The organism is Ruegeria sp. BF7 (genome assembly GCF_056538605.1).
Genome location: NZ_JBQFTM010000002.1, coordinates 332,794 through 519,120, shown reverse-complemented (window position 1 = coordinate 519,120; position 186,327 = coordinate 332,794). Strand labels below are relative to the sequence as shown.

Here is a 186,327-nt window from a genome sequence, read left to right as displayed (position 1 = left end):
AACAGGCATCTCCCACCCAGCAAAATCAACCATCTTGCCACCCAACTCAACATGCAATGAGTACAACGGCGTGCGCTTAATATCGGTCATGTCTTAAGCCTTTCAATCAGCGGGACTGGTCACGAACGACCATGACGGTGCAATGCGCGTTGCGCACGACACGGGCCAGATTCGGGCCAATCTCATAATTCGGGAAATCGCCTTTGGTCGAAGCCATGACGATCAGATCGAAGCCCTCTTTGTAGGCGAGCTTCAGGATTTCGCGGTAAACGCTGCCTTCTTCGATATGGATTGCCACGTCCGAGGCATTGCCGTGGTCCAGAATCGCCTGAACCGCGTTGCGCACGTGCTCTTTGGCACCGGCGCCATAGTTGGCGGGCAGGTTCGGCAGCTGGATGATCTCGGGGATGACGGAAACCGTGTGTAGCTCGGCCCCGTAAAACTTCGCCTGTTCCAGCGCAAGCGGCAGGGCGTTTTTCCACGAGCGGTCGTCGGTATGATCAATGGGCAGCAGGATTTTCGTGGCCATCACGTCTCTCCTCGAGATATGGAATTCTGTTTCAAAGGCGGAGGGCCGAGAGGGCCCTCCGGTTTTTCAGGCCAATGCTATTCGGCAGGCGAGCCGCCGGGCTCTTCGGATTGGCCGCCCGAGGCGAAGAACTCTTTCGTCAGTTTAAAGACGACCGGGCTCAGCAACAGCAGGGCGATCAGGTTGGGCAGAGCCATCATGGCGTTCAGCGTATCTGCCAGCAGCCAGATGAAGCCCAGATCCGCGGTCGCGCCGAAGTAGATCATGACGATCCACAGCACGCGGTAGGGGATCAGAGATTTGACGCCCAGCAGGAACTCGACGCATTTCTCACCGTAGAACGACCAACCCAGAATGGTGGTGAAGGCAAAGATCGAAAGCGCGATGGCGATCAGGTAGCCGCCAATGCCCGGCAGGGTAGTTTCAAAGGCCAGCGAAGTCAGAGCCGCACCGGAAACACCCAGTTCGGGGTCCTGATTGAACAGTTCGACCGATGCGTCCAGAGCGCCCGACGAGATGATTGCCAGACCGGTGATCGAGCAGACGATGATGGTGTCGATGAAGGTACCCAGCATCGCGATCAGGCCCTGGTTGACCGGACCTTTGGTCTCGGCCGCTGCGTGCGCAATCGGAGCCGAACCCAGACCGGCTTCGTTCGAGAACACACCACGCGCCACACCGAACCGGATCGCCAGCCAAACCGCCGCACCAGCAGCGCCGCCTTTTGCTGCCCAGGGTGTGAATGCAAAGGCAAAGACATCTGCAATTGCAGCGCCGACCGAGCCGATGTTGAGCAACAGAACCAACAGACCTGCGATGATGTAGGCAACCGCCATGAACGGAACCAGCTTACCGGCAACCGCACCGATGCGGGTGATACCACCCAGTATAACGGCTGCGGTCAGGATCATCAGAATAACGCCGGTGACCGAAGTGTTCAGACCGAAGTTCGTTTCCAGAACCTGTGCCACGCCGTTGGCTTGAACACCGTTACCGATGCCAAACGCGGCGATCCCGCCAAACAGAGCGAATGCCCAGCCCAGCCAGTGCCAGTTCGAGGACAAGCCGTTCTTGATGTAGTACATCGGGCCTCCGACAAAGTTGCCCAGTTCGTCCTGCTCGCGGTATTTCACGGCACAGACAGCTTCGGCATATTTGGTGGCCATGCCCACCAGGGCGGTCATCCACATCCAGAACAGAGCTCCCGGACCGCCCAGGAAGACAGCAGTGGCCACGCCGGCGATGTTGCCGGTACCGATTGTTGCTGACAGCGAGGTCATCAGTGCGTTGAACGGGCTAATCTGCCCTTCGCCCTGACCTTCACGACCGGCAAACAGCAGCTTGAAGCCGGTGCCGACGCGCAGGATCGGCATGAATTTCAGCCCGACCTGCAGAAAGAAACCGGCGCCAAGGATCAGCACCAGCATCGGTACCCCCCATACGATGCCATTGATGGCCCCTACTAAGTTTGTTAACGCTTCCATGGTTTCCCTCCCATTTGCGTCTGGATTATGCCCCGTTTGCGATAGCCCGCTGACGGGCCTGCTTGAGGGCGGCAAAGTCTTCGTCCGCGTGGAACGACGAACGGGTCAGCGGAGTTGCCGACACGTGCAGAAAGCCCTTGGAACGTGCGATTTGCTCCAGCTGGGCGAATTTCTCCGGTGACCAGAACCGGTCAATCGGGTGGTGTTTGGGGGTCGGCTGCAGGTACTGACCGACAGTCAGGAAATCGACATTGGCGGCGCGCAGATCATCCATCACTTGCCGCACGTCGCTCACGCTTTCCCCTAGCCCGACCATCAGGCCGGATTTGGTGAAGATCTCGGGATTGGCTCGCTTGGCGTCGTCCAGCAACCGCAGAGACGTATAGTAGCGCGCGCCAGGGCGGACTGTCGGATACAGATGCGGGACGGTTTCCAGATTGTGGTTGAACACGTCCGGAGCAGCGTCGAAAACGACATCGGCCGCATTGCTTTTGCCCAGAAAGTCCGGAGTCAGGACTTCGACCGTTGTGCCCGGATTCTGATGGCGCACGGCGCGGATGGTCTGGGCGATATGTTCAGCCCCGCCATCGGTCAGATCATCCCGGTCCACGGATGTGATCACCACGTGGCGCAGACCCAGTTTTTTGACCGCGGCCGCAACCCGGCCCGGCTCAAAAACGTCCAGCGCGTCCGGTCGCCCGGTCGCCACATTGCAGAAGGAACAGCCGCGTGTGCAGACCTCGCCCATGATCATCATGGTGGCGTGGCGCTTGGACCAGCATTCGCCGATATTGGGGCAGGCGGCCTCTTCGCACACCGTCGCCAGATCATGGTCGCGCATCAGGCGGCGGGTTTCGTAATATCCCGTGCTTTCGATCTTTTTGCGGCGGATCCATTTGGGCTTGCGCGGGATGACACTGTCGGCCTTTTTGGCCTTTTCGGGGTGACGGGGGCGAAGCTGGATGGTCATCTGACGGTTCCCTCTTACGCGTGGATTGCGCGGCCCATGGCGTCGAGGCAGGCTTCCTTGACCGCCTCGCCCATGGCCGGGTGTGCATGGCAGGTCGACGCAACTTCTGACACGGTTGCGCCCTTGGTCATCGCCAAAACCAACTCGGCAATCAGGTCACCGCCGTGAGCGCCGCAGATATGCGCGCCAAGGATTTTGCCGCTTGGATCAGCCAGAACCTTGACCGCACCGTCGGTTTCGCCGGTCGAACGGGCGCGCGAGTTGGCCATGAAGGCGAATTTGCCAACCGAGTATTCGGCGCCTGTTTCTTTCAATGCTTCTTCGGTCAGGCCGACCGAGGCGACCTCGGGATCGGTGTAAACAACGCCCGGAACGGTGTTGTAGTCCACGTGACCGGCTTGACCTGCCAGCATCTCGACACAGGCCATACCATCCTCTTCGGCCTTGTGCGCCAGCATCGGACCGGGGATGCAGTCACCGATCGCATAAATGCCGGGTACCGAGGTGCAGAAGGTGCCGTCCACCTGAACAAATCCGCGCGGGTCACGGGCCACCCCCAATTCTTCCAGCCCAAGCCCGCGCGTGACGGGGCGGCGTCCGACGGCGATCAGAACCTTGTCGGCTTCGATTACCTCTTCCTTGTCTTTGCCGACCCGATCCAGAGTAAGCGTCAGCCCGGTGTCGGACTTATCGACGGACTTCAGCGCGCGACCCAGCTGGAATTTGAGTCCGCGCTTGCTAAGGGCACGCTGCGCCAGTTTCGCGATTTCGCCATCAATGCCAGGCAGGACCCGGTCGAGATACTCCACAACGGTGACCTTGGCGCCCAGCCGCGCCCAGACCTGGCCAAGTTCCAGCCCGATCACTCCGGCGCCGACGACGACCAGATGCTCGGGCACCGCCTCAAGCGCAATTGCTCCGGTCGAACTGAGAATGTTCTGCTCGTCAATTTCGATGCCGTTCAGAGGGGTCGGTTCCGAGCCGGTAGCGATCAGGATGTTTCGGGAGTCGTAGATGTCATCGCCTACTTTGACCTGACCGGCGGCAGGAATGCTGGCCCAGCCTTCTATCAGGTCGACGCCGTTTTTCTTGAACAGAAACGCGATGCCCTTGGTCAGGTCGCCGACGATCTTGTCCTTACGGCCCATCATCGCGGGTACATCGATGCTGGCCCCCTCAACCGCAATGCCATGGGAGGAAAGGTGTGCAAGCTCGGCATATTTGGCCGAGGAGGTCAGCAACGCTTTTGAGGGAATGCACCCCACATTCAAACAGGTCCCGCCCAGTGCTCCGCGTCCTTCGACGCAAGCCACTTTCAGTCCCAGCTGAGCCGCGCGGATGGCGGCGACATAACCGCCTGGGCCGCCCCCGATGACAATAAGGTCGTAGGTCATTTTGGTGTCTTTCAGTAGATCGGGTGGCTTGCGCACAGGGCGCGGACTTTCTCGCGGGTTGCTTTTTCGACGACCTCATCACCGTTCGGGTCCTGCGCCAGCGCATCCAATACATCGCCGATCAGGTGGCCAATCTGCTGGAACTCTTCGGGACCAAAGCCCCGGCTGCAGCCAGCTGCTGTGCCCAGACGAATACCGCTGGTAACAGTGGGTTTCTCGGGATCGCCCGGCACGCTGTTCTTGTTGCAGGTGAAGCCTGCACGCTCCAGCGCGGCTTCGGCGTCTTTGCCTGTTACGCCGACAGGGCGCAGGTCGACCAGCATCAGGTGATTTTCCGTGCCGCCCGAAACGATGTCACAGCCGCGTGACATCATGACATTCGCCAGTGCCGAGGCACTATCGACCACCCGCTGCATGTAGTCCTTGAACTCGGGTTTCAGCGCCTCGCCAAAGGCCACCGCCTTGCCTGCGATCACGTGCATCAGCGGGCCGCCCTGCAAGCCGGGGAAAACGGCCGAGTTGATCTTTTTGGCCAGTGCATCGTCATTGGTCAGGATGATGCCGCCGCGCGGGCCACGCAGGGTCTTGTGGGTGGTCGAGGTGACCACATGCGCTTTACCGATGGGCGAGGGGTGGAGGCCGGTTGCAACCAGCCCGGCGATATGGGCCATGTCGGCCAGCAGCCAGGCGTCAACTTCGTCAGCAATGGCACGGAAACGGGCAAAGTCGATCTTCTGCGAATAGGCGGACGCACCGGCGATGATCAGCTTGGGCTTTTCGGCCTTGGCAAGCGCCTCAACCTGATCATAGTCGATCAGCCCGGAGTCGGTCAGACCGTATTGAATGGGGCGGAACCATTTGCCGGATTGCGCGGGCTTTGCGCCGTGGGTCAGGTGACCGCCGGCATCCAGCGACATGCCAAGGATCGTGTCACCAGGGCTGAGCAGCGCCAGCTTGACCGCGCCGTTTGCCTGCGCGCCCGAATGCGGCTGCACGTTTGCGTATTCACAGCCGAATAGTTGCTTCAGCCGTTCGATCGCTTCGACTTCGACCTCATCTACATACTCGCATCCGCCATAGTAGCGGCGGCCAGGATATCCTTCGGCGTATTTGTTGGTCAGCACCGAACCCTGCGCCTCGATTACGGCCTGAGAGACGATGTTTTCGGATGCGATCAGCTCGATCTGTTCGGCCTGACGCGTGCCTTCGCGCGTAATCGATGCAGCGATCTTCGGGTCGGCCTCGGCCAGCGACGTCTTGAACATAGTCTCCTCCTCTCAATCGAATCCCCGGTTCGAGATTTTGTTTCCTATAGTGGAATTTATTCCCGTAAATCAACATAAATCTCATATTCGTGAAGTTGCGTGCGAATAGGGGAACGGGTAACCTGCAGCGGAATAGGGAGATTTTCATGGGCGAAGACCAAAGGAACGAAACCTCAGCACCAGAGGAACTGGACGAAGGCGCAGCTTTGGGACGTTCGATCCGGGATGCACGGCGGGAAAAAGGCTGGACGCTGGAAGAGGCCGGACGCGCTGCGGGAATCGGTCGTTCCACCTTGTCGAAGATCGAAAACAACCAGACAAAACCCAGCTTCGAGATCGTGCGACGCCTGACACAGGCACTGGATCTGAATCCGCCTCAGTTGTTTCTTCAGTCGGGCCAGACGGGCATTACCGGTCGACGGGATTATACGCCAAAAGGGCAGGGCGAGTTTCGAGAAACTGCAACCTATCTGCACGAGTTGCTGTGCTCGGACCTGACCAGCAAGCGGATGCTGCCCTATGTCGCGACGATCCGGGCGCGGGATATTTCCGAATTCGACCCGTGGATCCGACACTCGGGCGAAGAGTTCATGTATGTACTGAGCGGCGAGTTGATCTTTATCTCGGAACACTACCGCCCTTTGCCAATGAAGGCGGGGGATTCACTCTACTACGACAGCAGCATGGGGCATGGGTGTGTATCCACCAGCAAAGAAGATGCTCAGGTTCTTTGGGTGTCGTTGGAGTGATCTGGGCAGGGCCGTGCAGGCCGGGGCATGCACGGCCCCGGATTTTCAGATCACAACATCCGTCCGGATGAGCTTGCAAAGGGCCCGGTTACGCCTCCCAGGTCGCGATGGGGTCACCCAAAAGGTCACGATTGACGGCGACGCCCAGACCGGGTGCATCGGGCGGCAATACACCGCCATCTTTGATCGGCGCGTCAAAGGAGCCGGTTTGAACGGTCACCATGTCCCGCGGGTCGAGTACGCAGCGTAGCAGCCGCTCGGGCACCGTGGCACCCATGTGAAAGATCGAAGCGGCAGAAAGAGTGGAACCGACCGTGTCCTGAACGCTGATCGTCAGACCGGCGGCCCGGCAGATGTCGCGATGGCGGCGCGCATGGGTCAGGCCACCTGCCTTTGATATCTTCAGCCCGATCCCATCTGCCACGTCCAGCGCCACCAGTTTGGAGATGTCACCATCTTCCTGAGCCAGTTCATCAAGGATGATTGGCACATCACATCGCTGGCGCAATGAAAGGGTCTCGCGCCAGGTGGCGCAGGGGGCCTCGAGCACGAAATCCAACCCGACCGGCAAGGCGCGAAGCATCCGCAAGGCGGTCTCGGGGATTAGCCCGCCATTGGCATCGACGATAAAATACTCGCCCGGTTGACGATCAGCCAGTGAGGCTGCGATTCGCTCGGCGTCCAGTTGCGGTCCGCCTTCGCTGTCCAGTGCGCCGACCTTCACGGAATGGCCCATATATCCCATCTTGCGGTGTTCGGCGACGCGCGCGCGCATGTCTTCCGGGGTTCCCGCATAGATCGAGCTGATCGCCGGAAGCCGGTTTCCCGTGCCACCGCCCAACAGTTTGTAGACCGGCAGACCCACGGATTTTCCGAACATGTCCCAACAGGCCAGATCGATGGCGTTCTTGGCGTGGTTATGCCCCAAAAGCGCCTCCTCCATCGCGTCGTTGATCCGATCCACATCGCGGGGATCACGGCCGATCAGATGGGGTGCGATCTCTTCGATCCCGGCGCGTGCGCCACGGGCGTGGGCGGCGATGTAATTAGGGCCGAACGGTGTGCTTTCGCCCCAGCCCTCGGTGCCGTCATTTGCGGTCAGGCAGACCATGACACTGTCGAACCCGGTATAGATCCGACCGCCCGACAGCTCGTAGCTGCCACCGGAATAGGGCAGGTGCAGCCCAAAAAGATCAATTTTTCTTATCTTCATCGATCACTCCTGCGGCGGGATCAGCACAAGCTGGCCGGTGTGTTTCTTGGCCAGAAAGTCTTCCTGCGCGGTAGCGATGTCGGACAGCGGATAGGTCTTGGCCACGACAGGGCGGATTTCACCCGCCTCGATGTATTTCACCAGGTTTTCGAACACGATATCTTCCTGAAAAGTGCAGCCATACAGCGTCAGGTCTTTCAGGTAGAGCGTGCGCACGTCGATCTCGCAGATCGGCCCGGCGATGGCCCCCGCAGTGACATAGCGACCACCCCGGCGCAGCACATCCAGCAGGCTGGGCCATTGCGGACCGGCTACCAGATCGACCACCACGTCGATCGACCCTGCGCCCAGTTCGGCCACCAGATCGGCATCACGATCCAGTATACGGTCAGCACCCAGCGCCCGGACGGCCGCGACCTTAGAAGGGGAACACAGCGCAATTACCGTGGCACCGCGCCGCTTCGCCAGTTGCACAGCAGCCGAACCCACGCCGCCCGAGGCGCCGGTTACCAAAACCGTCTCGGCCCCGACACTGGCGCGATGCAACATGCCTTCGGCGGTAGAATAGGCGCAGGGGATCGCGGCCAGCTCGGCGTCGGACCAGTCACAGTCGACGGCGTGGGTCTCTTGCGCGGGGGCTTTGCAGTATTGAGCGAACCCGCCGTCGCATTCGCTGCCGATGGTCCAGCATTCATAGGGGCGGTAGTCCACATAGGTCCGCAGCATGTTGCGCACGATCACCCGTTCGCCGAAGCGGGCGGGGTCCACGTCCTCCCCAACGGCAACGATATGGCCGCAAACATCCGCGCCCTGAATGCGCGGAAAGGTCATCGGCACGCCCGACCAGCTTGCATCATCGTCATCGACCGTGTCGAATCCTTCGGCCCCACCGGTTTCGGTGTCAGCCGTCACGGCCTTGGAATACCACCCGATGCGCGTATTGATATCGGTGTTGTTCACACCCGCTGCCGTGACGCGGATCAGCACCTCGCCTGGTTCCGGTTGCGGTGTGGGCACGTCGGCGCGATAGTCCAGTTTCTCGATGCCACCATGGCCTGTAAGCAGGACAGCTTTCATTGTTTCAGGGATCATCTCAGCCTCCGAAAGACGCAACGGGTGCGCCGAAAAGCGTTTCATTCGGGTTGACACCCAGACCCGGCCCGGTTGGACGTTCGATGTGACCACCCACAATCTGGATGCCGTTTTCGGCGTCGTAGTTGCCTTCGATATAGGGCGCTGCCAGCCAGACCCCTTCGCACAGCTCAGGCTTGACGGTTGCACCGATCTGGGTGCAGGCGGCCGCGATGATATCGCCACCCCAGCTGTCGTCGCATGTATGCGGCAGGTTGCGCGCTTCGCAGATGTCGCGGAAGGCGCGCATGTGAGTCAGACCGCCTATACGCGTGACCTTCATGCCAAATCCATCCACTAGACCGGTGCCGGCGGCCGAAACGACCGTGTTCAGATCAACACTGTTTTCATCCATATAGATACCGTGGCTGACCTGCGGGCGGATCTTCTCCAGATCCTGCACGGTGTTGCAGGGCTGTTCCATGATGAACGGCACATGTGGCAATTCCCGGCTGACGCGCAGGGCGTCGCGGGTTGTCCATCCGCGATTGCCATCCACCGCCAGACGCATACCAGAGCCTTTGACGACCTCCCAGACCTTGGTGATCACCTCTATATCAATCTCGACCGGGCGACCGCCGACCTTGACCTGCAGACGCGGATAGCCTTCGTCCAGCTTCTCTTTGGCCAGTCTTGCAATGTCGTCCGGCGCGCCGACGCCGGTGGCGTAGTACGACGGCACACGGTCAGTCACTGCACCCCCCAACAAGTCGGCGACATTGATGCCCAGCGACTTGCCGAAAAGGTCATAGGCAGCGATATCCAGCGCGGCCTTGGCATAGTTGTGACCGGTTAGCAGAGTGTCCATCTTGCGGCGCAACGTGCCAGGTGTTGCCTCGGCGCCGATCAACCCCTCGGCCATCACCTTCAGCGCGGCGCGCGCGCCGTCCGCATGGGCCTCGGCATAGGTCGGGCCGACCGGACAGGTCTCGCCCCAACCGACATGACCTGTGTCCGACACCAGTTTGACAAGGGTGGTGTCCAGTGCCCAGACCGCGCCGCTGGCCATCGTATAGGGGCCATTCTTGACCGGCAGGTCATGGGAGTAGATGTGGATTTCCTTCAGTTTCATGTCGGGGCTTTCTGTTGGTTTGAAGGGGTTATTCAATGCCCGCCGCAGCCAGGATCAGAGCTGCGGTCTGGAGTGTCTGGCGGCTGGCGCGTTCTGGCCCGATCATGCGGGCGGCTTCGGTCAGGCCTTCGTGCAGTACGAACAACTGATCGGCCAATGCGTCCGCATCACAGTGCGGGGCAACATCAAGAAGCCGTCGGTGAAACATTGCTCTTATACCGGATTTATGTGCCTCGACCGCGGCGCGTATCGGGGCGCTGTCAGGGTAGGCGGACAGGGCATTGCGAAACAGACAACCGCAGTTCGAGATCCCGAGCAACCAGTCGGACAACCGCTGAAGAATGTGGACAACATGGGCTGCGCCGTCCTCGGCGCCTTCGCCGATCCAGTCCGCATAGGCGCGGTCTCGGTGCTGCAACGCGCCCACCACCATGGCCTCGCGGCTGGGGAAATACTTGTAGAGGGTTCTCAGCGAAACATCTGCGCCCGCGCGCAAAGCCTCGACGCCGGGCCCGGCAAACCCCATTTCCTCGAACTGGCCATGCAGGCTGGCGGCAATCTGGTGTTTCATGTCGATCATGAGGAAATGGTAGAGTGATCGCTCTACCTTGGGCTCGAATAAAACCGACATAAATCCAGGTGCCGGCGACATAACACCCAACCGACGAACAAAATGATCGTTAGGCACAATCAGGCTCTGCTATCCGGCGACAGGGCCGGAGAGCAATACAGTGGGTTTCTATAAGTAATTAATAATGCGCAAAAAATCAGGTGGTCGCCGCCAGCCACCGATACACGAGTTTGGCGCGATCAGATGCCGTATTGTGAAGCGCAACGTAAAAATCCAGTGGTGAGGAAAGTGTCTGCGGTAGCAGGCTGACCAGTTTCCCGGATGTCACAAGCTCCGAGGTCAGTCCCTCCCACCCCAGTACGGCCCCCATGTCGTCCTGTGCGGCCTGAAGCGCAATGGTATAGTTGTTGACGCGATGCCCTGAATTCAAAGGCCCGTCGTATCCCAGTTGGTTGGTCCATTCGCGCCAATCTGTCCACCCCGTTCCCGGCGCATCAAGGTGAATCAAGGGGATGCGCGCAAAGTCCCGGATGCCGGTGATGTTGTTTTGTTCCAGAAACCGCGGGCTACCGAGTGCCATGATGCGGTCACGAAACAGAACGTGGTTGTTGCCTCTCTCCTCAGAGGCATCCCCATAACAAATGCTGAGATCGCATTTCGATGTGTCAAACCCCAGATCCGTGACAACTTGCGTTACCGATATATGCCCGTGACTTTTCCAGAATTGTGCAAGCCGGGGGGTCAGCCAAAGCGAGCTTACTGCGGTGCTGGACCGAATCGTTACACCGGATCGGTGATATTGCGACCGCAACTGCTGTAAGGCTTCGCTGATGCCCTCGAGCCCTCGCTGCAGGGCGACCAGCAGAAAAGCCCCGCTTTCAGTCAGCTCAACCCCGCGATGGTGGCGGCGGAACAACGAGCAGTTAAGTTCCTGTTCCAATGATTTGACCTGATGGCTGATGGCTGCCGGGGTCACGTTCAACTCGGTCGCTGCGTTTTTGAAGCTCACATGGCGCGCGGCGGCCTCGAAGCTAATCAATGAGCTTACAGGGGGAAGTTCATAGGGACTTCTGGGCAAGTTGGTTTGACCTTTTGATCGTAGATTATCGGATTTTCAGCACAAAATGCAAAGCTTGAGTTACTTCAGCTAAATCAAAGTGAATTTTTTTGCAATTGTCCGCAAGGCGACAGCCCGCGAAATTGGTAATCAGCATTCGGGGATGAGTCTGTTTCAGACGGCAGGGGGAGCGTTCATGGTGACGTAATTGCCTGTATACCCGGACGAACCCGGCATCAGCGGTTTACCAAAATGCCCGGGTTTTTGGCCGGTTTCGGCGCAAGTTAGGGAGTCGATTGAATGAAATCGCATGCAAAAGTTGTGGTTGTCGGTGGCGGATGCGTTGGGGCATCGATCCTCTATGGCCTGACCGAACATGGGTGTTCGGACGCAGTCATGCTGGAGCGTACGACGCTGACGTCGGGGTCCACCTGGCATGCAGCGGGGCTGTTGGTGACCTTTGTGCGGTCGCACAACGTATCCAAGATGACGATGGAAACCATTCGCATCTATTCCGAAGTCGAAGAAAAGATGGGCGCCTCGGTGGGTTTGCGCAAAGTGGGCCAGCTGCGTGTCGCCAATACCGAGAAACGCTGGGACGAATTCCAGTCCTACATTTCGATTGCTGAAGCCGCAGGTGTGCCTTGCAAGCTGGTGACGCCGGAAGAAATCGCGGAAATCCATCCCTTGCTGAACCAGAGCCCCGAAATCCGCGGCGGCATCCTGCACACCGAAGACGGCTATGTGAACCCGGCCGATATCACCATGGCGCTGGCCAAGCTGGCGCGGGATGCGGGCGCGAAAGTCTATCAGAACACCGAAGCGCAATCCTACGAAAAGCTGGGCAATGGCCATTGGAAGGTGATCACCAACCAAGGCGAGATCACCTGCGAGCATCTGGTTTTCGCCACTGGTAACTATGCTCGCGAGAACGCGCGTCGCGTGGGGCTGGATCTGCCTTGTATCCCGATTGTTCACCAATACTGGACCACAGAAACCGTGCCGCTGCTGAAAGAGCGCCGCGCGAAAGGGCTGACAGAATTCCCGATCCTGCGCGACGAGGATTACGGTGCCTATCTGCGCGAGGACGTGGGTGGCATCCAGTTCGGCCCCTATGAGTTCACCAAAGACCTCAAGCTGTTTGCCGAAGACCGCGTGCCGCCCGAATTTGGCGCCGACCTGCTGCCCGAAGATTTCGACGCGGTGGAAACCCAGTGGGAACGCGCCATCGAACGGGTCCCGACGCTGGGTGAGGTCGGCATCAAGGCCAATACCCGCGGTCCATTCCAGATGACCCCGGACGAGCTGCCGCTGGCCGGTCCCGCACCGGGGCATGACAATCTGTGGCTGGCCGAGGGTATGCCGGGCGGCATCTTGTGGGGTGGCACCGTGGGCAATCGACTGGCCAAGTGGATCGTCGACGGCGATCCAGGCATGGACATGTCCGAACTCGACCCGCGCCGGTTCTCGGACTACGCGTCCAAGCGTTGGACCATGGACAAGGTGCGCGAGACCTGGGGCACCCACATGAACGCGCATGTTCCGGGCGAGGACTTCCCCGATGCGCGTCCGATGAAAACCATGGGCTCTTACGACCTGCTAACGGCCCACGGAGCGGTCTGGACCAGCTTCAACGGCTACGAATTCCCCCGCTGGTTCGCCAAATCCCCGGACGAAGCGACCCCCGAACACTCCTTCCGCCGAACCAACCACATGGAGCTGGTGCAGGAAGAGGTCCGCCGCACGCGGGAAGAGGCCGGCTTCATCGAAATGTCGCCGATGACCAAGTTCACGGTGCGCGGGCCGGGCGCTGCCAAATGGCTGGACGGCCTGATGGCAAACAAGCTGCCCAAAGTGGGCCGCATGACCCTGTCGCTGATGCTGAACGGCAAGGGCGGCATGGATGCGGAATACACCATCGTGCGCTATGCCGAGGACGATTTCTACCTGATCTCAACCCCGAACTGGCGCGCTTACAACTGGGATCAGCTACAGCGCCTGCTGCCTAAGGACGGTTCGGTTTTGCTCGAGGATATCTCGGAACAGCTGGGAGTGATCGCTTTGGCCGGGCCCAAGGCGCGGGATATCCTGCAACCGCTGACAGATAACGACCTGTCGAACGAAACTTTCCCGTGGCTCTCAGCCCAGTTGGGTGAGGTGGGCTATGCCAAAGGCGTTCATCTGCTGCGCGTGTCCTATACTGGTGAGCTGGGATGGGAACTGCACCACCCGGTCGGCTATAACCGCCACCTTGTTGATCTGCTGTTGAAAGCTGGAGTGAAACCCTTTGGTCTTGAAGCCTTGGAATCCATGCGTCTCGAGAAGTCCTATCGCGCCATCAACCGCGAGATTTGCAAGGATCTGACCCCGTTCGAGGCCGATCTGGGCCGCTTCGTGGCGATGACCGAGAAGATTGGCGGGCAGGTGGCCGAGCGTGATTTTATCGGCAAAGCCGCGCTGCAAAAGCAGCAGGATGAGGGCGGATACAACACTCTGGTCACGCTGAAACTGCCGTTCTGCGATACCTCGGTGATGTTTGACGAAGGCGTCTATGCCAACGGCAAGCTGATCGGTCGGGTGACCTCGGGTGGGTTCTCGTATTACTGCAACCACGACATCGCGATGGCGCTGGTGCCGCAGGATATGACTGCACCGGGCACCAAAATGCAGGTGCTGGTGCACAATGAAATGCGCGATGCCGAAGTGATCGATGTCTGCGCCGTTGATCCAACCAGCGCCCGCGCGCGCGCCTGATCCGGAGGGGTTACAATGACACAAGCAAGAGTACGCGCGGGCCGGAGCGGTCGCGCGGCGCGGGTGCAAGCCCGCACCAACCCGCCACCGGTTTACCTACCGACACTGAACCGCAGAGTCGGGCCAATTGATCTGCTTGGTCCCGAGGGGGTCGAAAAGATCCACAACGCCGCCATGACGATCCTGGAAACCACCGGTATCGAATTCCGTGACCCGGTGGCCTTGGCCGACTGGAAGAAACACGGCGCAGATGTTCAGGGTGAACGGGTTCGCATCGGCCGGGACATGCTGATGGACCTGATCTCGGCTGTTCCGTCGGAATGGGGCTATGCGGCGCGCAACCCGGACCGTTCTTTACGAGTCGGCAACCGGAACTCGGTGTTTGCGAACGCCTACGGGGCTCCCTTTGTCTATGGCATGGATGGAGTGCGTCGCCCGTCGGTGCTGGAAGATGCGCACAACTTCTTCAAGCTAAGTCAGATGAGCCAGTCGATGATGGTTCCGGGCATCCTGCCAGTCGAGCCGCAAGACGTGCCCGTGCCGCAGCGCCACCTTGAGCTTGTTCATGCGGCGCTGACGCTGACCGACAAACCGATCAAGGGGTCGGTTCTGTCGGAACAAGCCGCGCGCGACTCGGTTGAGATGACGCGCATCGTGTTCGGCGAAGAGTTTGTGGACAACAACGTGGTGATGGCTGCGCTGCTGAACTGCAACACGCCGCTAGTGTGGGATGAAACCATGCTGCAAAGCCTGCGCGTTTACGCCGGCGCCAACCAGCCCTGCCTGCTGTCGCCATTCGTTCTGGCCGGCGCCTCGACCCCGGCCAGCCCGCAGGGCGGCGTGGCGCTGCTGATCGCGGAATCGCTGGCGGGCATGGCCTATAGCCAGATCATCCGGCGTGGCGCGCCGATGGTGCTGGGCGTGGCGATCATGGGCGTGTCGATGAAGACCGGTGCGCCAATGATGGGTTCACCCGAACCGGGCCTGATGAACCTGCTGGTAGGCCAGATGGCGCGTTTTTATGACGTTCCGTGGCGGACCTGCACGATGTGGACCGGGTCGAAATCCCCGGACATGCAGGCGGCTTTTGATACAGCCAACACCATGTGGCCGGTGCTGTTGGGCGGGGCCAATTATATCGTGCATTCGGCAGGTTTCCTGGAAGGTGCGCTTGGGGTCAGCTACTCGAAATGGGTACAGGACACCCGGCAGCTTGAAAACTTTCACAGGTTCTTCAGCGGTATTGTGGATGAAAACCTGGACGCGCTTTTGGATGACATCGCCGTGATCGGCCCCGGTGGTCACTTCTTGGGGACGGACCATACCCGGGAAAATCCGCTTCACATGAACCCGCTGCAGAACAATGACAGTTTTGAACAGTGGGAAGCGGAAGGGTCGAAGACCGCCGAAACCGTCGGCAACGAAGAGGCGCAGCGTATTCTGGACAATTACGTCAAGCCGCCGATGCCGGATGATCAGCGCGGGGCACTTGACGAATTTGTTGCCAAGAAGAAGCTGGAATACCAGAACTCGTAACTGAAAACACGGGCGTGCAAGCGCCCGCCAGCCAGACACAAGGACAGGATGAGGCTTATGACTGACGCCCCGACAAAAACGCTCTCACTCGAAGAGGTGAAAGCATTGGCCAAATCTGTCCTTGTGTCCGCGGGCCTTGACGCACATAGCAGTGAAGTCATAGCAGAACTTGTGCGGATGTCCGAACGCGATGGACCTCGTAGTCATGGGCTGCGCTTGTTGCCGGTATACGCGCAATATCTGTCATCAGGTTACGCCAACCCAAAGGCCGCGCCGTCAATCCGGCGAATAGCGCCCGGTGTGTTGCGTGGCGATGGCGACAACGGGTTCTATCAGGTAGCCGCATTGGCGGCACGGGCAGAGCTGATTGAGATGGCGCGCGAGAACGGGATTGCGGCCTTTACCTGCGCCAATTGCCACCATCTGGGTGCGCTGCGATTTGACACCGGGCCGCTGGCCGAGGCGGGGCTTGTGGCGTTGGGGGTCGTGAACTCTTTGTCCATGGTTGTGCCGCAGGGTGGGGTGCGTCCGGTCTTTGGCACCAACCCGATGTCCTTTGCGTGCCCGCGTCCGGGGGGCGAGCCGATTGTCTGGGATCAGGCATCCTCGATGGTGGCGTTGATGGATATCAAGATGGCCGCGGCCGAGGGCCATGACCTGCCGCGTGCCGGAGGGCTGGATGCCGATGGCCAGCCCAGCACCGATCCGAACGCCATTCTGGAAACCCGCAGCCTACTTCCCTTTGGCGAACACAAGGGTGCCGCCATTGCCTTCCTGATTGAGGTGCTGGGCGCGGCGCTGGCCGGCGGCACCCTGTCGGTCGACAATCAGGAGCGCGAGTCCTTTGAGGCCCTCAACATCAAAGGCGGGGCAACCCTGATCGCGATTGACCCGAGCCGGTTCGGTAACCCGTCGTTCGACGACTATGTCACCCGCATCTGTGCCGAGATCGAGGGCAACGGAACCGCGCGCGTACCCGGAGACGGGCGGCTGAGAAACCGTGCGGCGACCGAAGCGAACGGAGTCTCCGTCGATGCAGACCTGCTGGCGCAGTTGCAGGCACTGTAAGAAAGGTCGGAAGGCATGCCCAAGATGGTGGTGATCGGCGGCGGCGTCGTTGGTATCTCCTGCGCGCTGGCTTTGCAGGCCGAGGGGAACCATGTCACCGTCATCGAGCCAGGCCCGGTAGGAGAGGGCGCCAGCTGGGCCTCGTGCGGCTGCATCGCCGTGGGTGAGATCGTACCGCTGTCTCAGCCCGGGATGCTGTTGAAAGTTCCCGGGTTGTTGATGCATCCCAAGGCGCCTTTGACATTGCGCCCAAGTTCCGCCCTGCGATTGACACCGTGGTTTAGCCGGTTCGTAGCCAACGCGCGCCCTTCGAAAATGCGTGCAATTGCGGCGGATTTGGCGCGGCTCACCTTTTCGGCAACTGCGGATTTCAAGGCCCAACTGGCCGATATCGGGCGCCCGGAGCTGTTGGTGGAACGCCCTGTCATCAAGCTGTTTGACGGGGATGACGATCGCACCAGCATGGCCGCAGCCTTTGATCTGGCACGCGACCTGGGATGTTCGATCGAAGAGGTCAGCGGTAGAGAAGCGCATGACATCGACCCGGCCATTGCTCCGGATTTCAAGTATGCCGCCCTGCTGCGGGATTGGAGTTTCGTGACCGAACCCAAGCGACTAGTTGAAACGCTGCACGAAGCCTTCCTAAGTCGTGGGGGTACGGTCATTTCTGGCAGTGCAGTCGGCTTTGACCGAAACAACCGCACGGTAAAGGCAGTGAGGCTGCGCGATGGTCGCGCCATTGCCGCTGAAGAGTTTGTCTTGGCTGCCGGCACGCGATCCCGGGATCTGGCGTCAGAATTGGGTGTCCCACTGCAGGTGGAAGGCGTAATCGGTTATTCCACAATCTTGAAGGGCAGCGGAGTCAACCTGTCCCATACTGTGTTCTACGCAAAAGGCGGGTTCGGCATCACGCCCTACGACGACGCGCTTGCCGTCGCGGGGACAATAGAGTTCGCGGGTGCCAACGCACGTCCAAACTGGACTCGTGCGGATATATTGGTGGAAAAGGCACGCCGGGTTCTGCCGGGGCTACATACAGGCAGCGCGGAACGCCGGTTTGGACGGCGGCCGCTGACGCCCGACACCCGGCCGATCATTGGCAGAAGCGGAATGCTGGCAAATGTCACCTTTGCGACAGGTCACGGGCAATTGGGCTTGACACTGGGTGCGACAACCGCGCGGCTGGTGGCGGATGAAATCGCCGGTCGACAATCCCAGACCGACATACAGGCATTCAGCCCGGATCGTTTCTCGGGGTAAGTCACTGGTTCGCAGGTGGTTCACTTTTCTGCTTTTGATTTTTTGGACGTTAGGGAACTCGTCGGTCATATGATTTGCGGGGGATTTGGGCGGAAAGTGGTCGTTCGATTTGCTTGCGAAGGAACGTGCAACGAGTGTTGAAAGCGGACTCTGGCTCAGAGTTGCCCGTGCTTTGTGCTTTCAACAAACTCAAAACCTGATCCGAAAACTGGCGCCGTGCTTTGGCGCCATTGCCTCGATCTCCGCATTGGCTTGGCTCAACACAGCGGCAACAATGGATAAGCCCAGCCCTGTGCCGCCTTGATCCCGTCTGGTCGTGAAGAATGGGTCTGTGATGCGAGAGCTATTTCGCGGGGAAATTCCCGTGCCGTTGTCGGCGACAATTAAGCTGTTCGAAGCCGCTTCGTAAGATATATCGACACGCGTGGCCCCGTGCTGGAACGCGTTTTGCAAGAGATGATGTAGAACAATTTGCCCCTGATCTTTGGACAATGGCAGGTGCATGTCGGACGGCGCGTGACACTCGATGACTTGTTCCGAGAACGAGGCTGACGCAGCTTGGACAATATCCCCCAGCGACGTTGGGCTCGGGTCTGTTTGAACGCTGGCCCGGGCCAATTCGCGAAGACGACCCAGCAGAGCATTCATGCGCAGACCTTCTTCCTGAATGTTATGAACCAGTTTCTGATTGCGATTTCCGGATACGGCTGAAGGCCCGTCCAATAACAGCTCTGCCGCACCCAAAATTGCAGTGACCGGTGATTTCAGTTCATGCGTGACATGGCTTGTATACGTCTCGATTGCAGTGGACCGCTCCGACAAGTTTGCAGCCATCGAAACAACATTGTTACCCAAATCCGCCAGTTCCCGCACGCCATAGTGCTTCACGGGATCGGGCGTCGGTTTCAACCCACTTGCGACATCCCGACTTTGATTGCTGAGAGCGCGAATTGGCTTTGAGATCAGCCGCCACATCATCCAACCGACCCCAATCGCGGACATCAGCATGAACGCCGCGACAGAGCCCAGTGTGAACCGCTCTTGAAACAGGAACTTTCTAAGATCCATAGGCGTGCGCGAAAGATAAACGACGCCGATGACCCTTTCGCCCAAGACCACCGGATGGGCGACAAACACACGGTAGGACGTATCTCGGCTGATCGAGTTCAGAAGGTGGCGCCGGGAAGGGTCATCTCGATGCCGCAGCACTGAAACGGTTTCTCCCTGAAGGGCCTGCGCGACTTCTTGGACTTGCAGAAAAGACCCGCTGACTGATCCGCTGCTGGCAACGACCTGCCCGGAGTGATCCAGTAAGACATACCCTGACAGTGTAGTTTTCTTTGCCGAAGTTGCCAATTGTGACAACGTTTGAGAGATCGCCGCGTACGGCGCATCCAGAGGTTTATCACTGGAAACCGGGTCGGGACGGGGCGGTGAGACCTCACCACGAAGCAAATCCAAACTGGGCGGGATGGGATGAAAATCCTGTTTCAAGCGTTCGCTTTGCTCGGGAGACAAGACGTGGCCCACATAGGGCGTGGACTGCAGTTCGGAGAAAGCCGCAGCATACACCTCGGCAAAGATAACCGCTTGAGAAAGCAGACTGCGTTCGGTTTCACGCGCAAACTGGTTGCTGGACAGGCGGACACCCAGAACGCCGATGATCGGAAGCGTCACCAAGGCAATGCAGACCAGCGCAATCACCAGAGCAAGCGACGGCCGCCATTTCTGCTTGATTGTCAGCACTGACAAACACCCAGTTTCACCCCAACACCATGCACGGTTTGAATTAAATCGGGATAGCCCAAAGCGCGCGCCTTCTGACGGATATTGCGAACATGGCTATCGATCGTGCGACCGGAAAGATATGTGTTGTGACCATAGACCAGATCGATCAGTTGCGCGCGCGCGTAGACGCGGCTTGGCGTTTTGGCGAGGATCGACAGCACCGAAAACTCGATCCCGGTAAGCTGAATTTCTGTATCCGCGAGGGTGCAGCGATGTGCGCTATGATCCAGCCGCAAATCCTGAAACACCGTCACGTCGTCCGGCGAATTTGCATCTGCCGAGCGGGCAAGGATAGCCTTGATCCGCAATACCAGCTCACGCGGACTGAAGGGCTTTGTGACATAGTCATCGCCACCAAGTTGAAACCCCAGGATGCGGTCAATCTCATCATCCCGTGCTGTCAGAAACAGGATCGGCACGGTTGAGGTTTTACGCAGCTCTTTGCAGGCTTCCAAGCCGTCCATTTCGGGCATTCCGATATCTAAAACAACCAAGTCGGCCGGGGTTTTGTAAAACAGGTCTAGCGCATCCTGACCGGTGCCAGCCTCGGTTGTTCGAAAGCCGGAATCTTCCAGCGCAAAGCGTACGACATCGCGGATACGAGCATCGTCATCTACGATTAGGATGTTGTTCAAGATATGCGTCCGCCATCGAAGTTTCACCGAAGTCACGATCAGAGATCACACTGCCATTGGCCGGGTCAAGTGGAGCTTGCACCTGAGGTCTGCGCCACTTGAAATCATCCTCCAGCCACCATGCATCTGTGCGCAGTTTGTAAGGAACGTTCCTCACGCCGAAACCCTCCGACTTCGGGTCAGACGCAGCGCGCCTAAAGCCGCCAGGATGATCAACCCAAAAACCGTTTGAGGCTCGGGTGTCGATGATCCACTGAACGCAGTTTTGGGATAAGCCCCGGCCCCCACGTCCGTCACCTGCGGCAAAGCCACCGGAGTGGTACCTGTTGGAACGTCGCCGGTGTTTACAACCATTTTTGACACAGCAACAAAAGAGGTGAACTGCGTCTGAAGATTGAACCTCAGCCCAAGATCAGTGATCTGCGCCTCAAGTTCCTTGGGATCCCTGGCCCGCACCGCCATGGCGCGGTCGAGACCCGCGATTTTGGTTCGAGCCCAGGTCAGAGGGATCGCAGCGCCCTGGTGCTTGACACTCTCTGGATCGGATTCGGAAGGCAGGATAGGCGACAGGGGCATTTGTGCTTTTCTACCCTGGACCAAACCATTGATCTTAATGTCGGCAGGCCCGCCGCCTTCGTACCGAGCAAGAACCCGGATTGAGCCGCCGCCGAACAGGTCAGGGATATGTTGGGGCACCACTTCGCTGACATTCAATCCGCCCCAATCAATTGATATATCCGTCAACACAGGCGATTTCAGATCGCGGGCCAGCGTGTCGGCAACATCCGAGGCGCGTTGGGACGGATCAACATAGCGCGCATAGCCACGGCCTTCTTCGGCCATCGCGTCCAGAAGATAGCGATTTACAGCAGTGCCCACCCCAAACGCATAGATACGTGCATCGCCGATTTGCCGCCGGATCGTGCGCAGAACGCGCGCTTCCTGACCGATATAGCCGTCGCTGAGGAAGACGACGATGCGCAATGTGTTCTCAGGTTGCCGGGTTGCAAAGGCGTGACGGATCGCATTGTCGATTTCTGTTCCACCGCCGGCCCGAAGGCTACGCACATAGCGCAAACCAGATTCAAGGTTTGCCCGCGTGGCAGGAACGGCCTGGGATGCGAATTCGGTCGCGTCCGATGAAAACCGGATTACGCGGAAATAATCCTCGGGGCGCAGGCCCTGCAAAGCGGCCTCCATAAACCGTTTGCTGGCATCCATCGGCTCTCCGCCCATTGATCCCGAGGTGTCCAGCACAAATACCAGCTCTCGTGGGGTGATCTGATCCGATTGTGGAATCTTTGGAGGTTCAACCAGCAAGGATACAAAGCCGCCCCGTTCATCATGATGGGCCAACACTCCGGCCGTCGTCTCATCGCCACCAAGCTCATAGCGCAGAACCAGATCGCGGTTATCGATCACCCGCCCGTCCTGAAAGGTCGCGCTGATCACCCCTTCAGACTGCTTGACTTGCAGATTATGCGTTGCGCTTGTCAGATTTGAAACGGGAACAGCACCACGCAGGTTCAGGTCCAACGAGACCCGTGCGGGTTCAATTGTATCAGGGTTTGTTAGGAGCGGAACCAGAGGGTATTGCGGTAGCTCGGAAACAGTCCAACCATCGACCTCGGTTACGGCTGAGGTGGCCGGTTTTTCTTCATTGAAATCAGCTAACACTACGCCCTCGGACGTCAGGTCAAAATCCATCGCCCCTTGATAGCGCGGCCCGACGATCAGAGGGAGTACCAGCTCATAAGCCTCGTCGACCTTAGGGACGGCCTGCACATAGTTAAGCGTTACCGTAATCGGTTGCCCCGGCATCAGGTTGGCAACGTTCTGGGTGAACATGTTGGGACGATGCTGGGTCAAAAGTGCCGCGGCCTTGCCCTCTTGCTTTGCGGTCTCAAAGGTCTGCTCGGCCTGCTGCTTTTGTTGAATCTGCGCCTCAATCACTTCGTCGCCTATTTGCATCTGCATCGCGTAAACGGCGGCTTTTTGGTTGAGTGGGAATAGATATTCCGCCGACATCGGATCATCCGATGGATTCACGAACACCTGTCGCACCTGAACGGTTGCCGTATCGCCCTGAATATCAACGGAAAGGTCCGAATTCAGCAGTGGCAGGTCCAGTTGACCAGCTGCTCCGCTGCCGACCAACCGACCTGCAATGGCGTCTTCGGGCTGAGCGTATACGGCTCCAGGCAGCAACAGAAAGAGAAAAGCAAAATGGCGTATCATATGTCCGTTCCTTTGAAAGTGTGAATGTCGAGGGCTGCAATCACGGCTGCGTCCAGTTGGGCCTGTAGTGCGGTGTCCAAAGCCCATGGGGTGATTCTTTGCACGCTGCTCCAGGTGCCGCCGGAGCCATTTAGCCAGCGCCAGATCGCTTCACCGACGCTGGGTGTCACGTGCCCGTTTTGCGAGACGTAGCTAACCGCAACCATCCATTGATCCCCGGCAGGGCCGGTGGCTCGGTAAAAAGCGCTGGGAACACCGTCGTAGCGTGTGCCCAGAAACCGAACCTTATAGCCGAGACCCCGCAGACAGATTTCAGGGGCATGCAGATGCCGAAGCGGCGCACGCGTGCTAACCACATTCAACCCCAGGGGGCCAAACTGAGCTTTCTGCGCCTGCCCGCCATAGGCTTCGAAGTAATGCGCCTCCATCGCAGTGAGAGGTACGTTTTGCACCAGGTGTCCGTGAATCTGCGTGGGCAGGTTCGGCGTCACAACGCTGCCCGAAACATCCACCGGTTTTGCCTTGAGCGACACAATGGCAATGCTGCCTGTCAGGCAAGCAATCCCCGCCAACACCTTGATGGGTTTCGGCAGGATGATCCGGTCGGTCTGTGGGTGGCTTTTACGCGGGCTCGTGTCGCGGGGCCTATAAAACAGGGCAAAGGGCGTCACTGTCAGGGCCAGCGTCACCAACCCAATAAGGCTGTGCCAGGGCTCGGCCATAACATCCAGATCATGTGCAAGGCCAATCGCCAAAATCGAAATGCGCAGGCTGTTACCCAAGACCGCACACCCGGTCACGGCCAACAGGCTGAAGCCGCCGAAATACCACCTTGGCCGCAGAACCGCGTTTTGGGTGACTACAAAAGCCAGCGACAACAAAAGCCCAGACGCGCCGGAACAGGGTAAGTCCACCAGAATGTCCCTTTGTGCCAAGGTGATGTGCACGCCGTCGCAAACGACATTCGAGAACAATGCGCCCAGCATGTGACAGGACAATTCCGCCGAAACCATCTGCAACGGAAACCCAAGCGTACGCTGCAAGATTATTTCGGTCGGCAAGGAAAACAGGAACAATGCAGCCATCCAGAATGGCGACAGCGCGAAAGGGCGCCGATGCATCTGCAACAATCCAACCAGCGCGAAAACATCCAATGCAAGGGCGAAAGCGCTCAGAATATTGATCGCCAAAACCTGTCCCAAAAAACGGATCCAAGCCGCCAATAGCAGCAAGGCAACTGCAGGTGTCTGAGAGCGCGCGCCTTTCGGACGGCCGCTCAGCAAGCTCATCCCGGCAAGACCAAAGATCAGCAGGACATAGACATAACCGTACGAGCCGTACGCCGGGCTAAGCCAACTTCGAACAAGCCATTGTAAAGGCTGCGCGGCAAGAATTGCGGAAGCAATCGCAAAGGCGCAGCATACCAATGTATCTGTGGTCAAATGTTTCATGCCGCCAGATGTGAATGGCGAATGCGCATTTCCCCTGCCCAATATGTGCAGGTTTTGATGAGATACTCTTAGCCGAGGCTCTCGTCGTTATTCTCAGTCTTCTTTTAACTGCTGGTAGCGATGGGCTCGCTCAGCGGCTTTCGAGCCGTGTAGCATTAAGTCTCTAAGATACGTTTAAGTTTCGCGCGATCGACTTTTGAGGTATGGCGCTCATCCATAGGGGTATTATCCATCGAAACCACATTTGGAACGCCAAAACCGAGCGCAGATTAACTCCAATCCTTGAAGTGATCCGGGGATCCTTGGACGCAAAGTGTGGGGCTTGCTTTCGTATTTATAATCGCGCATCGATCCACGCCCGGGCTTTGCTGTGTCGCGACTTCGAGCGTCAGCAAGGCGGGCACGTTTTTCTAGTAGTGGGAGCAAATCATTTGCTTCTATTTAGACGCATCGCGCGGCATCTCGGAAATCCGCCATTTCGATTTCGTCACGCTTCGTTGGAATCGGGCGATCCTTAACGAAGGGACCGTTGCCATGCCTCTTCCCGTGATCCGCTGTCATTCTACCGGCACTGATGTTGGGCACACGGTTGTAGAACTTACATGTTTGCAGGCCCCAAAAGCGAGAATTTACCACAAAAAAACGTGGTAAATGGCATAACTGGACGAACGCTAAGCAAGGCGAGGTTTCAGAAAAAGTGTTGATAATATTTGGAAAAGTTGGCTGGGGTGGTAGGATTCGAACCTACGATACACGGTACCAAAAACCGCTGCCTTACCACTTGGCTACACCCCAACGGTGAGCGGCTATCTACGATTGTTGTTCGGAGGGTTCAAGAGGCTTTGAACGAAAAACTTCGGCTTTGAGCAAAATTTATTTGGCCCGCGTTCCTGATGGCTCAGGTTCGGATTTTATGTCGATCAGCCAGTTGAGCGATAAGGTGTTCCATGGGCAAGAGCGGTCGAAACTGCGCAAGGCCTTGGCTGGGAAGGGCGCTGCATCAACCGTTTGTTTTTGTCGATTGCCAGTAGCTTAGTGGGCGACTGAATTGGGGCGCAGAAACCCGTGGGTGTTGCAAGTGCCTTTCACTTGCAAATCATCCCGGTAAAATATTGAAATATATCTAAAAAATCATGTGGTACTGGTTGCGCCGGTTCGCTGGAGAAAATATCTGTATGTTTGCCCCGGCAAACCGTGACACAGGAGATGAAGATGAAGTTAAACCCGAATGTCGCAGAAGCGTTGAATCGTCAGATCAACAATGAACTTCACGCTTCCTACACGTATCTCGCCATGGCCGCTTACTTCGAATCCGAGGACCTGCCCGGATTTGCGCAGTGGTTTCGTGGGCACTCGGTCGAAGAGAGCGGGCATGCCATGCGCATCTTCGACTTTTTGGCCCAGCGTGGCGGAAGAATCGAAATTGATGGGATCGCCAAACCAAAAACCGAATACGTCTCGCCTGTCGAGGCGCTGGAACACGCCCTTGCAAATGAGGTAACGGTGACCGGGCAGATCAACGCGCTGTTTGAGCTGGCGCATGAGGTCAAGGAATACAGCACTCAGAACATGCTGAACTGGTTCCTGGCGGAACAGAACGAGGAAGAGGATCTGTTCGGCAGAATCCTCGACCAGACCAAAGCGGCCAACGGGGATCGCTGGAATCTGCTGTTGTTGGATAAGGAAATGGGCACGCGCACTGCCGAGACCGCATAGCAGTCGTATTGTTCAGGCGGGGCGGGAATATCGCCCCGCTATTCGCGAATCTCGGATGGATCGACGCCCCAGAGGTTCGACTTCTGTGTCCAACCGCGATAGCCACCAGCAGAGACGTGGCACCAGTCTAGACTGCAACTGCCCAGGCGCGCTACTACGCCAGATTCGAATTTCGCGCTGACCTGAGAATTGGAGTCAGGGCTGGTGTGAACGGGCAGCAACTCGGATTCGATTAGCACGGTACGCATGCCAGACAGCAGGGCATAGTGAACCCAACCACCAGCGCCGTCGCGGTCCTGAACCCTGCGCCAGTTGCCGTATTCGGCCGTAATCTGCAACGGCATTCCGCGCCGTTTGAATACCCAGTCGATTCGATGCGTCAGCGAGGGGCCTCGGCGGACGTTGCCCTCGGCGGCCTTCATCGAAACATATCGCGGCAGGGGCAGGTTGGTGACAGGGCCACGTTTGTCCTGTGCGCTGGCGGTCAGAGTGCTCAGCACAACCAGAAATGCGGACGTGACCACCAGAAGGCGGTGTTTTACTGGTAGAAAACCACTCACTGACTGTCTGCTCTTGTGCCTGTTGATCGGGTTTCGAAAAAAGGTCGTCTCAATGCATTGGGGTTCTTGTGCCCCGCCTTATCCTGCGCCACGATGCCATGGCGCGCGAAGATTTGCAAAGCGATGGGAGGGCGAAAGTGCCAAGAGAACGTCTGAGTGTTGTCGTTACGCGACGGTTGCCCGAGGCGGTGGAAACCAGGCTGAGCGAGTTGTTCGATGTGCAGTTGCGCGACGATGACACGCCCATGACGCGGGAAGAGCTGGTCGCAGCGGTGCAAAGTGCGGATGTCTTAGTGCCCACGGTGACGGATACCATCGATGGTGGGTTGCTCGGTCAGGCAGGTGAAAAGTTGCGCCTGATCGCCAATTATGGGGCCGGGGTCGACAATATCGATGTGGCCACAGCCCGGCAGCGGGGCATTCTGGTGTCGAACACGCCGGGCGTGCTGACTGATGATACCGCAGACATGACCATGGCGCTGATCCTGTCGGTGACCCGACGGATTCCCGAGGGGTTGACGGTCATGCAGAAAGGCGACTGGTCGGGCTGGGCCCCGACCGCGTTTCTGGGTGGCCGCATCGGCGGGCGCCGCCTTGGTATTCTGGGCATGGGGCGGATCGGTCAGGCGGTGGCCCGCCGCGCCTCGGCATTCGGGATGCAGGTGCATTATCACAACCGTCGTCGCTTGCGTCCCGAGGTCGAACAGGAGCTTGAGGCGACATATTGGGAAAGCCTCGACCAGATGGTGGCGCGAATGGATGTGATCTCCATCCATTGCCCGTCTACTCCGTCGACCTTTCACCTGATGAACGCGCGGCGGTTGAAGCTGTTGAAACCATCGGCCGTCATCGTGAACACGTCGCGGGGCGAGGTGATTGATGAAAACGCGCTGACCCGTCAGGTTCGCTCGGGTGAGATCGCCGGAGCCGGGCTGGACGTTTATGAACACGGTACGCAAGTGAACCCGCGCCTGCGACAATTGCCGAACGTCGTCCTGCTGCCTCATATGGGATCGGCCACGCTGGAAGGGCGGATCGAGATGGGTGAGAAGGTCATCATCAATATCAAGACCTTCGAAGACGGGCACCGCCCACCGGATCAGGTTGTGCCTTCCATGTTGTAACGCGTTTGCGCCGCAGGGACGACAAACGGATTTTCAGGAGGATACGATGAAACGAAATCTGATTTCGGGATTGTTTTTGACGGCGTTGATGCTGAGCAGCGCGTCTTTTGCGCAAGAGACAGCGGATGCAGTGGCCCCCGAGGCGGCCTCTGACGGGCAGGTTCAGGGCCTGACGGACGAGGTCATCGCCGCGCTTGAGGCCAAGATGGCTGGTCAGCCGGTAACGTCGCAGAACTGGATGGTTGCCGCCGCGAACCCTCTGGCTGTCGAAGCCGGGGCCAAGGTGCTGCGGGCCGGTGGGTCTGCCGCTGATGCGATGGTTGCCGTGCAGGTTGTGCTGGGGTTGGTCGAGCCGCAATCCTCGGGTCTTGGCGGCGGGGCTTTTCTGGTCTGGTATGACGCAGCAACCGGCAAGCTGACCACGCTGGACGGGCGGGAGACGGCTCCGCTTGAGGCAAACCACCGTCTGTTTCATGACGAAAACGGCGATCCACTGAAATTCTACGACGCCGTGGTTGGCGGTCTTTCGGTTGGCACGCCGGGTACGCCCGCATTGTTGGAAGAGGCGCACCGGCGTTGGGGGCGAAGCCCGTGGCCCAGCCTGTTTCAGGATGGCATAACACTGGCCGCTGAGGGGTTCCTTGTATCTCCACGCCTGGCCACGTTGGTCGAAGCGGACGCCGAGCGCCTGTCGCGTTTTCCTGCAACGGCTGAATATTTCCTGCCGGGCGGAGAGCCCTTGCAACAGGGCCAACGGTTGATGAACCCGGACTATGCCGAAACGCTGCGGGTTCTGGCCAGCGAAGGTTCTGCCGGGTTTTATGGTGGTGAGATCGCGGCAGGGATTGTCAGCACCATTCGCAATGCACCGGGTAACCCCGGGGTTTTATCCGGTGTTGATCTGGCGTTGTATCAGGTGATCGAGCGCGAGCCCGTCTGCGCCACCTATCGCGCCTATGAGGTCTGCGGCATGGGTCCGCCCTCTTCGGGTGCGTTGACGGTCGGTCAGATACTGGGAATGCTTGAAGGGTATGATCTGGCGGCGATGGGGCCGGAGGACGTACATACATGGCGTCTGATTGGCGACGCCTCGCGTTTGGCCTTTGCCGATCGCGGGCGTTACATGGCTGATCACGATTATGTCCCGATGCCGACAAAGGGCCTGGTCCATCCCGACTACCTCTCTGAACGCGGAACATTGCTGAACGGTGAGAGGGCGCTGCCCGAGGTTGCGCCGGGCAATCCTGAATTCGACCACGCGTCGAACTGGGCGGACGACGTGTCGCTGGAACTGCCCTCGACCTCGCACATTTCGATCGTCGATCAGTATGGCAACGTGCTGTCGATGACCACGACGATCGAGAACGGGTTCGGCTCGCGGCTGATGACCAACGGGTTCCTCTTGAACAACGAACTGACCGATTTCTCGTTCAAGACCCACAGCGATGGTGTCCCGATTGCCAACCGGCTGGAACCGGGCAAGCGTCCACGTTCGTCCATGAGCCCGACTATCGTGATGCAGGACGGTGCACCGGTTCTGGCGATTGGTTCGCCCGGTGGCAGCCGGATCATTGGCTACGTGGCCAAGTCGATCATCGCCTGGGCCGATTGGGATATGGATGTGCAACAGGCGCTGTCACTACCGCATCTGGTCAACCGCTTTGGTACCTATGATGTGGAACAGGGCACAGCCGCCGAAGGCTATGCCGATGCGCTGATCGAGTTGGGGTTCGAGGTCAACCCGCGCGACCTGACATCGGGCCTGCACGCAATTGAAATCGGAGATGTTCTGATCGGTGGCGCCGACCCGCGCCGCGAAGGCATCGCGCTGGGCGAATAAGAGAGGTTCTTCATGGTGCAGGCAGTAACGTTGCCCCGAAACGAGGCCGGGATTGAAACAGCTGTCGGCATCCTGAAGCAGAAATTCGGTGATCGTCTGCAAACCGGTCAGGCGATCCGCGAACAGCACGGTCACACGACCACATGGATCGAAAACCAGTCTCCGGACGCGGTGGTGTACCCTCACACAACCGAGGAAGTGTCCGAAATCGTTAAGACCTGCGCCCTGCACAAGGTGCCGGTGATCCCCTTTGGGACCGGTACATCGCTGGAGGGGCATGTGAACGCCCCGGCCGGTGGTATCTCGGTGGACCTGACCCAGATGAACAAGGTGCTGGCCGTCCATGCGGGCGATCTGGATTGCGTTGTTCAGCCCGGTGTCACGCGCGAGGACCTGAACACCCATCTACGCGATCAGGGCCTATTCTTTCCCATCGATCCCGGTGCCAATGCCTCACTGGGCGGGATGGCGGCGACGCGGGCCTCGGGTACCAATGCGGTGCGCTATGGCACGATGAAGGACAACATCCTCAGTCTGGAAGCGGTGATGCCGGACGGGCAGATCATCCGTACCGGGCACCGGGCCAAGAAATCGTCGGCCGGCTACGATCTGACGCGTCTTCTGGTCGGGGCCGAGGGCACGCTGGGTATCATCACCGAGCTGACCTTACGCCTGCAGGGCATCCCCGAGGCGATCACCTCAGCTCGCTGTTCCTTTCCTACGGTCGACGCCGCCTGTCAGGCGGTGATGATGACGATCCAGTTTGGCGTGCCCGTGGCGCGGATCGAACTGCTGGATGAACTGTCGGTCAAGGCTGCCAACGCCTATTCCGGGCTGGACCTGCCGGAAACACCACTGTTGCTATTGGAATTCCACGGGTCCGATGCCGGTGCGGTTGAGCAGGCCGAGACATTTGGTCAGATCGCCGAGGAGTTCGGTGGTGCGGATTTCGCCGCGACTTCGACCACCGAAGAACGCAACAAACTGTGGCAGGCGCGGCACGACATGTACTGGGCAAGCTTGCAACTGCGTCCCGGTGCGCGGGGCATTTCCACCGATGTCTGCGTTCCCATCTCGCGTTTGGCGGAGTGCGTTGCCGCCGCCCAACAAAAGGCGCAGGATCTTGGCTTGCTGGCTCCGATTGTCGGGCATGTGGGAGACGGGAACTTTCACACTCTGCTGCTGATAGACATGGAGAACGCGGACGAGGTCGCCAAGGCCGATGGCTTTGTCGGCTGGCTGAACGATCTGGCGATCTCGATGGAGGGGACTTGTACCGGCGAACACGGAATCGGGCAGGGTAAACGGCCCTACCTGGTTAAGGAACTGGGCCCGGCGGTCACCTATATGGCGGCGATAAAAATGGCGCTGGATCCGGATAATATCATGAATCCGGGTAAAATTTTGCTGTCCACAGAGTGTTGATACGCACTAGTTTTCCGGCGCTACAGCCATAAGACCGCCCCATTTTGGTTCTATCTTTCGCGAAAACGAGCAGCGATTGATTTCGGGTATTCTGATGGACGGTTTGCGGATCTTTGGGTTTGTGGTGATCATAGTCTTGGTCATTGTCGGCTTGGACTATTATCAACAGGACAAAAAACACGAAGGTACTCTGTCCGCCAATGGCTATGTGGGCACGATCAAGCATCGCTTTTCTCAGCAGCAGATCGAGCGTGACGCCAAAGCCGCCGAACGAGAGCGCAAGAAGCAATGGAAAGCGGGCGCAAAATCCCACCTTCCTGCATCCACCGAGGAATGGTCCCGGTATGAGCTGACAGATGCGGATAACAAGACAGTTGCGACCGCGACTTCAAAACTTGGTATGACACCGCTGATCAATTCCGTTTCAAACACGGCGGAACTGATGAGCCTGTCCAGCGGGGGCAAGGACGGCATTCTGCGCAAGCTCAGCAAGACGGGTGCGGTCTATTCCAAAGGCGAGGAGATCGCTTGGTTCGACATCAGCCTGAAACCGGAATCGGCGCGCAATACGCTGGCGGGAATCGCATTGTCTCGACAGCAGAATTTCATGGCGCAGGCCGCGATCAAGGAAGGGTTCGCCGTTGTCGACGGTGTTGCCTTCGTTGAGATCACTCAGGACATGACGTCTCCGACCGAAACGCTTGCGTTTCGCAAGGTCACGGGGCGGATCGGGATCGACGAAGAGGTTGTGATCCGGCTGCACACCAATGCCAGCGACGCCTCGATTCGAGAGCTTTTGGGCATGGTTGACTATGCAGCCCTCAACTCTTTGCTGACTTTCCCCTCGCCTGTGGTAGGGCAGGGAGTAACGGTGCCTCTGGACCGGCAGCCGGAGGTCGCCGGGAAAATGGATCGCCTGTATTCCGAGATGACGTTGATTCAGGAAAAGACGACCGGCGAAAAGCTCAGGAATCTGGATGTCACGGCGCTGATGGTGAATACGATGACAGCGTCGGGGTTCAACAGCGATGGCCTCATGGACATCACTGGCGGGGAGGTCTTCGAAAATCAGGACGTCCTCCAAATCGGTTATGGCCGGGCGCAGAAATTGCTGCTGGAGTCGGATAAGCGTCAGGCAGCTTTGGATGACGCGGTCGAAGTGGATACCGCGGCAAAGGATGACACCGCTGACACGGAAGCTAGGGGCTTTTTCAGCCGGCTGAAAGACAAACTGCCGGCTTTCGGTGCGTCGGAGCCCAAGGAAGCTGCTGCAAAACGCCCAGGGAACAGTCAGCCGGTGCGTGTGCACAAAGGTGGGCTGGGTGGTGGCTGTGCCAAGGTTGGCAGCATCAAGCGGTGTTCGGTCACCGGGCAATAATGGCAAAATCGTCGAATCCAGTAGTCATCTGTGGCAGCGGGGTCGTTTTCCTTCTCTCACTGGTCGGATGAATGTCGCGTTTAACCCTGCAAATGCGCCATATGGTTCCAACAGATTCCAAGGAGAGACGTCCGGTTATGAAAACCCAAGTCAAAGCACTGGTCGTTGGCGGCGGCGCCGTCGGGACCTCGATTGCCTATCACCTGGCCAAAGCGGGCTGGGACGATGTGATGTTGATCGAACGGGACGAGCTGACGTCCGGATCCACCTGGCACGCAGCGGGGCTGCTGCCGCTGTTCAACATGTCCTATGCGACAACCCACATCCATAAGTACTCGGTCGATTTCTACAAGACGCTTGAGGAAGAGACCGGCCTGAACGCAGGTTTCGCCGTGGTTGGCAACCTGCGCATGGCGCAGACGCAAGAGCGTATGGATGAGTACATGCTCTATGCCTCCACCGCCGAAACCTGCGATGTTGCCTATGAGTGGTTGACCCCGGACCAGATCAAGGAACGCTGGCCGCTGATCGAAACTTCGGACCTGAAGGGTGCGATCTACCACACCGAAGATGGCTACATTAACCCTGCCGACGTGACCCAGGCGATGGCCAAGGGTGCCCGTCAGCGTGGTGTCGACATTGTCCGCAAGATGCAGGCCGATGCCTTCCACTGGAACGGCACCCACTGGGAAGTCACCTGCACCAAGATGGTCGAAAAAGGCGGCAACCTGGTTGAGAGCGACGAGCAGGTGGTGATCACTGCCGAGCATGTCGTAACCGCATCGGGTAACCACGCTCAGCGCACCGCCAAGATGCTGGCCATCAAGATGCCGGCCATCCCGGTTGAGCACACCTTCATCGTCATGGACAAGGACCCCGAGCTGGTCAAGTGGCGCGAAGCCGGCAACCCGGAACACCCCGTTGTGCGCGATGCCGACAACGAATCCTATGCACGTGAAGAACGCGGCGGCTGGATTCTGGGTATCTATGAGCACGGCGCACCCGCGCGGTTCGAGCACGGCGTGCCCGACAGCTTCCGCGCGGACCTGTTCCCGCTGGATCTGGACCGGATCGCCGATCAATACATGGCAATGGCCGAACGTGTGCCGTCCTGTGCCGAATCTGGCTTGAAAGACGATTTCAACGGCCCGATCTGCTATACGCCCGACGGCAACCCGCTGGTTGGTCCGGCTCCGGGCTTGCGTAACATGTGGCTGGCCGAAGGTTTCTCGTTCGGGATCACTGCAGCGGGCGGCACCGGCTATTATCTGGCGCAGATGATGGTCGACGGCGAAGCCGAGATCGACATGGCCTCGCTGGACCCCAAGCGTTACTCGTCCAACTGGATGACCACCGAGTTCGCAGCGCGCAAGAACGAAGAGTGCTATGAGCACGTCTATATCCTGCACCACCCCGATGAAGAGCGCGCAGCTTGCCGTCCGCTACGGACCGTTCCGGCTTATGACCGTCAGAAAGCGCGCGGCGCACAGTTTGGTTGGGTGAACGGTTGGGAACGTCCCAACTACTTTGGCCCTGTCGATGCACCTGAGAGCTTCGACCATGACGCCCGCTCCTTCCGCCGCGGCGGCTGGTGGCAATATGCCGTCGAAGAAGCCAAAGCGATCCGCGAAGGCGTTGGCCTGATCGACGCATCGGCCTTCACCAAGCATGTCGTCAAAGGCCCCGGTGCGACTCAGTTCCTGGATTGGTTCACCTGCAACAAGCTGCCCAAGGTCGGCCGCATCAACCTGACCTACGCGCTGACCTCGCACGGCACCACCCGCACCGAATACACCATCGTCCGCAATGGCGAGAACAACTACTACATCGTCTCTGCCGGTGCATGGACCGAGTACGACGCCGACTATCTGCGAAAGGCGGCCGAGGACAAGATGGATGAGTTCGGCTACATCGAGATCCAGGACGTAACCACCCAGTGGGGCGTCTTCGCCATCGCCGGACCCAAGTCGCGTGACGTTCTGAAAGAGGTCATCAAGGACGCCGATCCGGAAACCGCACTGTCCAACAAACGCTTCCCGTGGCTGTCGGCCCGTCAGATCGAACTGGGCATGTGCCCGGTCAATGCGATCCGCGTGGCCTATACCGGTGAGCTGGGCTGGGAATTGCATCACCCGATCGAGATGCAGAACTACCTGTTCGACCTGCTGGAAAAAGCGGGTGAGAAGCACGGTATGAAGCTGGTCGGCGCGCGTGCCCAGAACTGGTTGCGTCAGGAGAAATCCTATCGCGCCTTCGGCACCGAGCTGGGCCGCGATGCGACCCCGCTGGAAGCTGACCTGCCGCGTTTTGTCGACCTGTCCAAGGATTTCTACGGCAAGGCAAAGCTGGAAGAGACCGGCGTGCGCGTGAAGTGCTGCACTCTGCTGATCGACGGACCGGACGATGCGGATCCGTGGGGCCGTGAGGCGCTGTACACACCGGAAGGTGAGCGCGTAGGTCGCCTGACCTCGGGCGGTTACTCGGTCGCGTTCGAGAAATCCATCGGCATGGGCTACGTAAAGCCAGAGCTGGCGGTCGAAGGCACCAAGCTGCAAGTTAAAATTCAGGACAAGCTGTGGGACGCGGTCGTCACCTGCGACAGCCCCTACGATCCGAAGAACGAAACCATCCGCAAGGACGGCTAAACAAACAAAGGCCCCGGTTAAGCCCGGGGCCTTTTGCTTTTGGGGTCAGGTGCTCAGTTCGTCATAGCATTCCAATGCCTTGGCGGCGTACATCATCGATGGTCCACCGCCCATCTGAACGGCCATAGCCAACACATCGGAAAACTCCTCTCGCGATGCACCCGCCTTGAGCAAGGCTTCGGTGTGGAGCGTGATGCAGGGCTCGCACCGGATTGCAATGGACATGCCCAGAGCGATGAACTCCTTGGTCTTATAATCCAGCGTTCCGCCCTGCTTGACCGCTGCGCTGAGCGTACCGAATGCGCGGGCCGCCTCGGGTATCGCGCCGTTGAGGTTGCGCAGACCATTGCGCGTGTCTTTGATCTTGTCCTGCCAGTTCATGTCATCATTCCATTTAATATAATGCAAACGGAATATGTTCTGGCGTGTTAAGCCGGGCCTTGATTTTAATCAGGTGTCGGGCTTTTCCGCGACGAAGGCCAGGTTGTTTGCGGGCATCTCCGCGGATGCGAGGACGGTCAGGTTCTGTGCGGCCATCCAATCGACGATATCTTTGTCATTTTTGTATCCAATCTCAGTATCCTGCTGGACAAGTGCGTCGTGGAACCTCCGGTCGCCGTCGCTTGTCAGTTGGCCCGACCGTTTGAACGGCCCGTAGAGGATGAACCTTCCCTCACGGGCCAGTGCCTGCGCGGCTTCGGCGATCAGCACCTGCGTCTCGGGCCAGCTGATCAAATGCACCAGATTGATCAGAACGATCAGGTTCTGCCCCGCGAACTCATCATGCCATCCCAGCGCTGTTGCGTTCAACATGACGGCGCTGGCGACGTTGGGCAGGTTGGAGGAATAAGCGTCGATGCTGGCGCGACGGTCTGGTTCCACCTCGGTCGGTTGCCAATGGAGGCCGGGCAGGGATCGGGCAAAGGCACTGACATGCTGGCCGGTGCCGCTGGCGATCTCCAACGCCTGACCGGTCTTTGGGGCCCATTGCGTCAGCAGTTCACACAACACGTCGGCATTGCGGGTTGCAGCGGGGGCAATCAATCGGCCATCCTGTCCTTCGGTAGCGACGCTGGTGTTGGACGGCAGAGACCGTTTGCTCATCGGTGCAACCTTTCCGGGCTAAGAGCTGCGATCGTTGCCGGATCCAGCTCCGGCGCAGCGCCGATCACCAAGTCCGAGACCAGTTTCGACGCGGCCGGAGAGGATTGGAACCCGTACCCGCCCTGACCGGCAGCCCAAATGAAAGTCGGGTCTGACGGGTCCGGCCCCAGCACAAGGGTTCCATCGGGCGCAAAGCTGCGCAGTCCCGCCCAGTTCGTTTCCACTCGCGTGACGGGTTCGGTGACCATTTCCTCGTACCTGGCCAGGCCTTCGGCCAGCACCATATCATCGGCATAGGCATCATGTGGCGGCACAGGATCGGCCTCGGATGGCGATACCAGCAGTTTGCCCGCATCCGGTTTGGCATACCACGCCTCACCTACGCCCAGCATCATGGGCCAGTCCCGGACGTCATGCCCGCCCGGCGCAGGCAGGCGCGCCATTGACCTGCGTTTCGGAATAATCCCAATCGGGGCAATCCCGGCCATCGCGGCGACCTCGTCCACCCAGGCCCCGGCGGCATTGATCAAAGTGCGGGCCTCGTAGGTCTCCCCGGCCTCGACAATCCAGTGAGGGTTCTTGCGAATGGCTGTAACCCTGGCTTTGGTCAAAACCTCACCGCCATTACTTCGAATAACGCGCGCGAAATCCTGCAGCAACCTGTCCGTGTCGATGTCGAATGCTGTTTCGCCGACAGCTGTGAAGCCCAGCGTCTCGGGTTTCAAGATCGGTACACGAGCCTGCGCCTCTACCGTGGGGATGACCCGCATGTTCAGATCTTCAACGTCTTGTTCGAAGGCCTCGTTCTGATCCTTTCGGCCAACCAGCATCAACCCGCGCGGCGTCAGATAGCCACCATTTTCGGCGTGCAAGAAGTCGGCGCTGGCTTTGTTCAGCGCCACAACCGACGGCGGGCCGTAACTTTCTTCGAATAACGCGGCCGATCGGCCGGAGGCATGATAGCCAAGAGCATCCTCTGCTTCGAGTAGGGTAACAGTCCCGTGCTGCGACAGCCGTGCCCCAGCGCTCAGACCGGCGACGCCGCCGCCGATGATCAGAAAATCAATCATATTCATCCTTCCGGTCACGTTCCATGTGCTAAGGACGTAAGCGTCTGCAAACATTAAGCAGGCTTGAATTTGCGCATCAACCCATCCAAACAGGGATCAAACAGAAACAGGAGGGCAGGGTGAGTACCGCAGACCTACACCCGATGGCCACGGGGCATATTCCGTCCTACGTGACCCAGGCGGACGGCAGTGATTTTCTTTTGACGTTCATGTTCGTTTTTACCGTTGTCGTAATCATTCTGATCGGCGTGGGATATTTCACCCTGCACTCGATCCCCGAGAAGATCGCGCATGAATCCAATCACCCTCAGTTTCAACTGGTCGGCATTCTGGCCCTGTTGGCGCTGTTTACCCATAACGGTCTTTTCTGGGTTGCCGCCATTCTGGTGGCCGGGTTCCAGTTCCCCGATGTGGCCGCGCCGCTGAGGGCCATTGCCGACGCGATCCGATCTTTGGGCAAACAGGACCAGTCGGAACCCGCCCCGGCCCAGCCGACCGAACCCGCCGCGCAGCAGGAGCAGTAAGACATGCTTGAGACTTTGATGTGTGCGCTGGTAACGGTGCTGCCCGACTATCTGTTTCGCCGGTTTGTTCAGGGCAAGCGGATCGGTCATGAAATCACGCTGTTCACCATGTGGTATGAACTGCGCTGGGGCCTTACCACTTGTGCCATTCTGGCGCTGACGGTTATCACCACTCTGTTTTACTTCCACCCGGCCAGTAAGACAGCGGCATCCTATTTCCGCACGGTGACGATCCTGCCACAACTGGGTGGCCGTGTGTCCGAGGTGTATGTCTCCAATAACCAGCGGGTCGTAGCGGGCCAGCCGATCTTTCGGATCGAGGATTTCACCCAGACCGCCATGGTCGAAGCTGCCCATGCACAGATCGCGCAGGTTCAGGCCTCGTTGAAAGTTGCGGAAACCGATCTGGCCGAGGCCGAAGCAGGTATTGCCGGTGCCCGCGCCGCGCTGGATCAGTCGCTTGAGGATCTGGAACGCAATACCACGCTGCGCGACGAAGGGTCCAGCGCCGTAAGACTGGCCGAGATCGACAGGCTGGAAAACCTCGTGGCCGAGCGCGAGGCGCAATTGAGGGCGGCAGAGTCGCAACGCGCGGCTGTGGTTCAACAGATCGAAGAACTGATCCCGGCCCAACTGGCCAGCGCCAACGCGCAGCTGGATGCTGCGTTGACTGAACTGGACAAGACCGTGATCAGTGCCGGTGTGACGGGCCGGGTCGAACAATTCGGCCTGCAGGTTGGCGACTATGTCAGCCCGCTGCTGCGCCCGGCGGGTATCTTGGTGCCTTCGTCTTCGGGCCACAACCGATTCCAGGCCGCGTTCAACCAGATGTCGGCGCAGGTCATCAAGCCCGGCATGATCGGAGAGCTGGGCTGTATGACCAAGCCCTTCACTGTAATCCCGATGGTTGTGGTCGAGGTTCAGGACGTGATCCCATCCGGGCAAATCCGACCCTCGGACGAATTGCGGGATGTGCAAGCCAACACCAATCCGGGCTCGATTCTGGTCTATATGGAGCCTCTGTACAAAAACATGGCCGATGACATTCCTCCGGGCAGCAATTGTCTGGCCAACGTCTATACCGACAATCACGAACGGTTGGAGCATGAGGATTTGGGTTTTTGGCACAGCGCCGCGTTGCATGTGATCGACACGATTGGCGTCGTCCATGCTGCGGGTTTGCGGCTGCGTCTGATCCTGATGCCGGTGAATACGCTGGTTTTGACGGGGCATTGATCCTTCGGTCAGCGGAAATGAAGAAAACGCCTTGCCTTAGCGGGGCGTTTTCATTTGGTCGAGTCTTGTGAACTGGATGCCTCATTGCTCTTTGCTTCCAGCAAGTTGGGCACAAGCCGTTCACTGAACCCGGCCAGAATGCAGACAAATGACAGCCAGTAGGGGGCAGGTTGAATCTCGGTCTGCCCTGAGGCGCCCGAGCCAGAGAACAAACCCTGCAGAATCCCGGCCTTGATACCGAAATACAGGATCAAAGCACCAAGAGCCCCGACAGCGACACGCTGAAAAGCGTAGACCCAATGGATGTACCAATCAACGCGCGGGTCCACCTTCATGCTTTGCAGTCTGACGGTGGTCGAGAACAACGCGCCGATACTGCCCATCATCAACGCTAAGCTGATCTCCTCTGAGTCGAAATTGAATACGGATACGACGTTCAAGCACGCCAGTAAGAAGCTTAACAAAATTATCAGCGCAACCAGGATGATATTCACAGAAAGATGTATGACACGCCCCCGGTTGCTGAGCCGGGACGCCAAACGGTCGCGAAGCCCGTCAAGCGATGTCATTGCCGTTTCTTCCTGACCCAGAAGAGCCTGCGCAATGCACCTGGCAAGTTCGCGTTCGTAGAAGACCAAGTTCTCTGCTTTTTGGGCGGGCATAGGCCGTTCCGAACGCCACGCGCCGAACCGTGTTAGGATTTGGATAAGGTGATTGAACTCGGCAATTTCAGACCCCAGTTTCAGATAGGCCATTTTTTGTTTGCACGCCTGTTCCGGGGCATCGCAAAAGAACGGTGAAATACCAAAGCGTGTCTTGTAGATTTTGAACTCATTGACCGCCCAGAGGATATCCAGAACTTCTCGGCCTCTGGGGTCGAGCCCACCGGCTTTCAGGTCTTTGAGCTTGAATTCCATCTCAGTAAAACTGTTCGGATCGTTCAATGTGTCTTCTGGTTCGGGCTCCATAATATCAACCCAAATGACCAATTTTGTTAAATGCCCCGCTAGGATAGCACAGGTGCCATTTCCCGCCAAATTTGGCGAACGAGGCCGCATCAAGTCGCCTTTTGGGCGAGGTGATTTCTGGTTGCAAAAGATCAGCGACCAGCAAACCACTGAGGTCACCGGGTTTGGGTGCGAACGATTGAACTTAGCCAACCTCGTGCGCCTATCCCCGCCCTGTTAGCTCTTAATCAAGAGCAATAAAAAAGGGCCCGCCAAAAGGCCGGCCCTCTATAGTTTGGTGATCGGCAGATTACTGCGGGATCTCGCCTTCCAGCCCTTCGACATAGAAGTTCATGCCTGCCAGCGTACCGTCATCGGCGGTTTCGCCCTCGGCCAGCCAGTCACTGCCGTCCTGTTTTTTCAGCGGGCCGGTGAAGGGGTGGTATTCGCCGGCGGCCATGGCAGCCTTGAGTGCCAGTGCCTCTTCCTTGACGTCGGCCGGAACCGCGTCGGAAATCTCACCGATCTCCACCATGCCTTCCCGGATGCCGTCCCAGGTGTTCACGGTTGCCCACGAACCGTCCATGACGGCCTGAGTGCGTGCAATGTAGTATGGCGCCCAGTTGTCGATGATCGACGACACGCGCGGGAACGGAGCGTATTCGCTCATGTCCGATGCTTGGCCGAAAGTGATCACGTTACCCGCCTCTTGCGCCGCCGCCTGCGGCGCGGTCGAGTCGGTGTGTTGCAAGATCACATCCGCGCCCTGTTCGATCAGAACGGTGGCCGCGTCAGCTTCTTTCGCAGGATCGAACCAAGTGTAGGCCCAGACGATCTTGAACTCGACATCCGGGTTTACTTTTTTGGCGTGGATGTAGGCCGAGTTTATGCCGCGGATCACTTCGGGGATCGGGTACGAGCCGATGTAGCCGATGATATTGGACTTGGTCATCTTGCCCGCGATGTGGCCCTGAACGGCGCGGCCTTCGTAGAAACGGGCCGAGTAGACCGAGACGTTGTCGGCGGTTTTGTAGCCGGTCGCGTGCTCGAACTTCACGTTCGGGAATTTCTTTGCCACGTTGATGGTCGGGTCCATGTAACCGAACGAGGTAGTGAAGATCAGATCGGCTCCTTCCAGCGCCATCTGCGTCATCACACGCTCAGCGTCTGGGCCTTCGGGTACCGATTCAACGAACACGGTTTCGACCTTGTCGCCAAAATGCTCTTCGACCGCCAGCCGACCTTTGTTGTGCTCATAGGTCCAGCCGCCGTCACCCACCGGGCCGACATAGACGAAACCGACCTTGGTCTTGTCTTCGGCCATGGCGCCAGTGGCCAGACCAAGCGCTATGGCGGCGCTTGTCAGAAGTGTAGTGAATTTCATGTGTTACTCCCCAAGTTGATTTAGTTGGCCCCTAGTGCGAGGCGTGGAAGATCCGACCCAATGAGGCAGGTGCGCTGCTCTTGTCGGCTGAAAGGATCACAAGCACAAGGATCGTGATGATATAGGGCGACATTGCCAGATACTCGACTGGAATGGCAACGCCCGCCGCCTGCAAATTAAGCTGCAACACGGTGATTCCGCCGAACAAATAAGCACCCAGCAGTGCGCGCCATGGTTTCCAACTGGCGAACACCACCAGCGCCAGGGCGATCCAGCCAACGCCGGCTGTCATGCCCTCGGTCCACTGCGGGACGCGGATCAGGCTGATATAGGCGCCGCCAAGGCCCGCGCAGGCGCCCCCGAAAAGGATCGCCAGGATGCGGATCTTGATGACCTTGTAGCCAAGCGCGTGGGCTGCATCGTGGTTTTCGCCCACCGCACGCAAGATCAGGCCGACACGAGTGTATTTCAGTGTGGCCCAAACGGCTGCGGTCAGGGCAATGCCGACATAGAGGATCGGATCATGCTGGAACAGGATCGGTCCGATCACCGGGATATCGCTGATCAGGGGGATGTGGATATCCCCCATGCTGGGAGGTTTAACCCCGACATAGCTTTGCCCCAGTAGGGCGCTGAAACCGAGTCCAAACAGGGTCAACGCTAGGCCACTGGCGACCTGATTGGCCAGTGCAAACTGCGTTAGCAGCACGAACAGCAAGGACAGCACAGCACCGCCGATAGCCGCTGCGATGAAGCCCAGCCAAGGGGACCCGGTCTCGACCGAGATCGCAAAGCCACTGATTGCACCGACGATCATCATGCCCTCGACGCCGAGGTTCAGAACGCCCGCTTTTTCGACAACCAGTTCCCCGATCGCGGCCAACAGCAGGGGGGTTGCGGCGACCATCAGCGAGGCGACCAGAAGTACGGGGTTAATTTCGCCAAGGTCCATGGGTCACTCCTTGACCAGAAAGAGGAAGACAGACGCAGCGCTTGCCGCAAGACATACAAACATCGGGACGAGCCGGGTAAAGAATCCAAACTGCTCGGGCCAAGGGCCACTTAGGCGCTCCGCGAGTTTATTCATCGGGTGAAACAGGACAGCAATCAGCACTCCGGCGATTATTCTGGCCGTATCGAAATTGCCGGTTACCATCTCCATCAATATCAGGACGCACCCCATGGAAATTGGAAAGAGCAGTCCGAGACCTGCATGAATAGTCGTGGCGCGGCGATCTGCCTGAATGGCAGAGACTAAGGTATTCATCACGCCACCTCGCTGCGGGCCGCACGGATGCGGTAGTTTGTCAGAAGATCGAATGCCAGCAGGAAGAACAGCAGCATCCCCTGGAATACCTGAATGGCAGCAGCGGGCAGGCCCAGTTGCGACTGGGCGATTTCGCCGCCGATATAGGTCAGCGCCATCAGGCCACCCGCCAGCAGGATACCCACCGGATGCAGGCGGCCAAGGAAGGCCACGATGATCGCGGTAAAACCGTAACCGACGTTGAAATCGATGCTAACCACACCCGAAGGACCAGAGACTTCGAACATCCCTGCCAGACCAGCCAATGCACCGGACAGGCCCAGACAGAACAGAATCAGGCGCGCCGGGTTCACACCGGCGAACTTGGCTGCCCGGGGCGCTTCACCCGTTAGACGGATGTGGAAGCCCAGCATATGCCGGTTCAGCAGGACATAAGCAAAGATCACAGCGATCAATGCCGTCACCACGCCCCAGTGCATCCCTGATCCCGCAATCAACTCGGCGTTATGAGCGCTGTCATAGGATTGCAGGTTGCGCGAGCCGGGAAAGCCGAACCCTTCGGGGTTCTTCAGCAGGCCCAGCGAGACCGAGGCCAGCATCTGCTCGGCCACATAGACAAGCATCAGCGAGACGAGGATCTCGTTGGTGCCGAAGCGAACCTTGAGGAAAGCCGGGATCATCGCCCAGAGCCAGCCGCCGAACGCCCCTGCGATCACCATGATCGGGAATATGTAGAACGCATCCAGCGGGTAGAAGGCCAGACCGGCACCAGCGCCAAAAATGGCACCCATGATGTACTGTCCTTCGGCGCCGATGTTCCAGATGCCAGCGCGGAAGCCCAACGACAAACCGATCGCAATCAGCACCAATGGCGCACCTTTAACCAGCAGTTGCGGGCGGTAGTAAAATGCGAACTCACCAAACAAAGGCTCCCAGAAGATCGTACCGATGGCTTCGACCGGGTTTTTGCCCAAAATGGCGAACAGGATGCCGCCAAACACCATCGTTGCCAGTACCGCGACCAGTGGGGTGGCATAGGACCAGGCCTTGGACGGCTGTGGCCGTTTCTCCAACACTATCATCTGCTCACACCCCCGTTTTCAGCTCTTGTTTTGTATTAGACATGGGCCACCTCCATGCCATGCGCACCGCCCATCATCAGGCCGATCTCATCAACCGTCAGGCCGGTGGTCGGGCGCGGGGCACTCAGGCGGCCTTCGTTCAGGGCCGCGAAGCTGTCCGAGATTTCCATCAACTCGTCCAGGTCCTGAGAGATACAGACTACCGCCGTGCCTTTGGCCGCGAGATCCAGAATGGCCTGCCGGATCGAGGCCGCCGCTGCCGCGTCCACGCCCCAGGTTGGCTGGTTCACCACCAGAACGTCCGGGTTTTGCAGGACTTCGCGACCGATCACGAATTTCTGCAGGTTGCCGCCTGACAGCGAGCGCGCTGCGTTCTCCGGGCCCGGTGTACGGACGTCAAAGGCGCTGATGATTTTCTCGGCAAAGCTTTTGGTCTCGTTCCATTTCAGGAAACCGTTGTTCTCAAGCCCTTCGCGAACCGATCCGGTGAGTAGGGCGTTTTCGGTCAGGCTCATGTCTGGAGCCGCCGCATGACCCAGCCGTTCTTCGGGGGCGGTCAGCACGCCCAGCTTCCGCCGCGCAGTGGGGCCGAGTTTGCCGATGCGTTGGCCGTTGAACTTGATCGCATCAGCGGTTGTCGGGATTTCACCCGACAACACGCCCAGCAACTCGTCCTGTCCGTTTCCGGCGACGCCGCCAATGCCCAGAACCTCGCCCTTGCGGACCGTCATGTGGATATTGCGCAACGCCGTGCCAAATTCGGACGGCGAAAGTACTGAGAGTCCGCTGACATCCAGCGCCACCTCACCGAATTCACGGCCGGACCGTTCCGGTGTCTGTAGAGTTGAGCCGACCATCATTTCGGCCATGTCACGCGCCGAGGTCTCGGCCGGAACGCATTCGCCCACATTCTTGCCCAGACGCAGAATCGTAGCATGGTCACACAGGGTCCGGATTTCTTCCAGCTTGTGCGAAATATAAAGTATCGAGGTGCCTTCGGACCGCAACTTGTTCAGTGTCTCAAACAGGATTTCCACCTCCTGCGGCGTCAGAACCGAGGTCGGCTCGTCCATGATCAGCAGCTTAGGGTCCTGCAACAAACAGCGGATGATCTCGACCCGCTGGCGTTCACCTGCGGAAAGGTCACCGACGGTGCGGAAGGGATCCAGCGGTAGGCCGTAGGTCTCGGACACTTCCCGAATACGCGAGGCCAAATCGCCCATAGCCGGCGGGTTCTCCATTCCCAGGGCTATATTCTCGGCCACGTTCAGCGCGTCGAACAGCGAGAAGTGCTGGAACACCATCGCGATCCCGTCAGCCCGTGCCGCGCGCGGTTCGGGGGGGGAGAAGGACTGGCCGCGCAACAGCATCGTACCGCTGTCCGGTTTCACCAGACCATAGATCATTTTCACCAGCGTGGATTTACCCGCGCCGTTTTCACCCAGCAGCGCATGAACTTCGCCCTCACCGATGTCAAAGGACACCTGATCATTGGCCACGACGCCGGGATAGGCTTTGGTCAGCCCTTGCAAACTTAATAGCGGAGTAGTCACGCGCTCAGGTCCTTCTTCAACTCGTTCTGCCTGGCCGGGCGCAAAAGCTGCGCGGCGACGCCGACGGCGATCATCTGCGGGTGTTTGCCCAAGCCGGTATCACCGATCGGGCAGGTGATCCGACCGATCCGTTCGGGTGAATGCCCGAGGGCCGCCAGCCGTGAACGGAACCGCGCCCATTTCGTAGCCGAGCCGATCAGGCCAGCAAAGCGGAAATCATGCGAAAGCAGCCGGTTGCACAGCTCTAGATCCAAAGTGTGTGAATAAGTAAGCACTAGATGCTCGGCATCGCGCGGCGCATGGTGAACCAGCTCTCCTGGCTTGGCCGCTGGAACCGGCGTCACACCAGTTGGAATCTTATCCGGAAATCGTTCGGGGCCGGTATCGACCCAGGTAATTGCAAGACCGGGAAGGGGGGACAACACATCCGCCAACGCGCGACCTACATGACCAGCGCCCCAGATCCACAGATTACGGGATGGCTTATGCACCGGCTCAACCATCCATCCGTCGATCAGTTGCGGTTGGGGCGCGACGCCCTGTCCGCGTGCGGCCGCCAGCAGGCGTTTGACCGACAGGGGCATGTCACTGCCCGACGGGGAACGCGCGATAACAGTATCATCGAGCGCATTCATATCGTCTTGGTCATAGATCTCGCTCAGCAATGAGACCACACCGCCGCAGCATTGGCCCATGTCTGGACCAAGTGCGTGATGTGTCAGGCGGCAAGGCGTGATTTGACTCCGCGCGGCGTCAGTCGCCTGAAACTCCAGCGTGCCGCCGCCGATGGTTCCGCTTTGCCCGTCCTCCCAAACCAGCATTGCTGCACCAACCTCGCGTGGGGATGACCCTTTAATTGCAGCGATGACCACCCGGGTGACTCTCCCATGGATTCTGACCGCCTCCCTTAAAGCCTCTCGATCAAATCCCATCAGGCTCCTCCCTTTACCCTTTGGACACCGCGCCAAACCTCTTCTGCCGTGGCGGGGGCATCCAGCGCGGGATAGCAGTCACCGCAAGCCGCCACCGCGTTCGACAGGGCGAGCCAAGCGGATATGCCCAGCATGAATGGCGGCTCTCCCACTGCTTTCGAGCGATAGATCGTGTCCTCGCGGTTCGCGCCATCCCAAAGCGCGACGTTGAAAATGTCGGGCCGGTCAGAACAGGCCGGAATCTTGTAGGTCGACGGAGCATGGGTGCGCAGATTACCCTTGCCGTCCCAGACCAGTTCCTCGGTGGTCAGCCAGCCCGCGCCTTGCACGTAACCGCCTTCGACCTGCCCGATATCCAGCGCCGGGTTCAGCGACGCGCCTGCATCATGCAGGATATCGGTGCGCAGGATACGGTTCTCACCGGTCAGCGTATCGACTGCGACCTCGGTAACAGATGCACCGTAGGCGAAATAGAAGAATGGTCGACCGCGTCCAGCGATTCGGTCCCATTCGATCTTGGGGGTCTTGTAGAAACCAGTCGCCGAAAGGCTGATCCGACCCTGATAGGCCAATGCGGCAGCTTCGGCGAAGGTATAGCGTTCAGCACCAACCGAAACGTGGCCGTCCGAGAATATAACTACTGACGGGTTGGCCTGATGCCGCTCGGCCAGATACTCGGCCATCCGGTCGCGGAGCGTGTCGCAGGCGGCTTTCACCGCCATGCCGTTTAGGTCACTGCCCGAAGACGCTGCCGTCGCCGAGGTGTTGGGTACCTTGGCCGTATCCGTCGCGGTGATCTTGATCATCTCAAGTGGGATGCCAAAACGCGATGCAGCCACCTGTGCGACCTTCTGGAACAGTCCCTGACCCATCTCGGTACCACCATGATTCAGGTGGACCGAGCCGTCCTGATACACGTGCACCAACGCACCCGCCTGATTGAGGTGGGTCAGCGTGAAGGAAATCCCGAACTTGACCGGAGAAAAGGCGATGCCCTTCTTGATCACGCTATTCTCGGCGTTCCATTTCTCAATCGCCGCCTTGCGCGCAGTATAGTCGCTGGACTTGAGCAATGCCTCCGTCATGGCGTGCAGCTCAAAATCGGTGACTTCCATACCATAAGGCGTTGTATTGCCGCCTTCCGGCACCGGACGGACAGGCGGAGCGGTCTCAACCTGTTCGACAGCGCCCAAGCTTGTCAGATCCTCATGTGGATCTACACGTTCTAACGGACGCTTTTCCAGATGCTCGGCTTCTATGGTTGGCGCATGCGCGGGTTCATAGTAGTTCCGGCGGCGCAGTTCGACTGGGTCCATTCCCAACGCATAGGCTGCGTGGTCCATGACCCGTTCGATCGCGATCATGCCCTGCGGGCCGCCGAAGCCGCGATAGGCGGTCGCGGATTGAGTGTTGGTTTTCAGCCGGTGGCTTTCAATTCGCGCGTTCGGCAGCAGATAGGCGTTGTCGGAGTGCAGCATCGCGCGGTCGGCGACAGGTAGGGACAGGTCCTGCGCCCAGCCGCAGATGGCATGTTGCAGGAAGGATACCCCCTGTATATGGCCGTGCTCATCAAACCCGGCGCGATAGGAAATCCGGAACGCATGACGCTTGCCTGTGATGACCATGTCATCATCACGATCGTAACGCATCTTGCAGGCCTTGCGGGTCGCACGCGCAGCAACGGCACAGGCCACGGCCAACGCATTGCCCTGGCTTTCCTTGCCACCGAACCCGCCACCCATGCGGCGGGTTTCGACCCGGATGGCGTGCATCGGAACGCCCAAAGCACCCGCCACCTTGTGCTGAATCTCGGTCGGATGCTGGGTCGAGCTGTAGACCAGCATATCCGCGCCCTCATTCGGCACGGCTAGGGCGGCCTGACCCTCCAGATAGAAGTGTTCCTGCCCGCCGAGTTCAAAGCCCCCTTCAATCACATGGGCCGCGCCCGCAATGGCAGCATCCGCGTCGCCTTTGGCATAGATGCGCGGGCCTTCTTCGAACCGGCTGTCGGCGGCAAGTGCGTCTTCAACCGTCAGGATCGGGGTTTCTTCGTCATAGTCGATCTTGCCCAGCCGCGCGGCCTTGCGGGCGGCCAGATGGCTGGTGGCGACAACCAGAAACACGGGCTGGCCGATGTAATGAACGGTGCCGTCCGACAGCAATGGCTCATCATGGATCGAGGGCGAAACGTCGTTGGCGAAAGGTAGATCCTCGGCCGTCATCACCATCACGACACCTTGAGCGGCTTTCACGGCTGTCAGGTCCATCGAGGTGATCTTACCCTTGGCAATCGGGCTAAGGCCGAATGCCAGGTGCAGAGAGTCCTTGGGCGTCGGAATGTCGTCCACGTATCGCGCCGCGCCGGATACATGCAGCGGCGCCGCGTCATGGGGGAGGGGTTTGGTCACGCTCACGCCGACACCTCCAACACGTTGGTCACTTCGCCCTGATCTTCCAGGAAGTAACGTTCCAGCATCGCTTTGGCCGTTTCCAGACGATAGGTGGCGGAGGCACGCATGTCCGTCATCGGAGTGAAATCATCCGCAAACGCCGGGATCGCAGCTTGAATGGTCCCGCGCGACCAGGGTTTGCCGGTCAGTGCAGCTTCGACATTCGAGGCGCGCTTTGGAATGCCGGCCATGCCGCCGAACGCGATACGCGCATCGGTGACCACGCCATCCGTCACCGTGATATTGAAACACCCGCAAACGGCCGAAATATCCTGATCGAACCGTTTGCTGAGTTTGTAAGCTTTCAAACGATCTTCCTGACGGGCGAAACTGACCGCTTCGACGAACTCGCCCGGCGCGCGGTCCTGCTTGCCGTAGTCGACGAAGAACTCTTCCAGCGGGATCGACCGGCGCTCATTTCCCTTGCGCAGATGCAAGGTAGCGTCCAGCGCGATCAGGGCAGGCGGGTTGTCTCCAATGGGTGAGCCATTGGCGATGTTGCCACCGACGGTCGCGGCATGGCGCACCTGTACACTGGCATAGCGGCGGATCATTTCTGCATAAGAGGAGTGGAGATCGGCCAGCGCGTCGCCCATACGATTCATATCGACCATGGCACCGAAACGGACCTCCTCATCGGTAATCGAAATCTGTTTCAGATCATCACAACGATTGAGGAAAATGACCGGGTCCAGATCACGCAGTTGCTTGGTAACCCAAAGCCCCACATCCGTTGCTCCGGCGATCAGAGTGGCATCAGGGTTCTCGGCGTATACAGCCGCCAACTCGTCGGACGAACCGGGCAACATCGGCGATGCCTGCACTGTAATCGGATTATCTTTGACCCAAACCGGAACCGGCTGTTCTTCGGCCGCTTTCGCCGCACGAATGATCGGGGCGTAGCCCGTGCAGCGGCACAGGTTGCCGGCAAGCTGGGTGTCGTGATCGGTCGCGCCGTTCGCATGCCCGGTGACCATCGACATCACAAACCCGGGGGTGCAGAAGCCGCATTGCGAACCGTGCAGGTCTACCATCGCCTGTTGCACGGGGTGGGCCTCTCCATTCGGGCCGCTTGCGCCTTCGACGGTGCGCACCGCCTTGCCATGCAATTGGGGCAAAAACAGGATGCACGAGTTCAGTGCCTTTGCCCCGCCCTCATCTGTCACCATGACGGTGCAGGCCCCGCAATCGCCCTCGTTGCATCCTTCCTTGGTGCCGGTCAGGCCGCGATCCTCGCGCAGCCAGTCCAGCAGGGTCGCTGTCGGATCGACATCCGCCAGTTCCACGGTCTCTCCGTTCAGAAGAAACGTGATGTTCATTCGAGAAACCCGTCGCCTTACCCGGTTGCGCCCTTGGGTGCCCTCCTTCGATGCGACGTAGAAAGAGTGGCGGGCGAATAGCTTGCCGTCAGATGTTAGGAACAGGGCAGGTTCTCTGGCAAGAAAAACTGCCTATATAATATACCATTGGACCCGATCGGCCTGTGAATGCCACGTTTGTGTAGAAGGCAGTCGCTTGAAAATAAAGCTTTTTTAGAAAGGGCGCCGGATCGTGCCCGAAGCTCCTTCTGGAAAAGCCGAATAATCAACTTTGATTTTTTTGGCATTCCGAGGTGTCAGTTCCCGCTTTTGCCGCGCTGCTGGCTGGGATAGCGTACGGGGCATGAGCAGTACTCCTCGATTCATTCACCTCCGCGTTCACACCGAATATTCCCTGCTAGAAGGCGCTGTGCGGCTGAAAAAGCTGCCCGCCCTGTGCGAGAAGATGGAGATGCCTGCCGTCGCAGTGACGGACACCAATTCGATGTTCTCGGCGCTGGAGTTTTCCGTGACTGCCAGCGGAGCTGGAGTACAGCCGATCATGGGGTGTCAGGTGGATTTGACCTATCTGAAGGCACAGCCGGGTGAAAAGCCCAAAACCCCTGCGCCGCTGGTGCTGCTGGCGCAATCCGAGGTCGGGTATGAGAACCTGATGAAGCTGAGTTCCTGCCTCTATGTGGATAAGGGCGGGCAGTTGCCGCAGGTCGCATTGGAGGAATTGACGGACCGGTCGAACGGTCTGATCTGTCTGACCGGCGGACCGGAAGGGCCGGTTGGGATGCTGCTGCAGCAGGGTCAACGCCCGGCGGCTGAAGCGCTGGTGGACCGGCTGGCGGCGATGTTCCCGGATCGGCTGTACATTGAACTGCAGCGCCATCCGGGTGAAGACGGTCAACCAGAGGCCGAACGCCTGACCGAGCGTGGTCATGTCGAGATGGCTTATGCCAAGAACTTGCCGCTGGTCGCCACCAATGACGTCTATTTCCCAACGACGGACATGTACGAGGCCCATGACGCGCTGATCTGTATCGCAGAGGGTGCTTATGTCGATCAACAACAGGGCCGCCGCCGCCTGACTGCGCAGCATTATTTCAAGTCACAGCAGGAAATGGTCACTCTGTTTGCCGATGTGCCAGAGGCTATCGAGAACACAGTCGAGATCGCAAAACGTTGCGCCTTCACGGCCTATCGCCGCGATCCGATCCTGCCGAAATTCGCCGATGACGAGGTCGCTGAACTGCGCCGAATTGCCAATGAAGGCCTGCAGAAACGTCTGGCTGTAATCCCGCATGCGGTGACGCCCGAGGAATACCAGAAGCGTCTGGATTTCGAACTGGGCATTATCGAAGGCATGGGATTTCCCGGATACTTCCTGATCGTTGCCGACTTTATCCAATGGGCCAAGGATCACGACATTCCGGTGGGGCCGGGGCGGGGGTCCGGTGCGGGTTCACTGGTGGCTTACGCGCTGACGATTACCGATCTTGATCCGCTGCGCTATTCGCTGCTGTTCGAACGGTTCCTGAACCCGGAACGGGTCTCGATGCCCGACTTCGATATCGACTTCTGCATGGATCGTCGCGAAGAGGTGATCCGTTACGTACAGCAGAAATACGGGCGCGATAAAGTGGGGCAGATCATCACCTTCGGTGCCTTGTTGTCAAAGGCGGCCGTGCGCGATATCGGACGTGTACTGCAAATGCCTTACGGGCAGGTGGATCGCTTGTCCAAGATGATCCCGGTCGAGGGCGTAAAGCCAGTCTCCATCGAAAAAGCGCTGAAAGACGAACCGCGACTGCGCGAAGAGGCGCGCAACGAAGAGGTTGTGGATCGTCTGCTGACTTACGGCCAACAGGTCGAGGGTCTGCTGCGAAACGCCTCGACCCACGCGGCTGGGGTTGTGATAGGAGATCGTCCGCTGGACGCACTTGTTCCGCTCTATCAGGATCCGCGTTCGGACATGCCTGCGACGCAGTTCAACATGAAATGGGTCGAACAGGCCGGCCTGGTGAAGTTTGACTTTCTGGGCCTGAAAACGCTGACCGTCATCCAGAACGCGATGGATCTGATCTTCAAATCCGGGCGTCCCCTGCATGTGGCGGCGGATGGTACGGAACTCTATGAACCGGCTGAGGGGGCCGAGAATCAGATCAACGCAATCCCGCTGGATGATGAGGCGACGTATAAACTCTATTCGGCGGCTAAAACCGTAGCGGTGTTCCAGGTTGAATCCTCGGGTATGATGGATGCGCTCAAGCGCATGAAGCCCACCTGTATCGAGGATATTGTCGCCCTCGTGGCGTTGTACCGCCCCGGCCCGATGGAGAACATCCCGACCTATTGCGAGGTCAAGAACGGGCTGCGCAAGATCACGTCCGTACATCCGCTGATCGACCATATCCTTGAAGAAACGCAAGGGATCATCGTTTATCAGGAACAGGTGATGCAGATCGCGCAGGTGATGGCCGGGTACTCGTTAGGCGGGGCCGACCTGCTGCGCCGGGCGATGGGTAAGAAGATCAAAGAGGCGATGGACGCCGAGCGCCCGAAATTCGAAAAGGGCGCGGGTGAGAATGGCGTCGATGCCAAGAAGGCCAGCGAAGTCTTCGACCTGTTGGAAAAATTCGCCAACTACGGTTTCAACAAATCCCACGCTGCAGCCTATGCGGTGGTCAGCTATCAGACAGGGTGGTTGAAGGCGAACCACCCGGTCGAGTTTATGGCGGGTGTCATGAACTGCGATATCCATCTGACCGACAAGCTGGCGATCTATTTCGAAGAAATTCGCAAAGGGTTGGAACTGCCCTATGTGCCGCCCTGCGTGAACCGCTCTCTAGCGACGTTCGATGTGGTTGAAGGACAACTGGTCTATGCGCTGGGCGCGCTGAAAAACGTGGGCGTCGAGGCAATGAAGCTGGTCGTCGATGGGCGCGCTGATAAGCCGTTTGTGAACCTGTTCGACTTCGCCCGCCGGGTAGACCTGAAGAAAGTGGGCAAACGCCCGCTTGAGATGCTGGCGCGTGCCGGGGCGTTCGACCAGCTCGACAAAAACCGCCGCCGCGTCTTCGAAAGCCTTGACCCGCTGGTGCAGTATTCTGCAGCGATCCACGATCAGAAGAACTCGAACCAGGTGTCGCTGTTTGGTGAAGCCGGAGATGACCTACCCGAACCCCGTTTGTCGCCCACGCCGGATTGGTTACCAGCAGAAAGGCTCAGCGAAGAGTTCAAGGCCATTGGTTTTTACCTGTCCGGCCACCCACTGGACGATTACATGCCCGCGTTGAAGCGCAAAGATGTTTTGACTTTGGAGCAGGTTAAGCAACGCATGGAAAAAGAGCGCATCGGTATGGTGAAGTTGGCAGGGGTCGTAGCTGGCCGGCAGGAGCGAAAGTCGGCGAAAGGCAATCGTTTCGCGTTTTGTCAGCTTTCAGATCCAACCGGTGCGTATGAGATCACGCTATTTTCGGAGACGCTGGAGAAATCACGGGAGTTTCTGGAAACCGGGTCGCATGTGGTTGTTACAGCCAAAGCGGAAATGGAAGCAGATCAACTCAAACTGCTAGGGAACTCTGTCGGGCCGGTAGACTCGGTTGTCGCAGAGGCCGGTGCGACGGGGCTTCGCATCTTTGTTGACGCAGCGCCGGCGGTTACAACCGTCGCCAAAGTGCTGGAAGACGCAGCCAGTGTCGCCAAAAGCGCATCGAAAGGCCCGATCCATCTGTGCCTGCTTGATCCGGGCCTGCCGGGCGATGTCGAGATGGATCTGGGTCAGGATTTCCCGATCAACCCGCAGATCAAGGGCGCAATCAAATCGCTGGACGGCGTCACCGAGGTCGAAGAAATCTGAGCCAGCCTTTTGTTGCCACAGCGTTTTTGCGCGGCTAGGCTGTGATCATTGCCTCATTTGGGGCGTGTCACAGGAGGGCACCGGTATGGCAATTTCTACTTTTGGAGTAAGAACTCTGACCTTTGCGGCGGCAGCGTCGCTGGCATTGGTCTCGGCGTCTGCGGGATTGGCAGATGACAAGGATGACAAAAAGAAAAAGACGATCGAAGGCGCGCTGATCGGAGCGGGCGTCGGGGCGTTGGTCGGCGACGGCAAGGGCGCTGCGATTGGTGGCGTGGCAGGGGCAATTATTGGACACAACTGGAAGTGATGTTGATGCGATTTTTTAGACACAGAATATTCGCTTGCGCCGCAATCCTGGTGATTCCGTGTGTGACGTCGGCCGATGATGCGGCTGATCAGATGGTTCAGGACGCCTTGCCTGTGATGCACTATACCTGCGCCTCGATTGCTGAGGAGGCAAATGGTGATGAAGCTTTTGTTGTCGCCGTCGTTGAAAAGATGACGGCCCTATCTCTCCACAATCGCCAGATCAATATCGAAGATCATGCGGCGACTGACGAGGAAAAGGCCCAACTGCGTGAAACATTCATAGCCGCGCTGTCGGAAGGCTGCGCCGCGGATAAGGATGCCCTTTTGGGCGGCGTGGTGGATAACGCTGTGAAAACGACGCTGGGATTGTAATTGGCTTTCGGATTGGGCGTGCTACAGCGAGCCCACCGCACAGCGGACCAGCCCCCAGCCTTTGTCCATCCCGGCGGATTTAAGGCCGGTGACGAGTTGGTCGGACAGAAACAGAAGCGAGGGGACTTTCGGGTCCAGCCAGATATCCGGCCCGTTAAGGGCTTCGGGGACTACAACGAGTTCACCTTCTTGGTGGTGGTTCGGCAAATAAACAATTCCGTGTCGGTTTCTTAAAGGGGCACGGCTGTCGCCCTCCGGCCCAAGCACCTCGTAATTGCCCATCGACCGTTTGTTGCCGACATTCAGAAGGTAGTACGGCTCGGGCGTCGTTAACCGCGTTTCTTCTGAGTCCATGAGTGTGAGCGGGTGAAAAACTGTTTCTCCCAGTTCGAACCGTTCAAGAACAGCTTTTGCAGTTTCCGAAACCAATGGGTAGCCACCTCCTGAGATGAACGGAGGGGGAATAAATTCGGGATGTGCGTTGAAATACCAAAGGTCGCCGACCTGCTCTTCGGTCAGGATTTCGCCGCGTTTCCAGCCAAGAGAAGATTCATCAACCATTCTCTTCGACCACTCAACTTCCTCTTGTGAGTTCAGCGCCCGCCACGCGTCACCAAGCTCTCTGCGACTTGCAGCTTGCACATCGTTGATATTGTTGACCGTCGTAGAAACCCACGCACAGGGTTCAACGCTCGCGTCGTTCGCCATCCGTCAAACCTCAATAATGTGGCGGGCGTTCGTCTCCGAAAATGACCCCGCCTGATCCTTCCTGCGCCCGTTCGGCCTCGCGCTGCAACAGCATCTCGACGCGGCGGGTCAGGCGGTCGATCTCATCCTGCTGGCGGGTGACGACCGTGTTCAGCTCTTCGACAGTGCGGGTCAGGTGGGCGATCTGTTCTTCCAGATGCTGCATGGGTGAACTCCTGTTCCTGCGACGGTCATAGCGACCCTGTGACGCCAAGGCCAGCGAAAGCGCGCCTTGCCCCGATGCGGGCCATGGGATAGACCGCGCGCGGAACAAGGATACTCCCAAGGACGCCCCACATGGCCAAGCCCAAGAAACAGCCCCGCCCCAAGGCAATTACGCCCAAAGGGTTCCGCGACTATTTCGGCCAGGAAGTCTCGCAGCGCACCGAGATGCTGCGGGCTATTGCGGACGTCTATCATCGTTACGGCTTCGACGCCCTGGAAAGCAGCGCGGTTGAAACCGTCGAAGCGCTGGGCAAATTCCTGCCCGACGTGGATCGCCCGAACGAGGGTGTGTTCGCATGGCAGGAGGTTGACGAAAACGACAAGGGCGACTGGATGGCCCTGCGCTATGACCTGACCGCGCCTTTGGCGCGTGTCTATGCGCAGCATCGCAACGATCTGCCCACGCCCTATCGCCGTTATGCGATGGGGCCGGTTTGGCGGAATGAAAAGCCGGGGCCGGGGCGCTATCGCCAGTTCTATCAGTGCGATGCCGATACTGTGGGCACGGCGTCGATGGCCGCGGATGCCGAGATCTGCGCGATGCTGTCGGACACGCTGGAAACCGTTGGCATTCCACGCGGTGATTATCTGGTGCGGGTTAATAACCGCAAGGTTTTGAACGGTGTGCTCGAGGCGATGGGGCTGGGTGAAGACGTCGCGGCCCGCGACAATGTTCTGCGTACTATCGACAAGTTCGACAAAGTGGGTGAGCAGGGCGTGCGAGAGTTGCTGACTAAAGGCCGTCTGGATGCCTCGGGGGCGTTTATTGATGGTGTCGGTCTCAGCGACGATCAGGCCGAGCCGGTAATTGCATTCCTTACATCGAAAGCTTCGGATACTGCCGGAACGCTGACCAATTTGCGTGCCGCCGTTGGCGATAGCAAGACCGGCGTGGACGGGATTGCTGAACTGGAACAGATCGGCGCATTGCTGGATGCCGGCGGTTACGGTGCGGGCAGGATTGAGATCGATCCCTCGGTCGTGCGTGGTCTCGGCTACTATACAGGACCGGTTTACGAGGCCGAGCTGACCTTTGAGATTTTCGACGAGAAAGGCCGTAAGCGGCAATTCGGGTCGGTCTCGGGCGGCGGTCGTTACGACGATCTGGTCAAACGCTTCACCGGGCAGGAAGTACCCGCGACCGGCATCTCCATAGGGGTGGACCGTCTGCTGGCCGCCCTGCGAGAAAAGGGCCGGATCGCTGCCGAGGCCACCGGCCCCGTGGTTGTCACCGTCATGGATCGGGACCGCATGGCCGACTATCAGGCTATGGTCGCCGAGCTGCGCAATGCAGGCATCCGGGCCGAGGTTTACCTGGGCAACCCCAAGAACTTCGGTAACCAGCTGAAATACGCGGATAAGCGCAACTCTCCGATCGCGGTGATCGAAGGTGGTGACGAAAAGGCCAACGGGATCGTTCAGATCAAGGATCTGATCCTTGGTGCCAAGATCGCCGAAAGCGCGACGCTGGAAGAATGGAAAGAGCGCCCCAGTCAGTTCGAAGTGCCACGCGGCGATTTGGTCGCCAAGGTGCGTGAAATTCTGGACAGTCAGGACTGACCCATGCCCAATCGTTCCCAGATACAAGCCCGCGCCGCGATGATGCGCGTCCGGTTCGAGGCTGCAGGTGCGCAGGTCGTCGATCCACCGCTGCTGCAACCGGCCGAAACATTGCTGGACCTCTACGGCGAAGATATTCGCGCGCGCGCCTATGTGACCTCTGACGCGCTTCGGGGCGAGCAGATGCTGCGCCCCGACTTCACCATGCCGGTGGTGCAAATGCACATGAGCGAGGGCGCAGAACCCGCGCGCTACACCTATTCCGGTGAGGTGTTCCGCCGTCAGGAGCACGATCCGGATCGGTCGAACGAGTACATTCAGGTCGGCTATGAGGTGTTCGACCGCGATGACCCCTCGGGTGCCGATGCCGAGGTGTTTTCACTGTTCGCCCTGCAACTGCGCGGCCTGCCCCTGCGCGCGGCGACCGGGGATATCGGTATCCTGACCGCGGCTGTTCAGGGCCTGCGCACGACCGACCGTCGCAAAGCGGCGCTGATGCGGCATCTGTGGCGTCCACGCCGGTTTCGGGTTCTGCTGGATCGCTTCGCCGGACGCAAACCCGGCCCGGAGGGGCGTGACGCTCTGTTGAGCGCGGAAAACCCGTTGGACAACGACATTCCCATGATCGGCAAGCGCCGCGCGTCCGAGGTTGAGGCGCGGATCGAAGCTCTGCGCGAGGATCGTGATACGCCGCCGATTTCCGATAGCGAACTGGCCGGGTTGGAAACGCTGTTGAACGTGCGCGAGACCATGCCCTTCGCGTTGGAACAACTGCGCGACGTGGCGGTGGACCTGCCGCAGATTACCCCTGCATTGGACCAGCTCGAAGCTCGGATAGCGTCTCTGCAAGCGCGCGGTGTCGATGTGGATCGACTGGATTTCGAGGCCGCCTATGGCCGGACTTCGATGGAATATTACGACGGGTTCGTTTTTGGTTTTTACGCCGAGGGCCGCCCCGATCTACCGCCGATTGCCACCGGCGGGCGCTATGACGCGCTGACCCGGCAACTGGGCAACGGCACCGAAATCCCCGCTGTAGGCGGCGTCATTCGCCCCGACCTGATGCTGGAGATTGAGGAGGGCGCGCAATGAGGCTGAAACTTGGTGTACCCTCCAAGGGCCGGTTGATGGAGAAGACCTTCGGTTGGTTCGAAAAGCGCGACATCATCCTGTCGCGCAGCGGATCGGACCGAGAATATGCGGGAAAGGTCGAAGGGATCGGTGGCGTTTCGCTGGTCCTGTTGTCCGCCGGGGAAATCCCGCGCGAACTGGCCGCGGGGCGCATTCACTTGGGTGTCACCGGGACTGACCTCGTGCATGAGAAACTGCCGCGTTGGGAACAGCAGGTCGAAGAGATCTCACCGCTTGGGTTTGGCAATGCTGACCTGATCATCGCCACGCCTGCCTGCTGGGTGGATGTGGACACGCTGGACGATCTGGATGCGGTAGCGGCGGCGTTTCGGAAGACCCACGGCCACCGGCTAAGGATTGCCACCAAGTACCACCGGCTGGTGCGCGAGTTCCTGACTGATGCAGGCGTGGCCGACTACACTTTGGTTGACAGTCAGGGTGCAACCGAAGGCACAGTAAAGAACGAAACCGCCGAAGCGATTGCCGATATTACTTCGACGGGGGAAACGCTGCGGGCTAACCACCTGAAAATCCTGTCGGACGGGCTGATCCTGCAATCACAGGCGACGCTGTGGCGCAGCCGGGTGGCGAAATGCGATGCAGAAGAGAAGGCGGTACTGACCGAGTTGCTGGATCGGTTGGGTTAAAGCACGCCAATTTCCGCCAACGCGCGGTTGAGATCATCGGGCAGGGCGTCGTCCTGCTCGCGTCCTTTGGGCAGATCGGCGGGAGTGTCCTCGGGTTTCAGATAACGCCAGCCCTGGAAAGGGCGTTTCAGGGCGTTCTGGGTGCGGTGGACCTCGGGGCTCAGCACGATGGCGCAGCGGCGAATGCCGTCCTCGCCGCGCACCTCATCCAGCCGCCGGATGCGTTGGCGGCACTGGATCACGCCCTTGATGACCCAATAGATTGATCCACCGTTCAGAATCTCGGCCTCGCGCTTGGGCCACATGCGGGTGACGTGGCGCGGGCAGCCGTCCTCAAAAAGCGGCCTGCGGCTTTCTTGCCACGCGATCAGCGAGTCGACGCTCTCTGATCCGACCGAAAGTTTTATGAGGTTTACGTACTTATCCACAGCTTTCCCACAGAGTCGCCCCAAGGTTCATCTTTATATTGTAGCTTGGTCTTCGCTGCTATCAAGGTGTTGTGGTTGGGGTGTGAATTGGGGTAGTCTGTATCCCTCTTCTAACACAGGGAATCGCCAATGAGCCGCTTTGCCGCCCCCATCGCCGAGCAGATCTGGGATATGAAATACCGCTTCAAAAAGGCGGATGGCACGCCCATCGACCAGACGGTCGAGGACAGCTGGCGGCGCATCGCCCGCGATCTGGCGCGGGTCGAGAATGACCCGGCCCATTGGGAAGAAAAGTTCTTTGCGGCGCTGGAAGATTTTAAATACCTGCCCGCTGGTCGCATCACCGCAGGCGCAGGTACCGCGCGGCAAGTGACGCTTTTCAACTGCTTTGTCATGGGCACGGTGCCGGACAGCATGGGTGGCATTTTCGACATGCTGAAAGAGGCCGCGCTGACGATGCAGCAGGGTGGGGGGATCGGTTACGATTTCTCGACCATCCGACCGCGCGGGGCGGATGTGCACGGGGTAGCGGCTGATGCTTCGGGGCCGCTGAGCTTTATGGACGTATGGGATGCGATGTGCCGGACGATCATGTCCGCAGGTTCGCGTCGCGGGGCGATGATGGCGACCATGCGTTGCGATCACCCGGATATCGAACAATTCATCACCGCCAAGTCTGACCCGGCACGCCTGCGCATGTTCAATATGTCGGTACTGGTGACCGATCCGTTCATGGAGGCGGTCAAGGCTGATGGCCCGTGGGAGTTGGTCTTCGGCGACAAGGTCTATCACACCGTTCAGGCCCGAGATCTGTGGAACAAGATCATGCAAGCCACTTACGACTTTGCCGAGCCGGGTGTGATCTTCATCGACCGCATCAATCAGGCCAATAACCTGAGCTATGTCGAGACCATCGCGGCGACAAACCCCTGCGGTGAGCAACCCCTGCCGCCCTATGGTGCGTGCCTGCTGGGCTCGATCAACTTGGCTCGCCTCGTGACCGAGCCGTTTGGGGACGCCGCTCATCTGGACGAGGCGGCGCTGCAGGAACTGGTCGCCACCGCAGTTCGTATGATGGACAACGTTGTGGACGCATCGAAATTCCCGCTGCCGGAACAGGCCGCTGAGGCGCAGGCCAAACGCCGGATCGGGTTGGGTGTGACCGGTCTGGCGGATGCACTTCTGATGCTGGGCCTGCGCTATGGGTCCGACGAGGCGGCGCGTCAGACCGAGCGCTGGCTGAAAGCGATCGCCCGCGCCGCGTATCTGGCGTCGGTGGACTTGGCGAAGGAGAAAGGCGCATTCCCTCTGTTTGATGCCGAGAAATATCTGGCCAGTGGCACCATGCAGCAGATGGACGAGGACGTGCGTGATGCAATCCGCGAGCATGGTATCCGCAACGCTCTGCTGACTTCGATCGCGCCGACTGGCACAATTTCGCTGTATGCCGGCAACGTGTCCTCGGGTATCGAGCCGGTCTTTGCCTATGCCTACACCCGCAAGGTACTGCAGAAAGATGGTTCTCGTACCGAAGAGGAAGTCGTGGACTACGCTGTGCAAATGTGGCGCGACAAGTTTGGCGACAAGGACCTGCCGGACTATTTCGTCAACGCGCAGACGCTGTCTCCGTCGGATCACGTGAAGATGCAGGCGGCGGCGCAGAAATGGATCGACAGCTCTATCTCGAAGACGATCAACTGTCCCGAGGATATCAGCTTTGACGCCTTCAAGGATGTCTACATGCAGGCCTGGGACCAGGGCTGCAAAGGCTGCACCACTTATCGCCCCAATGACGTGACGGGATCGGTTCTGACTGTATCTGAAAGTGCTGACACCGCGCCGGGTGAAAGCGTGGCGGCGCCGCATGAAGTTGACGGTGGCGAAGTCGTCTATATGTCCGAGCCGCTGGACCGCCCGCAGTCGCTGGAAGGATCGACTTACAAGCTGAAATGGCCCGATAGCGAGCACGCGATCTACCTGACCATCAACGATATTGTAATCGGCGGTCGTCGCCGTCCGTTCGAGGTGTTCATCAACTCGAAGAACATGGAGCATTACGCCTGGACGCTGGCGCTGACCCGCATGATCTCGGCCGTATTCCGTCGGGGTGGGGATGTGTCCTTTGTGGTCGAAGAACTGAAGGCCGTATTTGATCCGCGCGGCGGTGCCTGGGTGAAGGGGAAGTACATCCCCTCGATCCTGGCGGCCATTGGCGGCGTGATTGAACAACACCTGATCAACATCGATTTCCTCGAGGGTGAAGGGATGGGGCTGAAATCTGATCCTCAGGCGCAGGTGGTCAACATGGATGCCCCCCGTGGCAAGCCGTGCCCATCTTGCGGCCAGTTCGACATGGTGATGATCGAAGGCTGCATGACCTGCCGTAGCTGCGGCCATTCCAAATGTGATGGATGATGCTTTATGTAAATGCTCTTTTTGAACCGCCAGGCAATACGAACCCATTTCGGCGGTTTTGGCGCCCATAAACAAGGTCATTAGCGCCCACAACTCGCAAATCTAAGGATTTATAGGGAAACAAGGCGCCGGATCGTTGATCAACGGCGCTTTGTTTTTTGCGAGATTGGGAGTGTACGCAGAAGTCTTACGAGAATTGATGGCAACAAGCTTAGGCTCCAGACTCATTGATTTACAGCCAGAATAGGACTGTAGCAGCGAGAGCGATAGCTGAGAGGAATACTTTTGGGCATCGGTCATATCGGGTGGCAATCCGCCGCCAGTCCTTCAGGCGAGCGAACATGATCTCAATGCGGTTGCGGCGTTTGTAGCGACGCTTGTCATACCGGACAGGCTTGTCGCGTGACTTTCGATCTGGGATGCAGGGCCTAATTCCCCTGTCATTAAAGGCTTCGCGGAACCAGTCTGCGTCATAACCTCGATCTCCCAGCAGCCAGTCAGCCGATGGCAGACTGTTCACCAGAGCCTTGGCGCCCGTGTAATCGCTGACCTGGCCCGCGGATATGAAGAAGCGGATGGGGCGCCCGACACTGTCAGTAACAGCGTGCAGTTTCGTATTCATGCCGCCTTTGGTTCTACCGATCAGCCTGCCGCGCCCCCCTTTTTTAACCGCAGGCTGGAAGCCGTGCGGTGTGCTTTGAGGTATGTTGCGTCAATCATGATGGTCTTGTGATCCGGGCCTTCAGCAGCCAGCCCGGTCATGATCCGAGCGAATACACCCATATCGCTCCATCGTTTCCAGCGATTGTATAGCGTCTTTGGCGGCCCATATTCACGTGGCGCATCGGACCAACGTAACCCATTGCGGTTGATGAAAATAATCCCGCTCAGTACACGACGATCATCAACCCTCGGCCTGCCATGGCTCTTTGGAAAGTAAGGCCGAAGCCGCGAAATCTGCTCGTCGGTCAGCCAAAATAGATTGCTCATGATACACCCCTGAAACTCAAGGGGTTGAATCAGGCAGCCGAGTTGACGGCAACCAATTTAATGGGTCCAGAACCTAGGTTTACACAAAGCAGCATCAGAGGAAATTTTAGTGACGGTCGTTCTGTTGATGATCTTGTTGCGGGATTGAGAAACGGTACAGTTGATCCGTTGTCGTTGCCGCCAATTCGAACTTTCGAGGTGAACGGGCAGCTTTATTCTTTAGATAACCGTCGATTGTACGCTTATAGACAAGCGGGAATTGAAGTTCCGACAAGGCCAGCGACGACGGCAGAAATTAAGCATGATACCTTCAAGTTCACTACGCCAAACGGGGGGCAAGACATCGTGGTCAGGGGACACTAAGAATATGAATGACATCAAATCTAGCGCGGACTTCGCTGATGCACTTTCGTTCTTGTTGGACGACGAGAGTTTTCCGGCTGAGAATACCGACACACGTAGATTCGTTGAAGCGATGCAGGCTTGGCTGAAGGACGTCGAGGGCAACAATAACTGGTTTGATAAGCCCAGCGATGATTACATCACTTGGTCGGATTTATATAAGCTTTTGCAGGCGGCGTCAGTCTATGAATAGATCATCACGTCTCCAGTTTCCGGCGAGATCGATCTACTTCAAGTACGAGCGATCAGACTTGTAGTTTCTGGGTGAATATCTGTGAACTCTAGTCGATTTGATTGGGCGCTGTGGATTATTGGACGCTGGAAGCAGTTGGATGTTTCAGCAATATGGTCTCAGTTTCACTACACAGGTATCCCAGATGAAACATCGGTCTCATTTAGATCGGCTGACATCAATCGGACGTCTATAAGAGCATCCAAAATTGAGGAGATTCTTGACGGTGCTCATGTTCCATCATTTGAAGTGTTGGGAGACGGGTTCAGCTTCAGTTATGGACAAAACGCTGGTCAAAATTACGATCACGTGTTCATCAAGTCTAGCTTGGCAGTCTTAACCCCTGAGTTTTGCGACGAATTAATCTCATCAACACTAGCGGACGATCAAAATTTCACGCAGGCGCATTTAGTTGATGAAAACTATCAGTACTATCAGAATATTTGTGATCCGCTTGACTTTAAGGCGCTCGGTCTGTCGATTGAGGGCTTGCCCATGAAATCCAACGGTTTGCCATTCCAACTTGAGCAACAGATAGTCGATACCAGCCAAAATCCTGGCCGCTACCGGCTCTGCCAAAATTATGTAGAAGTTGCTGCAGGATACATGTGGTTTGGAGACAGTTTTTGGAAGCTCATAGGGCGTTCTTCACAATGCGTTCGTGAACGTTTGCCTGCAAAGGTATCTCTAGTACACGCTGAGTGCTGGAAGCTGCGCTCTCAGGTGGACGTTTTTACCGATAGCTGTACAGCTGAATTGCAAGAAGGCGTACGTTCAGCTCTGTTTGATGACGTTCCGCCAAATGGTTGACGCACGTCAAATGACCAACAAGAGAAGTGAGTAACCGTCACGATCATACCAGATTGGGGCAATCGTGTAATTTTACATAGTCAAATGTTCTCGACTTGCCGATCTTCGGAGCAAACATGATTGGCAGGTCGCAGCCCTAAGCGGAAATACCCAACTAAACTTTGCAAATCCTGACAAGCGGACAAACCTGCCATTTGACACTTGGCGCCCAATGTTCGGTTCCTATTTTTTGCGATGCAGCCAAAATTAATTCAGCACGAAATCAAAGCTCTTCTTCGACGAGAAAAAACAACTCGATTGGACGAGCAAGGCCACGAACTTCGTGAAACCCACAAGGCAAAAACAGATCAGGTGAGGCGCCAGCAATCGCAGATGTTGCCAGCACTCTTCGGCCAATAGATTTAGTTAAACCTTCAATTCGACTGGCAACGTTCACTGCGCCTCCGAGAACCGTGAAATCGAGTCTTCCAGGACTGCCGATGTTGCCATAACTGACTTGCCCAACATTGATCCCGATCCCAACATCCAATGACGGCTTATGGGCCTCAACGCGGCGACGGTTGAGCGTCGTCAAACCGGCCAATACACTTTGTGCGGCTTGCGCAGCCTTTCGGCATCGGTCGGCGTGATCAGCCTGAGTTGCGATGGTGAAGATCGACAGAATTCCGTCACCCATGAACTTGAGAACATCGCCACCGTTATCTTCCACAGACTGAACAACCAGATCAAAGTATCCGCTCAACGCGTCAAAAACATCTGCCTCGGGTGCGACTTCAGAAAGTGCCGTGAAACCTCGTAAATCAGAAAACATGACGACTGCTTCAAGGGTCGTTCTTTCGCCTCGCTTGATCCGCCCGTTCCACACGGCATCGGAGGGTCCATCGCCAAGATATGTTCGTAGTAGACCTTTGGCTGACTTGCGCATTGTGACAGGTTCCAAAGCGGAAGACAGAGCAGGCAGTGCTGCTTCAATCAACTCCAGATGCCGTGGTAAGAAGCCTTCTGGTTCTAGCGTGACAAACGTGCAGCCGTGCAAGGATCCATCACCATAATACATCAGAGTCGCATAGTAATCTGTGCCACCCAACTCAGCGAATTCAAGATACGAAGAATGCTCAGTCTTTGGATCCAGTTGTCGCAGACTTTTGTGCAGAGGTTTTCTGTGTTCCAAAATGTACTCAAATGAGCTGCCAACATACCCTTCCGTCAACATAGTTTCATGAGTTACGTCGTAGCTGTCGGTTCCGTCAGGGGTCCAAACGACCCCCCATGCTATGAGTAAAGGATTGGCGAAACGCTGACCGATATTGACCCGCCAAAGCGGAACACCTTCCTCAATTAATGACGAGCAGAAATGAGAAACTACTTTCACGGGGTCGCCTGAGCGGCGTCCTTCGGTAATCATCCAGTCGGTCAGTTGTGCTACGGAGGCCATGTTCTCAAACTAGTTGCTTGGGCAAGATGATCAAAGAACCTTGGCTCTATTTTGAGCTGTATAATTCCAACTTGTTTCTAAACGCGCTTACCCGCTGACCCGCTTACAGAAGCGTGAAGCGCTAGGGTGAAACGGCCTAGTATAATTAAATCGTTGACTCATCCTGGCACTAGTAGTTCCGTATTCGGGACTTAAGTTGCGAGAATTCGAACGTTAGCCAAAGAGAGAGCCGCATCGTGATGCTCAAAAAACGAGTGTCGAAAATGGGGAAGCCTTGAAACGACCGGAAGCACATTGCCTCAATCTACACAGCTTGTCTGCTAACCAGCTGCGATAGTTGCCCGCATAAAAAGTTCCGGTCAGATTGACTACTAACGCGGTGCGGGCGAGCGCCTGTGCTCAAAAGTTGTTTTCAGGAAACGAGACGAGACCGACGCCAATGGCAGTCAGCAGTTCTTCATCCGTCACGAAACCGTCATCGTTTGTATCGATTTCGGCGAACAACTGTTCCGTGAAATCGGGATAGAAAGCCGCCAGTTCATCTAGTGACGCCAATCCGTCACCGTCCACATCCAGTGCAGCAGGCATTGCTACGACTGAGATAGCGCAGAACTGTCCCAGAAATGCGCCAAGCACCAGTTTGAACATAGTATTCCCTTGAATGGGTCGGGAACACAGGCCAAGCGCTCCCGACTAAGTGAGGCAGTTCGTGTAGCATGAAAGATGCTTTGCACTGCCGGGAGTCTTTCTTCGACACTCGCTTCGAGATTGGGGGACTCTGATACCCTGGGGTCGCAATCGGGACAGCATCAGCAGTTTCATGCTACCAGCCGAATTTGCCACATGCTGTTTTAGTTGAAAAGCGAATTTACTTCATGCAAAATATTGGAAAAATTAATAGATAAGCCATGGACATTGAACTCGCACGAACATTTCTGGCGATCGTTGAAACGGGCAGTTTTTTGGAGGCTGCCAACAAGGTCTATGTCACACAATCAACAGTAAGCATGCGAATTCGATCACTGGAGCAACAGCTTGGGAGGCCAGTGTTCGAACGTGGAAAATCTGGCGCCACCCTTACTCCGGCCGGGCACCGTTTTCACAAACATGCGCAAGCACTTGTCAGGTGTTGGACACAGGCTCGAATTGACGCCGCCCTGCCGGATACTGTTGGAGCTGCTTTGGAAATAGGTGCCGTGCCCAGTCTGTGGGATGGGTTCCTGATTGACTTAATTCCGGAGATGATGCGGGCGTTCCCTAATGTGGCGATTCACGGATCAACAGTTTCCACTGAATCACTGTTAGGCCAAACCACTGCGGGCGCGCTGGACTTAGCTGTGATGTATGATCCACGGAATACGGTCGGGCTGACGGCCCTTCAGCTGTTTGAGGATGATTTTGTACTCGTTAGCAGCGATCTGGATATCTCGCGAAACCCATTTGAAGACAACTATGTTCTGATCGACTGGGGGCCAGAATTCCGTGCAGATCACCTGTTGAACTTTCCAGACATTTCGACGCCGATGTTGCAGCTCGGAATCGGCACGCTTGGCCTGAATTTCCTGAGAACTCGACCGGCCGCCGGGTATTTCCCTTGGCGGATTGTGTCGCGGGAAGTGGAAACCGGTTGGTTGAGGGTGATTGAGGATGCTCCGCGGTTTGCTTATGCCGCCTATGCCGTTATTGCAGATGATGACCCCGAAAACCTACCCTACAAAGCCGCACAGCTTTTGGGTGCCTTCGCAAAAAAACAATTTCCCGTCACGGCCTGAGATGTGAGACGCTTTCGCAGGTGATCATTTAGAAGGCGAAATATTAGTTTTCAGAGGCCTCTAACATATCGGTCGCTGCGGGCTGATTGTGGACTGACTCGAAAACTAGAACTGCGGTTATCCCAGCCACCAAAACACCGCCCAAGATGGCCCAGTACCTCCAACCAAAAGACGTTCTCAAGCGCATTTCTCTCTCCACGACCGTCAACCAGGACCTGAAAAGTATAAGACGGGAAAATAATCTGCCAATTCTCGGCGCTTGAACCTCGAAGATATAACATTTTGAAAATAAGTACCTATTCCAATTTTCGATAGCACGGTTGAGAAAAAATCTAAGGTTTTGCACTCCGAAAAGGAGTTCCGATCACCTAAAATCAAAAAGAGACCGGCCAAATCTGTGAATTGGAGGGAAAGGAGGTATCAATGGAAAAGCGTTGGATCAATCACGTTACTAAGCACATAAGGCGGTTCATAACGTCAGACCGGTTCGGAATTGTGAAGGACCCGGCAGCAAAAACGCAGGAACTGAAAACCCGGCAGGATTGGGATGATGCCGCCGAGATATGGGATCCGTCCGAATTCGATCTGGAAAAAGAAAACCGGGAACGGCGCTTGCGCCCGAACGACTACGAATGGGAAGCAACCGGCGAATTTCCTTGGCGCGGGCACAGGCGCCGAATTAGAGGAGGATGACTGGAAGCATAAAGCGTGAAGATAGGATGATTCAGCTAAAGCCGACTTGATTCCCATATTCCTGGATCAGTCAGTGTCAGGAAATGAACAGCACAATGAGTGAAAAATGCCTTGTCAGTTCATCACCAGGCAGGGTTCTTCTTTCAGCGCTCGGTGACATCCTCCAACCGGTCTCCTATTCGAAGGATGCAACCGTGCTGGTGTCTGAATTTCTGTCCTGGTTCATCAAAGATGCCAGGCCCAGAACCAAAGGCAGCCTTCGAGATCACCCGGCCACGAAAACAATGTACCCGTATAGATCAGTAGACGAATTGATACCGGTGTCCCGCTGATCAAAGGCGATTGCAGGTGTTTTGTTATTGTTTCACCTTTGTCGAACCGGGGTATCGCTACAACGCACTACAGCTTCGGCCCCGTGAACGTCGAGCATGAAATCCTGCCCGTGATCGATTGAAAACAATTGAGATTACGTAAAGTTTTACGTCGCTTTAGACCTCTCAGGTCGAAAACAGCGCAGCACCATCAGCGCGTTTTGGCAAAATTCAGCACCAAACAAAAATGGTGTACAGAATGTTGGAAGTTCATTCGATTCCCGGTGTATTTACCACGCGGGAATGTGAGCAGATTGTTGCTGCATCAAAAACAGCCCCGACGAACGAGGCCTTGCTGGTCGGGCAGAACAAGGATCACAATCTGCGCAGGGCAGAGGTGACCTGGCTAGATGACGTCAGCGGCACTGGTTGGGTGATGGCACGACTAATTGATGTGGTCCGTCGCTCCAATACCGACAAGTTCGGCTTTGATCTGCGCGAATTTGCTGAAAGCCCACAGGTTGCATGCTACAAAGCGTCAGATGGAGGTCATTTTGCGTGGCATTCCGATATAGGGGACGGGCCAGCCGCTCGAAAAAGAAAGTTGTCGCTGGTCGTTCAACTCAGCAAACCTGGGATGTACGACGGTGGCGATCTGGAGATTATGCCGGGCGCTTATGCGGTAACCGCTAGCCGGTACCAGGGCTGCGCGACCATTTTCCCGAGTTTCCTGCTCCATCAGGTGACACCAGTAGAACATGGTCAGCGACACTCGTTGACGGTCTGGGCGCATGGCCCGGAGTTTCGGTGATGATGTCAGCCGTAGACTGGCATTAATCCGGGCTCAAAATGAGTTCATCAGATCAAAAGCGGCATCATTGCCGTCGCGAGGCTCAGAACAAGGAAGAACCCTGCCATGTCGGTGATAGTCGTCAGCAAAGGGCCGCTGGCCACCGCGGGGTCCTGGCCGATACGCTTCAACAACAAGGGCAGGACACCACCGATTGACACAGCGACGATTGTATTGAGCCCAAGCGCCCCGCCGATCACCAAACCCAGAAACGGATTGCCTTTCCACATCCAGGCAACGACGCCGATCAGAAGCCCCAGAACGAACCCGTTGATCAATCCGACCGACACTTCCTTGATCCAGACCCGCATGGCATCAATCGGACGGGCAAGGCCGAGGGACAGTTCGCGCATGCTGACGGCGACCGCCTGATTGCCCGAGCAGCCGCTCATGTCGGATACCATCGGCAGGAACACGGCGAGCGCGATCACAGCAGCGAGGGTTTGTTCGTAGGCGGCGATCACACTGGCGGCGATCACGTTTAGAACGATATTTGCCGAGAGCCATTGTAGGCGCCGCCGCGCCCGAAGTGGCAGGGGCATCGACCGAAGTTCATCGCCGAAGACACCCTGACGTTTCAGGCTGGACGACTCCGCGCGTTTCAGCAGAGCTTCATCGACGGCAGACCTGGAGACGACACCCACCAGATGCCCGTCTGCCTCGACGACCGGCAATCCAAGAAACGGGTTTTCATCGAACAAGTCTTCCAGTTTCTCCAGCGGCATGTTGGCCTGGACGGTTAGTGGAGGCACCATGATCTCAGTTAGACGCGCGCTTCGACGCGTGGATACAAGACTGCGTAAAGAAACGACACCAATAGGTGCGCCTTTCGAATTCAATACGTAAGGATGCTGACCCCGATAACGTTCAAGGTCATATTCTTCGTTTGCGAACCGCCGCAACACCTTTCCAACTGTGTCGGTTTCGGAAAAAGTGAAGGCTTCAGCAACCATAAGGCCGCCCGCGACATCGTCCTCGTACTCCACCAAACGACGAACATCTGCGGCGTCTTCGGGATCCATCCGAGTAAGGATCGCTTCCGCGTCCGCGTCCTCAAGCTCTCCAATGACATCAGCCTGAACATCCGAATCCAGTTCTTCGATAATCTCTGCGGCCTGCTCCGACTCCATGCGCTCAACAAGATCGACTGCCAGCGCATTCGGCGCCTCTTCTACAAGTTCGGCAGCCAGTTCCGGTGGCAGCAACGACAATGCGACGCTCCGCTGTTCTACCGGCAGATTGAGTAACTCACGCAATGCATCGCTCAACGGAAGAGGATCAAGCAGGTTTGCAAGTTCAGCCCCGTCACGCTCTGACAAAGCCTGCTGCAACTGCATTTCCAGTTCCCTTGGGAAAGTGTCTGTGTCGCTCATATTCATTTCTTTGGTGGGGATTCTGGTCAATGCCGGGCTTATAACAGATTTTTTTTGCCTATAGACAAATAATTCTTGCCAATATAGGGAAAGTCATGCGTGAAAATGACTGGATATCTATGACCGCTGAACGCTTGGCGGACCTTTACGATCAGGACTTTGGCGGTAAGGCAAATGGACGTTATCGAATCCCGGACAAGCTCGTGCGTCGGATCGCAGGGCGTAGACGTTTATACGAAACGGACATCCGCGGATTGTCAGTCGCGCTCTTTGAACTTGGGTACGTGTTAATCGATATGGACACGTTTTATGTTGTTATGAGCGCCAATTCGTTTGTGAACTACAGGCGTGCCAACGATGAATGCACAGAGTAGATGCCATGGTGAAGCGTGCCGCACACCCAGAGATTATAGGTTGGCGTGAACGCATCAGCCTGCCCGACTTTGGAATAGAGAATATACCGGCTAAGATAGACACGGGCGCGAGAACCGCAGCGCTCCATGCTGTGGATCAGTCAGTGTTCGAGATTGACGGCGAGCGATGGGTCGAGTTCATGATACCAGTCCAAAACCGCCGTTCGCCAAACCGGGTTCGAACCAGGGTTGTCGACGAACGCGAGATTAAGAACACCGGAGGTGTCCCCGAACGTCGACTGATTGTGAGAACGCAGCTTTTGCTCGGGCGGCATCGCTGGCAGATCGACGTCTCTCTGGCCAACCGTGCGAAGATGGAATTTGATCTGATCCTTGGCCGCACCGCTATTCGCAGGCGGGGGATTCTTGTCGATCCGGGTCACTCCTATCTGCTGGGTTCCGGAAAAGCTCCAACAGGGAAAAAAAAGAAAGCAAGAAGCAGGGACCCGGAGGGACAACGCCAATGAAATTTGTCATGCTGGCCCGGAACCCGGGCCTTTATTCGCACCGTCGTCTGAAAGAAGCCGCAGAGCAGCGCGGACACGAGCTGGATATCGTGAACACTCTGCGCTGCTATATGAACATCGCTTCACGCCGACCCGAGGTCTATTACGATGGTAAGAAGCTTGGGCGTTATGACGCTGTGATCCCCCGGATCGGAGCATCGGTCACTTTTTATGGATTGGCCGTCCTGCGGCAATTCGAAATCATGGGGGTCTTCCCGCTCAACGAGTCAGTGGCGATTGGCAGATCGCGCGACAAGCTGCGTTCAATGCAGCTCATGGCGCGGGACGGCATTGGCCTGCCTGTTACCACCTTCGCCCATGACCCGAAGCAAACCGGTGAAGTCCTCAAACTTGCGGGCGACGCGCCACTGGTGGTCAAGCTGTTGGAGGGCACGCAGGGTATTGGGGTGGTTCTTGCCGACTCAAACCGGTCGGCAAAATCCGTGGTCGAGGCATTTCGCGGCGCGAAAGTTAACATCATGGTGCAGGAGTTCATCAAGGAAGCGGGCGGCGCGGATATTCGTGCGCTCGTGGTTGGTGGGCGCGTGATTGCAGCGATGCAGCGGAAAGGGGCAGAAGGAGAGTTCCGATCCAATCTACACCGGGGTGGAAGTGCCCAACCCATCAAGATCTCACCCGAGGAACGCTCTACCGCTGTGCGCGCGGCCAAGACAATGGGGCTCAACGTTTGCGGCGTGGACATGTTGCGCGCCAATCATGGTGCCGTCGTCATGGAGGTGAACTCCTCACCCGGTCTGGAGGGAGTTGAAAAGGCAACTGGCATCGATGTTGCCGGCAAGATCATCGAGTTTCTGGAAAAGAACGCCGCCAAGGGAAACACCAAGACCAGAGGGCGCGGGTAACGGCCATGCGCGAGCCATTTGAAATCGGGGGCTTCAGCGTCCCGGCAGGTACGCGGGCTACGCTGGACCTGCCGGTGAGCGTGATGTCCGATCATACCCCGGTGAGCATGTCAGTGCATGTGGTTCATGGCCGCCGCCCAGGACCAGTCCTGTTTGTCAGCGCTGCAATTCATGGCGATGAGGTGATTGGTGTCGAAATCGCACGGCGGCTGCTACGGGCACCGCAGCTGGACAAGGTCGCAGGCACTTTGCTGGTTGTGCCCATCGTAAACGCGTTCGGCTTCATGACCCAATCGAGATACCTTCCGGACAGGCGCGATCTGAACCGGTCGTTTCCCGGTAGCGAGGGCGGATCATTGGCGGGCCGCCTCGCACATATCTTTATGACCGAAATTGTTGAGCGTTCCGATCTCGGTATCGATCTTCATTCTGCCGCGATCCACCGCACAAACCTGCCTCAAATTCGAGTTTCGCCAGCCTCGGATGTGACGATCAGATACGCCGATGCGTTCGGTGCACCGGTCGTCATGATTTCCAAGCTGCGCGACGGGTCACTGCGAAAGGCGGCCCAAGAGCGGGGCGTCGATGTGTTGCTGTTCGAAGGTGGTGAAGGGCTGCGTTTCGACGAACTCTCGGCACGGGCGGGTCTCGCTGGTATCCTTCGGGTTATGAACGCGATGGGCATGGTCGCCAAGCGCGGCATCGCTGCCGTACGTGAGGCGCCGGTTCACGCACGGACGAGTTCCTGGGTACGCGCACCCGCCGGTGGATTGCTAAGAACGTTCAAGGCAGCGGGCGAATATGTGAAGGTAGGCGACTTGCTTGGCCGGATCTCGGACCCGTTTGGTGAAATCAGAATGGATGTTCTTGGAGAGTCTGACGGCATCATTGTGGGCCGCACCAACTTGCCATTTGTGCACGAGGGCGACGCCTTGTTTCATATCGCCAAAACGACGAGCGCAGATGTTGAAATGCGGGTCGACATGATCGCCAATCAGCTCGATGGTGATCCAATGTTTGATGAAGATGAGATCATTTAGGTGGCCTGATTGTGAGAGCGCGGGGCAGTTGCCCGTCCCGCGCCATTTTATGAGATTGCACGTAATCCGCGGCTCGCCATTACCTCCCATACGGCGAGCGCGATCAGCGCCGATCCTGTTAGCCATGCGTTGGCCGTTGCCACAATGTGGCCGGTGAAGTTCAGCGCCGCAGGTGCGGCGATCAGAGAAATCCCCAGTGCCGAAACCGGAGCCACCCGTGCGAGAAGGTGGCTCCGGCCGTCAGCGCCGGACATGACCAGGACACTAATGCCAATGGCCATGAAGGCGAGCGCTTCAAGTTCAGCCATGCCCTGTAAAAGAGCTTCCTCACGGAACAGGACAAATGGGGACAGAACCAACCAGATACCCATCGCGGCAAGCAGCCATTTATGGGGCGGGATGGGCTTCCTCATAGCCGTGACGACTTTTGCTTACTGATCCCCTGCGGGACCAGGGAGAAGTTCTGCATCAACAGCGGCAGTCAATTCGTCGTCATTGACGAAACCATCGGCGTTTGCGTCGATCTCCAGGAACAGATCTTCCGAGACTTCAGGATACTTCGTCTGAAGCTCCGCCAGCGATGCTAGGCCGTCACCGTCCATGTCAAGATCAGCAGGCATGGCGAATGCCGGAAGGGCAAACAGGGATGAGAGCAGAGCAACAGCAGAAACTCGACTCATTTTGTTCTCCATCAGAAAATGGGTGTTCAGCCCATAGTGGGGTTGGTGTAGCGCTTGGGCGTCGGTGGCATTTCTACGGGTTTCAGGTTGCAACAGTTCCTCAGATCGAGATCTCCACTACAAAATGAGAAATTTTGATTGGCGTTCCGATCTGGTGGGGCACTTTCGCGCTACGTGGGGAATATGGCACAATCACTTCATGCTGAATATCGAATTTTTTTCGTGGATAGTATCGGAAAATCGAATAGGAAGTTTTAGGTGCAAAGGGCTGTCCAAACTAGCCTCGATACGGTGGCCAAGCTCCACCTGCGATCCAAGAAGTGCGAGCGGGTTTCGGCAATCTAGAATCCGTTCTGATGACGATTGGGCGGCACCCTTCTATGAATTGCTTAGGGTTGGCTGCTTTCGCAGACACGAATACACCTTTGCGCGCGCCAAATCCGGCAGATCAAAAGCTCCAGCCAAGCGGTCACTCGAAATAGCGTACCAAACAATGATTAAGTTCTTCAGCCTTCAAGTTCTGGAGCTAGTCAGCGAAGAATCCGTTTCGGAACAGTTAAGATGGCTTGGCCTAAATGACCGCTCTGACGAAATTACTGCGACCGAAAAATACACATGGTGCAATCATTCGGGTTCAATCTGGTGATACTGTGCCGGGTTTTGGATAGCGCTGGTGCAACTTGCGTTGACCGGGTTTTGGACGATACCGGCACTTGCAACATTACCTGAGTACCTTTGAGTCACTGCGATACCGGTGGGATGGGATTTGGATGCCCTTGCCTCCGCAACCTTGATCTACGCAGCAATCATCGGATTGAAAGCCATCGGCCTACCAGCCGTGAAAGCGCACATGGTGAAAGAAGACTTCATGAAGTCCGATTCTTCGAAAGAAGGTGCCTGAACTTCCGAAGAGTATGACTGCAGTTTGCGGGCAAAGTGAGTGTCCGCAAACGACCCAACCTTCAAACTCTTGTCGGTCTGTTAGTGACAGGTTTGTTGCGCATCTCGGAAGCTGCAAAGCTTGGTGGTGAAGGCCCGCTACGGGCTGTTTGTTCTGGTCGCTTGGTTCAATCGGCGAAAAACGCCGCTGGGAAGCGACCTAATAATTACACCTCAGTAGCCTCCGCGATGGCGAGTGCTTCTTCTATATCCAAGCCTAAATAGCGAACTGTGCCATCCATCTTGGAGTGTCCATTTAGCAGCTGTATTGCCCGCAAATTGCCGGTTTACCGCAGTAAATCCAAGATCATTGAGACGCGTTTTCCGGAACTCCCAATTTTCGCAAATCGTCTAACCAACGGTTGTGGAACTCTTTGTCGGTGAACGGAGCAGCTCCCGCTTCTTCAATATCGTAGTCGGGATTGTCTACTAGAAACTCGCCCATCATGGTGCGGGCCTCGTCATCCCGCCCCAACCGCAGCAAGATCGGAGCAAGAGTACGCCTGAGGCGATCCGGGACCCCGTTCATCTTCTCGATCGAAGCGAGCGCTCCTTCGTATTCCTCCGCGAAGTACTGAGCCCAACCCAGATTCCACAGATACCAATCTGGATGATGAGGATTGAGGCGTATTGCAGCCTTCATCCGATCAACGGCTTCATCTGCCCTTCCGCTGTAGATCAAAGGATCAATAGAGTCGGCAAGTACCTGAGCAGAGTTCGGGTTTAGGGATATCGCCTTCTCATAAAGTGATGCGGCCTTCTCAAGATCGCCACTTTGCACTGTAACATTCGCCAAAACCTGATGAGCTTTGAAATTGAACGGCTCCAGTTTTATCGCTTTTCTGGCCATTTCAAACGCGAGCGCCAAAGATTCTTCACGCGATGTGATTTCAGTCCACCCCCAACGGTAGCCGAAGTTATGGGCCCAAGCGAGTTCGATGTATGCACTTGCGAAATTCGGATCCAGTTCGATTGCCTTCTTGCTCAGCTCCATCGCAAGAATGTTGCCTTCTTTCGTGAAGGTGAATGATTGTTCCTGCGCGCGCTTAAAAAGTTCGTATGCATTCAGGTTGTCAGTTGGTTGGTGTTCCAACCGGTCATACTCCGCCAGGTCGATGTTCTCGTTGAGAGTCAGGGCGATGGTTCGCGTAACATCGTCTTGTACAGCAAAAATGTCCTCAAGACTGCGGTCGTAGCTTTCTGCCCAAAGATGTTTGCCGTTTGTTGCGTCAGTCAATTGCGCTGTGACACGCAACTTGTCGCCGGAAATTTGAACACTGCCCTCGACAATGTAGCGAACGCCCAGCTCTTCGGCCACCTGTTGTACCTTTACCGGTTGATCCTTGTAGGTAAACGTCGAATTGCGCGAGATTACGAAGAAGTCGACAAATCGGGAGAGCGCAGTGATGATGTTTTCGCTGAAGCTGTCGCTGAGGTAATCATGTTCCGGATCGCTGTTCAAATTGTCGAACGCCAGTACGGCGATAGACGGTTTGCCAGCTAGTGGGACGCCGGTTGGACCGGTCGTGTCGGATGATTGGTTCGAAGCAATCCAAGTTTGCCACAAGACCATCCCCCCGACCGCAACTGCAACCGCGACCAGAACAGCTACTAACCATGAGCGACGTGTCGGCGTCTCGGGTCGGGGTATAGTGGAAACGAGTGCCTTTGCTTTGTCATCAAGCAACAGGCTGAAAACACGTATAGGTTCTTCGATGTTTTTGACCTCATGCAACCCAAGGTCTTCAATGTTGAGGTCGAGTTTGTCCTTTACCTGATCAAATACGCTTGCCGCCATATAGATGCCATCAGGCACAGCCAGACCTTCCAGTCGCGAAGCAACGTTTACACCATCCCCGTAAATGTCATCGTTTTCCACGACGACGTCGCCAACGTTGATTCCAATTCGGTAGTGTATCTGGTTGTTTTCCAGAACGTCCTTATTTTTCAGTTCGACGTAATGTTGAAACTCTATCGCGCATTGTACTGCTTCAACGGCGCTGGCAAATTCGATTAGCAGACCATCGCCCATCAATTTGACGATGCGCCCGTTTCGGGCTGCTACGATAGGTTCTATCAGATCTTCGCGATGTGCCTTTATGGACGCCAGAGTACCTGCTTCATTTTCCCGAATGAGGCGGCTGTAGCCCACAACGTCGGCAGCAATTATTGCCGTGAGGCGTCGTTCCAATACCTAACCTCCCTAGCTTAGCCAACAGGCTAGCCAAAAAGTCAAACCTAATCCAGATACGAGGTGAACCGCCACATCTCGTCAACGAAAGCAACCAATTTAATATTGGTCGAGAGCGGTAGCTTTGGTGCGCTTTGCTGGAACCGCAAAGCACGGTTTTGACAGTCTGCTTTAGGCCGCGAACAGCCGGTAACACGATTTGCAGTGAACGTATGGAGTGAGCCCAGAGCCGACGAAAAACGCATGTCAACTACACTGGTAGAACCATGTGGTAGTGTGTACCAACCCCATGGTTTTTGTCGAGTTCTGGCACGCGAGTTTCCACGGCAATCCGCATTCCGATATTCTCGTAAAACTGAACGGCGTCATTATCCGCCGCAACGTCAAGGCAAATTCGTTTGCAACCGGCGTCCTGAGCCTTTGCCTTAGCAACATCAATCAGTCGCCGGCCGATTCCCATGCGTCGAGATTTTGAAGAAACAGCCAGATCGAACACGAAATAGGACCCGTCCAATCCGGGTGGAAATAGCTGTTCCATGAGGTCGAATGCGTGGTCAAGGTGATTTCGGAACTCGGGGCTTTCGTTCCGTCCTTGCCGCGCTCGGGTCTGGACAAAGTGTTCTTCAAACTCATCAAGTGTGTGGGAGACGAGGACCCCGAGAACTTCGTCACCCTGCATCGCAAGCGTGGTCTGCTTGTGGCAAACAATGCCTTCCATTTCCGACCAATCATATGCGAAGATTCGTTTCCAGCGCTCCTCGTTTCCAAAAAGGAACTGCATGAGGGGTGGGTCGACGGTCCAGATAAGATCAGCGACAGGACCGGGCGGATGACTGGCCTTTGCTGCGAGAATTGACAACTCCATAGCTAAGAGGACCTCTCGGTAGATCGTTATCCGTCCAAGCATGGTTCAAACGAGCGCGAGTTTCCAAGTGATTTTTTGTGTTGGTTAAACAAGCGGGCCTATGCGTCGTCGAACGGCAAGTTCGTCCGCTATCCAGAATAGCGAGTTTTCCTTGTGGCTGTCGGATTTGGCTGTGACCTGCCTCATCAAGCCTATACCTGACACTCCGATAGCGAGAAATTCTAGATCTTTTCACCGCAATAACTAACCGGCGGCCTCTGCAAAGACTTCGACCGGTTCCCTAATGCGCTTGTTCTTTTCCTCGCCCCGGCTTTCAGCTTCAAGCGCACCCTCAAATGCGGCCCAGGTTCGAAGAGAAATAAGAATCTCATCGTTATCCGCCATGTCGCAGAGACGAGCAGCTGTGTTGATCGATGTTCCGGAGGCAGTGTAGTCGAAACGACTTTCGGAGCCGACGATACCGACCGTGGCATAGCCGTAGGAGATCCCGGTACCAAATTCTCTGCTCTGTGACCCCAATGGAGGGTTCCACAGTCGAGACTGTTGACTCGTTGCGACAAGTTGTACATTCTCTATATCAATACATATGTGCTGAAATACAGAACAACAGTGGAGTGAAGAAAAATGCATGTCAAAGGTATAGTGGCAAGTATAGCTGTTGCCGCAGGGTTCGCTTTCCCAAGTTTGGCACTTGCGGAAAGCCCGACCATCAAAGCAATCCAGGAGCGTGGCAAAATGCTTTGCTCAGGTCACAACGGCTCATATTTTGGTTTTGTCGAAGTGAATGACAAAAATGAGTGGAAAGGCTTGGACATTGACCTTTGCCGAGCGATGACCACCGCCTTGCTGGGTGATCCGGACAAGGCACAGATTGTTCCGCTCAGCTGGGCGCAGCGTTTCCCGGCCCTGCAATCGGGCGATGTGGACATCATCATCAAGGCCACCGGCTGGACCATGGGCCGTGACACCGAACTGGGTCTGCAGTTCTCGATCCCCTACTTCTTTGGTGGCGCACAATTCATGGCGCATGGCGATCTGGGGATCACCGAAGCGAAAGAATTGGAAGGCGGTACGATCTGTGTTGAGGCGGGTACGACCATTGAGCGCATCGCTGCTAACTACCTTGAGAGCCTTGGCGTAGAGCACACGATGGTGAGCTACGAAAAAGCATCGGAACTACGCGCGGCTTATCTGGCCAACAGATGCGATAGCTTCGTCGCCTGGGGTCCATTCCTGGCCGTCCTGCGCGCCACCGAGATTGAAAATCCAGATGCGCACGTGATCTTAAACGATCAACTTTCGAATGAACCGATCTCAGCCGCGATGCGTCAGGGCGACGAGGACTTTGTCGACTTTACCAACTGGATGCTGGCCGCTCTGCTGATCGCCGAAGAAGAAGGCATTACATCGGAGAATGTCGAAGAAATGGCAGCAAACCCGCCGAACCCGAAGATCGCTCGGCTGTTGGGTGCGGAGCCAGGCATGGGCGAGCGTCTGGGGATCCGTGATACATGGGCCAAAGAGATGATCGCAGTCGTAGGCAACTATGGCGAGATTTATCACCGCAACCTTGGTGACAACAGCCCATACAAGCTGGAACGCGGTCTGAATAACCTCTGGAGCCACGGCGGTGTTCTGTACGCCCCGCAGCTTGACTAAGAGCTAACTTAGACACGGGGGCCGCGTGACATTGCGGCCCCGCATTCTCCCCTAAAATCAGAAGATTAAAAGCCATGGACGCATCCGAACTGAAGGCGCGCGCCAACAGGCGCAAATTGATCATCCAAAGCGCACTGATCGTGTTTACTGTGCTAGTTGTGATTAGCGCCATCCAAAGTGCCAAGGTCAATCTGAATGCGCTGGGTCTGGCCAGCGGCTTTGGGTTCCTTGAACGGTCTACGGGCTGGTCTTACTCTTTCTCGCTGATCGACCGGGATATCAATGACAGCTATGCCCGGACCCTGACGATCGGGTTCCTGAACACTGTTTTCTTGGGCTTTCTGACGATTGTGCTTTCCACTGTCTTTGGGTTTCTCATCGGGACGTTCCGAGACGCGCGGAACCCGGCGCTGAAAACCGCTGCAACGGTCTATATCCAAACCTTCCGGAACATTCCGCTGATCCTGCAGGGCATCTTCTGGTACGCCGTTGTGATCCACCTGCCGGGACCAAGGCAGGCGATGAACCTGGGCGAAGCGATTTTCCTGTCCAATCGGGGGTTGATGATCCCGCTGCTGAACGTATCTCTGACCGTCGCTCTTGTCTTGGTATTGGTTCTGATCGCTGCGGCATTCTTTCTGTCGCGGATGAAGATCAGCCTTGCCAAGATCCTGCTGGCGCTGATCGGCCTGGGCTTTTTCATGGTTCTGGTCGCAACCGGCTTGACAGTTCCGGCGGGTGAGGGGGCAATCTCCTGGCCTGCGCTCAAGGGCCTGCGGTTTGAGGGCGGCCTGACGATCTCACCAGAACTGCTGGTCATGATCATAGCCATCACGCTGTATGGTTCGGCCTATATCGCTGAGGTCGTGCGCGGTGGCCTTGCCGAAGTGCCCAAGGGTCTGATCGAGGCTGGTGAGGCGCTGGGGCTGACCCAGCGTGCGATTTGGGCGCGGATCAAGATGCCCATGGCGCTGCGGACGATCATTCCGCCGCTTGGCAACCAGTGGATTTTCATCATGAAAGCCACAACCATTGGTGTCGCCATCGGGTTCTCTGACCTGTTCTACATCGTCTCTACCTCAATCACGCAGTCCGGGCAGACACTGGAACTGATCGCCATTCTCATGGGCGCGTTCCTGCTGGTCAATTTCTCGATTGCTCAGTTCATCAACTGGCTGAACGAAAGCCTCAAACTGAAGGCGCATTGATATGGCTGACGCGGTACTAACCAATAAATTCGACTGGGAGAAATTCCGCCGCCGTTCGTTCGCCACGCCGACGGATTCCGTCATCACAGTTGTTGTCTTTGCGGGCCTCGCTTGGCTGGTCTGGCAAGCGCTCAGCTGGGGTGTCTTCCACGCGGTGTGGAGCGCAGACAATGTCGAGGAATGTGGCCATGGCGGAGCATGTTGGTCCGTTATCGACGCCCGGCATCGGCTGATCCTGTTTGGTCTTTATCCGTATGATGAACACTGGCGCTCAGCGTTAGCTTGTTTGTCGATTGTCGGCACGGTTATCATCTCGTGCTTTCCATGGACCTGGACAGCCAAGCGCCTGTCGACCATTTGGATAGTGGGTTTCGCCATCTACTACCTGCTGATGGAGGGCAGTCTGCTGGGCTTGCCGAAGGTTACCACGGATCAGTGGGGCGGTCTGGCGCTGACATTGTTCCTGTTCTCAAGCGTAGTTCTAATCGGGATGCCGATGGGGCTTGGTCTTGCGTTGATGCGTCGGTCAGAGATGCCCGTCGTGCGCGGCTTTGCCTCGCTGGTGATCGATATGATCCGGTCTTTGCCGCTGCTGACAACGCTGTTCACCGCCGCCGTTGTGATCCCGATCCTACTGCCAAGTTGGCTGGAAGGAGATAAGATCTGGCGCGTGATCATAGCGTTTGGTTTGTTTTTTGCTTGTTATCAGGCTGAGGTTTTACGCGGCGGGTTTCAGGCTATCCCAAAAGGCCAGTTCGAGGCTGGCAAAGCACTGGGTTTGACCTATTGGCAAATCCTGGCACGCATCGTTCTGCCACAGGTGTTCCGTCATGCCTTGCCCGCGACGGTCAACAACGTTGTCGTGACCTTCAAGGAAACCGCGATCGTGATCATCATCGGGTTCTTTGATGTGCTCGCCTCTGCCAATGCGGCCTTCGGGACGGGCGAATGGGCCCCATATTACATCGAAGTGCTGGCCTTTGTGGCGGCGATCTACTGGGTCTTTCTGTTCGGCCTTGGTCAGTATGGAGAATATCTAAAGCGCCGCATGAAAGTTGCAGAGCGGTAACCTCCCCGTCTTCCATAACCGTAACTGCACCAGAAGCCGCTCATCTGATTTCAGATGGGCGGCTCATTTGTGAACTCTTGTTTGGGCGGGATATTGGTCAAAGCTTGTTGATAGGGGTTCTGAGCATCATGTTCCCTTGGTCGTCTTCGGGAATCTCACCAGCGCGCATGTTTACTTGCAACGATGGAAGAATGAGTTTTGGAACGGCCAGTTGCGCGTCGCGTTCCGTGCGGAATTTGATGAATTCCTCGCGTGATTTGCCGCCGCCAACATGGATGTTCTTGGCCTTCTGCTCACCAATGGTGGTTTCCCACGCAATCGCGCGCCCTCCAGGGCCATAGTCGTGGCAGATAAAAAGCCTCATCTCGTCGGGGAGTGAAAGAACCCGCTGAATGGAATCGTAAAGCTGCCCTGCATCGCCGCCCGGGAAGTCGGCGCGTGCGGATCCGCCGTCCGGCATGAACAACGTGTCTCCAACAAAAACGGCGTCACCGATGACATGGACCATGCAGGCCGGTGTGTGACCAGGTGTGTGAAGCGCAAAGCAGGACAGGCTGCCCAGTTGATATGCTTCGCCGTCGCCAAAGAGGGCATCAAACTGCGAGCCATCCCGCTGAAACTCCGTCCCTTCGTTAAAGATTTTTCCGAACGTATCCTGAACCGTCTGGACATGTTCGCCGATGCCAATTTTACCACCCAACTCCCGCTGAAGGTAAGGCGCTGCTGACAGGTGGTCGGCATGAACATGTGTTTCGATGATCCACTCAAGCGTAAGATTGTTTTTGCGGACAAATGCGATGATTTGGGCAGCGCTTTCAAATGTCAGACGGGCCGCTGCAAGGTCGAACTCCATCACAGGGTCGACAATCGCGCAGGCCGTCGAGTTTGGGTCGCGCACCACGTAGGTGATTGTGTTCGATCCCGGATCAAAGAAACCGGTGACGTCTGGCTTTTGTGTCAGGTTGACCGATGGGATCGACATGGGACACCTCTTTGTTAGTCGAGCGTAACTGTCCCGTTTGGGCTTTCCAGAACAAATGAAAGCGCAGTGGGACCTTCGCAAATCTCAGCCAGATGCGAGATCCCCAGTTTTTCAAACACGTCCTTTATGCGTGCAGCATCCGGTGTTTGAACCTGAACTTTCGACAGCGTCACCCCAAGGTTCTGCTGACCTGTGGAAGGGTGCGGACCCGGAGACCATTCGATGAAAGCAGGCAGCAGACCGCCTTCGGGCAGGTGGCCGTCTTTCGGCACGGTCAGACGCCAGGTCCGATCACCACGCTGAAAATTGACAACTTCGCCCAGGTCAACCGGGCTTGCGGCGATGACGGCATCCAGATCATCGGTGTTCACCACCCAGCAGAGCGCCCGCGGGCGGGCGCTCAGGCGGTCTTGTGTGCGGGGATCATCCAGAGTGAACCACCGTACCCGGCCCGGATCCGCCGCCTCGGGGTCGATTGCGATCAGTTCAAAGAAGCTCTCGTTACCCGCCTGCATAACGCAATTATGCGTGCTCATAGCATCGTGTTTTGATCCTTGAGGCAACTCGACACCCAGCGCGTCTTTCATGGCCGCAACGCCTTGGGCCAGAGTGTCGGCGCCGATGGCAAAATGGTCGATCTTGTTGAGCATTCTCAAATCCTTACTGATCAAGCAGGGGGATGGCGTTGGCGACGTCTGCTTTTAGGCTATCAAGGTCCTCCAACCCGATATTGAAACGGACAAGCTGGCCGGTTTCTGACCACTCGGTCGCTGTGCGTACAGGCGTGACCGGCAGGGCGAGGCTTTCATATCCGCCCCAGCTGACCCCTATTCCGAAATGGTGCAGCGCGTCGACAAAGCGATGCGCGGCGCTTTCACTTGTGGTGTGGAAGACGACGCCAAATAGCCCGGCAGCGCCGGTAAAATCCCGCGCCCAGTTCTCATGTCCTGGACAGGAAGGCAGCGCCGGATGCAGAACGGTTTTGACCTGAGGTTGGTCCAAAAACCAATTTGCCATCTCGCGACCAGCTCTATCGAAATACTCCATCCGCAGCTTCAGTGTTCTAAGTCCACGCAGGGCTAGCAGGATTTCCTGACCACCGGTTTTATCGCCGATCTGCATGACCGCCTTGCGAATGATCTTAGCGTAAGCAGCGTTGCTGGCGGTTATCCCCAGCATGCAGTCTGAGTGGCCTGAAATGTATTTGCTTCCCGAGTAGACAACGATATCAACGCCCCAGGACAGCGGTTGGCTAAAGATGGGCGTTCCCCACGTGTTGTCGAGGACGGTCGGCACATTTGCCGCTTTCGCTGCTTCCGCGGTAGCCCGGATATCAGGCATCTCGAAAGTTCCCGACCCCGGGATTTCAAGCATGATCGCCGCTGTTTCTTCACGTATCAGATCGCTGATCGCGCCACTAATCAGCGGATCGAAATACTCAATCTGCACCCCTTGTTGAGTGAGCAACCCATCGCAAAAGGCACGCGTGTTACCATAGACGTTGTCCGCGACCAATAGATGGCTGCCGGGTCGGGTTAGCGCCATCAAGGTGGTCGTGATGGCGGCCACACCGGAAGATGTCAGCGTGATCGAGTCGGCCCTTTCGAGCTTGGCGAGTATCAACTCCAACTTACGGGTCGCAGCGTTGCCATAGCGGCCATAGTAGAGTGTGCCGCTTTCGTACCGCGCGTCGCGCGCGGCCTCGAATTCCGAAAACGTATCAAATACCATCGTCGAGCCCAGCTCGATCGGCATATTAACGTGCCGCCCTTCTGCACGATCAGGCCGCCCATCCTGCACAAGGCAGTCTGATATATTAAATGGTGTGTCCTGCAATTTTATGCCCTCTGTGTTGATCGGCATGATGACAGTCCAGTTAAATTGTGTCAATATTCGGAAAGAGTGTTTTTCATATCGGAACAATAGACGTGACCGCAGATACTTCTCGGACCCTTACAGGAAATCATTGGGGTGCAGGTATTTCCGAAGCCAAAAACGGTAGACTGGTGGCGGTGCATCCGCATCCAAACGATCCGAATCCTTCAGAGATCAACCGCAATATCGCTTCAAGTCTGAATGGACGCGCCCGCGTGTTGCGCCCGGCAATTCGCCGCGGTTGGTTGGAGGGTCAAGGTGTCCGAGGGCGAGACAGTTTTGTAGAGGTAAGCTGGGATGACGCGCTGGACTTGATTGCCTGCGAATTGAATCGCGTGCGGGACACTCACGGCAACAATGCGATCTTTGGAGGGTCGTACGGTTGGTCCAGCGCGGGGCGATTTCACCACGCGCAAAGTCAACTCAAGCGATTCCTAAACGGGCAGGGAGGTTATGTCCGTTCGGAAGGCAACTACAGTTACAACGCTGCACTGGTGCTGATGCCACATATTGTCGGACCGTTTCGAACCCATGTGGCGCAGGCGACGCGATGGCCTGTTGTTGCTAAACATACCAACCTTGTGGTGATGTTCGGGGGCATGGCAACGCGCAACACACAGGTCAGTGATGGCGGCGTTGCGCGCCATCGGATGCTGGACAATCTGAAAGCCTGTCGTGCGGCCGGCGTTAAGTTCGTGAATTTCAGCCCTTTGCGCACGGACGCTGCGGACGAGATTGGCGCCGAATGGCTGCCACCCAAACCCGGCACAGATACTGCTGTTATGATGGGGCTGGCACATACGCTGCTGACCGAGAACTTGCATGACCGAGAGTTCCTTGATCGCTATACGGTCGGGTTCGACAAATTTGCGGCTTACTTGCGCGGTGATGACGATGGGATTGTCAAATCAGTAGGTTGGGCGGCGTCGATCTCGGGCATTTCTGCCAAGCGCATTGCAACCTTGGCGCGGGAAATGGCTGCCGGGCGAACAATGATAACCTGCGCAGCGGCGCTTCAGCGTGCCGACTACGGCGAACAGCCGTTGTGGATGACGGTCACTCTGGCGGCGATGCTCGGGCAAATCGGATTGCCCGGTGGCGGCTATACGGTCGGCTATGGAGTGAACGCCAATATTGGCAATATCGAACGACCGTTCCGGTGGGGTACGTTGCCACAGGGCAAGAACCCGATTTCTGATTTCATCCCGGTGGCAATGATTTCAGACATGCTTCTGAACCCAGGTGGTGAATACCAGTACAACGGCGAAACCCGCGTGTTTCCTGACATTCGGATGATCTGGTGGGCCGGAGGAAATCCATTTCACCACCATCAGAACCTACGGCGCCTTCACAACGCGTTTCAAAGCCCTGAAACCGTGATCGTGAACGAGCTCAACTGGACCGCAACGGCGCGACATGCAGATATCGTTTTGCCAGTGGCCGCGCCGCAAGAGCGTACGGATTTCGGCGGCGGCAAATCAGATAATGCGCTGGTGCCCATGCCTGCCAGCACTGAACCACGCGAGGAGGCACGGATCGAGTTTGAACTATACGCTGACCTCTCCAAGCGAATAGGCAACGCGGACTTGTTCACTGACGGGTTGGACCAAGTGGGCTGGTTGCGTCGAATATGGGCTCAGACACAAGAGGCGGCATTGGCAAGTGGTGAGCGCTTGCCGAACTGGGATACTTTCATCCAGGGCGACGTAGTGGAATTGCGCGATCCATCCCCGACGCAAGTATTCATGGCTGAGTTTCGGCAGGATCCGGATGCCAACCCGCTGCCAACGCCCAGTGGCCGAATTGAGATATTCTCTGACAGAATTGCAAGTTTTCAGTTGGACGATTGTCGCGGGCATCCGACCTGGTTCGAGCCGCGCGATACTGCTGCGGGCACGCAACCGCTGTATCTTCTTTCGGGTCAGCCGGGCACCCGGTTGCATTCCCAACTAGACAATGGAGACTATAGCCTCAGCCTGAAGGTGCAGGGGCGGGAACCGGTATTGATCCACCCGGAAGACGCGGCGGACCGAGGGATCTCGGATGGCGATGTCGTTGAGCTCTACAATGATCGCGGTCGGTGTTTGGCCGGAGCGCGCATCACGCCCGACATCCTGAAAGGCTGTGTTTTCTTGTGGACGGGTGCCTGGTACGACCCGGACTACGATGCTCCGCAACAACGAGATCGACATGGCAATCCGAACGCCTTGACTCACGACTTTCGCACATCGAGCCTGACGCAGAGCCCTGCGTCGCATTCGACAATGTTGGACGTACGCCTCTTTGACGGCGAAGTGCCCGAACTGACGGTTCATGAACAGCCTGCATTTGAAGCTGTTTCGCGTTCTGTTATACAGAACAAGTTGCGAGGAAAGGACGAGCTTTGAACAAAACACCAAAAGCCCCGAAAGTGGATTCAACCCTGTCTAAAGGGCTGGCTATACTAGAGAATCTCGCGGCACATCAGGGTAGTAAGGGTGTTACTGAGTTATCACGGGAACTGGAGCTGACGAAATCAAACACGTTCCGCCTACTGCAAACACTGATCACGCTTGGGTATGTAAAGCATCTGGACGATAAAACCTATGCAGCAACCCTTAAAACCTGGCAGGTTGGGCGCAGTTCAGTTGAAAACCTGAACCTACGGGCGGTGGCAGCGCCCGAGATGGCATTTCTGAGCCAGGAGACGGGTGAAGCGATCTATCTCGCCGTGCCAGAGGGCCTAAGCGTCATCTATATCGACAAAGTTGAAAGCTTAAAGCCGATCCGGTCCTGGAACCCGGTTGGTGGTAGCGCACCCATTCATTGTGTTGGAACAGGTAAAGCTATTTTGTCGAGCAATTTCGAGCAACTGCGAGAAAAGCTGGATGGTCAACTGGCCAGGTACACCGACAAAACCCTTACCACGCTGGATGAAGTGACTGCTGATGTAGAAGAAACGCGCAAACGGGGTTATGCCTATGATCGTGGCGAATTCCGCGATCGCATTCTGAGCTTTGGCGCTCCTATCCTGTTGCCTGACGGTGAGGCAATCGCGGCGCTTGGTATCTCACTGCCTGATATCAACATGAGCGATGGCGGTGAAGAACGGTTGGGCATGTTGGTACACCACGCTGCGGAAGGCGTAACCCAGAAACTGCGCCAACTCTGAAGCGCAGCTTCCGGTTCGAACTCAATCCTCCTTCTCGACTGGTCCACCGGATTTTTCCCAGGACCCGAAGCCGTCCTTCAGATGTGCGGCTTCAAAACCCATATCCTGCAATGTGGCTACAGTAAGGGCTGAGCGCCAGCCTGAGGCGCAATGGAAGACGTATTTCGTGCCTTCCTGCGCAAAAATGTCCTTGTGGTAGGGGCTGTCGGGGTCGACCCAAAACTCGATCATTCCGCGCGGCGCGTGGAAACTGCCCGGGATGAAACCGGTGCGCTGACGCTCGCGCACGTCGCGGATGTCCACAATAACAACATTGGGATCGTCGATCATTTCGATCAGGTCTGCTGTTTCGATCTCTTCGATGCGATCGCGAGATTCCTGAACCATCTGGGCTGCAGTTTTTTTGAGTTGGGTCATGCTGTATTGTTCCGATATTTAAAACACGTTTTTCATATATTGACACATTGAGGAGATCGTTGCAACGTTAGTTAACAGGAATCGCCGGATAGCTGGTGTGTTCTTTGCTTCAACACAAGAGGGTGCCCGCGCATGAATACAGACAGCCCGATCTCTCTTTGGGATATGTCAGCTGAAGAACCGGACCTTCGGAACCCGATGACAGGCGACGCGGAAACGGATGTCGCCATTGTTGGTGGTGGGTTCACCGGTTTGTCGACGGCGCTTCATTGTGCAGAGCAGGGATTGGGTGCCCACGTGCTTGAGGCCAAGCATATCGGGTTTGGTGGCTCAGGGCGCAATGTGGGTCTGGTTAATGCAGGGGTTTGGCACCCGCCAGCTGCGGTCCGCAAGAAGCTGGGTGACACTTACGGGCCTCGCTTTGTCAAGCGGTTTGGTGAGGGGCCCGCGCAAGTCTTTGATCTGATCGAAAAGCATCAGATCCGCTGCGAGGTTACCAAAACCGGAACAATTCACGCAGCGCATGCACCGTCAGGCTTCGAAGACTTAAAGGCGCGCCATGCGGAATGGGCACGTCTGGGCGAACCCGTCGATTTGCTATCCGCTGAAGAAATGATCGAAAAAACAGGAACAAGCGCATTCCATGGCGGCCTGTTGGACCATCGAGCGGGCACCATCAATCCGATGGGTTATTGCCGAGGCCTGGCGCGTGCCGCAAAGGGTGCGGGAGCCGAAATCAGCACAGGCGTATGTGCAACCAACCTGCGGCGAGACGGTGAAAAGTGGATTGTCGAAACCGACAAAGGGGCGGTCAGAGCCAAGTACGTTGTGCTGGGTACCAATGCCTACAGTGACACACTTTGGCCGGGATTAAATCGCGTGTTCACAATGATCCGGTACTTTCAGTTGGCAACGAAGCCTCTGACCGCGGATATGTCGCATATCCTTCCGGGTCGTCAGGGCGTCTGGGACACAGGCCAGATCATGTTCAGCATACGGCGCGATGCGCATGACCGCCTGGTGATCGGTTCCATGGGAGCGGTCGTCGGATCAGTCGGTCGAGGATTGTCGCACCGCTGGGCCAAGAAACAGCTTGCGCGCCTCTACCCAGAACTCGGTCCGGTAGAGTTCGAGGAAGCGTGGCATGGGAAAATAGCCATGACCCCAGATCACCTGCCGCGTATCTATCAGTTGGCACCCAATCTGCTTACTCCGATCGGCTACAACGGGCGTGGCATCACCACCGGAACAATTTTTGGCGAATGCATGGCCAAACTGATCTCGGGCATGGATCCTAAGGACCTCCCGCTTCCCATGACCGAGTTGTCGACTGTGCCGTCGGCCCCGATCATGTCCCGCCTCTACCAAACGGCTTTTACTGCCAACCAAATCTTCAAGAGCCTTTAGAGATCCATGAGCAATTCAGAAATACGCGTCGGCGTCGATATTGGTGGAACCTTTACGGATGTAGCGCTGCAACATCCCGGCGGTTTGTCCACCTGCAAGGTTCTGACAAATTACAGTCAGCCGGAACAAGCCATACTGGATGGGATTGTTAAGGCAGCGGATCAGGCGGGTGTAGCACCCGGTGAAATCGGCCAGGTCATCCACGGCACCACTCTGGTGACCAATTCACTGATCGAACGGCGCGGCGCAAAGACTGCCTTTATCACGACCGAAGGGTTCCGGGACGTGATCGAGATGCGCTCGGAAAACCGGTTCGAGCAATATGACCTGAACTTGAACCTGCCGAAACCTCTGGTGCCGCGTCAGGACCGGTTCACCCTGAACGAACGCATGGGGCCGGACGGGGAGGTTCTACTGGCGTTGGACCTGTCTGAGGTCAACGCGATGGTCGACACGATCAAGGCAGGTGGGTTCGAAGCGGTCGCCATCGGCCTGATACACGCCTATGCCAATGACGCGCATGAGATCGCCATGGGCGAGGCGCTACGCAAGGCGATGCCAGACCTTTCGATTTCGTTGTCTTCGGTGATCTCGCCGCAGATGCGAGAGTTGCCGCGTTTCAACACGGTGATTGCAAACGCTTATGTGCAACCGCAGGTCGCCGACTATCTGGGCCGTTTGGTGGCGCGTCTGCGCGACACCGGGGTGACGGCGCCTGTGTTTATGCTGCACTCCGGTGGAGGTCTGATCTCGGTCGAAACCGCTGCGGAACAACCCGTGCGACTGCTGGAATCCGGCCCGGCCGGCGGGGCAATCTTTGCCGCCGATTTTGCGCGGGCGCACGATTTGGACAAGGTTCTCAGCTTCGACATGGGCGGGACCACAGCCAAAATCTGCCTGATCGAAGATGGTGCGCCCAAAACCGCCAACACGTTCGAAGTCGCGCGAACTTATCGGTTCAAAAAGGGCTCGGGCATGACCGTGTCGACGCCTGTCGTGGAGATGGTCGAGATCGGTGCCGGAGGCGGTTCGATTGCTTCTCTGGACAGCATGGGACGACTTCAAGTTGGTCCGCGCTCGGCGGCGTCCGAACCGGGACCGGCCTGTTACGGGCGTGGTGGGACAGAGCCAACAGTGACCGATGCCAACCTGTTGTTGGGCCGTTTGGATCCAGACAACTTTGCCGGCGGTGCGATCCCGCTGCACACGGCGCAGTCCGAAAAAGCTGCTGCTAAACTGAACCTCTCCGCCAGGGACGCTGCCTTCGGCATTACTGAGTTGGTGGATGAGAATATGGCCAACGCCGCGCGCGTTCACACAGTCGAGAACGGGCGCGACATTGAACATTTCACCATGATCGCCTTCGGAGGCGGTGCACCGCTGCACGCCTGCCGCCAATGCGAAAAGCTTGGGATCAAGGCACTGATCATCCCACCGGGTGCGGGTGTAGGCTCGGCCATCGGGTTTCTGAAAGCTCCGTTCAGTTTTGAGGCGACACGCGGGCTGTTCCAGCGACTGGACGATTTCGACGCTGGCGCGGTGAACGCTGCGCTGATCGAGATGGAAGCCGAAGCGCGTGCCTTTGTGGACGAAGGTGCCAAGGGTGCTGAAACCGAAATCCGTATGACCGCGCAGATGCGTTATTCCGGCCAGGGCTGGGAAATACCTGTGGTGCTGCCCCACAAACAATTTGAAGACAGCGACGTATCGCTGATCCTCAATGCCTTCGAAGATGCCTATCGAACGCTGTTTGGCCGGATCATCGACGGATTGGCGGTTGAGATCACCAACTGGCTTCTGACAGTTTCCACGGTTTTGCCGGATGCCGAACCTGTCGTCGGTCATAACAGCGGGTCTGGCGCGGATGTCGCACGGATGCGCGGGTTTTTTGATGCCGCCCTACGCAAATCCGTCGAGGCACGCGAGGTTGAACGGTCGAGTATGACACCAGGCAAGGCGGTTGAAGGCCCGGCGATCATCGTCGAATCCGAAACATCAACCGTAGTCACTTCGGGCTATCGCGCGGTGGGGCAGGGCGATGGAAGTTTGCTTTTGCTGGCGAAGGAGGCTTAAGCTATGGGTGCGTCAGATATCGATCATCAGATCATGTGGAACCGCCTGATCGCGGTTGTGGAGGAACAGGCCACAACGCTGATCCGCACGGCCTTTTCAACTTCGGTCCGCGAGGCGGGCGACCTGTCGGCGGGTCTGTTCGACCGCGAGGGGCGGATGATCGCCCAAGCCGTGACCGGCACGCCGGGCCACGTGAATGCCATGGCGGAAAGCGTCACGCATTTCGCTGCCCAGATCGGACCGCAGAACACTTTTGATGGCGATGTGTTCATCACCAACGATCCGTGGCTGGGCACCGGGCACCTGCATGATATCACCGTTGTCACGCCGGTGTTCCGCAAGGGGGCTCATATTGGGTATTTTGCCTGCACCGCTCATGTGGTGGACATCGGCGGGCGCGGCTTTGGACCGGACGGCAACGAGGTGTTCGAAGAGGGCCTCTTGATCCCCATCACCAAATTCGCTGAACGCGGACAGGTCCAATCCCTGCTGATTGAAATGATCCGTGCAAACGTGCGGACCCCGGATCAGACCGTTGGCGACATGTACTCGCTGGCCGCCTGTAACGAGGCGGGCGACCGTCGCCTTCAGGCGATGATGGATGAGTTCGGTATCGACGACCTGCAATCACTGTCGGATTTCGTCATCGAAACAAGCCGCAAAGCGACACTGGAAGCCATCGCCAAAGTGCCCTCGGGTACCTATCACGAGACGATGCAGGTCGATGGCTATGACGCCCCGGTGCATATGGAGGTGACGCTCAGCGTCGATGGCGATCAACTTCTGGCGGATTTCGCGGGCACATCGGGTACGAGCCGGTTCGGCGTAAACTGCCCCGAGGTTTATACCCGTGCTTATGCCTGCTACGCGCTGAAGTGTGCGATTGCGCCGGAAGTCCCGAACAATACCGGCTCGCTTGAGCCGTTTCGGATCACCGCGCCCGAGGGTTGCATCTTAGCGGCCAAACGCCCCGCGCCAGTTTCGGTGCGCCATGTGATGGGACATCTGGTGCCCGATGTTGTGCTGGGTGCGTTGCACAAGGCGCTGCCGGATACGGTTCCGGCCGAGGGGGCAAGTGCGCTGTGGAACATTCAGATTTCCGCCCGGTCTTCGGACCCGGAAAGCGGCCTGCCGAACCGAGAGGTGCTGATGTTCAACTCGGGCGGCACCGGCGCACGCCCCGCCTTTGATGGGCTGAGCGCCACGGCCTTCCCCTCGGGTGTATCGACCATGAGCGTCGAGGCGACCGAACACGTCGGGCCAATCACTGTCTGGCGCAAGGACCTGCGCGAAGGCTCCGGCGGGGCCGGGGCCCTGCGGGGCGGTCTCGGTCAGACCATCGAGATCGAACCACGCGCGGGCTATGATTTCTATTTCAACGCCATGTTCGACCGTGTGAAAAACCCGGCGCGCGGGCGCAACGGCGGCCTGGCTGGTGGTGCGGGTGCTGTTGAGCTTACCGACGGGACAAAATTACGCTCGAAAGGGCGGCAATTGGTCAAATTCGGCCAGCGGTTGAAACTCAGCCTGCCAGGCGGCGGGGGCTACGGCGCGCCGAAACAGAGAGATCGTGCCGCGGTAGCCAACGATTTGGCGGCCGGTTTCATTACGCCAGAGCAGGCAAAGAACGACTATGGATTCGAAGGGTAAACGCAGATGGCTAATACTCCAGTTGCAGTTGTAACCGGTGCCGCTCAGGGCATTGGACTGGCCTGTGCCGAGGCGCTGAAAGAGGATGGCTTCAAGGTCATTCTGGTTGATATTCAGGACAGCGTGCACGAGGCGGCCGCCGTCCTTGGCGGGGTCGGAATGGTGTGTGACATGGGCGATGTGGACGCCATCAGAGCAATGTTTGACACGATTGAGACCGAACACGGCCCGGTGTCGGCGTTAGTGAACAATGCGGGCATCGCGATGCCGGGGAATTTCCTGGATTATGATCTGGCCGCCTATGACCGGGTGATGGATATCAACCTGCGCGGCGTGTTCGTGGCGATGCAACGGGTTGCGAACACGATGGTCGAAAAGGGCATTGAAGGCGCGATCGTGAACATGTCGTCGATCAACGCGCAGGTCGCGATCCCTGCGATCCCGGCCTATTGCGCCTCAAAAGGCGGGGTTATGCAGTTGACCAAGGCGGCTGCACTGGCGCTGGCTCCGAAAAATATCCGTGTCAATGCAGTCGGCCCCGGCTCGATTGATACCGAGATGATGGCAGGTGTGAATGCCAATCCCGAAGCCTTCAAGATGGCGATGTCGCGCACGCCAATGGGCCGTGCAGGCACCGCGCGGGAGATCGGAGATGTGGTGGCATTCCTCTGCTCGAAAAAGGCCAGCTATGTCACCGGCGAAACGATCTATGTCGATGGCGGGCGCCTCGGCCTGAACTATGTGATGTCATGAGCTACGCAGACGCATATGCAAGCTGGCAGGCTGATCCTGCGGCGTTTTGGGGCAAGGCCGCCGAGCAGATCGACTGGTTTATCCCGGCGGAAAAGGTCTTTGACCCGGATATGGGCGTCTATGGGCGCTGGTTCGCCGGGGCCACCTGCAACACCTGCTGGAACTGCGTCGACCGCCATGTCGAGGTCGGGCACGGCGACCGCAAGGCGCTGGTTTATGACAGCCCGGTCACCGATACGGTTCAGACCTACAGCTTTGCTGAATTGCAGGCCGAAGTCGGCGCGCTGGCCTCGGTCATGCGGGCGAATGGCGTCAGTAAAGGCGACCGCGTTGTCATCTATATGCCGATGGTGCCGCAAGCGGTGTTTGCGATGTTGGCCTGCGCCCGTCTGGGGGCAATCCATTCGGTTGTGTTTGGCGGATTTGCGCCGCACGAACTGGCCACCCGTATCAACGACGCCGCGCCCAAGATGATCATCTCGGCCTCCTGCGGGATCGAGCCCGGACGGATCGTACATTACAAACCGCTGCTGGACGCGGCCATTGAGGAAGCCAGCACCAAGCCCGAGCATTGCCTGATCCTGCAACGCGACATGGAACCGGCCGAGATGATTCCGGGCCGCGATCTGGATTATGCCGAACTGGTCGGCGCTTCAAAAGCAGCAGGGGGGACCACGGAATGCGTGCCGGTTGCGGCGACCGATCCGCTCTATATCCTCTACACCTCGGGAACCACCGGCCAGCCCAAGGGCGTTGTGCGCGACAATGGCGGGCATATGGTGGCGTTGAAATGGACGATGGAGCACCATTACGGGATCAATCCCGGTGAGGTTTTCTGGGCCGCGTCAGATGTGGGCTGGGTCGTGGGGCATTCCTACATCTGCTACGGGCCGCTACTGCATGGGTGCGCCACCGTGGTCTATGAGGGCAAGCCGGTGGGCACGCCCGATGCGGGCGCCTTCTGGCGGGTCATTCAGGATCATGAGGTTGCCGCGCTGTTCACCGCCCCGACCGCTTTCCGCGCGATCAAGAAAGAAGACCCGAAGGGGCAGTTGATCGGGCAGTACGACCTGTCGAAATTCCGTACGCTGTTCCTGGCCGGCGAACGCTCGGATCCGGCGACGATCCAATGGGCCGAGGAAAAACTGCAGCGCCCGGTTATCGACCATTGGTGGCAGACAGAAACCGGCTGGGCGATGTCGGGAAACCCGGTCGGGCTGGGACAGTTCCCGGTTAAATACGGCTCACCCGGTAAGCCAATGCCGGGCTACGACATTCAGGTGTTGGATGATGAAGGCCATGAGGTCCCGCCCGGCACCTTGGGCAACATCGTCTGCAAACTGCCGCTGCCGCCCTCGGGCTTTCCGACGCTGTGGAATGCGCCGGAACGGTTCCTGTCATCATATATGAACGAATTCCCCGGCTACTACGCCACGTCTGATGCCGGGATCATTGATGAGGACGGATATGTCTTCATCATGGCCCGCACGGATGACATCATCAACGTGGCCGGGCATCGCTTGTCGACCGGCGCGATGGAAGAGGTGATCGGGGCGCATCCCGACATCGCGGAATGTGCTGTGGTCGGCGCGGCGGACGCTCTTAAAGGTCAAATGCCGTTGGGTTTCTATGTGACCAATGATGGCGCTGACCGGGATTCGGGTGAGCTGGAAAAAGAGTTGGTCGCGCTGATGCGGGAACAGATCGGGGCCGTCGCAGCATTTAAAACAGCCATTCCGGTCAAACGGTTGCCGAAAACACGATCCGGCAAGGTATTACGCAGTACGATGCAAAAGATTGCCGATTGCGTCGAATTCAAAATGCCGGCCGCCATTGATGATCCGGCCATTCTGGATGAGATTTTCGATGCACTGAAGGGCCGGGGGTTGCTGAAATGATTGAACGTCTCCACACCAGCGAGCGGATGTCGAAAATCGTCAAGCACAATGGTGTGGCCTATTTGTGCGGTCAGATTGGCGCTGGAGAAAGTGTCACCGACCAGACGCAGGACTGCCTTTCGCGTATCGATGCCCTGTTGGCCGAGGCGGGTTCGGATCGAGAACACATCCTGCAGGCCATCGTCTGGCTGCGGGATATGGCGGATTTTGCGGAAATGAACGCCGTCTGGGATGCCTGGGTGCCTGAGGGACACGCGCCAGCACGTGCTTGCGGCGAGGCCCGGCTGGCGCGGGATGTACTGAAAGTCGAGATCATCATCACAGCCGCAATAAGAACTTGAAGGGGAGATTGCCATGTCCGAAACACCAGCCGTCAGACTAAGCAAAGTGGAAAAATACTACGGATCTTTCCATGCCCTCAAGAACATTAATCTGACCGTGACCAAGGGCGAGAAAATCGTCGTCTGCGGGCCGTCGGGATCTGGTAAATCGACCATGATCCGAACAATCAACCAACTCGAGGAACACCAGTCCGGTCTGATTGAGATCAACGGCCACGCGATCAGTGCCGAAGATCCGAATATCGACAAGATGCGGCAGGAAGTAGGTATGGTGTTTCAGCACTTTAACCTGTTCCCGCACATGACGATCCTTGAGAATTGTACATTGGCCCCGATGCTGGCCCGCAAAATCTCTCAGGCTGAGGCGGAAGAGACCGCGATGATGTATCTGGAAAAGGTCCAGATCGCCAATCAAGCTCCAAAGTATCCCGGCCAGCTGTCCGGCGGCCAACAGCAGCGCGTAGCCATCGCGCGAGCGCTTTGTATGAAGCCCGACATTCTGCTGTTTGACGAACCTACTTCGGCTCTGGACCCGGAGATGATTGGCGAGGTTCTGGACGTTATGGTGACACTGGCCCAGGAAGGGATGACTATGATTTGCGTCACGCATGAAATGGGTTTCGCACGAAAAGTTGCGGATCGGGTTATCTTCATGGATGCCGGCGAAATTATCGAGGAAGACGACCCGGAGAGTTTCTTCAACAACCCCAAGAGCGAACGCACAAAAAACTTCTTAGAGCAAGTTCTAGTTCATTAGGGAGCAAGAACTCACTCTTGCGAAAGTCCTATCAGTTTGGCGTGGAGCTATGGCACTCTTCGCTGAAATTCTTGGTGTGGCCGTTTCTTCCCAAGTATGAGGCAATATGCCCAATGAAAGCTCTTATTTTTGCTCATGCTCAGTTTAGGCTTGCATTCGAGGTGCTCGATAGAAATGGCTATGGTCCATTTCTTTTTACAAACTGAACGCTCGGAGGGTTTAAGGCCGCGTAACAAAAGGCCAAGAACTCGGAGGGACGAAGGGTTTTAAACTGCTCATAGCGGTCATGGTGCCCACCCAAGCTTTGGTTGGTATGCAAATTTGAGCACAGGCGTTGCAATCCACTGGTTTCTGTAAACAGATACATAGAACCTGTCTCTGAGTGTTGCAGTTTTGCTGAATTGACGCTGACGGCACTGTGGGAAGATGGCAATGAAGGATAAAGGTCTCAAAAACAGACCGAAAAAAGAGGCATCTCCCCAATGCTCAGCAATTCTGATCTGATCGAGTTGACCGCGCTTCGTCGCAAGCTTCATAGCCGTCCGGAGTTGTCTGGCCAGGAAGTCGAAACCGCAAAGACCATTGCCAAGGAGGTGGCGCTACTAGGTCCTACTAAGGTTCTGAGGAACATCGGCGGGCATGGAGTTGCCGCTGTGTTTGATAGCGGTGAAGAAGGACCAACAGTGTTGTTTCGCGCTGAACTTGACGCTCTTCCTATTCAGGAAAAGTCCAATGCTCAATGGGCATCAGAAATTTCAGGTAAGGGGCATATGTGTGGTCATGACGGTCACATGATGTTCTTGATGGGGCTAGGGCGGTTGCTTTCGCGCAGGCCGGTAGCGAAAGGTCGTGTCGTATTGATGTTTCAGCCGTCCGAGGAAGACGGGCGCGGAGCACGCGCTGTAATTTCAGATCCGGCCTATGAGGAAATAAGAGCTGACTGGGCATTCGCAATTCACATCGAGCCCGGACGGCCGTGGGGTTATGTGTCCACTCGCAAAGGATTGATCAATTGCGCCTCTCAGGGGTTGAAGATCAAACTGTCTGGAAAAACGGCGCATGCTGCGGATCCCGAAGATGGCATCTCGCCGTCACTGGCAGTTGCGAAAATCGTTCCGGCGCTCGACGCTCTGGGTCAAGGTGGCAAGCTAGACGATGACTTCCGCCTCGTCACGGTCACTCATTTTCAGGTGGGGGAGCCCAATTTTGGAACGGCACCAGGAGATGGGGTGATTTTCGCCACACTTTGGTCTGTGAGTGACGATGCACTGGCGGGCATCGCAAAAGATGCGCGTAACTTGGCCTCGAAGGCAGCCGGCGAAGCTGGGCTTGAAGTAGACTTTGATGTGTTTGATCACTTTGCTGCTTCAATCAACGATGTTGATGCTACCGATGTTGCTATTGCCGCTATGGACAAGCTGGGAATCCAGAATGGCGATCTTGGTTTGCCAATGCGTGCGTCCGAAGATTTTGGTGTTTTCGGTTGGGATGCTAAAGCGGCCATGCTGTGCCTAGGGCCCGGTGAAGACTATTTCCCTCTCCACAGTCCAAACTATGATTTCCCGGATGACTTGTTGCCAACCGGCGTAGCGATCTTCGAGCGGATCGCAAGAGATCTCTTGGGTGGATAAACGGCTGAACTAGTACATTGTAGCAAGACATAGTCGTGTTGAGTAACGTGAAGCGCGCTAAGAGCAGTCATCTGCTGCAATTCCCAAGGTAACCGTTTTGTCGACAATGCTGCGGGACTCAGAGTGTGCGGCATAGATAGGGAATAAGCAGCAGCTAGCGAACGGGTGAAACCATGTCGTTACACATCCAGAAGCTTGTAGTTAGCTGAACTCTGCCATGTCTATTTTGCTCCTCGCCATTGAGTGGAAGTTTTCCATATTGAACTCAACTTCATCCCCGGTGGTCCAGTCGAACAGTGAGCGGTCAACTTTTGTCAAGCCCACTGCTTCCAGCGCCTCTCGCGCTTTGTCGCCTCCCGTGCCGAAATAGTAAGTGTGGGGCACTTCCGGCCAATCACGTGACGTGACGGGGCCGGTCAGGTGAAAGAAGCGGGAGTCATCGTCAACACGCCCTTCGGACGGCATGAAGAAAGCCAGCCATCCATCGCGCGGTCCCAAGCCGCCCCAAATACCCTCAGGCAGTTCATCAAGGCTTACAGCAAGTATTCCCGTCAACGACTACCCGGAATTTGCCAAGAACACCGTCAACCTTGGCAAGCGCCTGGCTGCGGATAACTTTGACATTTATGCCCCTGAGGGCGCGGCAGAGGTGAGAGCCCGGGTCATTGGCGTCATTGAAAACCAAGCCCCGACACGGGCGCTGGAGGCCAATCTCAGCGTCGAGAACGGGTTGGTCAGCATGGATGCCGGAAAAGATGTCTGTCAGATAGCGCTGGCCGAGCGCCACCGATGTACCGGCGGTGTGGTGAATGGCTTCGTATCCGGTTTCGGCTATGACAAACCCTGTGCGGTGGCCTCAACTGTCGCACATGACAGCCACCATGGGATTGTTGTTGGCACCTCCAAGGAGGACATGGCGGCAGCGGCCAATCACCTGGGAATAGTCGGCGGGGGTATCACCGTCTTCTCCGAAGGCAAGGAGTTGGCAACAGTTGAACTGGCCATTGCCGGTCTGATATCAGAGGAACGCGCGGAGATTGTCGCCGAGAAAGCCGCGGCGATGGTCGCCGCTATGGGCACATGCGGCTGCAAGCTGAACAATGCCTATATGCAGCATTCGCTGCTGGCGCTGATTGTGATTCCCGAAATCCGGATTTCAGATTTGGGGATCATTGACGTCTCAAAGTTTGAAAAGGTCGATCTGTTCATCTGAATCAGGAGGAGAACGGTTACCGTAACCACCCTTCTGGAACCTTCAGCGAATACTCACTTGGTTCTCTGTTCTATGAGATTGGCTTCTGGTTTTCATTGCGAAGGAAATAAACTGCCGTATTCCCTACCGTCGCAGCGCGAATTGAGAGCGGGTGCAGCAAACTTTCGCTGCGCCTGTGATCAACGAGAATTCAGCGTGAGCTGCTCGCCTCAAACGTCTGCAGTTTGAAGTTAACCTGTTCTCCAAGCCAGGAGACAAACAATGCTCATAAACCGTTTCAGAGAAGTGCAGATTACTGGCATCCTGAAAAAGCATCAGGTTGAATGACCACAAATGGGAAATTGGCAGCGCTGAAGGCCACGTGACAGAGGGCGTAAGGTGACCGTCTTGCCATTTTGTTGGACGTGCATTGGTCGAGAGTTTCGTGACTTGCAGATGCACGTCAGATGCCCCGGTTCAAAACTGTGGAAAGCACTTTGGACGCTCTGCATCTCCGCGCCGGGTGAACCACAAAATGCTGCGATTTGCTGAAGAAGTTCAATGACCGCTTTGCCCGCGTTTCGCGAATTGGATCTATGTGTGTATTTCTCTCACGGCGAATGTCCGGAAGGAGGGCTGAAATCGCAGCGTCTGGGGTAATGCGCCAAGGTCCGCAGAGGGCCGCGCTTATCAAATGCTACAGATTGAAGTAGCCTTTTCCGAAAGCGTATCCGGGATTGAAATTTAAGATGGAAAAAGTAGTAGGAATTGGGGGGTTTTTCTTCAGGGCAGACGATCCCGTCGCTTTGGCGGCATGGTATCGTGATATATTGGGCATTGATCTCGTACCAAACGACTATGAAACACCGTGTTGGACGCAGGAAGCAGGTGAGACTGTATTCGCCCCGTTCGAAAAGGTGACAGAATACTTCGGGAACCAAGAAAAGGCATTTATGCTGAATTTTCGTGTTCGCGACATTGAGAAAATGATCGCACAGCTCGAGTCTAAGGGTGTTGAAGTCCGCCGGGATCCAGACTCGCCTTATCCAAATGGCAAGTTTGCTTGGCTCAATGATCCAGAAGGTAATCCAATAGAGCTTTGGGAACCCGCTTAGCCTGAGTCTGGAAGGCTGCATTTTGTGTCTTGGTGATCCAAATTGCTATCTTATGACCCCGCATTCTGGGTCCGTTGTCGGATTTGCATGTTTTCGCGCGTCCTTGCACCATGTGACTGAAGGATGGAGGCGAAAATGATTTACGCAATCACAATCTATGGGGAACCTGGCGTGTTCGAGGCGCTACCCAAGGAACGCCAGGACGAAGTGATGTTGGGCCACAGCGAACTGCAATCGGCGTTAACGGGCCGCGGTGATTTCGTCACTATGAAGCTGATGCCGCCAACTTCTGCAGTGATGGTCGAGCCCGCCCAGACCGACGGCGCGCGGCCACTGATCACTGACGGTCCGTTTGCCGAAACAAAGGAAAACTTCCTTGGGTTCTATGCTGCCGATTTCAAAGATCTTGAAGAAGCGCTGGAATACGCAAAGATGATCTCATCTCCAGTTGCACGGCTTGAGGTGCGACCGGTCGCCTGGGCCGGCGGTGTGATCTCGTCGGAATAGGCCATGTCGGACTGGCTTGAGGCCACATTCGCCCTGTACCGCCCGCGTGCGCTTGCGGCCTTGACCCGGTTGTTCAGGGATATCGACATGGCCGAAGAGGCTTTTGCCGACGCTTGCCTGAAGGCGCTGACGGTCTGGCCGGAAGATGGGGCGCCGCGCGATCCGTTGGCCTGGCTGCTAACCACCGCGCGCAACGCAGGTCTTGACCATGTGCGAAAATCACAGCGCCGCGCGGCAATCCTGTCGCGTCACACCGAGGAGTTTCAGCCTGTGCCTGCCGAAACACCGGATCCGGACGAGATGCGAGATGACGTTTTGCGGCTGCTGTTCATCTGCTGTCACCCGGAACTTGATCGTCGGGACCAGATTGCCCTTGCCTTGCGGGTCGTCCTGGGGTTGAGCGTGGATGAGATTGCCAGCGGATTTCTGATCAAGTCTAAAACCATGGAGCAGCGGATCACCCGGGCGAAAAAGAAAATAGCGCTCAGCCCGGTCGCCTTTGAAACGCCAAGCCCGGCGAAAAGGGGCGCGCGATTGAGCGAAGTGTCCCTGATGGTCTACCTGATGTTCAGTGAGGGGTGGTCGACCTCGGCCGGGCCAGATCAGATCAGGCTTACCTTGTGCGAAGAAGCGATCCGATTGGCGCGTCTGCTTGCGACGCTGTTTCCGGCGATGGGGGAACAGGCCGCGTTGCTGGCGCTGTTGCTGTTTCAACACGCCAGGCGCGGCGCGCGCATTGATCCCGAGGGTAAGCTTGTCGCGCTGGACGATCAAGATCGCACTCTTTGGAACCGCGCGGACATAGCCGAGGCAACCGGTCTTTTGCAAAAGGCCCAGAGGACGGGCCATCATGGTGTCTATATCATCCAGGCTGCAATCGCTGCGACGCATGCTCGGGCAGCGTCGGATCGGGATACGGACTGGGCGTCGATCGAAAGCCACTATGCTGCCCTTTACGCCTTGCAGCCGACGCCTGTGGTGCGTCTCAATCAGATTGCAGCGCAGGCCAAGCTGCACGGTTCGCATCATGCGCTGAAGGCGATGGAACCTTTGGCGCAGGAGCTGTCCACCTATCGCTGGTTTCATGCGATGCGGGGCGGGCTTTTGCAGGACACAGGCGATCACCGTGCGGCCATTGCGGCGTTTGAAACCGTGATGACGCTTGGCCCGACAACCCTTGAACGTGTTGCGATTACGGAAAAAATCGCGATCAGCCAAGAAAATTTGCGCCGCGTGTAGGGATCGCGTCGTTTCGTGCGTCCTTGGATCAGACCCGTATGTGGCGGGCGCAACCAAGGGAGAAACACATGAGTATTCTTGAGATGACCACCGTCGGAAACTCCGGCTGGATCGGACATTCCGGCCCTGATCAGGGCAAAGCCAAGGCGTTCTATCAAGAGGTGCTGGGCTGGACGATCAAAGACATGCCCATGCAGGACGGGTCGAGCTATTCTGCTGCTGTCGTGGGGGAAACCGCTATCGGTGGGTTTTCTCCGATGCCCGAGGATCAGGGAAGTTGGACGATCTTTTTTACCGTGGCTGATGTGGATGCCAGCGTCGCCAAAGCCCAAGCCAAGGGCGCCACGATCACTCAGCCTGCGATGGATGTGCTGGGGGTCGGCCGTATGGCCACGCTGACTGACCCTCAGGGAGCACGGTTTGCGCTGATCACCTATGAAAGCATGGCGATTTAAGCTCGACCAGACAGGAGACATCAAATGGAACAGGTTCCCCAAATCGCGCTGGCTGTCACAGCCATTTTTGTTTTGATGAGCATTCCGATGGCGATTGCCGTAGGCGTGCGGCGTACCAGAACCGGGATCCCTTTGCTGCATGGCGAAGATGAGAGCCTGCTGCGGCTGATGCGGGCGCATGGCAATTTTATCGAATATGTGCCGCTTGCCCTGCTGGCGCTGGCGGGGGCAGAGATCGCGGGAACCCCATCCTGGTTGGTCGCGGCCTGCGGTGGCATACTGCTGCTGGCCCGTCTTGTCCACTATTTCAGCCTGAGCGCCTCGGTGGATGGTCAGGGGCGTTCGGTTGGCGCGGCGCTGACGACACTGACCATGCTGGTGCTGGCGCTGGCGATCCTCTGGCACCTTTGGGCTGCCAATTGATGTCGGTGGATGAAGCCCTCAACGCCCGCATGCGAGAGGCATTGACCGCGCATGTGGGCATTTCCGAAAAGCCGATGATGGGCGGCCTGTGTTTCTTTTTGAACGGCAACATGCTGTGCGGAGCGCGGCGGCACAAGGACGGCGTGGGCCGGTTCATGTTCCGCGTCGGTAAAGTGAACGAGCCCACCGCATTGCAGAACGTCACCGCCCGTGCCGTGATCCACGGAACCCGTAAGCTGGGTGGTTTTGTGAACGTTGACGAAACAGATTGCGATGATTCCGCTTTACTGCGTTGGCTGCACCTTTGCCTTGAGCACGCCGCAGCGCTGCCGAAGAAAGACTGAACGGAGGACTCCATGGCTCAATTTGACTGTTTCTCGCCTGAGGCACTTGGCTTCCTGCAAGGTCTGAAGGCCAACAATACTAAAGATTGGTTTGCGGCGAACAAAGCGACTTATGAAACCCACCTGAAGGCACCCAGGAAGCTTTTCGCCGACGACTTGGCGTTGGTCTTGCGTGACCTAACCGGTCAGGATCACGGCAGCAAGATCTTTCGGATTTATCGCGATGTTCGGTTTTCCAAAGACAAGACACCCTATAACGCGCATTTGCACCTTGCGTTCATGCCGACAGGGCAGGGGGTTCAGCCGCCGATGTGGTTCTTTGGGCTATCCCCGGAAAAGCTGTCCCTCGGATGCGGGGTTTTTCAGTATGGCAAAGCGGCGTTGGATGCCTTCCGCGATGCGATGGCAGGCCCATTGGGAGCAGAGTTGATCCAGACCACGACAGAGTTCCGAGAACGCGGGTTCCGGATTGGTGATCCGGAATTGAAACGCGTTCCGTCCGGATTTGACAAGGATCATCCCCATCAGGAGGCGCTGCGGCGCAAAGGCTTCGCGGTTTGGGTGGACGCTGAGACTCCTGACTTTGTTCTTGAGCCGAACCTGACAGAAAGAACAAACGCAGTGTTCGCCGAACTCTTGCCGGTGTTTCGCCTGCTTTCCCGGATCAAGTGACCCCAAATTTGCGAATGCAGCGAATGGCGTCTTTTTCAGCCCGCATTGCGGCGAAAGTAGAAATCGGCAAAAGTCGGCTTTGAGCCGTAGGCGATTGCCGCTAAGTAGCGCATGGGCTTGCGGACTTGGCAATAACGCGCTGTACTACTTTGTGGTACTCTCCCCGAGAAATACGAGACCAACTGTTTGCGCTCTAGCCCAAACCTTCCTCTGCTTCTATCGCAAAGCACGGTCAGTCATCACATTCGGCAGTTTAAAACGATGCGCGGAACGCCGCTTTTCGCACGGCATGCCCACAGCATCTCTTTGACACCTGAAGATAAGCGTTATCTCGTCGAAATTAACGCCGCATTCCGTACGATCACGGATGCGACTGCGGAGCTTCGGGCTGAGGCAGGACGAGAGACGCTTCGCGTAACGGCGCTGCCGTCCTTCTGCTCAATGTGGCTCATGTCGCGTCGTACCTCTTTTGCGGCTGTTCATCCAGGGATTGAAATTGACCTCGACCCGACACTTGAGATTGTCAGCTTTGCTCGCGCCGAGGCTGATCTGGGCGTGAGGTTCGGAACCGGCCCTTGGAAGGGTGTGGATGCCCGACTGCTGCATGTCGAAAAAATTGCTCCCGTAGCAAATTACAAGCGAACCCTCACGCTCACAGACCTGTCTGACGAAAAACTCCTTGCGAGCCTTAAGGAGTAGGAATGGCAGTCTTGGGCGGGGTCGCGCGGAATAGATATTGCGGGTGCAAAACGGATGCAGCTCAACGACTATAATGTGGTGATCCGAGCCGCAATCAATGGCGGAGGTGTGGCGATCGGTCGTCAGTTACTCGTTGAAACATTCGTGCGTGAAGGACGGCTAATTTGGCTTGCAAAACCCGAGTGTGTTTTTCGCCTAGAACAATGATCAATTCGCTTAAGTAAAAATTTCGTTAATGTTGCGTTAACGTCTCTTTTCCGCCTCATTTTGCGTTGATAAGAGAAGCCTAGTCAGTAGTGAAATGTTGAAGGTGCAGGCGGGTACAATGAGAGCCGGAGAAAACGGTCGAACGGCAGTATTTTGGAGTCAGACGGAAATCGATGGACTTGAGGCGGCGCCTTTGTCCTTTCTGTATATCGGAGCCGCGTGGTCATGGCGCGGACAGACGCGACGCCTGGTTGAGACGGCCGAACACGCGCTGGAATGGACCGGACATGCCCGTGGTAGTGCAGCTGCAACTCTTGATCGTTGTGCTCAAGTCGAAAACCTGCCGGACGAAGCAAACGGGCTGCTTGTTTTGACCAACGGCGCACAAACATTCACAGCAGCCTTGTTCCCTGTAGCCGGAGAATCGGTTCCGATGCTGGTTTTCGAAGGCGATTGCCCCGAGCGGGAACAGGATTTCTGGATCAGCGAAATTGCTGAAAGCGGACATCAAAGCCGCACTTCCTCCGGGATGGCGAACACCGTTGTCGCGTTTCCGGTCCGGTCAAGGCAGGATGTGGATGAGGCCGACCTTCGGGTTGCGGTTTCCGCCGGGCGCAGGGCCGAATAGTTCTCAGTTTTTTTCGGAAAATCCATTGCTGCACAGCGGGGCGTGTTGACTCTGCTGGTTTCGCGGATATAAGCGCGGCTTCATTGGTGTTGGTGGCCCCCGCAAGGGGATGCCTGTCATGGGGGAAACCTCAAGAGGACAACGCCCTTCATAGTGGCCCGCAGGGCCTCGACCGAAACGAAGGAGATCAGCCGTGACCAAACGCACGTCTGCCAAGTACAAAATCGACCGCCGAATGGGCGAAAACATCTGGGGCCGTCCGAAATCCCCAATCAACCGCCGTGAATATGGTCCCGGCCAGCACGGTCAGCGCCGCAAGGGTAAACTGTCGGACTTCGGTCTGCAGTTGCGCGCCAAGCAGAAGCTGAAAGGCTACTACGGCGACCTGACCGAGAAGCAATTCCGCCGCATCTACGCAGAGGCCGAGCGTGTCAAAGGCGACACCGGTGAAAACCTGATCGGTCTGCTGGAACGCCGCCTGGACGCCGTTGTCTACCGCGCCAAGTTCGTGCCGACCGTCTTCGCTGCACGTCAATTCGTGAACCACGGCCACGTTAAAGTGAACGGCAAGCGGGTCAACATCCCGTCTTACCGTGTCAAAGAAGGCGACGTGATCGAAGTACGTGACAAGTCCAAGCAACTGGCTGTCGTTCTGGAAGCTGTCGGTTTGGCCGAGCGTGATGTTCCTGACTATATCGACGCCGACCACTCGAAAATGACCGCGACTTTCGTGCGTGCACCGGGCCTGAGCGATGTGCCTTACCCGGTCATGATGGAACCGAACCTGGTTGTCGAATTCTACGCGAAGAACTAATCTTCGCTGATCCGACTGGAATTCAGAGCCGCACTGAGAAGTGCGGCTCTTTTTTGTTTTCACCCAAGCAAAACGATGTCCGATGCACCGGTGCTGCGGCGCAGATCATGTAGGTCTTTCAGTTCCGGGTCGTTGATCCAGCCAAGGGCTGCCTCTCTGTCCGGAAAGGACAAAAGGGCGGCAACGTCCGGAAGATCGGGGGTGCCATCCAACGCCGTTGTTTCGGCTGTGGCCTGTTCAACCTTGCCGCCGTGACGAGCCAAGGCAGGGCCCGCCTGCTCGCGATAGGCGGCCAGAGATTCGGGATTATTCACGGTAAGCTTGGCGTATGCGTAGATCATGGTTCTTGTCCTTATTAGTGTAAGGCAAAGCTAGGTCGAGCGGGATACTGCGAAAACGCGTGCGGTTGCATCCAATACATGCAAATTTGCATGCATGGAGATTCACTGGGATGATTATCGGGCGGTGTTGGCAGTTGTGCGTCGGCGGACCTTGTCTGCAGCGGCCAATGAACTGGGCGTAAACTACACTACAGTTGCACGTCGCATTGTGCGGGCCGAAGCGGCAACGGGGGAGATCTTGTTCGAACGTTTGGCCGATGGGTATCGGCCAACCGAGGCTGGACAACTGGTTGCCCGGCATGCGGCCGAGATGGAAAGCGCTGAGCACGCGATGCTGCGCGGGCTTACTGGGCGGGACGAAACGCTGGAAGGGGAGCTAACCCTGACGGCCCCACAATTGCTGATAGCGCATATGCTTGCGCCAGTGCTGGATTCCTACAGCAGAAAACATCCTTCGGTCACACTTCGGGTCCGTGCGGCAAATGAAATCCTCGACCTCAACAGGCGTGAAGCGGATATCGCCATCCGTATCAGTCGGAACCCCGGCGATACCTTGAAAGGGTTGCGCCTGGCCGAACAGCATGCGGCCAGCTTTGCCACGCCTGAACTGGCCGAGCGAATTGCCAATGACCCAGAGGGCGTTGTGGATTGGCTGGCCTACGAACGCCAGCAGGGCCTGCCAGACCATGTTCGCACGTCACGCCCTGGCTCGCGTATCAAGATGCAGTTTGATGACATGGTTGCTATGGCCGCCGGTGCGCAGGCAGGGTTGGGCGTGGTCAAGATGCCCGTGTTTCTGGGGCGGTCACTGCCGGGACTGGTGCAGGTGCCTGAATTTCAGACGCAACCCTACGCGGATATCTGGATCGTTGCCCATCCGGATGTCTGGCCCTCGGCCAAACTCGAGGCGTTTCGCGCCATTGCCGTTCCATTCTTCCGTGAAAAACGCCCGTTGTTCGTGACATGATCAAATCGGCAGCGGGCGGCTTTCGGCGATCGCTTCCATTGCAAAATACGAGGTCACGCTGTCCAGTTCGACTTTTTCGATCAGGCGTTGATAGACCTTGTCATACGAGGCCATATCCTCGGTGACGACTTTCAGCTGATAATCGTAATCACCGCCAATGCGGTGATAATCGACCACCTCTGGGATAGTCAACACATGGCTGCGAAAGGCTTGCAGCCATTCGGCGGAGTGGTGCCGCGTGCGCAGCATGACGAAAACCACAAGGCTCAACCCCAGTTTCTCGCGCGCGATCCGTGCGGTCGAGCCGGTGATCACCCCATCCTCGTTCAGTGCCTTGAGCCGCCGCCAGCAGGCATTCTGCGACAGCCCGACCCGATCCGCCAGTTCACGCTGAGATAGGGTTGCGTCGGTTTGCAGTTCGCGTAGGATGCGTTTGTCGATATGATCTATTTTTTTCTCCATTATTGATCATATGACACAAAAAATGACAAATCTATCGAAATAAAGGTGATGTTTTCCCACACCTAATCAATCACATTGGAGGGGCAATATGGAGACCACGCCATGACCCTGTCCAAATTTCGCGCAGAAATCCAATCCACCACTCGCAATTCAAACCTGCGCGACGGGCTGATCGGAGAGAATGTTCTGATCCCGGGTCTGCATGGGGATGTACCGCTGGTTTATGCGGATTATGTCGCCTCGGGGCGTGCGCTGCGGCAGGTTGAGGATTTTGTTGCCGAGCAGGTGCTGCCTTTCTATGCCAACAGTCATACCGAGGCCTCCTATTGCGGATCCTACATGACTCATCTGCGCCGAGAAGCGCGCGCAGAGATTGCCCGCATTGTCGGTGCAAGGGAAGAAGACGCGGTGATCTTCACCGGGTCTGGCGCCACTGCGGGCCTGAACCGGCTGGTCAGCCTGTTGGGTGTGGATGCGACTGACCGGCCGGTCGTTTTGATCGGGCCATACGAGCATCATTCGAACATATTGCCTTGGCGGGAAAGCAAGGCCCAGGTGATCGAGATTCCCGAAGCCGCCGGGGGTGGCGTTGATCTGGATGCGCTGGAGCGGGCTTTGGTCGAGAACGCCAATTCTGACCTGATCATCGGGTCATTCTCGGCAGCATCGAATGTCACAGGTATCATCACCGAACCGGACCCGATCACCCGGTTGCTAAAAAAGCATGGGGCGGTGTCGGTCTGGGATTACGCAGGCGGTGGGCCATACCTGCCGATGAATATGGGGCCTGCGGATGCGCGCAAGGATGCCATCGTTGTTTCACCGCACAAGTTCCCGGGCGGGCCGGGCGCGTCGGGCGTGCTGATCGTCAATCAGACCGGCGTGAAACGCACATGTCCCAGTTGGCCCGGTGGCGGTACGGTCAGTTTCGTCTCACCGTGGCGGCATGATTACAGCGAGGATCTGGCCACCCGCGAAGAGGCCGGAACACCCAACGTGATAGGCGACATCCGTGCGGCGCTGGCCCTCATCGTCAAAGACGTGGTTGGCACCGATGAGATTGCCCGCCGAGAGGCGAAGTACAATCGCATGGCGCGGGAGGGGTGGGGCGACAACCCGAACCTGACCTTACTGGGGACGGAATACTCGCATCGCCTGCCGATCTATTCCTTCCTCGTGCATGATAACTCGGGTCAGCCTGTTCACCAGCAACTGTTCACCCGGATGCTCAGTGATATCTACGGCATTCAGGCGCGGGGCGGTTGTGCCTGTGCCGGGCCGTATGCGCACCGTTTGCTGGGGATCGACCGGGATACGTCGGACGAGTTGCACGCGGCATTGTCTGCCGGGGAAGAGATGAAAAAACCCGGTTGGGTGCGCCTGAACTTCTCGTATCTGATGAGCGAGGAGACGGTTCAGTTCATCATCGACAGCGTCAATGACCTGTCCCGCCGGACTGAGAAATTCGCGCCCTATTACAACGCTGACCCGGCAACCGCCCGCTTCAAAGCGGCGTGACGGAATTGCCGCTTTTCTCAACGCGTTGAGACGGGTATGAGAGGCACCAATCAACGGAGCCTCTTATGAACAAGATCACCCCTCAACCCGGCATTATGGACATCGCGCTCTACCAGGGCGGTCAGTCGCATGTGGCCGGGGTCGAGCATGTGATCAAACTCAGCTCGAACGAAAACCCGTTTGGCCCCAGCCCGAAGGCGATTGAGGCGGTGCGCGACAGTGCCACGACCCTGCATCGCTATCCCAGCACCGACCACGCCAGCTTGCGCGAAGCGATTGGCGCGCGGCACGGGCTGGACCCGGCGCGGCTAATCTGCGGTGTGGGCAGTGACGAGGTGCTGCAATTCGTCGCTCAGGCGTATGCGGGGCCAGGGGATGAGGTCATCTATACCGAGCACGGGTTTTCCATGTACCCGATCATCGCCCGCATGGCCGGTGCGACGCCGGTCATGGTGCCTGAGCGTGACCGTCACGTGGACGTGGACAACATCCTGGCCGCCGTTACCGGGCAAACGCGGATCGTGTTTGTGACCAACCCGGGCAATCCGACCTCGACCATGATCCCCGAGGCGGAGCTTGCGCGGCTGGCTGAGGCGCTGCCGCAAACCTGTCTCATGGTGATCGACGGGGCCTATGCCGAGTTCGTTGACAGTTTTGACGGTGGAGCGTCGCTGGTGGATCGGTTCGAGAACGTGATCATGACGCGGACCTTTTCGAAGGTCTACGGTCTGGGCGGAATGCGTGTCGGTTGGGGATATGCCGCGCAGTCGATCATCGATGTTATGAATCGGGTGCGTCAGCCGTTCAACCTGTCTTTGACGGCTTTGGCGGCAGCCGAAGCGGCGGTGAAGGATATGGAGTTTCTGTCTTTCTGTCAGGCAGAAAACGCGCGCCTGCGGGTGTGGCTGTCGGCGGAATTGGACAAGATCGGAGTACCGTCGGATGCGTCTTGCACCAACTTTATCCTCGCCCGTTTTGCTGATCAGGCCGAAGCCGAGGCCTGTGACGATTACCTGAAGACCCAAGGCCTGATCGTCCGTCGCGTGGCGGGGTACAACCTACCCAACGCCCTGCGGATCACCGTTGGCGACGAAGAGGCCTGCCGCCGTGTCGTTGCAGCCATCACTGCGTTCAAAGGGGGGGCCGCATGAGTCAGGTTTACGATCGTGTCGCTCTGATCGGGCTGGGCCTTATTGCGTCGTCCATGTTTTGGGCCATCAAACGCTCGGGCCTCGCGGGTGAGGTCATCGGCTATGCTCGGTCCCAGGCCACCCGAGACACTGCGCGCCGGATTGGTCTGTGTGACCGCGTTTGTGATACCGCGCAAGAGGCGGTTGAGGGCGCGGATCTTGTCGTGCTCTGTGTCCCCGTAGGTGCGATGGGCGCTGTGGCGGCAGATATTGCTCCGGTCCTGAAGCCGGGCGCGACTGTGACGGACGTTGGATCGGTCAAGCGTCACGTCATTGAAGCGGTATCGCCACATATCCCGGAGGGTGTACATTTCATCCCTGCGCACCCTCTGGCAGGGACCGAACATTCTGGCCCGGAAGCCGGATTTGCTGAGTTGTTCGACAATCGCTGGTGTCTGCTGGTTCCCGTCGAAGGCTCAGATACGGATGCGATCGCTCGTTTGCGGGCACTGTGGGAAGGAATGGGCGCGAATGTCGATGAGATGGACGCGGATCACCACGATCTGGTTCTGGCTGTGACATCTCATGCGCCGCACCTGATTGCCTATACTATGGTGGGTGTCGCCGATGACCTGCGCCGTGTGACCGACAGCGAGGTTATCAAATACTCCGCCGCCGGTTTCCGGGACTTCACGCGGATCGCGGCCTCGGACCCGACAATGTGGCGCGATGTGTTCCTGACCAACAAGGATGCAACGCTGGAAATCCTTGGGCGCTTTACTGAGGAGCTTTTTGCCTTGCAGCGTGCCATCCGGACCGGTGATGGTGAACACTTGTTCGACTATTTCACCCGCACCCGCGCGATCCGGCGCGGGATCATCGACGCCGGACAGGATACGGATGCACCAGACTTTGGACGAGGCAAAGCAAGCTCATGAGACGTAGCTGGAGGTTTCTGATGATTGGATGCGTGGCGGTCAGCGCCACATGGTCCAACGCGGCGCCTCTGGAACAGTCACTGGTTCCAGTCACGCGACCATCCGAGGCCCAAGTGCTGGCCTTTGCCAGCCCGGTACCCGGTGATATCCGCCCCAAACTGAGACCTGAATCACAAATCACTCTGGCCGCAGCCGCTCCGCCGGCGGGTGTAACGGCGTTGGGGCAAACTTCGCCAATCCGACCGCTCCTGCGACCGGAAGCCCTGGAGCTTGAAGTGCTGTTCAAGAAACGCAAGCTGCGCAAAACCTCGGTGTGCGGGGACATCGACATTCAGGGAAAGCCGGTGGGCAACGTTCCGGGGCGAAACAAGGCGTGTGGTATCAAGGATGCCGTACAGGTCACCTCGGTTTCGGGCGTGTCGCTTAGCCGCCCATCGACGATGGATTGCGGCACCGCCATTGCGTTGAACAAATGGGTCGACAAAACCGTCAAGCCCACGTTCAAACGGCGCGGGCCGGTGGTCGAGCTTAAGGTCGCGGCGCATTATGCTTGCCGGACCCGCAACAATCGCAAAGGCGCGAAGATATCCGAACATGGCAAGGGTCGGGCGATCGACATCTCGGGCTTTAAGATGGCCGACGGCGAAGTGGTGACGGTCCTGAACGGCTGGCGCAAGAACCCGTCAAAGCGGCAGTTGACCAAAGTCTGGCGGGGGGCGTGTGGGCCGTTTGGCACCGTGTTGGGACCAAACGCGGATCGCTATCACCGGGATCATTTCCACCTGGACACGGCACGCCATCGCAGGGGCCCGTACTGTCGTTAACGCAGGATTAGGCGCGGGGCGGGGCCGAGTGGCAGAGGGCCAAGCGCCACATAGCCATCGCGGAAATTCAGTTGCAAATCCAGAGCGTTGGGATTGCCGCCCAGCCCGGCCATGAAGTTTAGCGCGCGGGTCACCGGATCGACTGCTTGATCAGGCAGGGCACCTGCCGCATTGGCCATCGCGATCATGTCACGCCAGTTTTCGGCCTTGACCGCAATCTCTCCTGTGGGAATGCCTTGTTGATCGACTTCCAGCTCTCCGGTGGCGAACAGCCGCAGCGCGCCCCACTTCATCTCAGCCAGGCGCAGATCGATCTTCACCGGCTGTGGCCTGCTTTCTTCCAGCGCCGAGCGATCCCAGGTCTTGTCGAACGTCACGGTCATATCCAGCTCCAGCGTCTCGAAAGCCTGAGGCAGGGTCGTGGCCGAGCGCATCAGTTCGCGCAGGTCGTCGCCGGGGGTGAAGCCGTCAATCCGGGCGCCGATCACATATGCCTCGGGGGTCGGTGTCTGTTCCATCACGAGGGCAATCGTATCGCCGCCCGCCAGCGCCTCGGCGTCGTCAGTGATTGACCACGGCCCGGCTGTCAGCGCCATCTTTTCCAGCACCAGTGCGACACCGGGCTGCAATTGCAACTCGGCCTGCAGGTCGCGGGCTTTGATGGTGGCCGTCTGGTCATAGTAGGACAACCGCTGCGGCGTTTCGGCAAAGCGCAGCACCTGTCGGCCAGGCCAGATCGCGGGGCTCTGGAATTCGATCCAGTCGGCACTCCAGGCGGTGCCGTTGACTGGATCGGCCAGCGCAGGGCTGCTCAGGCGGGTCATGTGGTGGAACGGATAACCGGCGGTTTCAACATCGGCAAACTCGGCCTGCCAACCTCGTTCCTGCTGTTTGTCGAACCATGTCGTGATTGCATTGCGCAGACCGAAACCGGCGATGAACCAATAGGCGCTCCACGCGACAATGATGAAAATGATAACCCGCACCAGACCGCGCATGACAGATGGCCCTTTTTCCCGCCTCGGAATTGATGTTTATAGGCGCAAACGGGCAAGGACCAGTGCTATGACGATGTGGGTTTTCGGATATGGATCGCTGTTGTGGAATCCGGGCTTTCCGGTGGCCCGAAGAGAGCGCGCCACGCTGCACGGCTATGCACGATCCTTCTGCATGAGTTCGATCCATCACCGCGGCACCGAGGACCATCCCGGCCTCGTTCTGGCGCTGGATGAACAGGCCGATGCCCATTGCAAGGGCTTGGCTCTGGCGGTCGAGGTCGGTCACGAAGACCGCACGCTGCACGATCTGCGTGAACGCGAGCTGATCTCATCAGCCTATGTTGAAAAGATGCTGGGTATTCGACTGGACAGCGGTGAGGTGGTGACTGCGGTGACCTACGTGATTGACGCTGACCATGTGCAGTATTGCGGGGGAATGCCGCTGGAAGAGCAAGCGCAGATCATCGCCCAAGCCGTAGGCGGGCGCGGGCCGAATACCGAATATCTGTACAACACAGCCGAACATCTGGCCGAGATCGACCTGCGCGATCCCGATCTTGAGTGGTTGGCGCAACGGGTCCGCGCCATCACCGCATAAACCCTTGGCGTCACCGGTGTGTTTTCGTTAGTTTCAGCGTAGAGCAGGCAAAACACCGGGAACCACGCGCATGGCGCAGGCACATCAGGGCGCGAGACCGCATTTCTCGCAACCCATTCGTCAGATCGTTACGATGCTGGTCGCGATCGCCTTGGCGGGGTTTGGGGTATTTATGGCGCTGCCCTACGTCATGCCGGTGGTTCTAGCCAACCCTTATCTAAATGGATTTATCATACTGGTCTTCGTTATCGGTGTGTTGGCCTGCTTCTATCAGGTGACACAGCTGATCGGTTCAGTTCGCTGGATCGAGGCTTTTGTCGGAGGTGTCGTCCGCGAAGACGCCCGGACGCCACAATTGCTGGCACCGTTGGCGTCGCTGTTGCGTGAAAGGGGCGCGCGGTCGCAGATTAGTTCCACCTCGACACGGTCCATTCTGGATTCGGTGGCCGAGCGGGTCGAAGAAGAGCGCGAGATCACTCGATATATCACCAACGTTCTGATTTACCTTGGCCTTTTGGGTACATTCTTCGGGCTGGCAACTACCGTTCCAGCCATTGTAGACACGATTCGCAGTCTAAATCCGCAAGAGGGTGAAGAGGGGCTAGCCGTATTCAACCGCCTGATGGTCGGATTGGAATCACAGCTGCAGGGTATGGGCGTGGCCTTCGGGTCCTCGCTGCTGGGTCTGGCAGGGTCGCTGATTGTCGGCTTGCTGGAACTGTTCGCAGGCCACGGACAGAACCGGTTCTACCGCGAGCTTGAGGAATGGTTGTCCTCGATCACCCGTGTGGGATTTGCCGCAGGGGACGAAGGCGGCGCTGAACTCGCCGTGCTGGCCCCTGTGCTCGACGCCATGTCCGAACAAATGAACGCACTACAGGATCTGTTTTCAGCGCAAGAGGCGGACAGCGCGGCGGTATCGACCAAGTTGGGCCAGTTGGCGGACTCGATTGGCGAAATGAACGCACGACAATCCGACAACGATGGCGTAACAGCCGCATTGGAACGCGTGGCTCTTGGGCAAGACGCGCTTTTGGATCACATGCGAGAACAGGGTACTGGCGACGGTATCGATGCCGAAAGCCGGATGCGCCTGCGCTCGATGGACGTGCAGCTGCTGCGGATTCTCGAAGAGATATCTGCCGGGCGGCAAGAGAGTATGAGCGAGCTGCGCAAGGATATTGAACTGTTGGTCAAAGCCCTGACACTGCCCCGAGGCGCCGTGCGTACTGCTCCGGAAGGAGAGTAACCTATGGCCCTGTCCCGCCGCACAGGTCAGCGTTTCCAAGGCTCAGTCTGGCCCGGCTTCGTGGATGCGATCACCGGGCTGTTGATGGTGCTGACCTTTGTGCTGACCATCTTTATGGTTGTGCAATACGTGCTGCGCGAAACAATTTCGGGGCAAGAGGACGAGCTGACAGCGTTGTCTGACGAAGTTGCAGCCCTGGCCGGAGCGTTGGGTCTGGAAGAGCGGGAAAACAGCAGGTTGCAAGCGCGGTTAGGGGTGTTGAGCTCTACCCTGACACAGGTCGAGACCGAATTGGTGCAGGCGCAGATTCAACTCACCGATTTTGAGGACCAGGTCGCAGCCCTGTTGCTGGATCAGGCCCGGTCACAAGGTGAAATCGCCGAATTGCAGAGCGAGCAGGATGCATTGAACCTGGCTTTGGCGCAAAGCCGGACCGAGATCGACGAACAGACCGAGGCCGCCCGTCTCGCCGCCGCTCAACGCGAGGCGCTCGAGGCATTGGTAGCCGATTTGGAACAAGCGGACGCGGCGCAGACCACCCGGATTTCCGAACTTGAAGAACAACTGACTACTGAAGAGGCCGCCAGGCTGGCCGAGATCGCTGCTGCCGAAAACCTGCGCACCCGACTACAGAATGCAGATGCTGAACTGACCGCCATGACCCTTGCGCTGGAAGCGCAGCGCAAGCAAGCCGAGGACACATTGACTCTGCTGGCTGCAGCGCAGGCCGCGAAAGCGGAACTGGAACGCCAGTTTGGCGACCTGAACGCCGAAGACCTGCGGGCCCAACTTGAAGCTGCTCTTGCCGGGCAGACCGAGGCACAGGCCGAGGCACAGGAACAACGCTCATTGGCTGAGGAGCGCGCGGCCCTGCTCGCCGTGGCGCGTGACACGCTGTCGTCCGAGCAGGCGATCTCGGAAAAGGCGCAACGCGAAACCGCGCTGCTGAATCAGCAAATGGCCGCGCTGCGCGAACAGTTGGGCGGGCTGCAGGCACTGCTGGACGATTACGAAGAGCGTAACGCTGCTGCTGACATCCGCATCCAGTCGCTGGGGCAGGACCTGAACGCCGCGCTGGCGCGTGCTGCGTCAGAAGAGCGTCGCCGTCGATTGCTGGAAGAAGCCGAACGCACCCGCCTAGAGGCCGAGGCGCAGGACCTTGCCGCGCAGGCTGAGGACCTGCAACGGTATCGCTCGGAATTCTTCGGTCGCCTCCGTGATGTGTTGGGTGATGAAGAAGGCGTTCGGATCGAAGGCGATCGCTTCGTGTTTTCCTCCGAGGTGCTGTTCGATACCGGTTCGGCCATTCTGTCTCCGATCGGTCAGCAAGAGGTTGCCAAGGTGGCCGCTATCCTGCGCAGTGTGGCTGCGGAAATACCAGAAGGCCTGAACTGGGTAATCCGGGTGGATGGCCACACGGACAATGTGCCTTTGGCCGGGACAGGGCGTTACCGCGACAACTGGGAACTCAGCCAAGGGCGGGCGCTGTCTGTTGTGCGCTACATGGTCGATGCGCTGGGTATTCCGCCAAACCGCCTGGCCGCCAATGGGTTTGGACAGTTCCAACCCGTCAATCCCGCTGATACCCCAGAAGCCCGGGCGCAGAACCGTCGGATTGAGTTGAAGTTGACCGAGCGGTAGATCCGCGACCTAATGCCGGCATTCGGTCAGTTAGGGTCGCCCAATGCGGAAGCTACCGTCAGGTGTGCCGGCAAAGCATCTGGGAACTACCGGATAGTCCTCGGTCAGGAAGTATGCGTATGTGCCCGATGGGTATTCAGGCGATGTCGTGAAGGCGCCATTGCATACATCCAGATTTCCGGTTCCCGATGCGTACACAAAATCCTCGTTGAAGGTGCCATCGTGTTTTCCATCTGGCGCCCGTCCGCCCGGACGATTGCCGTTTTTCAACCTGTAGGACGAAGTCATTTCAGTCACCTTCCCGTCCACTACCCCCGTCATCGCATAAATCGGGAATCCGTCCGCGGCGTATCCAATTAATGGAGAGTGACGAGCTGGAGTGTAATCCAGCAGCTCGATCAGTCCGGTTGGAACCCCGTGATAGTGGTACTTGCCGTTGGGCTGAACATGCGCGAAGTTCTCGTCAAGTCCCAGCGCGACCGCTCCACCCAGGGCGTTGTAAGACCAACCCGAACGTGGATCGCCATGCCAGAATTCAGCGGCGAGCGGGTCAAATACCACACCGTTCAAGGACACGCCAAAATTCCAGCCCAATTTCAACGGAGTTAAGGAACCCGTCGATTTGGGATTTGCAGGGATCTTCAGTTTGACCTTTTGTTCGGCTATCCGGTGCGGGTTGCCTCGGTTCGGGAACTGTCCAACAAGATGATCAGGAATCCCATTGGCCGAGACACGCGTCGAGTTGCGCCCTTCATCGATATCGACCTGACTGACCCCTGGGTCGTGAGTTGCAGCTTGCAGGGTCAGCGGCCTTGTTTCCGTCTCATCGTGGTAGCGAAACCTGTGCTGAGCGGTTGCGATGGCGGCGGCGGAAGTAATGGCGAAGGCAACGCTCCAAACGACGATGGTTTTGGTCATCATAATCCCCTTGTCGGATTAACTGTGAAGTTAAAACGAGTGGGCGGAGTGTTTCCGTCGGGAAGCCAGGACTAAAACACCGACTTAGCAAAAATGAAAACGCCCGGTTGAAGGACTAACCGGGCGTTTTGCTGCTGATATAGTCGTCGGTTTGACGTTAGTCCGCCGTCAGCAGTGGCGGTTTGTCGCCCGGAATGCGCGGCTGATCCGGGCCGAAGATTTCCAGGTTCAACTCGCCTTTCTTGACCGAGACACGGACCACACCGCCCTTGGCCAGCTTGCCGAACAGCAGTTCCTCGGCCAGGGGCTTCTTGATGTGCTCCTGGATCACGCGGCCCAGCGGACGCGCGCCCATTTTGTCGTCATAGCCCTTATCGGCCAGCCATTCGGCGGCCTTGGGCGTCAGGTCGATGGTTACGTTGCGGTCCAGCAGTTGCGCTTCAAGTTGCAGCACGAACTTCTCGACGACCTGCAGGATGACCTCTTTCGGCAGCGGTGCGAAGGAGATCACGGCATCCAAGCGGTTGCGGAATTCAGGTGTGAACATGCGCTCGATCGCGGCGGTGTCTTCACCTTCGCGACGATCGCGCCCGAAACCGATGGCGGCCTTGGCCTGTTCCTGCGCGCCCGCGTTCGAGGTCATGATCAGAACTACGTTGCGGAAATTCACTGTGCGGCCGTTGTGATCGGTCAACTCACCGTGGTCCATCACCTGCAACAGAATGTTGAACACATCCGGATGCGCTTTCTCGATCTCATCCAGCAACAATACGCAATGCGGATGCTGGTCGACGCCGTCAGTTAGCAGACCGCCCTGATCAAAACCGACATAGCCCGGAGGCGCACCGATCAGACGGGAAACTGCGTGTTTCTCCATGTACTCGGACATGTCGAAGCGCAGCAGTTCCACACCCAGCGTATCCGCCAACTGTTTCGCAACCTCGGTTTTACCCACACCGGTCGGACCGGCAAACAGATAGTTACCGATAGGCTTTTCAGGTTCCCGGAGACCGGCGCGGGCCAGTTTGATCGCACTGGACAGCGCCACGATGGCGTCATCCTGCCCGAACACGACACGCTTCAAGGATGCTTCGAGGTCTTTCAGAACCTCTGCATCGTCCTTGGTGACGTTCTTCGGTGGGATGCGGGCGATCTTGGCGACAACGGCCTCAATCTCTTTCACGCCAATGGTCTTGCGACGCTTGCTTTCCGCAACCAGATGCTGTGCGGCACCGGCCTCGTCGATCACGTCGATAGCCTTGTCAGGCAGTTTGCGGTCATTGATGTAACGCGCTGAGAGTTCAACGGCGGTCTTGATCGCGTCCGCGGTGTATTTGATCTCGTGATGTTCTTCGAAATAGGGTTTCAGACCGCGCAGGATTTTCACGCTGTCCTCGACCGAAGGCTCGTTCACGTCGATCTTCTGGAACCGGCGGCTAAGCGCGCGGTCTTTTTCGAAGTGCTGGCGGAACTCTTTGTATGTGGTCGAGCCCATGGTGCGCAGCTTGCCGCCTTGCAGTGCAGGTTTCAGCAGGTTGGACGCATCCATTGCGCCACCCGAGGTGGCGCCGGCGCCGATCACAGTGTGAATCTCGTCGATGAACAGCACCGCGTCGGGGTGATCTTCCAACTCGGTGACGACCGCCTTGAGTCGTTCTTCGAAATCACCGCGATAGCGGGTGCCCGCAAGCAGCGCGCCCATGTCCAGCGAAAAGATAGTGGTGTTGGCCAGCACATCGGGTGCCTCGCCCGCGACGATCTTGTGCGCCAATCCTTCGGCGATGGCGGTTTTGCCTACGCCCGGATCACCCACCAGCAGCGGGTTGTTCTTGCGGCGACGGCAGAGAACCTGAATGCAGCGTTCAACCTCATCGGCGCGGCCGATCAGCGGGTCTACATCGCCCGCCCGTGATTTGGCGTTCAGATCAATGCAGTATTTTCCAAGCGCGCTCTCTTTCTGGTCGCCTTCGCCTGCGGTGGACTGAACCTCTTCTTCGACCTGATCGGCGCCTGAAACCGAGCGGTTTTCGCCATACGCAGGGTCTTTGGCCACACCATGCGCGATGAAGTTGACCGCATCATAGCGGGTCATGTCCTGTTCCTGCAGGAAATAAGCTGCGTTGCTTTCGCGTTCGGCAAAGATAGCGACCAGGACGTTGGCGCCGGTCACTTCGGTTCGACCCGAGCTTTGAACGTGGATCGCGGCGCGTTGGATCACGCGTTGGAACGCGGCCGTTGGTACGGCTTCGGAGCCGTCGATATCTGTGACCAGATTGGACAGGTCTTCGTCAATGAATTCGACCAGAGTGCTGCGCAGTTCATCCAGATCGACGCTGCAGGCTTTCATGACGCGGATGGCATCAGGTTCCTCCAGCAGCGCCAGCAGCAGATGCTCCAGCGTTGCGAATTCATGTCGCCGCTCATTCGCAGCCGCCAGGGCCGCGTGAATGGCTTGTTCTAATGTGCTCGAGAATGAAGGCACGCGGGTGCTCCTCTGTCTTGGGTCGAAGGGGGGCGGCTATGGCCCCAATCCAACCATGTCCTCATACTATTAGAGTTTGGTTGATCGTGGCCCGGCTTCAAGGGTTTTCTTTCTCTTGACAGTCACATTTAACGTGACCGTGTCCGAGAAGAGAGCGAAATATGCACTAGAAGCGGTCTTTTCTAGCCCGGATTTCGGCAAAAACCTCAGCGGCGTCGGCATTTTCCATCCCCAAATGCGCCTGAATCGCCGGATCAGTGGCGCGCAGAAACGGGTTTGTGGCCTTTTCCAGCGCCAGAGTCGACGGAACAGTGGGTTGTCCTGCTGCGCGGGCAGCATCAATATCAGCTTTGCGTTGCTGCAGTGCGGCATTGTCCGGGTCGACGGTGACAGCGAATTTCGCGTTGGATTGAGTATATTCGTGACCAGAGCAAACGAGAGTGTCGCCGGGCAGGGTGGCCAGTTTGCTGAGGGACGCCCACATTTGCGGTGCAGTCCCCTCGAACAGGCGGCCGCAGCCAAGGGCCATCAGGCTGTCAGCGGTGAAAACCACAGAGCTTATCGGCATATGATAGGCTACATGCCCGATGGTGTGGCCGGAAACGTCCAGGACCTGAACCGGTTCGCCTCCGATCTCGAAAGTATCGCCGTCCGAGACCTGCTGGTCCAGCGGGGGCAGGCGATGGGCGTCGGCAGCTGCGCCAACAACCTTGGCTGGGTGGTTTTCCAGAATTGCGGGTAGACCATCCACGTGGTCGAAATGGTGGTGCGTCAGCAGCACATGGCTGAGCTTCCAGCCGCGCCTGTCCAATTCGCCCAGAATTGGGCCGGATTCGGGTGCGTCAATAAGGGCGGTCTGGCCACTGGCAGCGTCATGCGCCAGAAAAGCGTAGTTATCGCTGAGACATGGGATGGTGACGATCTCAAGAGGCATGGCCTTTTGCCCTTTCGTTGCTAGACTGCGCTCAGCTAAGCCGATTGACCGGGTGTCCGCAATGCATCTTGATGTGCAGGATTTGAGGAACTTCTACTACCGCAGCACATTGGGCCGGGCGGCGCAGGCGGCTATTCGGGGTCGGTTGACCGAGATATGGCCCGAAGCCAAGGGGCAGACTGTGGTGGGCTTCGGCTTCGCGGTGCCCTTGCTGCGCCCCTTTCTGGCCGACGCGCGGCGGGTAATCGGCCTGATGCCTGGGCCACAGGGAGTGATGCCGTGGCCCCCGGGGATGTCCAACGTATCAGTTCTGACCGAGGAAACCATGTGGCCGGTCGAAACCGGCCATGTGGACAAATTGGTGGTGATGCACGGCCTGGAGACTTCGAGCCGTCCCAGTGAACTGCTCGACGAATGCTGGCGCGTTCTGGGCCCGGGTGGGCGCGCTTTGTTCGTTGTGCCGAACCGGGCGGGGTTGTGGTCGCGGACGGACCGGACTCCGTTCGGATTCGGGCGACCATATTCGGCGTCGCAGCTCGAGAGCCAGTTGAAAGAGCACCATTTTCTTCCTGAAAGCCACTGTTCCGCCCTGTACATGCCGCCGTCCTTCCGCCGGTTCTGGCTGAAATCTGGAAGTCTGATCGAGAAAACCGGGCAGCGCTTGCCCACGGTCATGGCCGGTGGTGTTCTGATGGTTGAGGCGACCAAACATATCCGCCCGCCCAGCGGCAGCGTCACAAAGGACACTGAGCGGCGCCCCATCAAGGCACTGGATGGCTTGTTAAAGCCCGCGTGACCGCTCATCCGCCAAAAGAGCGGAAAAAACGCGGGAAAAAAGTCACAGGAATCGCAAAAACTTGCATATTCGTAACATTTTTCACCTGACCTTGGGGGTTCAAACCGTCGCACTTGGTGTAAGATGTTGAAAAGTAATGTTTTGTGGATAATTCCGTTACCGCTATAGTATATTGCTTGGTTGGTTCTGCTCTGCTACATCCCCGGTGATTTTGATCCCCGCCCTACATGGACGGGGTTTCCTCACGCCCCAAGGTAGCGGCCGCTACTCAAAATTGGGGCCTCAAATATCGGAAGGGTGGACGTGTCCGAACCAGCTTCGATTTCCACTGGCATCGCCGAGCGCTATGCCACCGCAATCTTTGAGATTGCGAAAGAGAACAATGACCTTGCAGGTCTGGAATCCGGCATCAATGATCTGGCTGCAGCCTTGGGCGAAAGCGCCGAATTGCGCGACCTGATCGCATCTCCGCTGGTTTCGCGTGCCGAACAAGAAGGCGCAATCACCGCAGTTGCCGACAAGATGGGTTTGCACGCCATCCTGCGCAACACGCTGGGTCTGATGGCGCAAAAGCGCCGCCTGTTTGTCGTTCCGCAACTGGTTCAAGTCCTACGCGAAATGCTGGCGGACGAGCGTGGCGAAGTGACCGCAGATGTTGCGTCGGCCAAGGCGCTGACCAAGACGCAAATGGAAAAACTGTCCAAGACGCTGTCCGAGCGTGTGGGCAAGACCGTGACAATCAATGCGACCGTTGATGAAAGCCTCATCGGCGGTCTTGTCGTTAAAGTGGGCTCGAAAATGATCGACAGTTCGATCCGTTCGAAGCTGAACTCCCTACAGAATGCAATGAAAGAGGTCGGATAAATGGGAATCCAAGCTGCAGAGATTTCTGCAATCCTGAAGGACCAGATCAAAAATTTTGGTCAGGAAGCCGAAGTGGCCGAGATCGGTCGCGTGCTGAGCGTCGGTGACGGGATTGCCCGTGTATACGGCCTGGACAACGTACAAGCCGGTGAGATGGTCGAATTCCCCGGCGGCATCATGGGCATGGCGTTGAACCTGGAAAGCGACAACGTCGGTGTCGTTATCTTCGGTTCGGACCGTGACATCAAAGAAGGTGACACTGTTAAGCGCACGAACTCGATCGTGGACGTTCCGATCGGTGACGAGCTGCTGGGCCGTGTTGTTGACGGTCTGGGTAACCCGCTGGACGGCAAGGGCCCGATCAACGCAACCAAGCGTGGCGTTGCAGACGTCAAAGCGCCCGGCATCATCCCGCGTAAATCGGTTCACGAACCGATGGCAACCGGCCTGAAATCGGTTGACGCGATGATCCCGATTGGCCGTGGCCAGCGGGAACTTATCATTGGCGACCGTCAGACCGGTAAAACTGCCGTTGCTCTGGACGCGATCCTGAACCAGAAAACATATAACGACGCAGCAGGCGACGACGAGTCGAAGAAACTGTACTGTGTCTACGTTGCGATTGGTCAAAAGCGTTCGACCGTTGCGCAGCTGGTGAAGAAACTGGAAGAATCCGGTGCGATCGACTACTCGATCGTTGTGGCCGCAACCGCGTCCGACCCGGCGCCGATGCAGTTCCTGGCACCTTACGCCGCAACTGCAATGGCCGAGTACTTCCGTGACAACGGCCGCCACGCGCTGATCATCTATGATGACCTGTCGAAACAGGCTGTGTCCTATCGTCAGATGTCGCTGCTGCTGCGCCGCCCGCCCGGACGTGAAGCCTATCCTGGTGACGTTTTCTACCTCCACTCCCGCCTGCTGGAGCGTTCGGCGAAGCTGAACGAGGACTTCGGAGCAGGCTCGCTGACTGCTCTGCCGGTTATCGAAACTCAGGGTGGAGACGTTTCGGCGTTTATTCCGACCAACGTGATTTCGATCACCGACGGTCAGATCTTCCTGGAAACCGAACTGTTCTATCAGGGCATCCGTCCTGCTGTGAACACCGGTCTGTCGGTTTCGCGTGTAGGCTCCTCGGCTCAGACCAACTCGATGAAGTCGGTTGCTGGTCCGGTTAAGCTGGAGCTGGCTCAGTATCGCGAAATGGCTGCGTTTGCGCAGTTCGGTTCTGACCTGGACGCCGCGACCCAGCAGCTGCTGAACCGTGGCGCACGTCTGACCGAGCTGATGAAACAGCCGCAGTACTCGCCGCTGACCAACGCTGAAATCGTTTGCGTCATCTTCGCCGGTACCAACGGTTACCTCGACAAGATCGACGTGTCCGATGTAGGCCGTTACGAAGCTGGCCTGCTGGCGCATCTGCGTGGCAAGCACGCGGATCTGCTTCAGTGGATCACGGACGAAGATCCCAAGATCAAGGGCGACGCTTCCGACAAGATCAAGGCTGCGATTGACGAATACGCCGCAACCTTCGCTTAAGGGAGAGGCGGGCATATGCCAAATCTTAAGGACCTTAAAAACAGGATCGAGTCGGTCAAATCGACCCGCAAGATCACCAAGGCCATGCAGATGGTCGCGGCTGCAAAACTGCGCCGCGCCCAGGAATCTGCCGAAGCCTCGCGTCCCTATGCCAAGCAGTTCAATGCTGTAATGGCGGGGTTGGCGGCGTCGGTCGGGGGCAGCGACAGCGCCCCCAAGCTGCTCCGGGGTACGGGCAGTGATGATGTCCACCTGCTGGTTGTCATGACAGCTGAGCGCGGCCTGTGTGGCGGCTTCAACTCGAGCATCGCCAAGCTGGCCCGTGTCAAAGCGGAAGAGCTGCGCCTGAAAGGCAAGACGGTCAAGGTTCTGACCGTCGGCAAAAAGGGTCGCGACGCGCTGAAGCGTGATCTTGGCGATCTGTTCGTTGGACACGTCGACCTGAGCGAGGTCAAGCGTCTGGGTTACACCAACGCGCAGGACATCGCGAAGGACGTTCTGTCCCGCTTTGACGGGGGTGAGTTCGATGTTGCCACGATCTTCTATTCGAAGTTCGTCAACGTTGTGACCCAGATCCCGACGGCACAGCAGGTCATCCCCGCCTCGTTCGAGGACACCGAGGGTGATGACAGTGGTGCCGTGTTCGACTACGAGCCCAGCGAAGAGGCCATTCTGGCCGACCTGTTGCCCAAGGGGGTTGCGACCGCGATCTTCTCGGCTCTGCTCGAAAACGGAGCGTCTGAACAGGGTGCGCGGATGTCCGCGATGGACAACGCGACACGCAACGCGGGTGAGATGATCGACAAGCTGACGATCCAGTTCAACCGCTCGCGTCAGGCCGTGATCACCAACGAGCTGATTGAAATTATTTCCGGCGCCGAAGCGCTGTAAGAAAACCGGAGACGAAACATGGCGAATGCAAAAGGCAAAGTCACACAGATCATCGGGGCCGTCGTCGACGTGCACTTCGAAGATCAGCTGCCTGAAATTCTGAACGCGCTGGAAACTACCAACAACGGCAAGCGCCTGGTGTTGGAAGTTGCTCAGCACCTGGGTGAAAACACCGTCCGCACCATCGCGATGGACGCGACCGAAGGTCTGGTCCGTGGCGAAGAAGTGTCGGACACCGGCGCACCGATCTCGGTTCCGGTTGGCAACGCCACCCTGGGCCGCATCCTGAACGTGGTTGGTGAGCCGATCGACGAAAAAGGCCCGGTCGAAGCGACCGAAGCCCGCGCAATCCACCAGCCTGCACCGAGCTTTGATGAACAGTCGACCGAGTCGGAAGTTCTGGTGACCGGCATTAAGGTTGTTGACCTGCTGGCCCCTTACGCCAAAGGCGGTAAGATCGGCCTGTTCGGCGGCGCCGGCGTTGGTAAAACCGTTCTGATCATGGAACTGATCAATAACATTGCAAAAGTGCACTCGGGCTTTTCGGTGTTCGCGGGTGTTGGCGAACGGACCCGTGAAGGGAACGACCTGTACCACGAGATGATCGAATCGAACGTTATCAAGCCGGACAACCTGTCGGAATCGCAGGTGGCCCTGGTTTACGGTCAGATGAACGAACCTCCGGGAGCGCGTGCACGAGTTGCTCTGACCGGTCTGACCCTGGCCGAGCAGTTCCGCGACCAGTCCGGTACCGACGTTCTGTTCTTCGTCGACAATATCTTCCGCTTCACGCAGGCGGGCTCCGAGGTTTCGGCTCTGCTGGGTCGTATTCCTTCGGCGGTGGGCTACCAGCCCACGCTGGCCACCGACATGGGCGCCCTGCAGGAACGCATCACTTCGACCAAGTCGGGCTCGATCACCTCGGTTCAAGCGATCTACGTGCCTGCGGACGACCTTACCGACCCCGCGCCGGCAACCTCGTTCGCCCACTTGGACGCGACCACCGTTCTTAACCGTGCGATCTCGGAAAAAGGTATCTACCCGGCCGTTGACCCGCTCGACTCGACCTCGCGTCTGCTCGACCCGGCCATCGTTGGTGAAGAGCACTATAAGGTTGCGACCGACGTTCAGCAGATCCTCCAGCGTTACAAGTCGCTGCAGGACATCATTGCCATCCTCGGCATGGACGAACTGTCGGAAGAGGACAAACTGACCGTGGCCCGTGCCCGTAAGATCGAACGCTTCCTGTCACAGCCGTTCGACGTGGCCGAGGTCTTCACCGGCTCGCCGGGCGTTCAGGTTCCGCTGGATGTCACCATCTCGTCGTTCAAGGCCGTTGTGGCTGGCGAATACGATCACCTGCCCGAAGCGGCCTTCCTGATGGTTGGCGGTATCGAAGAAGTGATCGCCAAAGCGGAAAAGATGGCCGCAGAAGCCGCCTAAGGAGTATCCCTGATGGCAAACACGATGCAATTCGACCTCGTCAGCCCCGAGCGGAGCCTAGCTTCGCTTGCGGCGACGGCGGTCCAGATTCCCGGCGCGGACGGGGACATGACGGCGATGCCCGATCATGCCCCCACCATCACTACCCTGCGCCCGGGCATCCTGAAGGTCGACTCACCCGAAGGCTCCAGCGAGTATCTGGTCACCGGCGGGTTTGCTCAGATCAACGGAGATAGCCTGTCGGTTCTGGCCGAAAAGGCCATTCCGGTGACCGAGGTGACCCGGTCGCAACTGGATGACCTGATCGCCGAGGCCCGCGCTTCGCACGAAGTGGCCAAGAACGGAGACGATCAGAGCATCGTCGACGACGCCGCCAAGCTGTTGGCCGACATGGAAGCCCTTGGAACGCATATGAGCCTGTAAGGCTCTGGCTTTTCTTGTGATTTAAAACGGCTCCGCCTGTGCGGGGCCGTTTTTTTTTGTCGTGATTTTCCCGGAGTCGCAGGATAGGTGTAGGGAATACAAAGACAAAGACATCAAAAATGAAGACTTTTCGAACCCACCCAATTGGTATCGACCAAGGCGAGGCAGTGCTGTTTTCTGATTTCGCTGACGGCGGCGATATGTGGACCGGAGAAGGCCCGCGCGAACGGCGTTCTGCCGTTACTTTCAGCCAACCATTCCGCTCTGCGCCAGTGGTTCAGATCGGTGTCTCGCTTTGGGATGTTGATACGTCCTCCGCGTTGCGAGCTGAGGTGACGGCTTCGGATATTACATCTGAAGGGTTTACTGCCATCTTTCGAACATGGTCTGACACTCGGATTGCGCGAATCCGGGTGAACTGGACTGCAATCGGAGAGATCGCACATGAGGATGACTGGGATATCTCGTGAATGATTGAACGCCTGAGTCTGGAAGTAGTTAGAAAAATATGCTGCGCACTTTTGGGGATGATCAGTGTAGTCTGGAAAACAACCAGTTCCATTCGTAAGGATTAGTACCACTCAGCATTATGGTGGAAATCGTTATGACGGCTCCAAGGACGCAATAGACCGGAACACGGCTCAAGGCATAACCACGCACGAAAAGTCCGATTAATCCTATCAGCAAGGACAGCAGAGGGAGACCAATCATAATCACGCCGGCCCCAAGGGAGTACTCGCGGGCACTCTCGGTATCCATTGAGTGGGCGATTTTGCCTGTAATAAGGTAAAATGTGGCAATGACGCCAAAGGTGAAGCCCACTATGGAACATATGGCCCGAGCCCTGTTTGACGCAATACGCTTTCGACGCCCGCCCGTTATGGAGGCGTCCGAGATCGCCTTGTTCCGCTGTTTGTTGCCAGCAGTAATGCCGCGGTACATTAGGATACAGCCAGCCACTAACGCGATTACCCCCACAACACCTAGCCCGGCTGCGGCACCGATCCCATAGCTTTGCTTTATAACCTCGTAACTTTCGTTTGCCTGTTTTATTGCTTGTTGGCCGACACTCAAAAACAGTATGCCGACAAGGACCTTCCAGTGATTTGGTCTGAGTGACGGAGCTTTTGTTTCTTTTTGCGAAAGGTCAGAGGTTGCTTGCAGGTTGTTGGCGTTGATGCGTTGAATGCGGTCTTGAAAGCTTGTGTTTGACATGGAGCGAGGTCTGAAACTCTATAAGTTTGTTTTTGCAGGATTTTTACCAAGGCAATGTGGTGAAAATTGGTCAGACGTCAGCGTAGTTGATGCGCCGAGGCCAAGAAAGGAGCCGCTGTAAAATGGGCGTGAGACGTCTGAACTTTGCTTATATTGTCAACATTCGTAGCGCTAAGGCACAGATCGCTCACAAGGTTGCGTCGCCAACATGCATTGACGTGTGCCAGACATGGTCCAACTAGAGCTCTGCAAGCGGGCGCCGCCAGGTTTGCGGTGGTCTGAAGTGGCCTGAAATGCTGCTCTAGGCCTCATTTCCCTCAATCATATCTACACGCGTCGCATGACGACCGCCTTCGAACTCGGCAGTCAGAAAGGCGTCGACGATGTCCAGAGCCTGACCTTCCCCCACCACACGCGCTCCGATCGACAGCATGTTTGCATTGTTGTGCTGACGGATCATTCGGGCAGAAAACGCGTCCGAGCAGACGCCGCAACGGATGCCTGGTACTTTGTTGGCTGCCATCATAATGCCCTGTCCGGTGCCGCACAGAACAATCCCCAGCTCGCAATCACCCGAGGCCACAGCCTGCGCTGCGGCTTTGCCGTGTTTGGGGTAATGCGTGCTTTCGGGAGTGGTTGGCCCGATATCCACCACGTCCCAGCCTTTCGCCGAGATATGGGTGGCGACGGCCTGGCGCAGGTCGATGGCTGCGTGGTCGCTTGAAAGAACGATGCGTTTTGAGGCTGTCACGGAAACGTCCTGCCCTGATTGGTTGTCGGGAATGCAATAGGGCGGCTGTTAGGCCGCCCGTTTCTGTCAGGCGATATTATGGTACATGGATTCGTAGATCGGTGTCAGGGTCTTGTCCTCGAACAGCGATGACACGCTGGTTCCGTTCCAAATGTTCAGGATCGCCTGGGTAAAGATCGGCGCGGTCGGGACAATACGGATGTTCTTGGCCTTGGTGACTTCTTTGGTAGGTTGGATCGTGTCGGTCAGCACCAGTGATTTCATCACTGAGTTCGTCACACGCTCGACCGCGGGGCCACTCATGACGCCGTGAGTTATGTAGGAGTGCACCTCCTTTGCGCCGTTGTCCAACAGCACCTGCGCCGCTTTGCAAAGCGTACCAGCTGTGTCGCACATGTCGTCCACGATCAGGCAGATCTTGTCTTTCACGTCACCGATCACGGTCATCTCGGCCACTTCACCAGCCTTTTCGCGGCGCTTGTCTACGATGGACAGGGGGGCGTTGATCCGCTTGGCAAGCTCGCGTGCGCGCGCCACGCCGCCCACGTCAGGCGAGACGACCATCAATTCATCCAGGTTGTTCTTGAACTGATGTTTCACGTCCAGCGCAAAAATCGGAGAGGCATAGAGGTTGTCGACCGGCATGTCGAAGAACCCCTGAATCTGGGCGGCGTGCAGGTCCATGGTCAGGATCCGCTCGATCCCGGCACCGGTCAGCATGTTTGCAACCAGCTTGGCACTGATCGGCGTGCGGGCCTTGGTGCGGCGGTCCTGACGGGCATAACCGAAATAGGGGATCACGGCGGTGATCCGCTGGGCCGAAGACCGGCGCAGCGCATCGGCGATGATCAGCAGCTCCATCAGATTGTCATTGGCCGGGTTCGAGGTCGGCTGGACAATAAACATATCCTCGCCGCGCACGTTTTCGAACACTTCGACGAAAATCTCGCCGTCGTTAAACCGCTCGACTCTCGCATCGACCAGACCCTGATCGACACCGCGATACAGGCTCATGCGGCGAGCAATGGATTCGGCAAGCGGAAGATTAGCGTTCCCAGCGATAAGCTTGGGTTCGTTGAGTGTCGGCATCGGCTGAGGTCCCCGGGCAGCAATGGCAAATGTGACAGATTCGTGATGTTGACACCGCTTAGCATGGCCTTACCGTCCAGCAAAGATAACCCAGCGGAGAAAGTGCACATGGCCCAGATTGACTACTTTTTTGCGACAATTTCGCCATTCACATATTTGGCAGGCGGGCGACTAGAGGAGGTCGCGGCCAAGCATGGGGCAACGATCAACTACAAACCGCTGGACATCATGGCGCTGTTCGGACGCACGGGTGGGACACCGCCGAAGGACCGGCATATCTCGCGCATCGAATACCGCAAGCAGGAGCTGCTGCGGCAATCGAAAGCTCTGGGCATGGATTTCAATCTGCAGCCCGCGCATTGGCCGACCAATATGGCGCCATCGTCTTATGCGGTAATTGCGGCGGTGAAGGATGGATCAGGGGATATGGGCAAGCTGGTCCAATCCTTCCTGCGCGCCTGCTGGGCCGAGGAGAAGGACATTTCACAAGATGACGTAATCCGCGATTGCCTGTCTCAGGCCGGGTTTGATCCGAGCCTTGCTGATAGTGGCCTGCTGGTGGGTGCGGAAACTTATGCCGCCAATCTGGAAGAGGCCGTGGATCGTGGCGTCTTTGGTGCTCCGTTCTATATCACTAAGGATGATCAGAGGTTCTGGGGTCAGGATAGGCTGGACGATCTGGATCGGCACCTGGCCGAGATGAAGGTGTGAAGGACCAGTTGCCGGTCCACGTCAGAACCTTGGGTCAGGGCGCACGAAAGGTGCTGGCCCTGCACTGCACCATTGCGCATTCCGGCGCGTGGTCCGGTCTGGCTGCGGCGCTTGCCGGTGAAGCGACCCTGGTTGCCCCCGACATGCTGTCACACGGCCGCAGCCCGGATTGGGACGGGCAGGGGGATTTTTTCGACCTCGCCACTGAATTGGCTGCTGCTCAACTGACCGAACCGATGGACGTGATCGGCCATTCCTTCGGCGGTATGATCGCGCTGCGTCTTGCGGTCGAGCATCCCGACCTGGTCCGCAGCGCTGTGTTGATCGAGCCCGTGTTCTTTGCTGTCGCGAAACAGGATGCGCCCGAGTTGGTGGCGAAACATGACCACGAAGCGCAGCCCTATACGGATGCTCTGGCCGCCGGAGACATGGCGCTGGCCGCGCGCCTGTTCAACCGGATGTGGAGCACCGATGACAGCCCCCGCTGGCCAGACCTGCCCGAGCGCACGCGCGCGGCGATGGTGCGGGGCGTGCACGTTGTTCCTGCGGTGGAAGACGTATTGTTTCAGGATCGGAGCGGGTTTTTGAACTCCGGCGTTCTGGACTGCGCGACCATGCCGGTGCAGATTCTCAGCGGGTCAAGGACGCACCCGGTGATGCCTGCGATCGGCAAGGGGCTGCAGCAGCGGCTGCCCAACGCATCCTACGCCATGGTCGAGGGCGCAGGGCATATGCTGCCGATTACACATCCGCAAGATACGGCGGGATTGGTGCAGAAGTTCTGGCAGGATGCCCGCGACCGTTAAAGCAGGGAAAGAAACCGGTCGATATCCTCGGCGCTGATCGACCAGTCGCAGACCAAGCGGCAGGCGAGGGTTTCCTCGTCATCGGCCCCGTCCAGTTCCGCTCCCCACAGGTGATAGACGGCACCTGCTTCGTGCAGCTGTTTGTGCCGCCCCCGCGAGAACTGCGCGAAGATCATGTTCGCCTGCGGCTCGTGCAGGAACGAGGCCCCTTTGATCCGCAAGCCCTCGGCCAGTCGGGTGCAATTGGCATTGGCCTGACGTGCCAGTTTCAGCCACAGATCATCCTGCAGATAGGCCGCCATCTGCGCCGACAGATAGCGGTGTTTGGAAAACAGATGTGCCCCGCGTTTGCGGCGCAACTCGAATTCCCAGGCTTTGGATTCGTCGAAAAAGACAACCGCCTCGACCCCCATCAGCCCGTTCTTTGTGCCGCCAAAACTGACCGCGTCCACGCCTGCTTTCCACGTCATCTCGGCCGGAGAGCAATTCAGCGCCACTAGCGCATTGGTGAACCGCGCACCGTCCAGATGCACCGGCAGGCCGTACTCATTGGCCACGGCACACAACGCCTGCAATTCGGCCAGTGAATAGACCGAGCCACGCTCTGTCACCTGCGTGATCGAAACAGGCCCGCGTTGCGGGCCGTGCACGCCGCGTGTTTCCTCGGCCAGAATCGCGCCGCGCAGCGCCTCGGGATTCATCTTGTCACCGCCCGGTACCAGGGTCAGCTTGGCTCCGCTGTAGAATTCCGGTGCGTTGCACTCGTCTTCGTGGATATGCGCCACTGGCGAGCAGAAGACGGTATCCCAAGGGTTTGCCAAAGTCGCCAGCGCCAGCGAATTCGCCGCCGTGCCGGTGGCTACCAGATACACCGCTGCACCGGGCGCTTCAAAGATGCCGCGAATGCGATCCCGCACCGCGTTCATCAGCGTGTCGGCACCATAGGCCATCTGATAACCCTCATTGGCTGCATTCAATGCGGCCATAACCTGCGGGTGAACCGGCCCGGAATTGTCAGAGGCGAAATACATCAGCTGGGCTCCTCGATGATATAATCTTCCCACTCTTCAAGCGGTGTTTCGAACTCGGATACCGTGCGACCCCGGACCGACATTCCGGCGGCGTGCACGCTGTCCGGCGTACCAGATATCAACGGGTGCCAGTCGTAAAGAGGTTTCTCCTCCCACAGCAGCCGGTAGGCGCAGGTCTGCGGCAGCCAATAGGCGTGGTCGTCGATATTGTCAGGCTTCATCACGATACATTCCGGCACGAACTGGTGGCGGATGTCGTATTGGGTGCATCGGCAGCTCTCGTCATCCAGCAGGCGGCAGGCGACGCAGGTCAGCGCGACCTCGCCGGTATCCTCGTCCTCCAACTTGTTCAGGCAGCACTTGCCGCAGCCGTCGCACAGCGCTTCCCATTCGCGCTGGTTCATCTTGGACAGCGGTTTACGTTCCCAGAAGCGCGGGCTCAGACCATTGCGATCAATGGGATCGGTGGTCATAGCGCCGTCAGAATGCTGCGGGCCTTATCGCAATCAGCACCCATTTGAGTGATGAGGCCGTTCAGCCCGTCGAATTTCATCTCTGGCCGCAAGTATTCAACCAGCCCGACTGACAGGGTAGCCCCGTAGAGGTCACCCGAGAAATCGAACAGGAATGTTTCGATATTGGGGACTTCGCCCTGAAACATCGGACGTGTGCCAACCGAGGCCGCGCCATGATAGCTGCCCTGATGGGGGCCGCCCAACACATCGACCAGCACTGCGTAGACGCCGAATTTCGGCGGGTGTAGCCCCTCGATGGACATGTTCGCGGTGGGAAAACCCAGTTCGCGGCCCCGCTGTTCGCCACCGATCACCTCGCCCTCGATCCGGTGCCAATGGCCCAGCATGGCGGCGGCATTCCAGGGGCGGCCTTCGGACAGGGCGGTGCGGATCGCCGTGGACGATACCACGTTTTCGGATCGCTCCATCAGCGGGGCAATGGTGACACCGAACTCCATTTCCTGCCCAAAGCGGGCCATGTCATCCGCCGTACCGCTGCGGCCTTTGCCGAAACAGAAATCGGCCCCCACGACCACATGCGACAGGCCCAGCCCGTCGCAGATCACGTTGCGCGCGAATTCTTCCGGAGTCAGCCCGGCCAAGGCGGCATTGAAGGGCAATTCGTACAGTTTCCGCACCCCCAGCTTTTCCAGCCTGTGCGCGCGGGCGTTGCCGCGCATCAGGCGAAAAGGGGGCGCGTCGGGTGCAAAATACTCGCGCGGGTGGGGTTCGAACGTCAGCACTCCCAAAGGGGCGTCCGGGGCGGCATTGCGCGCCAATTCGATCACCGACTGATGCCCGACATGCACGCCGTCAAAATTCCCGATCGCCACACTGGCACCGCGGTCCTGAGGCTCGATAAACTGAAAATCACGGATGATGCGCATAGGCGAGTGCGTAGCGTTGCGAGTCCATTTGTTCAAGCCGCAGTTTGGATTTGGAAGGCGCTACCCCGAGAAATAGCCCGGAACTGAGCTATAGGCGGCAAGACGCAAGAGGTTTCCCTAAGTATACCGGGCTGCGTACCTACAACTTCTTGATTTAAAAAAAATCCTGAGTGTAGACTGAATGCCCGGTCCACAGAATTTTCTGTGAACGGGATCGAGGCCCGGCCAGGTTCTGGATGAGCCCAGCACAGGAGGCAGAACCATGTATCGGTTGCGACTTTTCGCGATTCGCCATGCCCGCACGTTCGAGTGGATTTACAAATGTGTCGAACGCGGCATGGTCGCGATGGACCCGCTATTTTCAAAAATCGGCTATAACCGCGTCGAACGCCCAATTGCATTGGTCGAGAAGGGTGTGAAAACCCTTTTGTTTGACTGCAAGATGTGCGGGCAATGCGTGTTGTCATCCACTGGCATGTCCTGCCCGATGAATTGCCCAAAACAGCTGCGCAATGGTCCTTGTGGGGGGGTGCGCCCCGGCGAGTTCTGTGAGGTAAAACCCGAAATGAAATGCGTCTGGGCGTTGGCTTGGGATGGGTCGAGTCGTATGCGTCACGGAGGAGACAAGATAAAAGAAGTCCTTCCACCGGTGGAGCATACGTTGCGGGGATCGTCATCCTGGTTGCGAGTTAGCCGGGAAATCGCGACTCAGGAACGCGAAGCCCGTGACGCCGCGCGGGTGACCCTGGCGCAGGCGTTCCCGGAAGCGCGCGAAAATGAGCCCTCTGCGGCACCGTTGGCCGCCGAACCACCCAATGCGGTGAACCGGGAGCTTAGGAAATGATCGATGCACATCGCAATGAGGTCGAGCCAATCGGATATGTTCCGGTCCCCAATGGGTATGTGTCGCACAGCCGGCTGGAAAAGGTTTTGCGCTCGGGCCGTTTTGCAGTGACGGCAGAGTTGAATCCGCCCGATAGTGCCGATCCCGAGGATGTTTTTCAGGCCGCTCAGCCGCTTGGCGAAGTAGCTGACGCGATCAATGCAACCGATGCTTCGGGTGCCAATTGCCACATGTCTTCAATTGGAATCTGCGCATTGCTGACGCGTGCGGGGTACTCTCCGGTCTATCAGATTTCCTGCAGGGACCGGAACCGGATCGCCATTCAGGGCGATGTTTTAGGAGCCGCTGCATTGGGGGTAAGCAACGTGCTTTGTCTGACCGGTGACGGTGTCGGCGTCGGAGATCAGCCGGGTGCAAAACCGGTCTTCGATTTTGACTCTCTGACCTTATTGCGCACAATCCGCACCATGCGCGATCAGGGAAAGTTTCTCTCTGGCCGCAAAATCACACGCCCCCCTCAACTATTTCTGGGAGCGGCGGAAAATCCTTGCATACCTCCCTTTGACTGGCGTCCGGATCGTTTGGCAAAGAAGGTAGACGCCGGGGCTGAGTACATTCAGACCAACTACATCTACGATATTCCGCTATTTGAGAGGTTCATGGCGCGGGTTCGGGATGCAGGGCTGGACAAGAAAGTTTTCATAATTGCCGGCGTCGGACCCATCGCATCGGCGCGCGCGGCACGCTGGATGCGCAGCAATGTGCCCGGCATCCATATCCCGGATCAGGTCATCGAGCGGATGGAAAAGGCTGAGAAGCCTGGTGATGAGGGGAAAAAGATCTGCATCGAACTAATCCAGCAAATCCGGGATATTGCCGGGGTTTCAGGGGTCCATGTGATGGCCTACAGGCGCGAACACGTGGTGTCAGAGATCATTCTGGAATCCGGTGCATTGAAGGGGCGCAAGCGAGCCCGCCAATCCTGACGACTTTGCGCGCTTCGACGCATGAACCTAATGACAAAAAAGGCGCCTGTTGGGCGCCTTTTACATGTTATGGTGCCGCAATCAGTCGAACTTACGTGACGGGGCCAGCACCATGGCTTCGCCGATCAGAACTTTCTTGCCGTCGACCGAGCAGTGGCAATCCAGTTTGACACGACGCTTGGAAAAGTCGATGTCGATCACTTTGACCTCGGCGTAGACCATGTCGCCGGGGCGGACAGGGGCCAGGAATTTCAGCGACTGGCCCATGTACACTGTGCCATGTCCGGGCAGCTGTTCCCCAATCACGGCCGAGATCAGACCAGCGGTCAGCATCCCGTGCGCGATGCGGCCCTCAAAGATCGTGTCGCGGGCGTAATCGTCATCCAGATGCACCGGATTCCGGTCAGTGGAAACCTGCGCGAACATCTCGATGTCTTCGTCCGTCACTACTTTGCGCAAGTGACGGGTCATGCCCATTTCGATGTCTTCGATACAGATCGTGCCGCGCGGAAGATTGTCCAACATGTCGCCCTCACTTGATTCTTCAGGGCAACAAAACAACTAAAGTCACCCCAGTTCGGCAACTTTATTACTTCGCAGTCGCAGAAAATCAAGTCTTTTCTGACTATCTCAAACGACCGATTGTGAAGGTGGGATTGATGTTTTCCCTTGCGATATAATCAGTTAGGGATTCTTCGTGTGGATGGTGCGACGTTTTTGTTTCAGCCGCGGCCAAGCCGCCCGAAATGAACAGAGAATCAATCCCTTCACCCATGCCACCCAGAATGTCTGTGTGGGGGCCGTCTCCGATCACCAAAATGTCGCCGTCGGGGATATCGTGACCCAGTTCCTGCAACCGGCGTCGGGCCAGATCGTAGATTGGCGGATGCGGCTTTCCGAAATAGAGGCTTTCACCCCCCATCTCGGTATAAAGCCTCGCCAGCGCTCCGGCGCACCATTCGCGCACCTCGCCCCGATCGACCACGATATCGGGGTTGGCACAGAGCAGCTTCATGCCCTTTTGCTTGGCATAGAGGAAATCCGGACGGTTCACTGACGGGTCCGCCATCGGATCGAAGGGGCCACAGCAAACGATGCCTTCAGCTTCGTCCAGCGGGACACGCTCGATGTGAATGGGGTGGTGTAGCAATTTCAACGGTTCAAAGAACCCCGCATCACGTTGCCATTCCCCCATGAAATAGACCTTTTCGCCCACCGCACCCCGAAACATCGCCGAGCGCGCCGAGTCGCCACTGGTGGCGATGGTGTCATAGGCATCAGCGGGCACGTTGAATTGCTCAAGTTGCACGGCCACGCCCGCGCGCGGTTTCGGAGAGTTCGTGACCAGCACCACGATCCCACCCTTTGAGCGGTATGCCTGCAAGGCGGCCACGGCCTCGGGGAAAGCGGTGATGCCGTTGTGAACGCAGCCCCAAAGGTCAACGAACAAAGCTTCATAGCGATCGGAGACGTCGGACAGGGCGTGGATGATCTGGGTCATATTGGCCTCGGATGAGAATGCAGGTTTGCGCTAGCTATGCCAAAGCCAACAGCGAATGACCATCCCGCAGGGTACGCGACCTCTTTATGCAAATCGTCAGAAAGCCGGATTCATGGTACATTACTGCTCGTCATTCATTTAGTTTTTTGGAGGTGCCATGGTTGAAGTGGGCAAGGGAAGCGGCTTTGCAGAGACTTTTTTCCGATGGTTCCAGATTGTTGCAATAACCCTGGCAGGACTTTGGGCTGTTTTGCAGTTTGGTTTGCTAGAGGCAGGGAAGAATTACGTGCTCGAGGTGGATGTCTCGGCCACTGTAGGCGATGTAGCCGAAAGCGGTGGTATGTTGCCGGTCAAGGTTACATCGGTGGTGAAAAACACCGGCCATCGCGGTCTGAACCTGATTTTTGCGAAAGCAATCTTCGGAGAGGAGGACTTCATGTATCATGATGGCGAATTCAACCCACCCATACGCGATTGGGCTTCTGTAAAACACGAGCCGTTTCGATATATGGAAATGATGGGCGAACGCAGGTTTGTGGGCGCAACGGCGTTTGAATTGTTCTCTCCTTTGTATTGGCTGGACCGAAATGAGAAACAGAGAAATGAAATTCTGTTTTTTGCCAATACCGAACGGGCTTTCGTTTTCACCTATCAGGTATACTACTATGCAGCGCAAAGGTGCCGCGGTTATCTGATGTTTGAAACTTGCTTTGAGTTCGCAGCGGAGACCAGTGAGCGACCGGAAGGTGGCGAATGTCCCGGAGATACACTGTGGGTCGGGGTCACCCGGCTGTGCATCCAGTATTTCAGCCGCGAAATCACGGAAGAAAACAGCAAGTGGCACCCTATCAGCAAGCAGGAATTGGCCAAGAACCATAAATTGATCATCTATCGCAGGGATGGGACCATATTTCATATGCCCGCCGATACCTCCGAGACCGAGACCTACGTTGAATAAATTAGGGCGCCGAAAGGGCGCCCTAAATGAGTTACTTATGGTGCGGGTGTCTCAGACCTTGAGGTTCGGAATGATCTGCTTTTTGCGGCTCATGATGCCGGGCAGAACAACGGCGTCGCCATCGACCGATGCGCCAAAGCTCTTTTCGGCCACGCCTTTGACCAGATCGTTCGGCACCAGCAGGGTGGCTTCTTCGTTCAGGATGTCGACCACGAAAAGCAGAACTTGGTCAACACCGTCTTCCGTCGCGACATTCACCATCGAGTCGGCCAGGCTGGCCTTGCGGTCCAGCACGACGCCCGGCGCCGTGGTTTCCAGAACCGAGACACGGAACTTGGTGCCGTCGACCTCGTATTCCTTGCTGTCCATGCGGATCAGTTCGGCGTCCGAGAAAGACGATACATCCGATTTTGCGGCAAACATGTCGGCGGCATAGGCAGACACGTCCAGACCCAGATCAGCCGCCAGTTTCTCGGCCACTGCGCGGTCGTGCGCAGTGGTGGTGGGCGAACGGAATTCCAACGTATCCGACAGGATGCAGGTTAGCGCTGCTCCCTTGATGGCGTCGGGCATCTTGGCCGCGTCATCGCCCATCAGGTCGACCATGATGGTCGCGGTGCAGGCCAGCGGGCGCACGGTAATGTCGATCGGGCCTTTGGTTTCCAGACCACCGACCAGCTTGTGGTGGTCGATGATGGCGCGAATGTCGGCGCTGTTAACGCTGGCGGGCAGCTCCGCCGGATTGTTGGTGTCGACAATGACAACCGGCGCGTCGGCTTCAACGTCGTTGATGATGCGAGGCTTGGGCAGGTCCCAGCGCTGCAGCATGAACGCGGCTTCGGTGTTGGGTTCGCCCAGCAGAACGGGCTCGGCCTGTTCGCCTTTGACTTCGTTCAGGTACCACGACCACAGGATCGGAGAGCCGGTGGAATCGGTGTCGGGGGATTTATGGCCAAATACAAGAGTTGTCATGTCAGCGTCCTGAGGATGATAATTTTGCGCGCCTTATAGGGCGCTCCGCCAGGCTTGTCACCCGGCAGAGTTTACGCTGCGACGGTTGGTCTGACTTTCGCTGGTGTCAGGTCAAAATGGCGCGCGGGTCAGGGTGTATCCGGCCTGTTGCAACTGGTTCAGCAAACCATGTGTGTCACTCAGGTGTCCTGCACCTACCGCTATCACTGCTGTCCGAACCTGAATGTTCAGAATTGGTTTCATCCAGTTGTTGTTGCGTTCGACAAGAAGTTGCTGTTCGAAGTCGCTCCATTCCTCGTCGAACACTTCGGGCGAAAGGCCTGAAAAGTCGCGCCCCATGATGCGGGCCAGTTGCAGGGCCTGTGCGTGCTGTTCGTCGACATAGGCGTTGGTCATGGTCGCCATCTGATCTTCGCTGTTTTCGAAGGCACCGGCCATTCTGGCAAGCGATTGAGCCTGTTTTTCGATGGGGTGGATGTCAAACATGGCCATCAGGTCCTCGATCCGCTCCAGCGAATGCTGCGGGATGCCCCGGTCTTCGGCCAGAGCGTTCAGGCGGGCATCCATGCCGTGATTGGCATCCGGATCCTCGATCATGCAAGGCGGGATGCTCAGCATCATGCTTAGGAACCAGGGCCGCATTTTCGCACCCACCCAGCCCGGTATTCCCCGTTCGGCCAGGTTTGCGGATAGGGCGTTCCAATCTTCTTCGGGCAGGAGGTCAATCAGGGTAGGGCCGGACGTGATCATGATCGCGCTCGGGTCGGTGGCAAGTTTCTGCTCCCACGCTTTCATTTCGTCTTGGGTGACTTCGAAATAGAAAGCATCGGCTTTGCTGAGTGTCGGCGTCAGGCGTTCTACAATCGCGTCCATGCGCGGATCATTGAGGTGCATGGTTCCGATCAGATGCAGTATCGTGTCGCCCTTGGTTGCGATCCAGTGGTTGCCTTCGGGATAGGGGACACCTTTAAGGGCCTGTTTCAGTTCCGCCCGGGCCGCGGGTGTCAGATCTGCCGTCAGATCACGCCCGTCGCAAGCGGCCTGAACCGTGACGGGCAGCAGTAAGCAGATCAGAAACAGGAACAGGCGCATTCGTATCATCCCGGTTGTGTCAGTTGGTGCCGAGATTGACCCGATGCCCGGCATTGTGCAAGGCGGAACAGGGGTTTGCACGCGACCTCTGGCATTCTGTGGCAATTCGCCTAGCATGTGGTCATGGACCGCGAGCAGGATCTCTATCCGCCCATCAAGGCGCTGCTGGAGCGTCAGGGCTATACCGTCAAAGGTGAAGTTGGCGCGGCTGACATCGTCGCTGTGCGGGGTGGCGATGCGCCTGTGATCGTGGAGCTCAAACTGCGGTTTACTCTGGCGTTGTTTCATCAGGCGATCACGCGGATGAAAGTGACCGACCAAGTTTATATCGGGGTTTGCAAACCTAAAGGGCGCACGGCCCGGAGGGCGTTGAAGGACAACCTTGCCCTGTGTCGCCGTTTGGGTCTGGGGCTGATCACCGTGCGGGCCGATGGCGTGGTAGAGGTGCAATGTGACCCCGGCTCCTTTGCGCCGCGCAAGAACAAGGTCAAGGCCGCGCGCTTGCTGCGTGAATTCGACCGGCTGGAAGGCGACCCCAATTCGGGTGGAGCGACCCGGCACGGGATTGTCACGGCCTACCGCCAGGACGCTTTGAAATGCGCGGCTCATCTGGCCGAATGCGGTGCCACCAAGGGGGCCGAGGTGGCAAAGGCGACCGGAGTGCCCACCGCCACACGTCTGATGCGGGAAAACCATTATGGCTGGTTTGACAAGATCGATAAGGGCATTTACGCCCTGTCAGAGGCTGGCAGTGACGGGCTGAAACATTGGGCCTATAGCTGGGAAAGCACTGACTGAAGCGAATTGCCAAAAAAATCCATCACAGCTTGTTGACTCGAGGATTTGGACCCCCTAGCTATGCGTCGTTATCACTCTCTACCCTTGAGTGCTAACGCCTCGCCAGTCGGCGAGGGGAGGATAATAAACTTTGAGCCCAAGGAGCTGCAAAGATGGCATTGAAACCGCTTCATGACCGCGTGCTGGTTCGCCGTACCGAAAGCGAAGAGAAAACCGCAGGCGGCCTGATCATTCCCGACAGCGCAAAAGAAAAGCCCAGCGAAGGCGAAGTCGTCGCAACCGGCGAAGGCGCACGTAAGGACAGCGGCGAGCTGATCGCAATGGCTGTTAAAGCTGGCGACAAGATCCTGTTCGGCAAATGGTCGGGCACCGAGGTTCAGGTCAACGGCGAAGAGCTGCTGATGATGAAAGAAAGCGACATCATGGGGATCATCGAGTAAGCCGCGCGCTTCTCTGATCTTCATTTCCAACACATTTCTCAAGGAGAAACGACATGGCTGCAAAGGACGTCAAGTTCGACACCGATGCCCGTAACCGCATGCTGGCAGGTGTGAACATCCTGGCCGATGCTGTTAAAGTGACCCTGGGCCCCAAAGGCCGCAACGTGGTTCTGGACAAATCCTTCGGCGCACCGCGCATCACCAAAGACGGTGTTTCGGTTGCCAAGGAAATCGAACTGGAAGACAAGTTCGAAAACATGGGCGCGCAGATGGTGAAAGAAGTCGCCAGCCGCACCAATGACGAAGCAGGCGACGGCACCACCACCGCAACGGTTCTGGCACAGGCAATCGTTCGCGAAGGTCTGAAGCAGGTTGCTGCTGGCCTGAACCCGATGGATCTGAAGCGCGGCATCGATCTGGCAACCGCCAAGGTTGTTGAAGGCATCAAAAACGCCTCGCGCGAAGTGAAAGACTCGGCAGAAGTTGCTCAGGTTGGAACCATTTCGGCCAACGGCGAAGCCGAAATCGGCCAGCAGATCGCAGACGCGATGCAGAAGGTTGGCAACGAAGGCGTCATCACCGTCGAAGAAAACAAAGGTCTGGAAACCGAGACCGACGTTGTCGAAGGTATGCAGTTCGACCGTGGCTACCTGTCGCCGTATTTCGTCACCAACGCAGACAAGATGATCGCAGAGCTCGACGACTGCATGATCCTGCTGCACGAAAAGAAACTGTCCTCGCTGCAGCCGATGGTTCCGCTGCTCGAGCAGGTGATCCAGTCGCAAAAGCCGCTGCTGATCATCGCTGAGGACGTTGAAGGCGAAGCGCTGGCAACTCTGGTTGTCAACAAACTGCGCGGCGGCCTGAAAATTGCTGCTGTCAAAGCACCGGGCTTCGGCGATCGCCGCAAAGCAATGCTGCAGGACATCGCAATCCTGACCGGTGGTCAGGTCATCAGCGAAGATCTGGGCATGAAGCTCGAGTCCGTCACCATGGACATGCTGGGCACCGCCAAGAAAATCGAAATCACCAAAGACGAAACCACCATTGTCGACGGTGCTGGCGAGAAAGCCGAGATCGAAGCACGTGTTGCTCAGATCCGCACTCAGATCGAAGAAACCTCGTCGGACTACGACCGTGAGAAGCTGCAAGAGCGCGTTGCCAAACTGGCAGGCGGTGTTGCTGTTATCCGCGTCGGCGGCATGACCGAAGTTGAAGTGAAAGAGCGTAAGGACCGTGTGGACGATGCTCTGAACGCAACACGCGCTGCTGTTCAGGAAGGCGTTGTTGTCGGCGGTGGTGTTGCTCTGGTTCAGGCCGGTAAAGCACTGGAAACTCTGGAAGGTGCAAACGCTGACCAGAACGCAGGCATCAACATCGTTCGCAAGGCAATCGAAGCACCGCTGCGCCAGATCGCTGAAAACGCAGGTGTCGACGGTGCGGTTGTTGCGGGCAAAGTCCGTGAATCTTCTGACGCAGCCTTCGGCTTCAACGCGCAGACCGAAGAATATGGCGACATGTTCTCGTTCGGAGTCATCGATCCGGCAAAAGTTGTCCGTACCGCTCTGGAAGATGCGGCATCGGTTGCTGGTCTGCTGGTCACCACCGAAGCGATGGTTGCCGACAAGCCGCAGAAAGACGCACCTGCCGCTGGCGGCATGCCCGACATGGGCGGCATGGGCGGCATGATGTAAGCTGCTTAGGCCATAGTGCTTAGGAACGGGGTCGCCTTTGGGCGGCCCCGTTTTTTTTACGCGCCGCGCAGGAATGTGGATGTCCAAGTCGCCGAGGAACGGCTATGCGATTGATATGCGTCTGTTTCTGCTCACCGCTCTGACCATGTGCGCTTTTGCGGCGAACTCGATCCTGAACCGTCTGGCAATCGACAGCGGTGCCAGCGATCCCGCCGGGTTCGCGGTTGTGCGGGTCGTGGCTGGGGCTGTGGTGCTGGTCGCTCTGGTCTGGCTCAGGGCAGGGCACCTGCCCCTACGCAACCGGCGCCGGATCGCGGGGGCAGGGGCTCTGTCGCTCTACATGATCGGGTTCTCGCTTGCCTACCTGACGCTGGACGCCGGGCTGGGGGCGTTGATTCTGTTCGGCGTGGTGCAGATCACAATGTTTGCGGTGACCTCTGCGATGGGCAGCGCGCCAACCCACCGTCAGATAGCCGGTGCCGTGATTGCACTGACAGGGTTGGCCTATGTGCTCTGGCCGACCGGCGCGGTACAGGTCGACCTTGCGGGCGCGATGCTGATGACGGTCGCGGGCGTGGGCTGGGCAGTTTATTCGCTGGTTGGGCGGTCTGAACCGGACGCCTTGGCCGGTACGGCGGCCAATTTCGTCGTCGCGCTGCCGGTCACGGCACTGGCGCTTTTGGCCAACGGAGCAGAATGGCGGGTGACCGGTTTGGGCTATCTGCTGGCAGCCGTTTCCGGCGGCGTCACGTCGGGGATGGGCTATGCGCTTTGGTATCGCGTCTTGCCGCAACTGGCACCCACCACGGCGGCGGTGGTACAACTGAGCGTTCCTATCATCGCCATTCTTGGCGGCGTCCTTTTACTGGGTGAGGTCGCCAGCTGGCGCTTGGTATTAGGGGCATTGCTGGTTCTGGGCGGCATTACGCTGGCCGTCCTGCGCCTGAAACCGCGCTAGGGGTTTCATCACCCGCGCTTAAGGCTTATCTGGCCGCTATGAGGTATCTGACCGCCCTGCTTTTGTTTCTTGTTCCGGCCGTGGCCCAGGCGAAATGCGTGGTGCTGCTGCACGGGCTTGCACGGACCGAGGCGTCGTTCACCGTTATGGAACAACTTTTTCAGGCGCACGGGTACACCGTGGTGCGCCCCGGCTATCCCTCTACCGATCTGCCGATCCCGGAACTGGCTAACCAGACTTTGCCGGGTGCTTTTGCGGCCTGCGGAGACGACACGGCGAATGTCGTCGCGCATTCGATGGGCGGCATTCTGTTGCGTTATTGGCTTCAGGATCACCATCCCGAAAACTTGGGTCGCGTGGTCATGCTTGGCCCGCCCAATCAAGGCAGCCAACTGGTCGATGAATTGGGCGCCTGGGAGGTGTTCGGCATGTTGCATGGCCCGGCCGGGCTGGCGCTGGGCACCGGCCCTGAAGGCGTACCACGCCAGTTGCCGCCGGTGGATTTTGAACTGGGTGTAATCGCGGGAGAAAACTCTTTGAATCCGGTGTTTTCGTCAATGATCGACGGCAGGGATGACGGCAAGGTGTCGGTCGAGACGACGAAGGTCGAAGGGATGAAAGATCATATCGTCCTGCCGGTGACCCATACGTTTATGATGAACAATCCGCGGGTCATGGCACAGGTGCTGCATTTCATCGAATTCGGGCAGTTTGATCCGCAGATCACCTGGCTGGACGGGGTGCTGGGTGTCATCGACGAAATCTGCATCGGGCAGGATTGCTCGGAACCCGCTTCGGAGCCATCGCAATGACCGCCTTGAACCTGACGTTGACCGGCGCAGAGGTACTGTTACCAGAGCAGGGCTTTGTACCCTCCGACTTGGCCATGGCGGAGGGCGTCATTCAGCCGGGCCCCACTGGGCAGGTGATCGACCTGTCCGGCTACCTCGTGCTGCCCGGTATCATCGATCTACACGGAGATGGGTTCGAGCGCCATATCGCGCCGCGGCGCGGGGCGATGAAGCAAATGGACGAGGGCATCCTCTCGGTCGAGGCCGAACTGGCTGCCAATGGCATCACCACCGCTGTTCTGGCCCAATTCCACAGTTGGGAGGGCGGCGTGCGAGGTCCCGAGTTTGCGGGGCAGGTTTTTGACGCCATTGCCGCCGTCAAGGATCGCGTCGTGACTGACCTGATGCCTCAACTGCGTTTCGAGACGCATATGCTGGGCGACTATGCGGGCTTGCCCCAACGTATTGCCGAGTGGCAGGTGCCCTATGTGGTGTTCAACGACCACCTGCCGCATGACCGTCTGGCCGAGCGACGCAAGCCGCCGCGCCTGACCGGGCAGGCGCTCAAAGCCGGGCGCAACCCGGAGAAACATTTCGAGTTGTTGCTTTCCATGCATGACCGCCGGTCCGAGGTACCTGCGGCGCTGGACGCGCTGTGTGCGATTCTCGCCAAGCAGGGCATGCGCTTGGGCAGCCATGACGATGCCACCGCGCAATCCCGCGCTGACTGGCGCGCCCGGGGGGCACGGATTGCCGAATTCCCAGAAACGCTTGCGGCCGCCGAGGCCGCCCGTGCTGCTGGCGACTACATCATCTTAGGTTCGCCCAATGTGGTACGCGGGGGCTCGCACAAGGGCAACGTCAGCGCGCTGGACCTTATCACGATGGGGTATTGCGACGCGCTGGCCTCAGACTATCATTACCCCAGCCCCAGACGGGCGGCGCTGATGCTGGCTAAGTCCGGGTTGGTCGACATGGCAGGGGCTTGGGCGCTGGTGTCCTCGGGACCTGCCCGTGTGTTGGGATTGCATGACCGGGGCACGCTGATATCGGGCCAGCGCGCCGATCTGGTCATTTTGGATGCTATTACCTACAGGGTAGCCGCCACGTTGGCAGCGGGGCGGGTGAGTTACATGGCAGGTGATATCGCGGCGCGTTTCGTGGGCTAGTTACCGTGCGATACGGTTGAAATGACCCATTTTGCGACCGGCCTTGACCTCGGCTTTGCCATAAAGATGCAGAGCCACGTCGCGCTCCCGCGCCAATTCGGGCACCCGGTTCATGTCGTCGCCGATAAGGTTCTCCATGACCACATCCGAATGCCGTTGCCCGTCACCTAATGGCCATCCGGTCACCGCACGGATATGCTGTTCGAACTGATCCACAGCACAACCGTTCTGTGTCCAGTGACCCGAGTTGTGTACACGTGGCGCGATCTCATTCACGATCAACCCTGCGGGTGTGACGAACAGCTCAACCCCCATGACACCCACGTAATCCAGCGCGTTGAGGATATTGGCGGCCAACAGCACCGCATCCGTACGCTGTGCGGGGCGCAGGCGAGCAGGGACCGTCGTAGTGTGCAGGATACCATCGCGGTGCACGTTCTCGCCGGGGTCGAAACAGGCGACCTGCCCGTCCAGACCACGGGCTGCGATGATCGAAATCTCGTGGCTGAACTCTACGAACCCTTCAAGGATCGACGGCGCGCCAGCCATATCGGTCAGGGCGGCCTCGGCGTCTTCAGGCGCGCGCAACCGCGCCTGTCCCTTGCCGTCATAGCCAAAGCGGCGGGTTTTCAGGATAGCGGGCGTGCCGATCTGAGCGATCGCCGCGTTCAGACTGTCCAGATCGGTGATGTCGGCAAAGGGTGCTGTTTGCAGACCCAGCCCCTGCAGAAAGTTCTTCTCGGTCAGCCGGTCCTGACTGACCCGCAGCGCCTCTCGCCCCGGGCGGATCGGGCGGTGGGATTCCAGCAGGTCCAGCGCCTCGGTCGGGATGTTCTCAAACTCATAGGTGATGACGTCGACCGACTCGGCAAAGGCGCGCAAGGCGTCCGCGTCGTCATAGGCAGCGGTTGTCACCCGGTCGGCCACCTGCCCGGCGGGCGGGTTGGTGCCGGGCTCAAAGATATGGGTCACAAATCCCAGACGAGCTGCTGCCACGGACAACATTCGGCCCAGCTGACCTCCGCCCAGGATACCGATCTTCGCACCGAGTTGTAGTGTGTCGGTCATTCTTTCGTCTCCAACCGTGATCCAATCGCCGCCAGGGTCGCGCGCAACACATCATGGGCGCGACCGGACTGCAATCCATCCGTCATCTGCAGGCTCAGCGTTCCTTCGGTCGCAAGGGCGTCGCGCTCTGTGGCTAGTCGCCCCGACGTACCCGTCTCCATCGTGGACAGGAACCCTGACAGCAATTGTGTTGTGTAGAATTCGGCAGCATCGGCGTCTCCGGTTTGTTCGGTCAGCCACGCCGCACCTGTTGCTATCAGGTCAAGCATTCCGGGGACCATCGCGCAAATTGCGAAATGCGCATTTAGCGCCGCCTCGTCCGAGACTGCGACGACCGGGTTTTCCGGTTGGAACAAATCGGCCAGCAGAGTGTCATTTCCAAAAGCTGCCAACGGGCACCCGCCCTGCAGCAGGAAGCCCAAAGGGATCGTCTGCACGAAATCCGAGGCCGGGGCGCAAAGTTGCGCCAGTTGCTGCGCCGATACCGCAGCCATGACCGATACGATTTGCTGGTCGGCGCGAAACCTCAGGGTTTCAAGAATGCCAGGCGCAATCTGCGGACGAAGGCACAGAAACACGATGTCCGAGATATCGATAACGGATTGGGCATCGGTGACCGTCACATCCAGTTCGGCCTTAAGGGCCGCCGAAACGTCGGTGTTGCGTTCAGTGACGGCTATGGAATGCCCTTTCGAAGCCAGAAACCGAACCATCGGAGCCGCAATATGTCCGGTTCCGATAAACCCGATCCGGCTCATCCTTGTGGCTCCTCGGGGATCGAGGCCGACAACGCCTCACGCCACTCGTTCAGCCGCTGTGCCAGCGCGTCGTCCTGCAACGCAAGTATGCCGGCGGCCATCAGGCCCGCATTTGCACCGCCAGCCGATCCGATCGCCATTGTTGCCACCGGAAAACCCTTGGGCATCTGCACGATGGAATACAGTGAATCGACGCCCGACAGCGCGCGCGTCTGTACTGGTACACCAATCACCGGCACCCGCGTTTTCGAGGCCATCATGCCCGGCAGATGTGCGGCCCCTCCGGCCCCGGCAATGATCACATGCAGGCCGCGTGAAACGGCGGTCTTGCCATAGTCCCACAACCGGTCAGGAGTACGGTGTGCCGAAACGATGCGTTTTTCATATGCGATGCCCAGCTCATCCAGAATGTCTGCGGCTTCTTTCATCGTGGGCCAGTCCGACTGGCTGCCCATGATGATCCCCACTTTGACGTCGCTCATCCGCTTGTTTCCCTGCCTTCCGAAAGAGCGCGCACTATAGCCAAATCCAAAATCGTGGCAATGCGTCAGGCGATGATGTCAGGGGTCAAACGGTCTTCGATCAGACGAATGATGTCCTTCAGCCGCAGTTTCTGCTTTTTCAGCCGCTTGATCGTCAGTTGATCGGCTGTGCCGGTGGCTTGCAGCGCTTCGATTGCTTCGTCCAGATCACGGTGCTGACGGCGGAAAACCTCCAGTTCAACCCGCAAAACCTCGTCTGTTTTCATCGAAAGATCGGTGGGCGCGTTCATGAGCGACTCAGTGCCTTTTGTGGTGCTTGAAACACAAGATAGTGTGTCAGGCTTTATCCGGCCAGACCTTGTGGACATCCCTGCATATTCCCATATTCTATTCTACGCGGTTGCCAGAACGGGGCCGCACCACACGTCGCTTTGACAATAAAGGACGAAAATACGTGTCGAAACTTACTCTTGGCTCATACCCGCATCTTTTGGGGTTCGAGCAGCTGGAACGTCTTCTGGAACGGTCTGCAAAGGCTGGCAACGAAGGGTACCCGCCCTACAACATCGAACAGACTTCGGATTTTTCATACCGCATCACCCTGGCGGTGGCCGGTTTTGCGGAGGAGGATCTGTCGATCACCATCGAGGATCGCCAATTGGTGATCCGGGGCCGTCAACACGACGACAGCGAGGGGCGTATTTTCCTGCACCGTGGCATCGCCGCGCGTCAATTCCAGCGCATGTTCGTGCTGGCCGACGGTGTTGAGGTGGGCGAGGCGATCATGGAGAACGGTCTGCTGCATGTGGACCTGACCCGCGCCGTGCCGGAAACCGTGGTGCAAACGATCAACATAAGAAAGGGGTAAGAGCAATGAATACACCGATTGAGCTGAACACCGAGGGCGACCGGATCGTCTATGTGAAAGCTGTCGACGTCGCTGATCTGCCTCGGGAAGTGCGCGAGCAGGCGGGCGATCTGGATCAGCTTTATGCCGTTCACGATTCCGACGGTCAGCAACTGGCACTGGTCGCCGACCGCAAGCTGGCTTTTGTTCTGGCGCGCGAACATGACTTTTCGCCGGTGGCCGTCCACTGAGCCACTCGATTTCCCCGTGACATCTGCTGCCCCGCGGGCGAGATATGCGGACCTGAAGCGGTTCGCATATCGGAAGGGGCGAGACATGAGCTGGTTTGACTTTGACTGGGTAGACGCATTCAGCGACCGTGCCTTTGGCGGCAATGGCTGTGCTGTTGTCCACGGCGGGGCGGTGTTGTCGCAGCAAGTCTGTATGGCCTATGTTCGCGAAACCTCTCTGGTCGAATGCACGTTTACCGGACCCTCCGACGTGGCCGATATCCGGGTACGATATTTTCTGGCCAGCCGAGAGATTCCCTTTGCCGGGCACCCCACCATCGCCACTGTGGCCGCGATGCGGTCGCGCGGCCTGTTTCAGGGCGACACGCTGACTTTGGAGACCGGCGCCGGGATCGTCTCGATCCGATTGAACGGGGAAGAGATCGAGATGACGCAAGTCGCGCCGCAATTCGGAAATTCAGTACCGGCGGATCTGGTCGCCGCCGCAATTGGCCTGCCGGACGGCGCCATCATCTCTCCGCCGCAATTCGTATCCACTGGACTGCCATTCTGCATCACCGTTTTGCGCGATCATGAGGCTTTGCGCACCGCTAAGCTGAACGAGGACGCGTTGCACAAGATCACCAAACTGGCCGGATTTTCCGGGTCGGACATGGCCGAACCCTTCCTTGTCACGCTCAAAGGCGCGACTGACGCAGGTGATACGTTCTCGCGCCTGTTGATGGCGCCGCCCAGCCCGCCCGAGGACCCGTTCACCGGATCGGCCACCGGTGCGATGGCGGCCTATCTGTGGAAATATGGGCTGATGCCGAAAGACACATTCGTTGCCGAGCAGGGGCACGATATGGGGCGCCCAGGTCAAGCGACCGTCAGCCGTGTTGGGCCTGCGGATGGAATGACCGGCATCAAGGTTGCCGGACGCGGTCATGTTCTGATGCGCGGTCAGGTCGATCTGCCCGAGGTCGCGCAATGACCCAGCCCGCCATTGCGATCCTGCCCTATGGGCACCGGTTGGGGCCAAAACTGGCCTCGGTCCTGCTGTCGGAACTGATCTGGCCCGAGGGCTGCCCCGACCGCCTGACCGGCAAGACGGTTGGTGATCTGGAACACACCGATCACCTGATCATGTACCCGAACTCGACCGTGCATCTACGCCTGCGCCGGGGTACCCGCGCGCGGATCTCTCTTATGATGGGAGAGCCGTCGGCCATCCACGCCAAACACGACCGGATGCTGCGCTATACTTGGCGCCGGTTCTTCCGGGTGCTGACGTTTCATGATGTGCTGCTGCAGAGCATTCCGAACGCGGTGTTCCTGCCCTATGGCGTCACCATGGTGCCTGACTGGCAGGATCTTGATGTCAGTAAATCTAAATCCTGCTCGCTGATCGCCTCGGCCAAGCGCGACCTGGAGGGTCACCGGCTGCGTCATTCGGTGATCGACTGGGTGCGGGAAACCGGCGCGGACGTGGATATCATGGGGCGCGGTTATACGCCCTTTGATCGCAAGTCTGACGGGCTGGCCCCGTATCGCTATTCCGTAGTGATCGAGAATGTGCGGGAACGGAACTATTTCTCGGAAAAACTGACGGACGCGATACTGTGCTCGACGGTGCCTATCTATTGGGGCTGTCCAAATATTGGGGATTTCTTCGATACGTCCGGCATGATCCTGTGTGAATCCGAGGGCGATATTCAGCATGCAATTCAGGTAGCTTCGGCCGAGGACTACGATGCCCGCCTGCCGCACCTGCGGGCGATACAGCCCCAAGCGGCCGAGTTCGGAGATTTCGAAGCCCGCGCCGTCGCCGCCATCCGCGCTGAACTCTGACCACGAAAAAAGGCCCCCGCGATGCGAGGGCCTTGGAATGTTTCTGGTGCCAGCTTACGACGCGGCGATCAGACCCATGCTTTCCAGTTTCAGCAGAACCTGATGGGCGCAGTTGTCGACGTCCACATTCTCGGTCTCGACGCTCAGTTCTGGGTTCTGAGGTACGTCATAGGGGTCCGAGATGCCGGTGAACTCCTTGATCTTGCCTTCACGCGCCAGCTTGTACAGGCCTTTGCGGTCGCGGCGTTCGCATTCCTCGATCGAGGTCGCAACGTGCACTTCGCAGAAGGCGCCGAACTGTTCGACGTCTTCCCGTACGGCGCGGCGGGTGGTGGCGTAAGGCGCGATCGGCGCACAGATGGCAATACCGCCATTCTTGGTGATTTCCGAGGCGACATAACCGATGCGACGGATGTTCAGGTCGCGGTGCTCTTTCGAGAAGCCCAGTTCCGAGGACAGGTTCTTACGAACGATGTCACCATCCAGCAGCGTCACCGGACGGCCTCCCATCTCCATCAGCTTGACCATAAGCGCGTTGGCGATGGTGGACTTGCCCGAACCCGAGAAACCAGTGAAGAACACGGTAAAGCCCTGCTCTGAGCGAGGCGGTGATGTGCGGCGCAGTTCCGATACGACCTCTGGGAACGAGAACCATTCAGGAATTTCCAGACCTTCGCGCAGACGGCGGCGCAGTTCGGTGCCCGAGATGTTCAGGATCGTGACGTTTGCCTTGTCTTCGATCTCGTCATTCGGCTCGTACTGGGCGCGTTCCTGCACGTAGACCATGTGTTTGAAATCGACCATTTCGACACCGACTTCATCCTGGAACTGGCGGAACAGATCCTGCGCGTCGTAGGGGCCATAGAAGTCCTCGCCCTGGCTGTTCTTGCCGGGGCCGGCGTGGTCGCGGCCCACGATAAAGTGGGTGCAGCCGTGGTTGGCGCGGATCAGACCGTGCCAGACCGCCTCGCGCGGGCCAGCCATGCGCATCGCCAGGTTCAGCAGCGACATTGAGGTTGTTGAGGCCGGGTATTTGTCCAGCACTGCCTCATAGCAGCGGACACGGGTAAAGTGGTCCACGTCGCCGGGCTTGGTCATGCCAACGACAGGGTGGATCAGCAAGTTAGCCTGCGCTTCCTTGGCGGCGCGGAAGGTTAGTTCCTGGTGCGCTCGATGCAGCGGGTTGCGGGTCTGGAATGCAACGATCCGGCGCCAGCCCAGCTTGCGGAAATAGGCGCGCAGCTCATTCGGGGTGTCGCGACGGCCACGGAAGTCATAATGAATCGGTTGTTGAATGCCAACCACAGGTCCACCCAAATAGACCTTGCCAGCCACGTTGTGCAGGTAGTTCACCGCCGGGTGCGCATCGTCATCGGCGCCAAAGACCTTCTCGGCCTCGCGGACCTTGTTCGGAGTCCAGCGGTCTGTCACGGTCATGGTGCCAAGGATGACACCTTCCTGATCGCGCAGGGCGATATCCTGACCCAGTTCGATGGTCTCGGCAAAATCTTCGCTGACATCCAGCGTGATCGGCATCGGCCACAGGGTGCCATCGGCCAGTCGCATGTTTTCGACGACGTTTTCGTAATCGGCCTCGGACAGGAAACCTTTGAGCGGGTTGAACCCGCCATTCATCAGAAGCTCCAGATCGCAGATCTGACGCGGGCTGAGGTCCCAGCTGGTCAGGTCGGCGGCTTCCACTTTCAGCTTTTGGGCCGATTCATAAGATACATATAGCTCGGGAATCGGAGCCAGATTGCTTAACATCGTCATGGGAATACTCTTGTCGAAGTGCGGTTTAACCGGTGATTCAGGGGTGCTTGCGGGGCATTTGCCCCGACTACTGGTCGAAGTCCATATACATTCACGAAATTAAGGACGATATGCGCGGTTTTTACCCGGATTGGAAGGAAATTTCGGCAGGATCAGCTTTTGACGACTTTATTCCCGCTGGTGCGTGGTTGTCGTGCGGATTCAGCACATCTGTTCCTATCCTGCGGTGACCAGCGTCAAATCTGCGGCGCTTGCTACCGGCAGGGCTGGAATCAGGCGCGTTACGCCGCGCAATTCGAATGACTTCGTACCGCTCTGGTCGCCTTCATAGCCTGCCATCTGCAGTAATTCCGTCGAAACCAGAAGCTCGACCCCCAGTGCCTTGGTTTCACCCTCAAGCCGACTGGCCACGTTGACCGCGTCACCAATGATGGTGCGTGCCGCATGACCGGCAGCCCCGATTTCCCCCAGCACCAGATCGCCCAGATGCAGCCCCATTCCAATGCGTATCCGTGGGCTGCCTTCGGCCTCAAGCCGCTGGTTGAACTGCGCGAGGGCGCGGCTGACATCGGCCGCAGCCTTCAATCCTGCCCGGGCCGAGCTTTTGGCGTCGGGTGTTTCGAACACGGCCAGCAGGCCATCGCCCATGTATTTGTCGACCACACCGCCATCGGCAGTGATCGATGGAACAATGGCATCGAAAAACCGGTTCAGCAGAAAGACGATGTCATAGGGCAAATGCCCGGTCGTGCGTGAGGTGAACCCGCGCATATCCAGAAACAGAACGGCCAGCTTGCGCTCCTGTCCCTGGCTTGCATGGGCACGGTGCCGCCCTCCTTCCGGGCGGAACATCCGATACGCGGTAAGTGGTTCGGTGGGGCGGATCTGGCAAGCCAGCCGCGCGCCTTTCGGGGCACCAACTGCGGTGAGACTGCGGGCCTCGACCACAGCGGGGGCGGGGAGATTGTCGCCACCATCCTCGACGATCACGCGGCATGTGGTGCACCGCCCCTTGCCGCCGCACAGGGCCGTGTGCGGAATGCCATTGGCCTGCGAAATCTCAAGCAAGGTCATGCCCTTTTCGGCCACGACCTCGGGGCCCTCGACATATTTCACCCGCACAGAATGCCTGCGACGCCAGAGCTTGCGGATCGCAAACACCGCCAGCGCGGCCCCCAGCGCGAACCAAAAGGCCATCAGTGCATTGTTCTTGACGCTGAACATGGCCTCAAATGCCTCGGGCGAGGGCCAGTTGTAATGCTCGATATACTGTTCGCGCAGGAATGGATCGGCGAAATCTGCCCAGATGCGCCGCCCTTCAGTCAGCAGACCGGCCAGCGCAAAGGATGGAATGAACACCGCCGCACCAATCAGATAGGGCACAGTTTTCGACCACCATCGGGTCAGTCGCAGCCACATGTGCAGCCCGATGCAGCCATGAATCCATACCAGCAGTAATAGCAGGCTTTGCATCCAAATCACGGTGCCGGGCCACATCAGGATGATGATATAGCCCATCTCGTCATTTACATCGTAAATCTCATGTGCATAGCGCGTTTGCACGATATGAGAGATCAGTTGCAGCGGGATCAGCAGGCCAAGCACAACCTGCACACCGGTCGCAACCGGCATTCGTAGCGTCCTGCGCTGGCTGATCGAGTACAACGCCAGACCGGCATGCACCAGCAAGGCTGTATACAAAACCACACTCATGACGTCGTGGCGGGTGACGGCTTTGCGGCCATCCTGCATTCCGTGCAAGTAGTCGGTGTGAAACAGGCCCAACCCGATATTGATGAAGTGAAAGAAGGCAAAGGTAAACAGGATCAGGCCGCTGCCGATCCTCAGCCGGGTTGCCCACCCGCCTCGCCATAGAGCGCTATTCAATCAGGTCACCTGCATTCGCTTTGCGTGCGCCCGAGTCTGATACGGGCGGGCGAGTGGGTCAAGCAGAGGTTGTGCGGGGAAAGGAGGGCAGAATTCCCCGAACAGACCGGGGAATTCTTAAAAGCGTTTAGTCCTGCTCCGCCAGAAAACGTTCCGCGTCCAGCGCGGCCATGCAGCCCATGCCAGCGCTGGTAACAGCCTGACGATAAATGTGGTCGGTCAGGTCACCTGCGGCGAAGACACCAGGCACCGAAGTTTCGGTCGAGCCCGACTTGGTCACGACATATCCGCCCATGTGAGTGTCCAGCGTATCTTTGACCAGTTCGTTGGCCGGGGCGTGGCCGATGGCCACAAATACGCCCTTGCAGGGGATCTCGGTGATCTCGCCGGTCTTGACGTTCTTGACGCGGACGCCTTCGACGCCAAGCGGGGCATCGGTGCCGACCACCTCTTCCAACTCGTGGAACCACAGTGGTTCGATCTTTTCGTGCTTAAGCAGGCGATCCTGCAGGATTTTCTCGGCCCGCAGTTCGTCACGGCGGTGGATCAAAGTGACCTTGCTGGCGAAGTTGGTCAGGAACAACGCCTCTTCCACGGCAGTGTTGCCGCCGCCGACTACGACGATTTCCTGCCCGCGATAGAAGAACCCGTCGCAGGTGGCACAAGCTGACACGCCAAAGCCCTTGAATTTCTCTTCCGACGGCAGACCCAGCCACTTCGCACGCGCGCCGGTGGCCAGAATGACGGCATCAGCTGTGTAGGTAGTGCCGTTGTCGCCCTTGGCAGTGAAGGGGCGTTTGGAGACATCGAGATCGCTGATGAAGTCACCGATCACCTCACACCCCATGGCCTGCGCATGCTCCTGCATCTTGATCATCAAATCAGGGCCCTGAACTTCAGTGAAGCCGGGGTAGTTCTCGACATCCGTAGTGGTCGTCAACTGACCGCCGGGTTCGATGCCCTGAACCAGGATCGGTTCCAGCATAGCGCGGCTTGCATAGACGCCTGCGGTATAACCTGCCGGTCCCGACCCGATGATCAGAACCTTGGTGTGACGTGTTTCGGACATGGTACCCCCAACTCGATATGCCTGATTTGGGCGCATGGCCCTTGGCCGATGGATATAGCGACCCCAGTGCCGCGCTTAAAGCCCCTTCCTGTTTCACATCCGCTATGTGCCCCGAGAATGGCGCACAAAAAAAGGACATTGAAAATAAACAATATTGCGCGACCGCGAAAGATTATTGCGCATCTGCCGGGTGCTGATATAACAACCGAAAAATCAGGAGCATTAGATGGTCGCGATACGGCTGGATGAGATTGACCGCAAGATTCTGGCGGAATTGCAGGCAGACGGTCGCATGACCAACGTCGAGCTGGCAAAGCGCGTTGGTATTTCGGCACCTCCGTGCTTGCGGCGTGTGCGCACGCTGGAAGAATCGGGCCTGATCCGCGGTTACCACGCCGAGGTGAATTCGCGCGAGCTGGGATTCGAAGTTCAGGTCTTTGCCATGGTCGGCCTTGAAAGCCAGCCCGAATCCGAACTGAGCGCATTTGAGGAACGCTGTCGCGAATGGCCGCTGGTGCGGGAGTGCCACATGCTGAATGGCGAAGTTGATTTCATCCTGAAATGCGTGGCACCGGACCTGAGCAGTTTTCAGCAATTTCTGACGGGCGAGTTGCTGACCACGCCAAACGTGGCCAGCGTCAAGACCTCGCTGGTCATTCGCGGTGCAAAAGACGAGCCCGGCGTACCTTTTGATGTTCTGGAAGAACGAATGAATCGGACAGCGTGAGCGCCGTCCCCTTCGGGTGCGGCTTCATCGGTGGCAGAAAAGCTGCCACCGTCATGTAAAACACCCAACTTAACAACAACTGCATAACGCCCCCACATTGCAGAAAAAGCCCGGATTCAAGCGGTTATCGCATTCACCTCTCCGTCCCCGGCGCGCGGCAAAACCAGCGGCCCGAAGTCGTTTAACGTGTCGATATGCGAAAACAGGTTCAGATAGATCGACCTCAGTGACTGGCTGACTCTGCGAATGGTGTTGATGCCGGGGTGATAGGATTCGAACTGCAACCCGTCGACCCTGATCACTGAATGGCGTTTCAGACAGATATGAAACAACTCGACTGGTGTCGGTGGCAGCGTTTCGATGACGCTTGTACCGTCCTGGAACTCGTGGACCGGTGTCAGAACCTGATCGTCGCCGTGTAGATGCCGCAGGTGCGCAGGCGTTCCCAGCAACCGCGCGGCAGGGCCGGCGATAACGCCCGACATCGGTTTTTGCATCCCGAACGTGTCGGCCATGATCCGTGTCAGTGGTCGTGTCCTGCCGCGAGCGTCTTCGCGCCCGGGCACCAGAGTGACAGACCCTTTCCACAGTACCGTTTCAGAGGCACCGCTTTGCGTCAGTACGGTATCGCCGGGCAGCAAGTCTTCAATCGCCATTGGCCCGAATTCGGTTTCAACCAGAGATCCCCGGGTAAAGGCGCAAAATGCGTCTTCGAACATGGGCAGGGCGGGCGCAATGTGACGGGTCTGTACGACATCCCCGTTTCTCATCAGAGTACTGACCTCATAGCGCCGCAACTGCGCCTTTTTTTGAATCGTCGGCCTCGGTGCGTCGCGCAGCAACGGCGAGGTTTCAACGGCATTTCTTGCAGCGCGCGATAACGAACGTGGAATATCCATTTCAATTCCGTCCCCTCTAACTACCGCACAGACAAGCTGAACCCCCGTACAGGCCCGCCTGATTGGATTTACTTTTGTCTCGCAAGAAACTGGTGACTGCAGGGCGACAGGCACGGTTGGCGCTTGTCGAAACAATATTCCCTATGCTTTTAGTCACCACTGGTCCCCCCAGACAAACTCACACAAACGCAGGCGAAATTACCTGCGCACACACGCCCCAAACCTGATCCGCACACAATACTCGCGGCAGGCCACACACCGGATCGGAGCCTTCCTCCGGTGTGCGTCTTTACCCCTAAAAACCGGCAGCTTGGTTCACGGGGCCTTTTGATCAGCGACGTGCCGCCAGGCGGCGCGCAACTCTGACCGAATGGCTGGAGACCCGTTTCCACGGCATTTCCAGCTGTTGCTCTCTGGTGGCCGCAACCACGGCACTGAGAAAGCGCGATTTCGTCTTCATATTATGTCCTGCCCGTTTGGGAGCGTCTGTCCCGTTTCCTCTGAGCTCCCAATGTGAAGTGTCATTGCGGCGGCGATAAGGCTGATCCGGGATGAATTCAGGACAATGGGCAGCTAGCGATTCCTCTTTTGCGGATACGTCGCGCTCGGCTAACGTTTCGGCTGATAACCAACTGAGAGCGGACAATAAAAAATGAGTTGTTGCGACTCAGATAGACAAAAGAATTGTGGCAAAAAAGCGGCAAGACAAACGCAGCCTGGACGAGTTCTTAAAGTTTTATGGCTGAAATCAGGCGGCCGTAGTCGGCCTCTTTCGCGTGGGTCGACCGGCGGTAGGAATAGAATCTGTCAGGGTCCGAGTAAGTGCAGTGCCGGGTCCATTCGGCTTGGCCGACACCGGCCTGGCGCAGCCGGTGCAGGCCAAAGGCAGGCAGGTCAAATTGCAACCTGTCACCGTTTCCATTAGCGAAGAACTGCAGGTTTTCCCGGGAATCAGCGATGAACTCGTCCAGAAACTCGGGTCCCACCTCATAAGCGCGCTGCGAGATTGACGGCCCGATCACCGCTACGGTGTTTTCCCGATTGGCACCCAAGGCTTCCATCGCATCAAGGGTTGCCTCAAGCACCCCGTCCAGCGCGCCGCGCCAACCGGCATGGGCTGCCCCGATCACGTTTGCGTCAGAATCGGCAAACAGGACCGGTTGGCAGTCGGCTGTAAGAATCGTCAGGGCCAGATCGGGTGTTGCTGTGACCACCGCGTCGGCCTTGGGTTTTTCGCCATTGATGGGGGCATCGACGGTTAGCACGATTGGGGAATGGACCTGATGAACGCCGATCAGCGCCTCGGGCACGACGTCCATCGCCTGCGCCACGCGGCTGCGATTCAATGTGACGGCCTCGGTTTGGTCGGATGAGCCATAGCCGCAGTTGAGCCCGGCAAAAACGCCCGAAGATGCACCGCCGCGGCGGCTGAAGAACCCGTGACGCATGGGCGACAGTAAATCTGAGGTCAAAATCTCGAGGGTCATGGCTCCAGTCCCGGTGGCGGTGAGGAAGGGGTAGGGTAGAGGCCCAGCACTTTGAACAGGTTTCCCATTTCCTCGGGATGGGTCAACCGCCGATGTGCGGCAACCAGTGCTTCAAGCTCAGACCCGCTGAGAGATGCTGCCAATGCCTGCGCGCGGTTGGTGATTCCCAGTCGTTCAAGGAACACGCCCTGCGGTGTCAGGCGCGAATGGGCGCATCCAGCAGCGCGGGTTGCCAGGGCCAGCGGTTCGAAATCCACATGCGCTGTCAGGTCGGCCTGACCGGGCAGGACCAGTGGATCAGTGCGTTCATGCGCCTGCAGTGCCTGAAAAGTGTCACCTAGAGAGTGCCAGTCACCGTAATCCACGATCTGCCCTGCACCACCATGGGTGCCGATCCGCCCTGCGATCACTGTGATGATGGGAATCGCCGCTGCGCACAGCTCGACCAGATCGCCGTCTTTGGTGTCATCCAGCCGATACTTCAGGGCAACTTGTTCGCCCCGCGGCCCCAGCCCCCAAGTCAGCGATTCGCCATCCAAACCGATCAGACGTTCCCGCCAGCCATTGCCGTCACGCAGGAACTGGCGGATTGGCAGGGCGTCGAAAAACTCGTTCGCTACCAGAAACAGCGGTGCTTCGGGCAGGTCCGCAACAGAATCGATCCAGCGCGGCTTAAACTCCTTCAAGGTCTGCGCCTGCATGTCCCGCAGGGTAGGAGAGGCCTCGACAAGCACAATTTCGGCGGCGTCGAGAAACCCCGGTACGCGAGCCGTGGCGCGCAGCATGTCCGACATCAGTGTGCCGCGCCCCGGGCCAAGCTCGGCCAGCACGAAACGGCCCGGGTGCCCCTGATCCAACCAACTCTGCGCCAGAGACAGGCCAATCAGTTCCCCAAACATCTGGCTGATTTCCGGGGCGGTGACGAAATCTCCCTGTGCGCCCAGCGGGTCGCGGGTGGTGTAATAGCCATGCGTCGGGTGCAGCAGGCATTCGGTCATGTAATCGGCCACGCTCATCGGGCCGTCCTGCGCGATACGCGCCAGCAGATGATCTTCCAGGCTCATGATGCCGATCTTGCACGCGAGGCAAACCACAAGCCAAGTACGATCATCGGAAGCGACAGCAATTGCCCCATCGTCAGGCCATATCCACCGACTTGCAGGGCCAGTCCCAGCGGATTTCCGGCCGAGATGAACTGCGCGTCGGGCTGACGGAAAAACTCGACAATGAAACGCGAGGCACCATAACCCGCCATGAATAGGCCCATGATCAGGCCGGGTTTGTGAAAGGCGCCGCGCCGATAAACCAGCCACAGCAACAGAGCGCTTAGCAGCAGCCCTTCCAATGCGGCCTCGTACAGTTGCGACGGATGCCGTGCGCACATGCCCGCCACCACGCCGGGGCAGTCCTGTGCGGCCGCACCCGGGAAGATCACGGCCCAGGGCAGCTCGCTCGGTCGGCCCCAGAGTTCCGCATTGATGAAATTTGCCAACCGGCCCAGCAACAACCCCGGTGGCACGGTATGGGCGATCAGGTCCGCCATGGGCAGAACCGGAATCTGGTGGCGCCGTGCATAGAGGAAAGACGCAATCACCACCCCCAGCAACCCGCCATGGAAGGCCATACCGCCTTGCCAGACTTTCACGATCTCCAGCGGATTCGAAAGGTAGTAAGACGGCTGATAGAACAACACGAACCCCAAGCGCCCCCCGAGAATCACGCCGAGGATGATCCAGGTGATCAGATCCTCAAGCTGTTCGGGTTTCATCGGCGGAGTCTTGTCGGGCCACAGTGCCGGGCGCTTCAGCGCCATAACGCCCATCCGCCATGCAATCAGGATACCTGCGATATAGGCCAACGCGTACCACCGCAGCGCGAACTCCATCCCGAACAGCGAGATCGAGAACAATTCGGGAGACAGATCGGGGAAATTCAAAACAGCCTGCATGTGCGTCTCATTGCCCGGGGTTTACTGGGCAAGTCAACCTTGAGCCTGCGCCAATCATTCCCCATATAGAGACCAACCGCGATTTCGGAGTAAAGCCATGCAAACCCGCAACAAGATTCTCGACGACGTATCCCAGCTGATGACCAATGCCATGGGTGTGGCTCAGGGCGCGCGGGAAGAGGCCGAGAATGCGATGAAGTCTATGATCGACCGCTGGCTAGCCGACCGGGATTTCGTCACGCGTGAGGAATTCGATGCCGTTCGCGCAATGGCCCAGAAGGCGCGTGAAGAGAACGCAGCGCTTGAAGCACGCATTGCCGCGCTTGAGGCGAAGCTGGAAAAGTAAGCCCACATTCAGTTTTCGGTAAAACACATTCACCGTACAATCCGGACCCGGGTTGTGCGGTGTCGTGCATCTTGCCGTCTTGCGGAGTTTAATCAAGACAAAGCTGCGTGATGAGCCAATATTTTGATCGCAGTTGCCTTCTGTCCACAACTTATTGCTGTTATCCCCAATAAATAGGGTTGCCAGAACCCATCTTGCGTCGCACCATATTTAGTACAGGCCTACGGGGGAAGCCCGGCTTGTAGAGCAGGCAACTAGCGCTGGGGCGCTGCCAGCCCCAAAATGCTAGAGATTAGTGAGGTGGCATTATGGCCCTTTCCGAGCAGTTTCTCGAAGAAGACCTTCATCCGATTGATATTGTTGAACATTTGGCCGAACATCACGACTGGGACTTTGACCGGATCGGGGATGATCAGATCGCCATGGCTGTCGAAGGGCAGTGGCGGACGTATTCGATCACTTTGGCCTGGTCGCACTATGATGAAACCCTGCGGATGGTCTGCTCCTTTGAAATGGAGCCTCCGTCCGAACGCGAAAACGAGCTGTATGAGCTGCTGAACAAGATGAATGATCAGTGCTGGGCGGGGGCGTTCACCTATTGGGCCAACCAGAAACTGATGGTCTATCGGTACGGACTGGTTCTGGCCGGCGGTCAGATGGCGAGCCCAGAACAGATCGACACCCTGATCAACGCAGCGGTGCTGAGCGCCGAACGGTTCTACCCGGCAATCCAACTGGTCACATGGGGCAACCGTACCCCTGAAGAGGCGATGCAAGTCGCCATTGCAGAGGCCTACGGCCGCGCGTAAAGCTTTGCCCCAAACCGTGTAGGGGGAGGGGCAATCATGGACATGTCACGCGTCGCCGAGCAGGGGCTGGTGCTTTTGGGATGCGGTAAGATGGGATCGGCCATGCTCGCCGGATGGTTGGAGCATGGCCTTACTGCGTCCGCTGTCTGGGTGATCGACCCGAACCCCTCGGACTGGTTGAAGGCGCAGGGTGTCAATATCAACACACCTTTGCCCGAAGCGCCCGCGGTGGTGCTGGTGGCCGTCAAACCGCAGATGATGGGTGAGGCCCTGCCCGCCATAAAAGCTTTGGGAGGGGGTCGCAGTCTGTTCGTGTCGGTCGCTGCGGGCACCTCGATTGCCACATTCGAATCCGTTTTGGGTGACGACACACCGATCGTGCGCGCCATGCCAAACACTCCAGCCGCGATCCGGCAGGGAATCACAGCCTTGATCGGCAACTCGGTTGCATCGGATGCTGATTTAACGCTGACCGAAAACCTGCTGTCGGCCATTGGTGAAACGGTTCTGTTGCAGGACGAGGCGCAAATGGACGCCGTCACCGGCCTCAGCGGCTCAGGTCCGGCCTATGTCTTCCATTTGATCGAAACACTGGCAGCTGCCGGGCAGGCGCAGGGCCTGCCGCATGAGTTGGCGATGAAGCTGGCCAAATCAACCGTGGCCGGGGCAGGCGCTTTGGCGAAGGCGGCCGAGGAAGACCCGTCACAGCTTCGTATCAACGTGACCTCACCAAACGGCACCACGCAGGCCGCGCTTGAAGTGCTGATGCACGAAGAAGAGGGCTTCCCCGACCTGCTGCACCGCGCTGTCAAAGCTGCAACCGACCGATCCAAGGAGCTGTCCCGTGAGTGAGATTACCTTCGACGACTTTCTCAAGGTTGATATCCGCGTGGGTGAGGTGATCCGCGCCGAACCGTACCCCGAAGCCCGCAAACCCGCGATCAAGATGTGGATCGATTTCGGCGATGAGATCGGCGAGCGAAAAACCTCGGCCCAGGTCACCGCGCATTACGATCCTGCGACGCTGGTAGGTAAGCAGGTGATGGCCGTCGTGAACTTCCCACCACGCCAGATCGGCCGGTTCATGTCTGAGGTTCTGGTACTGGGTCTGCCCGATGAAAACGGTGAAATCGTCCTGATCGGCCCGGACGGCGAGGTTCCTGTTGGCGGGCGGATGCACTGATGAAACTGTTTATCGCTCGCCCAATGACGGCTGCCGTCGAGGCCCGCGCCCGCGCAGAATTCGATGTAGAGTTTCGCAGTGAAACACTGCCGATGACGCGCCATGAGATGCTAAGTGCGCTGACGGACTTCGACGTGGTCGTGCCCACTCTGGGCGACATTTTCTCGGATCAAGTGTTCGCCGAAGCGCCCAAACCGCGCTGCAAACTGCTGGCAAATTTCGGCGTCGGCTACAATCATATCGACGTAGACGCGGCCCGTGCCGCTGGCATTGCCGTCACCAATACACCCGGGGCAGTGACCGATGCCACCGCCGACATCGCCATGACCCTGCTGCTGTCGACCGCGCGCCGCGCGGGCGAGGGCGAACGGCTGGTTCGGGCTGGTTACTGGCAGGGCTGGCACCCGACGCAGATGCTGGGTCATCACGTCACCGGCAAACGAGTCGGCATCGTCGGCATGGGACGGATTGGTCAGGCCATCGCGCGCCGTTGCCATTTCGGGTTTGGAATGCAGGTTGCCTATCAGTCCCGCAGCCTGAAGGACTTGGACTTTGCCGCTGAATTCACCCCCGACCCGGCCGCTTTGGCCGGATCGGTCGATTTTCTAATCCTGGCCGTCCCTGGCGGTGCCGAAACCCGCCACCTGATCAACGCACAGGTGTTGGAGGCGATGAACCCCTCGGCCATCCTGATCAACATCGCGCGTGGAGAGGTTGTGGACGAGACCGCCCTGATCGCCGCGCTTCAATCGGGCCAGATTGCGGGTGCGGGGTTGGATGTCTACGAATTCGAACCCGCCGTTCCGCAAGCTCTGAGCAATATGGAGAACGTGACTCTGTTGCCTCATCTGGGTACCGCTACCGAAGAGGTGCGCACCGATATGGGGCACATTGCGCTGGACAACGTCGCCGCCTTCGTCGCGGGTCGCGCGCTGCCAAATCCGGTTTAAGATCCGATTGCCTCGCGCCAGTGTTTGCGGCAGAGCGAGACATAGGTCTCGTTCCCACCTATCTGTACCTGTGCTCCCTCGGTGATGGTCTTTCCGTTTTCGTCCTGGCGAATCACCATCGTCGCCTTGCGGCCGCATCTGCAGATCGTGCGGACCTCTCGCATCTCATCCGCTAGCGCCAGCAGGGCAGCTGATCCGGGGAACAAGTGCCCCTGAAAATCCACCCGCAACCCATAGGTCAGGACCGGAACACGCAGATCATCCACTGCGCGGGCCAGTTGCCAGACTTGCTCTTCGGTCAGAAACTGCGCCTCATCCACGAAAACGCAGGCGATCTGACCTCGGTTCAGGCGCGTCTCAATCATTGCAAACACGTCATCGCCCCCCGAGAACGTATCTGCATCGGCGGAAATCCCGATCCGCGAGGCGATCTTCCCCGCGCCGGCCCGTCCATCCAGAGCAGCGGTCATCAGATAAGTGTCCATGCCCCTTTCACGATAGTTGTGCGAGGCCTGCAGCAACACGGTCGATTTACCCGCGTTCATGGTCGAATAGTTGAAATACAGCTTTGCCATGCGCCCGGGTCTAAAACGCCTTACCCCCTTGGGCAAGATACGAAACAAGCGACGTCGCCGCTGTTGTTGCAGGGGCCGAGCCTAAGCTCAAGGGGGATGGATCCCCCGCTTTCACAACAACGACGCCGTTGGCCGACATGCGGCCAAAACAGAGCGAGGCTAGTATTCTGCCCCGCAATTACTCGTCACCGGCCTAAACGGCCGCCACTCACTCACAAAACCCCCGAATATCTGAGGGATAGCCAATGTATGACATTTCAATTAAGACTCGAGTATGGGAAATTTCTTTTCCCTTTCCCCCACAGTGGCAGATGTTGTGGGAGAGACAGGCAGAAAAGGTAAAAACATGGCAGATATCGGGGCCTATCTGAAAAAACACACAGAAGCATTGGTCAAGGACGTCGGCATTGAATCCGCATGTGAGATCACTGGCAAATCCAAGGCGACTCTGGGCCGGTATTATTCAGACAACGCCGAACATGTTGATCGGTTCATGCCGGTGGATTCAGTCGCGCGGCTTGAGGCCGTTTCTACCTATCCGCATGTCACCTCGGCACTGGCGGATCTGAAAAACATCACCTTGTCCTATGACGGTCGCAATGCGGACACACCGCGCACCGGCGGGGTGAACTCGGACGTCATCGCCCTGAGCCAGCGTTTCGCGATGCTGATGACCGAATATCAGGCCGCCATCGAAGACGGCATCATCACCGTAAACGAAGCCAAGCGCCTGCTGAAGGAAACCAGCCTGCTGCAACAGGTGCTGATCGAGATGAAGCTGCATCTGGAAGAGGAAAGCGTGAGCTAGGGTTAGTCGCTGACCTTCTCGTTACGAATACCTTCTGACACGGGCTATAAAGGTCTGGTTTGCAGACAAAGCCGACCTTGCATTCGACAACGGCAGCTTCGGATTGTAGAAGATGAGTGTGTTCTAATGATTAAGGAAAGTGTTGATGTTGGTGTGTCGATGAAGGTATTTCCACCAACCTTTTCAGTGATTTATTTGATGCTTTCCGTTGGTTCGCTTGCGGCGTCCGACCCAAGTTATCCAGTGTACCCTTGGCAGGTTTCCCCCGAGTGCGCTCTAATCTGGCAAAAAGGTGAGGAAAGTAAAGGCCGGTTGCTGTGCCTCGAGGATGCTGAAATCGTCTCCGAAGGAGAAGGTGGTCTTGTCACATTCGGAACGAAAGTAGGTGACAAAGTCACAAAAAACGAAAGAGAGATAAAACACGTGCCTATGGTTCCAGACCAGTTGCGCGATTTAGTGTTGTGGCTGCAGAGTTGTGGTTCCAGAAGTGCCTGCGATATTGAAGACGAGTTATCCGATGTTTTCAGTATCTTGCAACTTATTGACCTTGAGGATGGGGCTTGGAGATATCAACTGTCACGGTCTCGGACAGAGCCTTCGCTAGGTACATTGATTTACTTCTTCGACGCAGGGGAAGTGTTGATTGCGTTTCGCATCATAAGTGATTTCGCTCAGTTTCGTGATGACGTCGGAATTTACCCATTCTTTGTTGCCAAAAAAGCAAAGAATTAGCGGTACGCTATTCACTCTATTCATACGGGCTTCCCAATGCTCTTTTCGCTGCGCTGAATGTTCCCAAGAAATTGGTTTGGGCTGTAGCTGCCTACCGCTCTTGCAACACCCTTTTGGATTGACAAAGTCCGCTTTGGGCTCAAAGCAGACAGTCAAACACTCTTTTGTGCGAACTCTGGAATCAGCCCATTACCCGTGCCGCTTCACGATCACTGAGCCAACGGAATAACCTGCCCCGAACGAGCAGATCAGCCCGACATCCCCATCCGTCAGATCATCGGAAAATTTGGAGAACGCAATGATCGACCCGGCCGAGGACGTGTTGGCATAATCCTGCAGGATGTTGGGTTGCTCGCCCGCTTCGGCTTCACGGCCCAGCACCTTTTTTCCGATGAAATCGTTCATCGTCTTGTTGGCCTGATGCAGCCACAGGCGTTTCAGTTCGTTGCTGGTCACACCTTCGGACTCCATGTGATCCGAGATGTGTTTGCTGACCATCGGCAGCACTTCCTTGAACACCTTGCGGCCGTTCTGCATGAACTGCATGTCACGTCGGTCGACCACTCCGGCAGGGCGCGAGCGGCGCAGGAAGCCGTTGTTGTTGCGGATGTTGTTCGAGAACGAAGTGGCACAGCGGGTCGAGAGGATTTCGAAATGAGGGCCTTGCGCGTCTTCGATCCGTTCGATCAGGGTGGCCGTGGCCACGTCGCCAAAGATAAAGTGACAGTCTCTGTCGCGCCATTCCAGATGGCCCGAGCAGATCTCGGGGTTCACCACCAGCGCCGACCGCACCGAACCCGAACGGATCATGTCCGCCGCCGCCTGAATGCCGAACGTGGCCGAGGAACAGGCGACGTTCATATCGAAACCGAACCCTTTGATCCCCAGCGCCTGCTGGATTTCAATTGCAATTGCCGGATAGGCGCGTTCGTGGTTCGAGGCGGCGCAAATCACCAGATCGACATCTTCGGCGCTGCGCCCGGCCTGAGCTAACGCCTTTTTGCAGGCATCCACAGCCATTTCGGTCATGATGCCGGGCTCGTCATCGCTGCGCTGGCGCAGCAGAGGGTGCATCACATCCGGGTTCAGAACACCCGACTTGTCCATCACATAGCGGTTCTCAATGCCCGAGGCCTTTAGGATGAACTCTTCGGAGGAATGCTGCATCGGCTCCATCTCGCCAACTGCTATCGCGTCGGCATTCACAGCGTTCTGCTTGTCGGCATAGGCGTTGAAGGCGGCGACAAGCTCGGCATTGGTGATGACGCTTTCGGGTGTGAAAACACCGGTGCCGGTGATTGCAGGGGTATACATGGCGGGTCCTGGACGTTTCGAGTTTGCCTAAAATGCAGTCACAGCAGGGTTTGATCAAGGTATGGTGACCTAACGGAATGTGGTAGGTTTTTCCTATTTGCGCTTCATATCTTGAATAGTTCGAAAATCGAAGTATATGACCAGCCAGACTCATCCGGAGAGTTCGTATGTCAGACGATATCAGCACCAGGCTTAGCCGTCTCAGTCCTGAGATTCAGGCCATTATGGGTGTGTATGCTTTGTACTGGAAGCTGGAAGAGGCCTTTGACTGCGTCGAAACCGATCTGAGCCATCTCGAATGCCATATGCTGATAAAACTGGATCAGCCGAAACGCATGGGTGTATTGGCTGCTGATATGTTGACCGTCCCTTCGACCATCACGGCAACGGCGGATGGTTTGGAAAAGGCGGGGCTACTGATCCGCGAACGCGACCCGGATGACCGTCGAGCCTGGCTGCTGGTTTTGACAGAGCAGGGCCAGGACCTGCGCAACATGCTGGTGTCCGTGGCCGGAGACGTGTTCCACCGCTCTTCTGGTCTGGATGCGGAAGAAACTGCCCAATTCGCGCGGCTGGCGCGCAAAATCCGAGACAACATTCTGAAAACGGGAATTCCCGAGGGATTGACGAAATGAAACTCCTCTCTGTTTTGAGCGCGACCCTGATTGCGCTGGCGACCACGGTTGTGGCGCAAGACACGGCCAAGCCGGTCAAGTTGATGCAGGTACAGGAAACCTCGCCGGGGTTTTCGCGGCAGTTTTTTGGGCGTGTAGCTGCCCGGCAGACTGTTGATCTGGCGTTTCAGGTTTCCGGTCAGATTGTGAAAATGCCGGTGAACGAAGGCTTTGTGATCCCCAAAGGCGAGTTGATTGCGCAACTGGATCAGGCCCCATTCCAGCGCCGCTACGACCGAGCCGTGTTGCAAAAGGATCAGGCTGATCGAACCCTGGCCCGTCTGTCGCGCCTGCGCGGAACGACAGCCAGCCAGGTGGCAGTGGACGACGCAGAAACTGCAGCACAACTGGCCGAGATCGCGGTGCGGGATGCGGAATACGATCTGGAACACGCCACGCTGACAGCACCGTTTGACGCGCTGGTGTCCAGCCGGGCGGTCGAGGCCTTTACCACGGTGTCAGCCGGTGCGCCCATTGTTCGCATTCACGACATGTCCGAGTTGCGGATCGAGGTCGACGTGCCCGAGATTCTGTTCCAGCGGTCATCTCAAGAAAATGAACTGACGATCACCGCGAAATTCCCCACCAGTGATGAAGTGTTTCCTCTTGAGATCCGCGAGTTCGATGCCGAAACGTCCAGCGTGGGGCAGACGTTTCGTATCCAGTTCGGCCTGACCCCGCCAGAGGGGTTGCAGATTCTGCCGGGCTCGTCCGTGACTGTGAACGTTAAGGTGCAGGATACACGGACTGGCATTGTCGTCCCGGCTTCGGCAATCGTTGCCGATGCTGATGGTGCGCTGGGCGTCATGGTATTCTCGCCGGTCGGTGCCGATGAGGGCTCTATCCGTTACGTGCCTGTTACTATCGAACCGACCCAAACGGGTGATGTTCGGGTGCTAACCGGCCTGTCGGATGGCGATGAAATCGTTGTCGCCGGTGGGGGAGCACTGACCGATGGTCAGGCCGTGCGCCGCTTTGCCGGTTTCGCGAACTGAGGGTGGACAGATGAACATCGCACGCGCCTCAATTGACCGGCCACTTTATACTTGGCTGATCATCCTGTTTGCCCTGTTTGGCGGTATCTGGGGGTTCCTTTCGCTGGGCCGTTTGGAAGACCCTGCCTTCACCATCAAAAACGCCGTCATCGCGACCCAGTATCCGGGTGCCACTGCAGAACAAGTGGCGTTGGAGGTTTCGGAGCCGCTGGAATCTGCCATTCAGCAAATGGGCGAAGTCGATACCATCACATCAGTCAACCAACCTGGTTTCTCGCTGATCGAGGTCGAGATCAAATCTACGTATGACGGTACGGAACTGCCGAGTATCTGGACCGAACTGCGCGCCAAGGTGCGCGATGCGGGGCGAAGCTTGCCTCCGGGTGTTGGCGCGCCTTTGGTCAACGACGGATTTGGCGATGTGTTTGGCCTGTTTTATGCAGTAACGGCCGAAGGTTTTACAGACGCCGAGAAACACGAACTGGCGACTTTTCTGCGACGCGAGCTGCTGACCGTATCTGGTGTGGCGGATGTCGAGGTTATGGGCCTGCCGCAAGAGGCCATCTTTGTTGAACCCGACCTTGCCATTTCCGTGAATCAGAATGTACCTATTCAAACCATCAACGAAGCCATTGCCAACGCAGATTCTGTGAACGCATCTGGTTCGGTTCGGTCCGAGAATGACCGCACGACCATCCTGACGGCCGAAGGGTCGGACACCGTTTCGGCCATTGCCGGGTTGTCGGTGGGATCGCAAGGGCAGGTGATCAACCTGTTCGACATGTCCCACGTTTACCGGGGTCGTCAGACCGACCCGGATGTCATGATCCGGTTCAACGGCACTGAGGCGTTCACGCTGGGCATCGCGGGGCTGTCGACCGAGAACATTGTCGAGGTTGGTCAACGCGCGGATGCCAAGTTTGCCGCGCTGGATTCCCAGATCCCATTTGGGGTGGAAATCCTGCCAATCTATCAACAGCATGTTGTGGTCGAGCAGGCCTCCAACGATTTCCTGGTGAATCTGGCGATGTCCGTCAGTATTGTGGTTGCGGTGCTTGGCATATTCATGGGGTGGCGCGCGGCGGTGGTCGTTGGCTCGACTCTGTTGCTGACTGTTGTGGGCACATTGTTGTTCATGTCGATTTTCTCGATCGAGATGGAGCGGATTTCGCTCGGCGCCCTGATCATTGCGATGGGGATGCTGGTGGACAACGCTATCGTTGTCGCCGAGGGGATGCAGATCGCCATGCTGCGCGGTAAGAACTCGCGCGATGCGGCGGATGAGGCCGCGTCCAAGACGCAGATACCACTGCTGGGGGCCACTGTAATCGGCATAATGGCGTTTGCCGGGATCGGTCTCAGCCCCGATGCGACCGGCGAATTCCTGTTCTCGCTGTTTGCCGTGATCGGCATCTCTCTGATGCTGAGCTGGGTGCTGGCGCTGACCGTAACACCTTTGTTGGGACACTACTTCTTCAAACAGGGCAAAGAAGGTGAGGTTGATGCCTATGGCGGTATCATGTTCCGCGTCTATGGGGCGATCCTGCGTTGGTCGCTCCGGATGCGCTGGCTGGTGATTGCCGCCTTGGTCGGGATCACGGTGGCCTGCTTCGCGGGCTTCGGTCTGGTAAAACAGCAGTTCTTTCCAGACTCGAACACGCCGCTGTTCTTCGTACATTACAACTTGCCACAAGGTACGCCGATTGCCCGTACGGCCGAAGACATGGCCGTGTTCGAAGACTGGCTGGCCGAGCGCGACGATGTTGTGTCCGTCACGACCTTTGTCGGACAGGGTGCAACTCGGTTCCTGCTGACCTATTCGGCGGAAAAGCCAAACCCAAGCTACGGTCATATGATCATCCGAACCAACACGCTGGATGACATCCCGGCGCTGCGGGCGGATCTTGAGGCGTTCGGTCAGGCGCAATTCCCCGAAGGCCAGTTCCGTACCAAGCGTTTAATCTTTGGCCCTGGAGGAGGTGATCCGGTTCAGGCGCGGTTCTCGGGAAGTGACCCGGCGGTGTTGCGCGAACTGGCCGATGCTGCAGTGCTGAAAATGCGCGAGGCCTCGCCCAACGCGCTGAACGTCTATCACGATTGGCGCGAGCAAGAATTGGCAGTGCAGCCGATCTACGCGACCGAGCGGGCCCAGACTGCAGGGGTCTCACGCGAGGACATTGCGGCAACGTTACAGTTTTCCACAGATGGCATCACTGCTGGCGGCTTCCGCGAGCGGGACCGCTTGATCCCGATCATCCTGCGCCGCCCCGCGGACGGGGACTACTCGATCGTGGATCAGGTTGTGTACTCGGATCAGTCGGAGAAATTTGTTCCCATCGAGCAAATGGTCGATGGGTTCGAATACAAGTCGCTCAACACGCTGGTGCATCGCCGCGACCGGGTGCTGACAATCACCGTTGGCGCTGACATCCCACCGGATATGACGGCAGCACAGGTCCACTCCGAAGTCCGTGCGGCCATCGAGGGTATGGAACTTCCGCCGGGGTACCGGATGGAATGGGGAGGCGAGTTCGAAAACGCCGGTGAAGCCAATGAAAGCCTTGGCCGCCAGTTGCCGCTGAGCCTGCTGATCATGGTGCTGATCTCGGTGCTGATCTTTAATGCAATCCGTCAGCCGATCATCATCTGGCTGCTGGTTCCGATGTCGGTGAACGGCGTGGTGATCGGCCTGCTGGGCACCGGTCTTCCGTTCACCTTCACCGCGCTGCTAGGCTTGCTCAGCTTGTCGGGGATGCTGATCAAGAACGGCATCGTCCTGGTCGAAGAAATCGATCTGGTCCGCGCCACCGGCAAACCCTTGAGAGAAGCGATTGTCGAGGCTTCAGTCTCGCGTCTGCGCCCCGTAATGCTGGCCGCAATTACCACCATTCTGGGGATGGCGCCGCTGCTGACGGATGCGTTCTTCCGCTCCATGGCGGTGACGATCATGGGTGGCCTGGCCTTCGCCACGATCCTGACAATGGTTGCGGCGCCGGTCTTTTACCTCGTGTTATTCGCGCGGGATGAAAAGCGCGAGGCCGCAACGGCCTGACAATCATCGGGCGGCTGTTTCAGTCGCCCGGATCTTCTGCCGGGTCGTAGTGATTGAAAAAACCTGACAGCTTGTTGCCATCCGGGTGACGCAGATAGGCGACATAGAAATCGGGCGCGCAGGAATCACGTGTGCCCGGTACCCCTTCGTCGGTGCCGCCGTGGTGCTGCCCCGCCGCGTGAAATTGCCGGACCTGTGTCGCGTTGTTGGCGGGGAAGGCCATTATGGTCCCATTGCCCACGCTGGCGGCCCTGCCGTCAAAGGAGGAACAGACCCAAAATCCGGTACCGTCTTCCGGTTCCTTTCCCAAACCTGCGCGATCCTCGGATCATCCTGGCAGGCGGGGTTGTTCCAGAACAACAAAGATCGCGTCATAAAACCGGATGGCCCGTTTCAGGTCATTTGTGCCGTATGTGGTGTAAAGGCGCATGGCTCTCCTGCTGGTTTAAAAAAGCATCATGCAGCCTGCGCACGCACAGGGACAGCTAAACAGTACTGAAGGCCGTGTCAGATCAGTGGGATCAGCGGTACATCACATGCGGCAAGCGTCATCAAAGCGGCGAGAACCATAAACCTGCGCATTTCGTATTCCTTCTGCTCGTTTGCAGAAAAGATGCGCGCCCGAAGACACGGGGTCAACGGGCGCGGTGTGTTTGGTTCAAAATGCGCGGGTTTCGCCGCAGGCGAGTTAGCCCTGTAGCGACTTCACCTCAACATCCCCTTCGGCCTGTGCCTTGATCGCCAGTGCCGCAGCATGGCTGGCGGCCGCAGTGGTGAAATAGGGAATCTTGTCATAGAGCGCGATTGAGCGGATGGATTTGCTGTCCTCGACCGCCTGTGCGCCTTCGGTTGTGTTCATCAACAGCTGCACCTGACCGTCTTTCAGCATGTCAACGACGTCCGGACGGCCTTCATAGACCTTGTTGACCACGTCGCAGTCCACGCCGTGATTGGACAGCCAGCTTTGGGTGCCGCGGGTCGCAATCAGCTTGAACCCTTGCTGGATCAGAACCTGAGCGGCCTCGAGCATCGCAGCGGTCTTGTCAGCATCCTTGATCGAGATAAATGCGCGGCCCGAGGACGGCAGCACCATACCGGCCCCCATCTGCGCCTTAAGGAAGGCGCGCGGGAAGTCGCGATCCCAGCCCATAACCTCGCCGGTTGAGCGCATTTCCGGGCCCAAAATGGTGTCAACGCCGGGGAACCGAGCGAAGGGCAGCACGGCCTCTTTTACTGAGAACCACGGCATGTCCGGGTCGGCCAGGGTCATTTGGTCGGCGATCTTGGTGTCCTTGCCTTCCTGATACGGCGGACGCATCGGGAAATTCGACAGTTTCTCGCCTGCCATGACGCGCGCGGCAATCGAGGCAATCGCGCTGTCAGTGGCCTTGGCCACGAAGGGCACGGTGCGTGAGGCACGGGGGTTCACTTCGATCAGGTAGATTTCGTCGTCCTTGATCGCGAATTGCACGTTCATCAGACCAACGACATTCAGCGCCTTGGCCAGTTTGAAGGTCTGATCCTTGATCTGACCGATGATCTCTTTCGACAGTGAGTAGGGCGGCAACGAACAGGCGGAGTCGCCCGAGTGGACACCCGCCTCTTCGATATGCTGCATGATGCCCGCGACATGGACGTCAATACCATCGCAGAGCGCATCTACATCCAGTTCCACGGCACCTGCTAAATAACTGTCGAGCAGCACAGGGCTGTCGCCCGACACTACCACGGCCTCGTTGATGTAACGTCTCAACTGGTCCATATCGCGCACGATTTCCATCGCGCGACCACCCAAAACGTAGGAGGGGCGGATGACCAGCGGAAAGCCGATCTCGTCGGCAATTTCAAGTGCCTTTTCGTCAGTCGAAGCGATGCCGTTTTTCGGCTGTTTCAGGCCCAGTTCGTTGACCAGCGCCTGGAACCGCTCACGGTCTTCGGCCAGGTCGATGGCGTCCGGTGTGGTGCCGAGGATCGGGATACCCTCGGCCTCCAGCGCGTTGGCCAGTTTCAGTGGTGTCTGGCCGCCGAACTGTACGATAACACCGTGCAACGTGCCGTTTTCCTGTTCTTTCGTCAGGATTTCCATCACGTGTTCAAAGGTCAGCGGCTCGAAATACAGGCGATCCGAGGTGTCATAGTCGGTCGAGACTGTCTCGGGGTTGCAGTTGACCATGATGGTCTCATAGCCGGCCTCGGTCAGCGCGAAACAAGCGTGGCAGCAGCAATAGTCGAACTCGATCCCCTGACCGATCCGGTTCGGGCCACCGCCGAGGATGACGACCTTTTTGCGATCACTGGGCCGCGCCTCGCATTCGACCTCACCCATCATCGGCGCTTCATAGGTCGAATACATATAAGGCGTCTGAGCCTCGAACTCAGCTGCACAGGTGTCGATGCGTTTGAACACGGCATTGACGCCCAGATTGCGGCGGGCGCGGCGGACGTTGTCCTCGTCCCGGCCCGTCAGGTTACCCAAGCGCGCATCGGTGAAACCCAGCATTTTCAGCTTACGGATGCCTTCCTCGGTGACGGGCAGGCCGTCTTTGCGGACCTGACGCTCGGCTTCAATAATCTCGCGGATACGGGCAAGAAACCAAGGGTCGAACTTAGTGACGCCAAAGATCTCGTCATCAGTCAGGCCGTGACGTATGGCCTGTGCGATGGTACGCAGACGGTCGGGCGTCTGTTGGCTGATCGCCTTGATCACGGCAGCCTTGTCGTCGGCTTCTTCCCACACACCCACATTCAGGCCAGGGATTTCGATTTCGTCAAAGCCGGTCAGGCCCGATTCCATAGAGGCCAGCGCCTTTTGCATCGATTCATGGATCGTGCGGCCTATAGACATGGCCTCACCCACCGACTTCATGGCGGTGGTCAGGTAAGGCTCTGAGCCGGGGAACTTCTCGAATGCAAACTTCGGGATCTTGGTGACGACATAGTCGATGGTCGGCTCGAACGAGGCGGGCGTGACCTTGGTAATATCGTTGTCCAACTCGTCCAGCGTGTAACCAACGGCCAGTTTTGCCGCGATTTTGGCAATCGGGAAACCGGTCGCTTTCGATGCCAGTGCCGATGAACGAGAAACACGCGGGTTCATCTCGATCACGACCATCCGGCCATCTTCAGGATTGATCGCCCATTGCACGTTTGAACCGCCGGTTTCGACCCCAATCTCACGCAGAACGGCAATCGAGCCGTTGCGCATGATCTGGTATTCCTTGTCGGTCAGCGTCAGGGCAGGGGCCACGGTGATCGAGTCGCCGGTGTGCACGCCCATCGGGTCAATGTTTTCGATGGAACAGACGATGATCGCGTTGTCGGCGGTGTCGCGCACCACCTCCATCTCGTATTCTTTCCAACCCAGCAGACTTTCATCGACGAGGATCTGGTTGACCGGCGAGGCATCCATGCCCGAGCGGCAGAAATGGATATAATCCTCGCGGTTATAAGCTACACCACCGCCGGTACCGCCCAAGGTAAAGGCAGGGCGGATGATGGCAGGCAGGCCGATCTCTTCCAACTCGTCCAGCGCCATCTGCACACCGGCGTCCAGATCGGTGGAACCGTCTTTACGCTTGGGAGCAGTCACGATGGTCGCTTTTGGGTTTTCCAGGCCCAACCGGTCCATTGCCTCGCGGAACAGGGCGCGGTCTTCGGCCATCTCGATAGCGTCGCGCTTAGCACCGATCATCTCGACACCGAACCTGTCCAGAACACCCATTTCTTCCAGCGCGAGCGAGGTATTCAGGCCGGTCTGCCCGCCCATGGTGGGCAGCAGCGCGTCGGGGCGTTCTTTCTCGATGATCTTGGCAACAACTTCGGGGGTGATCGGCTCGATATATGTGGCGTCCGCCAGCCCGGGATCGGTCATAATGGTGGCTGGGTTTGAGTTCACCAGAATGACCCGGTATCCTTCTTCCCGCAGCGCCTTACAGGCTTGGGCACCGGAATAGTCGAACTCGCAGGCCTGACCGATAACAATGGGGCCCGCCCCGATGATCATGATCGACTTGATGTCGGTTCTTCTCGGCATGGCCACGTTCCTTCGATTGTCCGCGAGTCAGGGCGCCCCCAAGCGCCCAAATTGTCCTGCGTTATAGGGACCGCGCGAAAAGGTTCAAGGGGTATCGGAATTGGGTGTGAAATTGCCGCTTTCCCCTCTTTCCCTTGCCGCCCTATCCTCTATACCGCGCAACACGGCAAATGAGGATGCAATTGCGTATTCGTTTTGATCAGGGGCCGGCCGGGCCTGGAACCGATTTCGACCGGCCTGCCAAGGTGATCCGCGCGGACAAGGCGGAGGATGTGCCCCACGCGCTGGCGGCGCTGGATGAGGCGCGTGCCGAAGGGGCATGGCTTGCGGGCTATGCCAGCTATGAGTTGGGCTATGCGCTGGAGCCCCGTTTGACCGACCGTCTGCCTCAGGATCGCCGCCTGCCTTTGTTGTGCTTTGGCGTCTATGATGCACCTGCCCAACGTGAGCTGCCTGCGGCTTCGGGCGGCGTCACTGGTTTTGAACCGCGCTGGGACGAGGCCCGTTATACCAGAGCCTTTCAGCTGGTTCACGATGCCATCGGGGCCGGGGATATCTATCAGGCCAACCTAACCTTTCCCATCGACCTGACCGTCGAGGGTGACAGCGCCGCGATTTACGCTGCTTTGGCGAGCGGGCAGCCGGTAGGTCACGGTGCGCTGGTTCTGCAGGACGGTCTGCCTGATCTTCTCAGCCGCTCGCCCGAGTTGTTCTTTCGCATCGAGGCGGACCGGATGATCGAAACCCGTCCGATGAAGGGCACCCAACCCCGCAGCGAGGATATGGCCGAGGACGCGCGGCGGCGAGCCTTCCTTTCGATTGATGAAAAGAACCGGGCCGAAAACCTGATGATCGTCGACCTGCTGCGCAATGACATCAGCCGCGTCGCGCTGCCTGGTTCGGTCAAGGTGCCCGAGCTGTTCAAGGTCGAAACCTATGCCACCGTGCACCAGATGATCTCTCTGGTGCAGGCACAGCTGCATCTGGGGGCCGAGCTGTCAGATATCCTGATGGCGCTGTTTCCCTGTGGGTCGATTACTGGCGCGCCGAAAATCCGCGCGATGGAGATCCTTTCCGATCTCGAACCCTGGCCACGCGACATTTACTGTGGCGCCATTGGCTGGGCCGCGCCCGACGGGCGTGCCGAATTCAACGTGGCAATCCGAACCCTGATGGTTGAGAATGGCACGGCGACCCTGAACGTGGGGGGTGGCGTGGTCTGGGACAGCACGGCCCCGTCCGAATATGAGGAAGCGTTATGGAAAGCCCGCTTTGCCCACCAGTTGACCCTGAATTCCGCCTGATTGAAACGCTAGCCTTTCGGCCGGGGCAGGGATTTGTGCGAAAGGATCGGCATCTGGCTCGTATGGCGCTCTCGGCCAGAGCCTTTGGGTTTCCGTTCGACGACGGGTTGGCCGCCGACAAACTGGATGCGGTTTCGGGCGCATCGCCGCTGCGCTGTCGTATGACGCTGTGCGCAGAGGGTGAGATTGATGTGACAACCGGGGCGCTGGCAGACAACCCTCCGGTCTGGCGTGTGGCGATTGCTCAGGCGCGCCTGACCGCAGATGATATCTGGCTGCGGCACAAAACGACCCAACGCGCGCTTTATGACAGCGCCCGCGCGTCCTTGCCAAAGGGGATTGACGAGGTCGTTTTCCTCAACGAACGTGATGAATTGTGCGAAGGCACCATCACTAATCTGTTTCTGCACATGCCGGACGGTCGCTGCCTGACCCCTGCATTGTCCAGCGGCGTCCTGCCGGGCATCCTGCGCGAAGAATTGCTGGAAAATAAACAGGTTACTGAAGCAACCCTGACCTTGACCGATCTGAAAAACGCATCGAAAATCCATATGGGAAATTCGTTGCGTGGTCTGATCCGGGCGGAGTTCGCAGTACAATGAGCAAATCAACCGATTGGGCAGACAGCGCCGCGCCGCTCTCGTGGTTGCGATTGGAATTCGGGCTGTTCTTCATTGCCGTGCCGGTACTGATCGCTGTGTTTTTCCCTCCGAACTGGATGTTCCCGTCGCTGTTCGCCTTCACGGCCATTGGGATTGTTCTACTACACTGCACACCGGGCTTTTCCTGGGCCGAGCTACGATATAATTGGCGCAACTGGTCCTGGGCCGAAGTCGCGCTGTTTGCAGTTGCGATGATCTTATTCTGCGCCGCGCTTGTGATGGCCACCCGGCCCGAGGCTGCGTTCTTCCTGCTGCGCAACCGGCCCGAATTTCTGCTGCTCATCTGGCTAGGCTATCCGCTGCTGTCGGCCTTGCCGCAGGAGTTGCTGTTCCGCTCGCTGTTTTTCCGCCGCTATCATGTGATCCTGCCGAATGGGCGGGCAGCATACCTGCTGAATGCGGCGCTGTTTTCGTTGGCGCATCTGATGTATTGGAGCTGGATCGTCGCCGGCATGACATTTGCCGGAGGGCTGCTGTTCACCTGGGCCTATCGCCAGCGTGGATCGTTTTTCTATGCGGTCCTTCTGCATGCGATAGCGGGGAATATCATCTTCGCTGCGGGTCTGGGCATCTATTTCTACTCGGGCAACGTGCAAAGGCCGTTTTGAGCGGCTTACCCGCCTTGACTTTCCAAGCCTGACGGGGTGTATCGGCGCGACGAATTCTGCGCCCGAAGGGATATGATCCATGCACGCCTATCGCAGCCACACCTGCGCCGCTCTGACCGCCGCCAATGTTGGTGAAACCGTCCGCCTGTCCGGTTGGGTGCATCGTGTCCGAGATCACGGCGGCGTGCTGTTCATTGACCTGCGCGACCATTTCGGCGTGACGCAGGTTCTGTGCGATGGCGACAGCGCGGCCTTTGCCGAGTTGGAGAAGGTGCGTTCAGAGTGGTGTATCCGGATCGACGGCACCGTAAAGGCACGCGCTCCCGAGTTGGTGAACCCGAAACTGCCCACCGGTGAGATCGAAGTTTACGTGCGCGAACTGGAAGTTCTGGGTGCCGCCGACGAACTGCCATTGATGGTGTTTGGCGATCAGGAGTACCCTGAGGAAACCCGCCTGCGCTATCGCTATCTGGATCTGCGCCGTGAGGCGATGCAGCAGAATATGACCCTGCGTTCGGACGTCGTGGCTTCGATGCGCCGCCGTATGTGGGATCAGGGATTCCGTGAGTATCAGACGCCGATCATCACCGCCTCGTCGCCCGAGGGTGCGCGTGACTTCCTGGTGCCCTCGCGTCTGCATCCGGGCAAGTTCTATGCGCTGCCGCAGGCGCCGCAGCTGTTCAAGCAGCTGATCATGGTGTCGGGCTTCGACAAGTATTTCCAGATCGCACCGTGTTTCCGCGATGAAGACCCGCGCGCCGACCGTTCGCCCACCGATTTCTATCAGCTTGACCTCGAGATGTCGTTCGTCGAGCAGCAGGACGTGTTCGACACCATCCAGCCCGTTCTGACCGGGGTGTTCGAAGAGTTTGGCGGTGGCCGCAAGGTTGATCAAGACTGGCCGCAGATTTCTTACAAGGACTCGGCTCTGTGGTACGGGACCGACAAGCCTGACCTGCGCAATCCTATTAAAATGCAAGTGGTCTCCGACCACTTCCGCGGGTCTGGCTTCGCGATTTTCGCGAAGCTGTTGGAGCAGGAAGGCACCGAAATCCGCGCCATCCCCGCGCCGACCGGCGGCAGCCGCAAGTTCTGCGACCGCATGAATGCGTTCGCCCAGAAAGAGGGTCTGCCCGGTATGGGCTACATCTTCTGGCGCGATCAGGGTGAGGGTATGGAGGCTGCGGGACCGCTGGCCAAGAACATCGGCCCCGAACGCACCGAAGCGATCCGCCAGCAACTGGGTCTGGGCGTCGGAGATGCCGCGTTCTTCCTGGGTGGCAAGCCGAAAGCCTTTGAAAAGGTCGCAGGCAAGGCCCGTGATGTGATCGGCGATGAACTGAAACTGACCGAGAAAGACCGGTTCGCCTTTGCCTGGATCGTAGATTTCCCGATCTATGAGCAGGACGAAGAATCTGGCGCGATCGACTTTGAACACAACCCGTTCTCGATGCCGCAGGGAGGTTTGGAAGCCCTGAACGGTAACCCGCTGGACGTGCGTGGCTATCAATATGACCTGGCCTGCAACGGCTATGAGCTGGTGTCGGGCGCGATCCGGAACCACAAGCCCGAGATCATGCTGAAAGCCTTTGAACTGGCTGGCTATGGCGAGGATGAAGTGAAATCCCGCTTTGGTGCCCTGTTCAGCGCTTTCCACTATGGCGCCCCACCACACGGTGGCTGTGCCGCCGGGATCGACCGGATCGTGATGTTGCTGGCGGATGAGGCCAACATCCGCGAGGTCATGATGTTCCCGATGAACCAGCGCGCCGAAGACCTGATGATGGACGCGCCATCCGATCCAACCTCGGATCAGTTGATGGAACTGGGATTGCGCATCATCCCGCAGGATTGATCAAAGGCCCGTCGCAGACTCTGCGGCGGGTTATTCTTTGGTTGCGGGTGCCGTGCCTGAGTGCGCCGCCGAGCACAATGGGCAGGGGCGTGTGCCGCGTGCCACACGAATACTCCGAGCTGTTGTTCTGGTCTGGTAATAGGCCCAGATGCTCAGGATCGCGGCGGTCAGAAAGTAAGCTGTCGCCATCTCAGATCGCCTCGCGCTGTTCCAGCCGCGCCTGAACGATGCCGGCAACCTGCGCGGCCAGAGCGGTAACGGGCGTACCGCCTGCACGCGATTCCGCCAGCTTTTGCGCCGCATCGGCCAGAATGGTGTCTTCGGCATCGCGGGCAACACCACGCAGGAATTGCGCCGCATAGTCCAATGTGCGGTGATCGTTCGGCCCTGCCAGCACATCCGCGATATGGGCCATGTCGTCCTGATAAGCCATCGGGTCTGGGCGAATGACCTCATCCCGGACTGCGTGCAGGCTGTTGGGGCGGCGATCCTCGGGCAGGCTTTCCAGGATGAACTTCTGGAAGTGAGACAGTGATTTCAGAGGTTTGTGCAAGAAACCGTCTGCCCCGGCCTGCAACGCGAAGTCCTGCGCATCATCATCGCCGGACATCCCCAGAATGGCGCCGATCCGTGGGCTGGCCTCGGTCAGTTCAGCGATCAGTTCCGCGCCGGAGCCATCCGGCAGGCCGATATCAACCAGTATGACCGAAGGGCGGTATATCTGCAGATGCCGCCGTGCCGAGGTCAGGCAATCCGCGCGCCGGATGCGGGCACCGCTGTGCAGGCACATAAGCCGGATCGCGTCACAGGCATATCGGCTGTCTTCGACAACCAGAATGGTTTGACCCAGCAGAGGCCGCGTGGCCGTCGGCTGCGCGGGAGTGGCAAAGGGGCTCGAATCGTCCATGGCAGAACTCCTAATCAGCAGATGACCCACGCTAGGAAGTTCTGGCTAACACGACGTTAACGGCAAATTGGCGCACTTGTTCTTTGGTCGAACAGCCCCCATAACCGCTGCAACGCAGAACGGAGGAGAGTTCCATGATTGGTCGTCTGAACCATGTCGCCATTGCCGTGCCTGACCTTGAGGCCGCATCCGAGCAGTACCGCAGCGCGCTGGGCGCCAAGGTTGGGGCACCACAGGACGAACCAGATCATGGCGTGACTGTCGTGTTCATCGAACTGCCCAACACAAAGATCGAACTGCTGTATCCACTGGGCGACGACAGTCCGATCAACGGCTTTCTGGAAAAGAACCCGGCGGGCGGCATTCACCATGTCTGCTATGAGGTCGAGGACATCATCGCCGCCCGCGACCATCTGAAGGAATCCGGTGCCCGCGTTCTGGGGTCCGGAGAGCCCAAGATCGGCGCGCATGGCAAGCCGGTGCTATTCCTGCACCCCAAGGATTTCAACGGCTGCCTGGTCGAACTGGAACAGGTCTGACCCAAGCGAGGCTGTCATGACGATCACCGCTGCACTGGTCCTTTTTGCCGTCATCTGGTTCATGACGCTGTTGATTGTGCTGCCGATCCGCATCAAGACGCAGGGTGATCTGGGGGACATCGTTCCGGGCACCCATTCAGGTGCGCCGGAAGTGCATCACATGAAGAAAAAGCTCTGGATCACCACCGGGATTTCGGTGGTGCTCTGGGCGATCATTGCCGGGATCATAATCTCGGGAGCGATTTCGGTGCGCGACTTTGACTGGCTGAACCAGCTTGAGCCGCGCGAGTAAGCATCAGGACGCAGGACCAGACAGCTTGTGATAGATATGGGTGAAGGTGGCTGCCCCGAGGATCGGGATCACCAGATTCACTAGCGGCACCGACAGTGGAATAGCCATCAGGGTGCCAGCCAGCCAGATTGTGGGCGTGTGCTTGGCGCGTAGTTTGCGCGCGCCGTCCCGCCCGATGCGCCGCATGGCGGCCAGCGTGAAGTATTCCCGGCCCAGCAGGAACCCATTCATTGCCCAGAAAATGAACGGGGCCAGCGGCGTGAAAATGGCGTAGAGGATCAGCGCCAGTAGATTGGCGACAATCAGCACGCTCATGAACTCCGCTGCGTCGCGCATCCCTTCGCTGAGCGGGATACCGGGCACTGCGGGCAGGGTGGGATAATGCTTATCCTCGACCGCCTGTGCGACCTCTTCCAGAAACATCGAGATGATGGCCGAGGCAACGGGCATCATCAGGAACACCGGCAGGATCAGCACCAAAAAGATGCCGGAATAGTTCAACACGTCGTTCAGCCAGGGTACGGCACCGATCCAGGGCAGCGAAATCTCATCCCCGGACAGCCAGTTTATCAGCCAGATTGCACCGGCACAGGCTGCGATCAACAGCACAATCGTCAGACCAACACCGCGCAACAGGACGGCGCGGAACCTGGGGTCTCCGATCTGGCCAAGCGCTGCGAAGAACGCGTTGAAGATCATCATTCCGAGACCCACTCGGTCAGTGCTGTCACATCGGGGCGTGGACGTTCCGGTGGGGCTTTGCCTTCGGTGGCGATATGGATCAGGCCGGCGACACGTTCGTTGTTTTGCAGCCCGAAGGCCTGCCGGCAGAACTCGGCGTCATGGACCTGCCAGCCGGACAACCAGTTTGCGCCCCAACCGGCCGCCAGCGCTGCGTTCAGAAGCGCCAGGCATACAGCACCAGCGGAGTAGGTCTGTTCGATCACCGGGACTTTTTCCGATGGCTTCTGTACCTCAATCACCGCCACGGCCAGATGGCCCATGTCGAACTGGCTGCGGGCTTTTGCGATATCCTCGGGGGCTTTGTCCAGCCGCGTGCCACAGTCCTGCGTCAGCGCCGACAGACGGTCCATTGCGCCCTTCTCGAGAACGATAAAACGCCACGGCTCCAACTTGCCGTGATCCGGGCTGCGTGCGGCGGCCGTCAAAAGGGGCAACAGCTCTTCGCGTGTTGGTGCAGGAGCGACCAGTGTCTTCGCAGGGCGCGACCGGCGCGATTGTAGAAATTCCAGGGCGGCCGGGTTTTTCAAGGACATATGTTAACTTCCTTTACATGGGCAATCTGTATCTGGTTAAGCGTCTGGCGCGTTTCAAGTGCAAACAGCTGGAGATGCGGGATCAATTCCATTCCCCGGTCCGCCGTGCAAGAGTGTTTGCGAGCAAGAGGAAAAAGATGGCAAAACCTAAACTGCGCGATGTGCCGGATTTAACCGCCCATGCCACTGCCGGCGCGGCAATTCCGGTCCGGGTGACGCCCAAAGCGGCAAAGGACAGCATTGCATTGGACAAGGGCGTCATCCGCATCACCGTGACCGCTACACCCGAAAACGGCAAAGCGAATGACGCCGTGCGTCAGATACTGGCCGTTGCCATGGGAGTTGCCCCGACCGATTTGACCCTGAAAAAGGGGCAGACCGCGCGGGACAAGTTGTTTGTCTATGCGTCCTGATCCGGTCTTTCGTGGATCTGATACACGCCCTCGGGCAGGTCCAGCGCGGCAGCCAGGTCGCGCACTTGTTCGGGCGACAGAGTTATCTTCTGAATCTGGTCCGTACGAGGGTCCAATTGCTCAAGCGTCACACATTCGGCGAAGCTGTTGATGACGACATCCTCTTGCAAAGGCTTGGGGCCTTCGTCCACCAGAGTAATGACTGTCGAGTCGAATTCATGCTCAATCGAAAACATGAAGCCAAAGTGCAGGGCGTTGGGCGGCAATGCAACCCGTTCTGCTACATTAGCGCGGTGGCAGTCCCGCGCGGGCCGCGCTATGGTTTTGATAAACGGGATCGCCGTTTCAAAGGAATATGAATGCGCCGTCTGACCTATTTACTGTTTCCTCTGGTGCTGGCGGCCTGCAGCGCCGGTGTCCTGCGTGTGCAACCGGCGGCGGAATGGTCGCAGGATTCGGGTGAATTTCAGGTCGACGCGGCAACTTTTCAGCAGATCAGCCGCGCAGTTGGCAAAGAAGCCCGTGCCGAGTGCCTGCGTCAGGCCCGGGTCAGCAACTGTGATTTCACGATTCTGGTCGATTTGAACCCGCGCGCTCCGGCAAACGCGTTTCAGACGCGGGACGACAAGGATCAGCCGGTGATTATCTTTACCCGCGCGATGATCCAATCCGCAGAAAATGCTGACGAGTTGGCCTTTGTGATGGGGCACGAGGCGGCGCATCACGTGTTGGGACATATCGACCGGCAATCGCAAAACGCGCAGGAAAGTGCTGCGATCTTCAACGATCTGGGCAAGCTGCATGGCGAGGATGGCGAAGACCTCGAACGTTCGCAGAAGCTGGGGGCCGAGGTCGGCGTGCAGGTGAACGTAA

General features: G+C 57.8%; 182 protein-coding genes, 1 tRNA gene and 3 pseudogenes (1 of these 186 only partly in view). 103 read left to right on the top strand and 83 right to left on the bottom strand.

What is annotated here, in order from left to right:
- Window positions 1-106: 106 nt before the first annotated feature.
- From ACR0IK_RS08465 to glyA, 5 genes are all read right to left on the bottom strand, one after another.
- Entirely contained in the window at window positions 107-529 is a 423-nt protein-coding gene (locus tag ACR0IK_RS08465) for a universal stress protein (RefSeq protein ID WP_480596707.1), read from the bottom strand.
- Between the two features lie 77 nt (window positions 530-606).
- Window positions 607-2,013 carry an alanine/glycine:cation symporter family protein gene (locus ACR0IK_RS08460; protein WP_480596709.1) on the bottom strand — a complete coding sequence of 469 codons (1,407 nt, stop codon included), beginning with the start codon at window positions 2,011-2,013 and terminating at the stop codon, window positions 607-609.
- Window positions 2,014-2,038: 25 nt separating this feature from the next.
- The gene (gene lipA / locus ACR0IK_RS08455; RefSeq protein WP_480641141.1) at window positions 2,039-2,983 is read right to left on the bottom strand and encodes a lipoyl synthase; all 945 of its coding nucleotides are present in this window, start codon (window positions 2,981-2,983) and stop codon (window positions 2,039-2,041) included.
- 14 nt (window positions 2,984-2,997) lie between these two features.
- Window positions 2,998-4,377: a dihydrolipoyl dehydrogenase gene (lpdA, locus tag ACR0IK_RS08450; protein ID WP_480641140.1), complete on the bottom strand. Its 1,380-nt coding sequence runs from the start codon at window positions 4,375-4,377 to the stop codon at window positions 2,998-3,000.
- A gap of 11 nt (window positions 4,378-4,388) precedes the next feature.
- On the bottom strand, window positions 4,389-5,642 hold the full coding sequence (gene glyA / locus ACR0IK_RS08445; RefSeq protein ID WP_480641139.1) for a serine hydroxymethyltransferase: 1,254 nt from the start codon (window positions 5,640-5,642) through the stop codon (window positions 4,389-4,391).
- A 146-nt stretch (window positions 5,643-5,788) separates the two neighbouring features.
- Between glyA and ACR0IK_RS08440 the strand changes: the two genes are divergently transcribed.
- Complete coding sequence (locus tag ACR0IK_RS08440; RefSeq protein WP_480596717.1) at window positions 5,789-6,391, top strand: helix-turn-helix domain-containing protein; 603 nt, start codon at window positions 5,789-5,791, stop codon at window positions 6,389-6,391.
- Between the two features lie 88 nt (window positions 6,392-6,479).
- On the opposite strand, the gene ACR0IK_RS08435 is transcribed toward ACR0IK_RS08440, so the two are convergent.
- The 5 genes from ACR0IK_RS08435 to ACR0IK_RS08415 all read right to left on the bottom strand — a co-directional run bounded on the left by ACR0IK_RS08435 (window position 6,480) and on the right by ACR0IK_RS08415 (window position 11,417).
- Window positions 6,480-7,604 carry a mandelate racemase/muconate lactonizing enzyme family protein gene (locus tag ACR0IK_RS08435; RefSeq protein WP_480641138.1) on the bottom strand — a complete coding sequence of 375 codons (1,125 nt, stop codon included), beginning with the start codon at window positions 7,602-7,604 and terminating at the stop codon, window positions 6,480-6,482.
- Between the two features lie 3 nt (window positions 7,605-7,607).
- On the bottom strand, window positions 7,608-8,696 hold the full coding sequence (locus tag ACR0IK_RS08430) for an alcohol dehydrogenase family protein (RefSeq protein ID WP_480596721.1): 1,089 nt from the start codon (window positions 8,694-8,696) through the stop codon (window positions 7,608-7,610).
- A 1-nt stretch (window position 8,697) separates the two neighbouring features.
- Window positions 8,698-9,807, bottom strand: coding sequence for a mandelate racemase/muconate lactonizing enzyme family protein (locus ACR0IK_RS08425; protein WP_480641136.1), 1,110 nt, complete (start codon window positions 9,805-9,807; stop codon window positions 8,698-8,700).
- 28 nt (window positions 9,808-9,835) lie between these two features.
- Complete coding sequence (locus ACR0IK_RS08420; protein ID WP_480641135.1) at window positions 9,836-10,438, bottom strand: TetR/AcrR family transcriptional regulator; 603 nt, start codon at window positions 10,436-10,438, stop codon at window positions 9,836-9,838.
- A 136-nt stretch (window positions 10,439-10,574) separates the two neighbouring features.
- The gene (locus ACR0IK_RS08415; protein WP_480641134.1) at window positions 10,575-11,417 is read right to left on the bottom strand and encodes a LysR family transcriptional regulator; all 843 of its coding nucleotides are present in this window, start codon (window positions 11,415-11,417) and stop codon (window positions 10,575-10,577) included.
- A 318-nt stretch (window positions 11,418-11,735) separates the two neighbouring features.
- Here ACR0IK_RS08415 and ACR0IK_RS08410 point away from each other — a divergent pair, with 318 nt between their 5' ends.
- The 4 genes from ACR0IK_RS08410 to ACR0IK_RS08395 are packed head-to-tail and all read left to right on the top strand — an operon-like array spanning window position 11,736 to window position 18,053.
- On the top strand, window positions 11,736-14,189 hold the full coding sequence (locus ACR0IK_RS08410) for a GcvT family protein (protein WP_480641133.1): 2,454 nt from the start codon (window positions 11,736-11,738) through the stop codon (window positions 14,187-14,189).
- A gap of 15 nt (window positions 14,190-14,204) precedes the next feature.
- The gene (locus tag ACR0IK_RS08405) at window positions 14,205-15,725 is read left to right on the top strand and encodes a trimethylamine methyltransferase family protein (RefSeq protein ID WP_480641132.1); all 1,521 of its coding nucleotides are present in this window, start codon (window positions 14,205-14,207) and stop codon (window positions 15,723-15,725) included.
- 57 nt (window positions 15,726-15,782) lie between these two features.
- On the top strand, window positions 15,783-16,793 hold the full coding sequence (locus tag ACR0IK_RS08400) for an Ldh family oxidoreductase (RefSeq protein ID WP_480596733.1): 1,011 nt from the start codon (window positions 15,783-15,785) through the stop codon (window positions 16,791-16,793).
- Between the two features lie 15 nt (window positions 16,794-16,808).
- On the top strand, window positions 16,809-18,053 hold the full coding sequence (locus tag ACR0IK_RS08395; RefSeq protein WP_480641131.1) for an NAD(P)/FAD-dependent oxidoreductase: 1,245 nt from the start codon (window positions 16,809-16,811) through the stop codon (window positions 18,051-18,053).
- Between the two features lie 189 nt (window positions 18,054-18,242).
- Here the strand turns inward: ACR0IK_RS08395 and ACR0IK_RS08390 are convergent, their stop codons facing one another.
- From ACR0IK_RS08390 to ACR0IK_RS08370, 5 genes are all read right to left on the bottom strand, one after another.
- Window positions 18,243-19,799 (bottom strand): ATP-binding protein, encoded by a 1,557-nt coding sequence (locus ACR0IK_RS08390; RefSeq protein ID WP_480641130.1) that lies wholly within the window; start codon window positions 19,797-19,799, stop codon window positions 18,243-18,245.
- Entirely contained in the window at window positions 19,793-20,476 is a 684-nt protein-coding gene (locus ACR0IK_RS08385; RefSeq protein WP_480596742.1) for a response regulator transcription factor, read from the bottom strand. Before ACR0IK_RS08385 ends, ACR0IK_RS08390 begins: the two co-directional genes overlap by 7 nt.
- A 153-nt stretch (window positions 20,477-20,629) precedes the next feature.
- Window positions 20,630-22,714: a VIT and vWA domain-containing protein gene (locus ACR0IK_RS08380; RefSeq protein ID WP_480641129.1), complete on the bottom strand. Its 2,085-nt coding sequence runs from the start codon at window positions 22,712-22,714 to the stop codon at window positions 20,630-20,632.
- Entirely contained in the window at window positions 22,711-24,165 is a 1,455-nt protein-coding gene (xrtT, locus tag ACR0IK_RS08375) for an exosortase T (RefSeq protein ID WP_480641128.1), read from the bottom strand. The genes ACR0IK_RS08380 and xrtT overlap by 4 nt, the downstream gene beginning before the upstream one ends.
- Window positions 24,166-24,885: 720 nt before the next feature.
- Window positions 24,886-24,960, bottom strand: a tRNA-Gln gene (locus tag ACR0IK_RS08370).
- 417 nt (window positions 24,961-25,377) lie between these two features.
- Here ACR0IK_RS08370 and ACR0IK_RS08365 point away from each other — a divergent pair.
- Complete coding sequence (locus tag ACR0IK_RS08365; protein ID WP_480641127.1) at window positions 25,378-25,881, top strand: ferritin; 504 nt, start codon at window positions 25,378-25,380, stop codon at window positions 25,879-25,881.
- Between the two features lie 38 nt (window positions 25,882-25,919).
- Here the strand turns inward: ACR0IK_RS08365 and ACR0IK_RS08360 are convergent, their stop codons facing one another.
- Window positions 25,920-26,408 (bottom strand): SH3 domain-containing protein, encoded by a 489-nt coding sequence (locus tag ACR0IK_RS08360; protein WP_480590549.1) that lies wholly within the window; start codon window positions 26,406-26,408, stop codon window positions 25,920-25,922.
- A gap of 170 nt (window positions 26,409-26,578) precedes the next feature.
- Here ACR0IK_RS08360 and ACR0IK_RS08355 point away from each other — a divergent pair, with 170 nt between their 5' ends.
- The 5 genes from ACR0IK_RS08355 to ACR0IK_RS08335 all read left to right on the top strand — a co-directional run bounded on the left by ACR0IK_RS08355 (window position 26,579) and on the right by ACR0IK_RS08335 (window position 34,853).
- Window positions 26,579-27,565 (top strand): 2-hydroxyacid dehydrogenase, encoded by a 987-nt coding sequence (locus ACR0IK_RS08355; protein WP_480590524.1) that lies wholly within the window; start codon window positions 26,579-26,581, stop codon window positions 27,563-27,565.
- Window positions 27,566-27,611: 46 nt separating this feature from the next.
- Complete coding sequence (gene ggt, locus ACR0IK_RS08350) at window positions 27,612-29,405, top strand: gamma-glutamyltransferase (protein ID WP_480641126.1); 1,794 nt, start codon at window positions 27,612-27,614, stop codon at window positions 29,403-29,405.
- A gap of 12 nt (window positions 29,406-29,417) precedes the next feature.
- On the top strand, window positions 29,418-30,830 hold the full coding sequence (locus tag ACR0IK_RS08345; RefSeq protein ID WP_480641124.1) for an FAD-binding oxidoreductase: 1,413 nt from the start codon (window positions 29,418-29,420) through the stop codon (window positions 30,828-30,830).
- 94 nt (window positions 30,831-30,924) lie between these two features.
- Entirely contained in the window at window positions 30,925-32,208 is a 1,284-nt protein-coding gene (locus tag ACR0IK_RS08340; protein WP_480641123.1) for a hypothetical protein, read from the top strand.
- A 137-nt stretch (window positions 32,209-32,345) separates the two neighbouring features.
- Window positions 32,346-34,853, top strand: coding sequence for a GcvT family protein (locus ACR0IK_RS08335; RefSeq protein WP_480641122.1), 2,508 nt, complete (start codon window positions 32,346-32,348; stop codon window positions 34,851-34,853).
- Between the two features lie 45 nt (window positions 34,854-34,898).
- Here the strand turns inward: ACR0IK_RS08335 and ACR0IK_RS08330 are convergent, their stop codons facing one another.
- From ACR0IK_RS08330 to ACR0IK_RS08320, 3 genes are all read right to left on the bottom strand, one after another.
- Window positions 34,899-35,234 (bottom strand): carboxymuconolactone decarboxylase family protein, encoded by a 336-nt coding sequence (locus ACR0IK_RS08330; RefSeq protein WP_480641121.1) that lies wholly within the window; start codon window positions 35,232-35,234, stop codon window positions 34,899-34,901.
- Window positions 35,235-35,303: 69 nt separating this feature from the next.
- Window positions 35,304-35,957 (bottom strand): DUF938 domain-containing protein, encoded by a 654-nt coding sequence (locus tag ACR0IK_RS08325; protein WP_480641120.1) that lies wholly within the window; start codon window positions 35,955-35,957, stop codon window positions 35,304-35,306.
- Complete coding sequence (locus ACR0IK_RS08320; protein WP_480641119.1) at window positions 35,954-37,027, bottom strand: NAD(P)/FAD-dependent oxidoreductase; 1,074 nt, start codon at window positions 37,025-37,027, stop codon at window positions 35,954-35,956. Before ACR0IK_RS08320 ends, ACR0IK_RS08325 begins: the two co-directional genes overlap by 4 nt.
- A 143-nt stretch (window positions 37,028-37,170) precedes the next feature.
- On the opposite strand from ACR0IK_RS08320, the gene ACR0IK_RS08315 reads away from it, so the two are divergent.
- Window positions 37,171-37,551, top strand: a complete 381-nt coding sequence (locus tag ACR0IK_RS08315; RefSeq protein ID WP_480641149.1) for a hypothetical protein — start codon at window positions 37,171-37,173, stop codon at window positions 37,549-37,551.
- A gap of 3 nt (window positions 37,552-37,554) precedes the next feature.
- Window positions 37,555-38,787 carry an HlyD family secretion protein gene (locus ACR0IK_RS08310; RefSeq protein ID WP_480641118.1) on the top strand — a complete coding sequence of 411 codons (1,233 nt, stop codon included), beginning with the start codon at window positions 37,555-37,557 and terminating at the stop codon, window positions 38,785-38,787.
- 50 nt (window positions 38,788-38,837) lie between these two features.
- On the opposite strand, the gene ACR0IK_RS08305 is transcribed toward ACR0IK_RS08310, so the two are convergent.
- The 9 genes from ACR0IK_RS08305 to xdhA form a co-directional block, all read right to left on the bottom strand.
- Complete coding sequence (locus ACR0IK_RS08305; protein WP_480641116.1) at window positions 38,838-39,755, bottom strand: hypothetical protein; 918 nt, start codon at window positions 39,753-39,755, stop codon at window positions 38,838-38,840.
- Window positions 39,756-40,044: 289 nt separating this feature from the next.
- Window positions 40,045-41,118: a BMP family ABC transporter substrate-binding protein gene (locus ACR0IK_RS08300; RefSeq protein WP_480641115.1), complete on the bottom strand. Its 1,074-nt coding sequence runs from the start codon at window positions 41,116-41,118 to the stop codon at window positions 40,045-40,047.
- Window positions 41,119-41,149: 31 nt separating this feature from the next.
- The gene (locus ACR0IK_RS08295) at window positions 41,150-42,070 is read right to left on the bottom strand and encodes an ABC transporter permease (RefSeq protein WP_480590492.1); all 921 of its coding nucleotides are present in this window, start codon (window positions 42,068-42,070) and stop codon (window positions 41,150-41,152) included.
- Between the two features lie 3 nt (window positions 42,071-42,073).
- Window positions 42,074-42,385, bottom strand: a complete 312-nt coding sequence (locus ACR0IK_RS08290) for a hypothetical protein (protein WP_480641114.1) — start codon at window positions 42,383-42,385, stop codon at window positions 42,074-42,076.
- The gene (locus ACR0IK_RS08285; RefSeq protein ID WP_170332149.1) at window positions 42,385-43,467 is read right to left on the bottom strand and encodes an ABC transporter permease; all 1,083 of its coding nucleotides are present in this window, start codon (window positions 43,465-43,467) and stop codon (window positions 42,385-42,387) included. The genes ACR0IK_RS08290 and ACR0IK_RS08285 overlap by 1 nt, the downstream gene beginning before the upstream one ends.
- Before the next feature lie 35 nt (window positions 43,468-43,502).
- Window positions 43,503-45,020: an ABC transporter ATP-binding protein gene (locus ACR0IK_RS08280; RefSeq protein WP_480641113.1), complete on the bottom strand. Its 1,518-nt coding sequence runs from the start codon at window positions 45,018-45,020 to the stop codon at window positions 43,503-43,505.
- Window positions 45,017-45,952, bottom strand: a complete 936-nt coding sequence (xdhC, locus tag ACR0IK_RS08275; protein WP_480641112.1) for a xanthine dehydrogenase accessory protein XdhC — start codon at window positions 45,950-45,952, stop codon at window positions 45,017-45,019. Before xdhC ends, ACR0IK_RS08280 begins: the two co-directional genes overlap by 4 nt.
- Window positions 45,952-48,366, bottom strand: a complete 2,415-nt coding sequence (gene xdhB / locus ACR0IK_RS08270; RefSeq protein ID WP_480641111.1) for a xanthine dehydrogenase molybdopterin binding subunit — start codon at window positions 48,364-48,366, stop codon at window positions 45,952-45,954. Before xdhB ends, xdhC begins: the two co-directional genes overlap by 1 nt.
- On the bottom strand, window positions 48,363-49,721 hold the full coding sequence (xdhA, locus tag ACR0IK_RS08265; RefSeq protein ID WP_480641110.1) for a xanthine dehydrogenase small subunit: 1,359 nt from the start codon (window positions 49,719-49,721) through the stop codon (window positions 48,363-48,365). Before xdhA ends, xdhB begins: the two co-directional genes overlap by 4 nt.
- Before the next feature lie 343 nt (window positions 49,722-50,064).
- Between xdhA and dnaE the strand changes: the two genes are divergently transcribed.
- The 3 genes from dnaE (at window position 50,065) to ACR0IK_RS08250 (ending at window position 54,252) form a co-directional block, all read left to right on the top strand.
- On the top strand, window positions 50,065-53,568 hold the full coding sequence (dnaE, locus tag ACR0IK_RS08260; protein WP_480641109.1) for a DNA polymerase III subunit alpha: 3,504 nt from the start codon (window positions 50,065-50,067) through the stop codon (window positions 53,566-53,568).
- A gap of 85 nt (window positions 53,569-53,653) precedes the next feature.
- Window positions 53,654-53,878, top strand: a complete 225-nt coding sequence (locus tag ACR0IK_RS08255) for a YMGG-like glycine zipper-containing protein (protein WP_480590471.1) — start codon at window positions 53,654-53,656, stop codon at window positions 53,876-53,878.
- A gap of 62 nt (window positions 53,879-53,940) precedes the next feature.
- A complete protein-coding gene (locus tag ACR0IK_RS08250) occupies window positions 53,941-54,252 on the top strand; it encodes a hypothetical protein (protein WP_480641108.1) in 312 nt (103 codons plus the stop codon).
- Window positions 54,253-54,273: 21 nt separating this feature from the next.
- Here ACR0IK_RS08250 and ACR0IK_RS08245 read toward each other — a convergent pair whose 3' ends face one another.
- Complete coding sequence (locus ACR0IK_RS08245) at window positions 54,274-54,960, bottom strand: imm11 family protein (RefSeq protein ID WP_480641107.1); 687 nt, start codon at window positions 54,958-54,960, stop codon at window positions 54,274-54,276.
- A gap of 10 nt (window positions 54,961-54,970) precedes the next feature.
- Entirely contained in the window at window positions 54,971-55,165 is a 195-nt protein-coding gene (locus ACR0IK_RS08240; protein WP_480641106.1) for a SlyX family protein, read from the bottom strand.
- A 131-nt stretch (window positions 55,166-55,296) separates the two neighbouring features.
- On the opposite strand from ACR0IK_RS08240, the gene hisS reads away from it, so the two are divergent.
- From hisS to hisG, 3 genes are read left to right on the top strand one after another with little or no spacing between them, the layout of a single operon-like run.
- Window positions 55,297-56,784 (top strand): histidine--tRNA ligase, encoded by a 1,488-nt coding sequence (gene hisS, locus ACR0IK_RS08235; protein ID WP_480641105.1) that lies wholly within the window; start codon window positions 55,297-55,299, stop codon window positions 56,782-56,784.
- A gap of 3 nt (window positions 56,785-56,787) precedes the next feature.
- Window positions 56,788-57,876, top strand: coding sequence for an ATP phosphoribosyltransferase regulatory subunit (locus tag ACR0IK_RS08230; RefSeq protein WP_480590458.1), 1,089 nt, complete (start codon window positions 56,788-56,790; stop codon window positions 57,874-57,876).
- Entirely contained in the window at window positions 57,873-58,562 is a 690-nt protein-coding gene (gene hisG / locus ACR0IK_RS08225) for an ATP phosphoribosyltransferase (RefSeq protein WP_480641104.1), read from the top strand. Before ACR0IK_RS08230 ends, hisG begins: the two co-directional genes overlap by 4 nt.
- On the opposite strand, the gene ACR0IK_RS08220 is transcribed toward hisG, so the two are convergent.
- The gene (locus tag ACR0IK_RS08220; RefSeq protein WP_480641103.1) at window positions 58,559-58,990 is read right to left on the bottom strand and encodes a DUF1489 family protein; all 432 of its coding nucleotides are present in this window, start codon (window positions 58,988-58,990) and stop codon (window positions 58,559-58,561) included. The genes hisG and ACR0IK_RS08220 overlap by 4 nt on opposite strands.
- Window positions 58,991-59,119: 129 nt before the next feature.
- Here ACR0IK_RS08220 and ACR0IK_RS08215 point away from each other — a divergent pair, with 129 nt between their 5' ends.
- Window positions 59,120-61,405 carry an adenosylcobalamin-dependent ribonucleoside-diphosphate reductase gene (locus ACR0IK_RS08215; RefSeq protein ID WP_480641102.1) on the top strand — a complete coding sequence of 762 codons (2,286 nt, stop codon included), beginning with the start codon at window positions 59,120-59,122 and terminating at the stop codon, window positions 61,403-61,405.
- Between the two features lie 232 nt (window positions 61,406-61,637).
- Here the strand turns inward: ACR0IK_RS08215 and ACR0IK_RS08210 are convergent.
- Window positions 61,638-62,395, bottom strand: a protein-coding gene (locus ACR0IK_RS08210) for an IS5 family transposase (RefSeq protein ID WP_480641100.1) whose coding sequence is annotated in 2 segments (ribosomal slippage) — window positions 61,638-62,074 and window positions 62,074-62,395 — 759 coding nt in all. Because the reading frame shifts where the segments join, the coding sequence is not laid out codon by codon here.
- A gap of 367 nt (window positions 62,396-62,762) precedes the next feature.
- Between ACR0IK_RS08210 and ACR0IK_RS08205 the strand changes: the two genes are divergently transcribed.
- Together ACR0IK_RS08205 and ACR0IK_RS08200 are read left to right on the top strand one after the other, a co-directional pair.
- A complete protein-coding gene (locus tag ACR0IK_RS08205) occupies window positions 62,763-62,990 on the top strand; it encodes a DUF7660 family protein (RefSeq protein ID WP_480641099.1) in 228 nt (75 codons plus the stop codon).
- Between the two features lie 81 nt (window positions 62,991-63,071).
- Window positions 63,072-63,839, top strand: a complete 768-nt coding sequence (locus ACR0IK_RS08200) for a hypothetical protein (RefSeq protein WP_480641097.1) — start codon at window positions 63,072-63,074, stop codon at window positions 63,837-63,839.
- Between the two features lie 262 nt (window positions 63,840-64,101).
- On the opposite strand, the gene ACR0IK_RS08195 is transcribed toward ACR0IK_RS08200, so the two are convergent.
- Together ACR0IK_RS08195 and ACR0IK_RS08190 are read right to left on the bottom strand one after the other, a co-directional pair.
- Window positions 64,102-65,274 carry an adenylate/guanylate cyclase domain-containing protein gene (locus ACR0IK_RS08195; protein ID WP_480641096.1) on the bottom strand — a complete coding sequence of 391 codons (1,173 nt, stop codon included), beginning with the start codon at window positions 65,272-65,274 and terminating at the stop codon, window positions 64,102-64,104.
- 399 nt (window positions 65,275-65,673) lie between these two features.
- A complete protein-coding gene (locus ACR0IK_RS08190; protein WP_480590438.1) occupies window positions 65,674-65,922 on the bottom strand; it encodes an EF-hand domain-containing protein in 249 nt (82 codons plus the stop codon).
- A gap of 260 nt (window positions 65,923-66,182) precedes the next feature.
- On the opposite strand from ACR0IK_RS08190, the gene ACR0IK_RS08185 reads away from it, so the two are divergent.
- The 3 genes from ACR0IK_RS08185 (at window position 66,183) to ACR0IK_RS08175 (ending at window position 68,861) form a co-directional block, all read left to right on the top strand.
- A complete protein-coding gene (locus ACR0IK_RS08185; RefSeq protein WP_480641095.1) occupies window positions 66,183-67,046 on the top strand; it encodes a LysR family transcriptional regulator in 864 nt (287 codons plus the stop codon).
- Between the two features lie 423 nt (window positions 67,047-67,469).
- Window positions 67,470-67,739, top strand: coding sequence for a hypothetical protein (locus tag ACR0IK_RS08180; protein ID WP_480641094.1), 270 nt, complete (start codon window positions 67,470-67,472; stop codon window positions 67,737-67,739).
- A gap of 570 nt (window positions 67,740-68,309) precedes the next feature.
- A complete protein-coding gene (locus tag ACR0IK_RS08175) occupies window positions 68,310-68,861 on the top strand; it encodes a 2OG-Fe(II) oxygenase (RefSeq protein WP_480641093.1) in 552 nt (183 codons plus the stop codon).
- A gap of 47 nt (window positions 68,862-68,908) precedes the next feature.
- Here the strand turns inward: ACR0IK_RS08175 and mgtE are convergent, their stop codons facing one another.
- Entirely contained in the window at window positions 68,909-70,273 is a 1,365-nt protein-coding gene (gene mgtE / locus ACR0IK_RS08170) for a magnesium transporter (RefSeq protein ID WP_480641092.1), read from the bottom strand.
- A 95-nt stretch (window positions 70,274-70,368) separates the two neighbouring features.
- Between mgtE and ACR0IK_RS08165 the strand changes: the two genes are divergently transcribed.
- The 4 genes from ACR0IK_RS08165 to ACR0IK_RS08150 are packed head-to-tail and all read left to right on the top strand — an operon-like array spanning window position 70,369 to window position 73,095.
- Window positions 70,369-70,647 (top strand): hypothetical protein, encoded by a 279-nt coding sequence (locus ACR0IK_RS08165; protein ID WP_480641091.1) that lies wholly within the window; start codon window positions 70,369-70,371, stop codon window positions 70,645-70,647.
- Window positions 70,635-71,153: an ATP-dependent zinc protease family protein gene (locus ACR0IK_RS08160; protein ID WP_480641090.1), complete on the top strand. Its 519-nt coding sequence runs from the start codon at window positions 70,635-70,637 to the stop codon at window positions 71,151-71,153. The genes ACR0IK_RS08165 and ACR0IK_RS08160 overlap by 13 nt, the downstream gene beginning before the upstream one ends.
- Window positions 71,150-72,055, top strand: coding sequence for a 30S ribosomal protein S6--L-glutamate ligase (rimK, locus tag ACR0IK_RS08155; protein WP_480590419.1), 906 nt, complete (start codon window positions 71,150-71,152; stop codon window positions 72,053-72,055). The genes ACR0IK_RS08160 and rimK overlap by 4 nt, the downstream gene beginning before the upstream one ends.
- A gap of 5 nt (window positions 72,056-72,060) precedes the next feature.
- Complete coding sequence (locus ACR0IK_RS08150; protein WP_480641089.1) at window positions 72,061-73,095, top strand: succinylglutamate desuccinylase/aspartoacylase family protein; 1,035 nt, start codon at window positions 72,061-72,063, stop codon at window positions 73,093-73,095.
- A gap of 47 nt (window positions 73,096-73,142) precedes the next feature.
- Here the strand turns inward: ACR0IK_RS08150 and ACR0IK_RS08145 are convergent, their stop codons facing one another.
- Both ACR0IK_RS08145 and ACR0IK_RS08140 read right to left on the bottom strand, forming a co-directional pair.
- Window positions 73,143-73,508: a hypothetical protein gene (locus tag ACR0IK_RS08145; RefSeq protein ID WP_480641088.1), complete on the bottom strand. Its 366-nt coding sequence runs from the start codon at window positions 73,506-73,508 to the stop codon at window positions 73,143-73,145.
- Window positions 73,509-73,526: 18 nt separating this feature from the next.
- A complete protein-coding gene (locus ACR0IK_RS08140) occupies window positions 73,527-73,868 on the bottom strand; it encodes an EF-hand domain-containing protein (RefSeq protein WP_480641087.1) in 342 nt (113 codons plus the stop codon).
- A gap of 673 nt (window positions 73,869-74,541) precedes the next feature.
- Between ACR0IK_RS08140 and ACR0IK_RS08135 the strand changes: the two genes are divergently transcribed.
- Complete coding sequence (locus ACR0IK_RS08135) at window positions 74,542-74,676, top strand: hypothetical protein (RefSeq protein WP_480641086.1); 135 nt, start codon at window positions 74,542-74,544, stop codon at window positions 74,674-74,676.
- A 205-nt stretch (window positions 74,677-74,881) separates the two neighbouring features.
- Here the strand turns inward: ACR0IK_RS08135 and ACR0IK_RS08130 are convergent.
- The 4 genes and pseudogenes from ACR0IK_RS08130 to ACR0IK_RS08115 all read right to left on the bottom strand — a co-directional run.
- Window positions 74,882-75,001 (bottom strand): annotated as a pseudogene (locus ACR0IK_RS08130) (integrase); the annotation flags it as partial.
- Between the two features lie 20 nt (window positions 75,002-75,021).
- Window positions 75,022-76,905, bottom strand: a complete 1,884-nt coding sequence (locus ACR0IK_RS08125; RefSeq protein ID WP_480641085.1) for an adenylate/guanylate cyclase domain-containing protein — start codon at window positions 76,903-76,905, stop codon at window positions 75,022-75,024.
- Window positions 76,906-77,155: 250 nt separating this feature from the next.
- On the bottom strand, window positions 77,156-77,770 hold the full coding sequence (locus ACR0IK_RS08120) for a GNAT family N-acetyltransferase (RefSeq protein WP_480641084.1): 615 nt from the start codon (window positions 77,768-77,770) through the stop codon (window positions 77,156-77,158).
- A 243-nt stretch (window positions 77,771-78,013) separates the two neighbouring features.
- Window positions 78,014-78,493: an adenylate/guanylate cyclase domain-containing protein gene (locus ACR0IK_RS08115; protein ID WP_480641148.1), complete on the bottom strand. Its 480-nt coding sequence runs from the start codon at window positions 78,491-78,493 to the stop codon at window positions 78,014-78,016.
- On the opposite strand from ACR0IK_RS08115, the gene ACR0IK_RS08110 reads away from it, so the two are divergent.
- From ACR0IK_RS08110 to ACR0IK_RS08100, 3 genes are all read left to right on the top strand, one after another.
- A complete protein-coding gene (locus ACR0IK_RS08110; protein WP_480590398.1) occupies window positions 78,395-79,429 on the top strand; it encodes an amino acid ABC transporter substrate-binding protein in 1,035 nt (344 codons plus the stop codon). The two genes, ACR0IK_RS08115 and ACR0IK_RS08110, sit on opposite strands and share 99 nt — an antisense overlap.
- A 74-nt stretch (window positions 79,430-79,503) precedes the next feature.
- The gene (locus ACR0IK_RS08105; RefSeq protein ID WP_480641083.1) at window positions 79,504-80,637 is read left to right on the top strand and encodes an ABC transporter permease subunit; all 1,134 of its coding nucleotides are present in this window, start codon (window positions 79,504-79,506) and stop codon (window positions 80,635-80,637) included.
- Between the two features lies 1 nt (window position 80,638).
- The gene (locus ACR0IK_RS08100) at window positions 80,639-81,706 is read left to right on the top strand and encodes an amino acid ABC transporter permease (protein ID WP_480590394.1); all 1,068 of its coding nucleotides are present in this window, start codon (window positions 80,639-80,641) and stop codon (window positions 81,704-81,706) included.
- Between the two features lie 97 nt (window positions 81,707-81,803).
- Here ACR0IK_RS08100 and ACR0IK_RS08095 read toward each other — a convergent pair whose 3' ends face one another.
- The 3 genes from ACR0IK_RS08095 to metC are packed head-to-tail and all read right to left on the bottom strand — an operon-like array spanning window position 81,804 to window position 84,551.
- Window positions 81,804-82,688 (bottom strand): MBL fold metallo-hydrolase, encoded by an 885-nt coding sequence (locus tag ACR0IK_RS08095; RefSeq protein ID WP_480641082.1) that lies wholly within the window; start codon window positions 82,686-82,688, stop codon window positions 81,804-81,806.
- A 14-nt stretch (window positions 82,689-82,702) separates the two neighbouring features.
- A complete protein-coding gene (locus tag ACR0IK_RS08090; protein WP_480590389.1) occupies window positions 82,703-83,338 on the bottom strand; it encodes a VOC family protein in 636 nt (211 codons plus the stop codon).
- 10 nt (window positions 83,339-83,348) lie between these two features.
- Window positions 83,349-84,551 carry a cystathionine beta-lyase gene (gene metC / locus ACR0IK_RS08085; protein WP_480641080.1) on the bottom strand — a complete coding sequence of 401 codons (1,203 nt, stop codon included), beginning with the start codon at window positions 84,549-84,551 and terminating at the stop codon, window positions 83,349-83,351.
- Window positions 84,552-84,616: 65 nt separating this feature from the next.
- On the opposite strand from metC, the gene ACR0IK_RS08080 reads away from it, so the two are divergent.
- Both ACR0IK_RS08080 and ACR0IK_RS08075 read left to right on the top strand, forming a co-directional pair.
- A complete protein-coding gene (locus ACR0IK_RS08080; RefSeq protein WP_480641079.1) occupies window positions 84,617-86,950 on the top strand; it encodes a molybdopterin-dependent oxidoreductase in 2,334 nt (777 codons plus the stop codon).
- The gene (locus tag ACR0IK_RS08075; protein WP_480641077.1) at window positions 86,947-87,714 is read left to right on the top strand and encodes an IclR family transcriptional regulator; all 768 of its coding nucleotides are present in this window, start codon (window positions 86,947-86,949) and stop codon (window positions 87,712-87,714) included. The genes ACR0IK_RS08080 and ACR0IK_RS08075 overlap by 4 nt, the downstream gene beginning before the upstream one ends.
- Before the next feature lie 21 nt (window positions 87,715-87,735).
- On the opposite strand, the gene ACR0IK_RS08070 is transcribed toward ACR0IK_RS08075, so the two are convergent.
- On the bottom strand, window positions 87,736-88,131 hold the full coding sequence (locus ACR0IK_RS08070; RefSeq protein WP_480641076.1) for a rhodanese-like domain-containing protein: 396 nt from the start codon (window positions 88,129-88,131) through the stop codon (window positions 87,736-87,738).
- A 132-nt stretch (window positions 88,132-88,263) separates the two neighbouring features.
- Here ACR0IK_RS08070 and ACR0IK_RS08065 point away from each other — a divergent pair, with 132 nt between their 5' ends.
- The 8 genes from ACR0IK_RS08065 to ACR0IK_RS08030 all read left to right on the top strand — a co-directional run bounded on the left by ACR0IK_RS08065 (window position 88,264) and on the right by ACR0IK_RS08030 (window position 98,641).
- On the top strand, window positions 88,264-89,538 hold the full coding sequence (locus tag ACR0IK_RS08065; protein WP_480641074.1) for an NAD(P)/FAD-dependent oxidoreductase: 1,275 nt from the start codon (window positions 88,264-88,266) through the stop codon (window positions 89,536-89,538).
- Window positions 89,539-89,544: 6 nt separating this feature from the next.
- Window positions 89,545-91,611 (top strand): hydantoinase/oxoprolinase family protein, encoded by a 2,067-nt coding sequence (locus ACR0IK_RS08060; protein ID WP_480641072.1) that lies wholly within the window; start codon window positions 89,545-89,547, stop codon window positions 91,609-91,611.
- A gap of 3 nt (window positions 91,612-91,614) precedes the next feature.
- Entirely contained in the window at window positions 91,615-93,261 is a 1,647-nt protein-coding gene (locus ACR0IK_RS08055; protein WP_480641071.1) for a hydantoinase B/oxoprolinase family protein, read from the top strand.
- 6 nt (window positions 93,262-93,267) lie between these two features.
- Window positions 93,268-94,014, top strand: a complete 747-nt coding sequence (locus ACR0IK_RS08050) for an SDR family NAD(P)-dependent oxidoreductase (RefSeq protein ID WP_480641069.1) — start codon at window positions 93,268-93,270, stop codon at window positions 94,012-94,014.
- Entirely contained in the window at window positions 94,011-95,912 is a 1,902-nt protein-coding gene (locus tag ACR0IK_RS08045; protein ID WP_480641068.1) for a propionyl-CoA synthetase, read from the top strand. Before ACR0IK_RS08050 ends, ACR0IK_RS08045 begins: the two co-directional genes overlap by 4 nt.
- Complete coding sequence (locus ACR0IK_RS08040; RefSeq protein WP_480590365.1) at window positions 95,909-96,253, top strand: RidA family protein; 345 nt, start codon at window positions 95,909-95,911, stop codon at window positions 96,251-96,253. Before ACR0IK_RS08045 ends, ACR0IK_RS08040 begins: the two co-directional genes overlap by 4 nt.
- A 13-nt stretch (window positions 96,254-96,266) precedes the next feature.
- Complete coding sequence (locus tag ACR0IK_RS08035; RefSeq protein WP_480590363.1) at window positions 96,267-97,010, top strand: amino acid ABC transporter ATP-binding protein; 744 nt, start codon at window positions 96,267-96,269, stop codon at window positions 97,008-97,010.
- 482 nt (window positions 97,011-97,492) lie between these two features.
- Window positions 97,493-98,641 carry an amidohydrolase gene (locus tag ACR0IK_RS08030; RefSeq protein WP_480590544.1) on the top strand — a complete coding sequence of 383 codons (1,149 nt, stop codon included), beginning with the start codon at window positions 97,493-97,495 and terminating at the stop codon, window positions 98,639-98,641.
- Window positions 98,642-98,842: 201 nt separating this feature from the next.
- On the opposite strand, the gene ACR0IK_RS08025 is transcribed toward ACR0IK_RS08030, so the two are convergent.
- Entirely contained in the window at window positions 98,843-99,196 is a 354-nt protein-coding gene (locus ACR0IK_RS08025; RefSeq protein ID WP_480641150.1) for a hypothetical protein, read from the bottom strand.
- On the opposite strand from ACR0IK_RS08025, the pseudogene ACR0IK_RS08020 reads away from it, so the two are divergent.
- The 11 genes and pseudogenes from ACR0IK_RS08020 to rpsD form a co-directional block, all read left to right on the top strand.
- Window positions 99,171-99,854: pseudogene (locus tag ACR0IK_RS08020) on the top strand (adenine deaminase C-terminal domain-containing protein); the annotation flags it as partial. The gene ACR0IK_RS08025 and the pseudogene ACR0IK_RS08020 overlap by 26 nt on opposite strands.
- Window positions 99,855-100,582: 728 nt before the next feature.
- Window positions 100,583-100,948, top strand: a complete 366-nt coding sequence (locus tag ACR0IK_RS08015; protein ID WP_480641067.1) for a VOC family protein — start codon at window positions 100,583-100,585, stop codon at window positions 100,946-100,948.
- A 135-nt stretch (window positions 100,949-101,083) separates the two neighbouring features.
- On the top strand, window positions 101,084-101,455 hold the full coding sequence (locus tag ACR0IK_RS08010; protein ID WP_480590359.1) for a YciI family protein: 372 nt from the start codon (window positions 101,084-101,086) through the stop codon (window positions 101,453-101,455).
- A gap of 3 nt (window positions 101,456-101,458) precedes the next feature.
- A complete protein-coding gene (locus ACR0IK_RS08005) occupies window positions 101,459-102,694 on the top strand; it encodes an RNA polymerase sigma factor (protein WP_480641066.1) in 1,236 nt (411 codons plus the stop codon).
- A gap of 68 nt (window positions 102,695-102,762) precedes the next feature.
- Entirely contained in the window at window positions 102,763-103,149 is a 387-nt protein-coding gene (locus ACR0IK_RS08000; protein ID WP_480590355.1) for a VOC family protein, read from the top strand.
- A 24-nt stretch (window positions 103,150-103,173) separates the two neighbouring features.
- Window positions 103,174-103,572, top strand: coding sequence for an MAPEG family protein (locus tag ACR0IK_RS07995; RefSeq protein ID WP_480590352.1), 399 nt, complete (start codon window positions 103,174-103,176; stop codon window positions 103,570-103,572).
- Window positions 103,572-103,916: a TfoX/Sxy family protein gene (locus ACR0IK_RS07990; RefSeq protein ID WP_480590350.1), complete on the top strand. Its 345-nt coding sequence runs from the start codon at window positions 103,572-103,574 to the stop codon at window positions 103,914-103,916. The genes ACR0IK_RS07995 and ACR0IK_RS07990 overlap by 1 nt, the downstream gene beginning before the upstream one ends.
- A 12-nt stretch (window positions 103,917-103,928) precedes the next feature.
- Entirely contained in the window at window positions 103,929-104,588 is a 660-nt protein-coding gene (locus ACR0IK_RS07985) for a DUF2461 domain-containing protein (protein ID WP_480590348.1), read from the top strand.
- 186 nt (window positions 104,589-104,774) lie between these two features.
- Window positions 104,775-105,494: pseudogene (locus tag ACR0IK_RS07980) on the top strand (LysR substrate-binding domain-containing protein).
- A 118-nt stretch (window positions 105,495-105,612) separates the two neighbouring features.
- Window positions 105,613-106,122, top strand: coding sequence for a hypothetical protein (locus ACR0IK_RS07975; RefSeq protein ID WP_480641065.1), 510 nt, complete (start codon window positions 105,613-105,615; stop codon window positions 106,120-106,122).
- 193 nt (window positions 106,123-106,315) lie between these two features.
- Window positions 106,316-106,936: a 30S ribosomal protein S4 gene (gene rpsD, locus ACR0IK_RS07970; protein ID WP_170332083.1), complete on the top strand. Its 621-nt coding sequence runs from the start codon at window positions 106,316-106,318 to the stop codon at window positions 106,934-106,936.
- A gap of 59 nt (window positions 106,937-106,995) precedes the next feature.
- Here the strand turns inward: rpsD and ACR0IK_RS07965 are convergent, their stop codons facing one another.
- Complete coding sequence (locus ACR0IK_RS07965; RefSeq protein ID WP_480641064.1) at window positions 106,996-107,277, bottom strand: DUF1330 domain-containing protein; 282 nt, start codon at window positions 107,275-107,277, stop codon at window positions 106,996-106,998.
- A 94-nt stretch (window positions 107,278-107,371) separates the two neighbouring features.
- Here ACR0IK_RS07965 and ACR0IK_RS07960 point away from each other — a divergent pair, with 94 nt between their 5' ends.
- Window positions 107,372-108,244: a LysR family transcriptional regulator gene (locus ACR0IK_RS07960; RefSeq protein ID WP_480590339.1), complete on the top strand. Its 873-nt coding sequence runs from the start codon at window positions 107,372-107,374 to the stop codon at window positions 108,242-108,244.
- Here ACR0IK_RS07960 and ACR0IK_RS07955 read toward each other — a convergent pair whose 3' ends face one another.
- On the bottom strand, window positions 108,245-108,706 hold the full coding sequence (locus ACR0IK_RS07955) for an Lrp/AsnC family transcriptional regulator (RefSeq protein ID WP_480641063.1): 462 nt from the start codon (window positions 108,704-108,706) through the stop codon (window positions 108,245-108,247).
- Between the two features lie 102 nt (window positions 108,707-108,808).
- Here ACR0IK_RS07955 and ACR0IK_RS07950 point away from each other — a divergent pair, with 102 nt between their 5' ends.
- The 4 genes from ACR0IK_RS07950 (at window position 108,809) to ACR0IK_RS07935 (ending at window position 113,116) form a co-directional block, all read left to right on the top strand.
- Complete coding sequence (locus ACR0IK_RS07950; RefSeq protein WP_480641062.1) at window positions 108,809-110,224, top strand: aminotransferase class V-fold PLP-dependent enzyme; 1,416 nt, start codon at window positions 108,809-108,811, stop codon at window positions 110,222-110,224.
- 65 nt (window positions 110,225-110,289) lie between these two features.
- The gene (gene hisC / locus ACR0IK_RS07945; protein ID WP_480641061.1) at window positions 110,290-111,375 is read left to right on the top strand and encodes a histidinol-phosphate transaminase; all 1,086 of its coding nucleotides are present in this window, start codon (window positions 110,290-110,292) and stop codon (window positions 111,373-111,375) included.
- On the top strand, window positions 111,372-112,292 hold the full coding sequence (locus ACR0IK_RS07940; protein WP_480641060.1) for a prephenate/arogenate dehydrogenase family protein: 921 nt from the start codon (window positions 111,372-111,374) through the stop codon (window positions 112,290-112,292). Before hisC ends, ACR0IK_RS07940 begins: the two co-directional genes overlap by 4 nt.
- A gap of 20 nt (window positions 112,293-112,312) precedes the next feature.
- The gene (locus ACR0IK_RS07935; protein ID WP_480641059.1) at window positions 112,313-113,116 is read left to right on the top strand and encodes an extensin-like domain-containing protein; all 804 of its coding nucleotides are present in this window, start codon (window positions 112,313-112,315) and stop codon (window positions 113,114-113,116) included.
- Here the strand turns inward: ACR0IK_RS07935 and ACR0IK_RS07930 are convergent.
- On the bottom strand, window positions 113,113-114,114 hold the full coding sequence (locus tag ACR0IK_RS07930; RefSeq protein ID WP_480641058.1) for a DUF2125 domain-containing protein: 1,002 nt from the start codon (window positions 114,112-114,114) through the stop codon (window positions 113,113-113,115). The genes ACR0IK_RS07935 and ACR0IK_RS07930 overlap by 4 nt on opposite strands.
- A 67-nt stretch (window positions 114,115-114,181) precedes the next feature.
- Between ACR0IK_RS07930 and ACR0IK_RS07925 the strand changes: the two genes are divergently transcribed.
- The 3 genes from ACR0IK_RS07925 (at window position 114,182) to ACR0IK_RS07915 (ending at window position 117,602) form a co-directional block, all read left to right on the top strand.
- On the top strand, window positions 114,182-114,712 hold the full coding sequence (locus ACR0IK_RS07925) for a gamma-glutamylcyclotransferase (RefSeq protein ID WP_480590320.1): 531 nt from the start codon (window positions 114,182-114,184) through the stop codon (window positions 114,710-114,712).
- 70 nt (window positions 114,713-114,782) lie between these two features.
- Entirely contained in the window at window positions 114,783-115,961 is a 1,179-nt protein-coding gene (locus ACR0IK_RS07920) for a biopolymer transporter ExbB (protein ID WP_480590317.1), read from the top strand.
- Window positions 115,962-115,964: 3 nt separating this feature from the next.
- Window positions 115,965-117,602: a peptidoglycan -binding protein gene (locus ACR0IK_RS07915; RefSeq protein WP_480590315.1), complete on the top strand. Its 1,638-nt coding sequence runs from the start codon at window positions 115,965-115,967 to the stop codon at window positions 117,600-117,602.
- A 30-nt stretch (window positions 117,603-117,632) separates the two neighbouring features.
- Here ACR0IK_RS07915 and ACR0IK_RS07910 read toward each other — a convergent pair whose 3' ends face one another.
- The 3 genes from ACR0IK_RS07910 to gloB form a co-directional block, all read right to left on the bottom strand.
- Entirely contained in the window at window positions 117,633-118,520 is an 888-nt protein-coding gene (locus ACR0IK_RS07910; RefSeq protein WP_480641057.1) for a YHYH protein, read from the bottom strand.
- Between the two features lie 157 nt (window positions 118,521-118,677).
- On the bottom strand, window positions 118,678-121,002 hold the full coding sequence (gene clpA / locus ACR0IK_RS07905; RefSeq protein WP_480590311.1) for an ATP-dependent Clp protease ATP-binding subunit ClpA: 2,325 nt from the start codon (window positions 121,000-121,002) through the stop codon (window positions 118,678-118,680).
- Window positions 121,003-121,168: 166 nt separating this feature from the next.
- Entirely contained in the window at window positions 121,169-121,936 is a 768-nt protein-coding gene (gloB, locus tag ACR0IK_RS07900) for a hydroxyacylglutathione hydrolase (RefSeq protein ID WP_480641056.1), read from the bottom strand.
- Window positions 121,937-121,997: 61 nt separating this feature from the next.
- Between gloB and ACR0IK_RS07895 the strand changes: the two genes are divergently transcribed.
- From ACR0IK_RS07895 to ACR0IK_RS07865, 7 genes are all read left to right on the top strand, one after another.
- Window positions 121,998-122,732 carry a methyltransferase domain-containing protein gene (locus ACR0IK_RS07895; RefSeq protein WP_480590306.1) on the top strand — a complete coding sequence of 245 codons (735 nt, stop codon included), beginning with the start codon at window positions 121,998-122,000 and terminating at the stop codon, window positions 122,730-122,732.
- A 303-nt stretch (window positions 122,733-123,035) separates the two neighbouring features.
- Window positions 123,036-123,596 carry a F0F1 ATP synthase subunit delta gene (locus ACR0IK_RS07890; protein ID WP_480590304.1) on the top strand — a complete coding sequence of 187 codons (561 nt, stop codon included), beginning with the start codon at window positions 123,036-123,038 and terminating at the stop codon, window positions 123,594-123,596.
- A complete protein-coding gene (atpA, locus tag ACR0IK_RS07885; RefSeq protein WP_480590301.1) occupies window positions 123,597-125,135 on the top strand; it encodes a F0F1 ATP synthase subunit alpha in 1,539 nt (512 codons plus the stop codon).
- Between the two features lie 15 nt (window positions 125,136-125,150).
- The gene (locus ACR0IK_RS07880) at window positions 125,151-126,026 is read left to right on the top strand and encodes a F0F1 ATP synthase subunit gamma (protein WP_480641055.1); all 876 of its coding nucleotides are present in this window, start codon (window positions 125,151-125,153) and stop codon (window positions 126,024-126,026) included.
- Window positions 126,027-126,044: 18 nt separating this feature from the next.
- The gene (atpD, locus tag ACR0IK_RS07875; protein ID WP_480590297.1) at window positions 126,045-127,469 is read left to right on the top strand and encodes a F0F1 ATP synthase subunit beta; all 1,425 of its coding nucleotides are present in this window, start codon (window positions 126,045-126,047) and stop codon (window positions 127,467-127,469) included.
- A gap of 12 nt (window positions 127,470-127,481) precedes the next feature.
- Window positions 127,482-127,892 carry a F0F1 ATP synthase subunit epsilon gene (locus ACR0IK_RS07870; protein WP_480590295.1) on the top strand — a complete coding sequence of 137 codons (411 nt, stop codon included), beginning with the start codon at window positions 127,482-127,484 and terminating at the stop codon, window positions 127,890-127,892.
- A 119-nt stretch (window positions 127,893-128,011) separates the two neighbouring features.
- Window positions 128,012-128,362 carry an H-type lectin domain-containing protein gene (locus ACR0IK_RS07865; protein WP_480590293.1) on the top strand — a complete coding sequence of 117 codons (351 nt, stop codon included), beginning with the start codon at window positions 128,012-128,014 and terminating at the stop codon, window positions 128,360-128,362.
- Window positions 128,363-128,423: 61 nt separating this feature from the next.
- Here the strand turns inward: ACR0IK_RS07865 and ACR0IK_RS07860 are convergent, their stop codons facing one another.
- The 3 genes from ACR0IK_RS07860 to ACR0IK_RS07850 form a co-directional block, all read right to left on the bottom strand.
- Window positions 128,424-129,107 carry a hypothetical protein gene (locus tag ACR0IK_RS07860; protein ID WP_480641054.1) on the bottom strand — a complete coding sequence of 228 codons (684 nt, stop codon included), beginning with the start codon at window positions 129,105-129,107 and terminating at the stop codon, window positions 128,424-128,426.
- A 301-nt stretch (window positions 129,108-129,408) separates the two neighbouring features.
- Complete coding sequence (rpiB, locus tag ACR0IK_RS07855; RefSeq protein WP_480590289.1) at window positions 129,409-129,858, bottom strand: ribose 5-phosphate isomerase B; 450 nt, start codon at window positions 129,856-129,858, stop codon at window positions 129,409-129,411.
- Between the two features lie 66 nt (window positions 129,859-129,924).
- Entirely contained in the window at window positions 129,925-130,947 is a 1,023-nt protein-coding gene (locus ACR0IK_RS07850; RefSeq protein ID WP_480590287.1) for a ribose-phosphate pyrophosphokinase, read from the bottom strand.
- 108 nt (window positions 130,948-131,055) lie between these two features.
- On the opposite strand from ACR0IK_RS07850, the gene ACR0IK_RS07845 reads away from it, so the two are divergent.
- Window positions 131,056-131,658, top strand: a complete 603-nt coding sequence (locus ACR0IK_RS07845; RefSeq protein WP_480590285.1) for a DsbA family protein — start codon at window positions 131,056-131,058, stop codon at window positions 131,656-131,658.
- Window positions 131,655-132,464, top strand: coding sequence for an alpha/beta fold hydrolase (locus tag ACR0IK_RS07840; RefSeq protein ID WP_480641053.1), 810 nt, complete (start codon window positions 131,655-131,657; stop codon window positions 132,462-132,464). The genes ACR0IK_RS07845 and ACR0IK_RS07840 overlap by 4 nt, the downstream gene beginning before the upstream one ends.
- On the opposite strand, the gene ACR0IK_RS07835 is transcribed toward ACR0IK_RS07840, so the two are convergent.
- The 3 genes from ACR0IK_RS07835 to ACR0IK_RS07825 are packed head-to-tail and all read right to left on the bottom strand — an operon-like array spanning window position 132,461 to window position 134,897.
- Window positions 132,461-133,495: a threonine aldolase family protein gene (locus tag ACR0IK_RS07835; protein WP_480641052.1), complete on the bottom strand. Its 1,035-nt coding sequence runs from the start codon at window positions 133,493-133,495 to the stop codon at window positions 132,461-132,463. The genes ACR0IK_RS07840 and ACR0IK_RS07835 overlap by 4 nt on opposite strands.
- Window positions 133,495-133,968 (bottom strand): YcgN family cysteine cluster protein, encoded by a 474-nt coding sequence (locus tag ACR0IK_RS07830; RefSeq protein ID WP_480641050.1) that lies wholly within the window; start codon window positions 133,966-133,968, stop codon window positions 133,495-133,497. Before ACR0IK_RS07830 ends, ACR0IK_RS07835 begins: the two co-directional genes overlap by 1 nt.
- Window positions 133,965-134,897, bottom strand: a complete 933-nt coding sequence (locus tag ACR0IK_RS07825) for a bifunctional riboflavin kinase/FAD synthetase (RefSeq protein WP_480641049.1) — start codon at window positions 134,895-134,897, stop codon at window positions 133,965-133,967. Before ACR0IK_RS07825 ends, ACR0IK_RS07830 begins: the two co-directional genes overlap by 4 nt.
- Before the next feature lie 262 nt (window positions 134,898-135,159).
- On the opposite strand from ACR0IK_RS07825, the gene ACR0IK_RS07820 reads away from it, so the two are divergent.
- Together ACR0IK_RS07820 and ACR0IK_RS07815 are read left to right on the top strand one after the other, a co-directional pair.
- Window positions 135,160-135,741, top strand: a complete 582-nt coding sequence (locus ACR0IK_RS07820) for a methylenetetrahydrofolate reductase C-terminal domain-containing protein (protein ID WP_480641048.1) — start codon at window positions 135,160-135,162, stop codon at window positions 135,739-135,741.
- Window positions 135,738-136,727, top strand: coding sequence for a methylenetetrahydrofolate reductase (locus ACR0IK_RS07815; protein ID WP_480590274.1), 990 nt, complete (start codon window positions 135,738-135,740; stop codon window positions 136,725-136,727). Before ACR0IK_RS07820 ends, ACR0IK_RS07815 begins: the two co-directional genes overlap by 4 nt.
- Window positions 136,728-136,808: 81 nt before the next feature.
- On the opposite strand, the gene ACR0IK_RS07810 is transcribed toward ACR0IK_RS07815, so the two are convergent.
- Entirely contained in the window at window positions 136,809-137,252 is a 444-nt protein-coding gene (locus ACR0IK_RS07810) for a MaoC family dehydratase (protein WP_170325944.1), read from the bottom strand.
- A gap of 100 nt (window positions 137,253-137,352) precedes the next feature.
- The gene (locus ACR0IK_RS07805; RefSeq protein WP_480641047.1) at window positions 137,353-138,228 is read right to left on the bottom strand and encodes an HAD family hydrolase; all 876 of its coding nucleotides are present in this window, start codon (window positions 138,226-138,228) and stop codon (window positions 137,353-137,355) included.
- 157 nt (window positions 138,229-138,385) lie between these two features.
- Between ACR0IK_RS07805 and ACR0IK_RS07800 the strand changes: the two genes are divergently transcribed.
- Window positions 138,386-139,186, top strand: a complete 801-nt coding sequence (locus ACR0IK_RS07800; protein WP_480641046.1) for a hypothetical protein — start codon at window positions 138,386-138,388, stop codon at window positions 139,184-139,186.
- A gap of 51 nt (window positions 139,187-139,237) precedes the next feature.
- Here the strand turns inward: ACR0IK_RS07800 and ACR0IK_RS07795 are convergent, their stop codons facing one another.
- On the bottom strand, window positions 139,238-140,158 hold the full coding sequence (locus ACR0IK_RS07795; RefSeq protein ID WP_480641045.1) for a manganese-dependent inorganic pyrophosphatase: 921 nt from the start codon (window positions 140,156-140,158) through the stop codon (window positions 139,238-139,240).
- A gap of 111 nt (window positions 140,159-140,269) precedes the next feature.
- Window positions 140,270-141,250, bottom strand: coding sequence for a TraB/GumN family protein (locus ACR0IK_RS07790; protein WP_480641044.1), 981 nt, complete (start codon window positions 141,248-141,250; stop codon window positions 140,270-140,272).
- Window positions 141,251-141,373: 123 nt separating this feature from the next.
- Here ACR0IK_RS07790 and ACR0IK_RS07785 point away from each other — a divergent pair, with 123 nt between their 5' ends.
- The 6 genes from ACR0IK_RS07785 (at window position 141,374) to ACR0IK_RS07760 (ending at window position 147,100) form a co-directional block, all read left to right on the top strand.
- Entirely contained in the window at window positions 141,374-142,048 is a 675-nt protein-coding gene (locus ACR0IK_RS07785) for a DUF2161 domain-containing phosphodiesterase (RefSeq protein WP_480641043.1), read from the top strand.
- Between the two features lie 152 nt (window positions 142,049-142,200).
- A complete protein-coding gene (groES, locus tag ACR0IK_RS07780; RefSeq protein WP_039523824.1) occupies window positions 142,201-142,488 on the top strand; it encodes a co-chaperone GroES in 288 nt (95 codons plus the stop codon).
- 53 nt (window positions 142,489-142,541) lie between these two features.
- Window positions 142,542-144,182, top strand: a complete 1,641-nt coding sequence (gene groL / locus ACR0IK_RS07775; RefSeq protein WP_480641042.1) for a chaperonin GroEL — start codon at window positions 142,542-142,544, stop codon at window positions 144,180-144,182.
- 115 nt (window positions 144,183-144,297) lie between these two features.
- Entirely contained in the window at window positions 144,298-145,140 is an 843-nt protein-coding gene (locus ACR0IK_RS07770) for a DMT family transporter (RefSeq protein ID WP_480641147.1), read from the top strand.
- 38 nt (window positions 145,141-145,178) lie between these two features.
- Complete coding sequence (locus ACR0IK_RS07765; RefSeq protein ID WP_480641041.1) at window positions 145,179-145,952, top strand: esterase/lipase family protein; 774 nt, start codon at window positions 145,179-145,181, stop codon at window positions 145,950-145,952.
- Window positions 145,949-147,100, top strand: a complete 1,152-nt coding sequence (locus ACR0IK_RS07760) for an alpha-D-ribose 1-methylphosphonate 5-triphosphate diphosphatase (protein WP_480641040.1) — start codon at window positions 145,949-145,951, stop codon at window positions 147,098-147,100. The genes ACR0IK_RS07765 and ACR0IK_RS07760 overlap by 4 nt, the downstream gene beginning before the upstream one ends.
- On the opposite strand, the gene ACR0IK_RS07755 is transcribed toward ACR0IK_RS07760, so the two are convergent.
- The 4 genes from ACR0IK_RS07755 to ACR0IK_RS07740 form a co-directional block, all read right to left on the bottom strand.
- Window positions 147,101-148,168, bottom strand: coding sequence for a 5-(carboxyamino)imidazole ribonucleotide synthase (locus ACR0IK_RS07755; protein WP_480641039.1), 1,068 nt, complete (start codon window positions 148,166-148,168; stop codon window positions 147,101-147,103).
- On the bottom strand, window positions 148,165-148,926 hold the full coding sequence (locus ACR0IK_RS07750; protein ID WP_480641037.1) for an NAD(P)-binding domain-containing protein: 762 nt from the start codon (window positions 148,924-148,926) through the stop codon (window positions 148,165-148,167). Before ACR0IK_RS07750 ends, ACR0IK_RS07755 begins: the two co-directional genes overlap by 4 nt.
- Entirely contained in the window at window positions 148,923-149,408 is a 486-nt protein-coding gene (gene purE, locus ACR0IK_RS07745) for a 5-(carboxyamino)imidazole ribonucleotide mutase (RefSeq protein ID WP_480641036.1), read from the bottom strand. Before purE ends, ACR0IK_RS07750 begins: the two co-directional genes overlap by 4 nt.
- Before the next feature lie 65 nt (window positions 149,409-149,473).
- On the bottom strand, window positions 149,474-149,698 hold the full coding sequence (locus ACR0IK_RS07740) for a YdcH family protein (RefSeq protein WP_170325931.1): 225 nt from the start codon (window positions 149,696-149,698) through the stop codon (window positions 149,474-149,476).
- A 164-nt stretch (window positions 149,699-149,862) separates the two neighbouring features.
- Between ACR0IK_RS07740 and ACR0IK_RS07735 the strand changes: the two genes are divergently transcribed.
- The 4 genes from ACR0IK_RS07735 to ACR0IK_RS07720 all read left to right on the top strand — a co-directional run bounded on the left by ACR0IK_RS07735 (window position 149,863) and on the right by ACR0IK_RS07720 (window position 152,336).
- Complete coding sequence (locus tag ACR0IK_RS07735; RefSeq protein WP_480590255.1) at window positions 149,863-150,276, top strand: Hsp20 family protein; 414 nt, start codon at window positions 149,863-149,865, stop codon at window positions 150,274-150,276.
- 5 nt (window positions 150,277-150,281) lie between these two features.
- Window positions 150,282-150,506 (top strand): DUF1150 family protein, encoded by a 225-nt coding sequence (locus ACR0IK_RS07730; protein WP_170423088.1) that lies wholly within the window; start codon window positions 150,282-150,284, stop codon window positions 150,504-150,506.
- 85 nt (window positions 150,507-150,591) lie between these two features.
- Window positions 150,592-151,479, top strand: a complete 888-nt coding sequence (locus ACR0IK_RS07725) for a PhzF family phenazine biosynthesis protein (protein WP_480590253.1) — start codon at window positions 150,592-150,594, stop codon at window positions 151,477-151,479.
- Window positions 151,476-152,336, top strand: coding sequence for a hypothetical protein (locus tag ACR0IK_RS07720; protein WP_480641034.1), 861 nt, complete (start codon window positions 151,476-151,478; stop codon window positions 152,334-152,336). The genes ACR0IK_RS07725 and ACR0IK_RS07720 overlap by 4 nt, the downstream gene beginning before the upstream one ends.
- A 54-nt stretch (window positions 152,337-152,390) precedes the next feature.
- Here the strand turns inward: ACR0IK_RS07720 and ACR0IK_RS07715 are convergent, their stop codons facing one another.
- The 3 genes from ACR0IK_RS07715 to trxB all read right to left on the bottom strand — a co-directional run bounded on the left by ACR0IK_RS07715 (window position 152,391) and on the right by trxB (window position 157,065).
- On the bottom strand, window positions 152,391-154,109 hold the full coding sequence (locus ACR0IK_RS07715) for a bifunctional sulfate adenylyltransferase/adenylylsulfate kinase (RefSeq protein WP_480590249.1): 1,719 nt from the start codon (window positions 154,107-154,109) through the stop codon (window positions 152,391-152,393).
- A gap of 216 nt (window positions 154,110-154,325) precedes the next feature.
- Window positions 154,326-155,996, bottom strand: coding sequence for an adenylate/guanylate cyclase domain-containing protein (locus tag ACR0IK_RS07710; RefSeq protein ID WP_480590247.1), 1,671 nt, complete (start codon window positions 155,994-155,996; stop codon window positions 154,326-154,328).
- Between the two features lie 127 nt (window positions 155,997-156,123).
- Entirely contained in the window at window positions 156,124-157,065 is a 942-nt protein-coding gene (gene trxB, locus ACR0IK_RS07705) for a thioredoxin-disulfide reductase (RefSeq protein WP_480590245.1), read from the bottom strand.
- Between the two features lie 226 nt (window positions 157,066-157,291).
- On the opposite strand from trxB, the gene ACR0IK_RS07700 reads away from it, so the two are divergent.
- Window positions 157,292-157,792: an Lrp/AsnC family transcriptional regulator gene (locus ACR0IK_RS07700; protein ID WP_480590243.1), complete on the top strand. Its 501-nt coding sequence runs from the start codon at window positions 157,292-157,294 to the stop codon at window positions 157,790-157,792.
- Window positions 157,793-157,908: 116 nt separating this feature from the next.
- On the opposite strand, the gene ACR0IK_RS07695 is transcribed toward ACR0IK_RS07700, so the two are convergent.
- The 5 genes from ACR0IK_RS07695 to lgt form a co-directional block, all read right to left on the bottom strand.
- A complete protein-coding gene (locus ACR0IK_RS07695; protein WP_480641033.1) occupies window positions 157,909-158,691 on the bottom strand; it encodes a Hint domain-containing protein in 783 nt (260 codons plus the stop codon).
- Window positions 158,692-159,022: 331 nt separating this feature from the next.
- Window positions 159,023-159,151, bottom strand: coding sequence for a hypothetical protein (locus ACR0IK_RS07690; RefSeq protein WP_302478180.1), 129 nt, complete (start codon window positions 159,149-159,151; stop codon window positions 159,023-159,025).
- A gap of 268 nt (window positions 159,152-159,419) precedes the next feature.
- A complete protein-coding gene (gene pgeF, locus ACR0IK_RS07685; RefSeq protein WP_480641032.1) occupies window positions 159,420-160,178 on the bottom strand; it encodes a peptidoglycan editing factor PgeF in 759 nt (252 codons plus the stop codon).
- Window positions 160,175-161,242 carry a class I SAM-dependent methyltransferase gene (locus tag ACR0IK_RS07680; RefSeq protein WP_480641031.1) on the bottom strand — a complete coding sequence of 356 codons (1,068 nt, stop codon included), beginning with the start codon at window positions 161,240-161,242 and terminating at the stop codon, window positions 160,175-160,177. Before ACR0IK_RS07680 ends, pgeF begins: the two co-directional genes overlap by 4 nt.
- The gene (gene lgt, locus ACR0IK_RS07675; protein ID WP_480641030.1) at window positions 161,239-162,126 is read right to left on the bottom strand and encodes a prolipoprotein diacylglyceryl transferase; all 888 of its coding nucleotides are present in this window, start codon (window positions 162,124-162,126) and stop codon (window positions 161,239-161,241) included. The genes ACR0IK_RS07680 and lgt overlap by 4 nt, the downstream gene beginning before the upstream one ends.
- Window positions 162,127-162,223: 97 nt before the next feature.
- Between lgt and ACR0IK_RS07670 the strand changes: the two genes are divergently transcribed.
- The 5 genes from ACR0IK_RS07670 to ACR0IK_RS07650 all read left to right on the top strand — a co-directional run bounded on the left by ACR0IK_RS07670 (window position 162,224) and on the right by ACR0IK_RS07650 (window position 165,414).
- Window positions 162,224-162,472 carry an accessory factor UbiK family protein gene (locus ACR0IK_RS07670; protein WP_171669487.1) on the top strand — a complete coding sequence of 83 codons (249 nt, stop codon included), beginning with the start codon at window positions 162,224-162,226 and terminating at the stop codon, window positions 162,470-162,472.
- A gap of 308 nt (window positions 162,473-162,780) precedes the next feature.
- On the top strand, window positions 162,781-163,281 hold the full coding sequence (locus ACR0IK_RS07665) for a type III secretion system chaperone family protein (protein WP_480590232.1): 501 nt from the start codon (window positions 162,781-162,783) through the stop codon (window positions 163,279-163,281).
- Between the two features lie 36 nt (window positions 163,282-163,317).
- On the top strand, window positions 163,318-164,133 hold the full coding sequence (gene proC / locus ACR0IK_RS07660) for a pyrroline-5-carboxylate reductase (protein ID WP_480641029.1): 816 nt from the start codon (window positions 163,318-163,320) through the stop codon (window positions 164,131-164,133).
- Window positions 164,126-164,464 carry a tRNA-binding protein gene (locus tag ACR0IK_RS07655; protein WP_170400563.1) on the top strand — a complete coding sequence of 113 codons (339 nt, stop codon included), beginning with the start codon at window positions 164,126-164,128 and terminating at the stop codon, window positions 164,462-164,464. Before proC ends, ACR0IK_RS07655 begins: the two co-directional genes overlap by 8 nt.
- On the top strand, window positions 164,464-165,414 hold the full coding sequence (locus tag ACR0IK_RS07650) for a 2-hydroxyacid dehydrogenase (protein ID WP_480641028.1): 951 nt from the start codon (window positions 164,464-164,466) through the stop codon (window positions 165,412-165,414). Before ACR0IK_RS07655 ends, ACR0IK_RS07650 begins: the two co-directional genes overlap by 1 nt.
- On the opposite strand, the gene ACR0IK_RS07645 is transcribed toward ACR0IK_RS07650, so the two are convergent.
- On the bottom strand, window positions 165,411-165,989 hold the full coding sequence (locus ACR0IK_RS07645) for a thymidine kinase (RefSeq protein WP_480590226.1): 579 nt from the start codon (window positions 165,987-165,989) through the stop codon (window positions 165,411-165,413). The genes ACR0IK_RS07650 and ACR0IK_RS07645 overlap by 4 nt on opposite strands.
- 346 nt (window positions 165,990-166,335) lie before the next feature.
- On the opposite strand from ACR0IK_RS07645, the gene ACR0IK_RS07640 reads away from it, so the two are divergent.
- Both ACR0IK_RS07640 and ACR0IK_RS07635 read left to right on the top strand, forming a co-directional pair.
- A complete protein-coding gene (locus ACR0IK_RS07640) occupies window positions 166,336-166,797 on the top strand; it encodes a hypothetical protein (protein WP_480590224.1) in 462 nt (153 codons plus the stop codon).
- A gap of 126 nt (window positions 166,798-166,923) precedes the next feature.
- On the top strand, window positions 166,924-167,529 hold the full coding sequence (locus ACR0IK_RS07635) for a hypothetical protein (RefSeq protein ID WP_480641027.1): 606 nt from the start codon (window positions 166,924-166,926) through the stop codon (window positions 167,527-167,529).
- 189 nt (window positions 167,530-167,718) lie between these two features.
- Here the strand turns inward: ACR0IK_RS07635 and ACR0IK_RS07630 are convergent, their stop codons facing one another.
- The gene (locus ACR0IK_RS07630; RefSeq protein WP_480641026.1) at window positions 167,719-168,843 is read right to left on the bottom strand and encodes a beta-ketoacyl-ACP synthase III; all 1,125 of its coding nucleotides are present in this window, start codon (window positions 168,841-168,843) and stop codon (window positions 167,719-167,721) included.
- Window positions 168,844-169,010: 167 nt separating this feature from the next.
- Between ACR0IK_RS07630 and ACR0IK_RS07625 the strand changes: the two genes are divergently transcribed.
- The 3 genes from ACR0IK_RS07625 to ACR0IK_RS07615 are packed head-to-tail and all read left to right on the top strand — an operon-like array spanning window position 169,011 to window position 173,564.
- Entirely contained in the window at window positions 169,011-169,478 is a 468-nt protein-coding gene (locus tag ACR0IK_RS07625) for a MarR family winged helix-turn-helix transcriptional regulator (protein ID WP_480641025.1), read from the top strand.
- On the top strand, window positions 169,475-170,512 hold the full coding sequence (locus tag ACR0IK_RS07620; RefSeq protein ID WP_480641024.1) for an efflux RND transporter periplasmic adaptor subunit: 1,038 nt from the start codon (window positions 169,475-169,477) through the stop codon (window positions 170,510-170,512). Before ACR0IK_RS07625 ends, ACR0IK_RS07620 begins: the two co-directional genes overlap by 4 nt.
- Before the next feature lie 10 nt (window positions 170,513-170,522).
- A complete protein-coding gene (locus tag ACR0IK_RS07615; RefSeq protein WP_480641023.1) occupies window positions 170,523-173,564 on the top strand; it encodes an efflux RND transporter permease subunit in 3,042 nt (1,013 codons plus the stop codon).
- Between the two features lie 19 nt (window positions 173,565-173,583).
- On the opposite strand, the gene ACR0IK_RS07610 is transcribed toward ACR0IK_RS07615, so the two are convergent.
- Window positions 173,584-173,874 carry a VOC family protein gene (locus ACR0IK_RS07610; RefSeq protein ID WP_480641022.1) on the bottom strand — a complete coding sequence of 97 codons (291 nt, stop codon included), beginning with the start codon at window positions 173,872-173,874 and terminating at the stop codon, window positions 173,584-173,586.
- Window positions 173,875-174,252: 378 nt separating this feature from the next.
- A complete protein-coding gene (gene carB, locus ACR0IK_RS07605) occupies window positions 174,253-177,597 on the bottom strand; it encodes a carbamoyl-phosphate synthase large subunit (protein WP_480641021.1) in 3,345 nt (1,114 codons plus the stop codon).
- A 176-nt stretch (window positions 177,598-177,773) separates the two neighbouring features.
- On the opposite strand from carB, the gene ACR0IK_RS07600 reads away from it, so the two are divergent.
- The 4 genes from ACR0IK_RS07600 (at window position 177,774) to aspS (ending at window position 182,026) form a co-directional block, all read left to right on the top strand.
- Complete coding sequence (locus ACR0IK_RS07600; protein ID WP_480641020.1) at window positions 177,774-178,901, top strand: aminodeoxychorismate synthase component I; 1,128 nt, start codon at window positions 177,774-177,776, stop codon at window positions 178,899-178,901.
- The gene (locus tag ACR0IK_RS07595; protein ID WP_480641019.1) at window positions 178,856-179,503 is read left to right on the top strand and encodes an aminotransferase class IV family protein; all 648 of its coding nucleotides are present in this window, start codon (window positions 178,856-178,858) and stop codon (window positions 179,501-179,503) included. The genes ACR0IK_RS07600 and ACR0IK_RS07595 overlap by 46 nt, the downstream gene beginning before the upstream one ends.
- The gene (locus ACR0IK_RS07590) at window positions 179,500-180,171 is read left to right on the top strand and encodes a CPBP family intramembrane glutamic endopeptidase (protein ID WP_480641018.1); all 672 of its coding nucleotides are present in this window, start codon (window positions 179,500-179,502) and stop codon (window positions 180,169-180,171) included. The genes ACR0IK_RS07595 and ACR0IK_RS07590 overlap by 4 nt, the downstream gene beginning before the upstream one ends.
- Window positions 180,172-180,250: 79 nt before the next feature.
- On the top strand, window positions 180,251-182,026 hold the full coding sequence (gene aspS, locus ACR0IK_RS07585; RefSeq protein ID WP_480641017.1) for an aspartate--tRNA ligase: 1,776 nt from the start codon (window positions 180,251-180,253) through the stop codon (window positions 182,024-182,026).
- 30 nt (window positions 182,027-182,056) lie between these two features.
- Here aspS and ACR0IK_RS07580 read toward each other — a convergent pair whose 3' ends face one another.
- Window positions 182,057-182,215, bottom strand: a complete 159-nt coding sequence (locus ACR0IK_RS07580; protein ID WP_480590202.1) for a hypothetical protein — start codon at window positions 182,213-182,215, stop codon at window positions 182,057-182,059.
- 1 nt (window position 182,216) lies between these two features.
- Entirely contained in the window at window positions 182,217-182,933 is a 717-nt protein-coding gene (locus tag ACR0IK_RS07575; protein WP_480641016.1) for a response regulator, read from the bottom strand.
- A gap of 134 nt (window positions 182,934-183,067) precedes the next feature.
- On the opposite strand from ACR0IK_RS07575, the gene mce reads away from it, so the two are divergent.
- Window positions 183,068-183,472 (top strand): methylmalonyl-CoA epimerase, encoded by a 405-nt coding sequence (gene mce / locus ACR0IK_RS07570; protein WP_170452613.1) that lies wholly within the window; start codon window positions 183,068-183,070, stop codon window positions 183,470-183,472.
- A gap of 16 nt (window positions 183,473-183,488) precedes the next feature.
- Window positions 183,489-183,764, top strand: a complete 276-nt coding sequence (locus ACR0IK_RS07565; protein WP_480641015.1) for a DUF1467 family protein — start codon at window positions 183,489-183,491, stop codon at window positions 183,762-183,764.
- Window positions 183,765-183,767: 3 nt separating this feature from the next.
- On the opposite strand, the gene ACR0IK_RS07560 is transcribed toward ACR0IK_RS07565, so the two are convergent.
- Both ACR0IK_RS07560 and ACR0IK_RS07555 read right to left on the bottom strand, forming a co-directional pair.
- A complete protein-coding gene (locus ACR0IK_RS07560) occupies window positions 183,768-184,466 on the bottom strand; it encodes an EI24 domain-containing protein (RefSeq protein WP_480641014.1) in 699 nt (232 codons plus the stop codon).
- The gene (locus tag ACR0IK_RS07555; protein WP_480641013.1) at window positions 184,463-185,041 is read right to left on the bottom strand and encodes a nitroreductase family protein; all 579 of its coding nucleotides are present in this window, start codon (window positions 185,039-185,041) and stop codon (window positions 184,463-184,465) included. Before ACR0IK_RS07555 ends, ACR0IK_RS07560 begins: the two co-directional genes overlap by 4 nt.
- Window positions 185,042-185,178: 137 nt before the next feature.
- On the opposite strand from ACR0IK_RS07555, the gene ACR0IK_RS07550 reads away from it, so the two are divergent.
- Window positions 185,179-185,454, top strand: coding sequence for a DUF167 domain-containing protein (locus ACR0IK_RS07550; RefSeq protein ID WP_480590194.1), 276 nt, complete (start codon window positions 185,179-185,181; stop codon window positions 185,452-185,454).
- On the opposite strand, the gene ACR0IK_RS07545 is transcribed toward ACR0IK_RS07550, so the two are convergent.
- Window positions 185,442-185,690, bottom strand: a complete 249-nt coding sequence (locus ACR0IK_RS07545) for a hypothetical protein (RefSeq protein WP_480590536.1) — start codon at window positions 185,688-185,690, stop codon at window positions 185,442-185,444. The two genes, ACR0IK_RS07550 and ACR0IK_RS07545, sit on opposite strands and share 13 nt — an antisense overlap.
- A 123-nt stretch (window positions 185,691-185,813) precedes the next feature.
- Between ACR0IK_RS07545 and ACR0IK_RS07540 the strand changes: the two genes are divergently transcribed.
- On the top strand, window positions 185,814-186,327 hold the 5' portion of the coding sequence (locus ACR0IK_RS07540) for a M48 family metallopeptidase (protein WP_480641012.1). It continues 194 nt past the right edge of the window; 514 of the gene's 708 nt are visible here — the first part of the coding sequence; it begins with the start codon at window positions 185,814-185,816; its stop codon lies off the right edge, out of view.

Coding starts and splice junctions, on each gene's coding strand:
- ACR0IK_RS08465 (WP_480596707.1), bottom strand. CDS start 529: ATGGCCACGAAAATCCTGCTGCCCATTGATCATACCGACGACCGCTCG.
- ACR0IK_RS08460 (WP_480596709.1), bottom strand. CDS start 2,013: ATGGAAGCGTTAACAAACTTAGTAGGGGCCATCAATGGCATCGTATGG.
- lipA (WP_480641141.1), bottom strand. CDS start 2,983: ATGACCATCCAGCTTCGCCCCCGTCACCCCGAAAAGGCCAAAAAGGCC.
- lpdA (WP_480641140.1), bottom strand. CDS start 4,377: ATGACCTACGACCTTATTGTCATCGGGGGCGGCCCAGGCGGTTATGTC.
- glyA (WP_480641139.1), bottom strand. CDS start 5,642: ATGTTCAAGACGTCGCTGGCCGAGGCCGACCCGAAGATCGCTGCATCG.
- ACR0IK_RS08440 (WP_480596717.1), top strand. CDS start 5,789: ATGGGCGAAGACCAAAGGAACGAAACCTCAGCACCAGAGGAACTGGAC.
- ACR0IK_RS08435 (WP_480641138.1), bottom strand. CDS start 7,604: ATGAAGATAAGAAAAATTGATCTTTTTGGGCTGCACCTGCCCTATTCC.
- ACR0IK_RS08430 (WP_480596721.1), bottom strand. CDS start 8,696: ATGATCCCTGAAACAATGAAAGCTGTCCTGCTTACAGGCCATGGTGGC.
- ACR0IK_RS08425 (WP_480641136.1), bottom strand. CDS start 9,807: ATGAAACTGAAGGAAATCCACATCTACTCCCATGACCTGCCGGTCAAG.
- ACR0IK_RS08420 (WP_480641135.1), bottom strand. CDS start 10,438: ATGTCGGTTTTATTCGAGCCCAAGGTAGAGCGATCACTCTACCATTTC.
- ACR0IK_RS08410 (WP_480641133.1), top strand. CDS start 11,736: ATGAAATCGCATGCAAAAGTTGTGGTTGTCGGTGGCGGATGCGTTGGG.
- ACR0IK_RS08405 (WP_480641132.1), top strand. CDS start 14,205: ATGACACAAGCAAGAGTACGCGCGGGCCGGAGCGGTCGCGCGGCGCGG.
- ACR0IK_RS08400 (WP_480596733.1), top strand. CDS start 15,783: ATGACTGACGCCCCGACAAAAACGCTCTCACTCGAAGAGGTGAAAGCA.
- ACR0IK_RS08395 (WP_480641131.1), top strand. CDS start 16,809: ATGCCCAAGATGGTGGTGATCGGCGGCGGCGTCGTTGGTATCTCCTGC.
- ACR0IK_RS08380 (WP_480641129.1), bottom strand. CDS start 22,714: ATGATACGCCATTTTGCTTTTCTCTTTCTGTTGCTGCCTGGAGCCGTA.
- xrtT (WP_480641128.1), bottom strand. CDS start 24,165: ATGAAACATTTGACCACAGATACATTGGTATGCTGCGCCTTTGCGATT.
- ACR0IK_RS08365 (WP_480641127.1), top strand. CDS start 25,378: ATGAAGTTAAACCCGAATGTCGCAGAAGCGTTGAATCGTCAGATCAAC.
- ggt (WP_480641126.1), top strand. CDS start 27,612: ATGAAACGAAATCTGATTTCGGGATTGTTTTTGACGGCGTTGATGCTG.
- ACR0IK_RS08345 (WP_480641124.1), top strand. CDS start 29,418: ATGGTGCAGGCAGTAACGTTGCCCCGAAACGAGGCCGGGATTGAAACA.
- ACR0IK_RS08340 (WP_480641123.1), top strand. CDS start 30,925: ATGGACGGTTTGCGGATCTTTGGGTTTGTGGTGATCATAGTCTTGGTC.
- ACR0IK_RS08335 (WP_480641122.1), top strand. CDS start 32,346: ATGAAAACCCAAGTCAAAGCACTGGTCGTTGGCGGCGGCGCCGTCGGG.
- ACR0IK_RS08330 (WP_480641121.1), bottom strand. CDS start 35,234: ATGAACTGGCAGGACAAGATCAAAGACACGCGCAATGGTCTGCGCAAC.
- ACR0IK_RS08325 (WP_480641120.1), bottom strand. CDS start 35,957: ATGAGCAAACGGTCTCTGCCGTCCAACACCAGCGTCGCTACCGAAGGA.
- ACR0IK_RS08320 (WP_480641119.1), bottom strand. CDS start 37,027: ATGATTGATTTTCTGATCATCGGCGGCGGCGTCGCCGGTCTGAGCGCT.
- ACR0IK_RS08315 (WP_480641149.1), top strand. CDS start 37,171: ATGGCCACGGGGCATATTCCGTCCTACGTGACCCAGGCGGACGGCAGT.
- ACR0IK_RS08310 (WP_480641118.1), top strand. CDS start 37,555: ATGCTTGAGACTTTGATGTGTGCGCTGGTAACGGTGCTGCCCGACTAT.
- ACR0IK_RS08305 (WP_480641116.1), bottom strand. CDS start 39,755: ATGGAGCCCGAACCAGAAGACACATTGAACGATCCGAACAGTTTTACT.
- ACR0IK_RS08300 (WP_480641115.1), bottom strand. CDS start 41,118: ATGAAATTCACTACACTTCTGACAAGCGCCGCCATAGCGCTTGGTCTG.
- ACR0IK_RS08295 (WP_480590492.1), bottom strand. CDS start 42,070: ATGGACCTTGGCGAAATTAACCCCGTACTTCTGGTCGCCTCGCTGATG.
- ACR0IK_RS08290 (WP_480641114.1), bottom strand. CDS start 42,385: ATGAATACCTTAGTCTCTGCCATTCAGGCAGATCGCCGCGCCACGACT.
- ACR0IK_RS08285 (WP_170332149.1), bottom strand. CDS start 43,467: ATGATAGTGTTGGAGAAACGGCCACAGCCGTCCAAGGCCTGGTCCTAT.
- xdhC (WP_480641112.1), bottom strand. CDS start 45,952: ATGGGATTTGATCGAGAGGCTTTAAGGGAGGCGGTCAGAATCCATGGG.
- xdhA (WP_480641110.1), bottom strand. CDS start 49,721: ATGAACATCACGTTTCTTCTGAACGGAGAGACCGTGGAACTGGCGGAT.
- dnaE (WP_480641109.1), top strand. CDS start 50,065: ATGAGCAGTACTCCTCGATTCATTCACCTCCGCGTTCACACCGAATAT.
- ACR0IK_RS08255 (WP_480590471.1), top strand. CDS start 53,654: ATGGCAATTTCTACTTTTGGAGTAAGAACTCTGACCTTTGCGGCGGCA.
- ACR0IK_RS08245 (WP_480641107.1), bottom strand. CDS start 54,960: ATGGCGAACGACGCGAGCGTTGAACCCTGTGCGTGGGTTTCTACGACG.
- ACR0IK_RS08240 (WP_480641106.1), bottom strand. CDS start 55,165: ATGCAGCATCTGGAAGAACAGATCGCCCACCTGACCCGCACTGTCGAA.
- hisS (WP_480641105.1), top strand. CDS start 55,297: ATGGCCAAGCCCAAGAAACAGCCCCGCCCCAAGGCAATTACGCCCAAA.
- ACR0IK_RS08230 (WP_480590458.1), top strand. CDS start 56,788: ATGCCCAATCGTTCCCAGATACAAGCCCGCGCCGCGATGATGCGCGTC.
- hisG (WP_480641104.1), top strand. CDS start 57,873: ATGAGGCTGAAACTTGGTGTACCCTCCAAGGGCCGGTTGATGGAGAAG.
- ACR0IK_RS08215 (WP_480641102.1), top strand. CDS start 59,120: ATGAGCCGCTTTGCCGCCCCCATCGCCGAGCAGATCTGGGATATGAAA.
- ACR0IK_RS08205 (WP_480641099.1), top strand. CDS start 62,763: ATGAATGACATCAAATCTAGCGCGGACTTCGCTGATGCACTTTCGTTC.
- ACR0IK_RS08195 (WP_480641096.1), bottom strand. CDS start 65,274: ATGGCCTCCGTAGCACAACTGACCGACTGGATGATTACCGAAGGACGC.
- ACR0IK_RS08190 (WP_480590438.1), bottom strand. CDS start 65,922: ATGTTCAAACTGGTGCTTGGCGCATTTCTGGGACAGTTCTGCGCTATC.
- ACR0IK_RS08185 (WP_480641095.1), top strand. CDS start 66,183: ATGGACATTGAACTCGCACGAACATTTCTGGCGATCGTTGAAACGGGC.
- ACR0IK_RS08180 (WP_480641094.1), top strand. CDS start 67,470: ATGGAAAAGCGTTGGATCAATCACGTTACTAAGCACATAAGGCGGTTC.
- ACR0IK_RS08175 (WP_480641093.1), top strand. CDS start 68,310: ATGTTGGAAGTTCATTCGATTCCCGGTGTATTTACCACGCGGGAATGT.
- mgtE (WP_480641092.1), bottom strand. CDS start 70,273: ATGAGCGACACAGACACTTTCCCAAGGGAACTGGAAATGCAGTTGCAG.
- ACR0IK_RS08165 (WP_480641091.1), top strand. CDS start 70,369: ATGCGTGAAAATGACTGGATATCTATGACCGCTGAACGCTTGGCGGAC.
- ACR0IK_RS08160 (WP_480641090.1), top strand. CDS start 70,635: ATGCACAGAGTAGATGCCATGGTGAAGCGTGCCGCACACCCAGAGATT.
- rimK (WP_480590419.1), top strand. CDS start 71,150: ATGAAATTTGTCATGCTGGCCCGGAACCCGGGCCTTTATTCGCACCGT.
- ACR0IK_RS08150 (WP_480641089.1), top strand. CDS start 72,061: ATGCGCGAGCCATTTGAAATCGGGGGCTTCAGCGTCCCGGCAGGTACG.
- ACR0IK_RS08145 (WP_480641088.1), bottom strand. CDS start 73,508: ATGAGGAAGCCCATCCCGCCCCATAAATGGCTGCTTGCCGCGATGGGT.
- ACR0IK_RS08120 (WP_480641084.1), bottom strand. CDS start 77,770: ATGGAGTTGTCAATTCTCGCAGCAAAGGCCAGTCATCCGCCCGGTCCT.
- ACR0IK_RS08110 (WP_480590398.1), top strand. CDS start 78,395: ATGCATGTCAAAGGTATAGTGGCAAGTATAGCTGTTGCCGCAGGGTTC.
- ACR0IK_RS08105 (WP_480641083.1), top strand. CDS start 79,504: ATGGACGCATCCGAACTGAAGGCGCGCGCCAACAGGCGCAAATTGATC.
- ACR0IK_RS08100 (WP_480590394.1), top strand. CDS start 80,639: ATGGCTGACGCGGTACTAACCAATAAATTCGACTGGGAGAAATTCCGC.
- ACR0IK_RS08095 (WP_480641082.1), bottom strand. CDS start 82,688: ATGTCGATCCCATCGGTCAACCTGACACAAAAGCCAGACGTCACCGGT.
- ACR0IK_RS08090 (WP_480590389.1), bottom strand. CDS start 83,338: ATGCTCAACAAGATCGACCATTTTGCCATCGGCGCCGACACTCTGGCC.
- metC (WP_480641080.1), bottom strand. CDS start 84,551: ATGCCGATCAACACAGAGGGCATAAAATTGCAGGACACACCATTTAAT.
- ACR0IK_RS08070 (WP_480641076.1), bottom strand. CDS start 88,131: ATGACCCAACTCAAAAAAACTGCAGCCCAGATGGTTCAGGAATCTCGC.
- ACR0IK_RS08065 (WP_480641074.1), top strand. CDS start 88,264: ATGAATACAGACAGCCCGATCTCTCTTTGGGATATGTCAGCTGAAGAA.
- ACR0IK_RS08060 (WP_480641072.1), top strand. CDS start 89,545: ATGAGCAATTCAGAAATACGCGTCGGCGTCGATATTGGTGGAACCTTT.
- ACR0IK_RS08055 (WP_480641071.1), top strand. CDS start 91,615: ATGGGTGCGTCAGATATCGATCATCAGATCATGTGGAACCGCCTGATC.
- ACR0IK_RS08050 (WP_480641069.1), top strand. CDS start 93,268: ATGGCTAATACTCCAGTTGCAGTTGTAACCGGTGCCGCTCAGGGCATT.
- ACR0IK_RS08045 (WP_480641068.1), top strand. CDS start 94,011: ATGAGCTACGCAGACGCATATGCAAGCTGGCAGGCTGATCCTGCGGCG.
- ACR0IK_RS08040 (WP_480590365.1), top strand. CDS start 95,909: ATGATTGAACGTCTCCACACCAGCGAGCGGATGTCGAAAATCGTCAAG.
- ACR0IK_RS08035 (WP_480590363.1), top strand. CDS start 96,267: ATGTCCGAAACACCAGCCGTCAGACTAAGCAAAGTGGAAAAATACTAC.
- ACR0IK_RS08030 (WP_480590544.1), top strand. CDS start 97,493: ATGCTCAGCAATTCTGATCTGATCGAGTTGACCGCGCTTCGTCGCAAG.
- ACR0IK_RS08015 (WP_480641067.1), top strand. CDS start 100,583: ATGGAAAAAGTAGTAGGAATTGGGGGGTTTTTCTTCAGGGCAGACGAT.
- ACR0IK_RS08010 (WP_480590359.1), top strand. CDS start 101,084: ATGATTTACGCAATCACAATCTATGGGGAACCTGGCGTGTTCGAGGCG.
- ACR0IK_RS08005 (WP_480641066.1), top strand. CDS start 101,459: ATGTCGGACTGGCTTGAGGCCACATTCGCCCTGTACCGCCCGCGTGCG.
- ACR0IK_RS08000 (WP_480590355.1), top strand. CDS start 102,763: ATGAGTATTCTTGAGATGACCACCGTCGGAAACTCCGGCTGGATCGGA.
- ACR0IK_RS07995 (WP_480590352.1), top strand. CDS start 103,174: ATGGAACAGGTTCCCCAAATCGCGCTGGCTGTCACAGCCATTTTTGTT.
- ACR0IK_RS07990 (WP_480590350.1), top strand. CDS start 103,572: ATGTCGGTGGATGAAGCCCTCAACGCCCGCATGCGAGAGGCATTGACC.
- ACR0IK_RS07985 (WP_480590348.1), top strand. CDS start 103,929: ATGGCTCAATTTGACTGTTTCTCGCCTGAGGCACTTGGCTTCCTGCAA.
- ACR0IK_RS07975 (WP_480641065.1), top strand. CDS start 105,613: ATGAGAGCCGGAGAAAACGGTCGAACGGCAGTATTTTGGAGTCAGACG.
- ACR0IK_RS07965 (WP_480641064.1), bottom strand. CDS start 107,277: ATGATCTACGCATACGCCAAGCTTACCGTGAATAATCCCGAATCTCTG.
- ACR0IK_RS07960 (WP_480590339.1), top strand. CDS start 107,372: ATGGAGATTCACTGGGATGATTATCGGGCGGTGTTGGCAGTTGTGCGT.
- ACR0IK_RS07955 (WP_480641063.1), bottom strand. CDS start 108,706: ATGGAGAAAAAAATAGATCATATCGACAAACGCATCCTACGCGAACTG.
- ACR0IK_RS07950 (WP_480641062.1), top strand. CDS start 108,809: ATGACCCTGTCCAAATTTCGCGCAGAAATCCAATCCACCACTCGCAAT.
- hisC (WP_480641061.1), top strand. CDS start 110,290: ATGAACAAGATCACCCCTCAACCCGGCATTATGGACATCGCGCTCTAC.
- ACR0IK_RS07940 (WP_480641060.1), top strand. CDS start 111,372: ATGAGTCAGGTTTACGATCGTGTCGCTCTGATCGGGCTGGGCCTTATT.
- ACR0IK_RS07935 (WP_480641059.1), top strand. CDS start 112,313: ATGATTGGATGCGTGGCGGTCAGCGCCACATGGTCCAACGCGGCGCCT.
- ACR0IK_RS07930 (WP_480641058.1), bottom strand. CDS start 114,114: ATGCGCGGTCTGGTGCGGGTTATCATTTTCATCATTGTCGCGTGGAGC.
- ACR0IK_RS07925 (WP_480590320.1), top strand. CDS start 114,182: ATGACGATGTGGGTTTTCGGATATGGATCGCTGTTGTGGAATCCGGGC.
- ACR0IK_RS07920 (WP_480590317.1), top strand. CDS start 114,783: ATGGCGCAGGCACATCAGGGCGCGAGACCGCATTTCTCGCAACCCATT.
- ACR0IK_RS07915 (WP_480590315.1), top strand. CDS start 115,965: ATGGCCCTGTCCCGCCGCACAGGTCAGCGTTTCCAAGGCTCAGTCTGG.
- ACR0IK_RS07910 (WP_480641057.1), bottom strand. CDS start 118,520: ATGACCAAAACCATCGTCGTTTGGAGCGTTGCCTTCGCCATTACTTCC.
- gloB (WP_480641056.1), bottom strand. CDS start 121,936: ATGCCTCTTGAGATCGTCACCATCCCATGTCTCAGCGATAACTACGCT.
- ACR0IK_RS07895 (WP_480590306.1), top strand. CDS start 121,998: ATGCATCTTGATGTGCAGGATTTGAGGAACTTCTACTACCGCAGCACA.
- atpA (WP_480590301.1), top strand. CDS start 123,597: ATGGGAATCCAAGCTGCAGAGATTTCTGCAATCCTGAAGGACCAGATC.
- ACR0IK_RS07880 (WP_480641055.1), top strand. CDS start 125,151: ATGCCAAATCTTAAGGACCTTAAAAACAGGATCGAGTCGGTCAAATCG.
- atpD (WP_480590297.1), top strand. CDS start 126,045: ATGGCGAATGCAAAAGGCAAAGTCACACAGATCATCGGGGCCGTCGTC.
- ACR0IK_RS07870 (WP_480590295.1), top strand. CDS start 127,482: ATGGCAAACACGATGCAATTCGACCTCGTCAGCCCCGAGCGGAGCCTA.
- ACR0IK_RS07865 (WP_480590293.1), top strand. CDS start 128,012: ATGAAGACTTTTCGAACCCACCCAATTGGTATCGACCAAGGCGAGGCA.
- ACR0IK_RS07860 (WP_480641054.1), bottom strand. CDS start 129,107: ATGTCAAACACAAGCTTTCAAGACCGCATTCAACGCATCAACGCCAAC.
- ACR0IK_RS07850 (WP_480590287.1), bottom strand. CDS start 130,947: ATGCCGACACTCAACGAACCCAAGCTTATCGCTGGGAACGCTAATCTT.
- ACR0IK_RS07845 (WP_480590285.1), top strand. CDS start 131,056: ATGGCCCAGATTGACTACTTTTTTGCGACAATTTCGCCATTCACATAT.
- ACR0IK_RS07835 (WP_480641052.1), bottom strand. CDS start 133,495: ATGTATTTCGCCTCTGACAATTCCGGGCCGGTTCACCCGCAGGTTATG.
- ACR0IK_RS07830 (WP_480641050.1), bottom strand. CDS start 133,968: ATGACCACCGATCCCATTGATCGCAATGGTCTGAGCCCGCGCTTCTGG.
- ACR0IK_RS07825 (WP_480641049.1), bottom strand. CDS start 134,897: ATGCGCATCATCCGTGATTTTCAGTTTATCGAGCCTCAGGACCGCGGT.
- ACR0IK_RS07820 (WP_480641048.1), top strand. CDS start 135,160: ATGTATCGGTTGCGACTTTTCGCGATTCGCCATGCCCGCACGTTCGAG.
- ACR0IK_RS07815 (WP_480590274.1), top strand. CDS start 135,738: ATGATCGATGCACATCGCAATGAGGTCGAGCCAATCGGATATGTTCCG.
- ACR0IK_RS07810 (WP_170325944.1), bottom strand. CDS start 137,252: ATGTTGGACAATCTTCCGCGCGGCACGATCTGTATCGAAGACATCGAA.
- ACR0IK_RS07805 (WP_480641047.1), bottom strand. CDS start 138,228: ATGACCCAGATCATCCACGCCCTGTCCGACGTCTCCGATCGCTATGAA.
- ACR0IK_RS07800 (WP_480641046.1), top strand. CDS start 138,386: ATGGTTGAAGTGGGCAAGGGAAGCGGCTTTGCAGAGACTTTTTTCCGA.
- ACR0IK_RS07795 (WP_480641045.1), bottom strand. CDS start 140,158: ATGACAACTCTTGTATTTGGCCATAAATCCCCCGACACCGATTCCACC.
- ACR0IK_RS07790 (WP_480641044.1), bottom strand. CDS start 141,250: ATGCGCCTGTTCCTGTTTCTGATCTGCTTACTGCTGCCCGTCACGGTT.
- ACR0IK_RS07785 (WP_480641043.1), top strand. CDS start 141,374: ATGGACCGCGAGCAGGATCTCTATCCGCCCATCAAGGCGCTGCTGGAG.
- groES (WP_039523824.1), top strand. CDS start 142,201: ATGGCATTGAAACCGCTTCATGACCGCGTGCTGGTTCGCCGTACCGAA.
- groL (WP_480641042.1), top strand. CDS start 142,542: ATGGCTGCAAAGGACGTCAAGTTCGACACCGATGCCCGTAACCGCATG.
- ACR0IK_RS07770 (WP_480641147.1), top strand. CDS start 144,298: ATGCGTCTGTTTCTGCTCACCGCTCTGACCATGTGCGCTTTTGCGGCG.
- ACR0IK_RS07765 (WP_480641041.1), top strand. CDS start 145,179: ATGAGGTATCTGACCGCCCTGCTTTTGTTTCTTGTTCCGGCCGTGGCC.
- ACR0IK_RS07760 (WP_480641040.1), top strand. CDS start 145,949: ATGACCGCCTTGAACCTGACGTTGACCGGCGCAGAGGTACTGTTACCA.
- ACR0IK_RS07755 (WP_480641039.1), bottom strand. CDS start 148,168: ATGACCGACACACTACAACTCGGTGCGAAGATCGGTATCCTGGGCGGA.
- ACR0IK_RS07750 (WP_480641037.1), bottom strand. CDS start 148,926: ATGAGCCGGATCGGGTTTATCGGAACCGGACATATTGCGGCTCCGATG.
- purE (WP_480641036.1), bottom strand. CDS start 149,408: ATGAGCGACGTCAAAGTGGGGATCATCATGGGCAGCCAGTCGGACTGG.
- ACR0IK_RS07740 (WP_170325931.1), bottom strand. CDS start 149,698: ATGAACGCGCCCACCGATCTTTCGATGAAAACAGACGAGGTTTTGCGG.
- ACR0IK_RS07730 (WP_170423088.1), top strand. CDS start 150,282: ATGAATACACCGATTGAGCTGAACACCGAGGGCGACCGGATCGTCTAT.
- ACR0IK_RS07725 (WP_480590253.1), top strand. CDS start 150,592: ATGAGCTGGTTTGACTTTGACTGGGTAGACGCATTCAGCGACCGTGCC.
- ACR0IK_RS07720 (WP_480641034.1), top strand. CDS start 151,476: ATGACCCAGCCCGCCATTGCGATCCTGCCCTATGGGCACCGGTTGGGG.
- ACR0IK_RS07715 (WP_480590249.1), bottom strand. CDS start 154,109: ATGACGATGTTAAGCAATCTGGCTCCGATTCCCGAGCTATATGTATCT.
- trxB (WP_480590245.1), bottom strand. CDS start 157,065: ATGTCCGAAACACGTCACACCAAGGTTCTGATCATCGGGTCGGGACCG.
- ACR0IK_RS07700 (WP_480590243.1), top strand. CDS start 157,292: ATGGTCGCGATACGGCTGGATGAGATTGACCGCAAGATTCTGGCGGAA.
- ACR0IK_RS07695 (WP_480641033.1), bottom strand. CDS start 158,691: ATGGATATTCCACGTTCGTTATCGCGCGCTGCAAGAAATGCCGTTGAA.
- ACR0IK_RS07690 (WP_302478180.1), bottom strand. CDS start 159,151: ATGAAGACGAAATCGCGCTTTCTCAGTGCCGTGGTTGCGGCCACCAGA.
- pgeF (WP_480641032.1), bottom strand. CDS start 160,178: ATGACCCTCGAGATTTTGACCTCAGATTTACTGTCGCCCATGCGTCAC.
- ACR0IK_RS07680 (WP_480641031.1), bottom strand. CDS start 161,242: ATGAGCCTGGAAGATCATCTGCTGGCGCGTATCGCGCAGGACGGCCCG.
- lgt (WP_480641030.1), bottom strand. CDS start 162,126: ATGCAGGCTGTTTTGAATTTCCCCGATCTGTCTCCCGAATTGTTCTCG.
- ACR0IK_RS07670 (WP_171669487.1), top strand. CDS start 162,224: ATGCAAACCCGCAACAAGATTCTCGACGACGTATCCCAGCTGATGACC.
- ACR0IK_RS07665 (WP_480590232.1), top strand. CDS start 162,781: ATGGCCCTTTCCGAGCAGTTTCTCGAAGAAGACCTTCATCCGATTGAT.
- proC (WP_480641029.1), top strand. CDS start 163,318: ATGGACATGTCACGCGTCGCCGAGCAGGGGCTGGTGCTTTTGGGATGC.
- ACR0IK_RS07650 (WP_480641028.1), top strand. CDS start 164,464: ATGAAACTGTTTATCGCTCGCCCAATGACGGCTGCCGTCGAGGCCCGC.
- ACR0IK_RS07645 (WP_480590226.1), bottom strand. CDS start 165,989: ATGGCAAAGCTGTATTTCAACTATTCGACCATGAACGCGGGTAAATCG.
- ACR0IK_RS07640 (WP_480590224.1), top strand. CDS start 166,336: ATGGCAGATATCGGGGCCTATCTGAAAAAACACACAGAAGCATTGGTC.
- ACR0IK_RS07635 (WP_480641027.1), top strand. CDS start 166,924: ATGATTAAGGAAAGTGTTGATGTTGGTGTGTCGATGAAGGTATTTCCA.
- ACR0IK_RS07630 (WP_480641026.1), bottom strand. CDS start 168,843: ATGTATACCCCTGCAATCACCGGCACCGGTGTTTTCACACCCGAAAGC.
- ACR0IK_RS07625 (WP_480641025.1), top strand. CDS start 169,011: ATGTCAGACGATATCAGCACCAGGCTTAGCCGTCTCAGTCCTGAGATT.
- ACR0IK_RS07620 (WP_480641024.1), top strand. CDS start 169,475: ATGAAACTCCTCTCTGTTTTGAGCGCGACCCTGATTGCGCTGGCGACC.
- ACR0IK_RS07615 (WP_480641023.1), top strand. CDS start 170,523: ATGAACATCGCACGCGCCTCAATTGACCGGCCACTTTATACTTGGCTG.
- carB (WP_480641021.1), bottom strand. CDS start 177,597: ATGCCGAGAAGAACCGACATCAAGTCGATCATGATCATCGGGGCGGGC.
- ACR0IK_RS07600 (WP_480641020.1), top strand. CDS start 177,774: ATGCAATTGCGTATTCGTTTTGATCAGGGGCCGGCCGGGCCTGGAACC.
- ACR0IK_RS07595 (WP_480641019.1), top strand. CDS start 178,856: ATGGAAAGCCCGCTTTGCCCACCAGTTGACCCTGAATTCCGCCTGATT.
- ACR0IK_RS07590 (WP_480641018.1), top strand. CDS start 179,500: ATGAGCAAATCAACCGATTGGGCAGACAGCGCCGCGCCGCTCTCGTGG.
- aspS (WP_480641017.1), top strand. CDS start 180,251: ATGCACGCCTATCGCAGCCACACCTGCGCCGCTCTGACCGCCGCCAAT.
- ACR0IK_RS07580 (WP_480590202.1), bottom strand. CDS start 182,215: ATGGCGACAGCTTACTTTCTGACCGCCGCGATCCTGAGCATCTGGGCC.
- ACR0IK_RS07575 (WP_480641016.1), bottom strand. CDS start 182,933: ATGGACGATTCGAGCCCCTTTGCCACTCCCGCGCAGCCGACGGCCACG.
- mce (WP_170452613.1), top strand. CDS start 183,068: ATGATTGGTCGTCTGAACCATGTCGCCATTGCCGTGCCTGACCTTGAG.
- ACR0IK_RS07565 (WP_480641015.1), top strand. CDS start 183,489: ATGACGATCACCGCTGCACTGGTCCTTTTTGCCGTCATCTGGTTCATG.
- ACR0IK_RS07560 (WP_480641014.1), bottom strand. CDS start 184,466: ATGATGATCTTCAACGCGTTCTTCGCAGCGCTTGGCCAGATCGGAGAC.
- ACR0IK_RS07555 (WP_480641013.1), bottom strand. CDS start 185,041: ATGTCCTTGAAAAACCCGGCCGCCCTGGAATTTCTACAATCGCGCCGG.
- ACR0IK_RS07550 (WP_480590194.1), top strand. CDS start 185,179: ATGGCAAAACCTAAACTGCGCGATGTGCCGGATTTAACCGCCCATGCC.
- ACR0IK_RS07545 (WP_480590536.1), bottom strand. CDS start 185,690: ATGTTTTCGATTGAGCATGAATTCGACTCGACAGTCATTACTCTGGTG.